The sequence below is a fragment of the Asinibacterium sp. OR53 genome (assembly GCF_000515315.1).
GTDB lineage: Bacteria > Bacteroidota > Bacteroidia > Chitinophagales > Chitinophagaceae > Sediminibacterium.
The window spans coordinates 3207033-3437718 of sequence record NZ_KI911562.1; the positions used below are offsets into that span (position 1 = coordinate 3207033).

Genomic DNA, 230686 nt, shown 5'->3' on the forward strand with positions numbered 1-230686 from the left:
GTCTTTTGATGAAAATACGTTCGATAAAATCATCTCTTCGATGATCATCAAATTCGGACTGTATGAGGCTATGTTGCAACTTATTTACCCCTTCCTGCGCAAAACGGGCGTACTATGGACTACCAGTAACACCACCCCTGCGCAAGAGCATTTTGCCAGCAATCTCCTGCAACGAAAAATCCAGTCCGCCCTGGACGCCCTTCCATGCGCAAGTGATCTATCCAAACGTTTCCTGCTGTTCCTGCCACCCGGAGAAATGCACGAGATCGGACTTTTACTGAGCGATTATATCATCAGAAGCAAGGGGTTATCTACCATTTATCTCGGACGCGATTTGCCTTATGATAGCCTCGACTTTGCCTCGCAGCATGGCCGCGTTACGCACATGCTGACCTTTCTGACATCTGTAACAGATGCCCTGCAGCACGCGGAACATCTTGGAAAAATAGCGCACAAACAGCATTGTCAATTGCTCATCTGCAGTACCCTTAACTCCAATACAACACCTGTCAGTGATCATATACATTGGTTAAAAGAACCCGGCGATCTGTTTACTTTTTTATAAGCTCTTTTTACCTCTGAACTTACGGCACGCATCACTGCAATATTTGACCTCAGTCCAGTTATGCTGCCATTTTTTCCGCCAGGAAAAAGGACGCCTGCAAACGACACATAACTTCTGAGGCAGGGGCTTTCTATCTTTCAGCGGCATGCCGGACTCTTTAAATTTTATTGTCTATCTAATTTATTATAAATTTAGACAAAAATAATACCCATTTAAGCACTATCCGGCTTACCCCCAATTAATCAATCAATATAAAAATATCATTCATGGAACTTGCACTCATCACAGGCGTCAGCAGGCAACAGGGCCTTGGCCTGGAAACGGCAAAACAGTTAAAGAATAAAGGCTTTGAAGTAATTATTACGGCCAGGGGCCTGGAAACAGCCAGGCAACTGGCTGCGCCACATGGTCTGAAAGCGCTTGCCATCGACGTCCGCAACGAGCAAAGCATTGCAGAAGCTGCCCGGCAGGTGGAGCTGGATTTTGGAAGGCTTGATGTGCTTGTGAACAATGCAGGAGGCTATTATGACCAGGGAGGAACGGTACTGGGTACAGATATGGAATATGTAGCAAATGCACTCGATACCAACCTGATGGGAACCTGGCGTATGATCAAAGCTTTTAAGCCCTTACTCATCAAGAGTCCAAACCCCCGTATTGTAAATGTGTCAAGCGGCGCCGGATCTTTCTCAGATGAAGTTTTTGGGATGGCAGTCAATCCCGGCGGCGTACCTGCTTATGGAATTTCCAAGCTGGCACTCAATGGGCTTACGATAAAATGCGCCCGTGAATTCACTGCAGACGGCATCAAAATAAATTCGGTTTGTCCGGGTTTTGTGGCCACCTACCCCGGTACCGAAAATTGGGGAGCCAGGCCTGTCAGCGAGGGAGCTGCCGGCATCGTGTGGGCTGCCTCATTGCCGGCTGACGGGCCCACCGGTCAGTTTTTCAGGGATGGGAAAGTAATTCCCTGGTAACGCAGAGAACAGCAGAATTAACGCTTTCAGGCAGTATGTCTTTTTTAAGATGCTGCCATGTAATCAGGGAAGCGCAATAGCCGATAAGCCTCCGTCAACATGCATGGTTTGGGCAGTGATCCAACCGGCATGATCGCCCAGTAGAAACATAGCCGCCGCCGCTATATCCTGCGCTTCGCCCACACGTTGAAGCGGATGTCTGCCCGAATGCTGCCTCAATTTTTCCTCTGAATTCAACAAGCCTGCCGTAAGCGGGGTGTTGGTGAGCGACGGGGCTACACAGTTAACCCTGATCACAGGTGCCAGCTCTGCCGCCAATGCCTTCGTTAACCCTTCAATGGCTCCTTTGCAGGCTGCAACACTTGCATGAAAGGGAAAACCCCTGCCGGCAGCCACGCTGGAGAACAATACCACCGACCCTCTCCCGCTCTCTTTCATCAGGGGAACCACATGCTGTAATATTTTCAAGGCACCCACTACCTGCAAACGATAGTCTGCCTCATAGTCGGCCAGCGCTGTACGGTTGAATGGCCTCAGTCTCAGGCTACCGGGACAATATACCACGCCATCCAGCCTGGCGGGAAGAAAAGCAAAATCAACCTCATCGGAAGTAACATCCAGGTAATGGTAGGATAAACGATCCGTATTTTCTTTTTTATTGCGGCAGTAAGTGGCGAAGACCCGATGCCCTTCCATGTAGAGCATCTCTGCGATCTGCTTGCCTATGCCGGAAGAACCTCCAACGACTAAATAAGATTTCATAAATGTGATTGAACCATTATTTGATTGCAGAACAGAGTTGTTGGCTCTTTGCAAATGGTCTAACAAATTTAGCTAATTCTTAGACATTTTATATAATTTATGTAGTCTCCCATGTTGAATCATGCGCTGGTACAACCCAATCATTAATCCCCGGGGTGCCTTTGTCTAATTTAAATCAAAAATAAATTGTACTAAATTAGTTTATTTTGGCCATAATGTTATTTCTGTCTAATTTTACAAGTGAAAATAATCATCAAAAAAGGCGCACCCAACCTTTCCGCAGGTTCATCACCCGAAAGGTTTATCCCGGCTTCCGGAAAATTCACCTGAGCGCCATTAAAAAAATGCGCTATGAAAAAGAAAACAATTGACAAAAAAGAGCTGATGGGGCACTACAGCGATCATTTGTTAACAGAGGGCAAACCACCGGTAAATGTTTATCAGTTCACAAAAAAGCTGGGGATCAGCGAAGACCATTTTTATCGCTATTTTACCAGTTTTGAGTCACTGGAAAGTGAGTACCTGGTGTACTTCTTCCAGCAATCCCTTGAACTGGTAATCCAAACCGATGGCTACGACGCCATGAGCCCGAAAGAAAAACTACTTCACTTTTACTTTGTATTCTTCGAAAACCTGACACTGAACCGCTCCCTGGTGTTACACCTGCTCCGCGCTCCCCTGACCAATAAACTGCAGCAACTGCGACCTTTACACCGTCAATTCAATACTTATATTCAGTCGGTTGGATTCAAGGAGCAGGGGCTCATTGCCAACGCGCCCGGAAAACTCAAACAGGTAAGCGAAAAAACAAGAGCAGAGCTCATATGGGCGCACTTCCTGTCGGTCTTGCAATTCTGGAAAGATGATCGGTCACCCGGCTTTGAGAAGACAGACATGTACATAGAAAAATCCATAGAACTTGGTTTTGAAATCATCAATACTGCTATACTGGGTAAATTCTTCGACCTGGGAAAATTTCTTTGGTCTGAAAAAGTTCCTGCCATTTAACGAGCAACACCAGCCAGGAGAACGATATGAAAACACTAGATAAGATACCGAAAAGAAAAATAGAAAGGGTAGGCAACTTATTAAAAGCCGGCGCTAAAGTTGGTATCAATTACCTGCAATATTACGGCAGCAGGATATCTCTCGAAGATGAAGAAATAGCAAAAGAGCAACTGCACAAAAACAACGCACTCGATATTTACGACAGCCTGAAAACACTTAAGGGCTCTGCATTGAAAATAGCGCAGATGCTCAGCATGGAGAAAAACATCATGCCCCAGGCCTACGTTGAAACATTTTCTTTGTCGCAGTTCTCTGTGCCGCCGCTTTCAGGCGCCCTTATAAAGAAAACATTCCGTAAATATTTCGGTAAAAATCCGGAGGCGCTGTTTGATACATTTTCTGTGGAAGCCATAAATGCTGCCAGCATCGGACAGGTGCATCAGGCCGAGAAGAATGGCCGCCGGCTCGCAGTGAAGATACAGTATCCGGGCGTGCGGGAAAGCATCTCGTCTGACCTGGCCATTGTAAAACCCATTGCCATGAAGATGTTCCACATAAAAAAAGAAGGCTCTGCAAAATATTTCGAAGAAGTGGAACAAAAGCTGCTTGAAGAAACAGACTATCTTCTCGAATTAGAGCGCAGCAAACAGTTCGCGCATGATTGCCGGGAATTACCCGGCCTTCGTTTCCCCGGTTACTATCCTGAGTACTCCTGCGACAAGGTTCTTACAATGGACTGGATGGAAGGCGTACATTTTTCTGAATTTGTACAACGCACCAACAATGAGCCGGAATGCTTGCATGCTTTGGGACAGACCTTATGGGATTTTTATATGTACCAGATGCACGTACTCAAAAGACTCCATGCAGACCCCCACCCCGGCAACTTCCTGGTATCTGCTACTCACGAACTGATTGTCATTGATTTTGGCTGCATCAAAGAAATACCGCCCGAATTTTATATCCCTTACTTTGAATTGGCCATAAGCAGCAACCTCAACAACCCTCGCTTTTTTGAAGAAAAACTCTATGAACTGGAGATCCTTTTGCCGAGCGACACGAACGAGGAAAAAACATTCTTCACCACACTTTTTCATGATATGCTGACTTTGTTTACCCGCCCTTTTAACGAAGAGTTTTTTGATTTTTCCGATGAGCGCTTTTTTGAAGCGATTGCTGTCATGGGGCAGCGGTATGCAAGCATGAGCCAGGTTCGGTCTATGAATACCAACAGGGGTTCGAAACATTTTATCTACCTGAACAGAACCTTCTTTGGTCTTTATAATATGATGCATGCCTTGCGCCCGGGCAGGATAACCATTCGGAATTATGAGCGCCTGAACGTGCCTGCTTCCCAGTAATCATTATGTATCCAACATTTTACACTTGACTACCGCTGCCATTGTATTTCCTAATCAGCTTTTCAGGAACCCGGCTCTGCCTAAGCATGCCCGGGTGTACCTGGTGGAAGAATATCTCTTCTTTCGTCAATATCATTTTCATAAACAGAAAATCGCTTTTCACCGGGCGTCAATGAAATATTATGAAGTTTATCTTCAATCAAACGGTTACCAGGTAGAGTATATCGAAGCAACGCAAAATATATCGGACATCAGGAGCCTCTTACAAACCTTCAAAACGATTGGTATTGCGGAAATACACCTGTACGACCCGGTAGATGACTGGCTACACAAAAGGATCCAACTTTCGGCGAAAGACTTTAGGTTGCACTGGTATGACAACCGGCTTTTCCTCACATCCAAAGCTGATATCGACAGCTACTTTGGCAACAGGGAAGTTTTCCATCAGTCAGACTTCTATAAATACCAGCGCAAGCGGCTTGACCTGCTGATGGAAGGAAACAAACCCCTGGGAGGCAAATGGAGTTATGATGCAGAAAACCGAAAGAAGTATCCCACGAACAACCACCCGCCTCCTCTGGCAAAACCATCTTCCAGCACCGTATGGGATGAGGCTTGTAAGTATACCAACCGTCACTTTAGTGATCATCCCGGCGAGCTCTCCGTGCAAACCCGGTACCCGCTTAATTTTACCGATGCCGATCGGTGGTTCGATGATTTTTTACAACACCGTTTTCATGCTTTTGGGATATATGAAGACAGTATTGTAAAAGACGCGCACTTTCTTCATCACAGCGTTATCTCTCCCTTATTGAATACAGGATTGCTGGACATCAAAATCGTTATTGATAAAAGCCTGGCTTATGGGCGCAACCAATCGATACCACTGAACTCGATGGAAGGATTTTTACGCCAGCTTATTGGTTGGCGCGAATATGTGAGAGGCGTCTATGAGTACACAGGCGCCAAACAACGCAGATCGAATTTCTGGGGCCATACAAGAAAAATACCATCCTCCTTTTATAATGGCACTACGGGTATTACACCTATAGACTGTACCATCAACAAAGTACTCCGAACGGGCTATGCCCATCACATAGAAAGACTGATGGTATTATCCAACTTTATGAACCTATGCGGTTTTCACCCCGACGAAGTGTATAAGTGGTTCATGGGTTTATTCATCGATGCCTATGATTGGGTAATGGTACCTAATATATATGGTATGAGTTTATTTGCAGACGGTGGCAAGATGAGCACCAAGCCCTATATCAGCGGCAGCAACTATCTCTTAAAAATGAGTGATTATTCAAAAGGCGCCTGGTCTGTAACCTGGGATGGTCTTTTCTGGCATTTTATTGCCGGCCATATCGCATTCTTCGAATCGCAACCCCGTCTGTCGATGCTGGCCACAGCCTGGAAAAAAATGGAGATCACTAAAAAGAATGCGCACCTCGGTGCTGCAGAAGCATTTTTATTGAAGAACGATAAATAGTTTGTTGGCTCTTCTCTACTGTCTTATTATTGGTTTTATAAAACCATTTTCATACACGGCACTCACCGGCGCACACTGGTAAATTCATGAAGACGGTGCAGAATAAAATATGTCGCCGGTGGGGAGCCAAATCCTGAAGGGTACCATTTGCAGATTCGAGACTAGTTGTAGAATTAAGTGCTTAATATTCTTAACAATGCAATTGAATTATTTTTCCCGATACGGCAAATTTGTTTAACATCTCACGAATCTTACCAGGATGACCGACTTCGAGATGCTATGCGCGTTTAAAGGAACAAAAGAGGAAGTTTTGGACGGTGTGGAAGGGCGTCTCATGGTCTTCGGTGATGCATTTGATTTTGTTGAAGCCATTGTGTAGTTCCCCGGACAGGGTTTCCTCCGTGTATCGGTGGACAGGAAGACCACTGCATTTGTCCGGTCCTTTGTCCGAGAAGGTGCCAATGACGAGGTAGCCACCTAAAGGGAGGGCGGTGCGAGCATGGTCAAGGTAGTTGGATACTTGGGGTGCAGTAGTAAGGAAGTGGAATGTGGCGCGGTCATGCCAAAGATCATAGGGGTGCGGCGGCTCGAAGTCGGCAATGTCGGCAACGATCCATTGTACAAGGGTGGCTTTTTCACCGAGCCGGTCTTGTGCGCATTTGATGGCTTCTTCCGAGATATCCAGGACAGTGATATCCTTGTAGCCCTTTTCTAATAGCAACTCGGCGAGCCGGCTTTCGCCTCCGCCTATGTCGATGATCCGGGCATTTCGGGGGAGCCGGAAAGTGTCGATGAAATCGAGGGAGGTGGCGGGCGTTTCCTGGGTCCAGCTGAGCTGATCCGGTGTCTTGTGCCGATAGATATGATCCCAATGGCTGCGCTTATCCATACAATAAAGATAGGCCATCCGGGTCAAATTTGGACTTGGAATGGGCATCGTCAGCGGACTTTGGGCGCTGTCGACCTTTACTTTGATAGGCTTATTTAAATATATTTATGTATCCAATTTCCTGATTTTACTTGCCAAGTTTCTATATAAATAATTCAGCGAACTTGAATTATTCGGTGTGGAAGACATATTCAGCCTCTTCGCGAATAAACTCAACACGAAAATGAGCAGTACCAAGAATGAACATCACTAACATCATCTTAGAAAACTCTAACTAACCGTGGGTAAAAATAAAGGGGAGCCGACATATATATATATGGGCCTCAATGATAATCTCCATTACCATATTCTTCCTTATAATGATCTACTAACTCATTAAATACTCTTTTAGCTAAATGAGGTTGTTTGAATAAAATAACATGTGGCAATTCTAGGGCTAACAAAAGATGTTGCTTTTTATTTTTAATTATATCTTTAAGACATAATTGACACCTTTTTTGACACCTGTGAAAGCAAGAAACCGTCTAAACAATTGAGTTTAAACGGTTTCTAAAAGCCGATTTTCAGCTTTTGTGCCCCAGACGGGAATCGAACCCGTACTCGCGTTTCGGCGAACAGGATTTTAAGTCCTGCGTGTCTACCAGTTCCACCACCGGGGCAGACTACAAAAAAAATCCCGCTCGAGGCGGGATTAGAGCGGAAGACCGGGCTCGAACCGGCCACCCCGACCTTGGCAAGGTCGTGCTCTACCAAATGAGCTACTTCCGCGATTCTTTGTTTAAGAACTAAATTGGGAGTGCAAAAATAGGAATCTGCGATTAACAGCCAAATTTTTCTTGCAGTATCCCGGGTTTTATTTGTATTCCGGTGTGTACTTGGAGCTTCCCTGGATCTCTATATCGGGCTTGCCTTTATAACGCTGGTGATACAAACGATAACATCCGCCTAAAACAAATGCCAGCATGCAAAATACCTGTAGATAAAACAGAAACCTTGATGAATTTACCCAGTTTTTGGTAAAATCTTTTTCTCCTACGTTGTTCGTTTCGTTTGACATATTTTCTGATTGCTTTGCAAAAATAAGGCGGGCTTCACAAATTATAAAACCTTCTTTTGAATAATATCCCGGAAACGGGTTTTCCGCTTCACAAAATATTGCCATACGACCGTCCCTTCATACACACCGTCTAACCCACACAAAGGCCGCCGCTGCTGACTTTTATGGATCTCTCCCCTTTTCAGCCAAAGCCTGTGTACAGCAAAATGCGCCTTGAAAATAGCCGTAAAAAAATCCACATCACCCTGCAATAATCCCTTTATTGCCGATACACCGTCGAGCACCAGCCGCAAAGGCAGTTTCCATATTTTTTCATTCCAGGGCAGGTTCTTGTGCAACATCAGCAGGTTGTTGCGGAAATTCAAAAAAACTTTCCTTCCTCCACGTGGTAAAGTACCCGCACCAACATGATATACTACCGAAGCCGGGCACGACATGATCTTATATCCAGCCAGTTGCAGGCGCCAACAGAGATCAATCTCTTCCTGGTGCGCGAAAAATGAAGCGTCGAGTCCGCCCATAGCATGATAAAGTTCCGCGCGTATGAACATAGCTGCCCCGGATGCCCAGAAAACAGGGATCGTATCATTGTATTGCTGCTCATCGGGCTCACAGACATCGAAGATCCGGCCACGTGAAAAGGGATAACCCAACGAATCGATCCATCCGCCGGCCGCACCCGCGTATTCAAACATCCCCGGTTCTTTATATGACAATAGTTTAGGCTGACAGGCAGCAATCTTTGCATCAGTTTCCATGAGACTGATCACCGGTTCAATCCAACCGGGCGTCACACACACATCGGAATTAAGCAACACGTAATAATCAGCCTTCACCAGGCGAAGGGCCCAGTTATAGCCGCCGGCAAATCCTTCATTGGTATCATGTGTAAGTACTTCCACACCCGGGAATGAATTACGCAAGTATTCAAGTGAGTCATCGGTAGATGCATTATCGGCCACCACCACCCTTACACCAGGGTAAGTGGAAGCCAGTACAGAGGGCAGGAACTGCTCCAGGTAATGCCTGCCATTATAATTCAGGATAACGACTGCTACACTTGGGTTCAACGATCAGGTGATTTTGTGCGAAAATAAGGCATTCAGGAAAGTCCCCAGTTAATCAGCCACCGTACTTCTTTCGGCACTGTGCGTTCTCTTGTCATCGACGTCATTTTACCCAGCCTTACGATGATGGTCTTTTTTGAAGGGATCACAATGATGTACTGCCCCAGGATGCCCCTTGCATAAAATATATCCGGATGCAACGGATCGATCCACCACTGGTAACCATAATAATCACAGGGCTTGCCGTGGGTATCGGTGATACCGCAGGCTTTGATAGATGCAGCATAATAATCGCTATCGATCACAGGCACACCCTTCCACTTGCCACTGTCTAACATCAATTGGCCAATGCGCGCAAAATCACGTGTATTGGAATTGAAACAACAATAGGCTTTGGCATGTCCGTTCTCATGATCCGTGCTCCACAATGCCGGATGCTCAGCACCCAGGGGCTGCCATAATTTAACAGCAGCATAATCACCCAACGATTGCCCCGTTGCTTTTTCCAGTATCAATCCCAGCAATTGGGTATCACCGCTTTTATACCGGTGCAAAGTGCCCGGTTCCTGCACCATTTTTACATTGACTGCGGTTTTGTATGCATCGCTTCCATAATACAGGTCGGTTGTAACGGAAAAAGGATTCCAATAAGATTCATCAAAATCCGATCCGCTGCTCATGGTAAGCAGGTCGATAATCTTTACCCGGGCTTTGGTTCCGATGCTGAATTCCGGCAGGTAATGGCCAATAGGCTCCTGCAAGGATTTGATCTCCCCTTCTTTTAATGCCACCCCTATCAATAAACTCGTAATGCTTTTGGCCATAGAGAAAGAACCCGATAAAGAGCTGTCGCTATATCCATCCCAATACTTTTCAAAAGCCACCGAATCATTCCTGATGACTAACAAACCAACGGAGCCCAGGTCTTCCATGAGTTGATTGAGGCTATCGGGATAATTGATCTTATTGTAATTGACTGCATTGTGCCAGGGTTGCGGTACGCCGGTATTAACAGTCGTATTGGAGAATATTTTATAATCGTCGATATTGGCGAAATTGTACCATACTGCTTTGAAGAGATAAGTCTTGCCACTGATCCAGGCATAAGCAGAGAAAATGGCAATCAGCCCCATCAATGACAGAACAATACGTTTGAGTATTTTTTTCATATTCTGAAAATACAAATTTTATTCCGTTTACCGACATCCTTGTCGTATCTTGCATGCAGAAACCCTATTATGCGATTCCTGCACCTCAATCTTGATTTTTTAGATCATCCAGCTCAATAGAATACTGCTGCGCAGGCGCATTTGCTTTATTGCAATCTTTTCAATCCATTTTATCATTTTTCATTTGAACAAGCGTTGATGCTTTTCAGGTGAAGCCGATCACATACAATACAACCATGTCACTACTTACTTTATCCAAATCAACCAGCGCGTACTTACAGCTGGAAGAAAAATACGGGGCACATAATTACCATCCCCTCCCCGTTGTGCTCGAAAGAGGAGAAGGTGTTTTCCTCTGGGATATTGACGGTAAACGTTATTATGATTTTCTGAGCGGTTATTCGGCCGTTAACCAGGGCCACTGTCACCCCCGGATCGTTCGCGCCCTCATTGAACAGGCGCAGAAGCTCACACTCACATCCCGCGCCTTTCACAACAACTTATTGGGTGAATATGCGCAATTCATCACTGCCTATTTTGGTTACGACAAAGTGCTGCCTATGAATACAGGCGTAGAAGGCGGTGAAACAGCCATCAAGCTGGCCAGGAGATGGGCTTATGCCCGTAAAGGTGTTGCAGAGAACCATGCAAAGATCATTTTTGCAGAAGGAAATTTTTGGGGAAGAACACTCGCTGCTATCTCCTCCTCTACCGATCCCAGCAGTTATAAAGGTTTTGGTCCTTATATGCCGGGGTTTGAGATCATTCCTTACAATGACATCATTGCACTGGAAAAAGCATTGCAGGATAAAAACGTAGCAGCCTTTATGGTAGAACCCATACAGGGCGAAGCTGGCGTGGTAGTGCCTGATGATGGCTATTTGCAAAAAGTACGCGAGCTCTGTTCGCACTACAATGTGCTGTTCATTGCAGATGAGATACAAACCGGACTGGCACGCACGGGAAAAATGCTGGCCTGTGATCATGAAAATGTTCGTCCCGATATACTCATCCTCGGCAAAGCCCTCAGCGGTGGCATGTTACCCGTATCCGCCGTACTCGCCGATGATGAAGTGATGCTCAACATCCTACCCGGTGAGCATGGTTCTACTTATGGCGGCAATCCGCTGGCCTGTGCCGTAGCCATGGAAGCACTAAAAGTATTGAAAGATGAGCAGATGGCTGAAAATGCAGCGGTCATGGGTGAATTGATGCGTAGCGAACTGGCTAAGCTGGCTTCTCCGCATATTCATACCATCCGTGGCAAAGGCCTGCTCAACGCCATCGTTATCGATCACGCCAATGCTGATGCTGCATGGGAGCTTTGCCTGACATTGAAAGAAAAAGGATTGCTGGCCAAACCTACACATGGCGATAAGATCCGTTTCGCTCCTCCGTTGCTCATCAATCGCGAACAGATACTGGAGTGCGTAGAAATCATTAGTGAAAGCCTAGCTGCTTCATTAACTCAATAGGCAGCCTGGGCAGGTTTTTTCTTTCGATCAGGTAAGTAGCAAGGCCCGATAAATCGCGGTACACATAATGTTTGCCCAATGCTCCTTCCAGGTAGCCTGCTCCGGAAGTATTGCCCGTGCCTACCCGCATGCCTATCATACGGCGCACCATGATGAGGTGCTTGTGGCGCCAGTTGCTGAGCAGGTGATCAATTTCAATCAAGGCGTCGAGCAGTTGGTAAGATGTTTGGAATACCGGGAAATCGCGGTACAGCATGATGAACAAAGCAGCCCGCATGGCTTTGGGTGAAAAATTACTGCGCAGTGTTTCCAGTTGCTCCGACGTATAATCGACGTGCGCTTTTTCAAAAAAGACATAATCGAAATCAAATATCTTGCCCTGTTCACGTTCTGTTAAGCCTTGCAGATAAATAGCCCGGTAATCATTCCAGAAAGGATGGTCCGTAGTATTGTTCGTTGTTGCAGGCTTATACTGATGCCATAGTTCTGTATCAAAAAAAGGCATGCGTTCCAGCCAGTCGTTCACCAGTTGCAACAGGTTCTTTTCTGTTTCTACGGCTGTGATACGTTCATAATCATTCCGGGTAAACCCGCCTTCATTGGTGCGTTTGTAATAGTCTTTCTGATGCCGTTTATCGATCTGCAATCCCAGCCTCGCCTCAATCAGCCTGAACTGCGCACTCTGGAAGCCGGATGAAGGCGTGAGCAGGTTGCGGAACTCCAGGAAATCGAGCGGGGTCATGGTATTGAGGATAGTGATCTGCTGGTTCAGCAGTTCCAGTATGCGGATGATCCGGTGCAGGCGGTGCCGCACCAGGTTCATATCCTCGGAGTTATCATTGATCTTTTCCTGTGAAAATATATGCATCACATAATCCAGCTCAAACAATATCTGTTTGAACCATAGTTCATAAGCCTGGTGTATGATGATGAAGAGCATTTCATCGTGCGCAGGTGTATGGCCTTCTTCAAAACTCACCGGGTGCTGACTGTCCAATATCTTTTCCAGGTGCAGGTAACTGCCATAATACAGGGGTTCCTTTTTCATAACAAGCATCGTTCTTTCAGCAAAGAAAAGCTTTGTTTACCATTATCTTTGCAATCTATGACACGTACAGAACTGGTAGCACAAATACAGCAAAAGAAATCTTATTTAACGGTGGGACTGGATACCGACATCACCAAAATTCCACCCCACCTGCAATCACACCCCGATGCCGTATTTGCCTTCAACAAAGCCATCATCGATGCTACCCTCGAATATTGTGTGAGTTACAAGATCAACACTGCTTTTTATGAATCACAGGGTTTGAAGGGTTGGGAAGCCCTGGAAAAAACCGTGAACTATATTCCTTCCACCCATTTCAAAATAGCCGATGCGAAGCGGGGCGATATTGGCAATACTTCTTCGCAATACGCCAAGACCTTTTTTGAAGTGCTGCCCTTCGATGCAGTAACGGTAGCGCCTTACATGGGTGAAGACAGTGTGCGCCCCTTCCTGGAATACGAAAACAAATGGACCATTGTACTGGGCCTCACTTCCAATGCAGGCAGTCTTGATTTCCAAAAACTGTTGCTGGCTTCCGGCGATAAAATGTTGTACGAACAGGTACTGGAAAAAACAGTTTCCTGGGGCACACCCAATAACCTGATGTTTGTAGTAGGCGCTACCCGCGCCAGCGACCTGCAACATATTCGCACCATCATACCCGATCATTTCCTGTTGGTACCCGGTGTTGGTTTTCAGGGCGGTAGTCTCGAAGAAGTATCGCAGTATGGATTGAACAAAGACTGTGGTTTGCTGGTCAATGCCAGCCGCGCCATCATCTTCGCCAGCAGCAAAGAAAATTTTGCCGAAGAAGCTGCTACCATTGCGGCCACTTATGCTGCTGAAATGAAGCAGTACCTCGAAGCCTGAGCCTCATTTATTTTGCCTATCTTGACGGCTCAGTTTTAACGTTAAATCAGGTATTCTATGCAACGGATAAAGATGCTGCTCGTTCTTCTGCTGGTTGTTGTACAACTAGCTGCACAAAACAAAACAGTAAAAGACAAAGTACTGCCGGTTTCGCCGGAAGTTAAAATAGGCAAGCTTTCCAATGGCCTCACTTATTATATCCGTAAAAACCAGGAACCAAAAAACAGGGCGGAACTGAGACTGGTGGTCAATGCCGGATCTACACTGGAGAGCGATAAACAGGTAGGTCTTGCGCACTTCGTTGAGCACATGTGTTTCAATGGTACGAAACATTTCAAGAAACAAGAGCTGGTGGACTTCCTCGAAAAAAGCGGCGTGAATTTCGGCGCCGACCTGAATGCTTACACCAGTTTCGACGAAACGGTATATGAACTACAGGTGCCTACGGATAGTCCTGTTGTATACCGACAGGCTTTGCAGATACTGGAAGACTGGGCACACCTCGTTAGCTTTGAGCATACCGAAATAGACAAAGAGCGCGGTGTAATTGTAGAGGAATGGCGATTGGGCCGCGGCGCCGATGCCAGGCTCCGTGATAAATATTTCCCGGTCATGTTAAAGGGATCACAGTATGCCAAGCGACTGCCCATTGGCACCAAGGAAAATATTGATACAGCGCATTACAATACGCTCACCAGTTTTTATAAAGACTGGTACCGCCCCGATCTGCAAGCGGTGATTGTAGTAGGCGATGTGGATGTAGCGGAAACAGAGCGGATGATCAAAGAGCATTTCGCGAAAATACCCAGGGCTGTCAATCCCAAACCAAGGAAAAAATTCAGCATTCCCTCTCATACAGAAACCAGGGTATCCATCCTTACCGATCCGGAGCAACCTTATAACGTGGTACAGATCTATTATACCCAACCGGAAATACCTGCTGCCAAAACAGAGAGTGAATACCGTGCGTCTATTGTACGCGGACTGTTCAATCAAATGATGAGCAGCAGGCTGGATGAGATCGCACAAAAGCCCGATGCACCCTTCCTTTTCGGAAGCAGTAGCTATGGTAGTTTCATTGGCGATAAAGATGCTTTCAGTTTGCTGGCCGTAGCCAAAACAGGTAAAGACATTGCCGCTTCCATGGAAACCCTCGTAACAGAGAATGAAAGGGTAAGGCAATACGGTTTCGTACAAAGCGAACTGGACCGTGCCGTTAAATCCAGCATGTCGTACATAGAGAACCTGTACAAAGAACGCAACAAGACCAAATCGGCAGAGTTGCTGCAGGAACTGGTACGTAATTATTTGAAACAGGAATCTATCCCCGGTATTGAATATGAGTATGGATTATACCAGAAATTCCTACCTACCATCACCCTGCAGGAAGTCAACAGCCTGATTAGCCGGTGGATCAAAAAGACCGATCGTTCTATTATCGTTACTGCACCCGAAAAAGAAAAAAACAACCTGATCAGCAGTACGGCTGCATTGGATATACTGAACAAACCTTTGGGCTCGTTAAAAAAGTATGAAGATAAAATGGCAACAGGTCCGTTATTGCCGGTTGCACCCGTTCCGGGCAAAATAACGGCCGAGAAACAATACGAATCCATTGGTACTACTGAATGGACTTTATCGAACGGTGCGCATGTTGTGCTCAAACCTACCACATTTAAAAACGACGATATCCAATTCTCGGCCATCAGTTGGGGCGGTACTTCACTTTACAGCGATGCCGACTATATGAATGCAACCAACGCCTCATTGATTGCATTAACAGGTGGCATGGGCAACCTGGATATACAAAGCCTGCAAAAAGAAATGGCGGGAAAGAACTGCACCGTAGCGCCTTCCATGAGTAATTACATGCAGGGCATGAATGGCAGCAGCACCACGAAAGACCTGGAAACAGCCATGCAGTTGTTATACGGCTATTTTGTAGCGCCACGTAAAGACAGCAGTATGTTCAAAGTAGTACAGCAGCAGATGCAGGTACAGTTGGCGAATAAGGATAAAAACCCGGCCAGTGTATTTGGCGATACAGTGGGCTATGTAATGGGTAATTATCACCCGAGGCGCAAACCTGTTACGCTGGAAGCAGTGAAACAACTGGAGCTTGACCGCGCATTTAATATTTATAAAGAAAGGTTCTCTAACGGCGGACAATTCCTGTTTACGTTTGTAGGCAATTTCACGTTGGACAGTATCAGGCCGCTGGTTGAAAAATATATTGCCTCTCTCCCGTCCACCGGCAAACAAGACACCTGGAAAGACGTAGGTCTGCGTTATCCGCAAGGCGTCATCAACAAAGTGGTGAAAAAAGGAAAAGAAAGCAAAGCCAGTGTACGGTTGTATTTCACCGGCAACAGCGCTGCTTTCAACGACCTCGACGAACTGCAAATTGGCCAGTTGTGTAAAGCATTGGGCATCCGTTTGAGAGAAGTGCTGCGTGAAGACGCAGGTGGCGTATACGGTGTAAGCGTTTCGGGTGGATTGAGCAGAGAACCGGTGAACAATTACAGCATCGGTATACAGTTTGGTTGCGCACCCGAAAACGTAGACAAGCTGATAGGACTAACCATGGATGAAATCAATCATACCAAGTCCAACGGCGTTGCCCCGGTCAACATTGAAAAAGTGATAGCCGAACAAACCCGTGGCCTCGAAACCGAGTTCAAGGAAAACAGTTATTGGCGTTACAAACTGGAACAGCAGATCTTCCGCAAGCAAAATCCCGAAAAAATACTGGAAGCGCCGCAACTCGTTAAGAAAATTACCGTAGAGCGCACGAAAGAACTTGCGAATCAATATTTCAATGAAGCCAATATGGCCAAATTTGTCTTACTGCCTGAGGATAAATAAAAATGCCTGGTCGTCATCCTGAGCAATGTCACCCTGAGCGAGCGAAGGATGACGATCAAACATTTTTTATCCAATTACAAAACCATCCGGCAGAATAGCCATCTTCTTCACCACCACAATACCGTCTTTCACCGCATACAAAGGATGGTCTGTATTAGCCAGGTGATCTCCTCCGTTGATCTGAACGGCATTGCCAATGCGGCAATTCTTATCTATGATCGCATTCTTGATAAAGCAACGTTCGCCAATGCCCATCCTGGGTATTCCTTTGGAATCATCCGTGCTCATTTCTTCAATGGTTTCATACCCGTCGTTACCCATAACATAACTGTTAACGATGGTAGTACCGGCTCCTATGCGCGAACGGATGCCTACGATACATTGTTCCAGCCTGCTGGCATGGATAATGGACCCTTCCGCGATCAGGGTTTTTTCCAGCGTGGTGCCACTGATCTTGGCAGGAGGCAACATGCGGGAGCGGCTATACACCGTCTTGGTATGATCGAATAAATTGAAAGGTGGAATATCCTGTGTCAGCGCCAGGTTGGCTTCGAAGAAGGAATAGATGTTCCCGATATCGGTCCAGTAACCATCATACTGGTAGCTGATCACTTTATAATTTGCAATGGAATCGGGGATGATCTCTTTCCCGAAATCTGTTGCTTGCGGATGTACTTCATTAAGCAGGTGATACAGCATTTTCTTACTGAAAATATAAATACCCATCGAGGCCTGGTAATGCCTGCCTGCCTGCTGCATCTCGGCCCCGGTGTCGCTTACCCAATCGGGCAACAACTCTTTTTTCGGTTTCTCAATGAAAGATGTAATGAAGCTCTTCGCATCCGCTTTCATGATACCGAACTCCGTTGCTTCCCTTTCCGTTACTGGAATAGTAGCAATGGAGATATCCGCTTCACTTGTTCTGTGCGCCTTGAGCATTTCGGTAAAATCCATCTGGTACAACTGGTCACCACTCAGGATAAGTACATACTCGAAATCGTGGTTCGAAATATGCCGGAGCGATTGTCGCACCGCATCGGCCGTACCCTGGAACCAACCGCTGTTTTCGGGTGTTTGTTCGGCAGCCAGTATGTCTACAAAACCAGTACTGAAGGCGCTGAATAAATAAGTATTCTTGATGTGCTTGTTCAACGATGCCGAGTTGAACTGGGTAAGCACGAACATGCGATTGATATCGCTGTTGATACAATTGCTGATAGGGATATCAACGAGGCGGTATTTACCGGCAATTGGTACAGCGGGTTTGGATCGGCTCGCGGTAAGCGGGAACAGTCTTGTTCCGGCGCCTCCTCCCAGGATCACGGCCAGAACTGATTTTGAAATCGTACTCATCGTATAGCGGTTTTATTAGGTTATCGTAATGACCTGTACAGCTTCAGGTATGCTTCTACTACAGATTCCCAGCTGTGGTCTATTTCCATCATCTGCTTGCGCATCGTATCCAAATGCGCCGGGTGTTGGTATACCGATACGGCACGGCTGATCGAATAGTCGATGTCTTCAATATTCGCATGGTTGAAGCGGATACCAAACCCACCGGGATCGCCCATATCCGTCACCGTATCCTGCAAACCACCTGTACTTCTCACAATGGGAACGGTTCCATAACGCATGGCATACATCTGGTTGAGTCCGCATGGCTCCACCCTGCTGGGCATCAACAAAAAATCAGCGCCGGCATACATCAGGTGACTCAATGCTTCATCATATCCTATCACCACATTGAACACATCGGCATAAGGCTCTTTCATTTGCTGGAACTGCCATTCCACCTGCGTTTCGCCACTGCCCAGTACGAGGAAAGAAGCCTGGCCCTGTGTGTGATCAATGGCCACACGGATCGCATCGGGTAATACATCGGCCGCTTTTTCGCCCACGAGCCGGCCAATGAAAACAAATAATGGTTTGTTGGGATCCAAACCAAACCGCCTGCACAATAACTCTTTATTCTGCTGCTTGCCTGTCTTTGCGGTGGCAACAGAAAAATGATGATCGAGGTATTTATCCGTTTCAGGATCCCATACTTCATTATCGATTCCGTTGAGAATGCCCACACATTTTCCCTTTTCGTATTCGAATAATTTTTCCAGTCCGTTCGAATTCGAGCGCAGCTCATCCATATAACTATGGCTCACGGTGGTTACTTTATCGGCGCACTTGATGCCCGATGCCAATGGATTAATATTACCGTTCCAATCCAGCATGCCCCTTTTCCACAGGTCCCACCGCGGTATATACTTACTCTGGTCCCACCCCATCCATCCCTGGTATTGGGCATTGTGAATGGTAAGCACGGTGGGGATAGATGCCAGCTTCCGGTAATCATAGCAATGCTGCATCATGAAGGGCAGCAGACCGGCATGATAGTCGTGGCAGTGCAGCACGCGGGGTTTGTGCTCCCAACTGCTCATCCAGTTCACTACAGCGATCTGGAAGGCTGTGAAACGCTCCACATCATCATCATACCCATATATCCGGTGCCGGTCGAGCAGCCCGTTGATGTCTACCAGGTAAAGGTCGAACCCCAGCTTATTGGTGGTTTCCTTGATGATGGTATAGTCGAAAAACCAGTTTCCCAGGTTGGAACTTCCTTTGAAATCTACCGTCCACTCGTTGTCGTATAAGAACTTGGTCCGGTACATGGGCATCACCACTTTGGCTACATGCCCCGCTTTGCATTGGTATTTGGGTAAAGCCCCTACTACATCGCCTAATCCGCCCGCTTTGGCTACGGGATAACACTCTGCACTGACATGAATGATCTCCATGAGACGCTTTTGAAAGATTTGCTCTGAAGTTAGTAACTAAAAGCATTCATTCAATTCTCGTATTTAAATTTTTCCATCTTATTTTTGATTATTTTGCAGCCCCTGTCTAAAACAGCTTGTCTACCATGAACCAACAAACCAAATGGTCGCAGTTCGGCACCCTCATTTCTGTTTTCTTTTTCTGGGGATTTGTAGCCGCGAGTAACGACATACTCATTCCGGTATTTAAAAAAGCTTTTAACCTGTCGCAGGCGCAGAGCATGCTGGTATCTGTGGCTTTTTATGTAGCCTACACCGTAGGGTCGCTTATTTATTTTGGCATATCTAAAACGATTAAGCACGACCTGCTGAATAAAATGGGTTATAAAAACGGCATTGCCCTTGGGCTCCTTATTTCAGCTATTGGTACACTGCTGTTCTATCCTGCGGCCAACAGTTCTTCTTTTACATTGATGATTACCGGGCTGTTTGTAGTAGGATTGGGTTTTTCGCTTCAGCAGATTGCTGCCAACCCACTCGCCATTGTGATCGGCGATCCCAAAACTGGTTCACAAAGACTAAACATGGCAGGAGGTATCAATAACTTCGGTACCACCATCGGCCCATTACTGGTAAGCTTTGCCATCTTCGGCAGTGTTACCAGTGGTTCCGGTACCGCCAGCATCGAAAGTGTGAAAGTGCCCTATCTCGTCCTCGGCGCCGCTTTCATCCTGGTGGCGTTGTTCTTTAAGTTTTCATCCATCCCCAATAAAATTGACCTGGAAGATGTGGCAGCACACGAGGCCGACAGTGAAAAGCAGGTGATGCACCGGTCTTCGGCTATTCAATACCCTCAACTTTGGCTGGGCATGATCGGCATATTCGTATATGTAGGCGTGGAAGTGGCCACCGCCGCCAACCTGCCCGAATACATGCGGCAGCATATGAACATTCCTACAGATAAGATCGCACCCTTCGTATCGCTCTATTGGGCCAGTCTTATGATGGGTCGCTGGACTGCGTCTGTGGGTGCATTCAGTGTGAGCATGGGAGCTAAAAAAATTCTTAATTTTCTCATGCCTTACCTGGCATTTGCCGTTTTCCTTGCGGTGAACGCTATTGCCCGGCACGATATCAGCTCCTTTTATGTATACGGTTTTGTGATCATTGCCATGATCATAGGTGATATCCTCAGCAAAGGTAATCCTGCACGGATGTTATTGATCTTTGCATCGATGGGCATTACAGCATTAGTGATCGGCATGCTCTCAGAAGGCAAGACCAGTGTGTTTGCATTCATCAGTGTTGGACTTTTCTGCAGTACATTGTGGCCCTGTATTTTCACCCTGGCCATCGCCGGTCTGGGTAAACATACCAACCAGGGAAGCAGCATGCTCATTATGATGATTATGGGAGGCGGACTGGTGAGTTTACTGCAAGGATGGGTAGCTTCGGATCATATATTGGGCATCCGGTATAGCTATGTGGTAGGCGTAGCGTGTTTTGCTTACCTTGCGTTTTACGCAATCCGTTCAAAAGCTATTTTGAAAGCACAGGGAATTGATTATGATATAAAAACAAGTGGAGCTCATTAAAAAAAATATACATGGTGAAGAAAACGCAGGGTGTAGAGCCTTTGGCTATTGGAATCGATATCGGTGGCACCAACACCAAATTCGGAATTGTAGATGAAGTAGGTAATATACTTTTCTCGAGCGATATGTCAACCCGGATTCACAAAGATGTGAACAGTTTCATTGACGAGTTATACAACAACCTGCATCCTTTCATTGAGCAGGCCGGCGGCATAGGCCGCATCAAAGGGATCGGCGTAGGCGCTCCCAACGGTAATTATTACACCGGCACCATTGAATACGCACCCAACCTGCCCTGGAAAGGCATTATCCCATTGGGTAAGCTGATCGAAGACAAGTTCAAAATACCCGCGATCATCACCAATGATGCCAATGCAGCTGCACTGGGTGAAATGATGTATGGTGCGGCACAGGGCATGAAGGACTTTATCATGATCACACTGGGCACCGGTGTGGGCAGCGGTATCGTAGCCAATGGGCACCTTATATACGGGCATGATGGTTTTGCCGGTGAACTCGGACATACCATCATCATACCAGACGGCCGCCTGCACGAAGGCACCGGTAAAAAAGGATCACTGGAAAGTTATGCATCTGCAACAGGCGTACGCCTCACCGCGTTGGAATTCCTGGAGAAAAGCCCCAAACCCAGCCTGCTTCGCGCCCTACCGCAAGACAGCATTGACTCCAAAGCAGTACACGATGCCGCCATGGAAGGCGATGAACTGGCCAAAGAAATATTTGAATATACCGGTAAGATATTGGGCATCGCCCTGGCGAACTTTGTCATGTTCTCCAGTCCGGAAGCTATTATTCTTTTCGGAGGCCTTACCAAAGCTGGTGATATGATACTGAAACCTACGCGCGAAAGCATGGAAAACACCCTCATACAGGTGTTCCAGAATAAAGTGCGGATTTTGGTGAGTCACCTTAAATCGGCAGATGCTGCTATACTAGGAGCGTCGGCGTTGGTGTGGTAAGTTTTTCCTGCATCCATTTTTCTTTTCCCCATCCGGGTATGACGTGTTTTTCACTATGGTAAGAGGAACGCACCAGCGGACCACTCTCTACATAATCAAAACCGAGCTCATATCCTATTTCACGCAGTTCAGCAAACTCATCGGGATGCACGAAACGCTGAACAGCTAAATGTTTTTTGGTAGGTTGCAGGTATTGCCCCAGGGTAAGTACATCACAACCTACTGTAAGCAGGTCTTCCATACTTTGGATCACTTCTTCTTTGGTCTCTCCCAGTCCCAGCATGATACCCGTTTTGGTACGCATGCCTCCTTCTTTCAACATACGCAACACATCGAGACTGCGACGGTATTTAGCCTGTATGCGTACCTGCCTGGTTAAACGCTCTACTGTTTCCATATTATGACTCACCACTTCAGGCGCAGCATCGATGATGCGTTGCACCTGTTCTGCATTGCCCCTGAAATCGGGGATCAACGTTTCGAGCGTGGTACCCGGGTTGAGGGCTTTGACCGCTTTGATGGTATTGAACCATATAATGGATCCGCCGTCTTTGAGCTCGTCGCGGTCTACACTCGTAATCACGGCATGCTTTACCGTCATCAGGTGAATGGCTTCCGCTACACGCTGCGGCTCATCCCAATCCACCGGTTCGGGCCTGCCGGTGGCTACGGCACAAAAACCACAACTGCGGGTACAGATATTGCCCAGTATCATGAAAGTGGCAGTGCCTTCGCTCCAGCATTCGCCCATATTCGGGCAATTGCCGCTTTCACAAATGGTATGTAATTTATGGGTATCCACCAGTCCGCGTACGTGCTTATAACTGGCGCCAATAGGCAGCTTTACACGAAGCCAATTGGGTTTTTGAAGTTTATGTTCGTTGGTATCAACTTTGGGAACTACGGGTAACTCTTGCATGGAACGCCTCTTAATCTGGTTCTATGCAAAAATAAGTCACTTTCGCTTACCAAAAGTGAGGGCTATATAAGCGTTGAAAAAGAAGCTTTTATCGGGCACTTGCACCAGGATGGGCATTTTCTGGGAATAATATTCGGCGTTCAGTCCCACTTCAATAGCCGAAAGCAATTCATTGTACCTTCCATAATCGAAGCGTAATGCAGTACGCAGGTGCGCTCCGGGCACTACCTGCACTTCGCCCCATCCCTTGAAAAACCCGCCGCTGCCGGTAATGATCGTAGGATCGAGGAACAGGCTATCGTTGCTGCCATTGTATTTGATGCTTTGCGCTTTGTTGCCGTCGTACTTATTTAGTATGTTGAGGTAATAAGGTTTGAGTAATCCGGCAGTAATACCGCCGCCATAAATGGCCGACACAGCCACACCATTTTTATTGCCTTTACCCCCGATCAGTTTCTGCTGACCGAAGCCCAGTTTGAAATGATAAAAGTTATTGCGCTTACCATACACATAATTGGAGATGATGGTGAAGCCCGATCCATTGTTGTTGAAAGCGGAGCTTTTATCTTCTTTGGGATGTTTGTGTTCGCCAAACTCCATCCACCAAATATTAGTAGTAGTGATGGTCTTGTATTTACCATGCTCATAAAAAATACCCCATCCATCGGTGTTGAATTTGAAGCCATAAGCGTTCTGTTTCTGAAAAATGAGCGCGCCCTCTTCTTCCTGTTTGATCAACTGATTGATCCTTTCTTTTTTCTCAGCTTTTTTTTGCGCTTTTTCAGCGGCCTCTTTCGAAAGCTGCTTTTGTTGCGCCGATACGATCATGAAACCCAGTATGAACGGAATAAAAATTAGCTTCTTCACATCGTTTGGTTTGATAGCTGTAAATTTATGGCAAATTTGATGCAATGACTTCACAAATTATTTATAAAGGTGATTTGCGTACCACTGCTACGCACCTGCAGAGCGGAACTGTTATAGAGACCGATGCGCCTACCGATAACCAGGGGAAGGGAGAACGTTTCTCTCCTACCGACCTTGTAGCGACAGCTTTGGGCACCTGTATGATTACTACCATGGCCATCAAGGCAAGAACGATGAATATTGAGTTGGATGGGACCCGTGTGGATGTAACCAAAATAATGGTAAGCGACCCTCGTCGCGTTGGCAAGATCGTAGCACACATGTATATGCCTGCCGGCTTGCATGTAGATGAAAAAACAAAAGAGATCCTCGAGAGAACGGCGCGCACCTGTCCTGTTGAAAGAAGCCTGCATCCCGATGTAGCGCTCGATATCGCTTTCTACTGGTAACCTTTAACCGGCATTGAGTATTTTATTGCCCACCGCGCATACCAGGCACCTTTTCTTTGCACAATAATGATTACTGAGTTCCGTCATCGCCTGTGAATCCAGCGCTGAGTGGATGGTTATGCCCATGGTCTGCCATTCCCTGGTAATCCTGTTCTGCTCAGCAGGCAATTCCAGTAACCAGGAAAGCAGGTCGGCTTTTTGATGTGCAGCGTTATGATAAGTGGCATGGGCAAATAAAAGCGGGATCACCGTGTTGATGATGAGGTTATCGGCCATATACCGGCCAAGGTATTTGGGTTGCGATTTACTTTCTTCTTTGAAGTGGTAATGCGTGTTCCAGTAATCATCTGCTGCGATATCTGCAAATACAGTTGACAATGAAGCAACTGACCGTGCTTCGCAGAACAATGAATAAAATGAGGGGCAGCGATGGAACAATGCAGCCAGTTGGGACAGCCGTATCGTGGGAAACGATGCAGGTCGCATACGCAGAAAAGCGGCCGGCAAAGCGGATGGCACCAACTTGTATTTATTCCTGTAGAATGCATATTCCGTTTGCAGTAAAAGTCCATATGCATCCTTGCCGGCATGGCCCAGCAGGTTGGCCTGCCCCATTAAAAGGGCTTCCAGTTGTGTTCTGCGATTGCGATGACGCGCCAACAATCGCACTGGCAATGCAGTTGCCACCTGTTCAAACAATATGCGGTTCACTTTACCACCGAAATTGCCGGCAATCGAACGCCAGCAGACTTCTTCCCAATCGCCATTGCATTGCTGCAATGTTTCGAGTACCTGCATGGCTTTCTGTTCCAGTCTTTCAGCAGCCAGCCGTTCTTTCCATGCATACCATGCCAGTGGGGTGAGTGCAGGTAAAAAAGAAGCACAGGAAACAGGCATGGGATTATCCATGATGCATCGATAACGCTGCAACAAAGAAGCAGCGATCCTATGTTTCAGTTCGAGCGTAGGTATCCTGTTCCCGTAGCCATCGAACAATAATTCATCTTCTTCCCATACTACATGCAGGATGATCTTTTGATAATATGGGTCATCATAATGCCGGTGCCTGTTCCAGTCAGACGCAAGCAGGTGCAGTTCTACAGCGCCCACCCAGGTAGTATTCCCGATATGTATCCATGCTTCCGAGAAATCGGGACCCTGGTGCAGGTTCAGCATACCACAACGCTCTATCACCACCCTTTCTCCCTGCGTGGTAAACAACTCCTTCGCATTGAAATACTGGAACTGCCAGATGAATTGCAACAACCGCTCGTTCATGCCTGTTCATTAAACAGGCAAAATAGCCGTTAATGGCTTGCGGAAAATACGTGATTTGACAACTCCCTCACCACCCTGCTCACTGGTAATCCCATTACATTATAGAAGTCGCCTTCCACACGTTGTATCCCCACCACACCGATCCATTCCTGGATGGCATAAGCGCCGGCTTTATCGTAGGGTTGGTATTTGTCTACATAGAAACTGATCTGATCAAGACTCAGGTGATGAAAATGGACTTCAGTAACATCTGAAAAAGATATTTCACCCTCATTATGCAGGATCACTACGCCGGTAATCACCCGGTGTGTATTACCGGAGAGCAATTGAAGGATGCGGATCGCTTCATCGCGGTCAGCAGGTTTGCCAATCACCTGCCCATCCAATACCACAATGGTATCGGCCGCCAGGATGGTACTTCCTGCATATTCACCATGATAAGCTTCCTGCACGTACTGCTTTACTGCTGCTGCCTTGCCCCTGGCAATATGTATGGGCACTTCGGTTACCGGCATTCCTTCAGGAAAACTTTCATCGGTAGATTGCACGATCACTTCAAATGGAATCTCGGCCCATTCCAACAGCATTTTTCTGCGTGGAGATTGTGAGGCCAGTATGATAGGAGTCTTCGTCATAAATAAAATCCAAAAAACACCATCGACAATATACCCGTCATCATAACCAGTTTTACGATGGTACTGAGTGTATGAAAATCTTTGGCTGAACTGGCTTTGAATAATTTAAGCAATATCCATACCAGTGGGGCAATGATCAATACGATACAATACAGCACACTGAGCCACCAGCCGAACGGCAGAACATAAAACTGGAGAACCAGCAACGAAGCAATGAGTACGATCAGCCAAACTGCGGCATACACTTTACTGGCATTGATACCCCATACAATGGGCATGGTGCGGCACCCGTAACGCCTGTCGCCCTCCACATCTTCCATATCCTTGATCACTTCCCTGATCAGCGATATGATGAAAGCAAACGCAGCATAAACAATGGTAAGCCTGAAAAAACGCACTTCATTTGTTTTGACGGCGAGTATATGATCCAGTTGTAAAGGTTGCTTGGACAGGAAAAGCACCATGATCACCCATGCCGTCAATAAGGAAATAATGATATTGCCTATGAGCAACTGTTTTTTGAAATTGGTGGAATAAAACCACAACAATATAATGCTCGCCAGGTTGGCCAATACCAGGTGCCAGTAATTGTTCAGCGGAAGCGCTGCAAAACTGAAGAACAGCCCCAGCAGGCTCAGGAACATGTGCCAGAAAATCACCCACCGGCGGTTGATGATCACATTCACCACCACTTTATCGGGCTTGTTCACCTGATCAATATTCAGATCGAAATAATCATTGATGATGTAACCTGCAGCCGCTATCATTACAGAAGCAATGACCAGAAAAATAAATTGGCGGGTATCGTTAGGCTGACTGGCTTCTCCTATATAGATACGTTTATAAATGCAGTATTCGAACAGCATTTGGGTAAGCACGATGAACACCAGGTTCGGCCATCGCACCAGTCTGAAAAAAGCAGTAATGAGTTTCAAATTGGGCATGTATGCTATGCAAGATAATGAACTATTGGGCCCTGATGCTGAAGTCTTCATTCCAGTCGCCCCGCAGCCTCATCACTTTCTCAATCACATCCCGCACGCAGCCTTCGCCGCCTTTGAGCCGGGATACATACAATGATTTTTTCCTGATCTCCTGTGCAGCATCGGCAGGACAGCAAGGCAGGCCTGCCAGGTCCATGGCTTTTATATCGGGGATATCATCTCCCATATACAACAATTGGGTGCTGTCAATATTGTGATTATGCATGAATGCCTTCAGCACCTCTACTTTGTTTTCCACTTTCATCCATACATGCTCTACACCCAGTTTATTCAGGCGCTCTTTTACTTCATCGGAATTTCCTCCGGAAATAACTGCCACTTTATATCCCTTCTTCACAGCCAGTTGCAATGCATAACCATCTTTGATATTCATCCGCCGTGCCATCACACCGCCGGGCAATACCAGCAGGCTGCCGTCGGTAAGTACACCGTCTACATCAAAGACAAAAGCAGTAATGGGTTTGAAGCGTTCCAGCATGCAAAAAGATTGAAGTATCTGTTATTATTTCTGGTTATCGCGCCATTCATAAACCCAGGCGCTCTGTATCATTTCCAGGTGCCCTTCGGTGCTCTGTTCACGGGTTCCTTCGAAACCGGGCAGTTCCAGTATCCACTCCAGCAGCTCGGTGAAACGGATGCGATATATTTTCGCCTCGGTGAAATCATCGCCAAACTTTTCATACAGCTTCATGGCAATATCTTCATGATCGTTCCAGTGGATCGGCGGTTCAAAATGACTCATAATTAAATTTTATTCTCCCAAAAATTGCGTCTGATCGGGAATGGTTACCACAACTTCTCCTTTGCTTCCTTCCTGCAACACACACTGGCATCCCAGGCGTGAATTGATGCGCGGGTTAACGGCACGATCAATGAAATCCTCTTCCTTATCGCTCAGGTCTTCCAGCAGGTGCATGCCATCTTCTACATACAGATGACAGGTACTGCAGGCACATACGGCGCCGCAATTGTGGTGTAATTCAATGCCATTGTGCAGGCATACCTCCAGCAAACTCTGATCGGCCTTGATGTTGCTCAATATAACCGGCTCCAGTCCCCGCTGCTCAAACTTTACCTTGATCGTGTACATAGTTTCATTTTCCGGTGCAAAAGTATCTGAAAACGAACAAAAAGGCAAGGACACCTGCCGGAAACGTTTGTTTTAGCGGTTAGCATGACCAAACTGCTGCCGGATACTCTCGCTCAGGGCTTCGTACACTTTGCGTAACGACGGATAATCTTTCAGTAAAGCTTCGTGTTTCTGCAGGGTGCTGATATCATTGCGGAAAGCAGGCCCTGCCTGTACCTCCTTCGGGTGGAACGACTGTATCTGCCGGGCCGTATCGGCAATGATGGGATAAAAAAGACTAAAATCGATCTGTTCCGCCGCGCAATAATCGGCCGCCAGGTGGTATAAATGGTTGGTGAAGTTGGATGTAATGGCCGCCAGCAAATGCATGCGTTCCCTGGTAGCATCCCCGGCGCGGGTGATAACACCATTGGTAAATATTCCTGCGATTTTTTCGATGCTTTCGAGTGTTGCTGTTGTATTGCCATCGACTACCATAGTCACAGGGTCTATCGTCTGCATGGATTTACGGATCATTTTCATGGGCCACAGTACGCCATAACGGCTGCTTACAGGCTTCAACACTTCTTTGGAAACCGCTCCTGCCGTATGAACAATGAGTTCATTGTGTAGCCTGAGTTGTTGGGCAACCGGTTCCAGGCCTGTGTCGCTCACGGCCAGCAAGTAAAGATCGGCTCCGGGCCTCAAAGCTTTCAGGTCTGTAACCGCCGCTGCACCCAATTCCTGCGCAAGCGATGCAGCATGTGCTTCCTGCCTGCTCCAGACCTGTTCAATTTCATGGCCGGCGGCATGCATAAGCCGCCCCATTACAGCCGCCACATTACCCGAACCTATGATCACAACCTTCATATCTTTGTATGTATATGGAAATGAAATTAGCACAAAGAGTTGTGATCGGTTATTATAAAACCAAATTCAAGACCATTGGGCTATTATCTCCCCGCAAAGCGGCCGAATCTGCATTCCGCCTTGTCTGTACACCCTATGTTAAAAGACCCGGCAATAAAGTCCCGCCCATTTTTCACAAAGCAAGCCGCCTTTCCTTTGAACTGGAAGGCATCACGGTTCGCGGGTTTCACTGGAAACCTGCGCAGGGTACAGGACGGAAAGTACTGGTGGCACATGGGTTCAGCAGTTATGGTTATAAATTCGAACAATATGTACAGCCTTTACTCAAAGAAGGTTTTGAAGTTTTCATTTTCGACGCTCCTGCACACGGCACAAGCGATGGCAAAATGATCAATGCCATACTGTACAAAAACATGCTCTTGCGCGTGGAAGCCCTGTATGGCCCTTTTTTCGGATTCATCGGGCATTCACTGGGTGCATTGGCCATTTCCCTGGCCATGGAAGAGATGCCCGATAATCATAACAAAAAAATGATATTGATCGCTCCTGCCACCGAGACATCCAGGGCACTTCGTCAATATTACCGTTTATTGAATATTAAAAAAGAAACGCAGGCAGCCCTGGAAACTATTATAGAATCCCTCGCCAACCAGCCCATCAGTCATTTTTCCGTTAACCGGGCGGTTCGGCAGGTGCCTGCTTCTATTTTATGGGTGCACGACCTGCATGACCGTATCTGTCCTTTTAAAGACACCCTCCCATCCCGGGAACAACCCCTCCCCAACCTGCACTTCCTGGTTACAGAAGGGCTGGGACACAATAAAATATACCGCGATCAGCGGGTGATGAAGGAAATTATCAGCTTTCTGCTGGGTTAACCGTTTATAATCGCCTTTTTTTCAACATTTTTTGCATTTTGCAGGTTTGGCCTAATATTGCATTACATGGCAAAGAATTTATTGATCGTTGAGTCGCCGGCTAAAGCCAGGACAATTGAAAATATCCTTGGGAAAGATTTCGAGGTAAAAAGTTGTTATGGCCATATCCGCGACCTGGAAAAAGACGATATGGGCATTGACCTGAACAACCAGTATCAGCCCCGTTATATTGTTCCCGGCGAGAAAGAAAAAGTGGTCCGTGAGTTGAAACAACTGGCCAAAAAGGCCGACGAAGTATGGCTGGCATCGGATGAGGACCGTGAAGGGGAAAGCATCAGCTGGCACCTGGCCGAAGTACTGGGCCTGGACCCCAAAACCACCAAACGCATTGTCTTTCATGAAATTACAGCCCCAGCCATTAAAAAAGCGGTGGAAAACCCGCGGAGAATAAATATGAACCTCGTCAATGCCCAGCAGGCCCGCCGGGTGCTGGACAGGTTAGTGGGTTTTGAATTGAGCCCGGTACTCTGGCGTAAAATAGGCATGCAGCGCAGCCTCAGCGCCGGCAGAGTACAAAGTGTGGCCGTAAGACTTATCGTAGAAAGGGAAAGAGAGATCAACCAGTTCATTCCCGAAAGCAGTTTTAAAATAGAGGCTTTATTTGCCGCCGAAGATATAAATGGTAAGCCGGTCGCTTTCAAGGCAGACGGACCGGCCAAGCTGGCCTCCCAGGAATCTGCCGAAACTTTCCTCAATGGCTGTAAAGATGCCACTTACACTGTTACCGATGTAACGGTAAAACCATCTAAAAGAACGCCTACCGCTCCTTTCACCACTTCCACCCTTCAACAGGAAGCGGCCCGCAAGCTGGGCTATGGCGTAACCAAGACCATGTTGCTGGCGCAGAAATTATATGAAAGTGGTAAGATCACCTATATGCGTACCGACAGCATCAACCTGAGCGATACAGCCATGCAGGACATACATAAGGAAGTGGCTTCCAGTTATGGCGCAGCATATTACCAGCCCCGCAGGTTCAAGAACAAGAACGAGAGTGCACAGGAAGCACACGAAGCCATCCGGCCTACTTATATGAGTAATCATACGGTGGCCGATGAAGAGACCCGCAGGCTTTATGAACTGATCTGGAAAAGAACCATCGCTTCCCAAATGAGCGATGCCGAATTCGAAAAGACGATTGCCAGGATCAATATTTCAACCAACAATGAAACCCTCACTGCTACCGGTGAAGTGATGAAATTCGACGGGTTCCTGAAAGTATACCTAGAAGGAAAAGACGATGAAGATGAGGACAATGAAGGTATCCTGCCACCCCTGGCTGTGGGGCAGCATCCCGAATTCAGGGAGATGACAGCAGTGGAGAAATTTACCCGTCCTGCCCCGCGCTATACAGAAGCATCGCTGGTAAAAAAGCTGGAAGAACTGGGTATCGGACGTCCTTCCACCTATGCACCCACCATTTCCACTATCATCAAACGCAATTATGTGGAGAAGCGCGACAAGGATGGTGTGAAAAGAGAAGTGCGTTTACTGAAGCTGGGTAAAAACAACCAGGTAAAAAAAGAAGTACTGGTTGAAAATACCGGTGCAGAAAAAAGCAAACTCTTCCCTACCGACCTGGGTAGTGTTGTGACCGATTTCCTGAAACAGCATTTCAAAAAAGTAATGGACTTCGGCTTCACCGCGCGTATAGAAGAAGAGTTCGATGAGATTGCCGAAGGCAAAACGCGCTGGAGCAATATGATCGATTCGTTCTACAAACCTTTTCATGTAGACATTGAGCATACACTCGAAAACGCAGAACGTGCCAAAGGAGAAAGAGAACTGGGCATTGATGCCGCCACCGGCAAAAAAGTGATCGCCCGTATGGGTCGTTATGGCCCCATGGTACAGATCGGCCAGGTTGATGATGAAGAAAAACCTCGTTTTGCCAAACTCAAAGCCACGCAAAGTATTGAAACAATTACCATGGAAGAAGCCATGGAATTGTTTGCCCTACCGCGTGTACTGGGTGAGTATGAAGGACAGGAAGTGGCGGTAAATGTGGGCAGGTTCGGTCCGTATATCAGGCTGGGAGAACAGTTCATTTCCATACCCAAGGGCGAAGACCTTTTTGAAATGGATATGGACCGGGCAATACAACTGATTGCAGAAAAGCAACAGGCCGATGCGCCCATCGGTTATTACCAGGAGCTCCCTGTTACCAAAGGCAAGGGGCGTTTCGGACCATTCATCAAATGGAACGATATGTTCATCAATATACCCCGTGCTTATAATTTTGACAACCTCAGCCAGCAGGATATCAATGAACTGGTAGAAAAGAAATTAGAAAAAGAAGCCAACCGGTTCATCAAACAGTGGCCTGCAGAAAAAATCTCTATCGAGAACGGCCGTTGGGGCCCCTTCATCCGCTTTAACAAAAAAATGCTGAAACTGGGTAAAGCACCTGACGGCAACAAATACACCGCTGAAACACTGGCGGATATTAATGTGGATGAAGTGAAAAAAATGATTGAAGAGCAGGTGCCCAATGCTTTTGCCAAGAAAACAAAAGCTGCTCCAAAAAAGAAAGCAGCCACCAAGAAGGCAGCCGTAAAAAAGACAGCTACCGGAACTAAAAGGGCGACTACAACAAAAAAATAAACGAATTGCTCAATTGTTCATTACACAATTGGGCAATTCACTCATCTTCCCATTTGTTTTAAAAATCTTACATGTGCGGCCACTGCCTGGCGCATGCTGGGATATTCGATATACTGCAATTGATATTCCATGCATACTTTTCTTACGATCTCGCTGATAGCGGGGTAATGAATATGCGATATTTTGGGGAACAGGTGATGTTCGATCTGGAAATTCAGTCCGCCTACCAGCCAGCTCACCAGTTTATTACGGGTAGCAAAATTGGCTGTTGTTTTGATCTGGTGGGCCGCGAATTCATCGGGCAGTTTGTGTGATTCTGTATCGGCCACGGGGAATTCCGTATGCTCTACCGTATGGGCCAGTTGGAATACGATGCTCAGGATGAATCCGGCAACCAGGCTCATCACCAGGAAACCGATCAGCCAGCTCAGCCAGCCTACAAAAATGACGGGAATGACAATGAATACAAGGATGTGATAAAGTTTAACACCCCAGAATTCAATATGGTCTTTCACGCTCATTTTCTTCAATGGCACATTACCGATCTTGCGTGAAAAATATTTATTATAATCTGAAAAAAAGATCCAGAACAGGTACAACAGCATATACAGGGCCCAAAAATAAAAATGCTGGAAGCGATGCATTTTGTATCGCTTTTGTGAAGGCGCCATGCGCATCAATGCTCCAATTTCAATATCGTCGTCTACCCCATCTACATTGGTAAAGCTGTGGTGGATCATGTTGTGCTTCATGTTCCACATAAAATGATTCGCACCCAGCAGGCTGATGGAAGAAGCGGCAATGCGATTCCATCCTTTGTTGGTGCTGAAGCTGCCATGGCTGCCATCATGCATCACATTGAAACCGATCCCTGCTACCAATCCACCCAGCACCACACATTCGCCCAAAGCCAGGTACCAGACCGGCGTGAAAAAAACAAGGTGAACAAATACGGCGATGAAACCCAATACCAACAGCAATGCTTTGGTAAAGAGCCTGGGGTTACCTGTGGAATCGATACCCTTTTCGTCAAAATAAGCCTGTACACGCTTCTTCAATTCGGTATGCAGGGATTTTTGAACAGCAGGGAATTTGGGAACAACTGATTGCAACATATACAGCATTGGTTAAGGCGGCACAAGGTAGCCTTTCTGTTCGGCACGGCGCATTTTCGCGTGCACTTTTTTTCTTCCAATCTGTTAAAATCAACGTAAGATCTCGCGAATTATTATTTAATATAAAGATCACATTTCCACACAAGTGGGAAAACTTGCATACGATTATCTGGAGAATTTTAGCGTAGTTTGATGTGGATTATGTGTTGAACCAACTAGCCTTATGCAGGAGACCCGAGAAATAAACGCCCTGTTCAACCTCATAGATGACCCCGATGAGGAAGTATATTCCACGATTTCAGAAAAGATCCTGGGGTACGGCAAGGGCATTATCCCTAACCTGGAGCATCTCTGGGAAACCACGCTGAACGAAGAAACGCAGGAACGGATTGAAATGATCATCCACCGGCTTCATTATACAGACCTGCAAAACGATCTTACGGAGTGGCGCGATAGTCCCTATAACGACCTGCTTTTCGGTTCCCTGCTGGTATGCAAATTCCAGTATCCCGATCTGCACACAACACCCGTATTACAGGATATTGAAAAGATTCGTCGCAATGTATGGCTGGAGTTGAACAGTTTTCTCACGCCGCTTGAGCAGGCCAATGTATTGTCGAGCATCCTGTACAATTATTACAACCTCAAAGGATCGGAAATTGCACATACGAACCCCGATGATTTTTTCATACACAAAGTGCTGGAATCAAAAAAGGGCAATACACTCAGCAATGCCATTGTTTACCAGGTGCTTTGTGAGTTGTTGGATATCAATGCCCGGATCATCAATATACCGCGGCAATGCCTGATTGCTTTTTTCCATTCCGATTTTGATCCTGACACCTACAAAGGCAATCCCAAAAACAAAATACATTTTTACATAGACCCCACTTCGGGTCATGCCTATTCACACGCAGACATAGAAAATTATTTCAAAAGGATTTCAGTACCCCCTGTTTCATTTTATTTCAAGCCGCTCTCACACAAAAGGATCATACAGGTATTGCTGGAGGAAGTAGCCAAATGCTTCACCAGTCCAAAAGATGAATACAAACAGAAGGAACTGGTGAAGCTGGCAGATCTTTTCAGTTGAACATATTAAACCAGGCTGGCTTCCAAAGTAATGTCCATCTTGTACGCTTTGCTCACCGGGCAATTGGCTTTGGCATCGGCGGCAGCGGCCTGGAACTGGGCATCTGTAATACCAGGCACCTGGGCCTTTGTAGTCAGTTGCGAGCTTTTGATAACACCGTCTTCCAGGGTAATGGCACACTGGGTTTCAATAGAATCGGGCGTGAAGCCTGCAGCCCCGAGCACAAAGCTCAGCTTCATGGTAAAACAACCGGCATGTGCAGCGGCCATCAGTTCTTCGGGGTTGGTACCCACACCATCGGCAAAACGGGAATTGAACGAATACTGTGTTTTGTTCAGGGTAGTGCTCTGGGTGGTCAGGTGTCCGTTTCCCTCTTTGCCGGAGCCATTCCAAACGGCAGTTGCAGTACGTTTCATAAATGTGTTATTTTTAGTTTTACCAAAATTAAATGATATATGATTAGTTGGGCAGATTTTGAAAAAATCGATATCCGCAGCGGAACCATTCTGGAAGTTAATGATTTCCCCGCCGCCAGAAAACCCGCCTACCAGTTAAAGATCGATTTCGGTCCACTCGGTATCCGCCAAAGTTCAGCCCAGGTTACCCATCATTACGCCAAAGAGGCGCTTATGGGACGCCAGGTACTGGCTGTAGTGAATTTTCCACCCAAGCAAATTGCCAATTTTTTCAGCGAATGCCTGATTTTAGGTGTGTATGATGAAAATAATCAGGTAATTTTATTACAGCCCGACCGGGAAGTTGCCAACGGACAACGGGTAGGATAACCGCCCAACGCTAACCATGGGAGAACTGCACTACACTTACTACGAAAGCCCCATCGGCCTCCTGAAGATCGGAGGCACGGAACATTATATTGGTGAAGTAACTTTTGTTGACAACCCTGATCAACTCACGCATGGCGAACCCGGCATTACCGAGATCATGCACCAGTGCACCGAGCAACTCATTGAATTTTTCCATGGTAACCGTCGGGATTTTGAACTGCCTGTACACCAGGAGGGCACCGATTTTCAAAAAAGGGTTTGGGGAGAACTGCTTGAAATTCCTTACGGCAAAACCATCAGCTATATGGATCTCGCTAAACGACTTGGCGACCCCAAAGTCATCCGTGCCGCCGCCAGTAGCAATGGCAAAAACAATATTGCCATCATCGTTCCTTGTCACCGCGTTATCGGAAGCGACAGGTCGCTCGTAGGGTATGCGGGAGGTATGTGGCGTAAGAAATGGCTGCTCCAACTCGAATTTAAAATTGCACATGGGGTGCAGACCTTGTTTTAAGTTGATTTTATCCAGCATCTAAGCAGCGATCGATGGCATTACAAAGTCAATAAGCAAACCGCATAATCCGGTATTTTCGTGTGATGAAATTTATGTCCAGACTTTGTGTGTTTGTGGTATTGCTGCTTGGTATTTTACAACCGGGGATTTCCCAACAGGCATGTTCTACATTGGGGCAAAATCCATACTCTGCTTTCCCTGTCTGTGGCAGCACTACATTTACCCAGCAGTCTGTGCCTATCTGCGGTGGTAAATCTGTTCATACCCTTTGCACAGATGGTACCCCCTATACCGATAAAAATCCGTTCTGGTACAAATTTACCTGCTATACTGCCGGCACACTTGGTTTTGTCATCACGCCGTTGGCACAAAATGAGGATTATGATTGGCAATTATTTGATATTACCAATCATGATCCGATGGATGTCTACACTGATCCCTCACTCTATGTTTCCTCTAACTGGTCGGGGTCTTACGGTCCAACCGGTACTTCCGCCAATGCCCGTAACCCTTATGAATGTTCATCCCGCCCTGATCAGGGTGTATCAACATTCAGTACAATGCCCGCACTTATTGTGGGGCACCAATATATATTGCTGGTCAGCCATTTTTCTGATACACAAAGTGGTTATACTTTGTCTTTCGGAGGCGGCACTGCCAGTATTGTCAATCCTATTGTTCCTCTTATTAAAAATGCGTACGCCGTTTGTGATGGTACTGAGATCGTTGTAGTGTTGAACAAAAAAATAAAATGCAAGAGTATTGATGCCGATGGAAGCGATTTTAAAGTTACTGGCCCAGGCAATGTATCTATTGCTTCCGCTACCGGCAATGGATGCGGCAACAGTTTTGATTCAGATTCCATATTGTTGAAGCTGAATGGAATACTCGCACCCGGCACCTACCGGGTAACTGCACAAGTGGGTACTGATGGCAACACACTGGTTGATAATTGTGATAATCAACTTGCAGCCGGATCCAATACCAGCCTGAGTTTTACTCCTGCTACCCCCACACCGATGGACAGCATCCGCCCTGTATTGTGCATCACCGACACCCTTCAACTGGTATTCAAAAATCCTATCAATTGCAGCTCCATTGCAGAGGATGGCAGTGATTTTATCATCACGGGTCCGGTTCCGGTTACTATTAAAAGTGCCATGGGCAATTGCAGCGGTGGGGTATCTACCATCATCAATCTTTTTCTTACTGCACCTATCAAAACAAACGGCACATTCGTGATAACACTGCGCAATGGAAGTGATGGCAATACACTCATCAATGAATGCGGAAAAACCACCCCTGCCGGCTCTTCCGTCTCTTTCACCACACAAAATATTGTTACGGCCGATTTCCGGTCAACTGTCAATACCGGTTGTAAATATGATACCCTCCTGCTCACGCATAATGGTAACAACAACGCCAGCCAATGGAACTGGAGCATAGACGACGGCAATACCAGCACTGTGCAGAACCCGGTATTCAAATACAATGTGTTCGGAACAAAAAAGATCAGCTTGCTGGTCAGTAATGGCAAATGCAGCGATACCGCAGCAACTTCTGTTACGCTGCCCGACCTGACCGTGAAAGCAGCTTTTAATGCGCGGGATTCTTTGTGTCCTTCCGATACCCTCGTCTTTACCGATGCCAGTACCAGCGCCAGCGGGGTTGTGAAGTGGAACTGGAATTTCGGGAATGGTGCTACCAGTATGGTGCAATCGCCACCTGCGCAACGTTACCCACTGGTTTCTCGCATCAGTTCTTATACTGCCCAGTTGATTGCGACCAATAACAGCCAATGCAGTGACACTGCTTATCGAAGTATCACCTTATTGGTCAGTTGTTATATAGCAGTTCCTTCGGCATTCACGCCCAATGGCGATGGGTTGAACGATTATCTCTATCCGCTCAACGCTTTCAAAGCCGGCAATATGATATTCCGGGTTTTCAACCGATACGGACAGATTATTTTTGAATCGAGGGATCCAGGCAAAAAATGGGATGGCACGCTCAAGGGCATGCAACAACCCAGCGGAACCTACGTGTGGACACTCGAGTTCACACACAAAGACACGGGGCAAAAGTTGTTTATGAATGGAACGGCTGTATTGATCCGATGACATTCATTCAACAATTACGCAATGGCTCAATACTCAATGGCTCAATGGTTATAGATTCATATCATTACTGGTGAAACTCAGGGGGAGCAATAGCTTTGCTTCCGGAATGATGAACACTTTTCCTTCCATACCACTGATGATGATGCGGATGGGTGTTTTAAAATGTGTTTCGTGTTCCAACAGGCTTTGCCGGCAGAGGCCGCAGGGAGATACAGGATGATCGCTGGCTCCATGCTGGTTGTGGTAACTGATGGCAAGCGTAGTAACCGGCACCCCCGGGTAAAGTGAAGAAGCCGCCGAGAGCAACACCCGTTCGGCACAGATGCCCACAGGATAACTCGCATTCTCCTGGTTGCTTCCCTTTATTTCTTTTCCGTTGGCCAATAAGGCTACAGCACCCACTTTAAAATCGGAATACGGTGCGTAAGCAATCGTAGTTGTTTCACGAGCCTTGTTCAATAGTTGCGCATCTTGCAGCAACAATTGGTCTATGGTATCATATACTTCGTATTCAAAACCAATATGCACATGTTTCATGGCAAACCTGTTTAGACAAAAAAGTCCTCAACGCCACAGCGATGAGGACCCCTTACGGTAAATAAAGATAGTTTATTTGATGCTATTAAACAAGCGTTTCCAGCGCAGGCCTTTGTCCCAACTGAACCAGATCAGTGAGGCCTTTCCAACGATATGCGTTTCGGGTACGAAGCCCCAGTAACGGCTATCCTGGCTGCGATGGCGGTTATCTCCCATCATCCAGTAATAAGTGTATTGCGTGGTGTACGTATTCGTTTCCTTCCCGTTAATAAAATATTTGCCGTCACGCTCTTCCAGCTTGTTGTGTTCGTAAGTAGCGATCAATCTCCTGTACAGCGCAATGGTTTGCGGATTGAGCGGCAGCACATCTCCTTTTTTAGGTATCCGGATGGGTCCGTAATTATCGACCGACCAGGGATAATTGGCGTCGTCGTTAGGGAAAGTATTGCCTACATAATTATCAACATGTGGTGTTACCGATTTAATGTGTGGTTGCTTCTTCACCATCTCCGCCTCGGCATGTGTCATATTGATCACATACAATCCTGGCGTATTGGTAACAGGCCGCAGTTGCATGCGGTTATTGTCTTCCGTGTCGATCCCCAATTCTTTTACGAGTTCTTCCGATAAAGCATTGCCATCTGTGGTAACCAGGTATTCTGTTTGTGAATTGGGCGGGACCAGGGCGGGTTGTCCGTTTACATACAACACGCCTTCTTTTACCTGCAGCAGATCGCCTCCTACCGCCACGCAACGTTTGATGTAATTATCGGTTTTATCCATCGGGTGAACGATGATGGGCGGCAGCGATGCATCGGCCATCATTTCTTCGCGGTTACCCTTGTATTGGGTACGCAGCACATCATAATAAGTAACCTTACTGCCATAATCGGGATGATTGATGATGGTATCTCCGGCGGGAAAATTGAATACCACCACATCGTTCCGTTTTACTTCTGAAAAAGCATAGAGCCGCTTATAAGGCAGTTGCACCGCTTTGATATAAGAAGGCGTTGTTTGCGAGAAGGGCATGGTATTGTGTACAAAAGGAAAACTGAGCGGCGTTTGTGGAATGCGGGCGCCGTAAGTCATTTTATTCACAAAGAGAAAATCATTGATCAGCAATGTCTTCTCCATACTCTCGGTAGGAATTACATACGCTTCAAAAATAAACGTGCGGATGATGGTGGCTGCCACTACGGCAAATACACCTGCATCGATCCATTCCCTCGATACCGGCTTCCGGTAACTGTGGAAGCCTGCTTCACCATACCATTTTTCGTCTTTGGAGAAGCCTAGATAAGGCAGGTAAATAAAGGGCACCAGTACGGTAAGCGTATGATGTATCAGGTTGAACCGCTTAAAGTGCATTACAAAGATGATGGTGATCCAGATGGTAATGAATTGTCCCGCTATGGGAATCAACTGCAACCAGAACCAGTATTTACGTATATGGCATTGCTGAACAATGAGCCAGGTATTGTAGAAAGGGATCAGCGCTTTCCAGGGAGTGAGTCCCGCTTTTTTAAACATACCATACAAACCGATATGCCAGCCAATCACATAAACAATGCATAAAAACAATCCCATATTGTCCGATTAAGTAGTAACAAAAATATCCTTTTCACCCAGTTCCGGGCTTTCAGAAGGCCAAAGTTTTCTTAAATAAATGCTATTTGGGCAGTACATACGCCGCTACATCTGCCGCGGTGATCTCTTTGCCCGATAAAATAATGAGCCGCTCCACCACATTCCGCAGTTCGCGGATATTGCCGGTCCAGTTGTGCTGCTTCAACGCGTCCAGCGCCTTTTTATCGATACCCTTTTTCACCTGTCCGTATTCTTCTGCCACATCGGCCATGAATTTCTCAACGAGTAAAGGCACATCATCGCGCCGCTCATTCAGTGAAGGCACATGTATCAATATCACGCCCAGCCTGTGGTACAGGTCGAGCCGGAAACTCTTGGCTTCTACTTCTTTGAGCAGGTCTTTGTTGGTAGCAGCAATGACACGCACATCTACCGATATCTCTTTTTCACCACCCACCCGGGTAATCTTGCCCTCTTGCAACGCACGCAGCACTTTGGCCTGCGCCCCCAGGCTCATATCTCCTATTTCATCCAGGAAAAGCGTTCCTCCGTGTGCCTGTTCAAATTTGCCGATACGTTGTTTGATGGCTGAAGTGAAAGAGCCTTTTTCGTGGCCGAACAATTCGCTTTCGATGAGTTCGCTGGGGATGGCGGCGCAGTTCACTTCTACCAACGGTGCACCAGAACGGTTACTCTTCTCATGCAGCCAGCGGGCTACCAGTTCTTTACCGCTACCGTTCTCTCCGGTGATCAGCACCCTGGCATCGGTAGGCGCTACCTTATCAATCGTCTCTTTGATCTTTACAATGGCTTCACTCTCCCCAATGATCTCCTGTACTTTGGATACTTTGCGTTTGAGCACCCGGGTCTCTTTCACCAGCGAGGTCCTGTCCATCGCATTGCGGATGGTGATCAGCAGCCTGTTGAGATCGGGTGGCTTGGATATATAATCGAAAGCGCCTTTTTTCACCGCATCCACTGCTGTTTCTATATTACCGTGTCCGCTGATCATGATCACCGGAGTTTCCGGGTTGTGTTCGGTGGCTTTTTGCAGGAATTCCAATCCGTCGAGTTTGGGCATTTTGATATCGCACAAAACAATGTCGTACGTGGCCGATGTGAATTTTTTCAATCCTTCTTCTCCATCCGCCGCCTCATCCACTTTGAATCCTTCATTCCCGAGGATATCTTTCAACACACTCCTGATGGCACGTTCATCATCAATGATCAGAATATTGGGCATGGTAGTCTTTGTTTGTTGCTAAGATAGGGAGATCAGAAACTATATTGAACACCGGCGAAAAAGTTCCGGCCGGATGCTGGGTTATAAAATCTCTTTCCAACGGCATTGATATCGTTCCCCAGGCTGTATACCTGGTTCAGGAGGTTATCAACACCTGCAAAGAAATGCAATATGCGGCCGTCCTTTTTCAAGCGATAGCCCGCCTTCCATTGCAGCAACTGGTATGCAGCTGCATACACATCGTTGGCATCCGTCAGCGGCAATGAGCCGGTAGCATTCAGTGAAACAGCACTATATAAACCATTCCTTGTTTCCAGGTCCAGTCCGCTTACCCAACCATTCCGCGGCACACCCGTGAGTGCATTACCCGAATAATCGGTGGTGCCTTGTTTGTACCCATCGAAATAATAAGGCTGGTAACTATAGCTGGTCCATACCTGCAGTTGGTTGATAAATGCCTGCGGCCGCAGCGGTAATCGATACCGCAGCAGCGCTTCCACCCCTTTCTGTACAGCGCCTCCCGCATTGACAAAATATTCGGCCCCGGCGTTATTGACCCTTCTCACAATAGCATCCTGTAACCTGAAATAATAAGCGGCCACATCGAATTGCAAACGCCTGTTCAGCGCATAACCCTTGATCCCTGCTTCGTAATTCCAACCCTGCTCGGCATTCAGATCTCCATGATAGTTCCGGTCTGCAGGCCTGAGCTCAGCCTGCGTAGGCGGAGAAAACCCTTTGGCTGCCAGTACATATATTGTTACCCCAGGCTTCAACCGATAAGATAATGCTATACGAGGCGTTAATACCGCATTGATCTGGCGGCGCTGTTCAACAGGCGAAGGGTCCGATATCCTGATGAAGCTGTACGATTGATTATTCAAACTCAAGCCGGCAGTAATATCCCATTTTGCAGCCAGACGATAACTAGCCTGTGTAAAAAGAAACCATTGTGCCGCATGCACTTTGTCTTTGAATTGCACGGTGTCCTGCACACCGGCGCGGTTACCATAATCGTCAATGGCCGATCTGTTATACAACCACTCTGCGCCGCTCACCCATTGCAACACACCGGGTGAACGGCGCGGGTGAAAACTGAAATGAAAACCTGCTCCAAGGTTGTCTTCGGCCCTTTTTTCATAATTGGTGATGAAGGGATTACGGAACCGCGTGGTATTGGCTGTTACAAAACTTTTGAGTTGCCATACATCACTCAATGCCGCTTCATGAGATATGCCTGCAAAAAAAGTGCTGTTGTAAATGGCAGCTTTTTGCTGTACCGCACCTGGCAGGTTCCCGGCGGGCTGCCGCGCCATTTGCGGATTCTGTTGCATTTGCGCCAGCGTAATACCCCCTGGTGTTTGATAATACAGGTTGGTATAAAAAAGCAGGAATTTCAATTGTTGTTGTTTGAAAGAAAAAGCGCCGTTCCATTGCAATCCATCCCTGCGCATGGCCGACTGCTGGCGGTAACCATCCGATTGTGTATGTACTTGTTGCAACGAAGAATGAAAGGTCTGGTTACTGTATTGCCATCCGGCTTGTTGTTGCAGCAGTCCGTACGACCCGCCCAACAGTCCTGCTTCAAAATGATGTGTCGACTGCAGACTGAAAGTATCAACTGAGCGCAGCAACAATGCCCCGCCCGTGCCGGCGCCATATACGCTTGCAGCCGGACCTTTCAGCAGTTCTGCACCGCTGAGTTGCTGTACAGACAAGAGGTTGAGATAAGTATTGCCTCCCCCATCGGTCAGCGGAAAATCATTCCAGTATACTTTTATATTACGTACCCCGAAAGGCGAGCGCAGCAGGCTGCCGCGGAAAGATAAGCGGTAGCTGGCAGGTGATCTTTCTTCCATCCGCACACCTGGTATGGTATTGAAAGATGATACCAGGGTAACCGGAGATATTTTTTGTAATCCTTCCCTGTTGATAATTGCAATGGCCGCTGGCAGCGATTCCCATTTTGCATTCCCATAAAAAGCAGTTACTACTACTTCGTCCAGTTTCGCAGCACTGTCTTGCTGACTGGTTTGCCAAGCAAACGACACTTTCGTTGAGCAACAAGCTATGAGTATGAGGAGGGAGAGGCGCATCAGTTGATATTATGAAAAGACAATAAAAAACCCGGAACACAAAATTCCGGGTTTACTGTATATATAATTCGTTTATTTTTTCATGTACATAACTTCTTTTACCAGCTTCACCGTCCTGCTGATATCGGGAATGGCAAGCGCAGCGAGGTTGGGCGCATAGTGCATAGGCGCATCTGCGCTGGTGATGCGGCGAATGGGCGCATCGAGGTAATCGAAGCCCTCTTTCTGTATGCGGTAGGTGATCTCTGAAGAAACAGAAGCAAAGGGCCATTGTTCTTCTACAATCACCAGGCGGTTGGTTTTCTTAACACTTTCAAGGATGGTTCTCCAATCAAGCGGACGAATGGTACGGAGGTCGATCACTTCTGCACTCACACCTTCTTTTTCCAGTTCTGCAGCGGCGCCCAAAGCCACTTTCATCATCTTATTAAAAGAAACGATGGTTACATCGCGGCCCTGTTTTTTAACATCGGCCTTACCCAGGGGAATATAATATTCTTCTTCAGGCACATCGCTTTTATCACCATAGCCTACTTCCGACTCCATAAAAATAACGGGGTCTTCTTCGTAACGGATGGCTTGCTTCAGCAAACCTTTGGCATCATATCCATTAGAAGGAGATACCACTTTGAGGCCGGGAATATTGGCATAATAGCTTTCAAAAGCTGTAGAGTGCTGGGCACCCAACTGGCCGGCGCTGCCGTTGGGGCCGCGGAACACAATCGGACAACCGATCTGCCCGCCGCTCATGGCCAGCATTTTAGAAGCGGTATTCAGGATCTGGTCCAGGGCCAGCACGGCAAAGTTCCAGGTCATGAATTCCACAACAGGACGCAGTCCGTTCTGGGCAGCACCCACTGCCACTGCAGCAAATCCCAGCTCAGAAATGGGTGTATCAATTACTCGTTTCTCTCCAAATTCTGCCAGCATACCCTGGCTCACTTTATAGGCTCCATTATACTCGGCCACTTCCTCACCCATGAGGAAAACCCGCTCGTCTCTTCTCATCTCTTCACTCATGGCTTCACGCAAAGCCTCTCTTAAAGCAATTGAACGCATATCGCTGTTGGTTAAATTGAGGGGCAAAAATATAAGATTATGGGGTATAAAACCAAAAAGAAATCCCCTGTTGGGCAAACAGGGGATCTTCCGCTTTATTGTTAAGCAGTTTAAAACACATTAAAACCATAGCTGATATAGTAAAGCCCTCCGATCTGCGGGTTACCAAAACCAGTACGGTAATATTTATTGAATATGTTGGAGCCGCCTATCTTGATCAACGATTTGGAAGCAGGCAGCTTGTAGCTCACCATCGCATCTACTGTTGAATAAGATGGCATGGGACCTACTGCAAATGTGCCTTCATAATTGAATTTATCGATCCACCTGTATACCACACTGAAACCGAAGCGGTTGTCTTTCAGGAAACCTGAATTGCTGAATGCCAGGTTAACGCGGTATTTTGGGGTATTGAAAAAAGATACAAATCCTGCCGGCAGGTCTCCTATCACGTCTGAATACACGTTACCACTTACAGAATAGTTCCTGGGCAACAGGTATTCCAGTGAAGCGCCCCATCCGCTCGTGGTTACCTCAGTGGGCGTATTGACTGCAATACTGTAAATGGTGCGTGTAGAGGGACTCAACAGGCCGATCGGACTGCCTGTATTAGATTGTATCACAACCACCCTGCTAAGGAAGTCTTTGGATTTGCCCCAGTAACCATATACATCTATCAACAGTTTTTTGTCGACCAGGCCCTTGTAGCCCACTTCAAAAGAACGGCTGGATTCTGGTTTGAATTCGCCGAATTGCTGTTCTTGTAATAATGCCGGATTAGGACTGCCTGCAGCAGCACTTGCGCCGAATGCAGCTACACTGCCCGGTGTGTATACTTTATTACCACTGAAGTTATAATAGTCACGCAACTGCGGCAATCCGCCCATTAAACGAACACCTCCACCCACCAACAGGTTGATCCACTGGTCTTGCGTGGTGGGGAATCGATAAGCTGTCTGGTAAGAAAAACGCAGGTTATGATCTTTTGCCAGCTTCACTACCGCTGTTGCCCTGGGGGTAAAACGTCCGGCGAAATTGGTATTCTTATCGTAACGTCCAGATACGGTGAGCTTCAGCACATCGTTCAGCATTTTTTGTGATACCTGTCCGTATGCGCCTATTTCATTGATCTTGATAGTACCTGCTGTATCGGCAAACAAAGTACCTTTTGAATCCAGTACATATTGTTTGAAGCTGCCGCCCACCAACAGTTCTGTACCCGACTTATCGAGCCCCAGGTCGTTGGTAAAATTGTATTGTCCTTCTACCACATTCAATTTAGATTGATCGAGGAACAAACCACCTCCCTGTGAAATGGGTTTTCCAGCCACTTGTTGGAACATCGGGTTGTTACCGATAAAGCCGGTAGGTCTGCCCTGGTCGGCAAAACCTCTTGCAGCAGCATGCGCCGTCAGGTCAGGTGCCCCCTGATCGCGGGCAGCAACATACGCCGAAAGATATTGCGGGTACCAGGTAGCGCTGGCTTTCCACGCCTCGTTGAAGAGACGGGTAGTTACGGTTGCATTGAAAGAACTTCCGGCATTCTCACGGGTGGTATAGGCCCGCACATACCAGTTCCTGTGACGAAGTTCCAGTTTGTATTGACCAATTTTCAGGTCTTTTAATGAATAGCGGTCGCTACCAGTATAGACAGAATTACCGGTACCGAAATAAGCAGCAAGCGATGCTTCGATGGAATTGCTGAGTTTGTAGTGCAGGGCTCCCGACAATTTCAGGTTCACGGTATTGGGATCGATCACATCTTTTTCGTCGTACCCGGTTCTGCTCACACTTTGGTTACCAAAATAATTTTTATTGGCATTCGAACCATAGAGAATGGGTACATAAGGCGCCAGCGGAGCGAGGCTGGCATTACCTGCTACAAAAGCACTCAATTGTGCCAGTGTCATGGAAGGATTGCTGTTAATGATACCATCGATAGCGGCCGTACCGCCTGCTCCTACAGCGCTGCGAACACTGGCAGCAATACCCGCCATTGGTTGGGTGGTTTCATCACCATACACATTCACCCCATCATAATTGGGATCGGTGTACCTGCTGCCGGGAATGATTTGTCCGTATGGCGCATAGGGTGTACTCGCCCTTGAATAGTTATCGGTTTGGTTGGCCACCCAATCCTGTGCCTGTATCAGTTGCGCTCCTATCTTAAACGCCCAACGCTCACTCAGCTTTTTGGCCCAACGAAGACTCCAGTCGTAATAGGGCGCCCTGTTGCGTTCATAATTATCGATATGATTGACCCCCTGTTTGATCTGGAAACTCAATCCCTGGTATTTGAAAGGGTTCTTACTATTGATCAAAATAGTACCATTGGTGCCGCCTGGACCATACAGGGCCGAAGAAGCGCCCGGCAACAATTCCATATTGTCTACATCCAGTTCGGTGAGTCCAATGACATTACCCACAGAAAAGTTCAGGCCCGGCGCCTGGTTATCCATACCATCTACCAATTGGTTGAGTTTGGTGTTACCGCTGCTATTGAAACCGCGGGTACCCATACTTTTAAAAGTGAGACTGGCAGTTACCACATCAACCCCTTTCAGGTTGGTAATCATATCGTAGTAATTGGCTGCCGGTGTATTGCGGATGGCAGCACTGCTGATCCGTTCGATAGAAACCGGAGATTCCAGTATTTTTTCAGGGGTGCGGGAAGCAGCTACCACTACTTCATCACCCAGTGTAAAAGAAACGTCCAGGTCAACACTGAGCGCCTCTCCGCCTTTAAAATCGATTTCTTTTGTACCATAACCTACCGAAGAAAATACCAATGTAAATGGAGGTTTTTGTACGGTGGTAAACCTGAAATTGCCTTTATCATCTGTAAATGTACCAGTAGTTCCTCCTTTGATAGTTACTGATACCGCCGATATAGCTTCTTTTGATTTACTGTTCTTCACACTACCCGAAACGGTGGTGGTCTGCTGCGCCATGACATGAACGGTTATTGCCGATGCCGCAATAGCCAGCAAGCAGTTGCTGTGAGGTCTTCTCATAGTATAGGCAAGTTTAGTTTAAATTATCACAATGTAACACTTGTTAGTATTCCAATAAAATTTAATTTTGCGCCATGTCATCCTTTCAGTTCCCCTCACAAACGCAATTATACCACGGTAAAGTAAGAGATGTTTATACTATTAAAAACGATTGGCTCGTGATGGTTGCCAGCGATCGCATTTCTGCTTTCGATGTTGTTCTTCCGCGTCCCATTCCTTTCAAAGGACAAGTATTGAACCAGATCGCTGCCTATATGCTGGAAGCAACCAGTGATATTTGTCCCAACTGGCTAAAAGCCGTACCCGCACCCAATGTTTCTATTGGCACCCGTTGTGTTCCTTTCAAAATTGAAATGGTAGTGCGTGGCAACCTGGTAGGGCATGCCTGGAGGACTTATCACAGCGGCAGCAGAACGCTTTGCAGCGCTGCAATGCCGGAAGGATTGAAAGAAAATGATTTCTTCCCCTCGCCCATCATCACACCTTCTACCAAAGCCGAAGCTGGACATGATGAAGACATTTCTAAAGAAGAGATTATTGCAAAAGGATTGGCATCGGCAGCTGATTGGGCCGTGTTGGAAGACTATGCGTTGAAATTATTTGCACGTGGGAAAAAGATTGCTGCTGCACGCGGACTGATACTGGCTGATACCAAATATGAGTTTGGTAAGATTGGCGACACCATTTACCTGATGGATGAAGTACATACGCCCGATTCTTCCCGTTATTTTTATGCCGATGGATTTGAAGCGCGGCAGGCCAGCGGAGAAAAACAACAACAGCTGAGCAAAGAATTTGTAAGGGAATGGCTGATGGCCAATAACTTCATGGGTAAAGAAGGGCAAACCGTTCCTGAGATGACCGATGAATGGATCAACACCATCAGTCAACGTTATATTGAGCTCTACGAAAAAGTAACCGGGCAAAATTTTGTTCCGCAAACACTGAGCGATGCCACAACGGAACAACTGGTAACAGATAGTTTGAAACAATTAGGAGCGCTTTGATTTAAGGCTGCCGATCTTCATCCAGCCGTGGTCTCAATCGCGACTTACTTTTATTGAACACGTTCCTTCCCATGTCTACTCCCTGGCGGATTTGTTTTTGACGCTCCAGCGGCAGGTGCAGGGTGTCTTTACAGGCAGTACTGCAACATCCTTCGTATGCTGCGGCACAACTTTCGCACTGGATGAACAATAAGTGGCAACCATTGTTTTTGCAATTGGTATGGGTATCGGAGGGTTGTCCGCATTGATGGCATTTGGCAATCACATCTTCTGTGATGCGTTCGCCGAGGCGGTCATCAAACACAAAATTCTTTCCAATGAATTTAGGTTGTATACCCAGCTCTTTGGCTTGTTTGGCATAATTGATAATACCGCCTTCGAGATGGAATACGTGGTTGAATCCTTTGTGGAGCATGTACGCGCTGGCTTTTTCACAACGGATACCACCGGTGCAATACATGATGATGTTCTTTTCTTCATTTCCCTTCATCATATCCACAGCCATGGGCAACTGATCGCGAAAAGTATCGGAAGGAATTTCAATGGCGTTTTCAAAATGACCTACTTCGTATTCGTAATGATTGCGCATGTCGATGACCACTGTGGTTGGATCTTTGAGCAATTCATTCATCTGCGCTGCATTCACATACCGGCCCTTCCGCTCCATGCTGAACGATGTGTCCTCTATCCCATCGGCCACGATCTTATCCCGCACTTTGATCTTCAATACCCAGAAACTTTTGCCATCATCATCTACTGCGATATTCAAACGCAATCCACTCAGCGGCTCAATGGAATACAGGAAAGACCTGAATGCTTCGAGGTTGGCGTCCGGCACACTGATCTGCGCATTCACTCCTTCTTTCGCCACATAGATGCGTCCGAATACCTGCAAACTGTTCAGGTGCTTATAAAGGAAATCGCGGAACTCCTGCGGGTTCTGAATAGGGAAATACTGGTAAAAACTGATGGTGGTTCTGTGGAAGTCTTCTTCCATGAGGCGTTGCTTCAACTCCTCGTTCGATACGCGGTTGTGTAATACGGGCATGTCTGACAAATTTCAGGCATCTCCTTTACGGAAATGCTCTATTCAATAATAGAACCACTTGCAGGGTGGTCAAAATTTCGGTGTGAAGGTACAATTTTATATCATTGTTGTCCGACTAAAGTCGGGTTAAAATATCCTGTAACACGGCGATTCGAAGCTGCTTCGGGAGCGTTTCGAGTGTTCTTCGACTGTCTCTCGGGATCGATTCGGGATTGATTCGGGTTTCCTTCGCACCTGCTTCGGTGTTTCTTCGGGATTGCTTCGGGAATTTGCGAAGCGATCCCGAAGCGGTCTCGAAGGATCTCCGAAGGAAACCCGAATCAATCCCGAAGCAGGTGCGAAGCGGCCCCGAAGCGCTCCCGAAGGAATGCCGAAAAAGTGGTAATATCAATCTCTCTATCTTATCTTCGTCAAGCAATCCCAGTGTAGTAATGTTTTGATGTACAAAAACAAATTTTACTTATTACTGGGATTCTTGCTTCTTTTGAGGATACTTACAATTCAACCCTAAACATTATATGAAATGTTGTTTATTGGCAGCTGTATTAACCATATTCACATTCAATGTGTATGCGCAAAAAAAGATCACCGGAAAAGTATTTGACGTTATAACAAAAGCTCCTTTAAGTGGTGCAACCATCGCATTCCAGGGCAAAGGCGGTACTACTACCGACAAGAATGGCGCTTTTCAAATTGATTGCAGCAAAACCAGTAAGATTATTGTTTCCTTTATCGGATACGAAGTGAGTCGCGTAACCATCAGGAGTTGCGACCAGGAGCTGAACATAGGTCTCCATCCGTTGAGCAATATCCTGGACACGGTAGAGATCACTGCTACTACTGCGCAGCATCCATCGCTACTTTACCAATCGGCCTCCATTGCCAAACTGGGTGAAACAGAACTCAAACGCGGTAACGGTCTGTACCTAGATGATGCCATCAACAGTAATATACCGGGCATGACCATGCAGCGACGCGGCATTTCTTCCGGACAGCAATTCAATATCCGCGGGTATGGCAATGGCATCGGCAGCACGCGTGGTATCAGCAGCAATTTCGATGGGCAGGGCGCTAAAGTTTATCTCAATGGCATTCCTGTTACCGATGCCGAAGGCATTACATTGATGGATGATATTGACTTCGCTTCGATCGGAGATGTGGAAGTAGTAAAAGGTCCTTCCGGTACTTTGTACGGATTGGCCATTGCCGGTGTGGTGAACCTGAAAACCACCAGGCCTGAGAAAGGAGTAACAACTGTTGGGCAGGATATCATGACGGGCAGTTATGGGCTGCAGCGGTTCACTACCCGTTTTAAAACAGCTACCGACCGCTCTTCCGTTTTACTTAATTACGGTTACCAGCACTCCGATGGATACATGGCACATACCGCTTCTACCAAAAGATTTACCAGCTATGCGGGAGACTTTCAATTGAACAATAAGCAAAGCATCAGTTCCTACTTTGGTTTCAGCAACAGCTATGACCAGCGTGGCGGTGAATTAACTATTGCGCAATACCAAAACATGGATTATTCCGGCAACCCCGATTACATCAAGCGCGACGCCCATTCGGCGGTCATCAGTTTCAGGGCAGGTCTGGCGCACACTTACCATTTCAATCAACAATTCTCCAATACCACTTCGGTTTTCGGCTCAGGAGTTACCAGCCATTCCAGTTCAGCCGGTGGATGGACAGATAAGAACCCCGTGAATATCGGATTGCGATCGGTAGTGAACATGAAATTCGATTTAGCCGATGGAAGCAGTGTAAGCAGCATTACCGGTATTGAAACGCAGCACCAGTATGCACAGGTGATAGGTTATAATATGGTGGTCAACCGCTTAGACACTAACGGGTATTGGATCATTGGCGCCATGCGGAGCAATCAATCCACTTATTCCGGTACAACTTCTCTCTTTACCGAATGGACCCTCTCTTTGCCGCATGATCTTTCTGTTACCGGCGGCATTGGAACAAGCAGCATGCAAATTGAACTCAAAGATCAATTCTATGTAGCGGGCAACACCAAGCCCACCCATTATCAGAACAGTTTTTCGGGAATGACTTCGCCGCATATAGCCGTGAACAAAATATTCAGCAAAGGGTTTTCTGTTTATATCAATTGCAGCCGGGGATATAAAGCTCCGGCAAGCGCTTATTTCTTTATTCCTGCAACCGGACGTCTCAATACCGAATTAAAGCCTGAGGTTGGAGACCAGATTGAGGTCGGCAGTAAAGGTGTGTTGTTCCACGATCGGCTCAGTTATCAATTGGCATTGTATGATGCGCAGTTTAAAAACAAAATGACCGTCGTTGCCGTTCCATTGAATAGTACTACCACTGCCTATAGTTATATAGCCAATGGCGGCAGGCAGGATGATCAGGGCATTGAAGCCTTACTGAAATATAAAGCCTATCAATCGGGCAGTAGCTTCTTCCGTTCTGTTCAGCCTTTTGCCAATTTTGCCTATTCGCATTTCAGGTACAGGGATTATGTTTTCCAGAAGCTGAATACACCTGCTACCAGTATCACTGTTGTTGACTACAGCGATCAGCCTGTTGCCGGCGTAGCTCCTTTTACTGCCAACATTGGGGTTGACCTTGGCTTAGCACAAGGCATGTATGCTAATGTACTGTACAGGTATAAAGATGCCATGCCCATTAGTTCCGACGGATTGAACCAGACCACCAGCTATAACCTGCTGAATGCAAAGCTGGGCATCCGGCAACATTTCTGTCAGCGCTTCAACATGGATCTTTTCTTTGGTGTCAACAACATCACCGGCGTACAATATCCCAATATGGTTTTTGTGAATCAGTTACCCGATGCTTATTTGCCAGGGCCTAATAAAGCAAACTATTTCGGGGGATTGAACTTAACTTATAATTTAGGAAACAGTAAGTAGCCCTAAACTCGCTCCATCATGAAAAAAATACAAACTTTTTATTGGATATTCCTGCTTTTATTCATAAGTGCTTGTGGGCGCTTCAGTAACAAAGAAGCGGACATGAAAAGAGATATGCGCATTGTAAGCATATCCAAACATCTTACTGAAATGTTATTCGCATTAGGGAAAGGACACAATCTTGTTGCCTGCGACCTGACCAGTACCTATCCTGATAGTGCGAAACTTTTACCATCTGTGGGTTATCACCGGGCATTGAGTGTTGAAGGCATTATTTCCATGAAACCCGATCTGGTGATCCACAGCAACGATATTGGGCCGGCTACTGTGCTGCCTCAGCTCGAGAAAGCGGGTATTCACCTGCGTGCTTTCGGCGGTGCTGCTACTTTTGATAGCGCCCGGTTGTTGCTGAAAGAACTAGGTGTTGCTTTGGGTACGGAAGCAAAAGCAGATTCCATCATCCGAAAAATGGATGCCGACAGGTTGGAAGTAGACCAGGCGCTTTCTGCAGTGAAGGATACCCCCAGTGTAATGGTTATCCATTACGGGCAGGCCAATAATGTATTTTTTGTCATGAGCGGAAGAAACGGGGCGGCAGATAAAATGATCGCTATGGCAGGTGGTAAAGCTGCCCGGTACGATGCCAAAGGTGCTCACCAGATCAGCGCAGAAGCCATTGCCATTGCAAACCCGGATGTGATCATTGCTACCAATTACGGCTTTGATAAGATGGGAGGCGCCGAACAGTTCAAGACACTACCCGGTGTTGCATTGACCAACGCCGCAAAAAACAACAGGATATACCGGTTCGAAGAGCACGACCTGGTTTATTTTGGTCCACGCAGCGGGAAGAATATTTTACAACTGATGCAGCTGATACATGCCACCGGCCATGCAAAAACTCAATAAGAAAAGCAATTTTTTCATTTTATACCTGTTGCTTGCAATCGTTTTTTTCGAAGCAGCTGCAAGCGGCGCCGTATCTATTTCCTTTCATGATATGTTGGCGGCATTCAGGCACTGGATCACCAATAGTCAGTTCCAACACATAGAAGAAAATGTATTCATACAAATCCGTCTGCCCAGGGTGTTACAGGTTATGCTTACAGGAATGGTACTGTCGGTATCAGGGGTATTGATGCAGGGATTATTCAGGAATCCCATTGTAGAGCCCGGACTTGTAGGAACCAGTGCTGGAGCAGCTTTTGGAGCTTCTCTTGTTTTTGTAGCTGGTGATCTAATAAGCATACCGGTGAAAAATGCCCTGGGCCCCATGCTGGTACCTTTTGCAGCTTTCATTGGTGCGCTGGCCGCTTCGATGGCCGTTTACTACCTGGCACGCAAAACCCATCACTTATCCATCATTTCATTATTACTTATCGGAATTGCCATTAATGCAGTGGGATTGAGCGCTACCGGCTTCATGAGTTACCTGGCGCGCGATCCGCAAGCGCGGAGTATTACTTTCTGGAGCCTCGGTAATTTCTCCGGCGCTACCTGGACGCAGGTGGGGATCACCGCTGTGGTGTCGATGATATGCCTTGCCTTTTCTTTCAGGCTAACCAACCAATTAAACATATTAATGCTTGGCGAAGACAATGCAGCCTATACAGGAGTAGACCTGGAACGATTGAAGAAAAAGGTGCTGCTGATCAACGCTGTTGTGATTGCCGTTGTAACGGCGTTTGCAGGTGTGATTAGTTTTGTAGGATTGATCACACCTCATATTATGCGGTTACTGATAGGTAGTAACAACAAAATACTGCTACCGGCTTCCATGCTTGGTGGAGCGATATTACTTACGCTGGCAGATCTGGCCGCCCGATCGTTACTGGTCCCGGCCGAAATACCCGTTGGCATCATTACCTCTCTGATAGGGGCACCGGTATTTATTTTCTTACTGAAAAAAATGAACCTGTTCAATGCTTAAGCCGATCATCAGTGTTCGCCACCTGGGATTCCTGGTAGATCAGCAATGGTTGTTACAGGATATTTCATTTGAAGTTCAACCCGGAACTTTTACCATCATCATGGGTATGAACGGAGCAGGTAAGTCTACCCTGCTTAAATTATTATCGGGCATTCATCATCCTTCAACAGGAGAAGTATTGTTAGAAGGTCAATCACTCTGTGCCATACAGACAAATCAGCTGGCATTGAAACGGGCAGTGCTTACACAACAGCAACAGCTCTCTTTTAATATGACCGCAGAAGAAGTAACGATGATGGGTCGCTACCCTTACATCAAACCTTGCCCTTCCCCACTTGACAAGGAAATAGTGCAAAACAGCATGCAACGTATGGGTATAACCCACTTAGCCAAACGCTACTATCATACCTTATCTGGCGGAGAAGCACAAAAAGTGCAAATGAGCCGCGTGCTTAGTCAGATTGGTTCTGCCACTGCCGATAACCCAAAAATATTGTTGCTGGACGAACCGGTATCTCACTTGGATATCCAATACCAGTACCAGTTCCTCGATGTTACCAAACAACTAACCAATGAATATGTAACAGTGATAGCCGTTCTACATGACATCAACCTGGCAATAAGGTATGCAGATCATATCCTTTTCCTCAAAAAGGGTCAACTGGTGCACAAGTTGGAAGAACCGGCTTCTATTAATAGTAATATTATCCAGGATGTATTTGGCATACATACCAGTATCATATCTCATCCCGAAACCCATGATCCGGTAATACTGGTTTCTCCCACGACTTAATGTTTAGACTGTCTGAAAAAGCTGCCTGTAAGAGCGGACAGTCCGGATACCAATCCTCCCAACACACCTGTAAGCAATATCAATACAACAAAGGACCCTCCCAACGGTAATATTTTTGCAACTTTGGTAGACAGTATGTGTTCATTGGCAACATCTTTCATAGCAGCCAGGCTTACCCATAAAATGAAAAGGCCCAGGAAGCCTGCCAAAAAGGCTTTCACGGCCCTTTGATGGATAGCTACTGACACAAGGAATGAAGTGATCATAAAACTCCACCAGGGAAATATTCCATAAATACCAACCGCGAAGGCAAGAAAAGCAGTGAGAAATAAAGCTGTGATGAATTTCATAATGCATAGGGTTATCCGTTGACGAAACTAATGTGCCATTTTATTTTTTCATGTTTCTGCGCTGCCTGTTTTTTCAGGAAGAGCAGGCGATAATACTTTCCGCTTGCCCAGCTATCGATAAATGTATCATAATACTTACTGCCGGGATTACCGCTTTGTCCGCCAGGGTACACACCATAAGCTTCCACTGTTTCTGTCAGGTGTACGATCATACGCCAGCTGGGGCCATGCGAATCTTTTGTTGCATTGATGATATGTGTGCCTCCACCGATGGGCAGGTGAAAGCGGCTCAGTGCCGGTATCTTCAGCAAGTGCGTGACTTTGGTGTCTTTAAAACCACCCCAGGCCAATTTGTCTTCCTTTTCAAGTTGTTTGAAATAGGCACAGGCTTTTTTACAGGCTTTGGTAATGGTTTCGCGCACGGTTTCTTTTTTATCGGGCGTATTGATGTCGTCTGCAAAACGATAGGTACTATCCTTGATCAGGCTTTCCAGTAAAGTAGATTCATCTGGCCATGGCAAGGGCAATTTGGATTTAGCAAATTCATCCGACCACATCTGTGTTTCAATGCTATCCCATATACACCTGAAAACGGTCGCGCCTTTTTCGTTGATATCATTTCGGAGATTCCAGCCTTTCAACAATGCCAGGTATTTTTTATCGGTATCGTCGAGAGATGCTTCGTCGAGGTACTTCAATATAACGGGCCTTGCCATCTCTGCGAATATGTTGTAATTATCGGTTTGCATTTGCTGCATGTCCTGCGGTGTGATGTTATTCATGGCCGACAGCTTTCTGTTGATGATAAAACCCCTATAGGGAGGGAAATTGACAGGCGCTCCGAGGTAATACGGATAGGTGCTGTCTGTAGGCATTTGATTGGCACTGCTCACAAAGCCCCTGTCGGGATTTTTGATCGCCGGGTTTTCGTCAACCGGTATATAACCTTGCCACTGGTAGCTGCTATCGGCCCCGGGTAATACAAAATCGCCCTGTCTTTTCCAGCGCGCAACAAATTTGCCTTGTTGTTTAATGGCTATATCGCCCGACACAGATGCAAAAGCAAAATTCTGCCCCGGGCATTTCCAGGTATTGATGGCGGCGAGGTAATCGTCGTAATTTTTAGCATGGTTCAAGCGAAAAAATACTTCCGGCCCATTGCCGCCCTCGTGGGCAGTCCAGTGAATAGCCAGGTATTTGCCTTCGGTGCTCGCATTCTTGTAACTGTTATCATACATAACCGGACCAAATTCAGTCATGGCGATATTTTCTACCAGGTCTGGTTTCCCCTTGATCCGGATAACTTCTTTCCTGCTATCGGCTTTTTTCCAGGCGCCGTTGTACCAATATTCCTGTAGTGTGGTGTCTTTGAATTTCAGATCGAAATAATCGATCACATCCCTTCCTGCATTGGTTACACCCCAGGCGATGCTATCGTTAAACCCAATGATGACAGAGGGCGCGCCCGGGAAGCTCGCTCCATAAGTGCTGTATTCGGGTGTGGTGATCTGTACTTCGTACCACAAAGACGGAAGGTTCAATCCAAGATGCGGGTCGTTGCAAAGTATCGGGTGTCCGCTTTGGGTTTTGCTGCCCGATACCGCCCAATTGTTGCTGCCATTGTTTTTAGCCGGCAACTCAGGAGGAGCAATGGCTGCAGTTCGTGTATGACCCAGGTAAACAGAATCGGCGCCCGCAGGTTTTTGGGGAACAACAGAAGGTTTTGCAAACTCTGTTCCCCTGGGGATAATAGGATCCAATGAATCCTGAACGGCCGGATACAATTGTTCAAAATCTTTATATCCGAAGTAATTCCTGGCATTGGTCATTTGTAAATCGGTAGTAGTGCCGCGTGCAGTAAGATCGTACGACATGAACATCAGGAAAAGATAGGTCTTGAAAGATGTCCATTCTTCGGGCCGATAGTCGAGCAGTTTGTATTCAAAAGGAATTTGTTCTGGTTTGAGCGATTTGATATAAGCATTTATTCCAGCTGCATACGATTCCACCAGGGCTTTTAGTTCAGGATGATTTTCCATATCCTTTGCAGTCTTCTCTGCTCCATATACCATTCCAAGTCTCCTGAAAAAGCGGTCGGTATTTACACGCCCTTCTCCTACGATCTCACTAAGCCTGCCGCCTGCCACATAAGTCTGGAATTCCATCTGCCACAGCCTGAATTTGGCATGCAGGAAGCCCTGAACATAATAAGCATCCAGGTCATTGTCTGCATAGATATGCGGCACGAGCCGGTCGTCCATATAAACGTCTACTTTGCCTTTCAGTCCGCTTACTTTGATATCGCCATCAAACGAAGCATCAGCAGGTTCTGCATTTTGCCAGAAGCCCTGTTGCGGAGAAAGAAAATATCCCAGCCGGGGTGTTTTGCTTTCACCGGCGGGTAACTGCACATTCAACAACGTGGTTATACCCATCGTAGCTACAGCACTGAGGATACATGGCAGGAGTCTCATAAGGAAGAATGGTTGTGTTATTGAAAATAAGGAAAAAGCCTGACTTAATGAAGATACCCGTTATTGCAGGCAGGTAATTAATTTTTCCATTTCACCATCGGTATTGAATGCATGCAATACAATTCGCAGGCGCTCTTTGCCTTTGGGAACAGTAGGATATAAAATAGGACGGACATCCAGTCCGCTATCCTGTAGCTGCATGGCCAGGTGTTTTACGGCTTCATTGCCCGGAACAATCACTGCTTGTATAGGCGTAAAAGAGACCAGCTTTTCATAAGCCAGGTTGGCTTGTTGAAATCGTTGCACCAATGCTTTCAGCCTTGCTCTTTGTGTATGCATGCCAGGAAACAGCCGGTAACTTTCACCGATAGCCGCTACGGCATGTTCGGGCAAGGCGGTGGAATAGATCAGGCTCCGTGCAAAGTTGATGAGGTAGCTGCGCAATGATGCCGACCCCAATACTACTGCACCATGACAGCCACAGGCTTTACCGAATGTATGCACCCGGGCAAAGACCGAATGCTGGTATTGTTGCTGCTGTACAAGCCCTTCACCCTCTTCTCCTATCACACCTGTTGCATGCGCTTCGTCGATGATGAGGTGGGCATTGTATCGTTGGCTGATGGCAACCAGGTTGCTGAGCGGACAAATATCTCCATCCATACTGAATACCGATTCTGTTACGATGAACAGGTTACCGGTAGCATGCTGCTGAATTTTTTTTTCCAGATCGTTCATGTCGTTATGCGCAAAAGAAAACGACTGAGCAAAAGAGAGTCGCATCCCATCGCGGATGGATGCATGACAGAGCTGGTCGTAGTATATCGTATCTCCTTTCTGCGGCACACAGGATAAGAGTCCCAGGTTCGCATCGTAGCCAGAGTTGAAGAGAAGCGCTGTTGGTGCCTGATGAAAAAGAGCAATTTGCTTTTCCACGGTTTCCATCAACGGATGATTGCCAGCGAGTAACCGGGAGCCTGTAGATCCAGATGCATTATCTGTGTCATGGGTGATGATCTTCCGGTCATGTACCATCCCCAGGTAATCATTGGAACAGAAATCAGCCTTTCCATCGGGCAGGCGGAGGCTGCGCAATGCATCGTGACTGATGCGTTCATTCAGTTTTTTTTGGAGAAAATCATCGGGGTACATCGCTCAAAGCTAAAGTTTTGTTGCAGATATTTGCGGAGGAAATAAATAGCATGATGGAAATATCCGATCATACCAAAAACATACTTGGCCTGCGCCTGCCTACCGATCCGCGTTGGGTGAACCTGACCGAGCTGAGTCTGGAAGCCATCCTCACCGATCATGCTTATTGCGAACAGAAAGCATCTGTTACCTGTATTTCACTCATTCAACGCTATGCGGATAGAGAACAACTCGTTGTTCAATTATCGCCCATCGTTACAGAAGAATGGGGACATTTCCGGCTGGTATTACACGAGTTACAACGTCGCGGACTTAAGCTGGGGCGTCAGCGGAAAGATGCGTATGTAAACAGGCTGCTCGCTTTCCAGCAAAAAGGCGGCAATGAAGAAGGAAGGTTATTGGATCAACTTCTTACCATGGCCATGATCGAAGCCAGGAGCTGTGAGCGTTTCAAACGGCTGAGCGAAGGGTTAACGGATGAATACCTGCGCAATTTCTATCGCCGTTTCATGGAAAGTGAAGCCGGACATTATGCATTATTCATCGATCTGGCAGAACTGTATATCTCCAAAGAACGTGTGAGACAGCGATGGAAAGAGTGGCTGGAACATGAAGTAGCCATCATGCAGGAATTAGAAGTGCGGGGTGATCGTATCCACTGATCTAAAAAGCGAAGTATTGTAGCTCTTCGCTGAAATCCAGGTAGGGATGTTTTTGCTGTAATTGCCAGGTCTTTTCATGATAACTAGCCATGAATTTCCTGTGCTGGGCCGACGTAGCATTAAAAGGGCGGTGGTTATGGGCAATATTGATCTCGGCAATTTCTTTGATCAGGTTTCGTGTATCATCATCCATGCAGGCGCCCAGGAATTTTTCCCATACATATTGCGTGGCCTGGTAGTTGGGGTGCACCAGGTCTTCGGCATAAAACCGGTAATCACGCAGATCATCTATTACCAGTTCATACGCAGGAAAATAATACAGGCGATCGAACTTGTCAACAAGATGATGCACGGCTTGTATCAGCACGGCTTTGCTCCTGTTGTTCTCTATCACTCCTTCACGCAGATGACGTACGGGGCTGATGGTAAAAATGATCTTCAATTTAGGGTTGAAGAAAAACAAGCGGTGGATCATATTATCCAGCACACTCAGCACTTCTTCTATAGCCATGAGGCGCCTGTAAAACCAATCAGCGGGCGCCTTGTGGTTATTGGCAGCTACAGATCCGTGTTTAGCCTGGGGGGCTTTCTCTGTTAAAGTATAAATCCACGCAGAGCCCAGCGTGATCATGATATGATCGGCATTTGACAGGTAAGCATGTGCAGCCGCTGTGGCGGTATTGATCTTTTGCAATGATGCTTCAGCTGTTGTTGCCGAAAAGCGGCTGTGGTGTTTCCAACTATGCCATGCATCGTTGTATTGGAAAAGGTCTGCTGCTGTATAGATAGTATTGTCTACATAGGCCGTGATGGCTTCTGCAACACTTACCGGGTTGAACAGTATACCATTAGGATTATCCATCACTTTGAATTTGTGTTTCTGCAACTTCTCTCCCATATTCTCTGTAAAACAGGAGCCTATCAACATCAGGTTATGCTGGTGTTGAATCGGGTGCAACATTTTCTTCACATCAAATTCAAAATGAAATTTCATAAGTGCAGAAACTCCAGGACTCCAGGGTTATAATTTAATATCCTTGGCATTTACCTTTACCACTTTCCCTTTCTCAGACACAAGAAGAAATGAACCCTCCTTCTTCTTCTTTTCCACCAGTTTTTTTAAGGCAAGTCTATTCCCCTCAATGATTTTAGCTTTTATTTCTGTGGTTTCCATGTCAGATTAAGCATAAGATTGAATAATCGCCCATTTTTCAGAATTATAAACCATAGGCCGCTTTCCCCATTTCCCTTCCGCTATCAACTCCTGATCTGTTCGTGAATTATCGAATAAAAGCCAGAAGTCAACAACATCCTTATACAAAGTAACGAAATTCTTCAGACCTGTTTGGTATCTTCTTATAATAGTTTCACGCGGGATGTCATGTCCGCCAGTTGATACCCGTTGTTTTACACGTTCAATTGCCAATTCAGGACTATCAAGCCACAGAAAAACGAGGCAAATAGCATATCCTTTCTTTTTTGCCTCAATACAAAGATTTACAAAACTTCGTGTTGCCAACGTAGTTTCGAAGGCAAAATCATGTTTTAACTCAATCAATTCATCAATACGTTTGAGCATAATTCTGCCTGCTTCAATAGATACTTTTTCTGGTTGAAATGGCGAAAGTCCTCTGGCTATTTCATCTGCATTTACGAACTCTTTGACGTTCAACAAGTCAGGTAATACCGTAAAAGAAGCGGTTGTTTTTCCCGCTCCATTACACCCTGCTATGATAAATATGGTAGGCAATTTTGAATACAGTTTAGGGCTGGACAAATAGGGTTGTTGCTAAATGAGTACTCATTTTCAAAGCTATTTCGTCCAAATCCAATGATAAGTTTCTTTTTTGAAAATAAGGTATCATCAGCAAAGTATCCATATTTCCGATCAGTTCATCCTGCGCCATGGGGCAGCCGCCGATACCTTTCAGGGCGCCGTCGAAACGCAGGCAACCCGCATCAAGCGCCGCAGTGAGTTTAGCTTCCCAGTTTTGAGCAGTGGAGTGCAGATGCACACCGATAGTAATATCCGGGTGTTGGGGAATCAATGTAATCAGTGCCTTGCTGATCTGGGAGGGAGTGGCTAATCCAACGGTATCGGCCAACGATATAATACGAATATCTTTTTCAGCCATCGCATCAGCCCATTGCAATAAAATATCTTCATTATATGGATCATTGTATGGATTACCGAAACCCATGCTGAGGTAGATCACCAGTTCTTTTCCGGTTTTCAGGCACAATTCCTGAATAGCATCCACCCGCTTCTCACTTTCTTCTATGGTACTGTTGGTATTGCGGAGTTGAAATGTGGGGGAAATGGAAAAAGGAAATCCAAGGTAATGCACCGTATCATACACCACTGCTTCTTCCGCCCCCCGCTCATTGGCTACAATGGCCAATAGTTTTGTAGAAGTACTGCCCAGGTCCAACCCTTTCAATACTTCCCTTGTATCCGCCATTTGCGGAATTGCTTTGGGAGAAACAAAACTCCCGAAATCCAATGTATCAAAACCTACTTGCAGCAATGCATTCAGGTACCGGACCTTATCGGCAGTTGCAATCAAATGCGGCCATCCCTGCATGGCATCGCGGGGACATTCTATAAGCTGCAAAGCAGGCAATAAAGTATCGGCATTCATGACAGCAAGTTACACTAAATGCAAAAGTCAAAAGCAAAACGGTGAGTGCCCGAAATGGGGCACAATGAATAAGCGGTCGTAAGAACGGTTAATCCAAATGCAAGGGATACACCCAAAAGACCAATACCTACAGAATGATAGGGTTTTAATTTCCTATCAAAATAGAAAAAAATGTTTGGATTATTTAATCCGCTGCTTCATGGCTTCATAAAGCACGATCCCCGTTGCCACCGAAACATTGAAGGAATCGAATTTCGTAGCCATAGGGATAGTAAAAAAAGCATCGGCTGCTTTGGCAAGATGCGCCTGCACTCCCCTGCCTTCATCACCCATGATGATACAGCAGGGATTGGGAAAATGGAGCTCAAATACTTTTTTATCGGCGCGCATTTCACTGGTAAAGACCTGTATACCATTCAGATGCAAGGTATCAACGGCTTTGAGCAGGCTGTTCACCCGGCAAATATGGATGTGCTCCAGTGCACCGGCACTGCTTTTCATGGCTTCTTCGTTCAGGGCACCTACTCCTTTATCGGGAATGATGATGGCCTGTGCACCGCAACAAACTGCGCTTCGGGCTATGGCGCCGATATTGCGCACATCAGTCACCCCATCGAGCATTACGAACAAAGGCGCTTCTCCTTTCGATACCACATGGTCTATCACCTGTTGCAGATCGAGATAAGGCACCAATGCAACGAAAGCCAGCACGCCCTGGTGATTGGCACGGGTAAGACTGTTGAGCTTTTCTACCGGAACAGGCTGTATAGGTACCTGGCGTTCACGCGCCAGCTGCCTGATCTGGTTTACTATGTCGCCACCAGTATTTTTTTGCAGCAATATTTTATCGATGGCCCTTCCGGACTCGAGCGCTTCTATCAGGGGTTGCCGCCCTATGATCAGGGAACTTTGTTTAACAGCCATCTGCAAATGTATTATTTCAATCGTCCCTGAACCAACATCAATTTCACTTTTATAATAGCAGCCACACTCATCGAATCAGTGATCTCTCCTTTTTCAGCCATTTGATATACCTCTTCAAAGGGCATTTTACGTACCACCAGTTGTTCCGTTTCTTCCGGCTCAGCCTCCTGTTGTGTGAGGCCTGTTGCCAGGTAAATAATGGCTTTTTCATCACTCACAGAATTGGAGAGATGCATTTCCAGTAAGGGCTGCCAGTGTGCAGCCACCAGTCCTGTTTCTTCCAGCAACTCCCTCTTAGCCCCTTCCAGCGGGGCAACACCGCCGGCGATCAGGCTACCTCCTTCGGGAATTTCCCAACTATAGGCCTGTAAAGGGAAACGGTATTGTCCTACCAGGTAGGTGTTCATCCCTTCATCCAATACCATAATACCTACGGCCGTATTTTTAAAATGCACCTTACCGTAAATACCTTTCTTTCCGGCTGGATTCAGCACATCGTATTCCGTCAGTGCAATCCAGGGATTCTGGTATACTTCTTTCTCTCCGGTTATTTTCCAGGGATTGTTTTCCATTGCGATCAATTTAATACCTCACTCAAATAAAAAACCCCTGCTTTTGACAGAGGTTTTTGTAATGAAGTGTTTTTATTTTAAACCGAATGCTTTCTTCACTTTCGGAACATAATCCAGTTTCTCCCAGGTAAACAATTCCACTTTCACTTTCTTCACTTTACCATCGGGCGATTTAAACTCTTTCGTTACTTCTTCACTCTTGCGGCCCATGTGTCCGTATGCTGCTGTTTCGCTGTAGATAGGGTTACGCAGTTTCAGGCGCTGCTCAATAAAGTAAGGACGCATATCAAACAAACCTTCCACGATCTTGGCAATCTGTCCATCGGTCTTCTTCACTTTGGCGGTACCGAAAGTGTTCACGTTGATGCTGGTAGGCTGTGCCACACCAATAGCATAAGATACCTGTACCAACACTTCATCGGCCACACCCGCAGCTACCAGGTTTTTGGCAATGTGACGGGTAGCGTAAGCCGCTGAACGGTCTACCTTGCTGGGGTCTTTACCACTGAAAGCGCCACCACCGTGCGCGCCTTTACCACCGTAGGTATCTACTATGATCTTACGACCGGTTACCCCGGTATCGCCATGTGGTCCGCCGATCACGAATTTACCAGTGGGGTTGATATGGTATTTGATCTTATCGTTGAACAGTTTCGCGTATTTCTTGTACTTGTTCTTTACACGGGGAATCAGGATCTTGATGATGTCTTCCTTGATCTTCGCCAGCATTTTGGCCTCGGTGTCAAAATCATCGTGCTGGGTAGATACTACAATGGCGTCGATACGAACGGGTTTGTTGTTATCATCATACTCCAGGGTCACCTGGCTCTTGGCATCGGGACGCAGGTATTTGATCTGCTTGTTCTCGCGACGAAGGGCAGCCAATTCGATCAATATTTTGTGGGCCAGGTCCAGCGCCAGCGGCATGTAATCATCTGTTTCATTGGATGCATAACCAAACATCATACCCTGATCGCCCGCTCCCTGCTCTTCTTTCTTCTTACGGTCAACACCCTGGTTGATATCGGCTGATTGCTCATGAATAGCGGAAAGAATACCACAGCTGTTGGCTTCGAACATGTATTCGCTCCTGGTATAACCGATCTTACGGATCACACCACGGGCGATCTCCTGCACATCCAGGTAAGCTTTGGATTTCACTTCACCGGCTAATACTACCTGACCGGTAGTTACCAGTGTTTCACAAGCCACTTTTGATTGTGCGTCAAAGGCCAGGAAATTGTCGATCAATGCATCAGATATCTGATCGGCCACTTTATCCGGATGTCCCTCAGATACACTTTCAGAAGTAAAGAGATAAGGCATATTGTTTTGTTTAGTGAGTGCAAATATAGATCAGTAAGAAATAGTCTATCAAATACGTGAATAAATAATCCGCAGGCGCATCCTGAAATGGGAATGCGTTCCACCTCCCAGGCGAATCCTTCCATAACCAATGGTATTACCTATTGAGGAAGGTGTTAGATAATAAAGCGAACCGGTACCGGTATTGGCCGGATAGGGATTGTGGTAATGTAAAGAGTCGTTCACAGGTGCCGTGAGGCGAAGCGTTTGCAGGGTATCCTGCCGGGTAACGATGCCTTGTACATAACGGCTCAGGTCGAACACATAAGTACCCAGCCTGTCGTATCCCGGAACAGTTTTATACAGGAGCCCTCCTCCAAAAGAAGAAATATTCGCGCCGCTCGAACCTACAATGAAGTCATTGGGTACATTTCGTTTGTAATTATTCGCAGAATCGAATACGCTCAACAATAGGAAACGCGGTGGCAACAGTTGGGTTTCCAGCATTGAATTGGCGTCATCGGGCACCTGCTCAGCAATCAGCTCAGCGCGGTGAATGATGCGGTTTGATAACGTTTTCAGTCCGGGTATCCGTACCCGCACATAAGTGCCGGGGCCTGTTTGAAGGTATACCAGGGAATCGGGTTTGGATGTTGTGGTCAGGTGATTGGCGACTTCACTTCCGCTGCGGTTGCGGGTTACATAGTTTACGCTGCCGCTGGACGAATGGCACCTGAAATACCGTACCGAAGTATCCCGTTGGGTAGCGCCGGTGCTGCTGGAATTATAATAGAGCGCCAGTTTGGTGCTGGTATCTACCAGGTTGATCCTGAGCAGGGCGTTGGCCGGACTCACCGCATCTGCAGTAACAGCAAAGCCGGCAAAAACGGTCCGCAGTAAAGAGTCTGACTTATATACATTACTCGAATCGTACACTTTCATGAACCTCCTGGCCACATCATTGTTCAACCTGATGCGCAACTGGTTAGTAGTTTTTTCAAAACGGTTCTTAACAGAGTCGCCCAGGCGCCTGATGTCAACGGTTACGGGAGCTGCCAGCGGACCGAGGGTTCTGATCGGATACAGATCCGGATAATTGGCGGGATAGTTCCGCGTAAGGTCGATCGGCGTGGTGGGATCGATCTCAGAAACATTAATACGGAGCGGCTGCGTGGAATCGCCATACACCCCATCGTAATGCAGGATCAGCACCGCCGAATCTACTACAACGCTGTCTTTTGTGCCCGGTATATAAAATGGATAAGAATCGGGCTGCATTTCAAAATACATCGCCGCTTTGGTCTTTCCGAAAAGCGGGTCATTGGTAATAGCGCCCAGCACGTGCATATCTGAACGATATACCCTCGCTGTATCGGGGTCGTCGAAATTATCTGTGATAACATCCAGCAGCGTATCCTTGGTAATCACACCATCGATGGGCGGAATAAGCCCGCTGCCCAGGTCGGTGGAAGTGATGCGCGTACAGCCTGCAACAATTAAAATGATGAGAAAAGAAAAAACAAATCGCTTTCGCAGTGTAAAGGGTAAATGCATGGATGGTAAGTAATTACTTGCTCGCAAGGTCGTTGTACAATTCTAAATACTCTGTTAAATCAGAATCCCAGCCTTTGAAGGGAACTACTTTTTTACCCTTTACTTTGGCAAATTCTTCAACGAGTTTTTTGTCTATTTTATCGGCACCAAAACTAATGGCATCTGCATAGGTTGCGCCACCTCTGAAAAGAGCCGTATTGGTCGCTTCTTTGAATGGCTCCAGGTCTTTATCCTTCACGTTGGCATTGATCAATGCCTGTTTCATGAAATCGGCACCCATTTTTTCTTTGAATGTGTTCTGTCCGATCGTGAATACCACTTTACTATTACTGAACACCGGCTCTTTTTTATAAGCCGTTTTAATATAAGCAGGTATCAACCCGGTCATCCAGCCACTACAATGGATGATATCGGGGGGCCATCCGAATTTCTTCACTGTTTCCAGCGCTCCTTTGCAAAAGAAAACGGTGCGCAGGCCATTGTCTTCAAACCAGTGCTCATCGTCGTCGTGAAAGATCTGTTTGCGCTTGAAGAAGTCCTCATTTTCGAGAAAATACACCTGCAAACGGGCATTGGGCAGGGAGGCTACTTTGATCTGTAAAGGATGATCGTCGTTATCGACCGACACATTGATCCCGGATAATCTTACTACTTCGTGCAACCGGTGCCTTCTTTCATTGATCACCCCAAACCTGGGCATAATGCACCTCACTTCCAATCCACCATCATTGCTTTTGATAGCCAGCTTGTTGATCACTTCGGCAAATTCTGTCAGCTCCAGGTAAGGAGACATTTCAGTAGCTATGAATAAAATTCTTTTCTTTGTCGACATTATTACGCCCTTTTTACCAGAATGCTCAAAAATGAGTTGGCGAAGGTACGAAAAATATAGGGAATTTGTATATCTGGCCTATCCGGGCCTTTAATCCAGACCTCAATGATCCTTTTTAAAAAAGCCGGTGAACTCAAACAATACCTTTCAGGTCATGTCCTTCCAGGGCAAAAAAAGGGGTTTGTACCCACCATGGGGGCGCTGCACGAAGGGCATATTTCGCTCATTGAGCGCTGCCGCCAGGAAAGCGACCTGGTCATTTGCAGCATTTTTGTAAACCCTGCCCAGTTCAACGATCCGGCCGATTTTGAGAAATACCCCATCACCATTGAAAACGATATCCTTTTATTGGAAAAGGCCGGAACGGATATCCTGTTCCTCCCTTCTGTAAATGAAATATACCCCAATGGAAACCCCACTGAGCATTATACCCTGGGAGACATTGAAACCCTGCTGGAAGGGCGGTTCAGGCCCGGGCATTTCCAGGGTGTTTGCCAGGTAATGTATCGTCTTCTGAAGATCGTAACGCCTCAACTTCTGTTCATGGGACAAAAAGATTACCAGCAATGCATGGTCATTCAACAATTGCTCCGCCTCATGGGATCTACAACGGAATTGGTTATCAGCCCAACACAAAGAGAAACTTCTGGCCTTGCGATGAGCAGCCGGAATATGCGGTTATCGGAAAAAGGGAAAGAAACAGCCGCCGCCATCTACCAGGCGCTTCAATGGATCAAAGCACACTTGCAACAAGGCACTACCAATGATCTCATACAACATGCCGGCAGTTTGTTAACAACGGCAGGGTTTGACAAGATCGATTATATCAGTATTGCGCACGCCGAAACGCTTGTCCCGGTGGACTCTTGGGATGGCCATACACCGCTGGTGGCTTTAGCAGCAGCATTCCTGGAGGATGTGCGGCTGATTGATAATCTCTCCCTCAATTGATGGTGAACTTCTTACTTTTGCACCATGATGCAAATAGAAATATTGAAATCGAAGATCCATCGTGCCGTTATTACAGAAGCCAACCTGCATTATGTAGGCAGCCTGACGCTCGATGAAGACCTGATGGATGCGGCCAACCTGATCGAAAATGAAAAAGTGCAGGTAGTCAATGTTAATAATGGCGAACGTCTCGAAACTTACCTTATTAAAGGTAAACGCGGCAGTGGTGTTGTTTGCCTGAACGGTCCGGCTGCCCGCCGCGGAGCCGTTGGCGACCTGGTGGTGATCATTGCTTATGCCACCATGGATTTTGAAGAAGCGAAAAAATTCCAGCCTGCGGTGGTCTTTCCAAAAGAAGGGAATAAACTCTGATGAATAAACGCTTCATCTCCATATTGAAATATCTTTTTTTCCTGGGATTGGGCATTTTCCTGGTCTGGTGGAGCCTGCACCAGATACCCAAAGAGAAATGGGGCGATTTTAAAAAAGACCTGGCAACGGCCAATTACTGGCTGGTGATCCCTGTATTTGTGGTACTGGCGCTCAGTCACCTGTTAAGGGCCTTGCGGTGGAACATCCTCATGCAACCCATGGGTTACAAACCGCATATCACCAATACTTTTTTTGCTGTGATGATCGGTTACCTGGCCAACCTGGCTGTTCCCCGTTTGGGAGAAGTGTTGAAATGTACCATACTGGCCCGCTATGAAAAAGTGCCGGCAGAGAAACTCGTGGGCACCATCGTGGCCGAAAGAGCGGTGGACGTGATCTCATTGGGCATTGTATTCTTCCTGGCCCTTATCACGCAGTTCGATGTGCTGGGCGCTTACGGAACAGAACTGTTCAGGCAATTGTTTGAAAACAAGCGTGGCAGCTTTTCCCCGTTGCGAATCATTATTGCGCTGGTTGTTTTGCTGCTGATCTTACTGACTATCCGGATATGGTTCAGACAGTTCTCGCATCTGAAAGTGGTGATCCTCGCTAAAAAAATCCTGAAAGGTATCTGGGAAGGGTTGAGCAGCATTGGCAAGCTCAAGAATAAAAGAGCGTTTATTTTGTATTCGGTGGGGATATGGGGACTATATATTTTCGGCACATGGATAGGTTTGCTGGCCACTTCGGGCACTTCGCACCTGGGCCTCCAGCATGCAGTGGCCGCTCTGGCTTTTGGCAGTATCGGCATGATCGTAACACCCGGTGGAATCGGCGCTTATGCTTATTTTATTGCGAAAGTGCTGGAACAAAATGATATTCCTTTTGAAACGGGTTTTGCCAATGGCACCCTGCAATGGTTCGCGCAGTTCATCATCGTAGTCATTATTGGCGCCCTAAGCCTGTTTCTCTTACCCGTTTACAATAAAAAGAAAGAAATACCGGTTTCTCTTTAGTCTCATACTTTATTATTTATTATGAAAGCCATCGACGCCATCGCCCATAAAATTGTAACGCTTCCGCAACTACTGGCGAGAGCCGCTTCATGGCGTATATTGGGCAAGACCATTTCGTTCACCAATGGCTGTTTCGATATCTTACATGAAGGACATATCTTTTCTTTATCACAAGCCGCAAAAGAAGCAGATTACCTTGTAGTGGGCGTAAACAGCGACCGGAGTGTAAAAGCCCTGAAAGGTCCTGACAGGCCTGTGAACCACGAACACAGTCGCGCCATGATACTGGCCAACCTGGTAGTGGTAGACGCTGTGGTGGTCTTTGATGAAGATACACCACTGCAACTGATCAGCGCCCTATTGCCCGATGTACTGGTAAAAGGGGGCGATTATACAGTAGAACAGATCGTAGGCAGCAAGGAAGTATTGGCCAATGGAGGAAAGGTAGTAATCAACCCGATCGTGGAAGGCTTCTCTACTACCGGCATCATCCGGCAGATCAAATCATCTTATTCATAAACTTAACGCCAACAGCCATTGATCTTTTCTATATTTGAATAGAATAGATCGGAACGGTATGTTGAAAAAGCACCTCATTCAAAGAGACATCAGTTGGTTAAGTTTTAATGCAAGGGTTTTACAGGAAGCAAACGACCCCTCGGTTCCCCTCAAAGAAAGGATCAGGTTCTTAGGTATCTTCTCCAATAACCTGGATGAGTTTTTCCGTGTGCGGGTAGCCACCCTCAAGCGCATGCTCGAGTTTTCTGAAAAGAGAAAAAAACTCAACATGCACATGGAAGAAAACCCGCAGTCCATCCTGGACCAGATACAGATCATTGTGCTGAAGCAACAGAATGAATTCAACCGCATCTGGGAAGGCATATTAAAAGAGCTGAAAAAAGAAAAGATTTTCCTGATTGATGAAAAGCACCTCAACCGCGCACAACAGGCTTTCGTAAGGAAATACTTCGACGAGGAAGTTCGTTCCAACATCATCCCGCTGATGATCGAAACTTTGCCCAGCCTGCCCTACCTGCGGGATAAAAGTATTTACCTGGGTGTGGTCATGCATAAAAAGACTTCTGCCTACGACCAGAAATATGCGCTGATCGAAGTGCCTGTTACGGCCATCGGCCGGTTTATTTTGCTGCCTTCCAAACCCGGCGAACACCACATCATCCTGCTGGAAGATGTAGTGCGTTTCAACCTGCCGCATATCTTCTCTTATTTCGAATACGATACTTTCGACGCCCATATTTTCAAAGTAACCAAAGACGCAGAGATAGACCTGGATAATGATGTGAGCACTACGTTTGTGGAGAAAATGGAAAAGGGACTTAAGAACAGGCGTAAAGGGAAGCCGGTTCGTTTCGTGTACGACAAAGAAATGGACACAGGATTGTTAGAATACCTCACCCACCGCCTGAACCTCACGCGCAAAAGTAATGTCATTCCAGGCGGGCGTATCCATAATTTCAGGCATTTTATGGATTTCCCGGATATTTTCAATCATAAAAGCCTGCGTCGCAGCTCCTTCACCCATCATGCGCTGAGAAGCAGTCTGCGCGTAACAGATGTGATCATTCAAAAAGATGTGATGCTACATTTTCCTTATCACTCTTTCGATCCGCTGATCGACCTGTTGCGGGAAGCGGCCATGGACCCCGATGTAAAATCCATTAAGATCACCGCTTACCGCCTCGCTTCCAATTCCAAAGTGATCAATGCACTGATCAATGCGGCGAGAAATGGCAAGGAAGTTGTGGTGATGTTAGAACTCAAAGCCCGGTTCGATGAAGAAGCTAACCTGGAATGGAAAGCCATACTGGAAGAAGAAGGCGTAAAAGTGTTATTGGGTGTGCCACGGATGAAAGTACATGCCAAGCTCTGCATCATCAAAAAAAGGAAAGGCAACAAAACCGTGCAGTATGGCTTTGTGAGCACCGGCAATCTCAATGAAAAAACAGCGCACGTGTACGGCGACCATTGCCTGTTAACAGCCAACCGGAATATCATGGCCGACATCAACCGTATCTTTCATTACCTGGCTAACTGGACACAGGGGCCACACCAACTCAAACTTTGCAAAACACTGATGGTTTGTCCGACCATCATGCGCAAACAACTCCTTGCCCTCATTCAGAACGAGATCAGGCACGCGAAGGCTGGCAGAGAAGCTTCGATCATCCTCAAACTCAATTCACTAAGCGATACGATGCTCATCGAAAAATTATACCAGGCTGCGGCAGCGGGTGTAACGATCAATCTCATTGTACGAAGTATCTGCTGCGCCATGACCGATCAGAAAAAGATCCGCCAGCATGTAACAGCTATCAGTATCGTGGATGAATACCTGGAACATGCACGGGTGATGATCTTCCATAACAATGGGAAAGAAAAAATATTTATTTCAAGCGCCGACTGGATGGTACGGAACCTGGATCACCGGGTGGAAGCCGCGGTGCCCGTGACAGACCCGGGCATACGTAAAGAATTGAAAGATATTATCCACATTCAATTAAGAGACAACGTGAAAGCGCGGATCCTGAACCACGAATTATCCAACAACTATGTACCTTCCGAAGGCAAAAAATTGATACGTTCGCAGATAGAGACGTATCATTACCTGTACAAGCAAAACACGGTGCATAGTGAGACTGGCAGCCATTGATATCGGAAGTAATGCCGCGCGATTATTGATTGCAGAAGTGGGTCATGATATAACCGGCAAGCCCCTGTTCAACAAACTGAACCTGGTGCGTGTGCCTTTGCGCCTGGGATTCGACGTGTTTGAGAAAGGAGAAATATCCAAGGAAAAAAGAGGCATGGTATTGCAAACCATGAAAGCCTATAGCCACCTTATGAACGCCTATGGCGTTGACCACATCATTGCTTGCGCCACCAGCGCCATGCGCGACGCACGCAACAGCGAGGACCTGATCCGCAAGATCAAACTTGAAACAGGTATTTCCATAGAGATCATCAGCGGAGAACTGGAAGCGTCTATTATTTACGAAAACCATATTGCCGAAAACATGGATACTGACCACAGTTATCTTTACATAGATGTGGGCGGTGGCAGTACGGAACTCACTTTTTTTGCCGATGGCAAGCTGGTGTTCAAAGAATCTTTCAACATAGGCACTATCCGGCTACTGAAAGATATGGTAGACGACGAAAAGTGGAATCAAGTGAAGGATGTGATCAAAACCAGGACCCGCAATTATAAAAAGATCACAGCCATTGGTACAGGCGGCAATATCAACAAAGTGTTTTCACTGAGTAAGAAAAAAGACGGCAAGCCACTGAGCCTTGACCTGCTGAAAGATTATTACAAGGAAATCTCCAACTTTTCTGTTGAAGAACGCATCAACATATACAAGCTGCGGGCCGACCGGGCCGATGTGATCGTACCTGCCCTGCAGATATACATCAATGTGATGCGCTGGGCAGAGACCGAAGAAATATTCGTACCCAAAATAGGTCTTGCCGACGGGCTCATACAACACTTGTATTCCGAACTGGAAGCCAATAAAGTTCTGTAATTTGCACCGAATGTAACCAACCCTGTTGCTATGTCTGTAAACAAGGAAATCAAAAAAGTAACCACCCATACCCTGCTCAGGATGAAAGCCAGCGGGGAAAATATTTCCATGATCACGGCCTATGATTTTTCTTTCGCCAGGCTGTTCGATGCCGCAGGCATCGATGTTGTACTCGTGGGTGATAGTGCCAGTAATGTGATGGCTGGTCATGAGACCACCGTACCCATTACGCTCGAGCAGATGATCTATCACGCCCAATGCGTGGTACGCGGCATTTCCAGGGCCTTGGTGGCAGTAGATATGCCTTTTGGTTCTTACCAGTCCAATTCAGACATAGCGCTGGCTTCCGCTATCCGTATCATGAAAGAGAGTGGTGCGCATACCATCAAGCTGGAAGGCGGAGAAGAAGTGGTGGACAGCATCCGGCGGATTGTATCGGCGGGCATACCTGTGATGGGACACCTGGGGTTGACACCGCAGTCCATTTATAAATTCGGCACCTATGCCGTAAGAGCCAAAGAAGAGCTGGAAGCCGAAAAGCTCAAGCGCGACGCACAGTTGTTGCAGGAAGCAGGTTGCTATGCTATCGTGTTGGAGAAAATACCTGCTTCACTGGCCAAAGAAGTGAGCGAAAGCCTTTCCATACCCACCATCGGTATTGGCGCAGGTCCGCATTGTAACGGGCAAGTGCTGGTAATGCATGATATGCTGGGCATCAACAATGAATTCAAACCACGTTTTCTACGACAATACCTAAACCTCCAGGAACAGGTAACGGGAGCGTTAAAACAATACATTGGAGATATCAAGTCAGGCAGCTTTCCTTCTGAAAGCGAATCGTACTGAGTATTTCACCGATCGCAGCCGATATTTCGCCCAAATTCTTTTTTGCTCCGTGACAGTCGCAATAGATTTGAAATAATGAACAACAAGAAAATAGTCACTGTCCTCTCCCATGTTGCTGCCTGGGTTTGCTTTTTCTTTTTACCCTACCTGGTTTTTTTTCCCGCGACTGCGCGAATTCAGTATGAGCGAGCACATGCTGGCAACCATCATTTGTAACAACATTTTCCTGGTTTTCTTTTATTACCTCAATACCCTCGTACTCATTCCCAGGTTGATGGTCCATGAGCGGTGGTTGTGGTATATTCTTTCAGTTGCAGTCTGCCTGGCTGTATTCCTGTATGCTCCACGCGCCATTGCTACATTGTTCGTACAACCGGAATACATTTATCAGAACAATGCTTTTGTAAGAAACCCTGCTTTTACCGGAACACCCAGGATGACAAGGCCACCACGTTGGCGCCCCCGCACTGCTGCCGATCCCTACAATACAGTTCTTTTCCTCCTCGTGTTTGCTTTCGGAACCTGTATTTCTATCACCCAACGATGGCTCAAAACAGAACAAACACGTAAAGAAACAGAAAACGAAAAACTCAATACTGAGTTGTCTTTCCTGAAATCACAGGTAAATCCCCACTTCTTCTTCAACACACTCAACAATATCTATTCACTGGCGATAGTGCGCAGTGAAAGGACCGCTCCTGCAGTGATGAAGCTTTCCTCCATTATGCGGTATATCCTTACCGAAACTGAAAGGGACCTGGTTCCGCTGCACAATGAAGTGGATTTTATACATAACTTTATTGAGTTACAACAGGTGAGGTTGACAGATAAGGTAAAACTGGATTTTGCCGTAGAAGGATCAATAGATGATATGTTGATAGCACCGCTGGTTTTTATCCCGTTTGTAGAGAATGCGTTTAAATACGGGGTGAGTACAAAAGAAACTTCTTCTATTGATATCCGTATCCATACGGAAGAAAGGAAGATATTTTTTACCTGCGTCAACTATATTGTTTCATCGGAGAACAATCTCACCGAGAACACGGGTATAGGTATCAATAATGTTAAACGCCGGCTGGAGCTGATGTATCCCGGCAAGCACATACTGGTTACCAAAGAAGAAAACCGTTATTATACCGTTCACCTGGAAATTACTACCTGATGATACGCTGCATAGCCATAGATGACGAACCCCTTGCACTGCAACTGATCAATGAATATTGCGGCAAGATATCTTTCCTGGGACTGGAAAAAGTCTTCACCAATACAGATGAAGCAAAAGCATACCTGAACCAGAACCCGGTTGACCTGGTCTTCCTGGATATCCAGATGCCCGACATCAACGGTATCCAGTTTTACAAAGGACTTAACCAGAAGCCACTGGTAATTTTTACCACTGCTTATAAAGATTTTGCCGTGGAAGGCTTCAACGTGGATGCGGTAGATTACCTGCTCAAACCCTTTGAATACGACCGTTTTCTAAAAGCCGCTTACAAAGCCAAAGAATACCTGGAATTCCTCAGTTCACAGGAGTTGCAGCTCAATTCGATTTTCGTGAAAGTGAACTACGAGATCATGAAGATCAACCTCAAAGACATTGAGTTGGTAGAAGCGCTGGACGATTACATCAAGATCTATATCAAACCCAATCCCGTATTAACACTCATGACCCTCAAAAGCATCCAGGAAAAATTGCCAGCCAGGGATTTTGTAAGGGTACACCGGTCTTTCATCGTACCCCTGGCCAGGATAGAAAAATTCAGCAAAACCAAGCTCTGGATTGCCGGAAAAGAGATCCCCATAGGCAGTAGTTACAGCCAGGTCTACGACCAATTGTTAATGATTTCCAAAAACAAGTGATTCCCCGACAAAATCGCCATTCTCACCTAATTGATTTGTACGCTTTTAATCAATCTTTAATTTTACATTGAAAATGCTGAATAAGCGTTTCATGCAGGGTTTTAGATAATAAAAAGGTATCACAGGTTGTTCTCAACGGATGTGGTACCTTTTTTAATTGAGTAATTGAGTAATTTTATTCAAACTCAGGCTATGGATTTCCTCGAAAAATTGGGCATACAACCAGCAAATGCAGGTGTTTCAACAGGTTCAGAATGGCTCAAAAGCAAAGGCGAACGCATCGATTCCTATTCTCCCGTAGATGGTCTTAAAACCGGCAGTGTTACTGCCGCTGATGAACATACTTATAATCAGGTAATTGATAAAGCTGTAACGGCTTTCCATGAATGGCGCATGTGGCCGGCGCCCAAACGGGGCGAAGTGGTTCGCCAGGTAGGAGAAGCACTCCGTACTTTCAAAGAACCGCTGGGTAAGCTGGTGAGTTATGAAATGGGGAAAAGTCTCCAGGAAGGATATGGCGAAGTGCAGGAAATGATTGATATATGTGATTTCGCAGTGGGACTTTCCCGTCAACTATATGGTCTGACTATGCACAGCGAACGTCCGTTGCACAGGATGTACGAACAGTGGCATCCGCTGGGTGTAACCGGCATCATTTCAGCCTTTAATTTCCCGGTAGCGGTATGGAGCTGGAACGCAGCGCTGGCATGGGTTTGCGGCAACACTACCGTATGGAAGCCCAGCGAGAAAACACCGCTATGTGGTATTGCCGTACAAAACATTATAGCAACTGTTTTCAAAAAGAACCAGGTACCCGAAGGCGTTAACTGCCTGGTGCAGGGAGGCAGGGATGTGGGAGAATGGATCAGTCATGATACACGCATACCATTGGTATCGGCCACCGGCTCCACCCGTATGGGTAAAGCATTGAATGTTGCTGTGGCAGCAAGACTGGGCAGGAGCATATTGGAACTGGGTGGTAACAATGCTATCATCATATCTAAAGATGCCGATCTTGACATGGCATTATTGGGCGCTTTGTTTGGTGCTGTGGGTACGGCCGGCCAGCGTTGCACTAGTACCCGCCGCCTCATCATACATGAAACGGTGTATGAAAATTTCAAACAAAAACTGGTGAAGGCTTACGGGCAGTTGCGCATTGGTAACCCGCTGGATACGGCCAATCATGTAGGCCCATTGATTGATAAGGATGCAGTAGCACTTTATCTTCAGTCCATTGAGCAGGCGCGCGAACAAGGCGCCCGTTTTATAGTGGAGGGCGGTGTACTTTCAGGCCCCGGTTATGAAAGCGGCTGCTATGTAAAACCCTGTATTGCCGAGGCTTCCAATGATTTCCCCATTGTACAGCACGAAACCTTCGCTCCTATTTTATACCTGATGCAATACCGCACCATCGATGAAGCCATTGCCTTGCAAAACGGCGTTCCGCAAGGTCTCTCCTCGGCCATCATGACGCTGAATATGCGAGAGACGGAACAGTTCCTTTCACATGCGGGTAGCGACTGTGGCATTGCCAATATCAACATAGGTACCAGCGGAGCAGAGATCGGCGGCGCTTTCGGCGGGGAAAAAGAAACAGGCGGAGGACGCGAGAGTGGCAGCGACGCCTGGAAAGCTTATATGCGCAGGCAAACCAACACCATCAACTGGGGTACTCAACTGCCGCTGGCGCAGGGCATCCGGTTTGATCTCTGAGATTAATCTTTCATTTAATTTGCTTTTTTCCCTGACAGCCTATTGCAAGTCAGGAAAAAACACCTTATGTTAGTAAGCAAATCTGACAGGCGTGAATCGTTTGTGAAGCAGGTTTTCCATCTCCCCCCTTAAGTGTTTTCAGCATCAACAAAAGGTTTAACGACCTGTCAGCATCTGTTCATTTTCATTGCTAACTAAACCTTTCTATTTTATGAAAAACAAGACTGTTACCCAGGGTACAGATCGAAGGAACTTTATCGGAGCTATTGCCACGAGCGCTGCTGCGATGGGCATCGGATCTTTGGTCACCCCTTTTGCTGCTGCTGCCAGCCCTACCCACAATGAAATGATCGGCGAAGCCGATGAATGGTTCAGCAAGCTCAAAGGCAAACACAAGATCGTTTTCGATGTGCCTGCTCCGCATGAAATTTTCCCCTTTGCATGGCCCAGGGTCTTTCTGCTCACCAACCAGGCCACCGGTACACCGGAAAAAGAAAACAACGTAGTGGTGATCCTTCGACACTCCGGCATTCCTTATGCTTTTGAAGACCGCATCTGGGAACAATATAAGTTCGGGGAAATGTTCAAAGTAGACGACCCCAAAACAAAAGCACCTGCTGTTCGCAATCCCTTCTGGAAACCCCAGCCCGGAGATTATAAAGTGCCGGGTATAGGCAGCGTAGACATTGGCATCGATCAATTACAGGAAAGCGGTGTAATGTTCGGCGTTTGCGATATGGCCATGACTGTATACAGCTCCGCCATGGCACAGGGAGTGGGCAAAGATCCTGCAGAAATTAAAAAAGACTGGATGTCCGGACTGCTCCCCGGTATTCAACCCATGCCTTCCGGCGTATGGGCTGTAGGCCGCGCGCAGGAACATGGTTGCGCTTATTGTTTTGTAGGATAGCTTTGCCCGCTAAGAATCGAAATACGCTTATGCATTTTTTTAGATCCCACATCACTACGCTTGTATCGGCAAGTGTAGTGATGTTTTCCTGCCGTAACAACAAACAAGAACCGCCAACTCCTGTTCAAGCAAAAACAAAGAAAGCCGCCGTATGGCAGGCTCCTGATACCAGTACTATTCCCCATTCGCCCAAAGGCGATATGATCCGGTATGGCAGGGAGTTGATTGCTCATACTGCTACCTACCTTGGCCCTAAAGGAAGTATCCGTCAACAAACCAACGGTATGAATTGCCAGAATTGCCATCTCGATGCAGGCACCAAACCATGGGGCAACAATTACAGCGGCGTATATGCTACTTATCCCAGGTTCAGGGCCAGGAGTGGTAATATGGAAACCATGGTAAAGCGCGTGAACGATTGCTTATCAAGGAGCCTGAACGGGAAACCTTTGGATAGTACCTGTCACGAAATGAAAGCCATCCTCGCTTACATGCAATGGCTGGGACGTGACGTACCAAAAGGAAAAACACCTGCAGGGAGCGGCATCAAAAAACTGGCCTATCTCAACCGCGCCGCAGATCCGCAAAAAGGGAAACAGGTGTACGAAACCAAATGCCAGCGTTGCCATGGGGCCGATGGACAAGGTATCATGCAGCCTGATCAGTCTGGATATGTATATCCCCCGCTTTGGGGACCGCATAGCTATAATACAGCCGCAGGTCTTTACCGGCTTTCCCATTTTGCAGGGTATGTAAAGGACAATATGCCTTTCGGCATCAACTACCGGACTGCCGAACTGAAAGACGAAGAAGCATGGGATGTAGCGGCATTCGTTAATTCACAACCAAGACCCGTAGCACATTTTATCAAAGACTGGCCCGTGATCGCATCAAAACCCATCGATCATCCTTTTGGTCCTTATGCCGATACCTTCAGCCAGCAGCAGCATAAATACGGGCCTTTCGGTCCCATTCAGCAAGAACAAAAGCTTAATATCCATTGAGGCTTCCACCTTTTGCAAAGAACCTGTCAATTGCTTTTTCAGTAGCCGGATCTTTTTCAAGTGGTGGTGCATGATGCGGTTTGATACGCGCATCGATCACCAGCGGTCCCTTACATCCCCAATGTTTATGAAGCGTAAATGAGGCGATGCCATAAATATCATGTGATGGATTACAGCGGGTGAAAGTAACCCAAAGATAATTGTGCATGGAAGCTGCTGTGAACGCTGCATCATCGCACAATATGATGATGGGTACACCATTCAGTTCGTCTACATGCAATTGCAATTGCTGGTTCAATATTTCTATTTCCTGTTGTGCAGTGTCATAGTCAACAAAAGGTTTGGCTTGCAGGCAAAGAACGCCGGGCATAGCCATTTCAGGATGTGAAAATATGTGGATGTCTTTTACGGGGGCTGGTACTGTTGTATCAAGTATTCGTTTGATGTCGCCACAAGCAGCCAGCACCACTTTACTGCCGGAATTGAGGCTCGCTCCGGAATAATCCAGTGTGTCAATCGTGGTATTGGTATGAAAATGCACGTCGCGCGTAAGGTCTATCCGTTCCAACAAATACATCATAAAATCCCTTACCTTATGTGTGCTGCAATGCCCCGTATCATCTGCCACAATGAACAGGAACTTAGCGAGGCTGAGCTGGCCTGTTCCCAGTATATGATTGGCAATGGTGAGCAGTTCTGCCGGTTGTTTCACGGGCATATAAGGCGTGTACCTTTCGCTGCCAATGGCCAGCAATAAGGGATGTACGCCGGCGGCATCTACCGCATGAATTTCTTTTACACCGGGGATTTCTTTTGGAATGGCATTGCCTGTAATCTCATGGATCAACTGCCCGAAGCTGGTATCTTCCTGCGGAGGTCTTCCTACTACTGTAAAAGGCCAGATGGCATTTTTCTTCGCATACACTTTGTGTACACGCATTACCGGGAAAGGATGCGTGAGGCTGTAATAACCCAGGTGATCACCAAAAGGTCCTTCGGGTTTGTTTTCGCCGGGATATACTTCACCCGTGATCACAAAATCGGCATCGGTACTGATGCAATAACCATCCCGGTAAATATAACGGAACCTGCGGGCGCCCAATACACCTGCAAAAGTCATTTCACTGATACCTTCAGGCAATGGCATAACCGCTGCCACGGTATGCGCAGGTGGTCCGCCAACAAAACAACTTACTTTTAAGGGAATACCTTTTTGATTGGCTTTGGCCTGGTGCACACCAATACCCCTGTGTATCTGGTAATGCAGTCCTGCTTCTTTATCCGGCACATAATCATTGCCCGATAATTGAATACGATACATGCCCAGGTTCGATTGCATGATACCTGGCTGATCCACATCTTCGGTGTACACCTGCGGCAGTGTAATGAAAGCACCGCCGTCTTTGACCCAGTGATGCACCTGTGGAATATCGGATAGCTTTACCTCTTCGTATAAAACAGGTTTTGAAGAAGGGTTCTTCAAAGGAAAAGCTTTGGCAGCCGCCAGCGCCGTTTGAATATGGCTGAAAGGATGTTTCAATGCTTTCAGCGGATCATTTTTGAGCGCTATCAGCTGTTGTACTTTTTCCAGCGTATCCCTGAAAATAAATTTGCTTCGATCCAGTGTGCCGAAAATATTAGATGCTGCCCTGAAACGGGATCCTTTTACATTTTCAAACAATAAAGCCGGTCCTCCCGCTTCATGCACGCGAAGATGAACTGCCGCCATTTCAAGGTAAGGATCAATTTCTTCCTTCACTCTTATAAGATGGCCGTTTCTTTCCAGGTCTGATAAACAAGATTCAAGAGAAATATACATACAGTAAAGGTAAGGAATGTCTGATCTGATTTTGAACGTCATCCCGAGCGCAGCCGAGGGATCTCATGCAACTTTCAGTAGCTCCTTCGACTCGCTTCGCTCGCTCAGGATGACGAGCAATTATACACATCAGACATTTTACGCGCTGCAGGTAATGCAGCCTTCCTGCATGGTGCAAGTGCCTCCGTTCAACAACTGATCATTTACAGCACTACCCTCTACAACCGATAACTGGTGTGTATCTACCAGGGGCTCCACGGTTTTGCCGCCTTGCTTTTCCACTGTGAACTGCACCGCTTGTGAAGCAGCTTTGGTACGCAGGTAATACATGCCTGTTTTAAGTCCTTTTCTCCAGGCGTAAAAATGCATGGAAGTAAGCTTGGCCGTGGTGGGTGCATCTACAAACAGATTAAGCGATTGTGACTGGCAGATATAAGCGCCCCTGTCTGCCGCCATATCGATCACTGCTCTTTGTTTGATCTCCCAAACAGTTTTATAGATTTCCTTGATATCATCGGGAATACCATTGATCTTTTGTATGGAGCCGTTGTGCAGCATGATCTCATTCTTCATGTCGTCGTTCCAGAGATTCAGTGCCACCAGGTCGTGCAGGAGGTGTTTGTTCACCACTACGAACTCTCCGCTCAGCACGCGACGCACATAAATATTGGAAGTATAAGGTTCAAAGCACTCATTGTTGCCCAGTATCTGTGAAGTAGAAGCGGTAGGCATGGGGGCTACCAGCAATGAATTACGGACACCGTATTTCAGCACTTCAGCTTTCAAAGTATACCAATCCCAACGAAGTGTCGGCTCTGCATTCCACATATCGAATTGGAAAATACCTTTCGATACCGGTGAGCCCGCATAGGTTTCATAAGGGCCTTCTACTTTAGCCAGGTCTTTACTGGCCGTCATCGCAGCAAAATAAATGGTCTCAAATATTTCTTTGTTGAGTTGTTTTGCTTCATCGCTTTCAAAAGGAAGGCGCAACAGGATGAATACATCAGCCAGTCCCTGTACGCCGAGGCCAATGGGACGGTGTTTGAGATTCGAAGTACGTGCTTCTTCAACAGGATAATAGTTGTAGTCGATGATCCGGTTGAGATTTTTGGTAGCTTCATACGTAACCTCATACAGCTTTTGGTGATCGAACTGCCCGTTGATCACATATTTGGGCAATGCCAGTGATGCCAGGTTACACACCGCTACTTCTTCGGGTGAAGTATATTCCATGATCTCGGTACAGAGATTGGAGCTCTTGATGGTTCCCAGGTTCTGCTGGTTGCTCTTGCCGTTGGCGGCATCCTTATATAACAGGTAAGGCGTTCCCGTTTCAATCTGTGCATCGAGAACGGCAAACCAAAGTTCCTGTGCTTTGACTGTTCTTTTTGCTCTGCCCTCTTTTTCATAACGGGTATACAATTCTTCAAACGCATCGCCCCAGCATTCGTGTAATCCGGGTGCTTCATTCGGACAAAATAAACTCCATTCTCCGTCAGCTTCCACGCGTTTCATGAACAAATCAGGTATCCAGAGCGCATAGAAGAGATCACGCGCACGCATTTCTTCTTTCCCATGGTTTTTACGCAGATCAAGGAACTCGAACACATCTGCGTGCCAGGGTTCCAGGTAAATGGCAAAAGCGCCTTTGCGTTTGCCGCCGCCCTGATCTACATACCTGGCCGTATCATTGAATACACGCAGCATGGGAATAATACCGTTGCTGGTACCGTTGGTGCCGCCAATATAGCTGCCTGTAGCACGTATCCCGTGAATAGCCAACCCAATACCACCGGCGCTTTGAGAAATACGGGCAGTTTGTTTGAGGGTATCGTAAATACCTTCAATGCTGTCGTCTTTCATGGTCAGCAGGAAACAACTGCTCATCTGCGGTTTGGGTGTTCCGGCATTGAACAAAGTAGGCGTAGCGTGCGTAAACCATCTTTCACTCATGAGGTGATAAGTTTTGATGGCGCTTTCGATATCATTTTTGTGGATACCGATGGCCACGCGCATATACATTTGTTGCGGACGCTCAGCTACTTTGCCATCGATCTTGAGCAGGTATGATTTTTCGAGTGTTTTAAAACCGAAATAATCAAAGCCATAATCCCTATCGTATATAATAGTAGAATCCAACAGCTCTGCGTTATCCTGTATGATCTGCCACACATCATCGGCAAGCAGCGGAAGATGTTTTCCTGTTTTGGTATCGGTGCATTCATACAATTGCTGCATCACTTTGGAAAACCGTTTGGTGGTATTTTTATGCAGGTTGCTCACGGCAATGCGGCTGGCCAGTAATGCATAATCGGGATGCTTTACCGTGAGTGAAGCCGCCGTTTCCGCCGCCAGGTTATCCAGTTCCGTGGTAGCCACTCCATCATACAATCCTTCAATAACTTTCTTAGCCACATCCACCGCATTCACAAACCTGCGGTCGAGGCCATAACATAATTTTTCTATGCGCGCTGTGATCTTATCGAACTTTACGCTCTCTCTTTTTCCGTTTCTCTTGATTACCTGCATGATTGTATAATTTTAATGAGTTATGGTTTGTTTTGTTTACACTATTGTCATTCCGAGCATTTTACATCGTCATCCCGAGGATGACGTGCTAAAAGTCTTCGTCCGTTGAAAATGTCTGCGCTTCTTTACCTGCAAGTACCCCTGCTTTCTGGTAGTCTCCCACCCTCTTTTCAAAGAAATTGGTCTTTCCTTCCAGGGAAATCATTTCCATGAAATCGAAAGGATTGGATGCATTGAATATTTTGGGATAACCCAGTTCAGCTACCCAACGGTCTGCTACGAATTCAATGTATTGCTGCATCAACCGCGCATTCATGCCAATGAGGTCTACCGGCAACGCTTCGGTGATGAACTCTTTTTCAATCTTTACTGCATCCGTGATGATCTCGTATACCTGCTCCTGTGACAATTTGTTTTGCAGCATGCTGTACAACAAGCAGGCGAACTCGCAATGCAGTCCTTCATCGCGACTGATCAGTTCATTACTGAAGGTGAGGCCCGGCATCAATCCTCTTTTCTTCAACCAAAAAATAGAACAGAAACTGCCACTGAAAAAAATACCTTCCACGGCTGCAAATGCTACCAGTCTCTCTGCAAAGTTTCCGTTTTCTATCCAGCGCAAAGCCCATTCTGCTTTTTTCTTCACAGCAGGAACGGTATCTATCGCATGGAATAATTTGTCTTTCTGAACAGGATCTTTGATATAAGTATCTATCAGCAAAGCATAGGTTTCGGAATGGATATTTTCCATCATGATCTGGAAACCATAGAAGCAGCGCGCTTCGGGCAACTGGACTTCACTCATGAAATTCACGGCCAGGTTCTCGTTCACGATGCCATCACTGGCAGCAAAAAAAGCCAGTACATGCGAGATGAAATGTCTTTCTCCATCGTTCAACGATTGCCAGTCTTTCAGGTCACCTCCCAGGTCTATCTCTTCTGCGGTCCAGAAACTGGCTTCGTGTTTTTTATACTGTTCCCATACTTTGGGATAATTGATGGGCAGGATCACGAAACGATCCTTGTTTTCTTTCAATAAAATTTCTTCCTGTTGCATAGTAATGTTTTTATTACTGATGCCTTGGGTTAGGGAGACGGGTCGATTACAAGAGAAGAAGGTTCCTCAACTGATGACCAGTCTTGCTTTTCACCCGAAAGCACGACAATATTCCTGGATATATGGCAGGTCTTCTGACTTACCCGATCCCTGGAGGAGCCTTCCCATTCCTGCAGGCAGGAACAGTGGCTGATTGGATTCCAGGGATACATGCCCGCTGGGGCGTCGGGTTCACAGCTACGGGGATAGTTCCGGATTCATCACCGGATTCCCTTTTAATGCAGTAAAACGCAGAACAACTATACCGCAACCATTAATCCTATAGCAACATTACTAAATCAATCTTAACATAGCCGGACAGACTTATGCACCAGTTGTTGAAAAATGTGAGAAAAGCTTATGCGACGCAGCTTTCACTTGTCTTTTTTCAATAATAGCCTTATAGATGCCAGGTGCGACAACAATACCACCGGTACCACACAGGCCGGAAGCCAGATATAGGGAAAATAAAGTACGGCTATATTTGGTTGATCCAACCCGTAGCGCTGGAAAGCGAATGGTGCAGAGAGGATGGCAATCCGTACAATATTGATCAGTAAAATCAGGCAGATGATATTCCATACCAACAGTACCCATTTATTGTATGTTTCTTTCTGGAAAGCGAGATAGTAAATGAACGGTGCCGATATACCGGATAGTATATCGAAATTCCGGCCTTCAAAAGTCATGATCTGCGGAACCACTTTATGTACCCAAAGCCATAACAATACGATCTCAACCGGAATCCTGATGATGTGCACGATAGTAAGCACTTTCAGATTCATGCCATCAATGAAAGTTCTTCCCCGTTTCGTTATAAATAAAATCAGTATCACCAACACATTGGGCAATGTGGCCAACAAAAAGGCCGGCGGCTGGGTATGGGTGTTCCGGTAATAAAATCCGGTAATGCTGATCACAGCCTGTGCAGCCAGCCAAATGAACAGGATAGATAGTACCAGGCGCGTTTTGGTGGTGGCCAGTGCAAAGAGGTAAACAGTCAGCAAGGTGGTCAAGCCGAAAACGACCCCGATATAAGAGGGCAAGGTTTCCATGATGTATTATTTAAAAGGATGAAACGGTGAGCCACCCTAATGAAGGATGGCCTCGTTCATGTATCCGAAGATTTCGCTTCCTAAAGATACTATTATGGCTGTAATTCAAGCACCATGGTTCCTTTGGCAGCGACAGAGAAATGATTACTATACGATTGACCAGTCAAAATGTCTTTCCCCCTGGCAAAACCCCTGGTGCGTTCCTGGAATTGGTCGAAATCGATAGCAGCTTCCTTATCACTGGTATTGAGCACACACATAATGGTTTGCTTGTTACTGTACCTGAAATATACATACACTCCATTAGCAAAAGGCAGGTATTGCATGGTATGTCCGGTAGTGAGCGCGGATGAATTTTGACGGTAATGTGCCAGCGTACTCACAAAATTGAATGCTTCGTTTTCTTTTTCCGAACGGCCTGATGCTTCAAATTTATTTTCCTTGTCACCAGGGAAGCCACCGGGAAAATCAAATCGTACCATTGCATCACTGGAGTTCTTTAAATTCTTCATCAATATTTCTGTTCCATAATACAATTGCGGAATGCCACGAAGGGTGAGTAATAATACAATGCCTTGCTTGTAACGATTCATATCCTCTCCTGCTACAGAATAAAAACGATCCATATCGTGGTTATCGAGGAAAATGCAATTCTTCGACGGGTCTTTGTATAAAATGTCCTGTGCCAGTGTCATGTATAGTTTGTTCACACCTTCTGTCCATCCAAAAGGCTGGTTGAGTGTAGCCAGCATGGCAAAATTCACCGGGAAATCTGTAACGCCCTGCAGGTTGTGTTTGAAAGGTACTTGCAGATTATTACGCGTAAAATAAGCGCTGCCTGTGATGGTGTTGGACCATACTTCACCAAACACCGTCAGGTTGGGATATTCTTTCAACAAAGCATCATTGATGCGGTTGAGGAATGCCTCATCGCAATACTTATAGGTATCTACCCTCCAGCCATCGATGCCGAATGTTTCAGTGGCCCAGATGGCATACTGAATTAAAAAGTTCGCTACATAAGGATTTCGTTGGTTAACATCGGGCAGGTGGGGTGTGAACCACCCGTCGAGCATTTGTTTTTTGTCTTTCGCGCTGCCATAGGCATCAAAAACGGCTTCATCGCGGTGATTGCTGCCGGTGTAAGCAGGCCATTGATTGATCCAGTCTTTTGCCGGCGGGTCCATCGCAATCCAGTGTTTGATACCGATATGGTTGTACACGGCATCCTGTATGAGTTTCATGCCCCTGGCATGGAGTGCATCTGATAATTGCAGGTAGGCCGCTTCTCCTCCATAACGTTTATCGATCTTATACTGATCGGTAAACCAGTAGCCGTGAAAGCCGCTCAGCATACCATTGGGTTCTCTTTCAAGGGGCATATCATTTTCTACTACAGGTGTCATCCACACGGTAGTCACACCCAATTCTTTGAGGTAGTTGAGGTGCTGTGTTACGCCTTGTATATCACCGCCATGGCGCATCAGTAACTGGTTTCGGTCGCAACTGGTATCGCGCATATCAGCAAAGTGATCATTTTTTGTATCTCCATTACTGAAGCGATCGGGCATGAGGAGGTAAACGAAATCTTTTGAAGTAACTCCCTGCGCAAATCTTTTGCCATTGCCTTCCCGCCTGGCTTTCAATGGCCATTGAATACTGTGTTTGCTGTTGCCATTATTGAAAGTGATGGTTACCATACCCGGCTTGGCTGTAGAAGCTATCGACAGATCCAACACCAGGTATTTGCTGTTCTCCAACTGATGCGTTTTTAGCAATTGCACACCAGGATATTGAATGCTAGGCTTTTCTTTATTGAAACCTTCTTGCATGCTTTTTACGATCAGCTGCACTTTATTCCATTGCATGCCGGTAAACCAGTTCGTGGGATATACCTGTATGTCCTGACTATAAGCAATGATGCAGGCACCAAACGCCAGTGCCAGCAGAATTGTTTTTCTCCTATCCATGTTTTAATCTTTTTTTTCTTTTACTACCAATGCGCATACCAGGGCAGCGACACAGAGCATACACCCGCCTACCTGCACTGCCAGCAACCGGTCGTTATGAAGGAAGTTATTCATGATCTTACCAAAGAATAATGAAGCGATGATCTCGGGCAATACAATGAAGAAATTGAAAACACCCATGTAAATACCCATCTTCTCTGCAGGTAAACAGCCTGCCAGCATGGAATAAGGCATAGATAAAATAGAAGCCCAGGCAATGCCTACCAGTCCCATCGCTATATAGAGATAGGCCGGCTCATGGATATGATTCACTGCAATTAATCCCAGGCCACCCAATAGTAAACAGGCAGTGTGTGTATATTTCTTACCCATTTTTTTTACCCAGAAAGGCAATGAAAATGAAAAGGCAAATGTGACCAGGTTCAAAATGGCCGAAGTGGTGTTGGCATATTCCAATCCGCGGGTATACAATTCACTGTTGCCTTTGGCATCACCACCAAAAATTTCTGCGGCTACACCTGTGCTGTAGTAGAACCACATGAGAAAGAGTCCGGGCCAGGTAAGAAAGTTCACCAATGCCAGCCTTTTCATCTGAGCAGGCATTTGAAGAATGGAGGAAGTGATCTCTTTGATACCACCGCCAAATCCTTTGTTGGATTCTTTTACTTTCTCGCGCCAGTTCAGGTCGGACGGCGGATATTCATTACTCCGGAACACAGTATATAAAACAGCTACCAGGAATACAAAACCACCGATATAAAATGAGAGCATGATGTTCTGCGGAATAGCACCACCTGCTTTATCTCTCGATACGCCGAACCATTCTACCAGTTTCTGCGGTAAGTATCCTGCTATAAAAGAGGCCAGTCCAATGAACATACTCTGCATGGCAAAACCATAAGGCCTTTGTTGCTCATCGAGGTTATCGGCCACAAAAGCGCGAAAGGGTTCCATGGTAATGTTGATGCTGGAATCGAGTATCCACAACATGCCTGCCGCCATCCATATCACCGATGCATTGGGCATGATGAACAGGGCCAGGGAGCTGAGTATGGCGCCTACCAGGAAAAAAGGCCTGCGGCGACCTAAACGCGGGTGCCAGGTACGGTCGCTCAGGTAACCAATGATGGGTTGTACCAGCAAGCCGGTCATGGGAGCGGCGAGCCATAATCCGGGAATCTGTTCGGGAGAAGCGCCCAGGTATTCATAGATGGCACTCATGTTACCCATTTGCAGGCTCCATCCGAACTGGATGCCGAAGAAGCCGAAACACATGTTCCATATTTGCCAGAAACTCAGGCTGTGCTTGACCCCTGTGTAGGTTGTTGACATAGCAATCGGTATCGTTTAACTAATATGTATTTATTACACAAAGTCTAAAAATACAACAAAACCTCATTCCTCCTTGTACCGGCGCTTTTTTTCTTCTTTGTAATCCAATTGCTCCACTAGTGATTCCGGTGTAGGGTTACTGGTAATAGCAACCGCCACCTGAAAAAGCGCTACACATAAAACAATGGAAGTCAGCAGCTCTCCCCAGGTAATGCCATATCCCCAGAAGCGGTACACAGCGCCATAAGATGGCTTACCAATTTCATATATCACCGTTAAGGTATCACCTTCTTTCCATTCCCTCAACGGGTACCTGGCATCGATGGCATAAGTAATATTACCCTCTTTATAAACAGCCTTGGGGATATTGATGCCTGAAGCGCTGTCTTTCAGCCAGTGAATGGTTGCGGGAATTTTTTCTCCGTCGAAATAGTCGGGTTGCCTGGTAAAGAGCAAATAGCAACCGAAACAAACCAGGTAGAGTATGAAAATGCCTTTATACAATGACGGGACTTTAATGACAAACTTCGTTAATTTATTTCGTATCCAATAGTTGCATCATCAGTTCCGAAATCCTATGCGTTCCCTATCCTCCCATTTCCGCTGGTTTATTCTTTCATCTAACAGGTTTTCCATAGCATCATAAATTTGATTGAGTTGCACATCATGCTCACCCAGTCTTTCTTTCACCAACTTCAATTGTTCCCTGATATCATTTTGTTGCAAGAGAACCCTCCTGACTTCTATAAAGGCTCTCATGATGGCAATATTCATATTGATTGCCCGATCACTGTTTAAAACACCACTTAACATGGCTACTCCCTGTTCTGTAAAGGCATAGGGCAAATACTTGCTATGTTGTCCCCTTCCTGCCTTTAAGGTCACATTTTGTGACCTTAAAGACGCATCGCTTTCGTCTAAGGTTTCAATTTGAAACCTTAAAGATGCAACCTCTTCTTTGGTTAGCCGGAACATAAAATCTTCAGGGAATCGTTTGATATTCCGTTTCACAGAAAAGTTCAAGACTTTTAATTCTATGTGATAAAGCGCTGCTAAATCTCTGTCCAGCATTACCCTTTCTCCTCGTATATCATAAATCTTGCTTTGAATGGCTGGTATTATCTCCATTTCTCTGGTTTTAAATTGTTATACTTATTGATCAAGTATATTATGTACAAACAATTTAAAGACTTTATTCACAGGAGTTATCAGGTAGAATTACCTGAAATCATAGGCCAATAAAACAAAGAGCCGCATTTTGTAAAGCGGCTCTTTGTTTTATTGGAAATATTGTATTACACTTAATTCGAAAGGCTCCTGAAGTCCACCGGCACCAGTTTACTCACACCAGGTTCCTGCATGGTCACGCCGTAGATCACATCCACCGCACCCATGGTTTGTTTGTTGTGGGTAACAATGATGAACTGTGAATTGTCGCTGAACTTCTTGATCATTTGGGTGAACTTGCCTACGTTGGCATCATCGAGCGGCGCATCCACCTCATCGAGGATACAGAACGGAGCCGGTTTGATCAGGTAGATGGCAAACAGCAAAGCAGTAGCCGTTAAAGTCTTCTCTCCTCCACTCAGCTGTGTGATGGAAGAAGGTCTTTTACCTTTGGGTTTGGCAATGATATCGATACCGGTTTCCGCCAGGTTTTCAGGGTTCACCAGGATCATATCGGCTGTATCTTCTTCTGTAAAGAGGGCTTTGAACACGCGCTGGAAATTCTCGCGTACCTGGTTAAAGGTATCCAGGAACTGCTGGTTGGCTGTGGCTTCTACTTCCTGTATGGTCTGTAACAGGCTTTCCTTGGCAGAAACAAGATCGTTCTTCTGCTCTAAGATAAACTCATAGCGCTTCTTCATTTCCGTGAATGCTTCAATAGCCGTAGGATTTACTTCGCCCATATTCTCAAGGCGCTTCTTCATCCGGTCTGAACTGGCTTGCAGTTCTTCTATGCTGGCATCGGTAGTACGCACCTGGTCAAGGATCTCATCGAGTTCTATTTTGAATTCCACACTGAGCCTTTCTTTCATACCGGCCAGTTGCAGTTTCAATTCATTTAGTTTATCCTTGATTTCAGTTACCAGATGATCGATGGCTTCTTTATTCTTCACTTTATGGCGCAACTCACTTTCTTTCTCCTGTAATTGGTTGCGCAGGTTATAATAAGACTGATCAGCTTCATTCAATTTTTGCTCTTCCGCTTCTTTCTTGCGCATCAGTTCCAGCAACAGGTCTTCCGATCCCAGCAATGCCTCCTCCCCTTCTTTGATATTGGCAGAAGCTTCCGTCAATTGGGTTGAATTGCTTTGGATTTGCAGGTGCAGGTCGTTCAACTGGTTCTCTTTGAACACCAGTTCCTGTTTGAGCGTAGTGATCTTGCTCTGTTGGCGCGTCAGTTGCAGGTTGCTCTCATTGTATTGTGCCGATGCAAAATTGTATTCCTGCTCAGCTTGCTGGTAGTCCTGCTCCACCATTTTCATTTCTTCGCCTGTATGCTGCAATGCTTCGTTGAGTTGCTGCAATGATTCGCGGGTAGCGGCAATCGCATCCTGCTCATCCTGCCTGCGCAATTCAATCTCTTCTATTCGCTGCTGGGCGTTTTGTTGAGCAGCCTGCAGGTTCTCTATGCGGTTACGGGTAGCAAATACCTGGTTGGTCAGTTGGCTGATCTCGTTTTCGGTTTGCTTGATGGCATGCTCTTTCAATTGCTCATTGAAACCGATCACTTCATTGTGTTTGGCCTGGATATCTGCCTTGAGTGCATTTACAATAGCTTCTTGTGCAACGATTTCTTCGTACAGCTTTTCCAGGTTTTTGGCGCGGCCGATCTTCTTTCCTTCAAACAAGCCTACACTACCACCGGTAAGGGTGTATTTTCCTTTTACATATTTGCCACTCTTTTCCAGCACTATAGCGCCATTGCTGTTATTCAGCGCTTCCTCATTCTCTCCGATGTACACATTACCCAGCAGGTATTCAGCCAGCTTACGGTATTGCGCATCTACCTCTATCACATCCATGGCTTTGATGGTGTGTGCAGGCTGGTGCGTTTCAACATTGACAGCAGCGAATTTCTCAAGCATAAAGAAATTGGCCTTGCCTTTTTTATGCTCGTCGAGGAGTTGAATCGCCTGCAAGCCTTCCTGCAGGTTGTTCACCACATAATAATTTAGATAAGGTTCCAGCACATTCTCAACCGCTGCGCGGTATGCTTCTTTCACATAAATGATATCGGAAAGAATAGGCGCTGCGTGATTCCAGTTGGGATTCTTATGTAGGAATTTGATACTCTCGGGATAGCCTTCCATTGAATCGATCAGGCTTTTCAGCAGATCATATTCGTTCTTTTTGGCATCGAGCTTACGGTTCTCTTCAGCCAGTTGATTGCGCAATACTTCCAACTGTGATTGCGTTTCGAGTATCTGTTCTTTGGTACGCTCATGTTGTTCCTGCAACTGTTGCAGGTCGATACGTTTAGCCTCCAGGGTTTCTTCCTTCTCTTGTAATTCCGTATTCAGTTGCTGCAACTGGTAAGCGCGGTTCTGCTGTTCTTCGGTCAGTTGTGCATGTGCACGTTGCAGGTTTTGTATAGAGGTATCGGCAACCGCTACTTTTTTCTCTGCATCGAACTGGCTGCGCTGTATCTGCTGGTAGCGGCCACGCAAAGCATCCACACCGCTGCGTTTTTCATCGAAAATGCGGCGTTTATCTTCGATGTCCATTTTAGCAGTCTCTACCCTGTCCTGCAATTCCTGCAAACGGGCTTCTTCTTCTCCTACCTGCAATTGCGTATATTCAATAGAATCTCCAATAGTTTTGAGTTGCCCTTCTGCTTTTTCCAGGAAATCTTTGAGGCTGCCTTCTTTTTCTTTCAGGTAATGCAGTTTCTGTGTAGCCAGGTTTTTTTCGTTTTCCTTGCTGCGCAAGTGTTGCAGCAATTCATTGAACTCATGCTGCATGCTTTGCAAAGCTCTTTCTTTTTCAATGAAACCTACTTTTTCCTGCTCCAAAGCGGCTTCTTCGGTAGCGATCTCTGCTTCTAACCGTATCTTTTTGTTGGTTTCGTTCTCCTGCTGTTCGTTCAGGTCTTTGTAGGTAAGATTGAAACCTTCCAGTGCAGCTTTGGTCAGCTCTATCGATACTTCTTTGTATTCTTTTTTGATCTCATAATACTTCTCTGCTTTCTTCGCCTGGTTTTCCAGGGTCTTCAACTGGTTGTTGATTTCAAAAAGCAGGTCCTCGATACGCGCTAAGTCCTGCTCGGTAGCATCAAGTTTATTCTTGGCTTCTTTCTTCCTTGTTTTATAAATGGTAATACCGGCCGCCTGTTCCAACATGCGGCGGCGGCTGTTCTCCTTGTCTTTGATGATGTCATCTACCATGCCCAACTCAATGATGGCATAGCTGTCGGTACTTACACCGGTATCGAGGAAAAGGTTATGGATGTCTTTGAGTCGGCAGCTTACATCATTCAAACGATATTCACTTTCACCGTTCTTGTAAAAACGGCGGGTAACTGTTACCGTACTGAATTCTGTGGGCAGCAGGTTCTTGGTATTTTCAAAAGTGAGACTCACTTCGGCCAATCCACTCGGACTCCTTGTTTTACTTCCGTTGAAGACCAACGCTTCCAGGTTCTCGCTACGCAATGCCGATATTTTCTGTTCACCGATCACCCAACGGATGCTATCGATGATGTTACTTTTACCACAACCATTGGGGCCGATGATACCGGTAATACCTTCGTCGAAACTCACCACCGTTTTATCAGCAAAACTTTTGAATCCTTTGATCTCTAATGACTTTAATCTCACTTTTGTCCCAGTTTTAGTACCTGCGAACATACACGAAAAGGGCTATATTCTCAGAAAAGAATAAAGGCCTGTGCATAACAGGTGGAGAAATGAAAAAATAAATAATTGTGTATTTTTCTAGCCGATAACTGATTGATTTTCAGCCAGTGCACCGGTGTCAACTACTTTTCCCATTTCGGTACTGAGCATGCGTGAAGGGTATCTGTTGATGACAATGAAATCATGTGTGGCCATGATCACGGCTGTTCCATAATCTTTAGATATCTGTATGAGCAGTTGCATGATCTCATCGCTGGTTTCGGGGTCGAGGTTGCCGGTAGGCTCGTCGGCCAGTATCAGTTTGGGAGAATTCAGGAGTGCACGGGCAATATCCACACGTTGCTGTTCTCCACCACTCATTTCAAAAGGCATTTTGAAGCCTTTGCTTTTCAAGCCTACTTTATCCAATACATCATGGATCTTCTCTTCGATCAGTTGATCATCTTTCCAACCGATGGCTTTGAGTACGAATTTCAGGTTCTCGTGCACATTACGGTCTGTAAGCAGTTGAAAATCCTGGAATACAACGCCCAGGTTGCGCCGGAGAAAAGGCACTTTTTTCCAGGTCATCTCACGCAGATCAAAATCAACCACAGAAGCCGTTCCTTCTTTCAATGGCAATTCACCGTAAAGGGTTTTCAACAAACTACTTTTCCCGGTGCCTGTCTTTCCTACCAGGTACACGAACTCTCCTTTATTTACCGTAAAATTCACGTCCTGGAGAATCAGGTTATTTCCCTGGTATATATTGGCATGACTGATGGATACAACTGTTTCTGACATAAAGCTAAATTAATGATTGTGCTTCAAATCGGGCAGGCTTTGAACTGTTAATATTCGTAAACCAGTTCTCCGAATGTTCCTTTCAACACCAGGCTCGACCTTTCTGCGGCTTCTACTTTTCCTACCAGTTTTGCTTCAATATTGAACTCCTGCGCTATGCTAATCAATGCAGCAGCCGTGTCTGCATTGGTGAATATCTCCAGGCGATGTCCCATGTTGAATACCTGGTACATTTCCCTGTTATCGGCGCCTGAGTTTTCCTGTATCAACCGGAAGATAGGCGGCGGTTCAAATAAATGATCTTTAGTGATCTTCAAAGGACGTGGCAGGTACTTCATACATTTGGTTTGCCCGCCGCCGCTGCAATGGATGAGTCCGTTGATAGCATCGAAATGCTCGTCCAATATGCGTTTCATCAGGGGGGCATAGGTTCGGGTGGGACTCAATAATAATTTCCCTACGCTGATAGCTCCATAGCCCGGCACTTCCATGGTATCGGTCATTTTATTTTTGCCGATGTAAACCACTTCATCACTGAGTGTGGTTTCGAAAGTCTCGGGATATTTTTCCGCATAATATTTATGCAACACATCGTGACGGGCGCTGGTGAGTCCGTTCGATCCCAGTCCGCTGTTGTAAGCCGATTCGTAAACAGCCTGTCCTGCGCTGGCAAAACCCACGATCACATCACCCGGCGCTATTTTCTCATTGGTGATCAGTTTCGATTTGGGCCAGCGGGCGGTCATGGTACCGTTTACCGCAATGGTCCTTACCACGTCCCCCACATCGGCTGTTTCTCCGCCCAGGTAATGAATATTCACCCCAAAGCCGCGGAGCTGATCAAAAAATGCCTGCGTGCCGTTGATCACTTCCTGTAATACGGCTCCAGTGATCACCGATTTGTTGCGGTCGATCGTGGAAGAGAAGAGCAGGTTATCGGTGATACCCACGCACAACAAATCATCCAGGTTCATGGCTACCGCATCCTTTGCAATACCCCGCCATACGCTGGCGTCGCCTGTTTCTTTCCAGTAGAGATAGGCCAGGATACTCTTGGTACCGGCACCATCGGCGTGCATGATATTGACCCAGTTGGCATCACCCCCTAAAAAATCGGCATATATTTTACAAAAAGCTTGCGGGTAAAGGCCCTGATCGAGCTGCTGTATGGCCGCATGCACTTCTTCTTTCTGGGCAGAAACACCACGTTTTGCGTATAACGACATGAATGAAATGTTGAATTCGTGCAAATGTACAACACGCTTACTTACCAGTTCTTCTGTTTTCTGACTTACTTTTGCCCCCAATTATGAAGGTACATCGTGAACTGGCAGGCTCTCTACCCGAATTCCGCAATGCAGTAGTTACCATCGGGGCTTTCGATGGGGTGCACCTGGGGCACCGGCAAATCATTGCACAACTGAAAGCGGAGGCGGCACGCATCAACGGAGAGACCGTGATCGTTACTTTTCACCCCCATCCCCGCAAGATCGTTTCTTCCGTTCCCGGTGATATCAAATTGCTGAACACATTGAATGAAAAGATCGCCCTGCTCAGCGAAACTGGTATCGATCACCTGGTGGTGGTACCTTTCGATCATCGTTTTTCCAACCAGCCTGCAGAAGCCTATGTTACCGATTTCCTTTACCGCTATTTTAAACCGCATACCATTATTATAGGATACGATCATCGTTTTGGCAAAGGCCGCGAAGGGGATTATCATTTGCTGGAAGATTTCGGCAAGCAATTGGGTTTTGAAGTGAAGGAGATTCCCGAGCAGTTGCAAAATCAAATTGTTGTCAGCTCCACCCGTATTCGCCAGGCCATCGCGCAAAACGATATTGCAACAGCCAATGCCTTATTGGGTTATCCCTATTTTTTCGAGGGACTCATTGTGGAAGGCAACCAGTTAGGCCGCACCATTGGCTATCCTACAGCCAACCTTCACATCACTTCAGAAGAAAAACTGATACCAGGTGATGGGGTGTATGCAGTGCAGGTGAATATAAAAGACGCCAGCAATTCAACTGTATTTTTAAATGGTATGATGAATATTGGTGTACGACCAACGATTGGTGGCAGGAAGCGCGTGATTGAAGTGAATATTTTTGATTTTGATGCAGATATATACGGACAGGTATTACAAGTGCATGTAGCGCATTACCTGCGTGGCGAAGTAAAATTCAATGGACTGGAAGAACTGAAAGCACAATTGCAAAAAGATAAAGAAACAGCCATTGCGCAATTGAGCCATTGAGCCATTTGCACATTACGCCATTGCTTTCACCAACATTTCCTTGAGCAAACCTGCATCGGAAGTACCTCCATCATTCACACCTATGCTGCGCAGGTTGTACTGGTGCAGCAGCAGCAACAACCGCTCTACACCCTGGTAATCGTATTTGCGGGAAGCCGCCAGGTAATCTTTCACAAAATAAGGGTTCACGCCCAGGGCCGACGCGGCCGACTTTTCATCGGGATTGGGAATACCATATAACATATACAACTTGCTGAAGAAATTGTATAGTGCAGGCAGCACCAGTTGTATAGGCGCCGCTTTGGGGTTGGCTTCAAAATATTGTACAATGCGGATGGCTTTGGGCAGGTCTTTACGCGCTACGGCATCCTGCAGTTCAAACACATTGAACTCTTTGCTCACCCCTATATAATTTTCAATATCATCTTCGGTGATATTTTTCCTGGCATTCAGGTTCACCGCCAGCTTTTCTATTTCGTTCTGTATACGGCTCAGGTCGTTACCAATATGGTCTACCAAAAGGGAAAGCGCTTTTTGGGTAATGCTGAGTCCGTGCTGCTTCACCACCTGCCCCGCCCATTCCGGCAACTGGCTGTCATATATCTTTTTAGTGGTAAGCATTTCGCCCTTTTGCTTGAGCACTTTAGCCAACTTTGACCGCCCGTCTACCTTTTTATCCTTATAACTTACTACAAACACTGTGGAAGGCTGCGGGTTGTCTACATAGACTTCCAGCTTTTCAATATCCCGCATCTGTTGTGCCTCTTTCAGTATCACCACCTGCCGTTCGGCAAACATGGGATAACGGCGGCAGGCATTTACCACGGAGGGCCAGTCGGCATCCTTGCCATAAAAAACGGTGAGGTTGAAGCCCGCTTCGCTTTCATTGAGCAGGTGTTTTTCCGCATAATCCACTACCTGGTCAATAAAAAAAGGTTCTTCCCCCTCCAGCCAGTAAACAGGCTTAAAACTCCCTTTCTTCCATTCGGTTATGATCTTTTCTGCCGACATAGCGCAAATATCAAATACGGTTCATGAATAATGAAATACGAACAAAGGAACTTGCCAACAATCTTTTGGCACGGTTTTGGTTCTCTTCGTCAGAATTAATGGAATCCGTAAACAAATCCATTTTTAACTTTACTATAAATTAAACCAAACCATTTTTGTATGAGTTACCCTCAAGCCACTAACACCCCCCAGCCTGAGCAACCGAAAGACAACCGAAAGATCGTTTATGGTGTTTTGATCGCTGCCTTGATTGGCACGTGGGGTTATATCTTTTATGACAAAAGTCAGACCCGTCAGGCTGTGACACAGCTTGAAACCCGGATCAATAATGTAGACAGTGCCCGCTCGGCCGTTCAGCAGGAATTTACCGTTGTTTCCGCTAAAGCCGATTCATTGACACAGAATAATATCCAGTTGCAAGGCACACTGGCCGAAAGAGGTTCAGAGATCCAGAAGCTGAAGAGCAATATCAGCAGCATCCTGAAAAAGAAAAATGCTACCCAGGCAGAACTGGCACAGGCCAAACAAATGATCGGTGAGTTGAACGGCAAGATGGATGGTCTCGTTGCCGAGCTTGAAAAAGTCAAAGGCGAGAACCAGCAGCTGACCACCGAAAAAACACAATTGACCGCCGACAAGCAGACACTACAGGAAAACCTGGATAAAACCAGCACAGAGAAAAAACAAATTGAAGACGTAGCTTCTACCCTGCATGCATCCAACATCGGTATTACTGCTTTGAAAATAGGCAGCTCCGGCAAGGAAAAAGTAACCACTACCGCCAAGAGAACCGATGCCATGCGCGTGTCTTTCGTACTCGATCCTAACAGGATCACCACTACCGGCACCAAAGACATTTATGTATGTGTAACAGCTCCCGATGGCAAGGTCATCAGCGATGGAGGCAGTTCATTTGACACCCGTGAAGAAGGCTCCAAGTCTTTCACCAGCAAAGTATCAGTGAACTATGAGCAGAACAAAGTAACCCCCGTTAGCTTCGATATCAAGCAAACCGATAAATACCAGGTAGGCGATTACAAGATCGAGATCTACAACAACGGTTTCAAAATCGGCGAAGGAGTGAAAAAGCTGAAAAAAGGCGGATTATTTAGTTAAATGACAAATTCCCCCCATACACTGTAAAAGCAACCTTCCCGGTTGCTTTTCTTTTTTAGTCTTATTTTAGAGAGATGATTCCTTACTGGCTCAACTGGCGCACCATACTGGTCTTTATAGCCGTACTCATTGTAAGCGGCACCATCTTTTATTCGAATTACCTGGCCGGGAAGATCGCCTGGGAAGAAAGAAAAAATGTGGAAGCCTGGGTGGAAGCGCAGCGTACCATTCTCAATGCATCGCCCGGCGTCAACCTCAACCTGGCCACAAAAATCTCTACAGAGAATAACCGGATACCCATCATTGAGACCAATGAAAAAGACCAGATTACCGGTAATTACCTGAACCTCGATTCCCAACTGGTAAAATCAAACCCACATTATTTAGCAGAAAAACTGCAACAATTCAAGCGCTATAACAGGTCACCTATTGTATTGATCATCCACGAGCATCCATACACCGCCAATAAATATTATTACGGCGAAAGCAGCCTGCTCAAAGAAGTAAAATTATACCCCATCGTGCAGTTGATCATCATTGCACTCTTCATAGCTATTGCCATCATTGCCACCAGGAGTTATTACCAGAGCGCCCAAAACAAACTCTGGGCTGCTATGGCCAGAGAAACGGCACACCAGTTGGGCACACCCGTTTCCAGTTTGCAAGGCTGGTTGGAGATACTCAAAGAGCAGGAAGCCAATGCTTCCATTGTTCCCGAGATCAGCAAAGATGTGAACAGGCTCTTGCTGATCACCGACCGTTTTGGAAAGATCGGAAGCCTGCCCAAGCTGGAGAGAAGCAATCCTACAGAACAGATACAGCACATGTTGGAATACATGAAGAAAAGAACGGGGGGGCATGTTCAATTCGAATTCAACGGCGCCGCACTGGCGCATGCCAATCCATTGCTGAGTCCGCCCCTGTTCGACTGGGTATTGGAAAACCTGATCAAAAATGCGCTGGACGCTATCGAAGGAAATGGCAAGATCAGTATCCGTTCGCAGGTAAACGACCGGAAAGAAATGATCCTGGATATAACGGATACCGGTAAAGGCATTCCCAAAAACAACCTGAACAAAGTATTCAAGCCAGGTTTCACTACTAAAAAAAGAGGTTGGGGACTGGGACTCCCATTATGCAAAAGGATCATTGAAGAATACCACAAAGGCAGGCTCTTTGTAAAATCGAGCGAGCCGGGTAAGGGCACTACTTTCAGGATCGTTTTGCCCGCTTAATCTTCTCTTTTCACCGATCCGCCGCTGTTTACGTTGATATCGCGTATCAATCCAGTTCCTTTATAGCGGATCTGCCCGCCGCTGCTGGCCCTGGCTGTAATCTCTTTGGCAATGGTTACCTGCACATGAGCGCCACTGCTTACATTGGCTTTGCAGTTGGTTACACTCAAATCATACCCCCTGAAATGGCCACCACTGTTGCCTTCCACATCTAACTCGTTCACTTTACCTGCCAGGCTGATATGTCCGCCACTGTTTACACGGGCCGACAAAGTAGAAAGATCAACACTTTTGCTGGTAATGGATCCGCCACTGGATGCCAGCACTCCGTCTAACCGGGTATAAGAAACATAAACTGTTATCTTCCAGTGCTGCTTAAATCTTTCCCAGAACTTCCAGTTGTCTTCGCGGCTGATCTTCAGTACACCATCCACCACTTCCGTTTTTACCTTCGACAGCATTTCTTTATCGCTGGCAGTAAGGGCTATTTCCTCTTTGCTGCCTTTGGTGAGTACTACGGCTATGCCAGCTGATGTTTCAACGGCATGGAACGCTTTGATGGCTCTTTTTTCAGCATGCTCTCCGTATACCATGTCCTGGGCGCGAAGTCCTCCCAGTGAGGCAAAAAACAAGGACACAACAATCCATATCTTTTTCATAAGCTCTTTTTTTCATGGAACGGGAGAGCTGAAAATATGTTACAGACGGACCGGTTTTATTTAAGCACGATGGCACCCAAAGGAGGCAAGTTCAGCGTCAACTTATAGCAGGCACTGGGTTTGTCAACCAGCTCGGTCTTTATCTCAGGGTTATACACATCACCCGTTCCCCAGAAAGCCAGTTCGTTGCTATTGAATATTTCTTTCCAGGATTTTTTATCGTGTACGTATACTTCCCAATTGTGCCGCACGATGGGAGTCACATTCAGTAATACCAGCACATCGTCTTCGGGTTGCTTTCCTTTGCGTTTATACACCATCACCGATTCGCTGCGATGCTGGAGATCGACCCATTCAAAACCACCGGGCTCGAACTGTTTCTCGTAGAGTGCCGGTTCTGAACGATACAATTCATTCAGTTTTTGTACGCAATATTTCATACCACCGTGACTCACAAATTGTAGCAGGTCCCACTGCAGTTCTGTTTTATGATTCCATTCGCTGGTAGCGGCAAACTCGTTTCCCATGAACAACAGTTTGGCGCCGGGATGTGTATACATATAAGTATAAAGTAACCGCAGGTTGGCAAACTTCTGCCATTCATCGCCCGGCATCTTATATATCATCGGGCTTTTACCATGCACTACTTCATCGTGACTCAACGGCAACATGAAATGTTCATCATAGAAATACATCATACTGAACGAAAACTTATCCTGGTGGAACTGCCTGAACACCGGGTCCATCTTGAAATAGTCGAGCGTGTCGTGCATCCATCCCATCATCCATTTCATACCAAAGCCAAGGCCACCCTCATAAGTAGGCCGGCTGATCTTGGGCCAGTCTGTGGCTTCTTCTGCAATGGTTTGCACATCTGGAAAATCGCGATAGAGTGTTTCATTCAGGTCTTTGATGAAAGCGATGGCTTCCAGGTTACCATTTCCACCGAATTCATTGGGTTCCCACTGTCCTTCATTCCTGCTGTATTCGAGCCGCAGCATAGAGCTTACCGCATCTACGCGCAATCCATCCACATGGAAACGATCGCACCAGAATCGTGCACTGCTGATGAGAAAAGATTTCACTTCTCCCCTTTTGTAATTGAATACATAGGAGTTCCAGTCGGGATGGTATCCCTTGCGCATGTCGGCATACTCATAAGTATGTGTTCCATCGAACATGAATAGCCCATGCGCATCGTAAGGAAAATGAGAAGGCACCCAATCCAGTATCACACCAACACCGGCCTGGTGAAAGGCATCTACCAGCGCGGCAAAATCCTGCGGCGATCCGAAGCGAGAGGTGGGCGCAAAATATCCCGTGCCCTGGTAGCCCCAACTGCCATCGTACGGATATTCCATTACGGGCATGAGCTCGATATGGGTAAAGCCCATTTCCTGTACATAAGGTACCAGTCTTTCTATCAACTGTTGATAACTGTTATAAGAATCTTCATTGTATTTATCGGGCCGCATCCAACTGCCCAGGTGTACTTCGTATACAGAGAAAGGCGCTGTTAATGCATTGTTCTTCTTACGGTCTTTCATCCATTGGGTGTCTAACCATTCGTAGTGGGTTTGCCAGGTGATGGATGCTGTATAGGGACGCAGTTCGGCAAAATGTGCGAAGGGGTCTGCCTTATCCAGCCGAACGCCTTTGAATCCGTGTATATGATACTTATAAGCCTCTCCTTGTTTCAGATGGGGAATGAATCCTTCCCAGATACCGGAATGGTCGAGGCGTACTTTCAAAGGATGTGATTCCTTATTCCACTGATTGAAATACCCCGTAACACTCACATAGGTAGCGTTGGGCGCCCATACGGCAAAATAAGTACCGGGGATATCTAATACCGTCAATTGCTTGTTGCCAAACAATTCATAGAGCCGGTAATGAGTGCCCTGTTGGAAATTACGGATGTCTTCATCGGTGAACAATGAATAATTCCACACAGGCTGTGCAGTCTCCACAAAATGGATGTCTTCGTATTTTTTTTTCATGTGCTTTCCAACTTTAGGGCAATTAGGCTTTCTTATCAATTGCATTCATCAACTCATTTGACCGTATATCAAGCCTTTGTTAAATTATGAAATTTTTTAACATTAATTAACAACTATTTTTTTAGTTTTATAACATATTTATGGATTTTGCACTGCGTCGCATCTCACTTTACAATCTGCTATGAAAAATATGAAAAAACTAACGCTTTTACTTTTATTACTTTTTACTTGTTTTTTTTCTGTTTCCTATGCACAACAATCTGTAGTGAAAGGAAGGATTGCCGATACGGTGTCCAGGCAAAACCTGGAACACGCCGTGGTGAGTTTGCTGCATTCGAATGACTCTACCCTGGTGGGCTTTGCCAGGGCAGATAGTAAGGGGCATTTTGAATTGAAGGGCATGCCTGCCGGGCATTATGTAGTGATGGTCACTTACCCTGGGTATGTGGAAATGATCGACACCTTATCATTGAATGGGCAAACCCCTTATGATTTCGGGTTGATACCGCTCAATACCAAAGCTCATCTGTTGCAGGAAGTGATCGTTCGGCAAACCGTGGCTCCTATACGCATCAAAGGAGATACCACCATTTACATGGCCGATAGTTTCAAGATGCGGCCCGATGCTACAGTGGAAGACCTGTTGAAAATATTGCCGGGTATTTCGGTGAACAGCAAGGGAGAGATCACTGCACAAGGGCAAAAAGTGCAAAAAGTATATGTGGATGGAGATGAATTCTTTGGCGATGACCCCACTATGGCCACACAGAACCTGAATAAAAAAGATGTGGCGCAGGTGCAGGTATTTGATAAGAAAAGCGACCAGGCCACGCTCACCGGCATCGACGATGGGCAGAAACAGAAAGCCATCAATTTGGTGATGAAGGAAGATGCCAAGAAAGGATACTTTGGTAAAGCGGAAGCCGGTAGTGATTTCAAGCAATATTACCAGGCAAAGCTTACAGCCAATCGTTTCACCAGCACCAAAAAAATGGGAGCTTACCTGACTGCCGACAGAACAGGGAACAATAATATGAGTTGGGAAGAAATGCAAGATTATGGGAATTTGAGTGTAGGTGTAGATGGAGGTATGATGTCTTTTAATTTTGAGACCGACGAGTTTAATACCTGGAATGCCAAAGGAATTCCTGAGGGACAGCAATTGGCATTCATGTATAATGATAAATTCGGAAAGCTCAAAAGCAGCACCGCTAGTAACTATGGGTATAATCACCAGTTCCTGTCAGGAGACAGTTACACCCGCTCTACTTATATTTTGCCCGATTCTGTGTATTACAACAACCAGGATGAACACATGAAGGGTAGTCGCTTGCGGCATCGTATCAGTACCAAAGAAGATTTGAATCTTGATTCAGCTACTACCCTATCTATTACCGCAAGGGGAAGCTGGGGCAGAAATGACCAGAATGCCACCCGTACCAGTGAATACCTGAACAGCAAGCAGGCCCTTATCAATAACAGTTTTCGCAATCACTACTCATCCGGAGACAATAGTAATCTCAGGGCTGATATGTTTCTCAAACGCAAATTGAACAAAGCCGGCACACGTTCGGTGACTTTCAGTGCAGGTATAGGAGAAAATACCATCAATTCCGACGGCTATTTGTACAATAAGACCCAGTATTATACAAATGGGAGCATAGATTCCACACAACTTATTGATCAGCGAAAACTCAATGCTAGCACAGTGATCAATACCCAGGCAACGATCAGCTATCTGGAACCTCTGACTAAAAGGACTTCAATTAATTTAAACTATACATTTAACAGCAGTAACAGCGAGCAGAATTCCCGTTCGTTTGAAAGAGGAAGCGGTAAATACGACTCCCTTAACCAACTCTACAGCAATCATTTCAGGTACGACAATTTCGCCCATCGCGGTGGTTTCACTTGGAATTATATTTATAAAAAGATCAACCTAAGGGCCGGATTAGCTATTCAGGATCTTTCTCTTAAGCAAACCAACATATATAAAGATTCTTCCTTTGCCAGAAGTTTCATCAATTATTTTCCATCTGCTAATTTTAGCTGGCGGATCACTCAAACAAGCAATCTTTTCCTTAATTATAATGGTAATACACAGCAACCTACCCTCTCTCAACTACAACCCATTCTGAATAATATTGACCCATTAAACATCACTGTTGGAAACCCTGGCCTCAAGCCCGCATTCAATCATAACTTCGACATAAGATATTCCAACTTCAAAGTTATTTCAAAACGCAGTGTGTATCTCTATAGCTACTTTAATATTAATCAAAATGCTTTTAGCAATAGAAGTATTATTGACAAACAAGGTAGAAGAATCAACCAGACAGTCAATGTAGATGGCAATTATAATTATGGTGTCTGGATGAATTTCAGTAAAGAAATTAAACTAATGAAGCTGTCCATCGGATTATCGCCAGGTATCAACGGCGGCCAATATAAAAACTTCGTTAACGGTATTGACAATACTACTAAAAACTTCAGCGTCTCGCCATCCATAAGCATTAGCCGCTATGTAGATAAAAAATTTGAGTTTTACATTACTTATGGGCCTGCCTATAATCATTCCGCTTCATCAATCAATAAGACTGCTGTTACTGAATATTGGACACAGAATATCCGCATGAATTTCGGCTATTTCATGATCAAAAACTGGTTGTTCAATACTAATGCTGAAGCCAGTTACAAACAAAAATTAAACCCTTCCGATAACACGAATAACTGGGTTATCTGGAACGCGTCTGTTGAAAATAAGATCATACCCAAAAAGGACATTTCAGTTATTCTTTCAGTAAATGACATTCTTAACCAACGTATAGGGTTTAACAGAAGTATTACCAGTAACTTCATTTCAGAAAATACGTATACGACTGTGCAACGTTATGCAATGTTGTCACTAAGATGGAAATTCAATAAGAATAAAAAAACTTCTGACAACTAATTACCAGTATATGAAAAAGACATTGTTATTGGCCCTAATATTCGTTACAAGCATCGCTTATACTCATGCCCAAACGCAGTTTATTCAGTCAGGAAAAATAGAATTTGAAAAGAAATTGAATCTCCAGAAAGAGATTGAAATTGCTTATCCCTGGTTTGAAAATATGAAAGACAAATTCCCAAAATTTGTAACCAGTTATTCCAACCTTTCTTTCAGAGATGGAAAGACGCTTTATGAAAAAGGAAAAGACTCAGACACTAAAGTTCCCTTTTGGTTCGATGATAAGAATACTGAAGACGTCATTTATAGCGATCTGGAGCATGGCACTTTTGTTAAAAAGCAAACTGTATTTGATTCAAAATTCCTCCTCTCCGATTCTATCCGGAAGATAAACTGGCGCATCTTCAATGAAACCCGCGATATTGCTGGCTTTGAATGCCGCAAAGCAGCAGGTATTATCATGGATTCCGTGTATGTGATCGCTTTTTATACCGACCAAATACCCGTCAGCGGCGGACCACTTTGTTTCACCAACCTGCCTGGCATGATCCTGGGTATTGCCATCCCAAGACTGAATATTACCATTATGGCCACCAAATTAGAATTGGAAACACCCAAGACTGATAAACTGGTGCCACCTCCACCAGGCAGGTTGAAAAAAACAGATTACAAAAACTTCCTGAGCACTTTGCAAAAAGCAATGGGTGACTGGGGTAAAGGCGGGCAACGCAACCTGGTTAATTTCATGCTATAGTTCGGTATCTTTGCGGTATGACGAAGCTGAGTGTAAACATCAACAAATTCGCCACTTTGCGCAACAGCCGCGGTGGCAATAACCCCGATGTATTAAGGGCTGCCATCAATGCCCAGCAATTTGGCGCCGATGGAGTGACCGTGCATCCACGGCCCGATGAGCGTCATATCCGTTACCAGGATGTGCGTGATATCCGGGAGATCATCACCACCGAATTCAATATCGAGGGCAACCCCACCGAACAGAAATTTATTGACCTGGTACTCGAAACCAAACCGCACCAGGTAACGCTGGTTCCCGATGCGCTGGGACAACTCACCAGCGATCACGGATGGGACACCATCAAACACAAAGATTACCTCATCGATATCATTGGTGTTTTCAAGAAGGCCGGCATTCGTGTTTCCATTTTTGTAGACCCGGTAATAGAAATGGTAGAAGGCGCCGCACTCACCGGCACCGATCGCGTAGAACTGTATACAGAAGGCTATGCCAGCGCTTTTGCTTCAGGCAATTCCCTCGAGGCAGTTACACCTTATGTACATGCAGCCAACCGCGCCAAAGAGCTGAAACTGGGCCTTAATGCAGGGCACGACCTCGACCTGACCAATTTAAAATACTTCAAACAGCATATCCCTTTTCTTGACGAAGTAAGCATCGGCCATGCGCTTGTTTGCGATGCCATTTACCTGGGATTCGAGAATACGGTGCAATTGTACAAACGGCAACTGGCCTGACAATCGTTTGCGCAAAAACAATTGTTGTTGCATTGTAAATCACTGTCAAAAAATGGTTATTATTGTTTGCACCATTGCAAACAATAATCATGACCAATCGCATCAAATCATTTATCATAGCAAGCCTGTTAGCAGGTCTGGCCTTCCAAACAAACCTGCTTCACGCACAACATATCCAGCCGGTTTTACCTGTTCCCACAGAAAAACAATTGAAATGGCAGGAAAAAGAATTTTACCTGTTCATGCATTTCGGTCCGAATACTTTTACCGATAAAGAATGGGGAGATGGCAAAGAAGATCCCAATGTTTTCAACCCCACCGATCTTGACTGTGTGCAATGGGCAAGGATCGCCAAAAAGGCCGGCGCCAAAGGCATCATCATCACCGCCAAACACCACGATGGTTTTTGTTTATGGCCCAGTAAATTCAGCACACATACCGTTCGGGAAAGTAAATGGCGCAATGGCAAGGGCGATGTGATAAAGGAGCTGGCTGCTGCCTGTAAGAAGGAAGGTATTGAAATGGGCGTTTACATTTCTCCCTGGGATCGCAACCATCCTGCTTATGGTACGGCTGCATACAACGATGTTTATCTTTCTACCATGAAAGAATTGCTCACCGGCTATGGCAAATATTTTGAACTCTGGTGGGATGGCGCCAATGGTGAAGGCCCCAATGGCAAAAAACAAGTGTACGATTTCAAAAGATTCCAGGATTCTGTTTTTAAATGGCAACCGCAGTTGATCGTATTCAGCGATATCGGCCCCAGTGTTCGCTGGATCGGTAATGAAAGAGGCATCATTGGCAATACCAACTGGAACCTGCTGGACACGGCTGGTTTTAAAAGAGGCCACGGCGCTCCGCCCAATGATACGCTGAACCAGGGAAACAGGAACGGTAAAAACTGGATACCCGCCGAAGCCGATGTCTCTATCAGGCCGGGATGGTTTTACCGTGCTTCAGAAGATAGCAAAGTAAAATCTCCTCAAACGCTTTTCAATATCTACCTCAAATCCGTAGGTAATGGCGGCAACCTGTTGCTCAACGTACCGCCCGATACACGCGGAAAGATCGCCGACGCCGACTCTGCGTCGCTCATGGGATTCCTTCAATTACGCAAGCAGGCCTTTCAACACGATCTGCTCGAAGGCGCTTCCATCAGCACCAATGCAGGTGATGAAAAGCAATTGAAATACCTCACCGATCACAACATCCAAACTTACTGGATATCCCACCGGGCCAACGATGCACAATTGGAATTCAGGCTTCCCAATAAAACATTGGTGAACACATTGGTATTGGAAGAAATGATCCGGTACGGTCAACGGGTAGCTGCTTTTACCATTGAGTTGTATCAAAACGGGCAGTACGAAAAAGTGTTTACCGGCACCACCATCGGCCGTAAAAAAATTGCCTCATTCGAAGGAAAAGAAACCGACCGTATAAGGGTAACAGTCCAGGAAGCAAAAGCGGCTCCCATATTACGGAGTGTTGCTGCTTATGCCATTAGCCGGTAACCGATCATCGATCGTCTTTTTTCCTGCTTTTTCTTGTATCGTTTTCATTGCCGCGGCCCTGCCCGTTACCCGATGGTGCGGGTTGCGGCATTCTGTTATACCTTCTCTCCTGCTGCGGAGACTGTGCTGGCGCATATCTCCTGTTATCCTGCTGCTGGCGAGCAGCCGGGGGTACCGGATAATATCTTCTTCCCTGTTCCCTGGACTGGGGATCGTATATTCTTCTGTCCTGCTGAGGAACCGGGTCTACTCTTCTCTCCTGGCGAGGCGCTTGTTGTGGTATGGAGTTATATTTTCTATTATCCTGTTGTTGCTGCGGCGGCGTTTGCTGCGTTACCGGGTTATACTTTCTCTCCTGTTGTGGCGGTGTTGATACAGGATTGTTTTGCTGTGGCTGAACCGGTGTTACCTGTTTATTCTGTACAGGTTGATTGGTTACCGGCTGCTGCTTAGTAATACCTTCCCTGATCACCGGCCTGTAAATGGCCAGGCGCCTGTCGTTCAGTTGCTCTCCCGGTTTTCCGGTTGTTTGCACAACAATCGGATTGATACGTTGCCCTGTTGCTTTCTCTACTTCACGCACTTCCGGTCCGCGGTTATACACCGCTCTTCCTGATACCTGCCTGTTATCCCCAGCTGAATAATAATTATTGTTATTGATGATGGTTACATTTTTGGTCAGGTTGTTTACTACAGTAGTATTGTTGTGAACGATGTAATTATTTACATTAACCTGGTTAATATGTTGAGACGGAACGAAATTCCAGTAGGCAGAAACAGATACCCCACCATGCGGCACCATCGGCGACCATCCATAATAACCATTGTAGCTGCCCCAGGTTACCCAGGCAGGCGCCCATTCACTGCCCGGAACCCATATCCATCCATAAGGACCATCATAAAGCCAACGTCCGTAGTGGAAGGGGGCCCATCCCCAACTATAGCCCGAAGCCCACACCCATCCGTCTGCACTATATACCCAGTGGCCATTGGTAGCATAGGGACTGAATCCTATTTCCACGCTTGGTGCCCATACACGTCCGTAGCCGGGGTAATCGAACCAGCGGCCATATGGACTGAGGGCGTCGTAAAATGTACCATAACCAACCGAGGCCGAAACATGGTAATCAACATCGGTAGATTGAATAGACGGTCCGCAAGAACTAAGTGCCGCCATTCCAAAAATCATTGCCAGGGTCATCGTTTTCATAACATACGATTTAAAATTTGCTACTTGCTCTTATTTACTGACAATGGCCAGTGGGAAAGGTTTATTATGCAATTGTTAAGCAATCCCCAAAGCCCGTGCCAGCACACATAAACTGGCATGCCAATTGTCTTATGATGTTAACTTTCCCGTTAATTTATGCTGTAAAACAGGGCTTATGAATCATTTCAACACAATCAGATCCTGCATCCGCAACAGCAATGATGCACAGTTAAAGAAAGAGCTGGAGCACATGAAATTTGGGGAGGTCTTATCCATACTGAACAAACTGCAAGACCAGGACCAGGCAAAAGTATTTGATGCATTGAATGAATATACTGCTATCAAAGCCTTCAAAGTACTCAGCTTCAAAACCAGGCAGGACCTGATTCGCGGCATGCACCACGAAAAAGCGGCGCGACTGCTCAATGCGATTCCCGACGACGACCGTACCGCTTTCCTGGAGGAACTTCCCAGCCGCACTGTGAATGAACTGATCAAACTGTTGAGTCCGGCCGAAAGAAGCATCACCCTGCAATTGCTGGGTTACAAAGAAGGAACCGTAGGCAGGCTCATGACGCCGCATTATGTAGCGGTGAAAAAAGACTGGACGGTACAGCAGGTATTTGATTTCATCAAATTACACGGTCAGAATTCCGAAACTGTAAATGTGATCTATGTGGTAGATGACAACGGTGTGCTGATTGATGATATCCGGATACGTGAATTTTTATTTGTCGAACCAAGCAAAAAAGTGAGCGAGGTGATGGATAATAAATTCCTGAACCTGGTAGTGACCGACCGGCAAAAAGATGTCATTGAAATATTCCAGAAGAATAACCGGTTTGCATTGCCCGTAACCGATGAAAAGGGCGTACTCATTGGCATTGTAACGATCGACGACGTATTGCGTTTGGCAGAAACCGAGAATACAAGGGAAATACAGAAGATAGGCGGTTCTGAAGCACTCGACGAGCCTTATACACAGATATCTTTTGTAAATCTCATCAAAAAAAGAGCGGGATGGCTGATCATCCTGTTCCTGGGAGAAATGTTAACCGCTACTGCAATGGGGCATTTCGAAGGAGAGATCAGCAGGGCTGTTGTATTATCACTCTTCATTCCCCTGATCATTTCCAGCGGTGGCAATTCCGGTTCACAGGCATCATCCATCATCATCAGGGCCATGGCGCTCGGTGAAGTGAAGTTCAGCAGTTGGTGGTATGTGATGCGGAAAGAGATCGTATCCGGATTAACACTGGGTATCATCTTAGGCATTGTGGGTTTCCTCCGCATCTTTTTGTGGCAGAGTTTCCATTTTTATAACTATGGACAGCATTGGCTGCTGATCGCCACCACCGTTGCCTTTGCCTTGCTGGGTGTGGTTTTATGGGGCACCCTTGCCGGCTCTATGCTGCCACTGGCACTGAAAAGAGTAGGCGCCGATCCTGCCGCATCATCGGCGCCCTTTGTGGCTACTTTGGTAGATGTAACCGGACTGATCATTTATTTCAGCGTAGCATTTCTTATCATGCATGGCACATTGCTGTAGAATGCATACCATAAAATCGAGTATCTTGCAATTGTTATCAACAGCAATATGACAACACCTTCTCCCCTTGTAGGCATCATCATGGGCAGCGACAGCGACCTGCACATTATGCAGGCCGCCGCCGATGTACTCAAACGATTTGATATTCCTTTTGAATTAACAGTCGTTTCCGCTCATCGCACGCCGCTGCGTATGGTGGAATATGCTACTGTTGCCAGGGAGCGGGGCCTGCGCGTGATCATTGCCGGTGCAGGAGGTGCCGCACACTTACCGGGGATGGTAGCAGCGCTCACCAGTTTACCGGTGATCGGCGTTCCCATCAAATCTTCCAACTCTATCGACGGATGGGATTCCGTGCTTTCCATATTACAAATGCCCAATGGTGTTCCGGTTGCTACCGTAGCATTAAATGCTGCCAAGAACGCCGGTATCCTGGCTGCACAGATCATTGGCAGCACCAACCGCGATGTGGCTACCGCGTTGGATACTTATAAAGCTGAAATGAACGATGAAGTATCGGGCAAAGTAAAGAAACTTAAAGGCGACTGGAATAACAAGTTTGACGTGTAATCTAAAATTTAAAAGATATGCGTCTTTTTTCCCCACGTAATAATCAATTATTATACTTCGGGCACCTTATCGGTTTATGTTGTTTCATTTGTACCATTGCTACAGCCCAGGATCAAAAGCCGCTTCCTGCAGATAGTTTTCCCAGGGTACATCTTTTACAGGAAGTAGTAGTAACCGCGTCGCGCATATCGGAAAAAATATTAACGGCGCCAGTGAGTGTCTCCAAACTTTCAAATGCACAGGTGCAGCAATCACCGGCTGTTTCTTTTTACGATGCGATCGGCAACATGAAAGGGGTGCAACTCATCATTCCCAGTATGGGATTTAAAGTGTTGAACACAAGAGGGTTTTCCAATACCACCAATGTGCGTTTTGTGCAATTGGTAGACAATATAGATAACCAGTCGCCACATATCGGTGCGCCCATTGCCAATGTATTGTGCCCCGGCGAGCTGGACATTGATCATATAGAGATCATCCAGGGCGTAGCATCCGCGCTTTATGGGATGAATGCTACTAACGGACTACTCAATATCAACACCAAAGATCCGTTCACTGCACCGGGACTGAGCTTTCAACAACAGACAGGAATGAATCATATCGGCGACCCCAATCATATACCGGCTCAACTGTTCAACGAATCGCAGATACGATGGGCAAAATCATGGGCAGGCAAATGGGCTTTCAAACTCAATGCAGGGTGGATGCAGGGTTATGACTGGATTGCCGACAACCGGAACGATCTTAATCCGAATGCTAACCAGACTACTCGCCTGCTGGGCAATGACAACCCTGCTTATGACCCTGTCAATGGTTATGGCAACGAATCGCCCAACCAGAAAACACTGGCCCTTGGCGGCAAGAACTATGTAGTGGCCAGAACTGGTTATTTTGAAAAAGAGGTGACGGATTATCACCTGCGCAACTGGAAGGGCGATGCATCGTTGTACTACAAACCGAACGATCATACCCTGTTCACCTATACTTACCGGGGCGCTTTATTGAATAATGTATACCAACGATCCAACCGGTTCAGGCTGGAAGACTATTCACTGCAACAACACATCCTTCAGATGCAGAGCAACCTGGTACAAGCCAGGGCCTATATCAACACAGAGAACACGGGGCATTCTTATAACCTGCGCTCGATGGCAGAAAACATGGATGCCGACTTTAAAAACAATACACAATGGTTCAGCGATTATACGAATGCTTATAACTCAGCGATAGCTGCCGGCAATGATGTGGCCACCGCACATCATTTGGCGCGCGGACAGGCCGACCTGGGAAGACCACAGCCCGGCACTTCTTTTTTCAATGAACAACTCGGTAAACTGCAGACCATCAATAATTGGGACTCTGGCGCTGCACTGCAGGTAAGGGCCAACCTCTTGCATACAGAAGCTACCCTCGACCTGGGAAAATGGATGCATACACATTACCAACTGCAATTAGGCGGCGATTTCCGTGATTATATCATTGTACCCGATGGTAATTATTTCATCAATCCTACAAATCCCGGCCACTCATTGAACTATACCAGTTATGACTTTTTTGTACACGTTGCACAAAATTTCCTGCATAACAAACTACAGTTAAGTGCTGCGCTGCGAGCCAGTCAGTATGAATATTTTAATTTGAAATGGAATCCCCGTTTAACGGCGGTATATGCTTTATCTCCTTCTGATTTTATCCGCTTCTCTTACCAGGATGGATATCGCTTTCCCAGCATATTCGAAGGGTTTTCCAATATCAACAGCGGGGGCGTAAAACGCGTTGGTGGATTGAAAGTGATGTCGAACGGCATCTTTGAAAATACCTGGCTGAAGAGTTCCATCGATGCGTTCCGTACGGCAGTGAACAAAGACGTGAACACAGAGGGACTTACTACAGCCGCGGCTATTGAAAAAAACAAGGGGTTGCTTCAACGCAATACGTATACTTATATGAAGCCTGAGCAAATGCATTCTTTCGAGGTCGGCTACCGGGGTATGCTGGCCGATAACAGGTTGCAGATCGATGCAGATGCTTACTATAATCTTTATTCCAATTTCATTGCGCAGATCGAGGGCAGTATCCCGCACACGCAGGACACTGCACAAATACCCACAGACCTGTATGATAAAAACAAACAGGATCGCTACCGACTCTGGACCAATTCTAAAACCCAGGTACACAATTATGGTGTAGCTGCAGACCTGCGTTACCTGCTCAGTAACCGCTACGCATTGCAAGCCAATGCGAGTTACCAGGCATTGAAAAGAACCCAGCAGAACGACGGGCTGGAAGATGGCTTCAACACACCTCAATGGATGGTGAATGCAGGCATCAATGGTACGCATGTGTACAAGAACCTGGGATTTAGTATCACAGGTAAATACCAATCGACCTATTACTGGCAATCATTTTTGATAAACGGAGACGTACCTGCAATATTCAACATGGATTGCATGGTTCGCTATTTTTTCCCGAAACCTTCGCTCGACGTTAAAATAGGAGCCAGTAATGTGCTGAACCATTACTATTATTCTATCCTGGTCGGACCACTGGTGGGCGGATTTTATTATCTCACCCTTACTTATTCGGTCAATTAACTGCGTGCATCATTTCAACTGATATACTCGTACATAGTCTACATACATACTGGCAGGTATACGGGTATCATCTATCTGGCTACCGGGCCAATTGCCTCCTACCGCCAGGTTGAAGATGATAAAGAAGGGATTGAAAAAAGCGCCGGTACTGTTGATATTGCTGTTGAGATTAACAGTGTGGTACAGTGTACCATCGATATGCCATGTAATGGAATACGCATCCCATTCCACATCATACACATGATAAGTGGCAGGTGAAGAAAGCATTTTATCCCCGGAAGATACATGCTGCCCATTATCATAAGCATGCGCCGTACCATAAATAAGACTGTCGGCATTGATGTGTTCCATGATATCTATCTCACCGCATTTGGGCCAACCTACTGAACTAATGTTGGTGCCCAGCAGCCAAAAAGCAGGCCAGAGTCCCTGTCCTACCGGCATTTTGATACGGGCTTCGATCCTGCCGTAAGTAAAACTTTGTTTTCCTTGCGTCTTCAACCGGGATGAAGTGTATGGGTTATTACCTACTGTTTCTTTTTTAGCAGTGATCACCAGGTTGCCATCAACTACGGTTGCATTTGCTTTCTGATAGTATTCCAGTTCATTGTTTCCCCAACCATTACCCCCAATATCAAATACCCAGTTGGTACTATCCAGACTGGTGCCATTGAACTCATCGGCCCAAACCAACTGATAAGTCTTAGTGCTGCCACCCGTGCCTGGATTGGGATTGGAAGTAGCATTGGAAGCAGGCTGCCCTTTAGAGCATCCACTGAGCAGGAACAATATTGCACAGCCTGCTGTGCGTAACAGGTGCGGCCGGTCAAAAAAACGAATTTGTATTTTCATAGCGTGGTCAACAAAATTGCCAATCAAGTTACAATAAAATGATCATATGGCCGATGACCTGTTTTAGGAAAGCTTTTTCGTTTTATCTTAGGGTAAGATCATACTCCATTTTATCTAAAGTAATCAAGAGCCATGAGAAAAATAATATCATTCCTGCTGACCAGTTCTTTCGGCGTAATCCAATTGTTTGCACAAACCGATCGTCCGCTGCCATCTTCGCCCAGGGTAACCATTGCCAATGGTGTGCTGGAGGGCATAGAGGCATCCGGTGTGTATATTTTTAAAGGTATTCCTTATGCCGCACCTCCGGTGGGAGCTTTCCGCTGGAGGGAGCCACAGCCGGTGAGGCAATGGGAAGGCGTGCGCAAAGCAGACCAGTTCGGACCCAGGGCCATGCAGCGCGGGTTGTTTGGCGATATGGTGTTTCGTTCCAATGGAATGAGTGAGGACTGCCTTTACCTCAATGTATGGACGCCGGCTAAAACGGCCGGCAAAGCGCATTTGCCGGTATTAGTGTATTTTTTTGGCGGTGGTTTCATGGGTGGCGATGGCTCCGAGCCTCGTTACGATGGAGAGAGCATGGCCCGCAACGGGATCGTAACTGTTACCGTCAACTACCGGCTCAATGTGTTTGGTTTCTTTGCCCACCCTGACCTAACCAAAGAATCGCCGCACCATGCTTCGGGTAATTATGGATTGTTAGATCAAAGCGCCGCCTTGCAGTGGGTACAGCATAATATTGCTGCTTTTGGCGGCGATCCGCATAGGGTAACCATTGCCGGTGAATCTGCAGGCTCCATTTCAGTGAGCGCACAGATGGCATCGCCATTATCCAAACAGTTGATCGCAGGAGCCATTGGTGAAAGTGGTTCATTGCTGGGCACGCTATCGCCGATATCGCTGGCTGATGCAGAACAAAGCGGACTGAAATTTGCGAGCATGGCGGGCGCGGGTTCGTTGGCAGCATTGCGCAACCTGCCGGCGGACAAGCTGCTGGAAGCGGCAGCCGGCCATGAGTGGGAATTATTCCGTATAACGATAGACGGATATTTTTTCCCAAAATCACCTCTCAAAATATACAGCGCCGGCGAACAGGCAAAGGTTCCGCTGCTGGCCGGATGGAATTCAGAAGAAATGAATTACCGCGCACTGATGGGCAAAGACACCCTTACAAAAGAGAACTTCGCCAAAGCAGTACAAAAATTATACGGCGACCAGGCAACAGCCATATTGAATGTTTATCAGGCAAACACGCCTGAGGAACTGACACAGGCAGCTACCGACCTGGCAGGCGACCGCTTCATCGGATTCAGTACCTGGAAATGGACCGATCTGCACAGCACTTCCTCCCAACCGGTATACCGTTATCTTTATGCACGGCCCAGGCCCGGAGCCAAAGGAGGCGCTGTACATTCTGCCGAAATCGAATATGCCATGGGAAACCTGCCCACCAATAAAGTATTCGCCTGGCAACCGGAAGATTACAAAGTGTCTGCCATCCTGCAAAGTTATTTTGTGCACTTTATCAAATCAGGAAATCCCAACGGAGAAGAGGTACCTGCCTGGCCTGCTGTACAGAAAGGAGTACCGGCTGCAGTCATGCATATTGACGTACATACAGCCGCTCAAACAGAAATGCATCGCAATCGCTATCTTTTGCTCAGTCAGTTGATGCATTAAACAAAGAAGCGAAATAATTGCTGCATGGTTATTCGTATGCAACGATCGTAAAGTTGTTCGGAAATCCCTCCGAAACTTCATAGATCATCTGTAACCATTGGGGGCCGTAAGTTGCATACCAGGTGGCAAAATTTTGCACACGTTCCTGCAAACTGTTGTTGGGAAACAGATCCTGTTTGAGTTTGGCAATCTGTTTTTGCTGCGCCTCGAATTTGGTCTTCTCTGCGCGCAGCATTTTCTTTTCCAGTTCTTTCAGGCGCTTTACCGCTTTTACTTCCAGCGATTCCACATGTTGCTTCAATGTTGCATCAATGGCACCTGTCAGTTGCTTGAGTTTTTCGTAATAGGCCGCTGCTTCTTTCAACTCGTCTGTAAGACAAAGCTTCACATTCGATTCACGCATCACCAGCTCATACACCAGGTTCTGTTCTGTATTGAAAAGTGCGGCAGGGTCAAAGCCAAGCTTTTGCAGTTTCTGCTCCTGCTCGCGCTGCATCAGCAAAAAGGAATTACGCAGTACCAATACAGGATAAGGAACCTTTATGGCTTCAAAAACGTCTTTCAATTCCAACCAATAAGCCAACTCTCCGCCTCCGCCAATGAATGCAATGTTGGGCAATATGGTTTCCTGGAAAGCGCCGCGCAGGATCACATTGGGACTGAAACGTTCCGGATGTGCGTCCAGTTCAGCAAGGATAGCCTCTTTGCTGAATTGCAATCCAAGCGCCTTTACTTCATATCCATCCCCACTCCGTTCTATCCGTTCACGCTTATCATCCAGCAGGTAAAATAAGTTGATCTCTCTTCCACCGGCCTGCACTTTATAGTGCTTACCCAACGAAGCAATGGTTGCTGCTACTTTTTGATGGGAAAAACCTTCCAGCAATTCTTTTTCCACTGCTGAACGAAAAGCCGATTTCAGTTTGGCATGATCGGGTACCAGCACCACTACACCATAAGCGCCGAAGAGCTCGTTTACCAATTCCAGTGTTGCCTGTTGTATCGTCTTTCCTCCCGTATAACACCGTTTAAATAAAGCCACCAGTTCTTTTCCTTTGGATAACACGGCTATCTGCCCTTCGATGGCATGTAATACTTTCGTGAGCTCTTTGTCTACTTTCATCCTCCCTACGGCGCCTGTTTGCCGGGTATTCCAAACCAGCTTTTGTCCGCCCAGGTTGAGGTATCCCAACTCATCGAGATCCGCATCTTCACTGCCCATATAGTAAACAGGCACGAATTTGTATTGAGGCAGTTGTTGTGATAATTCATCTGCCAGCCGGACCGTATGCATGATCTTATAAATAAAATAAAGCGGACCGGTAAATATATTGGGTTGATGGGCTGTAGTAACAGTAAAAGTATTGTTTGATGCCAGTGATGCAATATGCTGCTGGAGTTTTTCCGTTACCGGTAACCCTTTGTATTGCGCTTGCAGGGTTTCTACCAGCAAAGCACGCGGTGTATCAAAAGCCTGCCGCTCATGTATGGCTTGCTGTATGCCTTCGAGATTGGCATTGTGTTTATAAAAAGGCTGCAGGGAGGCGGATTGGTTAAGATAATCCGAAACGATCTTCGTAAAATATCCGGTGCGCTCGTATGGTATACGGGTGGAGGTATGGTTCATATAAGCTGCTAAATTACAACTTACTGTAAACTGCCGTTTCCGCTCCTGTAATAGGCCATTTCGAAATCAGGAAAAACGGTCGGGGTTGAATGGCCGGATATCCATACTCGGTGCTTTTTCATCCACGACCTCACTCACCAATTTCCCCGTTCCTGCGCCCAAACTCAGTCCCAACATGGCATGCCCCGTAGCCAGTACCACATTTTTCCATTGCCTGGTGCGTCCCAGGTAGGGCAACCCATCGGCCGAGCAAGGCCGGTAGCCATACCATATTTTATCAGCAGCAGGCATTGGCACATTGAATTCAGGGTAAAACTTTTTCACTGCATCCAGAATACCCTGTACCCTTTTGAGGCGAGGAGGCGTTTGCGTGGAAGTAATTTCCATGGTTCCGCCCATGCGCAGCTTGTTGCCGTCCATCGGTGTCATTGCCACCCTTCCTTCCACCAATATGGCGGGATAGTTGAGCCGGTAAGGTGAATCTTCCAGGGTAACCGAATATCCCCTGCCGGGCACCAATGGTATATTCACATTCATTTTGGCAGCCAGCTCGCGGCTCCAGGAGCCGCCGGCTATCACAACCGTATCTGCATAGTATGCTCCATTTGTTGTAATCAGTTGCGTGATGTTTCCATTGGTATTTTCAAAACGAATCACTGCTTCATTGGTTTGTATGCGCACATCTTTTTGTTTCAGATCGGCTATCAGTTGCTGCATCAGTTTGTTTGGATAAAGATGGGCATCACAACGGAAGAAAACAGCGCCCAGCGCGTTGATCTTTGTCTGTGGTTCCATCGCCTGCAATGCATCGTAATCCAGCAAAGCTGTATCGGTCAACCCCAGTTCATGGGCTTTCTCTACTACATGTTTGGCATGTTCTGCGCCTGCAGGCGTTTGGAAAATTTCCAACAGCCCTTTGTGTTCATAGGCGAAGCTGAACTGCGGTAATGCCGCCCATTCTTCATACATTTTTTTACTCAGGATCGCAATATCCCTGAGCGGTATGGCTGAATCTTCTACGTGCTGCCGGGTAGCAGCTTTCATGAATTGCATACCCCAGTTGATCAAACTGCGGCTTAGCCTCGGCTGCACATAAAAAGGGCTTTTAGAATTCCACATCCATTTGAGCCCCTGTTTCACAATACCCGGTGTGGCAAGCGGCGTAAAATGACTGGGACAAACATATCCCGCATTGCCATAAGAGCAGTTACTGCTCATATCTGTTTTATCAATGACGGTTACTTCATGTCCGCCCGCCTGCAAATAATAAGCGCTGCTTAAACCAATGATGCCTCCTCCGATGATAACGATCCGCATTTGTTAATAAGTTATGATCTGATGTTAAATTACCTGAAACCCGTGGGCATAAGGATCATCGTTTGCGTCGATGCTGATCGTATTATACCCATATATCTTGGCCCATCCTTCGATGCCAGGAACAATTGCCGGTTTATTACCGATTGTTGTTACCCCTTCGATGGTACCTGTAAATGTAGAACCTATGATGCTTTCATGCACAAACCGGTCTCCTTCTTTTAGTTTTCCTTTAGCATACCATTGCGCCATGCGTGCCGAAGTGCCCGTACCGCAGGGCGAACGGTCGATGGCCTTATCTCCATAAAAAACGGCATTCCGTGCCGTTGAATGTTTGTCCAGCACTGCACCGGCCCATAAGATATGAGAGCATCCGTTGATGGTAATATCCTGCGGGTGAACAAATGAATATTTTTCATTGATGTTTTTTCTCAACGCGCGCGACCAGGCTACCAATTGGCTGGCTGTATAATGCTCCAGTCCCGGGAAATTAGGTTGCACATCTACAATCGCATAGAAATTACCGCCATAGGCTACATCTACTGTTAATGTGCCCAGGTCAGGACAATCGGCCTGCAGCCCTTCCGAATCGAGATAGGCTGGCACGTTTTTTAATTTAACCGATATTACTTTATTGCCTTCCTGCCGGTAAGAGATCAACACCAATCCCGCCGGCGCTTCCATGCGTACGATACCCGGCGTTTGGGGTTGAATCAATCCTTCTTCAATGGCAATGGTGATGGTGCCGATGGTACCGTGTCCGCACATAGGCAGGCAACCACTCGTTTCAATGAACAATACCGCCACATCGTTTTGCGGGTCGTGCGGTGGATACAATATGCTGCCACTCATCATATCATGCCCACGCGGCTCAAACATCAATCCCTTGCGTATCCAATCGTATTCACGGAGAAAATACTGCCGCTTTTCGCTCATATTCTTTCCTTCCAGCACGGGACCTCCCTGGGCTACTACCCTTACAGGATTACCGCAGGTATGTGCGTCGATGCAATGGAACAACTGTCCACCCAAACCCGATGCATCCTGCCTTTTAAAAGCAACCGGACCTGTCTTCATGTATGGATTCTTTTATTGAACAATGATGTTTAAATTTGTCATGTCCTGATTGTTATATGGAAACCTACGGAAAAATATTGTCGATTGCCATGCCCGCTTTCCTGGCACTCGTACTTTTTGAAAAATGGTACGGCTGGTACAAAGGAAAGGATACGGTTCGCAATATGGATATGATATCGAGCCTGAGTTCCGGTATTACCAATGTTACCAAAGATGTGCTGGGACTGAGCATTGCACTCATCAGTTATCAGTGGATGGTATCGCATCTTGCATTCACACATGTCAGTTCATCCCTGCTTACCTATATCATTGCTTTCGTGGCACTTGATTTTGCCGGATACTGGGGCCATCGCATTGCACATGAATACAATTTTTTCTGGAACAGTCATATCATACACCATAGCAGCGAAGAGTTCAACCTGGCCTGCGCTTTAAGGCAAAGCATTTCCATCTTTGTGAAGCTGTTTACCATTTTCCTGTTACCGGCTGCGTTGTTGGGCGTGCCTGCCCAGGTGGTAGCAGTTGTTGCGCCGTTGCATTTGTTTGCGCAGTTCTGGTATCACACACAACATATTGGCCGGATGGGGTGGCTGGAATATATTATCGTTACGCCTTCCCATCACCGGGTACACCATGCCATCAACAAAGAATATATCGATAAGAATTACGGACAGATTTTTATCTTCTGGGATCAATTGTTCGGTACTTACCAGGAAGAGTTGAAAAATGTGCAGCCGGTATACGGCATCACCAGGCCTGCTGCTACCTGGAATCCCATCAAGATCAATTTCATGCATCTCTGGTTACTGATCAAAGATGCGTGGCATGCAAAACAATGGAAAGACAAACTTCGAATCTGGTTCATGCCCACCGGCTGGCGTCCGGCAGATGTAGCAGAGCGATACCCTGTGTATAAAATCGAAGACGTGTATCATTTCTCCAAATACAGTGCGTCTGATGATTCCATGTTACTGGGCGCCTGGTCATGGGTGCAACTGTCCATCCTGTTATTGTTTATCAGTTACCTCTTTGGCAATATCGCGCAGATTGGCAGTCCGGCTATGTTTCTTTATGGAGGTTTTGTATTCCTCTACGTATATGCTTTCACCGAACTGATGGACCGTGCTACTTACGCATGGGTGTGGGAATTGTTGAAAGACGGACTGGGTATCGGCATTATCCTGTACACTGGCGACTGGTTTGGCACCAGGCATTATTTTGCGTATGCACCTCAGGTACTCATTGGTTATTTCCTCCTTTCCATGTTGGTGTGCCTGTATTTTGTATCCCGTAACAGACAGCAAGGCACTGCGGTTTCCTTATAACAATATCAAAGAGCAAATCGTATTTATTCTTTTCCCATTACCCCATTGCGCATCCTCCAGATGTTCAAAGGATTGCTTTCCTGCAGGGCTTCAGGCAAAAGTGCCGGGGGGCAATGCTGGTAGCATACAGGCCGCACCCATCGTTTCACGGCATTGATGCCAACAGCTGTAAAACGGCTGTCGGTAGTAGCCGGGAATGGGCCGCCATGTACCATACTCGGGCACACTTCCACACCGGTAGGCACTCCATTGAACACGATCCTGCCGGCAATAGAAGTGGCCGTATCGAGTAATACGGGGTGATTGGTAAAATCTTTATCGGTACCCATTAAACTGGTAGTCAGCTGACCGGTCAGTGAGACCCACACTTTCAACAATTCATCCATATCCTTGCATCGTACCAGCAAAGAATAGGGGCCGAACACTTCTTCATGCAACAGAGGGTTGGCGAGGAAAGTAGTACCGTCTACCATGGCAACAGTGGGCAATGCTTCCATCTCCTGCGGAGCGGCGGCCGCCTGCTGTAACACTGCTACGTGTTGCTCGTGTAAAGCCGCTTCCATTTTTTCATAATACGCTTTATGAATGCCTGTATGCAGCATTTTAGCGGGAGCTACTGTTTCAATGGCTGCACGAAGGGTATCGATGAACGCAGGTAAGGCATCTGTTTCAATGGCCAGCATCAATCCGGGATTGGTGCAGAATTGTCCCATTCCCAATGTAATGGATGCCGCATATTGTTTCGCCAGCACTGCACCGTTTTGTGCAATGGCATCCGGCAGGAATACAACAGGATTGGTGCTGCCCATTTCTGAAAAAACAGGAATGGGTTTTTCCCGTGCGATGGCATAATCATACAATGCCCTCCCACCCTTATAAGAACCGGTGAAGCCAACGGCTGCAGTAGCCGGATGCTCCACGAGGTTTTTTCCTGCTTCGAATGAAGTATCGGTTACGTGCTGAAAAACATGTTTGGGCATGCCGCAGCTTGTGATGGCTTGCTGAATGGCTTCATTGACCATTTCAGAAGTGTGCAGGTGCGCCGGGTGTGCTTTGACTACAACGGGACAACCGGCGGCCAACGCGCTGGCGGTATCACCTCCCGCGGTGGAATAAGCGAAAGGAAAATTGCTGGCGCCGAATACCACAACAGGACCCAATGGCAATAACATTTTACGGATATCGGATACTGCTGTATCTATCGACGCTTCTACCCAGCTTCCTTCGCGCAGCATGGCCGCGAACATGCGCAACTGCATGGTGGTTCTGCCCCGCTCGCCTGTTAACCTGGGCAAAGGCAGATTGGTTTCTGCTGCGGCCTGGTTCAATAAACGGTCGCCCAGCGCCTCTATATTAGAAGCAATGGTTTCAAGGAACCGGGCTTTATCTGTATCGGGTATTTTTTTATAGGCCGCAAATGCTTGTGCTGCCTGCTGCATGACCTGGTTGATAGCGGCATTCATTTGATTACAATTTTATTTGCAAATAATCCGGCAGTACAGGGCGGGATGCGATACCATCGTTGATGATCTTTAAAATCCTCTCACGCTCTGCTCCTGCCAAAATAAGACGTGGCGCACGTACATACTCTGCACCAACGCCCGCCTGCGCTGCTGCTAATTTAATGTATTGTACCAGTTTTGGGTGAATATCCAGTTCCAGCAAAGGCATGAACCAACGATAGATAGCAGTGGCTTCTGCGATACGGCCTGCTTTGACCAGGCGATAAATGGCTACGGTCTCGGCGGGAAAAGCGCATACCAATCCGGCTACCCATCCATCGGCTCCCAATGCCATCTCTTCCAGCGCAATGGTATCTACACCGCACAATATGCTGTAACGATTACCAAAACGGTTGCGCAGCCTGGTTACATTCGAAACATCGCGGGTAGATTCTTTGATTGCGTTGATATTGCTGCTGGCAGCCAGTTCACCAAACATATCGAGCGTTACTTCCACCCGGTAGTCTACCGGGTTATTATAGATCATAATAGGGAGGTCTGTGGCTGCCGCTATGGTCTGAAAATAATGCACGGTCTCCCTGTCGTCACTTTTGTATCGCATGGGAGGTAATAACATCAATCCATCGGCCCCCCATGATTTGGCATAGGCCGATTGCAGTAGAGCTTCCCTGGTGCTGCCTTCTGCAATATTGAGTATCACCGGCACCTTACCCTTCACTTTGTCAACCGTAAACTTTACCAGTCTTTCTTTTTCATCGGTGGTCAATACACTGGCTTCACCCAATGTGCCGCCCAGTACCAGGCCGTCTACCCCGGCATCCAGTTGTGTCTGCAGGCTCTTTTCGAATAATGGCAGGTCCAGTCCGTCATTTGCGGTGAACTGTGTAGTGATGGCGGGAAAAACGCCTTTCCATGCAAACTGCATACGTATAAAATTTGAATCAAAGGTAGTTCGCACCGGGTAGCGCTTATTGATCGCAATTCATCAATACTGATACTATTTTATTCATTTTTAAAAAGAATATTTCACAATTGAATTAATTTAGGATCATTAATCGCTTCCTGGACCCTTTATGAAAATCGTTCCCTTTAAAATTCCCCGTTCGGGCAATGAAGCCATTCGTGTACAGGTAGATGCCATGCCCCATCTTTACAACCATCTTCACCAGCATCCCGAGATACAACTTACACTGGTGGTGGAAAGTCATGGTACATTGGTTGCCGGCGATTATGTAGGCAGGTTCAGGGAGGGCGATGTGTTTGTGATCGGCTCCAACCAACCACATGTATTCAGGAATGATGCTGTGTATTTCAAGAAGAAGTTGAAAGCCAAAGCCATTACATTGTTCTTTGATGAAAGCACATTGGGCAGCCTGTTCTGGCAGCAGGAAGAAGTAAAATCATTCCTTCCTTTTTTCAGGAACAGTCTAGGCGGGTATCGTTTCAAAGGGAAAAAACAGGAGCAGTTGCGAAATCTATTACTGCAAATAGCCGGCGCCGAAAAAATGGATAAGGTCATCCTGTTCATGGAAATGATCAAACTACTGTCTTCTAAAAAAGAAACAACGGCTTTGTCCCATGCCGTTGTACAAAGACCTATCCGCGATTTCGACGGCAGCAGGCTCAATGCCGTACTGGAATATACATTCAGGGAAAGTCACCGCACCATCCGGCTGGAAGAGATTGCCGCTGTAGCTAATATGACAGAAGTGGCGTTCTGCAAGTATTTCAAGACCAGGACCCGCAAAACCTATACGCATTTCCTGAACGAGATCCGCATCAACAATGCCTGCAAATTATTATTGGCGGGCGACCAGCCCATATCAACGGTTTGTTATGAAACGGGGTTCAGCAACCTTTCGCATTTCAACCGGATATTCAAAAAGATCACGGGTAAAACACCCGGGCATTACCGGGCATCGGTATGATCAGACCACTTCTCCTTCAAGATCGTAATCGTAAGCTTTGGTAATTTTTACCTGCACAAATTCGCCGATGGTGAGTTTTTTATTCGCGTGCACCACTACTTCATTGTCTACTTCCACACTATCAAACTCTGTTCTACCTAAATAGCGGCCCGCTTCTTTTTTATCGATGAGCACTTTGAATACCTTCCCTACTTTTTCCTGGTTCTTTTCAAAACTGATCTCCTGCTGCACTTCCATGATCTCCTGTGCACGTCTTGATTTTTCATCGGCCGGCACGTCATCAACCATATCATAAGCCGATGTATTTTCTTCGTGGCTGTAATTGAAAATACCTACGCGATCGAAACGATGTTCCTGTAAAAATGCCTTCAACGCTGACACATCGGCTTCTGTTTCACCGGGGAAGCCTGCGATCAATGTGGTACGCAAACAAATACCAGGCACTTTTTCCCTAATCTGTTGGATCAGTTCGGTCATTTCTTCGCGGGTAATGTTCCTGCGCATGGCTTTGAGCATGTTGTTGCTGGCATGCTGCAACGGCATATCGAGGTATTTGCAGATATTATCGCGCTCCCGCATGACGTCCAGTATCTCCAATGGAAATTTGCTTGGGTATGCATAATGCAACCTGATCCATTCCAATCCTTTCACATCTGCCAGGGCATGTAACAACCTGGGTAATTCCCTTTTCTTGTAAATATCCAGTCCGTAATACGTAAGTTCCTGTGCAATGAGCATGATCTCTTTCACGCCTTTCTTCACCAGTGCTTCGGCTTCGGTCACCAATTCTTCAATGGGTTTGCTCACATGCTGTCCGCGCATGAGCGGGATGGCACAAAAAGCGCAGGTACGGTTGCATCCTTCGCTGATCTTCATGTAGGCATAGTGCTGGGGCGTGCTCAGCAAACGTTCACCCAACAATTCGCTTTTATAATCTGCTTCAAATTTCTTCAGTATCAGGGGTAATTCCATGGTGCCGAACCAGGCGTCCACTTCGGGTATTTCAGATTCCAGGTCGCCACGATAACGTTCACTGAGGCAACCGGTCACATACACTTTATCGAGTTCGCCCCTGCGTTTCAATTCTACCTGGTCGAGAATGGTGTTGATGCTTTCTTCTTTGGCTTTATCAATGAAGCCACAGGTGTTCACCACCACGATGTTATGGTCCAGCTTTTTGTTTTCATGCACCACCGCAATATCATTGGCAGCGAGTTGTCCGCTCAGCACTTCACTGTCTACCAGGTTCTTGCTGCAACCCAGCGTAATGATATTGACCTTATCCTTTTTTAAACTCCGAACTTTCATAAGCGGCAAAAATACCGCAAAAAGGCGAGTCAGGGCTTGTAATCTTCCCTGTTCATATAGAAGAGGTCCAGCGGTTTTTGCTGTTGTGTTACAGATGCTTTGCGCATAAACCCCGCTTTTTCCAACACTTTGCAGGAAGCAGTATTAGCGGGTTCGGTAATGGCAAAAATGGCCGCACGTTTCGTGTTATTAAAAAAATACTCAATGCCTGCTTTCAGTAATTCCACCGCATAGCCGCGGCCCCAGCATTCCGGCATCAGTCCATAGCCGATATGAATATCATCGGTGCCCGACATATAAAGAAGAGAAAAAGTACCCACAAAATGACCTGTATGTTTATCTGCTACAAAATAACGGCCTAAACAGGAACCCGGCTGGTACAGGTTAAGGTTCTCTGTGAGGAATACATCGCATTCGGTCCTGTTCTTTACCGGCCTGATATACTGCATAACAACCGGGTGGCTGTTGAAGCGGTAAAAGTCTTCGGCGTCTTCCTGAGCAAAACGCCTGACCGTTAGTCGTGCTGTCTCAAATATTTGCATAGGTTATGAAAGGTTGCCTGCAATATGATCCATGATCTTTATTGCATGCTCCCTTGAGTTCTCAATAAAAAGGCTATGCGTATCCATGCCGCCACAGATCACGCCTGCCAGGTATATTCCCGGCACATTCGTTTCATGGGTGACGGGGTCGTAGCTGGGCTTTCGCACTGCATCCTCCGATAATTCAATGCCCAGTTTTTGCAGGAAAGACAGGTCAGGCTGGTATCCTGTGGCGGCGATCACGCAGTCATTGGCCAGGGTGATCTTCCCTTCTGGTGTAAAGATATCCACTTCCTGTTCTCTTATTTCACTAATACAGGAATTGAAATAAGCTTTGATGGAACCTTCCTGTATGCGGTTTACAATATCCGGTCGCACCCAGTATTTCACACGGGTACCGATCTCTTCCTGCCGTACCACCATCGTGACTGCCGCGCCTTTGCGCCAGGTTTCCAGTGCTGCGTCTACTGCCGAATTGTTCGCTCCTACTACCAGCACTTTCCGGAAAGCATAAAAATGCGGATCGTTATAATAGTGTGTTACTTTGGGCAGGTCCTCTCCGGGCACATTCAGCAGAAAAGGTATATCGTAAAAACCGGTTGCCATTACAATATATTTCGCCTGGTATGAATGCCCACTGGATGTATGCACTTCAAAACCATTTGCGTTTTTTCCAACTGTTTCCACTTTTTCAAACAAGCGGATGTCCAATGCCGCAGCAACAGCCACCCGCCTGTAATATTCCAGCGCTTCGTTCCTCGTGGGTTTGGCATTGTTGCTTACAAAAGGAACACCCCCAATCTCCAACCGCTCCGAAGTGGAGAAAAAAGTCATGTTCACCGGGTAATGATACAGGGAGTTCACCAGGCAGCCTTTCTCCAGGATCACATAACGCAATCCCCTGGCTTTCGCTTCCAGTCCGCAACAAAGACCAATAGGCCCTGCCCCTACAATGATGATGTCCAGTGTTTCCTGCATATATCTCTACGCTATCAAACCTCGTTTTTATTATTTATGCACCTCGCTTGAAAAATGGAATTGAATATCGGGATTATTGGTAATTTCCGTATTCAAAAACCATTCGCTTTGCGCCAGGTACACCGGGTGGCCGTCTTTGTCTTCGGCTGAATGCTGCTGTTTGAAACGCAGGAAATCTTCGAGTTTCTTTTGATCATTGCTGGTAAGCCAGCAGGCTTTGTAAAAAGGCATGGCCCTGAATTCACAGGCCGCGCCGTATTCCTGCAACAAACGATACTGGATCACTTCAAACTGGAGTTCTCCTACGCAACCGATGATCTTCTTATTGCCGCCGAATTGGGTGAACAATTGCGCCACGCCTTCATCGGTGAGCTGACTGATGCCCTTTTCCAGTTGTTTGGTCTTCATGGGATCTTTGTTCACCAGTTCCTTGAATATCTCCGGTGAGAAAGTAGGGATGCCAGTAAAGAAAAAATCTTCTCCTTCCGTAAGGGTATCTCCTATTTTAAAATTGCCTGTATCGAACAAACCTACTACGTCTCCGGCATACGCATCTTCAATCACATCTTTACTGCGCGCCATGAAACTGTACGGGTTACTGAAGCGTATGTCTTTATCGAGTCGTACGTGATGGTAATATTTGTTCCGCTCAAAACGCCCGCTGCACACGCGCATGAATGCAATACGATCGCGGTGTTTGGGATCGAGGTTCGCATGGATCTTAAACACAAAGCCGCTGAATTTGTCTTCATCCACGCCTACTTTCCTGGCAGATGTTTCCCTGTCGCGCGGTGTGGGGGCGATCTGAATAAAAGTGTCGAGCATTTCTTTCACACCAAAATTATTCACCGCGCTACCGAAGAATACCGGCGCCACTTTACCCGCCAGGTAATCGGGCACATTCAGTTCCCCATGTACCCCATCGATCAGTTCCACATCTTCCCTTAATTGTTCGGCGTCCCTATCGCCCACTTTGGTATCGAGCAAAGGATCGGAAAGGTCGCTGATGGCAATGGTATCGTCTTCTTCTGCCTTGGTGCTTGCCGTGAAAAGGCGCAGGTTCTTTTCATGCAGGTTGTATACGCCCTTGAATTCTTTACCACTGTTGATGGCCCAGGTCATGGGATGCAACGAAATACGCAGTTCTTTTTCTATTTCTTCCAGCAGGTCGAAGCGGTTCTTTCCGTCGCGGTCCATTTTGTTGATAAAAACGATCACGGGTGTATCCCGCATACGGCAGACTTCCATCAAGCGGCGTGTTTGTTCCTCTACCCCGTTTACGCTGTCCACCACCAGTATAACGCTGTCTACCGCTGTGAGTGTGCGATAGGTATCTTCTGCAAAGTCTTTGTGACCGGGGGTATCGAGCAGGTTGATGAGGGTATTTTCATATTCGAAGGTCATCACTGAAGTGGCCACCGAGATACCGCGCTGCCTTTCGATTTCCATGAAGTCGCTGGTAGCGTGTTTTTTGATCTTATTGCTTTTTACTGCGCCCGCCGTTTGTATGGCGCCGCCGAACAGGAGCAATTTCTCGGTCAGTGTGGTCTTCCCCGCATCGGGGTGTGAAATGATAGCAAATGTTTTGCGCCTGTTGATCTCTTTCTCGTATTTCATAATGCTGAGGCCGCAAAGGTAAGATTTGTAGGGACTTGGTCAGCCCTCCCATACGGCCAAATGGTATTTTGCTAAAATACCTTCCAGTTCGAGCGGCCGCACCGGTTTGATCAGGAAATCGTTCATCCCCGCTTCCATTGCTTTTTCCCGGTCTTCCTGGAAAGCATTGGCTGTGATTGCAATAATGGGCGTATGGTTATACTGATATTTTCCTGATTGCCTGATCTGTTGGGCCGCCTGGTATCCGTCCATGACCGGCATTTGGATGTCCATAAAGACCAGGTCGTACTGGAACTGCTCGTACATGTCACAGGCTTCCTGCCCGTTGTTGGCAATATCAACGGTGATCTTGTATTTGGCCAGCATCAGGCAGAATACTTTTTGATTGATGAGGTTGTCTTCAGCCAGCAGGATGCGGGTACCTGAAAAATCTTCCTTATGCTGGGCACTATTTTCTTCCATTGGATACCGGATGGGTTCTCCCAGCGGCAGTTGAAGTGTAAAGAAGAAAGTGGTTCCGCTGCCCGGCTTGCTTTCCACTTCCAGCTTGCCCCCCATCAGTTTCACCAATTGATCTGAAATTGTGAGGCCAAGTCCCGTACCACCAAAATTTCGCGTGATGGAAGCATCTGCCTGTTTAAACGCTTCAAACAAACTGCGTGCATTATCCTGTGAAATACCGATGCCGGTGTCTTCGATTTCGAAACGGATGACCTGGTGAAAACGATCGGGGGAAGGTTGTTCGATGAGTCTTACGTCGATACTCCCTTCATTGGTAAACTTGATCGCGTTACCGATCAGGTTAAGCAGTACTTGTTGTAACCTCAGCGGATCGCCCAACACATAACGGTCATTTGCCGCTTTGTATGTAAAAAACAACTGGAGTCTCTTTTCAAGGAGTTTGTATTTAAAGATATTCAGCACTTTACTGAGATCGCCTTTCAAATCAATAGGTATGTGTTCAAGCTCCATGTTGCCCGATTCAATCTTGGAGTAGTCGAGTATACGATTGATGAGTTCCAGCAGGTGGTTGGCAGAAAAATCAATGGTATTGAGGCAATCCATCTGCTCGGCAGACAACTCGGTATTCCTGATGATATGAGTCATACCGGTAATGCCATTCAACGGGGTACGGATTTCATGGCTCATATTGGCCAGGAAGATACTTTTGTATTCGGATGATTTTTTTTCCTGCTCATAAGACTTCTCCAGGTTTTCAAGCGTGTCTTTCAAGCTGCTTTTCAAATGCAGGAAGGCTTTGTTCAACTGTTCAATATCCTTGATCTTGGGCAGAAAATGATCATCATGCTCTTGCTTATCTTCCCGGAACCTGGAATTGATAAATGCAAACATGCGTTCATTCAATTCCTTGATATCCCGCGTAAGCGCGTTCGATAAAAACAGACTTAACAATATCGCGATCACGAGCAAACCTGCAGATGCAGTGATCAGGGTGGTTTTTAATTTCCCCCTGAGGCGTACGGCTTCGAGGTTGGACCTCGTTCTGATAGCCGTATACTGTGTTTCAATGGCGCCAATGATTTGCTGAACATGATAGTAAGTACCGTAACTGCTATTAATACCCAGCCGGTTGGTGTATTCCACCAGTTTATTGAAATAGAACTTGTAATTGCCCAACAGTGCCCTCGTATGTGATCCGGGAGGGTATGTGTTTGTGAGCTGATCGATCAGTTCCACAAATTCACGGGCATATAATGTATCGCCACGAATCAGGTAATCTTTTTCGTGCCTTCTTAATTGCAGAATGCTGACTTCTTTGATCAGGGAAGAATCTTCCAGTATATGGGCATACAAGCGCATTTTGCCTTCCAGTCCAAAATCTTTAAAGCCTTTTTCCAGGTAGAGACTTTTCAGGAGCCTCACAGAATCCATCAGTCGCGCATCCAGCACAACAAGCCGGTCGAGTTCCACGTCCAGATCTATGTTATTCTTCCTGGCTTCTTTCCTGGCCTGGTATAAATGCTGAAGATTCTTTTCAAGATACGACTCAAAAGTGTCGATGTCTTTTTGTCTCCCAGTCTTATAGAAATCGGTCTGATGAAATCCGGAAAGGATGAAAAACTGCAGCGAATTATTACTGGCGAAAAAACTATTCTGTATCTGGGTAAGTTGATGAGAAAAATCCTGTAACTTTTCTTCTTTGGTTTTAATGGCGGAATAAATACCCATCCATATCAATAGAATGGCAAAAAAAGAAAAAAAACTCAGCAGGATTCTGCCTCGGTAGGATTTTAATAAGTCAACGCCACGTATAACCATGATAGAGGGCAAAATTGGCGATTGCTGCCAGATTTTGCCCTCTATCTATTTTATCAATTTATTAAATATCGATCGCTTCTCCGTAAGCGGCGGCTGTAGCTTCTTTCAGGCCTTCGCTCATGGTAGGATGCGGATGCACCGCATTGAGTATCTCGTGGGCTGTGGTTTCCAATTTACGGGCCACCACTGCTTCAGCGATCATTTCGGTTACGTTGGTACCGATCATGTGGCAACCCAGGAACTCACCGTATTTGGCATCGTAAATTACTTTTACAAAGCCTTCGGTAGCACCGGCTGCGCTGGCTTTACCACTGGCCATGAAGGGGAATTTGCCCACTTTGATGTCATAACCAGCTTCTTTGGCGGCTTTCTCTGTGTAACCGACGCTGGCGATCTCGGGCGTACAATAAGTACAACCGGGGATATTGTTGTAATCGAGCGGATCGGGCAGGTGGTGGTGTTTTTTCTCCAGGTAAGCCATGTGCTCGGCTGCATTGATGCCTTCTTTAGAAGCTACGTGCGCGAGCGCTTGTCCGGGTGAGCAGTCGCCAATTGCATAGATACCAGGAACAGAAGTTTGCTGGTATTGATCCACGATGATCTTGCCTTTTTCTGTTTTGATGGCATTCTCTTCCAGTCCGATGTTCTCAATATTGGCCACTACACCTACCGCGCTCAATACCACATCTGCTTCCAATGTAACCGTGCTGCCGTCCTGTTTTTTAACCAGGGCTTTCACACCGGCACCGCTGGTGTCTACTGATTCCACGGAAGCGTTGGTCATGATCTCGATACCTTGCTTCTTGTATTGTTTTTCCAGTTCTTTTGAAATCTCTTCGTCTTCCACCGGAACCACGCGCGGCATGAATTCCACAATGGTTACTTTGGTGCCCATGCTATTGTAAACATAAGCGAACTCAACACCGATGGCGCCACTGCCTACCACGATCATACTCTTGGGCTGATTGGGTAATACCATGGCTTCGCGGTAGCCGATCACTTTCTGGCCATCCTGTTTGAGGTTGGGCAGTTCGCGACTGCGGCCGCCTGTTGCAATAACAATGTATTTGGCTTCTACTACCTGCTTGCTGCCATCAGCGGCGGTAACTTCCACCTGTCCTTTGGCTTTGATCTTGCCATAGCCCATGATCACGTCGATCTTGTTCTTCTTCATCAGGAACTGAACGCCTTTGCTCATTTTATCGGCCACACCGCGGCTGCGTTTGATCACAGCGCCAAAATCGGCGGTTCCGGTGGCATTGATACCATAATTGGTACTGTGTTTCACGTACTCGTACACCTGTGCACTTTTCAGCAGGGCCTTGGTGGGAATACATCCCCAGTTCAGGCAGATGCCGCCCAGGCTTTCCTTTTCAATGATCGCTACTTTAAATCCTAACTGAGATGCACGGATGGCCGCAGGGTAACCACCCGGACCGCTACCAATGACAATGACGTCGTATGCCATAAGATGTTGATTGTTGAATTAAACAGATACGCAAACATCGATTTGCGGATGCGAAAATACTGCAAATCAGCCATCACTCAAAAAACACCCGTACCGTCTGGTAAAACCACTTATTGTGGCTCTGGCTTCCTCCTGATTGCTGCATTTGTTCGTTAAAGCCCTGGAGACCGAACAGGCCGGCCATATTGCCATTGCGAAGCGCTATTTCGAGGTAACCGGCCGAATTGAACCAGGCCAGCTTTTCCGTTTCGGGAACGGCAGCATAGTTATCGCTGATGGCATCGATGACTTCATTGCGTTTGAAAACAATTTTGAAGCGCCGGCCCTTGCTGTGGTCGTTGAATTCTTTTTGGGTGATGTTGATGACCACATTCTCGAAATTGTCGATGAACAGTATCTGTCCTTCAATCCAATCCGGACCATAAGTAGGCCGCAATGGGTATTTCTCAACGATCTCCCCGGCAGCCACCTCTCCTGCCAGGCCACCCCGCTGGATGATGCGTGTGATGGCCGCGGCGGCCAGTTGGGTCAGTTCCAGTAATGTACGTTGGCCGCCGGCAGGTATACGAACAATCTCACGGGGTTTTTCCGCGGTGATCATGGTAAGCAGGCCATTATCCGGACAAGTAATGAATTGACCATTGAATTTCGCTATCAGCAGATGCGTGACCGGCGACTCGAATACATTCACCAGGATGAAATGATGTGTACCTGCCGGAAAATACCGAAAGGCATTGCCGCAGATATAGGCGGCCTGCGGAAAGTTGGTTTGTGAAAGCTGGTGCGTGATATCGCATACCTGCAGTGCAGGATCCAGTGACAGAAACTGGCCCTTGATGGCGCCTACGAGAAAGTCGCGCTGGCCTATATCGGTTGACAACGTTAAGATGGGCATGCCGGATGATAAACGTCTGGGAAGATGAGTTATTTCACCAATCTTCCATTTTTAAAGAAAAAACGATTAACCAGTTTATCGGCCAAAGAAGGCAGGAACCTGTTGAGGAATACCGTTTCTTTTCCCTGGAAAGTGAGTACCAGGGTTCTCTTTCTTTTACCGATCGCTTTCACGATATGCCTGGCGCATTCTTCGGCGGTCATCATTTTCTTTTCATCCATCGGTGATTCTCCCTGCGCTTGACCTTCTTTATTAAGGGCCGCATTACGGATATTAGAAGCAGTGAAGCCCGGACAAACCCACATTACATTCACGCCACTGTGCAGTAATTCAGTGCGGAGGGCTTCCAGGAAACCGTTGACAGCATATTTGGAAGCAGAATAACCGCTGCGGCCGGGAAGTCCGCGGAAACCAGCAATAGATGACACGCCTACGATACTGCCTTTGTTTTTGAGTATATGTGGCAGTGCAAATTTGGTGCAGGAAACCGTGCCCCAGAAATTCACGTCCATCACTTTGCGGATGGTTTCCAGTTCCACATCCTGTACCAGGGCGCGCATAGAAACACCTGCATTATTGATCAGTATGTCGATGGTGCCGAAGTTTTTAACCACGGCATCGATAAAGCTCCTGCTTTCCTGCTCTTTGCTCACATCGGCCGTATGGATCATGAGGGGTTTACCGGGATAAGAAGCCTGCAAATGATAGAGTTTATCGTAATTGCGGCCACAGGTAGCCACTTTGGCCCCCTGGCATAAAAAAGCATCTACCAATGCCTTTCCAATTCCTTCAGAACCGCCCGTAATAACGACAACCTTGTTTATGAAGTCCGACATATTATGCTTGTTGTTACTGCAAAAATAGGCATAACTGAAACAGTTATCAGCAGTAATGTGGGTAACTGACCGAAAAAAGATTTATAAAAATTTGGCTATTTTTTTATTTCTCCTATTTTTGCACTCCCAAATCAAATACGGGGTATTCATCGAAGGATGAATGGTTCGATTCCGTAGCTCAGTTGGTAGAGCAATACACTTTTAATGTATGGGTCCTGGGTTCGAGTCCCAGCGGGATCACAACAAGTAGGTTTCCTGCTATCTCAAAGCCGCTTAAATGCTGAATTTAGGCGGCTTTTGATTTTATGAGGTGTCAAAACTGGTGTCAATTTACAAATAAATGGTTAGAAGTTGGAGACAATTACATTCTTGGTATTCTTTGAGTTTCAAGTTTATTTATATCCTGAACAGTGATATTTAAGTCCAATACCAATTTATTTAAATCCCCTCTTCTAATCAGTTGAATTCCATTGTACTTTGCTAAGATTTCTGCAGACGGACTATAGTCGTTATTCGTAATGGCTAGCAATAAAAAAAACATTATTTTGTACATTTATTTTATCAAATGGACAAAAAAGAATTAAGCGAAAGGGATATTGAGAATTTATATATAACACCTGCTATTATTCAAGCGGGTTGGGATTTGCATACACAAATAAGGCAAAATGTAACGCTTACTCCGGGTCCTGTTGTTGTACGTGGCGAAATGTCGGCAAGGAACAAGAAAAAGAAAAAATTTGCCGATTATGTGCTTTCATGGAAACCCGGGACAAGAGTTGCAGTAATAGAATCCAAAGACAACAATTATTCAGTTAGTTCCGGAATGCAACAAGCATTGGGTTATGCAACCATTCTTGGAGTGCCAAGCGCATTCAGTTCAAACGGTGATGCGTTTGCATCACACAACAAAGTTCCCAAAGACGGAGAAGACATTGAAACTGAATTTCCACTTGAAAATTTTCCAAGCCCAAAAGAATTATGGGAACGATACAAGAAACTACACAACATAAAAGAAGCAGAAGAAGAATTGGTTTTGCAACCCTACTTCTCAGACGGTTCAAATAAAGAACCGAGATATTACCAAGTTGAAGCAATCAACAGAACAGTTGAAGCAGTTGCAAAAGGACAGAAAAGAATTTTGCTTGTAATGGCAACAGGCACGGGAAAAACCTACACAACATTCCAAATCATTTGGCGATTGTGGAAAGCCAAAGCAGTAAAGAGAATTTTATTTCTTGTTGACAGAAACATTTTAGCAGACCAAACTTTAGTAAACGATTTCAAACCGTTTGGTTCTGTGATGACAAAAATCAAGAATCGGAAAATTGACCCATCGTATGAAATTCACTTAGGACTTTATCAGGCAATGACTGGACCTGATGAAATAGATAAAATCTACAAGAGTGTTTCTCCTGATTTTTTTGACTTGATTGTTATTGATGAGTGCCACAGAGGAAGTGCAAACGATGATGCATCTTGGAAAGAAATTCTTGACTACTTCAAGAATGCAATACAAATTGGCTTGACTGCAACACCAAAGGAAACAGAGTATGCTTCAAACATTACTTACTTCGGGAAACCTGTTTACACCTACAGTTTGAAGCAAGGTATTCAAGACGGCTTTCTTGCTCCTTACAAAGTTGTGAAGATTGATATTGATAAGGATATTGACGGATGGACTCCACCAAAAGGAATGACAGATGATTTAGGTGAGGAAATTGAACATCGCACTTACAATCAAGCTGACATGGACAGAATTTTGGTTCTCAATCAGCGAACAAAGTTGGTTGCAAAAAGAGTTATGCAATTATTGAATGCAACGAACCCATTTTCAAAAACAATTATTTTCTGTGAGGACATTGACCATGCAGAACGAATGCGAAAAGCAATTGTAAATGCAGCGAGTAGAATTGCAACTGAAAATCCAAAGTATGTAATGCGGATTACAGGCGACAGTGTTGAAGGAAAAGCAGAACTTGACAACTTCATTGACCCCGAAAGTAAATTCCCTGTGATCGCAACTACATCAGATTTAATGACCACTGGTGTTGATGCAAAAACTTGTAAGTTAATTGTGCTTGACAAGACGATTAACTCAATGACCACCTTCAAACAAATTATCGGGAGAGGAACTCGTATTGATGAGGACAACAACAAGTACTTTTTTACAATCATGGATTTCAAAAAGGCAACCGAACATTTCAGCGATCCTGAGTTTGACGGTAAGCCGGTTGTTATTTACAATCCATCTCCCGATGATGACCCTGTTCCGCCTGACCCGGAAGGTGAAGACGATGGAACTGATAATGGAGAAGACGAAGACACAGGTGATGAAGGCAGAAAAAAAATTGTTGTGAGTGGTGTTCCTGCAAAAATTAAAAATGAACGAATTGAATATCTCGGCGAAGATGGAAAACTGATTACAGAATCATATAGAGATTTTTCCAAAAAGCAAGTTCATCAGGAGTTTGCTTCACTTGATGATTTCCTGGTAAAATGGAATGATGCGAGTAAAAAACAAATCATCATTGACTTGCTGGAAGAACACGGAGTTGTGTTAGAAAATCTTGCTGAAATAGTTGGCAAGGATTTCAGCGACTTTGATTTGATATGTCATGTTGCATTCGGACAACTACCACTCACTCGAAATGAAAGAGCCAACAATGTGAAGAAGCGAAACTACTTTACAAAATATGGCGAACAGGCAAGAGCAGTGCTTACAGGATTGTTGGATTTGTATGCCGATAAAGGCGTTTCAAGTATTGAGAATGCAAAAGTTCTTAACCTGAAACCATTCAGTGACATTGGAACTCCTTTGGAAATTATCAAAGAAGTATTCGGCGGGAAAGAAAACTACGAGAAAGCAATCAAAGAATTGGAATATGAACTTTTTAAACAAGAGAAAGTAGCATGAGTAATGTATCAGGCGTAATAAAATCCATTCAGGATATAATGCGGAAAGATGTTGGCGTTGATGGTGATGCTCAACGCATCAGCCAGTTGGTATGGCTATTCTTTTTAAAAATCCTTGATGACAGAGAAGATGAATTAGAATTGACAGAAGACGATTACAATTCACCATTGCCTGAAAAATTGCGTTGGAGAAATTGGGCAAAAGATTCAGAAGGAATCACGGGTGATGAATTATTGAACTTCGTGAACAATGAATTATTTCCGACACTCAAAAACAAATTGAAAGTTGATGGAGACGACAGCAAGAGAGCATTAGTGATTAAAAATGTTTTTGAAGATGCTTACAACTACATGAAGTCTGGAACATTGCTTCGGCAAGTTGTAAATAAAATTTGCGAAATAGATTTCAATGCTTCTGGTGACCGTCACACATTCGGCAGCATATATGAACAGATATTGAAAGATTTGCAGAGTGCTGGCAACGCAGGTGAATTCTATACACCAAGGGCAGTAACAACTTTTATTGTAAACAGAATTGCTCCACAATTAGAAGAAACAGTTCTTGACCCTGCGTGTGGCACAGGAGGATTTCTTACCAATGTGATTGAATACAAACGGGAGCACTATGTAAGATCAGCAGCGGAAGAAGAAATATTGCAAAAGACAATTAACGGAGTGGAGAAAAAGGCACTACCTCACATGCTTTGCACCACTAACATGATTTTGCACGGGATAGATGTTCCGATCAATATTAAACACGACAACACACTTGCACGTCCATTGCGTGACTACACTAATGCGGACAGAGTCAACATTGTTGTTACAAATCCGCCTTTCGGTGGAATGGAAGAAGATGGAATTGAAAACAACTTCCCTGCAACTTTCAGAACAAGAGAAACCGCCAATCTTTTCATGGCATTAATAATTCACATTCTCAAAACTGATGGCAGGGCTGCTGTTGTATTGCCTGATGGATTTTTATTTGGCGAAGGCATACAAACACGACTGAAAGAAAAATTATTTGCCGAATGTAATCTGCATACAATTGTGCGGTTGCCTAATGGTGTGTTTAATCCGTACACAGGAATAAGAACCAACATTTTGTTTTTTACAAAAGGGAAACCGACAGAGCATGTTTGGTATTATGAGCATCCGTATCCCGAAGGTGTTGTGAACTACAACAAAACAAAACCGATGCGGTTTGAAGAGTTTGAAACAGAAATAAAATGGTGGGGAACAGAAGCCGATGGATTTGTTGCAAGAGTTGAGACCGAACAAGCATGGAAAGTTTCTGCACAAAGTATCATTGAAAGGAATTACAACCTTGATATTAAAAACCCACATGTGGGTGAGCAGGTAAGCCACGACCCTGATGAATTACTTGCCCAATATCAAAACGAACAATCTGAAATTTCTAATCTGCGAAATCAACTGAAAGAAATTTTAGCCGAAGCACTAACCAAATAAAATGATTGAGAGTATATTAAAAAGCTTTGAAGTTTGGACAGATGCTCAAGGAATAAAATCAAAAGGCAGAGTAAAGAGCATTGACAACATTAGTTTTGAGGGAATCTCACGGCTAAGAGACCTCGTTTTGGACTTAGCAATTCGTGGAAAATTAGTATTTCAAAATGGTGATGATGATTCTGCAAGTATTCTTCTTGAAAAATCAGAAACAGAAAAAGATAAACTTATTGAACAAGGGAAAATAAAAAAGCATAAGCAGTTAGAAGAAATTACCGAAAACAATTTTCCGTTTGAATTGCCAAATGGGTGGCAGTGGGCTTGGTTTGCAGATGCCTATTTTTTTCAGGAAGGTCCTGGAATTAGGAATTGGCAATTCAGGACAAAAGGAATCAAACTTCTAAATGTTCAGAATATTGTCAACAACAAACTTATACTTGACAACACGGATAAATACATTGATGAAAAAGAATACACTGAAAAATATCTTCACTTCACGATTGAGGAAAACGATTTGTTATTTGCGAGTTCAGGAGGTAGTTGGGGGAAGTCCGCTTTTTTTTCTGACCCGGGCTACAAGGTAATCGTGAATACAAGTACTATTCGTATTCATCCTTATGTTCAGGATAGTTCAAAAAACTATTTAAAATATTTTCTTGATTCAAGTTTTTTCAAGCAGCAAATGATTGCACAATTGGTTGGAATGCAACCCAACTTTGGCAGCACTCATTTATTAAAAATTTTAGTGCCCATTCCCCCATCAGCCGAGCAATTCCGCATTGCAGAAAAGGTTGAGGAACTAATCTCTGTTTGTGACAAATTGGAAGAAGAAAAAGCAAACAATTTAAAAACACATCAATACTTAGTTGACTGTTTACTTGAGACACTTACAAATGCTGCTAATGCAGATGAATTGCATTCTGCTTGGGAAAAAATTTCAGAACAATTTGAGACACTTTTCTGCACAGACGAAAGTATTGACCAGTTGAAAGAAACGATTTTGCAGTTGGCTGTAATGGGGAAATTAACAAAACAAAATCCGAAAGATGAAAGTGCAAGTCTTTTGCTAGAAAGAATAAATGATATAAAACAGAAACTGATTGAAGATGAATTAATCAGGAAAGAAAATAAATTAACTGATGTTCCAGTTGTCGAACAACCTTTCGTACTACCTGAAAACTGGAGTTGGGTGAGATTGGGAACTATCACAAATAAAATTGGTTCAGGTAGCACTCCAAAAGGTGGCAAAGAAGTTTATTCCGAAAATGGGATTTTATTTCTGCGTTCTCAAAATATAAGAAATGAAGGGCTACTTCTTGATGATGTTGTTTATATTGATAAAATCACAAATGAAAAAATGAGCAATTCTATTGTCATGCTCAACGACATTTTGCTCAACATTACTGGCGGCTCTTTAGGTCGGAGCACAATCTTTTTAGATGCTGAAAAGAAAGCGAATGTCAGTCAGCATGTTACAATCATTCGTCCAACTTTAGAGGAATCAAGTCCATACCTTCATTTGTGCATACTTTCTCCTTATGTCCAAAACTTAATTTGGGGTCGCCAAGTAGGTGCAAATAGAGAAGGACTTAGTAAAAAAATTCTTGAACAATTTGAAATCCCCTATCCACCTCTTTTAGAACAAAAGAGAATTGTAGAAAAGGTCAAAGAATTATTCAGCTTTTGTGATTCGCTCAAAAGAAAAATTGAAAAAGCAAACGAAATTAATTTGTCACTTTCCCAAACTGTTCTTGATTTTATTTGATGAAACCAAAACTTAATAGTGGCGTTTGGTGCGAAAGTGATAGTCATTTTCGGTACGAATATTATCCTGACTTCAATGAATGGATTGATAACGATGATAATTTAGCAATTCAGGAAAAATTTAAAATTGAAGGATTAGCGAATCCTAGTAAAGCATTTTTTGCCGGTGACAATGAAGCGTATAATCAAGCTTTTCAAGAATATCGGGAAGAAAGGATTAATCAAATACTCGGAGAGGAATTTATCTTAGACAATTTCGGTGATAGACATTGGTTCGAAAGAAACATTGAACGCTTTGAGCAACTTGAAAATTATTTGATTGATGGTTCCGTAGTTCCGTTTGTCGGCGCAGGTTTATCTGTTGAAAGTGGTTTTCCTACTTGGAGAAAGCATTTGATTCAACAAGGAAGAACATCAGGGCTTGATACAGCACATGTAGAAGACCTGTTGAACAACGGACAATATGAAACAGTAATTCAGGAAATAGAAACGCAAGGTTACAGAGATGCATTCATTCAGGAGCTACGAGATGTGTTTTCAAAAATTGGCAAAATCACTCCCACAACTCTTCGGCTTACAGAATTATTCAGCGACACAATCATCACAACAAATTACGACCATATACTTGAACAAGTGTACTCCACAGGAGCACAAAATAATATTCAGTTGCTTGACAGTTCAAATATCACCGACAGAGTTGACATCAATAAAACTACCATCATCAAATTGCATGGTGACATCAAACAACCGACACGGTGTATCATTAGCAAAAACCAATATGATGCTGCTTATGGCAACGGAGCACTTGACCTGGCTTTACCAATTCCAAAAGTGTTGAGTTACCATTATCGCACAAGCAATTTACTTTTTCTCGGTTGCAGTTTAAACCGTGACAGAACAATGGACGTTTTTCAGGCAGTGAAAAATCAAATGGGTGACACAGACAGACCACAACATTTCTCTATTGAATCAATGCCAGACAATGAAGCAGAGTTGACAGTTCGAAATAATTACTTGCTAAGTTTCGGCATCACACCAATTTGGTTTCCTAAAGGAAGTTATGATTTCATTGAACAGATTTTGCGTTTAGCAAAAAACGAAATGCGATACAGAGGAAATATACCGGGGGTAAGAAAGGCAGTTGAAGAAAAAGTTCTGGTAGTAACAACAACAACTGAAAAACCTACTTGGAGAAAAAAAACAATTAGTTTTATTTCAAAACTTTTCGGCAACTAGTTAAAAAATATCCTACACACCAAGTCAGACACATTTGCAAGGCAAACTAAGCAACATTCACATTACATTTTTATATCACCGATATCTGTTTCCCTCATTTTACCATCACCGGCTTTCAGTTTGAACTGTCGACAAATTGTCGACAGTTCAAACCCGTCTTCGCTCTTCACTCTTTTTTTCATCTTGAACCAATAGTCCCGGGGATTGATGCTGTTGGTCGGTACTTCTACTACATCAATGACAGAGAAATATACTTATAATCAGCATATTATGAAACTGCATGAATGATATTTTATTAAAAAATCATTCATTTTCACTAATTTCTTACTTTTGGGGGTATGAAATCCGTAGATGCTTTAAAAAATAGGCTCAAAGTTGGGGGGGTGTATCGCCGAATCGATCTTCAACAATGGTCAACCTCAGTAGACCGACATTTACAGGAATTGGTTGAAGACGGCATGCTGGAAAAGTTATCCGGCGGGCTTTACTATGTGCCTAAGCGAAGTGTCTTTGGAAATGCCCCGGCAGATGAAAATGAACTGATAGGCAGTTTTTTGAAAGATGATCGGTTTTTAGTGATGTCGCCGAATGATTACAATTCACTGGGTGTGGGAACAACACAGTTATATAATACGAGGAAGGTGTATAATTACAGGAGACATGGCGACTTCAGGTTGGGAAACCGGTTTTTCCACTTCGTCCGTAAACCGTATGTACCTGAAAAGATGTCGAAAGAATTCCTGCTGGTTGACCTTGTAAACAATTTAAAACATCTTGCTGAGGATCAGTCCGCAATATTGGAGAATGTAAGAGGAAAAGCTCCTGAAATGAACCAAAAAAAGCTGAAACAGATGATTGATTATTGGGGAACAGTCAATACCAAAAAGATATTCTCGTCTATTTTGTCATAAAAATTATGGCATCAATATATCTGCATAATCATAAAGATTTTCCAGACTTGCTGAAGATACTGGAAAGTGAGACGAATATCCTGTCCGGATTGATCGAAAAAGATTACTGGATCATGCATGTATTATATGGATTGAAACAACAAGGATATGATTTCCAATTGAAAGGTGGCACTTCATTGTCGAAGGGGTTTGGCCTGATTAGCCGTTTTTCTGAGGATATAGATATCCATATTACCCCGCCCAAGGAACTAGGGATCAATGAAAATCCCAAAAATAATAAGCCGGCGAATATTCAAAAGAAAAAGGGCTATTACGATCGACTGGCAAGGGAAATGAAGATCGACGGCATTGTAAGCATAGAGCGGGATACTTTGTTTGATAATCCCGAAAATTACAATAGCGGCGGAATCCGGCTATATTATAAAAAGCTGACCGGAAGCATAGGAGGGGTGAAAGACGGCATTTTATTGGAAGCGGGCTATGACACCGTGACCCCGAATATGCCGGTAACCATCACCTCTTGGGCGTTGGATAGGGCAAAAGCCACCTCCGGTATTGATATCATTGATAACCGGGCATTTGATGTTGCCTGTTATGACTACCGGTATACATTTGTTGAAAAGCTGCAAACGATTGCTACTAAATTCCGAAAGGAGATGAATTCGGGGGAAACGGCAACCAATTATATGCGCCAATATTTCGATGTATATTCACTCTTAGCTGATAAAGCCGTACAGGAATTCATCGGTACGGAGGCCTATAAGGAGCATAAAGAGCGGCGGTTTCCCAAAGATGACCTTATAACCCCTCTGGGCCAAAATGAGGCTTTTTTGCTAAATGATCGGGCTATACGGGATAACTTGCGAAAGCGATACGAATTGGCCTCAGCTCTGTATTACAAAGGGCAACCGCCTTTTGATGAAATCCTGAATCGAATTCATCTGTCTCTCGATCGGTTGTAGCCATCCAAACTCCGGAATCTATAAAAGGCATATGTCTATAACATATGCCAAACAGTGCCCACGTAGACACTAATTTTACAGATTATTTACTGATTTGAACAGTTCTGATATAGCTTTCAAAAAGGGGAAATAATCTCCCCTCCCTTTTAATCCTATAAAAACCGTTCATTTTATAGTCAAATCCAGCCGCTTTATGTGACACGACCGGATTTGATATTTAAAGCTTCATGTCACTCGTATAAGGCTTTTCCACGCTCAATAAATAATAGGTCATCGTAAGCCAGACTCAGTGGGTCAAGCAACTTTTTTGATTTCAAATAGGAATACCTTCTTTTCTCCTTCTCAAAATCACTGGCTTGAGCGTTGAATTTAAAGCCTTCCGCCTTGCCTTTATCGAAAGCAGATGGATTTTGACGCATCATTTCCTGAATTTCTGCCCAATTATACAAAACTTTTGATCCTATTTTTTGACAACCAAGCAACCCTTTTTTCTTCCAATTATAGATGGTAGGTTTAGAACATTTAAGCCGGGCAGTCAGTTCATCGATCGTTATTAAATCGGAGTAGGTTGATGTTTTTTCTACAAAGTCTATGAAGCATTGATTGATGGTGTCCCTGACAAGCTGTTTTAATTCATCAAAACTTACATGTATTGTTAACATAGGTTTCAATATGGGTTGTGTTATAATGATTGTTTTTTCAATATGAACTGATCTGCGAAATCTCCGGATTCTAGTACATCATCCTTTTTATTGCCGCAAACCCTAAACATCTTAGATCGAATTTGCTCCGGTATTAATGAAGATACCCCGGTATCCAAAATCGACAAAGTAGGGGCATATTTCTTTTCTGCCCGGTTAATAAGTGTCGATTTGATATAGAAATAACGATTGATGATAGCTTCATAAAGTAACCCCTCTTTCAGATTCGCAGTTTGGATATACGCACAATTGCACTTTTCGTAGATTGGCTCTGAGAGAGTAAGCTCAAAGTATTCGATGGGGACAGGTTTCTTTAAACTATCCTTTTGGATGTGGGTTATAAATGCTACAATTATTTCGATGCTGTCAGTTTTATTTATTTTTTTCATAACTGATTTTTGAAAGTTCAATTAATTTGTTGATGTCTTCACGCTTAAAAAGGACCTTCCCACCGAGTTTGTGTTTGAGTAGTTTTCCTTCTTTTACCCAGTTATGGATAGTAGCCCTTGTTACCCCGAAGAGTTCCATTAAATCTGCTATTTGATAGAAATCTTTGGGTTGGTTCTTAAGGAGACTTTTTAACGAAACTATTTCATCCTTCAACGCTTTTGTTTCGGCTAAATAAGTTGCAAAACATTCTTGAAGAAATGCTTTAAACTCATTTTTTTGTAACCCTTCTATATATGACATGAGTTAGCGTTTTTCTCAGTGTTTTGGTAATTAGCAAGGGAATCCAAATTCCAAAATTCATTCATTTTAAGCAGCTTACTTTTTTCAGACACTTTGAGGTATTTTTTCAAAGTATCCCATTTACGAATACCTGTTATTTTCATGATCATTTCGGTCTGCATGCCTTTTTCATAAGAAAGCGTAATAAATGTACGTCTTCCTGTGTGAGTGCTGATTAATTTATATTTAGGCTCTGTAATAGATATTCTATTGGAACCATTAAACTTTTCAATCATGGTAAGTTCTTCAATTCCGGCAATTTTTGCGGCCTCTTTGATATGTTGATTGATTTTGGGGTTTGAAAAAGAAGGTGGTAAAGGTCTGCCTGAATATTTTCCACTGTATTTATCCATGATTCTTCTGGCAAAGCCATTTATGGGAATAAACAATGTATCCTTCGTCTTTTTTGTTTTTAAAACGATAAAATCGTCTTTAATATTTTCATTCCGAAGCCCTCCAATGTCAGAAAATCGAAGCCCGGTAAAGCATTCAAAACAGAGATAATCTCTTGCAATACTTTGTTGTGCATTTAAACTATTACAGGTGTACAAATTGAAAAGCTCTGTTTCTGTCAATGCTACAATGTCGATATCTTCCTTGATTGTTTTAAAGTTATGGAAATTAAACTTAATGTCAGTAAGCTCATGCCTCATTACGTAGTTAAGAAAGACTTTAAGATTTTTGATCTGCCCTCCTACCGTATTATTCAAATGCTTAAGATCATTAATCAGAAAATTTTGAAATTTCTCATAAAACGAAGTATTGATACATTCGAATGAAATCTCACGGCCGAAAGCCTTTTCAAATTTCATCAATATAGTTTTTCCACGTTTATATTGGGCAATGGTAGACTTCGTGCGAATACTTCTTGAACTGGCTATGAATTGCTCATACAAAACAAAAAAATTGGATTCAATTTTCATGTCACTTTCCGATACCGGGTTACTGTTTTTATAGGCTTCCGTTTTAAGAATGTTCTCCCTGAACAGTTTTTCTACTTCCGAAACCCGTAACTGGCTTCCTGTAATAATAGATTCCTTTTCAATTTCTTTAATAACCTTTTCACAGCTTTCCAGCTTTTCATTGTTTTCATAATCTTCCAGACTGGTGGCCTTAAGCCTGTTTTTAAGCCAATTGCTCTTGGTAGCATAAACTTTGGTTGAAAACCTGAATTTTTCTCCTCTGTCCTGATAGCACATCAATACAGGGAACAGGTTTTGCTTGTTCGCTTTTTTCAGATAAAATTTCAGTGTTGCCATATAGGTGTCAAATTTGGTGTCAAAAGCTTTAAATCTGCTTTGACATTGTTCGACACAAATATTTAATTGAAATCGCTGAAACCATTGTTAATATTAGGTTCCACGTTAAAATAAAGAAAACGGTGTCAAATAATGTCAAGCTATTTGACGACCTCCATCCTCCCAGCGGGATCACTTCTTTTACATTAGGTCGCTGAAAATCAGCGGCCTAATTTTTTTTACTCTATTCGGCTTTGCTTATTGAGTTTGTTAATACACAATTTTTCTATTCCCGCAGGGGCTGGTCTGGCCTTGCCGTCCTTGCATTAACAATATACTCGGGTTGAAATGTTGCATTATTATTCCCTGGTACCGAAGCGTCTCCGGCACCACACAATGCCACGGGGGGGGGGACACTGCGGAAAAATAAAACTATATTTATAGTATACTAATACTTTTTACAGCTAATAAAAATGGAGATATATCCTTCTGAGGTTTCACCAAAATTCATTGACTTGTTCATGAACCAAATGAAAATGACTGAAGAGGAATTTTCAACAGTACTTTCTTTTTTCAGAAGAGAATATGTTCCCCGTAAATTCTTTTTCCTGAAAGCGGGGCAGATAGCAAAATATAAAGCGTATATCAATAAAGGAAGTGTACGCAACTTTACCACTGATGAAAAAGGCGGTGAGCATATTTTGTATTTTTCCTTTGAAGATTGGTGGGTAGGCGACCTGGAGAGTTTTTATAACCAGCAGCCGGCTACTATAAATGTGCAGGCAATGGAAGATTGTGAAATACTTTGTCTTCAAAAAAATGACCTGGAAAGATTAGGAGAACAAATTCCTAAACTGAAACAACTCTTTGTTGAAAAAGAAAAGAGATCTCTATTCTCACATATTCAAAGACTCCAGGAAGTAAAGTCATTGTCTGCCGAAGACCGGTATCTCAATCTCATTAATAAACACCCGGAAATATTCCAGCGCATCCCTCTTCAATACATTGCCATGTATCTTGACATTGAACCACAATCCCTCAGCCGCATGCGAAAAAGACTCAGCTGTAAATAATTTTCTTAACCCGGGTTAAGTCATTAATTAACCCGGGTGATTGGAAACAGGGTATTATTCATTCCACCTTTATGTTATTAAAACAAAAGAAATGAATAATCAACTTCCCCCACCTCCTGCTCAAATGATGCAATTGATCACTGGCTTCTGGACATCCTGCTGCGTATACTCAGCCGCTAAATTGAATATCGCAGATCATTTAAAGGACAAACCACAAACAGCTCATCAACTGGCAGAAGCTACACACAGTGATGCTCCTTCGTTGTATCGTGTATTGCGGGCCTTATCAAGTGTAGGTGTATTTAAAGAAAACGAAGACCATCAATTTGAGTTGACATCACTTGGTAATACGCTGCAAACAGATGCCCCCGGTTCTATGAAAGCGATGGCTATTGCACAATTGGGTGATCATTATAATGCATGGGGAAATTTAGTCTATAGCATTAAAACAGGACATATCGCTTTTGATAATATAGAAGGAATGTCTGTATGGAAATATTATGAGATGCACCCAGAGGAAGGTGTGAATTTTATTAAAGCTATGTCGGGTCTTACAGGAGCTGTGATACAACACGTTTTACCTGAATATGATTTTACAAGCTTTAATACGATCGTTGATGTTGGCGGTGGTAACGGTGCCCTGCTGGTGGCAGTATTGGATAAAGCTCCACAGGCAAAAGGAATTGTATTTGATGAAGAATATGTAGTGGCGGAAACAAAAAAATTAATAGCAAAAAAAGGGTTTAGCAGCCGGTGTGAAACTGCGGCAGGAAGTTTTTTTGAATTCATTCCTGAAAATGCTGACGCATACCTGATGAAGATGGTGCTGCATGACTGGAATGATGAACAATGTTTGCAGATATTGAACAACTGCAATAAAGCGATGAAGGCCGGCAGCAAACTGCTGGTATTAGATTCAGTTATTCCCGAAGGCAACGAACCACATCCCGGAAAATTTATGGATATCAATATGCTGGCTATGACCGGTGGAAGGGAAAGAACAGAAAAAGAATTTGCTTCCTTGTTTTCAAATGCAGGCTTAAAGCTTGCCCGGGTTATCCCAACACATTCACCAATGTTCAGTATTGTAGAAGCAATAAAAGAATAAACACATCATTTATTAATTAAATAAAACAATAATCAATGAAACAGATCTCCGCATTTCTGTCAGCATTCTTACTGGTTACTTTTGTTTCCTGCAACAATGAACCAGTAAAAGAGGAAACGAAATTAGCTACCGATACAACAGCAACAACCAAAGCACCAGAGCCGCCCGCATTTCAACCCTACAACATCACCATCGTGCAACACAAAGTGAAAGATTTTGATAAATGGTTACCGCTTTATGAGAGTCATGATTCAGCAAGAAAAGCAAGCGGTCTCATTGAAATTGCTTTAGGAAGAGGATTGGATAACAACAACGAGGTGACTGTTTCTTTCAAAACAGAAGACGTTCAAAAAGCGAAAGACTTTACTAAATCTCCCGATCTAAAGGCAGCAATGCAAAAAGGTGGTGTTACCAGTCCTTCCACTATTTCATTTATAAAGGTAGTTCGTGATGATAACAACCTTATTGAAACCAAAGACAGGTTGCTGGTAGCTCATCATGTAAAAGATTATGATGCCTGGTTAAAAGTATATGACAGTGAAGGAAAAGAAACAAGAGCAGCAAGTGGCCTTATTGATCGTGGGTTGGCAAGAGGAGTTGATGATCCGAACATGGTGTACGTATTATTTGCTGTTACAGATATTGCTAAAGCCAAAGCAAGAACAAGCTCATCTGAATTGAAAAAGCTGATGATCGATGCAGGAGTGGATGGGCCACCCGCTATCAGTTTTTATAAATTGGTTAAATGAGATTTTAATGTGATGTATGCCTGTCGGCAGGCATACATCACATTAATGATACTTGTTCTATTGCTTTATTTTGTGTCCTCTCGAAACAAGCATTACAAATTCTTCTTCATCTCCCTCACTGCATAATCGCAGGTACGGGCAGTAAGTGCCATATAAGTAAGCCATAAATGATCTGCTCTCTTCGTTTCAGGATTTCTTCCTGATTTCAAAGAATTGAGTATTAATTTAGTGGAACATTACTGATGTTAAAAAGTAATTTAACAGAGGCCTTTGCTAAGTATTGGTAGTAGCAAGATGTGAACAAGCTCATGGAATAGCTAAAGAATAAAGCATAGATAATAGAACCCCTGTACGAAAAATAAAAAACTGAAATTACTTTATGTATTCAGTTATGCAGACGGTTAAGAAAAACTGAAAACAGATCATCAAAAATCCTAAAAGCAATGGGTCAGATGATTCAAATGGAAGACCTAAGAGGATTGCCCAAAAAGGAGATTCCAATACTGCGTCGGCAATTTGGGAGAAACCTATTTCATGCTGAACCATCCAGAAGGATATTACATGTATTATGGGATATTGTCAGGGCACCTATGTTCATCCTTCTTATGATAGCCTGTTCGCTGTATTTCTTTCTTGGAAATACCGGTGAAGGCCTGATGATGTTTGCAGCAATAATTTTAGTCGCTGCTATTTCAGTTTACCAGGAAGTAAAAAGCAGCCATGCGCTGCAGGCGCTAAAACAATTAACGGAGCCAAAAACAACCGTCATAAGAGAAGGAATAGAATATGTTATATCCACGGAGGACCTGGTCCCTGGAGATATTATACTGCTTTCAGAAGGCATGAGAATTCCTGCCGATGCACTTATAATGCAGGCCAATGATCTTACTATTAATGAATCTGCTATTACAGGAGAATCATTGCCGGTGGACAAAATGATACCCGAAAATTCCAATGAACTGTACCAGGGAACAATTGTCAACAGTGGCAAGTGTGCAGCACGAGTAACCGCAACGGGGAATAATACTATGATGAGTAAGATAGGAACAAAAATCATGGCCTACCAGTTTCCTAAAACCCTATTACAAATTCAGCTAAACAGGTTTGTGAATCACATCGCTTTTTTCGGAATGATAGGATTCCTCATCATCTTCCTGTTAAACTATTTAAACCACATAAGCTGGATTACCAGTCTGTTACTAGCTTTAACATTGGCGCTATCAGCCGTGCCCAACGAAATTCCGGTTGCCTTCTCCTCATTTGTGGCACTGGGAGCTTACAAAATGGGCAAGTTGGGTATTATTTCCCGGCAACCTCAGATCATTGAAAATCTGGGTGCTGTAAGTACCATATGTCTGGATAAAACCGGCACTATCACAACTAATAGTATGGAAGTAAATGCCATATATGACTTTGAGACAGATATACTGATAACAATTTCTGGCAATACCGTTTTACCAAATACCAATGTTTTGAATTATGCTATGCTGGCCAGCGAAAAAGATCCTTTTGATCCGATGGAGAAAGGAATATGGAATGCCTATTATGCATATTGCCGTGACAAAACAGGGTCACAACTCAAAATGATACACGAGTACCCTCTTGAGGGCCGTCCGCCGATGATGACACATGTGTATGAAAGAAACAACTCAAAGATCGTTGCAGCTAAAGGCGCTCCTGAAAGAATATTCAACATATGTCAATTAAACAACACTGATAAAAACAAGTTGTCAGCACTCGTGAAATCTCTCGCTTCAAAAGGCTATCGTGTTATTGGCGTCGCCAGCTCTTTTCATACGAATTTGGATTTTCCTCAATCACAAGAAAACTTCAACTGGCATTTTGAAGGATTAGTGGCATTATACGACCCCCCAAAAAAAAATATTGCAGCTGTTATTAAACAGTTTTATGACGCAAAGATCCAGGTAAAACTCCTCACTGGTGATTACCCGGAAACAGCGATGCATATTGGAGGGCAGGTAGGAATATTCAATCACCTGAAATCTGTTACGGGTGAACAGGTAATGAGAATGAAAGAAGACGAATTAAAAGAGACCGCAATCAATACTAACATTTTTGCCCGGATGTTTCCAGATGCTAAAACAAAGGTCATAGAAGCATTGAAAGCGAACCAGGAGATTGTGGCTATGACTGGAGATGGCATCAATGACGGCCCTGCCTTAAAAGCAGCAAGCATAGGCATTGCCATAGGAGAAAAAGGAACTGAAATTGCACGACAGGCATCCGACCTGATCATTACTGATGATGATCTCGGAAAAATGGTGATAGCCATCAGCGAAGGAAGAAAAATTTTTACCAACTTGAAAAAGGCAATTCGCTATATCATGTCCATACATATTCCCATTGTATTGATCGCATCAATGCCATTACTGTTAGGATGGAACTATCCTAATATTTTTACACCTATTCATATCATTTTCCTGGAACTGATCATGGGCCCCACCTGCTCCATCTTTTTTGAAAGAGAACCAATAGAAGAAAACAACATGCTTCAACAACCTCGGGGGAAAAATTATGGACTATTCACCAGGGAGGAATTACTTATAAGTATTATACAAGGAGTGATTATTGCACTCTGCACACTTTCTCTTTATTACTATTTCATGAATCAGGGCGCTTCCATTGAAGAAACCAGGACGATCGTTTTCACCACACTAATCTTAAGCAACGTATTTCTCACATTCACCAACCGTTCATTTAATAAAACGATCTACTATACCTGTAAGTATAAAAATACGCTCGCCCCCTTTATACTTTTAATATCTGCTCTATTCCTGGCCTGCTTACACCTTATCGCCCCTGTCAGACATTTGTTTCAATTAAGTGTCATCAGTTCTGCTGAATTCTGGCTATGCCTGAGTGTCGCTTTTGCGGGAGTAATGTGGTTTGAAGTATATAAAATGGATTTGCCAAAAGCTACACAAGTAAATGATGACAATTAAAAGCAATCCGAGCTAATTAAAAAAACAAATAATACAGAAGAGCGCTAACCCTTTCAGATTCAATACACTTGTTTATTTTTTCAACAGAAAATAAAGGAGGGAAGCCCGGGCCTCCTTTATAATCATCGGGTTTCTTTTTGGGAATGGCAAGGATGGAAATCATATTATTCTCTGTTAGTGATCATTTCCCGGGCTCTGTTTGTTAATTAGCTTTAAAAAAAGTTAACATAGGTTCTTTTTATCAATTCTGAAGAAGCGGTTCGCCAGAGGTGAAATCAACAAAGAAGAATATGAGGAGAAGAAGAAGCTATTGCAAGAAGTCTAATAACCTTAATAATCAATTATCATGAAAACATTGAATTTTTTTTTGGTTGTAATTGCTGTCATACTTAGCGGCTCAACCTACGCGCAACACCAACACCCATCTGCAAAAGACTTATTGAAAGATAAACTTATGCAGGATTCAATAATGACAGATATTGTTAATGATCACCAGTTAATGACGAATATGATGCAGCACATGAAGCAAAATAAGCACACCATGCACATGATGATGCAGGACAAGGAAATGATGAAACAAATGATAAATACAGGAGGAAAAGATAGTTCCATGTGCCGGATGATGATGGGCATGATGATGGAGAATAAGAATATGCATAGTATGATGATGAAAATGATGCAGAAAAATGGTATGGGTGAAAGTGGCAAGCATGATAGCACACAAGTCAAGGATCATAAAAGGCACCATTGATATATGGAATTACACCAATAATGAGAATCAGTCAATACACAACCAGCTTGCCCAGACATCTCCAATTTTTACCAGTAAGTCCAATGATAGGTTATTCAGGAAAGTAATTAACAAAACTTAATGAATATGAAAAGGAAATGGTCATTATACCTGGGAAAATTTTCGGGTATAGCTGTATATATTCACTGGACGTTTTTAATTCTTGTGGGGTGGATATTCCTCATGCACACACAAATGGGTCATGGCTGGGCCGCAGGCTTATGGGGCGTGGCGTTTATCCTTGCTTTATTTACCTGCGTAGTGTTGCATGAGTTCGGCCATGCGCTTACAGCTAAACGATACAAGATCCGGACAAAGGATATTACCATTTATCCGATTGGCGGCATTGCCAGTCTGGAGAGTATGCCGGAAAAACCTGGGCAGGAATTGTTGGTGGCATTGGCAGGGCCGGCAGTAAATCTGATCATTGCTGCAGTGTTATGGATATATCTGAAGTCAACAGGAGCAATGCCCGATATGGAAACATTAAAAGATGCAAAGCACATGCAAGATCTGCCTTTCGCTTTTAACCTGCTCGTTGCTAATACTGCATTATGTGCGTTTAACCTGATTCCGGCATTTCCAATGGATGGCGGTAGAGTATTACGGGCCATACTGGCCTTCCGGATGGAGCGGGCTAAGGCAACCCGCGTGGCCGCTGGCATTGGGCAGTTTTTGGCAATGTTATTTATTTTCTTTGGGTTCTTCTTTAATTTCTGGCTGGTATTTATCGGTTTGGTTATATACCTGGGTGCCGGAGGTGAAGCAGCCTATGAAGCTACCAAAAGTATACTGGCAGGTTTCAGGGTTACGGATGTACTGATGACCCGGTTTACCGCATTATCTCCTGGTGACACCCTTGAAAAAGCGGTAGAGGTATTGCTTGATGGACAGGAACAGGATTTTCTCGTTATTGCCAATGAGCAGGTGCAGGGTGTGCTTACAAGTAAGGAATTGATACACGGATTATCTTCTTTTGGAAAATCTTCCCTCATATCGAATATTATGAGAAGAGATTTTATAACGCTTACGCCGGATATGGACCTACAGGATGTTTACATAAAAATGACAACCAATAGCTGTACCGCATATCCGGTTCAGCAAGACGGGAAACTACTGGGAATGGTAGATAAAAAAAATATAAACGAACTGCTACTGGTACAACAGGCCCTGCAATAATGATGACGTATATGAAACGAGACCAACAGCAGAATAGAGGAACTGACCATACTAAAATGCACCATGAGCATGGCGCTATTCTGATAGGAATGGAGGAACATGATCATCATAGAATGATGATACAGGATTTCCGGAAACGGTTCTGGATCTCAACATTGATCACCATCCCTATCCTGCTTTTTTCTCCCATGATCCAGGATTTCTTTGGCTATAAATTACTCCTTCCGGGCAACTCTTATTTCCTGTTTGCTCTTTCATCCATTGTTTATTTTTTAGGCGGGTGGCCGTTTCTGAAAGGGTTCTTGAATGAAATAAAAAAAAACAGGGCCTGGCATGATGACACTCATATCTATGGCTATCAGTGTAGCTTATGTCTATAGTACGGCTACGGTATTTGGCCTGAAAGGAGAAGATTTTTTTTGGGAATTATCCACACTTATTGACATCATGCTGCTGGGCCACTGGCTGGAAATGAAGTCCATATTAGGCGCATCCAAAGCATTGCAATTACTGGTAAGCATGATGCCTGCCGAAGCTCACCGGGTAAAAGCAGACGGACAGACAGAGGATGTGAAACTTGAAGTGCTGGAAAAGAATGATATTATATTGATTAAACCGGGTGAGAAAGTGCCTGCTGACGGCATCGTCGTGGGAGGTAGCAGCTATTTAAATGAATCCAGGCTCACAGGTGAATCAAAACCGGTAAAAAAGGAAAAAGGGAATAAAGTAATAGGCGGCTCTGTAAATGGTAATGGTTCGCTGAAGGTAAAAGTAGAACATGCCGGCAAAAATAGTTACCTGAATAAAGTAATCAAACTTGTTGAAGAAGCTCAAAAAGTCAAATCCAGGATGCAAAACTTTTCTGACAGGGCAGCCAAATGGTTGACCTATATTGCCTTGTGTGTTGGCTTTGGGACACTGACCTTTTGGTTAATAGCAGGCCAACCATTTGTTTTTGCACTCGAACGCATGGTCACAGTAATGGTTATCACCTGTCCGCATGCACTCGGGCTGGCTATACCATTAGTAGTGGCTATCTCAACGGCTGTTTCTGCACAAAACGGTTTGCTGATACGCAACAGAACCGCATTCGAGGAATCACGCAAAATAACGGCGCTTCTTTTCGATAAGACAGGCACGCTGACAACCGGTGTGTTTGGTGTTACCAGGTTTGAAACTACTGACCCCGGTTTTACAAAAGAAGAAGTGCTGCAGCTGGCCAGCGCGCTGGAGCAAACATCAGAACATCCAATAGCGGTTGGTATTATACATAAAGTAAAGGAAATGAATATCCCCATCCCCCGGGCAGAAAAGTTCAATGCTATTACCGGGAAGGGCGTGGAGGCTGAAGTAGAAGGAAAAAAAGTAAAGGTGGTAAGTCCCGGCTATTTAAAAGAAAGGAGCCTCCCAGTGCCGGAATTTGCTTTGTCAAGCAAGGCGGAAACTGTTGTTTTTGTATTGGTAAATGAAAAGATTGCCGGATTTATTGCTTTGGCAGATGCAGTAAGACCAGAAAGTAAAGAAGCTATTAAAACGTTTAAAAGAAATAATATTAAAGTGTATATGGTTACTGGTGATAACAAGATAGTGGGCGAGGCGGTAAGTAAAGAATTGGGGCTTGATGGCTATTATGCCGAGGTATTACCACATCAGAAAGCGGAAATCGTAAAGCAGTTACAGAACAAAAAGGAATTTGTTGCCATGACCGGCGATGGCGTAAATGACGCGCCTGCATTGGCGCAGGCTGACGTTGGGATTGCAGTTGGTTCCGGGACAGATGTGGCGGCTGAAACCGCCGATATTATTCTTGTAAACAGCAACCCCAAAGATATTGCCAATCTTATACTTTTCGGTAAAGCCACCTACACCAAAATGGTACAAAACCTCGCCTGGGCCACTGGTTACAACACAGTAGCTATTCCCCTGGCAGCAGGAGTTCTATATAAATCAGGTTTTGTATTAGGGCCGGCGATAGGCGCCCTATTTATGAGCCTGAGCACAATTATAGTAGCCGTAAATGCTCAACTGTTAAAGAGGAAGATTGGAAAGACATCACCCCATCTTCCGCCATCGTTTTAATGGCCCTGGGATTGACACCATGCGTTTCAATGCCTGAATTGCAATGATCTCGCAATGACACCTCATTATCTTGAAACGACAGGTCCCGCTTCTGTATTTTTATCCATCTCAAGTACAATCACAGCATCATTTATATCAGGTAAAATGTCTGGAAGTGTTATTGAAATATACTTTTCGCTCTGCTGACTGTGTAACTGCGCTCCCTTCAGGAAGTATGCTTTTGTCACTTTTATGCCGGTGATCACAGGCAACTTTAGCACGACGCTTTCTCTTCTAAACAAATGAATAAAGACTTTATTGTCTTTACGCGTTGCAGCCAGGATACTGTCTGGCGTATAAAGGCCTCCCTTGGTGTTATAAATTGACTCACCATATTTATGCAACCAATCTCCTATTTCCCGCAAACGCTTTACCTGTCTGTATTCCATGCGCCCATCGGGCATTGGCCCCACATTAAACAGTAAGTTCCCATTACCGCCTGCAGTACTGGCCAGGGTTTGAATACACTGTTTCAAAGACTTCATCTGATCATTGGGCTTCCATGCCCATTGCTGGCACAGTGTGATGCAGGACTCCCAGGGAATATCCATATTCAATTTTCCTATCTTTTGTTCAGGGGTGGCATAATCGCCCACAGTTTCTGCTCCCAGTTGGTCATGCTGCCCCTTACCCAGGCGGTTATTAACAATGAGATTGGGGTTCAATGCTTTTAAGAACCGGTATATTTCTTTGCCATATTCCAGTGTCCAGGGTTTTTCCCAGTTGCCATCAAACCAAAGCATGTACGGATGGTAATTATCTACCAACTCCTTTAACTGATCTTTCATGTACTGCACAAATTTTGGCATATCAGGATTCGGATCAGATGGTTTCCCGTTGTTGTGCACCGGGTAGCGTTGATCATACCAATCCAGTACTGTATAATAAATGCAGAATTTAATGTTGTATTTCTTACAGGCATTGGCCAATGCGCCCACTACATCCTTTTTATATGGGCTGTTCATTATATTATAGGAAGTGAATTTTGTAGGCCAGAGGCAAAAACCATCATGATGCTTAGCCGTAATCGTCAGGTACTTCATACCTGCATCACGTGCGGTTTTCACCCATTCATCCGCGTTAAAAAAATGCGGATTGAATTCTTTATACAGGCTGTCATAATCATTCTGCGCTACCTGGTGATTGCGCGACCAGCCAATCTCCGTTCCCCGCAGCGTAACAGGTCCCCAATGAATAAACATACCAAAGCGTTGATCCATAAATTCATTCAATACACGGGCGTTGGTTTTGGCAACAACCTGCTGCGCCTTCACAGAAGGGATACCAGCCAGGAAAAACAAACCGGCAATAAGAAAATTTTTCATGCTTTATTTTTTATTTGATGACCGCTGATTGCGTAAAATATCACATACAGGTAACAGATCATAGGAAAAATAAACGACCACCTGATTCCGGCTTTATCCGATACATAACCCATCAACGGCGGTACCAGCGCACCTCCTACAATACCCATAATAAGCAACGATGAAGCTGTTTTAGTATAACTTCCCAGTCCGCGGATACTTAATGTGAATATAACCGGGTACATCACAGAAGTAAACAACCCCACACATGACAACAGGAACATCGAAAAATAGCCGTTCGCCAGTATTGCCAGGAACACTAATACCAGCGCACCTCCTGCCGATATCAGCAACATCCGTGGCGCTACTATTTTCTTAAGCACATAAGCCCCTCCCAAGCGGCCAATCAATACCAAACCCATAAAGAGGGAAATGAACAAGGCCGCTTTCTGCTGGGTAAGTCCCTGAATATGTAGCGATTGCGAATACCGGATCAAAAAACTTACAATGCCTACTTCTGCTCCCAAGTAGCAGAGCACTGAGAGAACACCTAACAATGTGTGCGGGTAATTGAAAATATTTTTAAAAGAATGTTGAACAGGTGTTTCGTCTTTTATGGAAGGAAGCTTTATAAAATAGAGCAAAATACTCATTGCGAGGAACAACAGAGCCAGTGATATATAAGGCAGTTTTACCAGGCTTGCTTCATTAGAGAGAAACACATTCAACTGTTCCGCCGAATAGTTTTTCATGACAGATTCAGGAATATCTTCCTTATGAAGCAACATCAATGACCCTATGTAAGGCGCAATGGTTGCACCTACAGAACCCATTGCTGCCGATAAGCTCAGCCTGCTGGAAGCCTCATCGGGATCCCCCAATTTGGAGATATAGGGTGTTGCTGTTACTTCAAGAAAAGTGAAGCCTGCTGCCATAATGAACAAGGCGCCCAGGAACAAAGGATAATATCTCGTCTCCGCAGCAGGATAAAACAAAGCAGCTCCCAGCAACGCTATGAGCAGGCCCGCGATCATCCCCGCCTTATATCCTTTACGTTGAATGTACATCCCTGCTGGTAAAGCCATGAGAAAATAAGCTCCGAAAAATGCAGATTGTACCAGGGAAGATTGCAAGTCGGTGAGCTGGCAGGCCCTCTTCAAATGCGGGATCAGAATATCATTGATGTTACGGCTCATGTTCCAAAAAAACATAAGGCTCATGACAATCAGCAAAGGCACCGGGAAACGCTGTGTTCTTTTTGAAGTTCCGTTCACCTGTAATCAGTTATTCAATGTAAAAATTTGTTTTGCTTCCATCCAGTGCTCGCCTGGCCGGGCAAAAGGCAATCGCTGCTGAAACGCACTCATCAATGCAGCCCACTCACGCTGCAGGGGTAAGGAAGACATTTTTGTAAAGCCCGATTGCAATTCAAAATCGTCTGTTGTTTCCAGGATCATCATTAACCTGTTCCCTACCCGGTAAATATCCATTGTCTGAATGCCACAAGCTTTGATCCCTTCAACAATTTCCGGCCAGATCACTTCTTTTTTGTGGTAATATTCATATTCCTCAATAAGTGAAGGATCATCTTTTAAATCAAGTGCCAGGCAATATCGTTTCATTGTTTACTATTAGTGTTTGTTGTAATCATCAATCTATCAGGTCACAGGAACTGCCGGGTTCCTGTGGTGTTTGATATACCCCGTTTTCAATTTGTACAGGTTGAACAAATTGTTGTTTCAGGTGAGGAATATGCTCTAAAAACAGTGCTTCATGCCCTAATTTAATATGGTTGAATAACACCAGGTGCTGATGCAATTGTCCCATATCGCCCACATGCGGCACCACCGGTATACCATATTTTTTACACAAAAGGCTGACAGTAATAAACTCACTTACGCCACCCACCCGTACAGCATCCACCTGAATAAACCCGGCGCATTTTGCCTGCAAATAATTTTTAAACACAATACGGTTCGGCACATGTTCGCCAATTGCCAGTTGTACAGGTGCTATGGCATCGGCCAGGATCTTATGTGCCTGCACATCATCCGGATGCGTAGGTTCTTCAATCCAATAGGGATTCATTGGTTGTAGTGCTTTACATATCTTTAATGCCAGTGGCAGTGTCCATTGCTGGTTGGCGTCCAGCATTACTTTTACAGCATCGCCCGCTACTTCCCGAACGATATGCGCGCGGCGGATATCACGCCCTGCCTCTGCTGAGCCCACTTTCAGTTTCATGGCTGAAAAACCATTCTCCATCGCCATCCTGCAGTTTTCACGTACTTTCTCATCGCTGTAGTTGAACCACCCAATGGAAGTATCGTACCCCGGGTACCCTTTTTCGAGAACAGCTATCCGCTCATGCATGGTATCCTGTTGCGAAGCAACCAGGCGCAATGCCTGCTCCCGGGTCAGTTCATCTTCCAGGTAGCTCAGGTCTAATGTATTGATGATTTGTTCCGGCGTAAGATCAATCAACAATTTCCAGAGAGGTACTCCTCTTTTCTTCGCCCACAGGTCGTAGCAAGCATTAGTTACCGAAGCCAGCGCCAGGTGCACCACTCCTTTTTGAGGGCCTAACCAACGGAATTGCTGCTCATTGGCGAGCCGGTTGAACCAATTACCAAAATCAGCCATTAAGGCTTCTATATCCTGGCCTTTTAATTGTTCTGCGTAAAAAGCCGCAGCCCTGCATACCAGGTCATTCCCCGCTCCAAGTGTAAACGCAAAGCCGGTTCCTTTCAATCCGCTATCATCTGTCAATTCTGTAACGGCATAAGAATATACCGGATCCCTATGTATTGCATCGCTGCCGGCGCCGGGCTGTAAGGGAAACCTCCTGTCTTTAATTGCTATGCCACTGATCATCCGGTTATTGTTTTAAATTCGTGTTAACGCCTGTAACCCAATTCTGCACCGCCACTTACCGGCATAATGTATCCCGTAATAAACCGGGCTTTTTCTGAAAACAGGAATGTACAGGCATCTGCCACCACATCACCTTCCGGGCAATAGCCCAGCAGATGAATAGCATCCAGGTATTGTTCAATTCCTTCCGGATTGGGTTGTTCTTTTGCCCATTGCATTAAAGTGGGTGTCCACACCCCTGCCGGTGCCACTGCGTTTACCCTTATGCCATATTTTGCATAGTCGATGGCCATGGATTTTGTTAACGCATCAACCGCTCCTTTTGTAGCTGCGTAGGCGGCATGTTGTTCCTGTCCAATACTGCCTACCATGCTGGTGGTATTCAATATGCTTCCTTTGGATTTGATTAAATAATGAAGTGCATATTTAGTGGTGATGTAAATGCTCAACACATTTACATTCATCAATGCATGCCATTCCGCAGCGGTGGTTTCATGCAGTGTTTTAGACGGACTGGCGATGCCGGCGTTGTTATGCATCCCATCGATGCGGCCGAAATGCGCCGCAACCTGTTCAATGACTTCCGCCACCCGGTCTTCGTTGGTGATGTCACAAAGCAGCCCCAAATGCCGATCACCAATCTCTGCAATCAGCTGATCGGCCGGGTGAACGTCCAGCACGGCTATATGCGCTCCTTCGTTTGCATACGCTTTTGCACATTCATAACCAATACCACTGGCGCCCCCTGTAACAATAATGACTTTATCAGAAAGTAACATGGCAATCAATCGTTGTTTCACAGCAAAGAAATAAAATATCCCTTTCGGGAAATTGCTTAGTCTTTCCAATACATACACTTTTTTATCATAAAATAGTAACTTCATACATTCACAGGAATAATGAATACCATTTCATGAAACCCATCTTGCTCAAAATCACATCAGGCCCCAGCATTTCATTCAGCGCCCGCTCGGATGATAAATCGTATAAAAACAATAACTGGCACTACCACCCCGAGTTTGAGCTTATTCATGTAATAAAGGGAGAAGGCACTTTATTTGCTGGTGATGGAATCCATCATTTCAAACCCGGCGACTTGGTTTTTATCGGAAGCTACCTGCCACACTACTGGAAATTTGACCCGCAATACACTACAACTTCTCCTGTAAAATCACATATAGAGTTGACACAGTTCCGCGAAGATTTTTGGGGTAAAGATTTTTTATCCATTCCGGAAAACCAGAAAATTACCACCTTATTGGAAAAGAGTAAAAAAGGTCTGGTATTCAGGGGCATAAAAACAACAGCCGTCAAAAGGCTGCTCACAGAACTGATTGCCGCAGCAGGTACCAGGAGGGTTATCCATTTACTTGAAATGCTGATGAACCTGGCATCCATCAAACCATTCAGCCGTATTTCTTCCGCCTATCATCGTGATAATTTATTTACACAATCTGAACGGATCAATACCATTTATAATTATACGCTGCAGCATTTTAAGTCCACCATCTATATTAAAGATGTTGCTGCGCTTACCAACCTTACGACCAATTCATTTTGCCGGTATTTTAAATCCTGTACCCGGAAAAGTTATACGCAGTTCATTGCCGAACTGCGTATAGGTCATGCCTGTAAGCTATTATCGGAAGGACAAAAAAGCATCAAGGAAGTCTGTTACGAAAGCGGGTTTCACAATATCACCCATTTCAACCGCCTCTTTAAAAAAATGAAATCCGTACAACCCGGCGAATACCGCAAGATGATCAATAGTTAATGATGAAGTTGATTAACCTTGTTTATAATTAAATCATATTGGCACGGACTATCTTTTAGTTGGTTTATCCGTCTTAAATCTTCCAACAAAGAGTTCGAGGCCTGTCCCAGCGGGATCACGTTTTAAGCTAATCAATTTGGCCCAAATTTCTGAAAACCCTGCAAATACAGCACTTGCAGGGTTTTTCTTTTTTGAGGCATTGTCAAAAAAGGGAAAAGAACAAACGAAAAATCATTGCCTGTTTACGTCCGCATCACCACTAACGGACAAAGGTCTGGACTATTCAGCGCCCGTCGACAAATCAACAGGAGTGCAGTGTGGCCAAACTGGTTAGCTCAAATGATTTTATTCGGCTAAAGGATATCCCAGTAAAATCAGACGTATTAAGTTCCGTGACGAAGAGCAAAACAGAACATTTATCTTCTTAACCAATAATCTGGATTTGGCACCCGAAGAAGTCGCATATCTGTATAAACATCGATGGAAGGTAGAGCTCTTTTTAAAATGGATAAAACAGCACCTAAAAATAAAAACATTCTGGGATACTACAGAAAATGCAGTGAAAACACAAGTATATATTTCGGTCATCACCTATATCCTCGTTACAATAATTCGGCAGCAGTTAAAAACAGAATATACAACCTATGAAGTTTTGCAAATATTGGGCAGCTCCTTATTGGATAAAACACCAATAAGCCAACTGCTTGGAAAAACAAGCGATCAAGATGTCAAATAACTTTTATATACAAATAACAAAACCTATCTGCAAAAAAGCAAAAAAAATAAGGATACGTAGCAGCTGATAGTTTTATTCATGCTTTTAAAACAATAGTAAATACTGTGTATTGCCCAAGTTCTGTACTCATTGTCAGTTGCCCTCCATGCCCCTTGGTTACAATATCATAACTCATAGACAAACCAAGCCCTGTTCCCTGGCCTGTTGGCTTGGTAGTAAAAAAAGGCTGGAATATCTTTTCCCGGATAACAGGAGGTATACCCATACCATTGTCATACACAGTGATCATGATTTCTCCCTCTTTTTGTTTAGTACCTACTAAAACTGTGGGTTCATAGGGTTCAACAGCTTGTTTCTTCTTGTCTGTAACTGCATAAAAGGCATTGGTGATGAGGTTGAGGATCACTCTGCCCATGTCCTGAGGAATGAGATTGATCTTCCTGATGGAATGATCAAATTCCGTTTTCATAATGGCATTGAAGGATTTATCTTTGGCACGAAGACCATGATAGGCCAGGCGCAGGTATTCACTACAAAGCTCATTAATATCTGTTGGTTCTTTTACACCATGGCTGTTCCGGCTATGCTGCAGCATCCCTTTGACGATGGCGTCGGCACGTTTTCCGTGGTGGTTGATCTTTTCCATATTTTGCCTGATATCTTTTGCAATCTCTGTTGCCGTTTGCAGGTTGCCTGTTGCCAGTTCAGCGTTCATCTCATCAATCAATTCATTATTAAGTTCTGAAAAGTTATTTACAAAATTTAGCGGGTTTTGAATTTCATGTGCAATTCCGGCAGTAAGCTCTCCAAGGCTGGCCATTTTTTCGGATTGAATTAACTGCGCCTGCGTGGCATTGAGTTCTTCCATAGACTTTTGCAGTGCTACATTGGACTCTTCTACGACTTGTCTTTTCTGATCGAGTTCTGTCATGGTACGCTTCAATGCGTTGGTAAAGCGGAACAAAAGAATCAGTGATTGCAGGAAAAAGAAACTGATATAGCCTGCAAAAAGGGTATACTTTTGTGCTTTGATAATTTGAAAATACTCCAGTATAATAATAATAAAAACCAGTAATAACACACCTGTACTCATCAACGCAAATATGGCACCTACCCGTTTATTACGCTGGGCTTTAATATAGATATAGAAGCCATACAGGATCATAAAAAGCATAACAAAAAGAAACACATTAAGGAGACTGGTAAAAACCATTGGTGGAAAAAGGAGAACAATCGCAGTAAGTGTCAAGCAGAAAAATAATTGTACCCCTATCACATATTTATTTGTATCCTTTGGATACAACCGTTTTGTATAAAGGCTAAAAAAAATAACACTTATCAATAACGACAGATATTCAAAACGCACTGTAACTATCCAGGGGATATCAGGGAAAATTGACTGTAACGCATAGGTGTGCGAGCCAATGATACGGTAGCTGTATGCTATAGCAAATAAAGAAAAATACAGGATTGATTTATCATGTCGCCCAAAAAGGAATAAGCCAAAAAAGAAAAGACCCGTCATAAACAAGCAGCCGGTAAGCAAAAGGTCAAGGGCTTCGTCTACTTTTCTGTTGTGTAGTAACTTTGTATGATCGCCCAGAATGATCTCTTTGGTAACTCCCCCTCTTGAGTGTTTAAAATTGGCTACCTGTAATAACAGATGCAACGTATCTGCGTCAGTTACTACCTCTGTTATTTTATGGATGAACGCGGGTTTTGTTTTTTCATCAGATGTATCTGGGTTACCAGCAGCAGCTTGTTCAACACCATTTACAAAAAACCGGCTCGAAGTATACACATCCGGAACCTGAATGGCCAGTTTATTTTGATGCCTGGGTAATAAAACAGTGAGTGTATACGAAGCATACCCCTTATCGGTAAGATGTACACCATTGATGAGATTGGTTCGCCAAAGAGAGGGAAGAGAAATGTAAGCAGGCAACACCGAAGGCGTATCGGTTGGCGTAAGAAGTTGTTTCCAATACATGGCCCATTCTCCATTTAGCGGAATGATTTTTTTGTTGAGATCCATTTGCCTGAGGTCAATAATTCCTTTCCGTGCAACCGGCACTGCTGTCTGACCGGATACAGAAGATACCGATAGTGAAAAAGAAAAAAAGAAAAAAAACGCAACTAAAATAAACCAGCGCCTTTTAAAGGGCAACATACTACAGGTGTTATATTTTTCTATCATAAAGAGTATGTTATAGCAAACTTATCTAATAAAGTGTTCGAAGGCTTGTCCCATTTTTATTTTATGTTACTATCTATCAATGATGATGCCTCCGTTTGATAATGCCTCCTGATGCTTCTTTTATCGCATTGGCAAAAACAAACGCTTCCGGATCAACGGAATAGATCAGGTTCTTTAATTTACGCAACTCCATACGGTTAATGACAGTAAAAATGATATCGCAGTCATTACTGATATCAAACCTGCCCGGAAGAAAGCCCCTCTCCCCTTTGTATACGGTAATACCGCGGCCCAGTTTATTCACCAGTTGGTATTTGATCACTTCACTCTTGCCCGAAACAATTGTTACACCAGTATAAGCCTGCAAACCTTCTACAACATAATCGATAGAGCGGGTGGCCGTAAAATAAGTAAGGATGGAATACAGGGCTGTTTCCAGTCCGAATTTGAACGCCGCAATACCAAAGATGATGATGTTGATACCAAGAATAATCTCTGTGATGGTAAAGGAAGTCCTTTTCAATGTGTACAATGCCAGCACTTCGATACCGTCCAATGCTGTTCCGGCACGCATCAGGAGCCCGATGCCGACTCCCAGGAATACCCCTCCGAAGATCGAGATGAGCAGCTTATCGGCCGTCAGTGCATAATCGGGAATGATCAACAAACAAATTCCCAGCAAGGCTACGCTGATCAATGCCCGGTAGGCAAACTTTTTCCCCACTGTAAAATAACTGACAATGATCAGCGGCAGGTTCAATACTAAAATAACGATACCCAGGTTGAAATGATACAATTCATGAACAAGTAAGGATACGCCGGTAATACCGCCATCAAAAAAACGATTGGGTACCATGAATAATTTTAAAGCAGTACCCGCTATCACCACACCAAACAATATCAATAGCGTATCCTGCAGCCATTCAAAATGCCGGGGTTTATGTGAGGTTAGTGCTCTTTCGAGTTTCGATTGAACCTCCTGCAATGTTTTTTGCTTCTGTGTTTCAAGATTGTTGCGGGCTGCCGCCGTAAAATAACGATGAAAAGACAGGAACTCGGCCTGCATCAGCAACCACTCTGTTTCTGTTTTGATCGCTCTCGTTTTTGCAAGCTCCTGGTGAAGTCTTTCTGCATTCGCCGCATATTCATTCGTGCCCAGATAATAGAGGTCGGCATCGCAAAGCAATTCACTCAAATGATCAACGGGCGTCTGTGGCAGGTGCGTGGCCATGATCATCCGGCATATCCGTTCTATCTGTTCAACGTTATAGCCAAAATCGGGCAAGTGTTTTCTGGCTATTTTGCAGGCAACCGCCTCATGTTCATGGTGGTCGTGTAAAAAGCCGGCATCATGAAACAAAGCGGCTGTTTTGAGCAACACGAGATCATCGCCGGTGATGTTTTCAGCAGCAGCCAGGTTTTCTGCCGCTTTAATAACGTACTGGGTATGTGCTACCGTATGATAGGTTATATAAGATGGCAGCCCCGTTTCCAGTTTAGGTATCAGGAATTGCTTCGCTTGTTCGTATTGCATGAGGGTAAGTTTAGTAAGGCTTCAGTCCAGCACTTCGTAAATCATTACTTCGGCGGTTTTATTTTTCAAACTGGCCGGGCCAATCTTCCGGCAATTGAAGGATTGTTGTACTTTTTCATAACAGGCCTCATTAATCACAATCTGTCCACGACCTGCCGCTGCCTGCAAACGCTGGGCCGTATTCACGGTATCTCCGATTACGGTAAAATCGAGCCGGCGAAGCGTTGCGGATCCAATGTTTCCGGAAATCATCTCCCCACTGTTGATACCTATAGAAACCCGGGGAGAGAAGTCGTTATTGTCGGTCAAAGCAGATAGCTTATTGCGGATGGAAAGACAGGCATCGATGGCCCGGTCTAAATGATACTTTCCTTTGAACACCGCCATCACACAGTCGCCAATGAATTTATCGATCAGACCGTTTTGCGCGATGATCTCCTTCACCATCATGTCGAAATATTTGTTGAGCAACTTCACTACGGTATCCGGCGCCTCGGTTTCGCTGATGGCAGTGAAACCGCAAATGTCAATGAATGCCACAGAGGCTTCGATGGTCTCATTTTCCATCAGTGAATGCTCATATTCTCTGCTCCCCATGAAATTCAGCACATTTTCATCTACATACATTTTGAGAATATTATTTTCTTTGATGGCCTGCAAGGTTTCCTTTACCTGGTTCACATGACGGATGGTCTTTTCCATGGTGATCTCGAGGTCTTCAAAATTCACCGGCTTTGTAATAAAATCGAATGCCCCGCGATTCATGGCAGTACGTATGTTGTCCATATCGCCATAAGCAGATACCATTACGGCTTTGGTAAGCGGGGCCGACTCAGTCAATTTACCGAGCAGGGTCAATCCATCCATTTCCGGCATATTGATATCGCTCAATACTACCGACACATCGGGATGCTGTTGTATTTTTTCCAGGGCATCATTGCCATTAACAGCGAACACGAATTCATAGTGCTGCTCCCTGATTTTTTGCCTGAACTTTTGGCGAATAAGCGTTTCGAGGTCCGCTTCGTCATCAGCTACCAGGATTTTTGTCATGCGGCTAGGCTTTTAAGTTTTTCTTTCAGGACAGTGAAGTCAACAGGCTTGGTCAAAAAATCATCAGCCCCCAGTTTCATGGCCTGGTTATAATTTTCACTGTCGCCATAAGCCGTAATCATCATCACAGCCGGTGGCGGCGCTTCGTATTTTTCCTTGATCTGTTGCAATAATTGCAGGCCGCTGATCCCCGGCATATTGATGTCGGAGAGGATCAGCACCGCTTCGTGGTAGTGTACGCTCATAAACTCCAGCGCCTCTTCCCCTGAATAAGCAAAGGCAAATTCCATTTCACCGCTCCTGATTTCCTTTCGAAAACGCTGCTCAAATAATATCTGTACATCTTTTTCGTCGTCTACAACTAAGATTTTCATGTTAGATTATGCTTTGTTGGGTAAATGAATAATAAACTGAGCATATTCACCCTCTTTTGTTTCCACCTTCAATTCTCCGTTATGCCCTTTGGTAATGATTTCATAGCTCAGGCTTAACCCGAGCCCGGTACCTTCGCCGGCTGGTTTGGTGGTAAAGAATGGCTGAAATATCTTGTCCATCACTTTTTGAGGAATACCGAGCCCATTATCCCTGATCGTTATCGTAACGCCTCCCGGGTCATTCTTTGTTGTTACAGCAACTACAGGTTCATAGCTGCCGTTGGACTGTTTTTGTTTCTGCATTACAGAATAGAATGCATTGGTAAAGAGATTCAGCAATACCCTGCCAATATCCTGCGTAGCAACACTCACAAGCGGCAGGTCTTTATCGAAATGGTTTTCCATTTTTATGTTGAAGGATTTGTCCTTTGCCCTTAAACCATGATAACTCAGCCGCAGGCATTCGTCGGTCAGCAGATTGATGTCTGTAGGTTGTTTCTGTCCGCCACTGCTACGGCTGTGTTGCAGCATCCCCTTCACAATAGAATCGGCGCGTTTGCCATGATAAGTGATCTTCTCGCTATTCTGCTTCAGGTCTTCTGCCAGTTGCAAGGCTTCATTCATATTCCCCGACCTGATGGTTTCTTTCATCTCTTCCAGCAGTTCCATATTCACTTCCGAAAAATTATTAACGAAGTTGAGCGGGTTTTGAATTTCATGCGCAATACCAGCTGTAAGCTCACCCAGCGAAGCCATTTTTTCGGACTGGATCAATTGTTTCTGCGTATTCTTCAGGCTGTCGATCGTTTGATTCAATTTCTTAAATGATTCTGCATTCTCCAGGGCAATGGCCGTATAGATCGAAATGTTGCGCAGCATGTATAGGTGGTAGTCGGTATATGCATGCTTCAGAAAACTCTGCACGGTAATCACACCGAGTATTTTATCCTTTACTTTCAAAGGAAGATAAAGGAGCGAGAGCGGTTGCGCGCCATGCATTGGCTTTGGCATATCCTGTAAATACTGCTGGTATTCTTTCTCCAGGTCACTCATCACAATCTCTTTCCCGCCTGTATAACACAAGACTGCAAACTTGTTCTGGTCATAGAGTGAATTGGAATAGAAAGGAAGTGCCACCCCGTTCTCATACGTAGCAGGAAAGTCGATCTGCTTCGTTTCGTTATTGAAGATGCCTATACCGAATACAGTCGCATCCATGAGTGTGTTGGCATTATCATATACAGTACCAATAATGGTTGCTACTGAAAGCGAAGAAGTGATCTTGCGGCCGATCTCTCCCAGCAATTCTACATTGCTGTACGATTGTTCCAGGTTCTCTTTTTGTATGGCCAGTTCCCGTGCTTTCGCATCAATTTCCTGTTTCTGTTTATGAAGCAGGATATTGGCCTTCTGCTTTTGCCGGTTGCTGCGGAACAAGATCACTGCCAGTACAACCAGGGTAAGCAATCCACCCAGCACCATGAGTATAACGGCACGCTCCCTTTTATTCTCTGCCTTCTGCAGGTCAATCTCAGCTTGTTTTTTATCGAGGTCAAAACTCGCCTGGAGTACGGCTGTTCTTCCTGCTATTTCCTTGCCCCTCAACGTGTCTTTCAGGTTGGAAGAGATCACCTGGTATTTATAAGCTGTATCCCACTGATGCAGTTTCGCAGCCGATTCAGCGATCAGGAGATTGATCTCCTGCAGAACCAGCCGCAAGCCTGTTTGTTTGGACAACAGCAGGGCATGTTTTGCATAATACAGGCCACTGTCTGGTCTTCCTGAATGGGTAAATGCCCTGCCAATCACCCACTCGTTCCAGGGGACCATTGTATTTCTGACGCCTTTATATAAATAATAGTTCAGCGAGGGCCTGACATAAGAGAATACTTCCTCGTATTTTCCCATGCGTTCATACACGTCCGCGATGTTGGAATAGTCGACATAGATAGCAGCGGAATCTTTCCGTGCTTCGTCAAGACGGAGGCCTTTGGTATATGCATCCATCGCAGCGGGGTAATTACCCTGGGTCTTGTAAGTTTTGCCTATGGCATTGTAAGCCCGGCCTATAGCAAGCTTATCCCCAATACTCTCCGCCTGCCTGAGCGACGCCGTTTGGTAAGGGATCGCTTTTTCATACTCGCCTATAATGTTGTAGAAATATCCCAATAATCTATTGATATCCGCAATTAGTTTAACATCTCCGGACTGTTCGGCCATTTTCAAAGCGCGTAAAAAATGATCGAGTGCCGGTGCATAATTGCCTTCATCCATCAGCAGGTTGCCACGCATGGTTAACAGGTAAAACTGACCATTGGTATCATGGGCGAATACTAAAAGTGGTTCCGCTTCTGTGAATGTTTTAGTGGCTGAAGAAAAATTGGAAACATCATAGTACCGGACGGCTTTGACTGTAAGGGCATTCCCTTTTCCTTTTTTATAATCCAGTTTGTCGGAGAGGATAAGGGCCAGATTGATCAGAGAATCTACCTTTTGGGGTTTGGTACGGCGCAGTTCAACCGCGAGTTGGTTCATGAGGTTTACTTTATCCGTATCCTCTCGTTGATGTGTTGCCAATATCCTGGCAAGGCTGTCGGCGACACGCGATTGCCCAAAGAGATTACCCGCTGCAAGCAACAGTGACAAAAGTAGAAGCAGTTTACTTCGCATGGTATTATATAGATAGCTTAATATGCCCGCAGGTCCGGCTGCACAGAATCATGCCTTAAATTATGAAAAATCTGCAAGAATCCTAATTTTCATAATTTAAGGCCTCTAGCAGGCATGAATCGTTAGCTTCTTACCTGTCCACTGCCTTTGATGATCCATTTATAGCTGGTGAGTTCTTCCAGGTTTGCATAACTTGCCTCATCGGCATAAATTTCTACCTATTTTTCTGCAAGTGGTAGCGCCGGTTCGGACAATATGAAATTGGCGGTTTTCTCACAATAGTAACAACTATTCATTTTCTTTAACAAAAGGCAGGAAATATCTCTATTCTTTTAAGCAATCTCTAAGTCTTTGCAGACAACGTTATCCGGAAAACAGGGTAGGAAAAAAATTGCTATTTTTAAGGCACGTGAAAATCTCTGTCATTATACCCACTTACCAGGAAGCGGAAAACATATCCGCACTCATCCATTTTCTTCAACTACACGGGAATGATGGCATTGCCGAGATCATCGTCAGCGATGGCGGAAGTACAGACGATACCATACAGGTTGCCGGGCTTGCAGGGGCAAAAACACTGTTATCTCCTGTAAAAGGGCGGTCGGGGCAAATGAATTACGGAGTTTCTTTCGCTTCCGGTGATATCCTGTATTTCATCCATGCAGATACGTTTCCACCCACCAGTTTTGTGAATGATATACAGCGTGCTGTAGCAGATGGCTATGCATTTGGCCGGTACAGAACAAAGTTCAACAGCAGAAAATGGCTGTTAAAGCTCAATGCCTTCTTTACCCGCTTTGACCTTTTCGTTTGTTATGGCGGAGACCAGACCCTGTTTATGACCAGGCAATTATTTGAAGAAACAGGTGGCTTTGATACAGCTATGCTGATCATGGAGGATTATGATATGGTTCATAGGGCAAAAGCAAGGGCCAGGTACAGTATCCTCAGAAAAAGCGCCCTCGTGTCTGCCCGTAAATACGATACCAATTCCTGGTGGCAGGTACTGAAAGCAAACTATACCATCATACAACTCTTCAAAAAGGGCGCTTCGCAGCAGCATATGGTTGACAGCTATAAAAGAATGCTTACGTATAGGTAAAATAATCAATCCCTTGCTGGCAATTCTTCGTATTTAAGAAATATCAAGGACACTATCTTATAATATTAATATATGCAGGAAGTTATCACAGGCATTCAACAGGTTGGTATTGGCGTTACAGACGCCGAAGAAGCAAAACACCTGTACAAAGAACTGTTTGGAATGAATGTGCTGATCTTTGATGATAATGCGGCAGCGTCACTAATGACAGATTATACCGGCAGGGAAGTACATAACCGGCGGGCCATACTTTCTCTCAACATGAGTGGAGGTGGCGGTTTTGAGATATGGCAGTACACCAGCAGGAAACCTTCTATGCACGCCAGCATGCCTGCTCTGGGCGATACGGGCATATTTGCCGTGAAAATAAAAGCAAGAAACGTATCAACTGCCCATGCACATTTCTCCCGCCTGTCCGGCGTGAAAGTTTCTGCTTTAATGGACTCGCCTGACGACAGGAAACATTTCTGGATTACCGACCGTTATGGCAATCACTTTAACATGGTGGAAGGCGATGAATGGTTTCAAACGGATGACAAAGTTTGCGGAGGCGTGGTGGGTGCGGTGATTGGCGTAAGCAATATGACAAAAGCCCTGCATTTTTACAGAGACGTGATGGGGGTGACGGAAGTGGTTTACAGCGGCACAGCACCCATGCTGGACACACCGGTTGACAGTGAGCCCGGGCGGGTATTTCACCGGGTGTTATTAAAGAAACAAGTGGCTAACAGGGGTGCCTTCAGCAAACTGCTTGGAGCGGTGCAGATAGAACTGGTAGAAGCAAAAGACCGTAATTCTCATAAAATTTATCACGATCGTTACTGGGGTGATTGCGGCTTTATACATCTCTGCTTCGACGTGTTGAACATGGATTCATTGAAAAGCCTTTCTTTCAGCTCAGGCTATCCTTTTACGGTAGACAGCGCTCATTCCTTTGCCATGGGTTCTTCCACAGGAAGATTTTGTTATGTGGAGGACCCGGATGGCACTTTGATAGAACTGGTTGAAACACATAAAGTGCCCGTGTATGAAAAACTAGGGCTTTATTTTAACCTGAAGAAACGAAAAAGAGATACCCCCTTGCCCGGCTGGATGATCAATATGCTGGCGTTAAATAAGATTCGTTAAGGGAACAGATACCTTAATTGCTGTTGCTGTGCTGCCGTTAATAACAGGTAATTCCTGCTCCTCTCCCAACTATCTTTACAAACCATATACAGGTATGCCCAAAAAGGCAGCAGTATAAAAACGATCCGTACGATTACCTGGTCTGTGAGCAGGAAACCAAACAGGCACATTAACAACCAATACACCGGATAAAGCAGTAACAGGGCAACGAATAGTACACTATCATAGAAAACCGTGTCCTTTGTTTTATGCCTGATGAATGAACTGAGTGGCAAATACAAGGGTATGTGCAGGATATAAGCAGCCATTGCGGGAATAAAGAGCAGGGTGACAATGATGCCATGCAGGCCGCAGTTAACAGGCCCCCGCGCCAGAAGATATGGCGGCCGGGCAGCATGAATTGGGAAGATTTTTTCAGCAAAAGCCTGTTTTTCCCGTAATGCTTTAACAGGATAACCCAGCGTATTTTTAAAGTAACGATGGTTGCTGATCAGCAACTGCACCGTTGCATGGTCGCCCCGGGATTGTATCATACCCTCTTCCAGCCCTGCAACAAGTAGTGTATTAAAATGATTGGTCCTTTCAGCTTCAGTTGATATGGCGGATATTGCATCCTTTGTAATTTCCGTATGGAAGTGAATGACCAGTCTTTTACCCAAATAATGAAATGAGTTATAATTGAGACTAACGGGCAGCACACAGAAACGATCACGAATGAGAGGATCTTCCCACGCTTTAAGGGCAATTCTTGCAGTACCCTTTTTAAATGGTCTGAGATGCCAGTTGTTAACACATAATCCTTCTGAAAAGATCAACACAATCCCATTTTGCGATAATACCTGGTGACAACGCTCAAAAGTAGCTTCATTTAATGCCAGGTATTCCCTGCCTTCACTCAGCCGGTAGATGGGGATGAGTTGCAGGGCAGTTAATAGTTTCCGGGCAAATGGTTTCCTGAATGCGTCTCCCCTGGCGAGGAAATGAACAGGCTGTTGAAACCGGCTTCCCAGTATCACTGCATCTAAAAAGGAATTGGGATGATTGCATGCTAATAACAATGGACCCTTATATTGCAGCGGATGCCTGTGATTATAAGTGATGTTCCTGCAAAAGATCCGTACACCTGCACGTATGAATATCCTGACAAGGCTGTAGATCAATACCGATTATTTAGCATTCAATATAAAGAAAAAACAATGTGCTTCAAAACATGCATGGCCCCTTTCAGCAACAACCGCCACCATCATAAAACCAGGTGGAAGGTGAAATAAAAATATCCTGCCCCACCAAAGCAGCCAGGTTTCCCGCTGTTTTATCGCACACCGCCAATGGTTGATCGGGCATCAGTATATGTCCCTTATGATCATCGAAAAATGCTTCTTCTCCAAAATAAATGGCTGTTTTTCCGGTAAATACACAAGGGCCGTCGGCAGGCATCGGGTCTTTGATGGCGCACACTTCCACGCTTTCTATGTAAAGCAGTTCATCCGTTGCATAACGTTTGGGATCCAGTACCCTGTATGGTCTCCTGGCCCTGATCTCCACTGTTCCGAAACCAATATCGGTGATCATTTTGATGTAATCTTTCAATGGCAAAGAACCACTCAGGCATAAAGCGCGCAGGCGTTCATCTTCCCGCAGCGTATCATTGATCTCCTGTTCGCAGGTTGGATCGCTCATCACCAGCCGGCCATGGGGTTTTAATACCCGGTACATTTCTTTTAAAGCCTGCTTCAATTCTTCCTGTTTAAATATATTGAACAGACAATTCTGTGCCGCCACGTCAATACTATTATCTTCAACAGGTAAATGCAGGGCGTCTCCTTTTCTCAGTTCCACAAAATCGCTATGAAACCATGGATTCAGTACCTCTGCTGTTACAAAATTCTCTTTACACGCCGTGATCATTTCTTCCACCACATCAACACCTATTACACCAGAGCGTTGCCTGCTGTAATAAGCAAACTGTAACAATTCCATACCGCCTCCCACCCCTACGTATAATATCTTCGGGTTACGAACAAGGTCTCGCGGATGAACCGTACTGCCACAGCCGTAATTCATCTCCAGCATTTTTGGAGGAATATCCAGGTCGGGTAACTGCCATACGGGCGTGGTAGTACAACACAACCCCTTTTGCGGATTCTCCGCTGCTTCCTTATATACGTTCCTGGTAGTTTCTAAATAACTCATCGGGTTTATTTTATGGTTTGACAATGGTTTGCTGGAAGTGCTGCCAATCCGCGGCTGTGTCAATATCAGGTAAGGATGGTAACAGGTAACAGGTTAATCCCAACTGCTCTATGTCACTGACTGTTGAGGAGAAAACTTTGTCTGTGCTCCATTCCTTTTTCATGAACAGTTGAGGGAAAAATTGCTTTGCCCCCAGTAAATAATATCCGCCATCTACCGAAGGACCGATCACTGTATCATGCCCGTCAAGCCTGCTGAAAGCCTCTTCTATCAGGGAAGTGGTCAGACTCATGCAATCACTGCCTATAATACAAATCTTATCATAGCTCTTCATAAAAAGCATTTCAAAAGCATGTTTCATTTTATCTCCCAGATCTGCCCCCTCCTGTACGCTCTTACGGTAAACATCATTTTGCCAGTCATCTGTTTCATTCAAAAAATCGGCGTAAAAAACATATGGGTCGCAGTTTAGTTTGCGGGTGATGGATTGTGTATGCTGCAATAATTGCCTGTAAACAGCCAAAGCCTGTTCATCACCTAATATTTTTGCCAGCCGGGTCTTCACCTTTCCCAAAACCGGATTACGCACAAATATGATCAATGCTTCCTTCATGTATCAGGTAGTAACGGCTCCCCCGCAACTGCTGCCTGCACCGGCAGTACAGCCATAGCAATGCTGGTTTAATACAATAGAGCGGTTTTTTATATCGGCTGCCTGGTATGCAGCAATGTGCTTGCCGGGAGCGTCTATTTTCAGGTCGAGCATCTGATTGAAATCGCAATCGTACATAAAACCATCCCACCCAACAGAAAGGGTATTGCGGCACATGACATTGGCCGCTGCTGAAGGATTGAATGCCGTTATCAGTTTCTCCATGTACTTTTCATAATTACCGGATTGCAGCAAATAATCAAGGTAACGACTGATGGGTAGGTTGGTAATAGCAAACAGGTTATTGAACGAGATCCCATACTCCTTCATCAATGCCTCTTTGTATTCCTTTTCCAAGTTAGCCTGTGAAGGTGGTAAAAATGCGCCCGCAGGATTATACACAAGGTTTAACAAAAGACCCGAATTTTCTTTGCCATATCCAACTTCATTAAGCATCTGTAATGCCTTAATGGAATCTTCGAAAACCCCATCTCCTCTTTGCCGGTCGGTTCTGTTGCGCGTAAAATAAGGTAACGATGAAACCACTTCGATGGCGTGTTGCTTAAAGAACAGGGGCAGGTCGTGGTATTTTTTATTGGCAAGGATGATGGTAAGGTTACAGCGCACGATGATGTGCTTGCCCAGCTTCCTGATCTCTTCCACAAACCAGCGGAAATCCGGATTCATTTCGGGGGCGCCGCCTGTCAGATCTACCGTTTTGAAAGAAACGTCCTTTTGCAGTACCTCCAGGCATTGGTACATGGTTTTACGGGTCATGATCTCTTTGCGGTCGGGACCAGCATCAACGTGACAATGCCTGCAGACCTGGTTACACATTTTCCCAATATTCACCTGGAATACATCAATCGCAACCGGCTTCAGTGGAAAAAGACCAATGGCTTCCAGTTTTTGCTGGAAAGGAACGAGTCTGAAGGCATCATCGTGGTTGACGCCATGCTCCAGTATGTCGAGTTGTTCATGTGCATCTGCCAGAATATTCCCCTGTGCTTTCAATGATTTCATGATTCCTTTTTAGGGTTACATTGCAATTTCCTTCACCTTATTCATCATCTGTACGCCATGTACAAGGGCAGCCCCGCCTTTGATGGCAGCTGCAATATGCACGGCTTCCATCATCTGTGCTTCATTCCATCCTTTTTCATACGCATCGCTGCTGTAGGCATCAATGCAATAAGGACATTGTACCGCATGCGCCACTGCTAATGCTATCAATGATTTTTCTTTGGCGCTCAGCGCACTATCTGCAAAAGCGGCGCCATACCAGGCAAAGAATTTATCCGCCAGGTCTTTCTGGTATTCGCCTATCGAACCAAATTTCCCCAGGTCTGCCGCATCGTAATAATGATTTGTCATAACAATTGTTTTAGCTATTATAATGATCAAGGTGCAAATTCCAGCTATAGGGTTTAAATCGGATAAGCGGATCCTTGCCAGACGGTAGAATGCCTATATCCCTTACAAGAGCTTTCATTTTTTGCTTCCCGCCAAAATCACCGCGGAACCAACTCATCAGCTTCGGCAATTGCAGGGTATTGGATACGCTGTCATAGGTTGCTTCGCCAAGCAGGTAGGCCCTGGTAGCCATATCCAACTGTTTATTAATGTTGCCGGGATCATAAAAAGCGATGGGCGGGCAGCTTTCCGCTCCGCAATTCAGTGCAAAATGAATACGGTAATCTACCGCGTCTACACGCAAAATTTTTTCTGTTTTTGACGGGAAGGGTTTATTCAGATAACCCTCGCTCCATTTTATTTTTGAGCGCCGCAATATCCCGTGTTCTATTTCATCCAGGCTGAAAAGATGTCCGCCAATATTGATTTGACCGGAACCAAAAAAACGGCTCCTGTTTTGGTAGGCCCCTTTGTTTTGCTTTAACAAGTATTGTGTGAAACCGTTATAGATATTGATCCAGAAAGCTTTCTTTTCCGCATCGTCTTTCAATAAGCCGGGCAATGTTGCAAAGTCTATACCTGCCAGTTGTGATACCAGGCCTGTTGTTGCATTCCCTGTCCTGGCAGCATATATAAAATCCTGTGATAATTGAATCAGTTTGCCGTATGTTCCTTTTGTAGGTTTTATAGGCATTACTATTACAGCTGCTGCTTTAGCAGCCTCCGTGTTCTGTACAACCACGGACTTAGGCTGTTCCAACCATCCTTTTATCGCATTTTCCGTTAAGGCAGCGGCATTGGATACAGCTACAATCACACCTGCTTTATTCAGCACGATCGTATAAGGATATGATGGCGGCTGGAACAGCGCAGTGACTGACTGGTCTGTGTCAATGATCAAAGGGAAAGGAAAACCGGGTCTCTTCATTATAAAATCAGATAATATTCCCCGTGTTTCCGTTGAAACAAGTACGACACTTAATTTACCGGCAAATTGTTTCTGCAGTTCCTCAAGGTGAGGTATGGCTTTGATACAAGGCGCACACCAGGTACCAAAAAAATCGAGCACGGTCAGTTCGCCCTGTAGTTGGCGGAAATGAACTGCCTGCGTCTTATCATTCAAGACAGTTCCAACAGCAAAGTCGTTTACCTTATCCCCCGTCACATATACTTTCTGCGAATTGGCATAAAGTGTCATAAAAAATAAAAATATGAAGGCTGTCAGACGCATCTTTCTAAATATACTATGAAAAATCTACCCGGATATACGTATCTGCCAGTACAATGGTTTTTTATTCATAACACCTTTATTGCCTCAACAAATAAATGGGACAACTTGCTATCTGCCATACCAGCTATTTCAATAATCTCTTCAATATTTACAGGTTTAAGATGATCAGGGTCACATTCGTCTGTAATGACCGAAACAGCGATACAAGGTAATTGCATATGAACGGCTGCGATTACTTCCGGAACAGTAGACATACCTACCATGTCTGCTCCTATGTTTTTCAGGTATCGGTATTCGGCTTTTGTTTCCAGGTTAGGTCCGTGAACAGCGGCATAAACGCCCTTCTTTAATTCAATGCCCAATTCATTTGCCTTTTGCTGTAACAGGTATTTGAGATGCAGATCGTAAGGCTCGCTCATATCAGGGAAGCGACTGCCTAGCTCATCGTAATTCTTACCACTTAAAGGATTGCCGGCAAGCAGGTTGATATGATCATCAACCAAAACCAAATCACCTTTTTTAAATTGTAAATTAATCCCCCCGGCCGCATTCGACAAAAACAGCCTTTGTATTCCAAGCAACTTCATGACTCTTACCGGAAATACGATTTGTTGCATCGTATAGCCCTCGTAAGCATGAAAACGACCTTGCATAATCAGAACGTTTTTACCTGCCATACTTCCATAGATCAAATTACCTTTATGGTATTCTACGGTAGAGATAGGGAAGCCCGGAATATCCGCATAAGGAATGGTCTGTTTTACATCGACATAGTTGAGTAACTGATGCAAACCGGTTCCCAATACAATTCCTGTTTCAGGTTGCATACTTCCTTTGCTGAAGAGGAAATCCCTGGTTTCTTTTATTTGTTGCAGTAAATTCATGATTATTATTTTCCGGTAATATGTTGTAGTATATCTGGTGCTTTTCTTTGTCTTATGCGGTAATTTAGGATGAAAAAGTCATTCTTAATTACATATCCTCTTTTAAGGGCACATCATAGCGGTATGAACAAACCCCGGCAGCATCGATTGCCAGGGTTTGTTCATACCGGAATTGATCAAGCAATCTGCTCCGGCATCTGCACTTTCAACAGAGACAGGTTAAGGCAGCAAAACCTGGTCAATCACGTGCACTACTCCGTTGGTGGCCATGATATTAGTGGCAATGATAGCGGAAGCCGTTTTATTACTGTTGCCTTTAACTGTTGCTCCATTTGTAAGGCCTATTGTAACTTTACCGCCATTCAAAGTAGTAACCATCGCTCCATTCACTAAATCTGAAGAGAATACCCTTGCCCCTATTACATGATAAGTTAAGATAGCTGCCAGCGTATTGGGATCTGCTGCATTGATAGCGGCCTCTGAGGAGAAACCGGCATTTCGGAACGCCTGGTTGGTAGGAGCAAATACAGTGAACGGACCATTTCCTGATAATACCTGGGCAACATTGGTGCTGCCTTGTGAAGCCCGTAATACAGCAGCCACGAGGTAAGAGAAACCGGTATCACTCTGGGTCACCTGCACCAGGTTGCCTGCCGGAGGCAGCAATACACGATTGATGACATGGATCACACCATTACTGGCCGGAACATCAGCCTGTGTAACCTTCACCCCGTTCACAAATACACCGCTGCTGTTTTTGGTCACAAATAATTCTCCTCCGTTGGCTGCCTTTACAGATGCATTGGGTCCGGCGGGAACATCTGCCGACATGATCTTTGAAGTAAGGGTGTGATAGAGCAGTATATTCTTTAACTGATCAGATGATAATGAGCCAATGGTTGATGCACTGATGCCTGATGTCTGAAACGCATTATCATCAGGAGCAAAAACAGTAAAAGTACCGCTGCCGCTGAGAGTGGTTGCCAAACCCGCTTTAACAACTGCAGTTTTCAATAAGCTGAAACTGGCATTACCCGACACTACATCGGTGATGGTATTGCCGCCGGACGAGTTGTTGTTTTCCTTGGTGCAGGAACCCGCAAATAATAAAATGAGCGGCAGGGTAAGCATCCATTTTCTACGATAAAGCCTGGTTTTCATGATCATTTGATTTTAATGTTTAAAAAATAGTATTGAGGATTTCCCAGACTTAATTACAATAATCGTACAAAAATATACTTTTTATATTAAATTAAACTTAAAATAGTGGTTTTTTAGGTGATAAAACAATCGTTTTAGTGCACTTTTATACTTTTACTGAGATGTATTTTATGAATTACCGGTTGATCCGGTACGGTTGGGTAGGGCAAAGCAATTCCGGGAACGATAAAAGAAGCAAAGTCATTAATTCAGTTACGTATCTGCCCGGTTCCTTTGACGATCCATTTATAGCTGGTGAGTTCTTCCAGCCCCATCGGGCCACGGGCATGCAGTTTCTGTGTACTGATGCCGATCTCTGCACCGAGGCCAAACTGCGCTCCATCGGTAAAAGCGGTGGAAGCATTTACATAAACGGCAGCGGCATCAACCTGGTTGAGGAACAAACGTTGGTGCTCGGTATTTTCTGAAATGATTGCTTCGCTGTGTTTTGAGCTATGTGCGGCGATATGATCCAAGGCCTCGTCGATACCCTGCACTGTTTTGATCGCCATCCGGAGTGACAGGAATTCCGTTCCATAGTGCTCTTGTTGTGCATGATGCAGCAATGCAGGAGGATAGTGCCCTTCCAGGTTTGCATAACTTGCAGTATCGGCATAAATTTCTACCTGCTTTTCTGCAAGTGGCAGCGCCAGTTCGGACAATACCTCTAAGCGGCTGCTGTCTATCAGCAAACAGTCGAGGGCATTACATACGCTTACCCTTCGTGTTTTGGCATTGCAGATGATCTGCTTTCCTTTTTCTACATCCCCTGTTTCATCAAAATAAGTATGTACGATACCAGCCCCGGTTTCTATCACAGGCACGCGGCTGTTTTGCCGAACATGATCGATCAATTGCTGGCTGCCACGGGGAATCAGCACATCTACCAAACCTGTAGCATTCATTAACGCAGTAGTAGCTTCTCGTTCAGCAGGTAATAGTTGCGCCACCGCAGTATCTACCCGATGCTTGTGCAACGCCCGGTGAATGATACCTATCAGCAACATATTGGAAAAAGCAGCGTCACTGCCACCCTTTAAGATACACACATTGCCTGTTTTGAAACACAGTGCAAATACATCCATCGTTACATTGGGGCGCGCTTCGTAAATGATGCCTACAACACCTAATGGCACACGAACCCGCGACACTTCCAATCCATTGGGCAATATTTTTTCATCGATCACATTTCCTAAAGGAGTAGGTAATGCGGCAACCTTCAAAATATCATTCGCAATATCCTGTATCCTTGCTGCAGTAAGCAAGAGGCGATCGTACTTTGGGTCAGCCGCATCCATCCTGTTAAGATCCTTCTTATTGGCAGCGAGTACCGCATCTGTTTCCTGCACCAATATAGAAGCCAATTCTTTCAATACAGCATCTGTCTGCGCGGGCGCCAATCGAATCATTGCCCTGGTAGCGCTGCGGGCCCGTTCAAAATATTCCTTATAATCCATGCTGCATCTGTTTAAACCGAGAGGTAAAAATAATCATAATGCACCAATGCTTTTTGGTTACGCGCTCCTATCCGCTCCTGTGCCTTATCTGAGCCATATTGTGCGATACCTAATCCCACCAATTGTGCCGCTTCATCTACCACCTGTATGATATCTCCTTTTTGGAAATCAGATAATATCGCTGTTACACCTACAGGCAGCAGGCTTGTTGCCTTGCCGGAGAGTAATGCTGCTTTGGCGCCTTCGTTGATTTGCACCACACCTGTGGCCGCATTGGCAGCGGTGGCCAGCCACTTCTTCGTACCGGAAGCATTTTTATCCGGTACAAACCGGGTATGCGTCAGCTTATTATCCAACAGATCCGGCAGCACATTGTCTTTTTTCCCATTGGCTATGTGTACAGGTATACCCAAACGGGCCACTTTCTGTGCCATCACCGATTTGGTAACCATTCCTCCGCGCCCGAACTGCGATTTACCGGGAGAAACAAAGCTTGCAAAATGGGTCTCCCTGGCACGTATCTCTTCAATCACCTGCGCGCCTTCCTGCCTGGGATCACCATTGTACACGCCATCCACATTCGATAAGATGATCAGGGCATCTGCATCCAACATGGCCGCTACCAATCCTGCCAACTCATCATTATCTGTAAACATCAATTCGGTAACGGATACCACATCGTTTTCGTTGACGATGGGCACCACTTTATTTTGCAGCAGTATCTGGAAACAATTCTTCATGTTCAGGTAATGCTTCCGATCACGAAAATCTTCCTTAGTAACCAATACCTGCGCGCAAAGCATCCGGTGTTCCTGGAAAAGACTGGAATAAGTGTTGATTAGTTGCACCTGTCCTACTGCTGCCAGCAATTGCCTCGCTGCAATAGCATCGGTTCGCTCCGGTACGCTGATCAGGCTCCTTCCTGAAGCTACTGCACCGGAAGAGACCAATATAACCTCCACTTCCCTGTCCTTTAACTGGGCCAGTTGTGAAGTAATATTTTTTATTCTTGTAATATCGGGCAGTCCGTCACGCTGTGTGAGCACATTGGAACCAATCTTGACAACCACGCGTTTATAATGAGAACCCATGAATAACCAATCTTTAAATGAAGCGTAAAACTACTGATTAATGCCAAGTGTTGTGGAATCCGTCATTCTTAGCCGATTAAAATCTGCTGTGTGCTTACAGTTCATTGCTCATCTTGCCTCAGCGCGCTCGTTGGTATCCATGGGCTGGCTCTCAAGGCAGTTGGAGCGTTTACACGCTAGCGAGCAGTGCTGGATGATTGTGCAATTATTACTCATCAATACTGATAGCTGCATCATGATGGCATTGCGCCGTCCTATTGTACAATGAGGAATTAGCTGTATTTACCACCTCACAGAAGGAACAAGTATTAGCAGGCTATCCCTGGCGCCAACCGTTGAGTTAACGGCCCCGTGGATTGAACCCACGGGGCCGATGTCCGAATCCACGGGCCCAATGTCCGAATCCACGGGCCCAATGACTGAATCCACGGGGCCAATGTCCGAATCCACGGGGCCGATGACTGAACCCACGGGCCCAACGACCGAATCCATGGGGCCGATGACGGAATCCACGGGGCCAATGTCCGAATCCACGGGGCCGATGACGGAACCCACGGGCCCAATGACCGAATCCACGGGGCCGATGACGGAATCCACGGGACTGATGACTGAATGCACGGGGCTGATGACTTGGCGCTCAAGCTTAATCACTGCATGCTCGGGCCTGATGACTGGATCCGCGGGGCAGAGCACTGGATATTCGGGCTGGATGATTATGTTACTCACATTAGGAAAGCACCTCAGGTTAGGCTTATGATATGTTGTTAAGCTAACCTGTGAAGAACTGTCTTTATAATGTTACACAATTGTTATAATGAATTTTTGGTACCTTACCCTATCGTAACAATAAACGCTATAAAACATCTAATTATGCATCAGACAAGACGAGGTTTTCTGAAAACAAGCTCTCTTGCGTTGGGGGGGACCTTGCTTTTTTCTAATGAACTTTTTGCTGCCTACAAACGAAAGGAGATATTGGGTATTCAACTTTATTCGGTAAGGGATGATATGAAGAAAAGCCCGGCCGAGACCCTGCAACAATTGTCTGCCATGGGTTACAGGTATGTTGAACATGCCAATTATATCGACCGGAAATTCTACGGCTATACAGCTGCTGAATTTAAAAAACGGCTCGACGGGTTAGGCATGAAGATGCTCAGCGGTCATACTGTTTTTAACAAGAACCATTGGGATGCTACCAAAAAGGAATTTACCGATACATGGAAATATACCGTGGAAGATGCTGCCACTGCAGGACAACAATTCGTTATCAGCCCCTGGCTGGATGAGAGCTACCGAAAAAATGCCGATGACCTGAAGCATTATATGGAGGTTTTTAATCAATGCGGGGAATTGTGTAAAAAATCGGGGATGAAGTTCGGGTACCACAACCACGATTTTGAATTCAGCCAACACCTGGGTGGCATGCGCGTGTATGATATCATCCTTCAATATACCGACCCGGCACTGGTAGCGCAGCAACTGGATACCGGCAACCTGTACAATGGTGGCGCCACTGCTATGGAAACTGTTAAAAAGTATCCGGGCAGATTCGAGCTCATGCATGTAAAAGATGAGATCAAAAGCGAAAACGGCAACGAGAAATTCGAAAGCACTGTTTTAGGCAAGGGCATTGTGAACGTAAAGGAAGTGATCGATTTCGGCCGCAAATCCGGTGGTACCACCCATTTCATCATCGAGCAGGAAGCCTACCAGGGCAAATCGCCGCTTGACTGCGCCCGCGAAGACTTCAGCGTGATGAAAAAATGGGGGTACCTGTAAAGGCCGCTTACAACGGTCTCAACCAGATATTCCGGTAGCTCAACGGCTCACTCTTATCACCATGCGCCTGCAACTTAATGGGAGCAGGACCGTGTTTGTGATAACTGGGTTGGCCTATATAAGGTGTATCTCCTTTTAACTCCGTATTATTTTGTACCAACACCCCATTATGGAACACGGTAGCACGCGCGGGTGACTTGAGGGTTCCATCTTCATTGAAACGTGGTGCAGTCCATATTACATCATAGCTCTGCCATTCTCCGGGTTTTCTGCAAGCATTCACCAGTGGCGGCGATTGCTTATATATACTACCTGCCTGTCCGTTCACATAAGTACTATTGTTATAATTGTCTAACACCTGCAGCTCATAACCACCGGCGCCAAAAGGTATCGATGCGAGAAAGACACCGCTGTTACCCCTGGCCTGGCCTGTACCGGTAATATTCGCCGGAATGCGGTATTCGATATGCAACTGAAAATCAGTAAATGTCTTTTTTGTCTGGATATCGCCCACACTTTTATCTACTGTCATGATATGATGGACTAATTTCCAATTTTTGCCTGGAGCAGGATTCTTTACAGCTTCCCATTCATCGAGACTGGTCCCATCAAATAATACGATGGCGTCTGAAGGTGCATTACCGCAGGTTTCTCCCGGTGTAACAACTTTGGGTACAGGGCTGTAATATTCGGTTGCGCGGGGATCACCCTGTTGTGCATAAGAGGCTGTAGTAGCGAGCGCAATGGCTGCAATGCCTGCAATGATTTTCTTATTCATCTGATTGTGTTTTATTGTTCAATAAAGAATTAAATCTTCGGTAAATGGTATCCGTTATGGTATTGTTTCATCAAGTATGCTGCATTAACCGCATCATCGGTAAATTTCGAAAGGGCCTTATCCCAGTACAATTTTTTTCCGGTACGATAAGATATATTACCCATTTGTGCTACTGTAGCTACATGCGCCCCGGCCTGTATAGAACAGTGCAATTCATCCATCTTTCTGGATTTCACCACACCGACAAAATTTTCCCAGTGCTTGTCGAGCCCGTTATCGGATGGTTTTACCAAAGGTTTGCTGACTTTATTCTTGCTTTGTCTCTCTTCAATCACTTCCCATCCACCTCTACTCAATACAAGCGTTCCATTGTTTCCTATAAACGCAATTCCATGATCTCTTCCATACGACCCGTTGTCAATACCCATAGCAGAATCCCATACCAGGTTAAAATGATCGAACTCATACATCGTGGTAAGCGTGTCTGGTGTTTCTTCATACAGATCGGGGTAAGCAAACCGTCCGCCCATTCCATCGATCGTTTTAGGAACGCCAGCCTTCATGCCCAGCAGGGCATAATCCAGTAAATGTACACCCCAGTCGGTCATGAGTCCGCCCGCATAATCCCAGAACCATCGAAAATGAAAATGGAAGCGGCTGGCGTTGAAAGCCCTTGCAGGCGCGGGTCCCAGCCATTGTTGATAATCAACGCCTGCCGGTGGAGCACTGTCCGGCACTACTGGCTGAGGACGCATCCATCCCTGGTAACACCAAACCTTCACCGTACGTATATTGCCCAATTGTCCGCTTTGTACAAAATCCACTGCATCCCTGAAATGCTGCTGGCTACGCTGCCATTGTCCGGCCTGCACCACTTTATTGTATCGTTGTTGCGCCGCTACCATCGTCCTGCATTCCCCAATGGAATTGCCTACGGGTTTTTCTACATATACATCCTTCCCTGCTTCGCAGGCATGTACCATGATTAATGCATGCCAATGATCAGGTGTTCCAATGATCACGGCATCTATGTCTTTTTGCTCCAATAATTTACGGTAGTCGGCATAGGTCTTGATCCTGGAAGTATCAACACCGGCTTTGGCTAGTTCGCCCAGTCTTTTTTCTATAACATTCCTGTCAACATCGCAAACGGCCACCAAGTTTACTCCTGGTATTTTCATGGCCGCCCTTGTATTAGACCATCCCATTCCGTTAATGCCAATTGCACCGATATTTAATTGATCACTGGGAAGAATGCGATTTTTAAAAATGGCAAAAGCTTTGTTATCGAAGGCAGATGCCAGTGCTCCTGCGCCGAGCAGCAGCGAGGATTGTTGCAGAAATTTTTTTCGTGAATACATATGGCAAGCCGTTTAATGATGATTCAAAATAATGATTATTCCGGTAACAACTTCTTCTGGTAAGCTTTTTCTAATTCATCCAACGCTGCGTCATACCCTGCCCGGTCGTTAAAAGCTGCCGGATTGTATCCATCTCCCGGTTTATGTTTTTGATGCAGTCCGAATTGACTTGCATGTGAAGCGAACCACAGATCAAACTGCAACCCTCTCATTGCACGAAGCGTATAGGCGTAATCTTTCCCTACTTCCGGATAGCCCGGCATGCCGGCCAACCTGGTCTCGTCGAGTACCGAAGGCATGTTGGCGATCAGTACCCGGTAGGTTCGCTGCGCGTCTTTTACATCAAACAGGAAACTATTAGCACCTTTAGTATGACCGGGATGATGCAGCATTTCTATTTTCATATCTCCCAGCCTGATGGTATCATGGTCATACAGCAGCCGGTCTGCTTTTACCGGTAAAAAAGTGCTGCCTTTTCCACCCAATACATAATCAGAATTACCGCCATCTGCCAATACCTCAGCGTCTCTTGCATTGATCATCATTTGTGCACCTATTTGTTTTTTGATGGCTGCCATTGCGCCTACATGATCGAAGTGTGCATGCGTAGCCAGTAGTATTTTAATATCTCTGAACCGATAGCCGAGCGTCTTAACATGGGCACGGATCAATGGATAGGAATCATCCAATCCTGTATTGATAAGGATATGCCCTTGCGGCGTGGTAATAAGATAGGCCGCGAGATCATAAGTACCCACATAGTACAGGTTCCCTGCAATACGAAACGGCTGGTAATCCTGCGACCATTCTTTATTGTGATAAGAAGATACAATTAGTTTTTGGGCATGGACCCGGTAGCTGAAGCCAATAAAAAAAACAACCAGCGTAAATGACCACCATCTTTTATATAAAGCCATGTCGTTTCTATTTTAATAATCACCTGATCTATTTCCAAGGCATGCTGAACTGGTATTTACCGGAACCTGCTTTCAATATTACCTGTTCTTTTTCTGTGCCCACTACTTCGATATCTTTCAATGCTGACAAAGCCTTGCCGCTTTCCATTACTTTTTCTGCACCGGTGGCAGGAACATAAATAGTAGCTGTTGTATTTGCCGGTATCTCTACATCCATGATCAATTGATGATTCTGTATTTTCCAACCCGAAGCCAGTTTTCCGTATAAGGTTTGATAACTGGCAGCTGCCTGGGTAAAGCCTCCGCCGATATGCGGTTGTATGCGGATGTTTTTATACGCACTTCCGTCTTCTTCTGTATCCATACCCACCATCACCCGGTATAACCAATCGCCAATAGAACCGTATGCATAGTGGTTAAAAGAGTTCATGCCGGCTGTTTGAAATGTGCCGTTGGTTTTAATACCATCCCAGCGTTCCCATATAGTGGTAGCACCCATTTTTACAGGATACAACCAGGAAGGATAGGTATCCTGTAACAACAAAGTATAAGCTATATCTGTATGGCCAAAACGACTGAGTACCTGGCAGAGATAAGGTGTGCCCAGGAAACCGGTGGTGAGGTGATTCCTGTATCGCTTGATATTCTCTACCAGCCTGTCTGCCGCCTGCTGGCGCAAAGTCTCCGGCAACATATCGAATTGCAATGCCAGCACATAAGATGTTTGTGTGTTGGACATGGTAGCACCGTTGGGTGTAAGATATTCTTTTACAAATGCATCTTTGATCCTTTTTAAAAGTTCCGTATAGGTTGTTGCATCGTCTGTTTTACCCAATACTTTGGCGGTATTAATGAGTAATTGCGTAGAGTGCGCATAAAAACACTGTGCAATAAGGTACTTATTGGTAATAGCAGAATTACCGTCGGGGTCATCACCGAGACTGTAGAATAGCCAGTCGCCAAAATGAAAGCCTTTGTTCCACAAATCATTAACGCTTTGGCCCTTCATATAATCAACCCAGGCCTTCATACTGGCATACTGATCTTCCAATATTCTTTTGTCACCATAAGCCAGGTACATGTTCCATGGAACGATCGTTGAAACATCTGCCCAGCCTGTACTGCCGCCTGCAGAGGGGCCCAGCACATTGGGAATCACATGCGGAATCCTTCCGTCAGGCAATTGATCGGCCGATACATCCTTCAGCCACTTGGCAAAGAAATTATGTGCATCTCTTAAGAAAGTAGCGGTACGTGAAAACACTTGTGCATCACCGGTCCATCCCAACCGTTCATCTCTTTGCGGACAATCGGTAGGTACATCCAGGAAATTACCCCTCAATCCCCATTCAATATTATGCTGCAACTGGTTGATCATGGCATTGGAAGAAGTAAAACTGCCCGTGGGTCTCATATCGGAATACAGGGTAACGGCAGTGATGTCTTCGGGTTTTAACTCACCGGGATAGCCTTCTATTTTAATGAACCGAAAGCCATGCCAGGTAAAATGCGGCTCAAAAGTTTCTTCGCCTTCGCCATTTAGAATATAGTTATCCTGTGCTTTGGCGATGCGCAGGTTCTCGGTATAAAAATTGCCATCTTTATCCAATACTTCTGCATGGGATATGTTGATGCGCGTTCCTGCTTTTCCTTTGGCTTTGAGCACCACCCAGCCTACCAGGTTTTGTCCGAAGTCAATCACCTGCTCGCCCTTGGGTGTTTTAAATATTTTAACCGGCTGGAATGTTTCGTGTTTTTTTACCGGCTCATTGTATGTTGCTACCAGCACCGATTTGGAAAAATCTGCACGCTTTACACCGCTCCAATCATTATCGTGATACCCAGGTGTTGCCCAGCCTTTTTTTGCCAGCCTGGCGTCGATGGTTTCGCCATGATAAATTTCCGAATAGCGGATGGCACCTGTAGAAGATTTCCAGCTTTCATCCGATACAATGCTCTTGGTAGTGCCATCCGTGTACGTAATATCCAACTGAAAAAGCAGCGCAATGTCTTTACCATAAGAATCGTGGTTGCCACTCCAGGCAATATAACTCCTGTACCAACCATTGCCCAGCGTAACACCAATGGCATTATCACCTTCCTGTAAGAGATGGGTTACATCATAAGCCTGGTATTGCAGGCGTTTGTTATAGCTGGTCCAGCCCGGTGTGAGGTAAGCATCCCCTACCCGCTTGCCATTGATCTGCGCTTCGTACAAGCCATGCGCTGTAATATATGCTGTGGCCGATTTTATTTTTTTAGCACTGTTGAATGCTTTCCTGAAAAGCGGCGAAGCGCGCAGGCTGTCTTCTTCAAATCCAGGCACGATCCATGCGGCTTTCCAATCTGAAGGCGTCAGCAAACCTATTTGAAAAAAAGCCGGTGCACTCCAGGCAGAAACATTGCCCGCGTTGTCCCACACACGAACCTGCCAATAATAACGCTTACCAGCTTTCAACGCTTCTCCATGATAAGGCACATAAAGGGATTGGTCTGAAACTACTTTTCCAGTGCCTTTATTTTTCGCCATTTCATGTGGGTTGTCGCCCATTCTTATTTCATAGGCAGTCTGTTTGCTGTTCCGTTGATCTGAAACAAGTTGCCAGCTAAACCGGGGATGTGTAATATCCAATCCAATTGGATTATCTGCATTCTCCGTACGCAGGTTTTCCAGGCGCACTTGCGCAGTTAGCGACAGAGAGAACAATACTTGTAAGATGATAACGAATGAAAATGCTTTTTTCATGGCAGGCATTAAATGTTAAATGGACAGTAATTTAACTATTTTTATGCCTGGACTATCATGTAGCATCCTGCCTTTTATTACTGGTTTTTCAAAGGCGTGAAGGCAAACACCAATGCCGGGGATTTTTCACCCGTTTTTTTCACTGAAGCGGGTATTTTGATCGTTGTTTGATCGCCTTGCTGCGACCATTCCGCCTTCTCTCCTGTTTGCAGCAATTTGATTGTAGCCCCTTTTGCAGGTGCATTGCCATGCCATGTAACAGCAGTTGGTAATGATTCATTTTCTTTCAGGCAAACCAGTGCATACCTGGTGTTGGTGGTATTGTTTTGGGTAAAATAAACAGCGCCATCATTATAGTTGGGCGTGATCCGCGTATTGTAAATGGCTTCACCATTCACGCGCATTCATTGCCCAATTTCAGTCAACCGTTCTACGGCCATTGCCGGTAATGTGCCATCGGGTTTGGGACCGATGCCCAGCAACAGGTTACCACCTTTTGCCACTACTTCAATGAGTGAATGGATCACCTGTGCAGCGGATTTGAAACGGTCATTGGGAACATAGCCCCAGTTATTGGCCAGCGTCATGCAACTTTCCCAGGGATGATCGAGTTGTTTTGCCGGAATGCGCTGCTCGGGAGTTTGGTAATTCTCATAAGGGCCGTGTACGGTACGATCCACTACCAGCAATCCTGGCTGTGCTTGCCTTGCCATGGCTGCAATGTGTGGTATATCTATGTCCTGGCTCCAGTCCGGTATGGGAGCCCCCCATGAAAGCACTTCTTCATTTACTGTTTCCCGCGGCCTCACCCAGCCGCCATCCAGCCAGAGTATGTCGATACTTCCATAATGGTGCATCAACTCCCCGATCTGGTTATAAGTGTATTGTTTGAATTGATTCCAGCGCCAGGGGTTCTTTTTGATATCGTAGTTGTTGTTGCGGTTGGGCGTGGCATATTTAGGCCACCAGTAGTATTCCGAGTGCCAGTCGGGCTTGGAAAAATAAGCGCCGATCATGAACCCCTGTTTACGGAATGCATCAAACACATATTTCGCTACATCGGCTTTCGGGTTGCCGGCAAATGGACCTTTCGCAATACTGAAATCAGATTGTTTGGTATCGAACATGGCAAAGCCGTCGTGGTGTTTGGTAGTAAATACCAGGTAACGCATGCCTGCCTCCTTTCCTGCACGGGCCCATGCATCCGGATCGAAATGCACCGGGTTAAAATCTTTTTGCAATCCCCAATACCATTTTTTAAAATCATCATAACTCCTGGTGCTATCACGGTTGATCCAGTCTTCCGAGCACAAAGCCCAGGATTCAATGATACCGGGCACTGCGTACAATCCCCAGTGGATGATCATACCAAATTTTTGATCCTGCCAATGCTCCAATTTTTCCTTTACCAGTTTGTCTGTAGGCCATTCGTATTGGGTTGATTGTGGATGTATGTTGCCTTGCGCGTGTGCCGTAACCATCGTTGCATGAACGGCAAAAAGGCTGGCAATTGCTGGCAATAAGGATCGTAATGAATGCATAACAAGTGTTTTAAAAAAAGCTGTAGCAGCCATTGCCCTGGGGGTAAGGGCATGCACTGCTACAGTATGAAAGGAAATATGTACGACGATTACCTAACGTCCCAGAAAATCTTGGTACTCAGGTTATCTTTTGCCTGAACAGCCTGATAGTTGGCTGCATTGTACGTTTGTTCATCTGTCGGATACAACCACCTGGTGGGCGGTAATTTTTGAATACCGGCATCAGGTACAAAAGTCAATGCAGGGAGCTTCAGCCTTCTCAACTCTGACCAACATTCCATCGGCTGTAAAACACTGAAGTTAATCCACTTCTGAACAGCGATCTTGTTTAATTTTTGTTGTGAAGTGGTAGCGTTTGTCCAAAGAACACCTGGGCTGGAAAGATAGTTACTAATCTCATTCGATCCCAGGGGCGTTAAAGCGCCAGATATACTACTGCCACTCAGTGTTCTTAACCAATAATAGTAGTTCACAGATTGGGTGATTCCCGCTTCATAAGCAGTCCTTGCGCTAGCATCATTATTAGCATTCAGGTAATATTCTGCTATCAGAAAATCAATTTCTGCCGCATTGATCAGGGTGCCTGGAAGAAAGATATTCTGTGATAAGGTAGAACGGTTATACGTTGCTATGAGGCTTTTATTTAAAATGGTATTCTGATCGGTGCTTGTTAATGAAGGATCCAGACCCATATATACACCCTGCGCGCTGTCACCTGGTTCAAACATGGCCCTCAATCTTGGATCGGTATTGTTGTTCATGGTGTCGATCATTACTTTACCAGCCCTGTCTGCAAACTGCCATCCGATCAATCCACGGTAAAAATCAGAGGAAGACCCGGTATTGGTGCCGTTATTGATGCCGGTAGTGTTATTCACTACTTTTACCATGATATTATCTGAGTTCGTAGTTACAATGGGATAATTGGTTGCATTGCCCAGGATGCTTGCCATTTCGCTGTTCACCCGTGATTGGAATGCGGCTACGCCATTTACCCTGCTCAACATTCTGATGCGAAGTGAGTTACAGTATTTCTTCCATTTTACCACATCGCCATGATTTACAAAATCCTGCGTTTTCATGGCAGCAGCAATACCCGAACTTACTGAGATGGTGTTCAGTTCATCTGCGAAGCCTTTCAAATCGTCCAGCATTTTGGTATAGATGGTAGCGGCATCATCATACTTGGCTGCAGAAGCCTGGTAGTTACCACCGTTGGCGCTTAACAAACCAGCACCGCTCCAGGGAATATCGCCCCATATATCCACCATTTTCTGGGTGAAATCATAGAAGTAGGTGGTAGCCGCGATATAATACATGCGGTTGGTTTGCTGGTCTGTTTTGCTAGCTGCATTATATAAGCGCAACATTTCCTTGTATTGTGCCAGCAGCTTATAGTAAGTGCTCCATACATCGCTGGTAGCAGCTGCACCTGGTATATACCTGCCATTACTATTGAGGGTGGCAGCCGTTTGGCTCCAGGGCATCATTGTATTCTGGTAAACGGCAAAATACGCGTAGTAACGATACATTACATAATTAAGATTGGAAGACAACATGCCGGCAAATTGTCTGTCGACCGTTGTAGAGGAAAGCTTTGAAGGATCGGAGTACGAATCCTCAAACTGTTTCTTGGTACAGGATGTGATACCAAGTATCGCCAGTAGGCTTATGGAAAATATTTTTTTCATGATAATTTACTTTTAAGGATGACGGATTAAAAGCTTGCTCTTAAAGTAACACCGAACGAACGGGTAGAAGGTTGGTTTCCAGCATTGCTCACGTTGGAATCCCAGCTCAATCCCGAAGTCAGCTGTTCTGCATCCATGTCTTTAATGGTTCTATACAAATAGAACAGGTTACGTCCGAATACAGATAATTGCAGTTTGGTAGCTTTTATTTTAGATGCAATAGCGTGTGGCAAATTATAAGTAAGCGAGATTTCACGCACTTTCCAATAAGTATTGGTTACGATATACTGGAAATACTGTGAGTTGCTGTATTGAGGACCACCCCAGTTATAAGTATCCCAATAATAGTAGAACTGAGAAGTAACGTAATTGTTGGGTGTTCCATCAGGGAATACACCACCCAACTTCATACCATCGTGGTATACTTTTTCTCCATTAGGACCGGTAGCAGCAGAAGTTGCTATTCCCCTTCCCTGTGCATCTTTATAATAAGCAACACCACCGTGAGCGGCATCCATTGCATGCAGGCTCTGCTCGGTGAGACCACGGCTTGTCATCCAGAAAAGACCGGTAGGCATTACATCACCGCCTATTCTGAAATCAGTGAACACACTGAGTGTGAAATTTTTATATTTGAAATTGTTATAGAAACCACCAATTGATTTCACCTGTGTATTACCATATCTTACCAGTTTAGAACCATCTATCTGGTAATTGAACTCGCCATTACCCAGGTCAGCAATGATATTATTGCCTTTTCCATCTGTCAAAATCGGGTGTGCATAGAAATCACCGATGGGCCTGCCTATCACCGATTTTAGCACTGCTGCATTTCCATCGAAATCCCTGTGTGTGAATTCTGAAGAACCGTTTGTCAGCTTGGTGATCTTGTTATTATTGAAGCTGAAGTTCGCCCCGGCTTCCCACTCGAAATTCCTGCCTCTGATAGGAGTTCCATTGATATTCACTTCAATCCCTGTATTTTGCAACGTACCGATATTTGTCAGGATATTGCTGGCGCCGGTTGTTTGTGCAATTTGTAAAGGCACAATCATGTCCATCACTTTGGCGCTGTAATACGACACATCAAAATTCAACCTGTCATTCAACAACCTTGTTTCCAAACCGAACTCCAGTTCATGCTTTTTTTCCGGGCGTATATTATCATTTCCGTAAGTACCGGTTGAAGTAGTGGTAGCTAATGTAGCGCTACCTGAACCCTGGTCGCCTAAATTAGAAAGATTGTATGCAACGTTAGCGGCGTATTGTGTGGGATAGTTACCCACGATACCCCATGATGTTCTCAGTTTTGCGTAACGCACAATTTGAGGTAATCTAAATATATCTGACAACACCAATGCAGCATTTGCTGAAGGATAAACAAATGCATTGTTGTTGGGGTTCATGGTAGAAGTACGGTCTCTTCTCAGGGTTCCCTCTACAAACAGGTAACCCTTATAATTGGCATTCACGGTTCCTATGAAAGCATCTTTGGTTAAATAAGCTTTCGTTCCACTGCTGGAATAAGGTGTTTGTGCGGAAGAAGTAAGGTCAAAACGGTTTTCAGTAGTCAGACCGCCTTTGGTACCTATACTGGTAATATAGCTGGTTTCTTTATCGGCAGTGTATCCAGCCATTGCTTTTAATTCGAGATCCTTATTAACCTTTTTAGTATAAGTCAACAACAGGTCTCCGTAGAAAATGGAATAATTGGTGTTGCCAATACCGTAGTAACCGGAAAATCCGCCCAAAGAAACAGGCACCGTTGAATATTCCTTGTTTTCAGACACGTTGGAAGTCCAATCGGTCGCTATTTTACCCCTCAATTGTAAATCCTTGGTAATGTCATAGTAAGCAGTAGCGCTTGCAATCAACCGGTTATTGGATTCGCGGGTCTGTTTTTTCATCACATTCCACATATATTCCAGAATATCTCCCCTGCGGTTGGGTATTGTGAGATTTTCACTGGGGGTAAGGCTTGGATTGGTACCAGTAACATATTTGTATCCTAAGCTGGTTTGAAATCTGTTGCGATACCAAAGTCCGTCGTCAAATGCAGGCATCATACCACCAAAATTATTGATGAGCCTGTCGGTCAGATACGGCCTGTTATTCACCCTTGAATAAATATCATTCGCGATCAGGTTGATCCTGAAATTTTTGCCGAACTTATAATTGCTGTTCAGGTTGAAAATATATTTATCGTTGGCTGAATTCAAACTTACACCTTCATAATGGTCTTGTGTAACAGAGAAACGGGTTGAACCATTATCGCCTGTTGAGGTGAACGCCACATTGGTAGCGCTGTTATTAGCATGCTGAAACAAGTTAGCCCATCCGTTCTTGATAGGAGAATAAGGTCTCACTACACCATCCCAACTAGCAATGGGCTGTCCGTCGAATAAAGGGCCGAAATTCAATGATCCCGATATCAGGGCCCTGTAGCTTTGTCCGTTGATGGTATAAGTATTTTTATTAAATCCATTGGCGTCTTCGCCGTATACATCGTATTGCACAGGGCTTCCCGCACCACGTACTTTTTGAAGACGGGGGAGATAAGCAACCCTGTCCTGGAAGTAAGTAGTACTGAAGTCAACAGAAAAACCTTTTTTACCTTTTCCGGATTTTGTAGTGATCACCACCACACCATTGGTTGCTTCAGAACCATAGAGGGCAGCGGCAGAAGCACCTTTTAAGATGGTAAGATTCTCAATGTCTTCCGGGTTCAGATCAACCAGTCCATTACCCCTCAATCTTTGATCGCCCCAATAATTTCCATTGTTGAAGTCTCCGTCATGGATAGGAACACCATCCATGACAATCAGGGGTTGCGTTCTGCCGAAAAGTGAATTGATGCCACGGATCTGGATAGCTACCCCACCCATAGAACCTCCGGGAGAAGCAGCGATCCTTACACCAGGCGCTTTACCATAAATAGCAGCGGCGAAGTTGGTGGGAGCCGTTTTGGTCAACTCATCCGACTTAATGGTAGTAGTTGCATAGCCGAGTGATCTTTGCTGTTTCTGAATACCCAAAGAGGTTACTACCACATCCTGTACAGTACCAACCGACTCTTGTAAGGTTACTGTGTAATTGCTGCTGCTGCCGGTTTTGACGGAGAAATCCTCATACCCAATGTAGCTGATAATAATTGTAGCGCCTGGTTTCACTTTCAGTGAAAAAGCGCCATTGGCATCCGAAGTAGTCTTGTTACTGGTGCCCACTTCACGTATAGTGGCACTCGCCAAAGCTGCGCCCCCGGGGTCTTTTACCACACCGGCAACTGTACGTTTTTCTTGCGCCAGCAATACCGTGTTGCAAAGAAGCAAACAAAGTAAAGCGAGCAGCACTTGCATTCGCGTTTTCATGTTTTGGTTGTTTTTGAATTTTAGTTGATACATATTGGCCTGGGAAATGAAAGATTGTTAATTATAGACCTCGTAATTGTCCATCACCAGCGATGCGGCGCCCATCAGCTCTGCATTGGCGCCCATGGCAGATATCGATAATTTTACATTTTGCGCTAAGCGGGGTATACAATGCACATTCAGCGCCTGTTGGATCGGCGCTTCCCATACTTTACCGGCGTTCGCTCCTCTTCCGCTGATGATGACCATCTTCGGGTTGAGTATATGGATCAGTACCGCCACACCCCTTCCTATAGAGTAACCCACATCTGAAAGCAACTCCGTAGCAAAAGCATCGCCTTTATTCGCCGCTTTGATGATCGCTTCAAAACCTGTTTCGGGATTATCCACAGAAAGATTTTCCAGCATCGATACCCTTCCTTCTTCCAAACCTTTGATGGCTTTCTCTAGTATGACCAACAACGAGGTCTCGGTTTCAAGACATCCCGTCTTACCACATTCACAAAGCTTGTTATTGGTGAAAAGCGGAATATGGCTGAATTCACCCGCGAACCCATTATCACCCCTGAACAATCGTCCGTTCAATATCATACCCAATCCTACTCCCCAACCCAGGTTTATGACCAGTGTATTATCGTGGTACTTATGGGCTCCGAAACGCTGTTCGGCCAATGCAATCAGACTGGAATCGTTATCGATGAATACCTTGCAACCGGTTACTTCTGCAATTGTTTCTGTGACAGTTTTTTCCTGGCTCTTTAAAAAAGTGTGGTTGATCCCTTTTTGGGCATCAACAAAACCAGGCATGGCAATGCCAATACCCGCAATCTTGGATGGCGCAATGCCCGATGCCTGAATAACTTTTTGTATTTCTTCGGAAAGCCTGGAAAGCGCCTGTTCATTATTGGCCAGCGGAAGAGAGATTTTGTCTACCTGTGTTACAAACCGGTGCGACATATCCATGATGGCGATCTTGGTAAGCAACTGGTCCATCGCCACAGATACTACATATAATGCGTCGGAAGTAATGGAATAGACAATGGGCCTTCTTCCTCCGGAAGAAACACCCAAATGATCTTCCACTACTACACCTTCGCTCACCAATTCGCCCAGCAGCTTATTGGTAAGGGGGATGCTTTTGTCAATTTTGGCGCTCAGCTCGGTTCCCGAAAGCAGGCGCGAAAAGAAAAGCTCCTTGATAATTTGTCTTCGGTAGCGGCTTTTTTTCGTAGTCATGCAAGCAGCCAAACATTGTAAATTATTTTATCATTAATGTTTGGAATTTTAAAAGTAGGTAAAACTTCATAAAATTTTTAAAAAGTTTTGTTTTAAAGGATTTTTTAAGGTCGGGCTATCCCAATCCGGTCAACCGACTCGTTATTCGTATCTAAAGCATCCATAAACTATATAGAGATCCAGGAACATAATAGCCTGGTCGGTGGCACTAAACTAAATGGCGTCTGCTTTCTTTTGGATGGATTGTTTTTCAGCAGTGGTCTTTGCCAACGACGAAGCACGCTGAAAATGCTGCTTCGCTTTTTCATTATCGATGTGCAGGTACAACTCCCCCAATAACAGGTAATAGAAGCGATCACCGGTGAGGTTCAGTTTTTCTGCCTCCTGTATAGCAGCCGGCTTCCCGTATACTTTTGAAAAGGCATAGGTCCTGTTCAGTGCAGCAACCGGCGAATAAGCTAATTGCAACAAGCGGTTGTACAACTGCAGGACCTTATTCCATTTTTCTTCCGAGTCGTCTTGCTGCGTATGCCAGTAAGCGATGGCTGCCTCGAGATGATAGGCAGACAGTTCATTTTCACCCGAAGCACATTGCAGGAAATAACCTCCTTTGCTGATCAGGTCGGTATTCCAAAGGCTGGCATCCTGATCGGCATACAATACCAGTTCGCCATCCTTATCAATACGTGCATCAAACCGGGAAGCGTGGAAACACATGAGCGACATGAGGGCGTTGACCGCAGGTTTATTCGTGCTGTTGTTTTCAATCAGCATTGTACAGAGCCGTATCGCTTCCAGGCAGAGGTCTTTACGTAGTGTATGGTCTCCTCCCGCAGCATAATATCCTTCGTTGAACAGCAGGTAAATGGTTTTCAACACCGCCGATAAGCGCTCTTCCATTTCGCCGGCAGAAGGTAATTCAACAGCAATATGTGCTTCTCGCAATTTTTCCTTTGCCCGGTACAATCGCTTGTTGACGGTTTCTTTATTCGTAAGAAAAGCGCGGGCGATCTCTTCAATACCAAAACCGGACAGAATACGCAATGACAGACCGATCTGTGCTTCGGGCGGAAGTGCAGGATGACAAACCGCAAACATCATCTGCAACTGGCTGTCGATGATGTTACGGGGCGAGAGGTCTATATCGGCTTCCTGCCATTCCGGGTTAACATTCTTTATCTGCGGAACAACTTTATTTTCAAAAATCTCCTTCCGGTGCATGGCATTCTTTGCTTTATTCTTTGCTACCTGGTAAAGCCATGCAACGGGATTAGCGGGCACCCCTTCCACACCCCAGCTTTGTGTTGCGGTAAGAAAAGTATCGCTGGCAATATCCTCGGCCAATGCCACCTGGCTCAACCCAAAATACTTACAAAGCACCGAGACGATCTTCCTGTATTCTGTCCGGAATAAATGCGGTATCAGTCCATCTTTGTTCATGTGCGCACCGATACCACTTTGCGTACTTCTACACTATTGCCATCACCCTTTAATATGGGGCATTCTTTGGCAATGGCCACTGCATCATCAAAATCTTTTGCCTTGATGGTGATGAAGCCGGCCAGCGACTCTTTGATCTCTACAAAGGGTCCGTCGGTCATGAGTTGTCCGGGTTTCAGTACCCTGCCTTCGGTAGACAATCCTTTACCGCCAACAAATTGGTTACGGGCAGCAATACTGCCTACCCAATCCTGGTACCACTGCATGTACACCTGCAATTGTTCGGGCGATGGTTGCGCCTCCTTGGTTAGCAGGTCGAGGCGCATTAATATCAAATACTCTTCCATAGTAATTTCGATTGAACTGTGAAAAAATCATTTTTAAACTGGTAGATCAGAACGCTGATGCTTTCACCCACATCTGTAAAATAACCATTGGGTGTAATAAAGTTAAACACGCTGTGCCTTCTCATAATAAAGATTTTTAGGGTTAAGAAAACGGCTTCCTATTTATAACAAACGGGGAGAACGGTTTTGGACAGCGCCGGTCGTATCCGGCCCTTAAAAATGTCGTTTTTGCACCCTTAGATTATCTGGCTTGTTGAGTAGGTTTGTCTTGCATATCAATCATTCAATTAAAATACTCCTATGCAAAAGATCACGCCCTTTTTATGGTTCAATGGCCGCGCCGAGGAAGCCATGCACTTTTATGTTTCTGTTTTCAAGGATGCGCAAGTAGGTCAGGTTTCCTATTATGGAGAAGCAGGGCCCGGTCCTAAAGGATCGGTAATGGTAGCCGGTTTTCAACTCAATGGCCAGCAATTTCTTGCACTGAATGGCGGACCGGAATTTTCTTTCACACCTGCTGTTTCTTTTGTGGTGAATTGCGATACGCAGGAAGAGATAGACTATTACTGGGAAAAATTAGCTGCCGATGGAGGCAAGCACCAAGCCTGTGGATGGTTGCAGGACAAGTTCGGCCTTTCCTGGCAGATCGTACCGCCCATACTGAGTGAATTCATGCGGGGCATAGACGCCAAAAAAGCCAACCGTGTTATGCAGGCCATGCTTACAATGACCAAGATCAACATCGCCCTGCTGGAGAAAGCTTATGCAGGCGAGTGAGGATATTATTTGTTGGCATCTGCGGTTGCAATAGCAGTGGTGTGATTGCTAACCACCACCTCATTACCGGTTGTTTGCTGCGGCTGGTTTTTAGGTAATGCAATCGGACCTGCTACATTGTGTGTGGCAATGAATGTTTCACCCAGCAAATGAGATACAGTGGCAGCAACCTGCTTTTGGTGGTGTTGCTGCTTTTCTTTCATTTCACCTAAAGGTGCAATGCCTGCTCCCAGCATGGCTATCCAGGTTTCGCCCGACCCTTTTACCCAGAATCCATGTCCCTTCCAGGAAGCACCTCTTCCCCTGCCATGATCGGTGGTGATGATGAACGTGGTATTATTCCTGTAAAAAGGATCTGTTTGCACATAATACCAGAGATCGGCAATCAGCATATCTACCTGGTGTGCTTTCTGTAAGTAAGTATCATACTGTCCCTTGTGCGCGAACTCGTCTGTTTCCCCGAATCCAAGGAAAAGCACCCTGGGATGTTTTTCTTCTATGTAAGATTTTGCGCTCTCATAAGTAAGCATATCGTGCCGCGTATTCGATTGACCGGCAATATTTCGCTGTACCTGGTTGATGAGTATGTGCAAAGTATCTGTTGTTTCATCCAGCATTTCATACCCGCTGTTCACGGGAAAATCATTGTGCTTTTCGTCCAATATATAAGGCATCACATTCCATGAGCTGAAAGCGGCGATCCTGCCGGCATAAGCAGATTGTTTGTTCAAGTATCCCAGTATATTTTGGTTCCTGTTTCGAACGGTTAAATTGGGGATGAACCGGTAATCGGCAAAGCCCGAAAGTATTTCATTGTATCCGGGATAAGATATCTTATACAGGTTGGCTACATTCACGCGGTTATCATAAGCTCGGTTGCCTAATAATTGTCCGTTTTGCGCAATCACATTCCAGAAAAACGGCAGCAATTTCCTGCGGCGTATTTCCATATCGGCATCCCAGAATGCTGTTTTCAGTAAGCTGGTATCTTTTACCAGTTCGGGGTCGGAGATCAGTGTGGCGTCAGCGCCGTTGAAGACTTCCTGCCACCTGAATCCATCGGTAGTAATGATGAATACATTGTGTGCAGCTGGCGTGTTTTGCGCTGCCAGTCCCAGAGCTAAGAACATGCAGCAGGCGCTGAAGAATGCTTTCATTGCGAAAGGTTTTACAAAGAACCTTCCTGAATGTAAAGCAGGCGTGAACAGTCGATTAAGTTAATGTTATTCAGGTAAAAGCATCAGGATTTTTTTACCGTACGTTGTTGTTGTATGATGTAAAGGCCCGCCACCACCATCATCACACCCATCAACGTGTAAATACCCAGCGGCTCATGCAGGGTAATGCTGGCAATGATGAACCCGAATACAGGACAAAGGAATAACCAGTACGATGCTTTCAGCGGGTTCACCGTTAGCAACCACAACCAGCATTGTACCGCGCCGATGGATACCGGCAATGCCAGCCACACAACAGAGCCGATCAACCGGTAATCCCAGTTGTTTTGTTCATGGCGATAAGTGAACAACAATACCGGCAATAAAAAGATACCGCCCAACAGCGTTTGCCATCCATTGATGGTGAGCGTATTCAGGTCGTTCCATTTTTGCCGTGCATAATAGATAGCGCCTACAGAATAACTCAGCATGCTGGCCAGCAATATCAATATGCCGTCGGTGCTGGCATAACTGTTTTCCAGCAACGGATAAGCCGCTACAAAAACACCGGCCATGCAGAGCAGCAGGCTGACAATATTTTTCACGGTCATTTTTTGCCCTAAAAAAAGCGTCGAGATAAAACTGATCATCACCGGGTTGGTAGCTGTTCCCAGGCTGCCGATACCAGCCGCAATTTTTTGCATGGCCAACACATATAAACCCAGGTAAATGCTGATGTTCAGCAACCCATAAATGATCAATTGTTTCCATTCTTTTCCAACCGGCAATCTTTTACGGAAAACGCCATGCGACACGCCCAGCATCAGGAAGCTGGCCAGAAAAAAACGCGAAACGGCAATCACAAAAGGCTGGGCCGATTGCAGTCCGAATTTGGTGGCAGCCGAAGCCGACGACCATAAAATGGCAAATATGATCCCTATCCAAATGAATTTCAGTCGCATGTATCTGAATTATAATCGTAAACGCTAAAAGAGGCGGCAAAGTTAAGTAATTGAGGAACCAAGATTTAACAATTGATCCTTGCATTTACGGCCATTCCGCAGTAACTTAACAAGTGGTTTTTGCCAATGCTAAAAAGCTGTAACATGAACCTCTTACACCGCCTCGACACCCCGCGCGACAGCCGGATGGTTTTCGCGCTCCTCCTCTTAAGATGCATATTGGGTATCTTACTTTGGTTCAAAGGACTCAGTTTTATCAGTCATTCACCTGAACTGGAAGTCCTGATAGGCACCAGCCGGTTTGCCGATCAGTCGCACTGGATCGCGGGATATGTTACCTGGTCGCACTTTTTTGGAGGTGTGATGATCTTACTGGGACTCTTTACCCGCTTCGCCATCATTGTACAATTACCCGTACTCATCGGTGCTGTTTTCTTTGTACATGCGGCGCATGGCATCATGGGCATTGATACCCAGCCGGTATTATCCATACTGGTGCTCGTACTGATGATCTTTTACCTGGTAAAAGGGCCCGGTCCGCATTCGATGGACTGGCACATCAAAAAAATACTCCTTTAAAAGAGCCGCTTTGCCGCACAAATAATTTTACCGGATTCTTTGTTGTCATGACGGACATTCAACTTAATTTCCGTCCATGGAACCCAAGCAAACCGCACTAAACCCCTTTTCTGGCTACCAGAAATTCATCATCGCCATGCTGGCGCTGCTGCAGTTTACCGTTATACTGGACTTCATGGTACTATCTCCTTTGGGGGATATATTGATGAAATCACTCGATATCATCCCTGCCCGTTTCGGACTGGTCGTATCCAGTTATGCTTTCAGCGCCGGCATTTCCGGTATACTGGCAGCAGGCTTTGCCGATAAGATCGACAAATACAATCTTTTTGTTTTCGGTTCTACCGTGGCCATTATCATGGTGCTGATCTATACGAATATTACGTCGATCCCTTTATGGCAGGTTATCCTCATCAACATGATCATGTTCATGGGTATCATGAGCCGTATGATCCCGGCCACCACACTTACTACCAGCGTTCCGCAAATGAAAGACCGTGGCGCATTCATGAGTATCAATTCATCCCTTCAACAAATGGCTGGCGGATTTGCCGCCATCTGTGCGGGGCTGATCGTTACACAACCCACCAAGCACAGCCCATTGCAGCATTACAATATGCTGGGCTATGTAGTATCACTGGTGATTGTAATTTGTGCCTTCCTGGTATTCCGGGTGTACAAAATGGTAAAGGGTGAACAAGAAGGATATACTATTCCAGTTCAAGGCGGATAATGGTATCGGGACCTGTTACATCAATCACATCTGTTGGTATGATCAACTGACCCGATTGCTGCTCCACTTTCAGAGCGCCTTTACCTGTAAACAAGGATGCATTTTTGATTCGCTGTTGCCATCCGTTGATCTCTATTTTATTGTTCCCGGGTCTTTTGAAAAGATGCAGGTAAACGAATTTGCCTTTCTGTGTACTCACACCCCAGGCCTGCGGAGCCACCGGTCCATTCCTGGTACCATAAACGCTTGCGCCGTATTGTTTCAACCATTGACCGGCAAGGGCCAGCGTGTCGGTGAATTCAGACTGGATGAGTCCATTGGGCATGGGCCCTATATTCAATAACAAATTAGCATTGCGTCCCGCAGCGCCTACCAATAGTTGAATCACCTGCGCTACTGTTTTGTAGTTTCTGTCGGTGATATTATAACCCCAGGCGCCATTGAGGGTTTCACAGGTTTCCAACGGCAGTTGTGCAGAAGCTTTCTGAAAGCTCAGGCCTGATTTGTTCTCTCCGGGCAGGTCTCTTTCAAACATCTGGAAATCTTCTCCGTCCAACGGCGAAAGATGGTGGTTGTTCCCTATCATGCATTGCGGTTGCAACTTATGAATGAGTCCATATATCTCATTATACTTCCAGTCTATCCGCGAACTCCTGTCATTCGATCCTTCGGGCGCGGTCTGGTCCCAATGTCCATCAAACCAGATCGACATGATCTCTCCATAATTGGTGAGCAATTCAGTGAGTTGATTTTTCATGAACTGCAGGTAGGAAGCGTAATCGCTCTTCACAGTACGGCCCGTTCCTTTCCCGGTTCTTCCTGTTTCATAAGGATAATCGTTGCGATACCAGTCGAGCAAAGAATAATACAATCCCAGTTTAATGCCTTGCTTCTTGCATTCTGCTGCCAGCTGTTTCAACACATCTTTACCATAAGGCGTATTGGTGATCTTCCAGTCGGAATACTTTGTATCCCAATTCGAAAATCCATCGTGGTGCCGTGTGATGAATACAATGTATTTCATCCCTGCATTCTTCGCAGTACGTACCCATTGCACCGCATCGAAGTCCACCGGGTTGAAAGCCCTCAGTAACCTTTTGTAATCCTCTACTTTGATGTTGCGGTTGTTCATCACCCATTCGCCGTTGCCCAGCATGCTGGAAAGTCCCCAATGGATGAACATACCATATTTATTATCCTGGAACTGCTGCCTGGCATTCAGGTTATCGGGAGCCGGTTGATACGATTGGGCTTGCAAGGAAACGCATACACAGATCAGTGCAGCCAGTAAGTAGGAAGACCTGTACATCGATGATGGTTTTGTTTTGAAGAGATTATTTCAATAACTGAAGCGCTTTCTGCACCGTTGCATCTGTTTGGTTCTGCACTTCATAATAACCCGGTGTTCTCCATATTTGCCTTGCCATGAGGGCCTGCAAACGATTGGTGATCTCGGTCCTGTCTTTGTTCTTAATACCAGTTAATACAACACTGTCACGCTGTGCGAATGAGAGGAACGATTGCCAGTCGCTTTCATTGTTCATGAATTTTCCTGGAATCAGTTCCGCAGATTGAAACGATTGAAATGTACTCCTGTGCTCCATGTAATAATGGTACACAAAATTGCTGAGTGTGTTCCTGAAATAAAGTTTGCTGAGTGTAGGGTCAGACTGGGTAGTATCATAAGGAACGAATACATCGGGCGTAATACCGCCGCCTCCATAAACAATTCTGCCGCCTGGTGTTTTATAAGGCTTGGTTTCATGTTTGGCCGTATCGCCTTTGATCACTTCACCGTCGTGGAAACGTTCTATCAGTTCAGCTTCATATTCTTTTTTACCCTTGTTATAAGGCTTTTGTATGTTACGGCCCAACGGCGTAAAATAGCGGGCAACAGTGAGCCGTACCGCGCTGCCATCACTGAGCTGGAATTGTTGCTGCACCAACCCTTTACCAAAAGACCTTCTTCCCACGATCGTTGCACGATCCCAGTCCTGCAATGCCCCACTCAACACTTCACTGGCCGACGCCGAAGTTTCATCTATCAGCACCATCAGTTTACCTGTTTCGAACAAGCCATCGCGCTTACAATGATATTCGAAACGGGGCACGTGACTTCCTTCTGTATACACGATCATTTTATCTCCGCTGAGGAACTCATCGGCAATATCAATCGCTTCTTTCAACAGGCCGCCGCCATTGCCACGCAAATCGAGCACCAATTGTTTCATACCTTGCTTCTGTAATTTTTCCAGCGACTGCATGAACTCTTCGTAAGTGCGTTCACCAAATTTATTGATACGGATATAACCCGTTCCGGCTTCTATCATATAAGCGGCATCTACAGTTGGCACCATGATGGTACCCCTTGTGATGGTGATATACACAGTTTCATTTCCCCTCAATACCTGCACCTTCACATTGGTATTCATAGCACCGCGGAGTAGTTTGCGAACATCATCTGCCCTTAATTTTTTACCTGCTATTGTAATACTGTCGTTTACCTTGATGAATTTATCACCCACCTGTACATGCGCGCGGGCAGCAGGGCCACCTTCTATCACATTCATCACATTCAATGTATCGTTGAACAACTGGAACTCCACTCCTATGCCCTGGAAATTACCCATCAACTCTTCATTCACTTCCTTGAGGTCCATCGCAGGGATATAAACGGAATGCGGATCGAGCAATGACAACAACTGTCCGGCCGCCAACTGGTTGATACTGTCGGATGAAAGTTTGTCCACATACCGGCTCTTGATCAACTCCACCAGTTCCTGCAAAGAATTTCTCTTATTGAGACTCAGGAAACGGTTGCCCAGGGTCTTGCCCTTCAATTGATATCCTATCATCATACCCACCACCATTACCATGGCAAACAATAACGGTAGCCAGACCTGTAATTTTTTATTTCCCATAAATCTTATCTCATTATAATAGCTAAAAGCTGCGCAAATATCCGGATTAAGCGTGAAAAACGATAAAGCATGCAAGAAGTTTGATAATCGTGCGTTTTTATGCTTACTTCGCATTGAAAATGATATCCCGACATGTCAATTAAACTGATTGCCGATAGTGGAGCTACCAAATGCGAATGGTGCCTATTGCAGCAGGGGAAGAAAAAAAGCATAACCACGCAAGGTATCAGTCCTTATTTCCTTTCGGCCAGCCAGATCACCGGGCTTTTGACAGCAGAACTATTGCCCAAACTGAAGCAAGTGGTTGTAGATGAGGTGTTTTTTTACGGTACCGGGCTGGCCAATATAAACAATGTAAAAATTTTGCAATCGGTACTCAAAAAGGCTTTCCCGAAGGCTGCTATTGAAGTGCAGAACGACTTACTGGCAGCTTCCCGGGCGCTTTGTGGCAAAGAAAAAGGGATTGCCTGCATACTGGGCACAGGCGCCAATTCCTGTTATTATAACGGCAGGAAGATCGTGAAAAACAGCCCTGGCCTGGGTTATATATTGGGAGATGAAGGAAGTGGCGCTTACCTGGGTAAAAAAGTGATACAATATTATCTCTACCAGACATTCGATGAAGAACTGAAAGCGCGCTTCGAAAAACACTTTGCGGTGAGCAACAATGAAATACTGGAAAACGTTTACAAAAAACCGTTGGCCAACCGCTACCTGGCTTCTTATGCCATTTTCCTGGCGGAGAACCGCGGGCATTATATGGTAGAAAACATCATAGAAGACGGACTCAACGATTTCTTTTTCACTCACTTATATAAATACCGCGAAAGCTGGACCCTTCCCATTCATTTTGTCGGAAGCATTGCCCACGGCTTCAGGGATGTATTGAAGGAACTCTGCGATACCTATGAACTGGAACTGGGAACCATATTGAAAGCCCCCATGGCCGGCCTCATCGCCTACCATCGCTGATAACCTGCATGAACCCCATTAAACTTAAACGGATGAAAGAATTTATAAAGGTAACGGAGCAAGCATCTACCTACAGGCACCTCGAAAAAATGTCTATCGCCGATCTGCTGGTGAATATCAACCATGAAGACCAGACTGTTCCACTTGCGGTGGAAAAAGCCATTCCACAAATTGAAAAACTGGTAGCGGTCATCAGTGATAAAATGCTGGCGGGTGGAAGACTTTTTTATATCGGTGCCGGCACCAGCGGCAGGCTGGGTATTGTAGATGCCAGTGAATGTCCGCCTACTTTCGGGGTTCCTTATGGATTGGTCATCGGGCTCATTGCCGGTGGCGAAAAAGCCATTACCCAGGCCGTAGAGTTTGCAGAAGACAGCCTGGAAGACGGCTGGGCCGATCTCGAAAAACATTTTATCAATGATAAAGACGTGGTGGTAGGTCTCGCGGCCAGTGGCACCACACCTTATGTCATAGGGGCTTTGCAGGAATGCAGGAAAAGAGGTATTATTACGGGCAGTATCAGCTGTAATCCCAACTCGCCTGTTTCCGAAGAAGCCGATTTTCCGGTGGAAGTGGTGGTAGGACCCGAATTCATTACCGGCAGTACGCGCATGAAAAGCGGTACCGCACAAAAGCTGGTCCTGAACATGATCTCCACTTCCATCATGATCCAGTTGGGTCGCGTGGAAGACAATAAAATGGTGAACATGCAACTGAGCAATGTAAAGCTGGTGGACCGCGGTGTGAAAATGGTGATGGACAGGCTGCAGATCAAAGACTATGAAACAGCCAAAGATCTGCTGCTCAAATACGGCAGTGTGAAGAAGGCGGTGGATGCTGCGGTTCATTAATGGAAGACCATGCACAACTTAGAGCCATTCTATAACTGGCGACATATTTATACATCGGAGGAAGACCCTCGCTCTCCTTTCTACGGGCGTACCTACAGTGAGTTTGAATTCTCTCAAACGGTATACAACTATTATATCCATCCACAGTGGGACGATTTCGGCAGCCGAACATTGTACCTCAAAATGATCTATGCAGATTACGATCTGCATTTCGTGGTACTGGAACTGATCGGCGAATGGAACGATGCCATTGAGAACGATATCATGGAACTCAAAAGAGAAGTGTTGGATCCGCTCTTCAAACAAGGCATTACGAAATACATACTCATTGCCGAGAACGTACTCAACTTCCACAGCAGCGACAAAGAATATTACCAGGAATGGTATGATGAAGTGAGTGAAGAGAACGGCTGGATCGTGGCCATCAACATGAGCGCAGCGGCACAGCACGATTTCAAAAAGAAAAAACTCAACTACTATGTTGAGCTGATGGAGTTACCCGAATGGAGAACGTATAAGCCTTATCACCTGTTCAAAAAGATCGATGATGAATTGAACCGCAGGCTGGAATAATATCTTTTATTTTTTGATCATCACTTTCGTCCCTACTGGTATATACTGGTATAGTTCATCCACGTATTCATTCTTCGTGCTCACACATCCATAAGTCCAGTTCTCCATCCTGTTGATAGCCGTACCTTCTGTGGCCTGCGTACCATGGATGCCTATTTCCCCTCCTATCTTAGCATCTTTAGGAATCTCTGCATTGCTTTTGCGCTGATTGAATTTTTCAAGAGATGCCTCGTTGGGAAAATCGAGGGTCAGGAACTTATGCCATTTATCATGTGGTTTTTTATCAATGATGCGGAACTCTCCTTCGGGCGTATGCCGGTCGCCCTCGGTCATCTTATCTTCCGTTAATTCATTACTGCCGAACACCACCGGGTAAGTAACGATCAATGAATTATCAAAAGCATTGTACACGCGCATCTCGTATTTGCTTTTTTCAATCACGATATAATATCTTTTCTGGCCAGGCGTATTCTTCACATAAGCAGCAAAAGAGTTGATCTGCTTTGCCTGCGCATCACCGGCAAACACAGAGCGCCTTACATCTGGAACAGAAACTTTCGCAGTAGTAACCATCGAAGACCACTGTTGCTGTTCATTTTTATTGGTGGTATCTTTTATTGATGAAGCGGTATCTGAAGCAATCACCCTGGCTATCATGGTAAACACGGTATCCCATCCCGGGCATTTACCGGTATTGAGATCCTGCACCTTTAATTGGTAAGTGCCTTTGGCAAGCCGGTCAATGATAAATTTCGGCGAACTGGTTTCTTTTTCAGCCATCATCACATTGTTGCTCCACACCGAATACCTATACTTACCCGAACCATTCTCCAGCGATACATTCAATGCACCATTTGCAAACTCGTTGATGGCTTCTGTTTTAACGGCTACCTGTCCTTGTAACTGCGCGGTTTTCCTGGTCACTTCAATATCGCGGCTGGCCAACTGGTTGCAGGCATCTTTGATCACCACGGCATAAATGCCCGGCAGCAGGTCGGAAAAAATAACAGTGCGGCCGGATGATTGTTGTTTACCGGTAGCCGGACTGATCAGGTAAGTGAAACGGGAAGGATTGCCACCTTCTGTTTCCATCAGTATCTGTCCGTCGGGTGTATTGCTGCAAGTGGCTTCTTTTACTTCACTCGATTTGATGGTGAGTGCCGGGTATTGCGTAATGCTGAAAGCCTGTGTGATAAAAGTATTGCCCACTTTCATCCCCGCATTGTGCACCACCAGGGTATAATCGCCGGTTGCCAATCCTTCAATTTTCAATGCGGCTCCATTGTGAATCGTGCCCCATTTTATTTTTTGTTCCTGTCCAACCAGGTCGGGCTTTTCTTCTTCAGTGAGTGTCTTTCCTTTTATTACATAGTAAGCAAATTGATCGGCCACTCCTTTTACTTCCCCCATATTGATGATCCCTGTTGGCGTACCCGAACAAGATGGCGTGAGCGCAACACTGGCATTGGTGAATTCAGGCGCTTCGGGCGTAAACTTCGTTTCATAATATACATATTCGCCAGCTGCTTCTTTGCTGATCGCTTTCATCCTGAACCTGATCAATTGGGTGTTTTTGATGGGTGTTTTCAGTACATCGCGCAGCGGAAAAAACACCACCGACTCTGAAATGGTTTTACCCAACAATTTCCACTCATTGCTGCCTTCCAATTGAAACTCCCACTGGTATTCGAGGTTTTTCTTATTGGGCAGTTGCACAAAAGAAGAGAATTCTACCACTTTACTCACGTCATTGATGGCGAGGTGGTCTTTATGGCTGATGGGCGCCGGCATTGGCAACCCGTAACGCATCCTGATCTCGGCCCACAACTTCCCGTCTTTACCTGCCAATCTGTAGGGTGATGAAAATACACCGGGATCAAGTTCTGCCATCTTCACATCCACACCCGCGGTACTATAATGACGATCGCCTTTGTCATAAGTACAGGGATCACCTCTTTCGTGTTTGAATGCTTCCATGCGGATGCTGATCGTACCATCTTCGATACTCAACGGGTAAGGACGCATAAACCGGTTAAGGGAAAGTTGCGGGTCATCTGCCAGCAACACGGTTTTATCGGCATCTTTGGATGAAACGAACAGGCAGCCACGATCGGCAATATAATTCTGCGGAGCGATCTCGTTCCTGTAAAACTTGTAAACGGCTTCTGTAGTACGTTCGAGGAATCCCCTGATATGGCTGTAGCCCACTTTATCTACCATTACTTCCGCGGGCACTTCCCTGCCTTGTGCAGACAGTTGTAAACAGGGAACCAATAACCCCACCACAAATGGGTATAACCTTGCCATGTGCAATTTTTAACGGTTGAACGCAATTGAACAATAACAACGGAAATTGGATTCAGAGGGGAGGTATACTATAAATATATGACAAAAAAAGCATTAATGGAAGCGGCTGGTAAAATCCAATCCGTTCTTTCTCAAGGTATCCAATGCAATATCATATCCTGCATCTGCATGACGTATCACACCCATGGCCGGGTCGTTACGCAAAACGCGCGACAAACGTGCTGCCGCTGCATCGGTTCCATCAGCAACGATCACCATACCGGCATGTATACTATATCCCATACCTACGCCGCCGCCATGGTGAAGGCTCACCCAACTGGCGCCACCTGCCGTATTGATCAATGCATTCAGTATGGGCCAGTCGGCCACTGCATCGCTGCCATCGAGCATGGCTTCTGTTTCGCGGTTCGGCGATGCCACCGATCCGGTGTCGAGATGGTCTCTTCCGATAACAATGGGCGCTTTCAGTTTTCCGGTGCGCACCAGTTCATTGAATGCCAGTCCGGCTTTCTCACGCTCGCCCTGTCCTAACCAGCATATACGCGCGGGCAATCCCTGGAAAGCGATGCGCTCCCTGGCCATCTTCATCCAGCGTTGAAGATTTTTATTTTCGGGGAATAAATGCAGGATGCATTCATCGGTTACAGCAATATCTGCCGGATCGCCGCTGAGTGCTGCCCAACGGAACGGGCCTTTGCCTTCACAGAAAAGCGGACGTATATAAGCAGGTACAAAACCCGGGAAATCGAATGCCTGTTCAAGTCCGTGTTCCTGCGCCCTTGCCCGGATGTTGTTGCCATAATCGAAAGTGATGGCTCCGCTCTTTTGCAATGCCAGCATGAGTTCTACATGCAGCTTCATACTGTCATAAGCCAACGCTATATATTGTTTGGCATCTTGTTCGCGCAGTGTACGCGCTGCTTCATTGGTAAGTGTATGCGGTATATAACCGATCAGCGGATCATGTGCGGAAGTCTGGTCGGTGAGCACATCCACTTTTATTTTTCTTGCTATCAACCGTTGCAGCAAGTGTACCGCATTGCAAAGCACGCCGATGCTCAACGCTTCTCCATCTGCCGCAGCTTTCAATGCACGATCAATCGCCGCATCAATGTCTGTATATTTCAGATCAAGGTATTTTGTTTCGAGGCGTTTGTCGATACGCCATTCTTCTACTTCGGCGCAAAGCGCCACGCCATCACACATGGTAATAGCCAGTGGTTGCGCGCCGCCCATACCTCCCAATCCGGCCGTTACACTCAATGTTCCTTTCAATGATCCATGAAAATGTTTATCGGCCACTGCTGCAAAAGTTTCATAAGTGCCCTGCACAATGCCTTGTGAACCTATGTATATCCAGGAGCCTGCCGTCATCTGTCCATACATCATCAACCCCTTCTTTTCCAACGCTGTGAAATGTTCCCAGGTAGCCCATTTGGGCACCAGCTGCGAATTGGAGAGTAATACCCTGGGCGCATCGGGATGTGTTTTTAAAATGCCTACCGGCTTACCACTCTGTATGAGTAATGTTTCATCGTTATCGAGGTCTTTCAGTGCCTTGATGATCAATGCAAGGCATTCCATATTTCGTGCAGCCTTTCCTCTTCCGCCATATACGATCAACTCTTCGGGACGTTCTGCTACAGCAGGATCGAGGTTATTGAGCAGCATACGCAAAGCGGCTTCCTGTATCCACCCTTTACAATTCAATGTGGTTCCCGTAGGAGTTGCAGGGATTTTCATAACAATGAATATATTGAATTCCCTACATTTGGCATACAAAAACACACCGTATGGGATTACCGGTCAACAACAATAAGGGGGGTAAAGGAGGCAATAAAAGCCAGCCCAACAACAATCAGGCATCTAAATTCATTTCCAAGCCGGGAACCAAAGCCGTGGGCATTGCCAAGAAGCCCATCAAAACCGGCGGTTCAAGAGGCAGTTGATGATCCGGCGCTTATACCAGCGCCAGATCAATGACTTGTTGCATGGTTTTCACATAATGAAACTGCATGCCTTTGATGAAATTACTGTCGATCTCCGACACGTCTTTTTCGTTCTGCCAGCAGAGTATGATCTCTTTGAGTCCGGCCCTTTTTGCAGCCAGCACTTTTTCTTTGATACCGCCAACGGGCAATACCTGTCCGCGTAAAGTGATCTCTCCCGTCATAGCCAAATAAGGTTTCAGCTTTCTTCCGGTAAAGGCAGAAGTGAGGGAACTCAGCATGGTAATACCTGCACTCGGACCGTCTTTGGGAACAGCTCCTTCCGGTACGTGTATATGAATGCTTTTCTTAGCGAAGACTTCGGGGTCGATGCCATATTTACGTGCATTGGCCTGTAAATAACTCAATGCTGTGCTGGCGCTTTCCTTCATCACATTGCCCAGGTTACCGGTTAACTTCAGATCACCCTTGCCATCGCCCAGGATGGTTTCGATGAAGAGAATATCTCCGCCAACATAAGTCCAGGCAAGTCCCACCGCTACACCCGGCATATTGGCCGTTTTGTATATCTCGTTGTTATAGCGGGGCTGACCTAATATCTTATCAACATCTGCTGCTGTAATAACCGGTTTCACTTTATTTTTCATAGCCAGTTCCTTGGCCTGGTAACGCATCACAGATGCCAGCTGCCGGTCGAGCTCCCGCACGCCGCTTTCGCGGGTATGTTGTTCGATGAGTTTCTCCAGCACTTTGTCGCTGATCCTGATGTTTACCTTACCCAGTCCATGCGCTTCTTTCTGCTTGGGCACCAGGTGGCGTTTGGCGATCTCTACTTTTTCTTCCACTGCATAACCGCTCAGGTCAATGATCTCCAGCCTGTCGCGCAGCGCCGGTTGTATATTCTGCAGGTTATTGGCGGTAGCGATGAACAGCACTTTGCTGAGATCGTATTCCAGCTCCAGGTAATTATCGTAAAAACTATTGTTCTGTTCCGGGTCGAGCACTTCCAGCAGGGCCGATGAAGGATCGCCGCGGAAATCATTGCCTATCTTGTCTATCTCGTCCAGGATCATCACCGGGTTAGATGATTTGCATTTGCGGATATTTTGCAAAATGCGTCCCGGCATGGCGCCGATATAGGTTTTGCGGTGGCCGCGTATCTCACTTTCATCGTGCAGTCCGCCCAGGCTGAGCCTAACATATTTTCTGCCGATGGCATGCGCAATAGAGCGGCCGAGAGAAGTTTTACCAATACCGGGCGGACCGATAAAACAAAGGATCGGACTTTTCATATCACCCTTCAGTTTCAGTACGGCCAGGTATTCGATAATACGGCTCTTGATCTTCTCCATACCATAATGATCCGTATCGAGTACTTTTTTAGCGTTCTTCAGATCGTAGTTATCGGCCGTATAATCTTGCCAGGGAAGATCCAGCATCAGGTCGAGGTGATTGTACACAACAGAATAATCGGGCGTGCTTGGGTGCATCCTTTCCAGTTTCTCCACCCCGTTCTTGAACATATTTTTGGCAGCTTCCGGCCATTTCTTGGTCTCCGCCTTTTTCTTCATTTCTGCAATCTCACGCTCATTGGTATCACCGCCCAATTCTTCTTTGATGCTTTTCAACTGCTGCTGCAGAAAGTAATCACGCTGCTGCTTGTCAATCTCCGTGCGCGTTTTATTCGTCACTTTGTCTTTCAGCTCGGCAAACTGTAATTCCCTTTGCAGGATATGCATGAGTTTCTCAGCCCTCTTTGGTACATCCTGGATTTCCAGCAGTCCCTGTTTTTCTTTCAGGTCGCTGTTGAGGTTACTGCTCACGAAATTGATGAGGAAAGAAGGGCTCTCGATATTTTTCAGGATGATCGATGCCTCGGTGGGCAGGTTAGGCGATAACTGGATGATCTGGGTGGCCAGGTCTTTGATGCTGCTGATATAGGCATTGAAATCATCTCCTTCCTCGGCTTCTTCATCAACCAGCAAACGAACGGAAGCCCTGAAATAAGGGTCCTCACTTACAATGGAGCCGATCTCGAAACGGCGCTTCCCCTGTATGATGATGGTGGTGCCTCCGTCGGGCATTTTGATCAGCTTCACGATCCGGGCCACCGTACCGATACTGCAAAGGTCTTTGGGTTCAGGATCTTCCACATTCACATCTTTCTGTGCAAGCACCCCTACCAGCTTGTCTTGCTTATAAGCATCGTTCACCGCTTTAATACTCTTATCCCTTCCCACGGTAATGGGCAATACTACCCCGGGGAATAATACCGTATTCCGCAATGGCAATATGGGTAAGGTATCGGGAACTACCAGGTCTTTATCTGCATCCCCTTCCGTTTCATTGATAGGGATAATGGGCATGAAATCATTCTCGTCTTCAGATCGGAAAAACAAAGGCTCTTTGGTCATAATTTTCATTCTTGGGTCAAATTGTCACACACCCCGTGGTACGCCACATAAAAACTGGGGGACAAAATTAGGTCAATATTGGTGCCATGCCCCCTAAATCGGAAAATTTGGTACAAACTGGCACAAAAAAAATCTCCCGCGATTTACGCGGGAGACCTTCTTGCAAGAAGTAATATTGACTAAACAAATACTATTTCTTCTTAGTAGTGTCAACAGCAGCTTTAGCAGCTGTATCTGCTTTCTTAGTGGTGTCAGCAGCAGCTTTAGCAGCTGAATCAGCAGCAGGAGCTACAGTTGCAGTTGAATCTTTAGCAGCTTCTTTGTTTTCACCGCTGTTACAAGCAGCCATTACGCCAGCAACGGCCAGGATAGCGAATACTTTTTTCATTGTACTTGTTTTTTAAAGAGTTTTTATTACGGCGCAAAGATAGTTGCCAGGTTGAATTATGCAAATTTTAACGAATAAATTTTATTTCTTCCTGAAGAATATCCGCACCGGTACTCCCTTAAAATTAAACTGTGTTCTGAGCTGATTTTCAAGGTAATTCTTATAAGGTTGCTTGATATCATCCGGGTAATTGGTGAAAAAAGCAAAAGAAGGCACATGGGTAGGCAACTGGGTAACATATTTAATTTTTACAGTATTTCCTCTCACCACGGGGGCATGATATGCCTGTACTGCCTTCAGCATCACTTCGTTCAACTGTGAGGTAGGTATCTTGCGTTGCTTGTTGTCAAATACTTCCAGTGCCGTTTCTATTGCCTTGAAAATCCGTGTTTTATCTTTCACCGAAACAAAAAGAACCGGTACATCGGTAAAAGGCGCCAATTTCATCTTCAGGTTTTTTTCGTAATCACGCGCTGTATTCGTCTCTTTTTCAATGAGATCCCATTTATTCACCAGCACTACTACCCCCTTTCCTTTACGTGCAGCCAGACTGAAAATGCTCACATCCTGCCCTGTGATCCCTTTGGCTGCATCCATCAATAAGAGGCATACATCTGCCTCATCCATAGCTCTTATGGCCCGGATTACAGAATAAAATTCCAGGTCGTCTTTCTCTTTATTCTTCTTGCGGATACCTGCCGTATCTATCAAAATGAAGTCTTTCTGAAAGAGCTTATAATGGGTATGGATGGTATCCCGGGTGGTACCGGCGATATCGCTTACAATGGTCCTTTCCTGGCCAATAAGGGCATTCAGTAAGGATGACTTGCCCACATTGGGCTGGCCAATGATCGCAAACTTGGGCAGACCATCTTCCGGGCGCACTTCTTCTGTCTCTTCAGGCGCAATGGCCGACGTAATCATATCCAATAATTCTCCCGTTCCACTTCCGGAGATGCTGCTAATGAAGAAGTTATGATCAAACCCCATGCTGTAAAACTCGGCAGCTTCCAATTCACGTTCGCCATTGTCTACCTTGTTCACCACCAGGTAAACGGGCTTGGTAGCCCTCCTCAATAAATCGCCCATCGCTTCATCGAGATGGGTGATGCCTGTAGTCACATCTACCATGAAAACCACTGCGTTAGCTTCGTCTATTGCAATTTTTACCTGCTTCGCGATCTCCCGTTCAAACACATCTTCACTTCCGGAAACAAATCCGCCTGTATCAATCACATTGAATTGTTTCCCATTCCAATCGGTCATCCCATATTGGCGGTCGCGCGTAACCCCACTCACATCATCCACAATGGCTTTGCGGTGCTCCAACATCCTGTTGAAGAACGTACTCTTCCCCACATTGGGCCTACCTACTATTGCAACTGTATATCCACTCATAATAATTGCTGATTTGTTGATTTCTGATGTCTGATTTATTTTTAAAGAAGCCGACACAACTCATTTAAAATAAACGCTTTATAAAAAATGGCGCTATTGCCAAATTGTCGAATTACCAAATTATTCAATTGTACCCGTATTCTTTCAGCTGCATCTCATTATCCCTCCACTTGGGCCTCACCTTCACAAAAAGTTCAAGAAAGACCTTCTGGCCAATGAACCCTTCGATATCTGCCCTTGCTTTCATGCCGATCTGTTTGATCATTTTACCCTTATCGCCAATGATGATGGCTTTCTGGGTCTCCCGCTGCACAATGATATCGGCCTGGATCTTCACGAGTGATTCCTTCTCTTTGAACTCATTGATCATAACAGCGGTATGATAAGGTATCTCATCGCCAAACAATTCATAGATCTTCTCCCTGATCATTTCCGCCACGAAAAACTTGGTGGGCATATCGCTCAGGTCCTCTTCACTGTAAAAGGGCATGCCTTCGGGTAAAAAGGTCAAAATGACATCCAGCAGTTCATCCAGGTGTTCATGCCTGAGGGCCGATATTTTTACCAGCTTCCGGCAGTAGGGTTGCTTTGAAAAATAAGTTTCCGCTTCGGTTATCTTGTTGCCGTTTACACCATCTGTTTTATTCAGCACTACAACAGCAGGTACCGTCAGCTTCAATGCGCTGAAAATGGCATGACAGGATTCCCAATCGTCTTTGACGTCTACGATCAGCAGCGCCAGGTCGGCATCTTCCAGGGCGCCTTTTACGGCATCCATCATGCGCTCATGCAGTTTGTATTTCGGGTCGATGATACCCGGCGTGTCTGAAAAGATCACCTGGTATTCGCCCGGCTTATTCAGGAAAGCCTTGATGCGATGGCGTGTGGTTTGCACCTTGGGCGATACGATGGCCATTTTTTCGCCCACGAGCGCGTTCAGCAAAGTACTTTTGCCGGCATTGGGTTTTCCGAATATGTTTACAAATCCTGCTTTCAATGTTCCTTTTTTTTGAACCCGCACAAAGTTAGGCCTAAAACTAAAAAAGCCCCTGATGGGGCCTTTCTGTTGCGTTGCGAGGGAAGGGATCGAACCTCCGACCTTCGGGTTATGAGCCCGACGAGCTACCGCTGCTCTACCTCGCGATGTAATTGGGTTGCAAAGGTAGGGGTATACGGATTAGCTTCCAAATAAATATTGAAAATCAGCCGGTTTAGTCGTCGGTTTTTCTTTTGAAGGTAGCACCGCCGCTGATATCGCTGTTGCGCACCAGCGCCTGCCCTTTATAATAAATACCGCTTCCGCCACTGGCGCTGGCGTCTATTTCTTTATTGACTGTGAGGTGGATCGCCGACGCACCGGAAGCATTTACCTTGCAGTAATCGGTATGCAGGTCGTATCCTCTGATGCCGCTGGCACCCGATGCTTCTACCTGGGTCTTATTCGCTTCGCCCGATATGGTAATCCTGGAAGCGCCGGTAGCTACCAAGCGCAATAACGCTGTTTGCACTTTACCGGAAAAATCACTGGCACCGGATAATTCAATCTCGAGCTTTTCGAGTTTCACCGCATCTGTGAGCCGGATATTGCAGGCCCCGGAAGCTTCTATCCTTTTAAGGGTTTTAAAAGTTACATAAGCTTTCATGCGCTTATTGCCCCAGCTCCAGCCGCTTTTTTGAGGTGTGATATGCAATACCCCATTTTTCAGTTCTGTGTTGATACGCCCGGCATCTTCATCAGAGCCGGCGCTCACTGCTACCGCTTCTTCATTACCTTGGGAAAGATACAGGCTGATGGCACCCGATACTTCAATGCCGGTAAACCCACTGATGGGTCGCACTTGTACATTGTCATCCCTGACAATGTTTTTCTCCTGTGCACCTGCCTGCAAAAGGCACACCCCCATCAATACCACCAGCAGCCATTTTTTCATACACCCTGTTTTTTCGTATAACGAAAGCTCCGGCTTAAAGTTACACTTCGCCTTCATTCCGCAACAACGGACAATCAACGGCCGATCTTTTCCTGCCAGGCCAGCATACCGCCGGTTACGTTTACAACATGCTTGTAACCCATGGTTTCGAGAATGAGGCAGGCTTGTCCGCTCCTGTTACCACTGCGGCAATAGATGAATACTTCCTGGTCTTTGAGGTCGTCGATCTCATCTACCTGCATGGTCTGTATTTTACCAAGAGGCAATAAGAGGCCGCCGATATTGAACTCGGCATTTTCGTGGGGTTCACGTACATCCACCAGGTTAATGGTTTCACCGGCATCCAGTTTGGCTTTCAGGGCCTCTACGGTGATTGTTTGCATAGAAAGAAAATTAAAAAGTCAGCGTTCAAAAGTCAAAAATATTACATTTTGTCCTTTGAACGCTGACTTATATGAGTGATACGGTTAGTATTTCAGCTTCAGCTCTACCCTCCTGTTCTGGGTACGTCCGGCGGCGGTTTTGTTATCAGCTACCGGTCTGCTTGGGCCATATCCTGCGGCACTCAGCCTGGAAGCATCTACACCCTTGCTCACAAGGTATTTGTAAATGGCTTTAGCACGTTTTTCGCTCAGCACCTGGTTGGCGGCTTCTTTACCTACATTATCGGTATGACCTTCTATATCGAGTTTCAATGCTGCATCTTCTTTCATCACAGCCACTACCTCATTGAGCTCCCTGGTAGATTTGGTGGCTATCTTATCGCTGCCGGTGAGGAAGAGAATGTTTTTGGCATTTTTCTGCACTTTTTCTACCAGTTCTTTCTTCACTTCGGGACAACCAAAATTGGCTTTGGTACCTGGTACATCCGGACACCTGTCTTCTTCATCATTCACGCCATCGTGATCCCTGTCGGGCACGGGACAACCCTGGTAACGGGCCACACCCGGAACAGTGGGGCATTTATCTTCTTCATCATTGATGCCGTCACCGTCTGTATCAGGTACAGGACATCCATCGTATTTGGCAACACCTTTAACGGTAGGACATTTATCGTTTTCATCATTGATGCCATCGCCATCCGTATCGGGTACGGGGCATCCATCATATTTGGCAATACCCGGAACAGTGGGGCATTTGTCTTTGCTGTCGGGAATGCCATCGCCGTCCGAATCTTTATCAGGAGGCGGTGGAGGCGTTACCAGGGCAGTTTCCTTTCTTTCCACGATCGGGGAAGCGATGCCTATGGAATAACTCATATAATTCACAGCCAGCGAGGTTACGGCTGCTTTATAGGTTCCCAATGCATGTATGAAAGTACCTTCTCCCAACTTGAATTGTAAACCAACACCAATAGGTGCATACGCGGCAAAATAGCTGCCTCCGTACATGGAAGCGCCCACACCCGCCCTCAGATAAGGAACTAAGAAGTACTTGTCTGTAAGCAGTTTCAGGTTCAGGTTGGCATCTGTTTCCAGCAAGAACTTGCTATTATTGGGTGTAGCGATCCCGCTTTTATAATAAAAAGGATAGGTAACAAATGAGCCATTCAATGTGCCCATGAAATCCAGGTGCTCGGTGAGCCCTTCGAAATACTGGATAGACAAACCCGGATCCATGTCTTTGATCTTGGTCCAGTAGCCATTCGACAAAACACTGGAGAGCGATTTTGTTTCGAGCAATTTCGCAGTTTTCATGTCCTGCAAAAAGAAACTGATGCCCAGGCTGGGCCTTTTCTTGTAACTGGATTCCTGCGCTATGGAAGCTATTGATAAACCAATTCCAATGGCGGCTAGAAGGATTTTCTTCATAAACAGTAATTGTTAGTTAAAACAAATGTACAGGCAGATTCCCGTTTTTGTATATAGCAGTTTTAAATTATTCCACTGTTCCTTTGGGCACTACTTCCACTTTAACTTTTGTCAGTCCGCTCTTCATAAAGTCCAATTGCCTGGCCGCTACCCTGCTCAGGTCCACCACACGTCCTTTCTTTTTCATGCGGGGATGCATCCGGTCATTGATGCGAACGATCACTGTTTTATTATTTTTGAGGTTGGTAACCCTCACCCAGGTATTCAGTTTGAGGTGGTTGCTCGCAGCTGTGTATTTGCTGTTACGGAATATTTCACCGGTGGCGGTTTTGGTACCATCCAGGTTGGAGCTGTAAAAGCTGGCAATACCCGTAAAGTTGATGGCTTCCACAACGGAAAGCGAGTCTGTTGCAGGCTTGGCCAATACTGCCGCCGCCGAATCGGTGCCGGCTTTAAGCAGAGAGTCGGTTCTCACAGAGTCTGCCGGTAAAGGCAGCGTATCCGTCCGGGGTACCACTGTTGTGTCCCGTTGTATGAGGCCGTTGGCCTTTTGTACCGGGGTATCCATACGGAATCCCAACCAAAAAAGGCTGCACAGGGGAAAGAGCACGTAAATGATCTTTTTCATAAAATCGGTTTAATCGTATATCGCACACCGACCCTCCGATTCACATAATCAAATTAGGTAATTATCCGTTGCTTAGGAGGGCTTTCACTAGGATGTGTATAAATACAGTTGCCCTCCCTGGCCAAACACCATGCCAAAAAGCAAGTCAATTCACCAACAGCGCTGGTTATCAATATATTAGCAGATATTATTTTACAATTAACTGACCAATCATGACATAAACGACGGTCCTATACGCCCGATCCGCTGCTCCAACAGCATCAGGTCGACCAGGGTGAATGCCGTTACAGCTTCCAGTACCACGGGTACCCGAAGGGCTATACAGAGGTCATGCCTGCCCTTGACAGAGAAGGGCTCAATGGTATTGGTTTCCCAGTTCCAGGTCTGCTGTTCTTTAGGGGTGGAAGAAGTGGGTTTGATGGCGATGCGGAAGACCAGCTCATTGCCGTTGGTAATACCCCCCACTATGCCGCCGGCATGGTTGGTACGCGTTCTCCCGCTGGCATCTTCGATGGCATCATTGTGCTCGGTACCGAACATCCGGGCAGCGGCAAAGCCTGCTCCGAATTCAATGCCTTTCACGGCAGGGATGGCAAAAACAGCATGACTGATCAAGGATTCTGCCGAATCGAAGAAATGCTCTCCCAGGCCCACCGGCAGTCCGTTCACCCGGCACTCAACAATACCGCCTATAGAGTCTTTGGCATCGATGGCTTTTTGCAGTCCTTTTTCCAGGTCTGCCTCTCCTCCTATTTCAAGTATGGTGGATACAACCTGTATATGACCCAGCAGTTTTTTCGCAATCACACCGGCGGCTACCATGCAAACCGTGAGCCTGCCGCTGAAATGTCCGCCTCCCCTGAAATCTTCAAAACCGCCATACTTGGCGTGAGCGGTAAAATCTGCATGTCCCGGCCGCGGCACAGCGCGTTGCTTTTCATAATCGCCGCTGCGGGTATTCTTGTTCTCGAATAAAATAGTAATAGGAGCGCCCGTTGTATGCCCGTTGAAAATGCCGCTTTTGAAAATGGGCAGGTCGTCTTCCTTGCGGGGAGTGGTTCCTTTATGGCTGCCGCCTTTGCGACGCTCGATATCGGTAAGAAAATCTTCCACAGACAGAGGCAGTCCGGCCGGGCAGCCATCTATCACAAGCCCCACACTTTCGCCGTGCGACTCACCAAAAATATGTATGCGGAAAAGGCGACCGAAAGAGTTCATAGTACGCGTGTTTAATTAAAAAGACTGCTTGGCTTTTTACTTTTGAATTTTTATCGCTGCTCCCAATTGCTGAATATGTTCATAGAAATCGGGATAAGATTTATTGATGGCATCGGCTTCTTCAATGATCACGTCTCCGTTTGCTTTTAACGCTGCAACAGCACAGGCCATGGCAATGCGGTGATCGTGGTGCGAATGGGTAACAGCGCCCTTCATGCCTGTATTACCTTTTACCAGCATCAGGTTACCCTGCAAGGTGATTTCAATACCCAATTTACCAAACTCTTCCTGTAAAGTGAGGCCGCGGTTGCTTTCTTTGTGAGCCAGTCTTTCCACACCTTCAATCACCGTAGTTCCTTCACAGCAGGCGGCTAAAGCCACCAGCGGCGGAAAGAGATCGGGACAATCTGTGGCATTGAAGTGGAACGCTTTCAGTGGCAAGGGACCTATCTCAATTTCATCAGGACGAATGGATAATTTGCATCCGCTGTCTGACAAAGCCTGTAAAATAGCTTTATCGGCCTGGGTGGAATACACATCCAATCCCTTCACGGTAATATCACCTGCTACGGCTCCTGCTACCAGCAGAAATGCCGCGCCGCTCCAATCGCCTTCAACAGTGTAAGTAAATGCGGCTGGTGCAGGTTTCGCTTTTTGAAACCTGAACTGTTCATAATCGGTGTGTGATACCTCCCACCCGAAATGCTGCATCACCTGCAATGTGAGATCGATATAAGGTTTGCTCTTGAGGTTGTTCACCGTGATAGTTGCCCCGTTGGCGCCTGCAGCGCCATAAGCCATGAGCAAACCGGTGAGGAACTGTGAGCTCAGCGAACCATCTACAATGATATCTGCAGGTTGCAGCGGTCCCTGTATCTTCAGCGGCAAACGTCCTTTATTCGATTGAATGTTTACACCCAGTTGAGGTAATATCTCATCAAAAAAATCCATGGGTCTCGTCAGCAAGCTGCCGGTACCGTTGATGGTGAGCGGCTGAACACTCAGTGCTGCGATGGGCGTAAACATGCGTATACCCAAACCACTTTCACCGCAATTGATCTCGGGGTGCAAGGGAGCAACACCTTTAGAATGAATAACGATGTTACCATCTGCTTCTTTCATAACAACAGCGCCCAGTTTCTGTATCACATCCAGTGCAGCCTGATCGTCGTTGCTATTGCCCGGATTAACGATGGTAGTAGTTGTTCCTGCAAGCAACGCGGCGGCGCAGGCTCTTTGCATACTGCTCTTACTGGCTGCCGCTCTGATAGAACCTTTTATAACAGATGGAGAAACGGTAACGATCATGTAAACTGGTTGAAAATTTCTTTTAATTGCACAAACAACAAAGGCTGTACTACACCTTTACCGATCTTTTCCAGGAGGATATAACTGATCTGCTGGTTGTCTTTCTTTTTGTCTTTCTGTAATATCCTGAACGCTTCTTTGGTATCGAATTCGGCAAACGTGGGCAATCCGTACTTGTCCAGCACTGCTATCAGTTCATCGGCCTGCTTGAAACCTTTCAACTGTTTCGACATCAATGCCGCATACGTCATGCCGATGCTGATGGCCTGTCCGTGGCTCAGCTCATACATATTTTCAATGGCATGACCCAGGGTATGCCCGTAATTCAGCAGCTTGCGTTCTCCTTTTTCAAACTCATCGTTCACCACTACTTTGGTCTTGATGAGCACGTTCCTTTCAATGAGCTTGGCCAGTAATTGGGTATCACGCTGAAAATCGGTGAGGCGGTGCGACTGCAGCAATTTGAACAGGGCCGCATCTTTGATAGCGGCGTGTTTGATGATCTCTGCAAAGCCATTCTGCCATTCAACCTTGGGAAGGGATTTCAAAAAACTGTGATCGAAGAGCAGAAAAGAGGGCTGACGGATCAGTCCCACCATATTCTTATATACGCCTACATCGATCCCATTCTTTCCACCGATCGAAGCATCTACCATGGCCAACAATGAAGTAGGCACGAAACCACATGCAATGCCCCGCATATAAATACCCGCTACATAACCGGTGATATCGGTGATCACGCCACCGCCCACACCTACCAGGGTCGTCTTACGGTCGGCGCCCAATTCAATCAGCTGATCTATTACCACATCCACCGTCTGCTGCACCTTGAATTCTTCACCCGGCTTGAGCACGATGGTATTCCAGCCTTTGAATTTTTTCTGGTGGGCTTTGAACACATGTTCATCCGTGACGATCACGGTTCTTTCTTTGGCTACCAGTTTTTCCAGGCGAGCAAAATCGGCATGGAAATAATAATCCACTGCACTATTACTGAACGAAACTTTTTTCTTCTTCATGCTGCCGCTTAGGAATTCATGATCTTATTCTGGTGATTGATACTCTCCATGTGTACAGCATCAAAATATTTGGTCACGAATTCTTTGCTCAGTCCCAGTTGCTCCCCTTTCGCGAAAGCCCTTTCAAGAATAGCGTTCCAGCGATTGGTTTGCAGGATGGTGATGTTATTGTCTTTTTTATACTGGCCGATCTTTTCAGCTACTTTCATGCGTTGTCCGAGCAACAGCAACAATTCATCATCGAGCTGGTTGATCTGCTGGCGCATTTTTTCCATGGCAGCATGCAGCGCTTCCGAATCGATATCTTCTTTACGCCATACGATTGAGTTGATCATTTCACCCAGGCGCTCCGGCGTGATTTGTTGTTTGGCATCACTCCATGCATGATCAGGATCGATATGGCTTTCAATGATCAGTCCGTCGAAATCGAGGTCGATCGCTTTCTGTGCCACATCCAGTAATATGTCTCTTCTTCCGCAGATATGCGAAGGATCGTTGATGAGCAACAGACCGGGGTTACGGCGTTTCATCTCAATGGCCAGGTGCCACATAGGTGCGTTGCGGTATTCGGTATTACCATAAGAGCTGAAGCCGCGGTGTATGAGTCCGATATTTTTGATGCCGGCTTTTGCTACACGCTCCACTGCACCGATCCACAATTCGAGGTCGGGGTTGATCGGGTTCTTGATCAGCACGGGAACGTCCACACCTCTCAGTGCATCGGCAACTTCCTGTACGCTGAACGGGTTCACGGTAGTGCGTGCGCCGATCCATAATACATCCACATCGAAATGCAGTGCATCTTCTACCTGCTTGGCAGTAGCCACTTCTATCGCTACAGGCAAGCCGGATTCTTTTCTCGCACGCTGTAACCAGGGAAGACCTTTGGTGCCGATCCCTTCAAAACTGCCGGGACGGGTACGCGGCTTCCATATACCTGCGCGGAGGATGTCTACTTTACCGGTAGCCGCCAAACGGTTAGCGGTTTCTACCACTTGTTCTTCGGTCTCTGCACTGCAGGGTCCTGAAATGATGAGTGGGCGCTTGGTCAAGAGCGCTTCCACTGCTGATTTTTGGTCAATTGCTTGCTCCATATAAATTGAATTGTCTGTTGCTTGTTATGCTTCGCCACGTTTGTTAGGCCGGCGTCCGCCACCACTGTCGGCATCGTTCATGCGTATCCTTCTTCCCTTGTAATTCTTTCCATCCAGCGCACGGATCATCTGGTTGGCAGCTCCTTTTTCTATCTCCACCCAACTGTTCATGTCTTTCATATCGATCCTGCCCAGCACTTCTTTTTTCAGGTCGCTCATGTCCAGGATGAATTGCAGAAAGCTCGCTTTGTAAAATCCGTCTTTGGTACCGAGGTTCACAAAAAGGCGACTGTACCCGTTACTACCACCCCTGTCCCTGCGGCTTTCGTAAGCACCTCCTTCCCTCCTGCCGTTGCCGCGACTATCACGCTGTTCATTCTTTCCACGCTCCCGCACATTCAGGTCTTCGGCATTTTCATAATATTTGAGGAAACGGTCGAACTCCATCGCCGCTACCCTTTTCAATACTTCTTCCTTACTCACATCGGCGAATTTTTCGGCCAGCATGGGAACATAGGTTTCATAGTCACCGTGACTGATATCGGCCGACAACAATTTATCCATGAAATGAAAGAACTGTTTGCGGCACACGTCTTTGCCGCTTGGAATATCCAGTTTATGGAACTTGGAATTGTTGATCCTTTCGATCTGCTTCAGCTTGTACATTTCTTTCGAATGCACAATGGCAATGCTGATACCCTGGTTGCCCGCCCTGCCCGTTCTTCCGCTGCGGTGTGTATACACTTCCACATCATCGGGCAGTTCGTAGTTGATTACATGGGTAATACCCTGCACATCGATACCG

198 protein-coding genes, 4 tRNA genes and 1 riboswitch (2 of these 203 only partly in view) are annotated in these 230686 nt (G+C 45.5%); of the genes, 76 read left to right on the plus strand and 126 right to left on the minus strand.

Annotated elements, in window-relative coordinates:
* Window positions 1-565 carry the 3' portion of a MerR family transcriptional regulator gene (locus SEDOR53_RS18140; RefSeq protein ID WP_051347877.1) on the plus strand. Its footprint begins 314 nt before the window's first position, so 565 of the gene's 879 nt are visible here — the last part of the coding sequence; the start codon falls outside the window, past its left edge; its stop codon occupies window positions 563-565.
* Here SEDOR53_RS18140 and SEDOR53_RS19520 read toward each other — a convergent pair.
* Window positions 560-712 (minus strand): DUF2256 domain-containing protein, encoded by a 153-nt coding sequence (locus SEDOR53_RS19520; protein WP_084220442.1) that lies wholly within the window; start codon window positions 710-712, stop codon window positions 560-562. The two genes, SEDOR53_RS18140 and SEDOR53_RS19520, sit on opposite strands and share 6 nt — an antisense overlap.
* Before the next feature lie 119 nt (window positions 713-831).
* On the opposite strand from SEDOR53_RS19520, the gene SEDOR53_RS0114270 reads away from it, so the two are divergent.
* The gene (locus tag SEDOR53_RS0114270; protein ID WP_037361370.1) at window positions 832-1542 is read left to right on the plus strand and encodes an SDR family NAD(P)-dependent oxidoreductase; all 711 of its coding nucleotides are present in this window, start codon (window positions 832-834) and stop codon (window positions 1540-1542) included.
* 63 nt (window positions 1543-1605) lie between these two features.
* On the opposite strand, the gene SEDOR53_RS0114275 is transcribed toward SEDOR53_RS0114270, so the two are convergent.
* The gene (locus SEDOR53_RS0114275; RefSeq protein ID WP_026770331.1) at window positions 1606-2304 is read right to left on the minus strand and encodes an SDR family NAD(P)-dependent oxidoreductase; all 699 of its coding nucleotides are present in this window, start codon (window positions 2302-2304) and stop codon (window positions 1606-1608) included.
* Window positions 2305-2655: 351 nt separating this feature from the next.
* On the opposite strand from SEDOR53_RS0114275, the gene SEDOR53_RS0114285 reads away from it, so the two are divergent.
* Genes SEDOR53_RS0114285 through SEDOR53_RS0114295 form a run of 3 tightly spaced genes read left to right on the plus strand, consistent with a single transcriptional unit; the run spans window position 2656 to window position 6168 of the window.
* On the plus strand, window positions 2656-3312 hold the full coding sequence (locus tag SEDOR53_RS0114285; RefSeq protein WP_037361373.1) for a TetR family transcriptional regulator C-terminal domain-containing protein: 657 nt from the start codon (window positions 2656-2658) through the stop codon (window positions 3310-3312).
* A 26-nt stretch (window positions 3313-3338) separates the two neighbouring features.
* Complete coding sequence (locus SEDOR53_RS0114290; protein ID WP_026770333.1) at window positions 3339-4673, plus strand: AarF/ABC1/UbiB kinase family protein; 1335 nt, start codon at window positions 3339-3341, stop codon at window positions 4671-4673.
* Window positions 4674-4698: 25 nt separating this feature from the next.
* Window positions 4699-6168 (plus strand): cryptochrome/photolyase family protein, encoded by a 1470-nt coding sequence (locus tag SEDOR53_RS0114295; RefSeq protein ID WP_026770334.1) that lies wholly within the window; start codon window positions 4699-4701, stop codon window positions 6166-6168.
* 277 nt (window positions 6169-6445) lie between these two features.
* Here SEDOR53_RS0114295 and SEDOR53_RS0114300 read toward each other — a convergent pair whose 3' ends face one another.
* The 6 genes from SEDOR53_RS0114300 to SEDOR53_RS0114325 form a co-directional block, all read right to left on the minus strand.
* Window positions 6446-7057 (minus strand): trans-aconitate 2-methyltransferase, encoded by a 612-nt coding sequence (locus SEDOR53_RS0114300; protein WP_026770335.1) that lies wholly within the window; start codon window positions 7055-7057, stop codon window positions 6446-6448.
* A 573-nt stretch (window positions 7058-7630) separates the two neighbouring features.
* Window positions 7631-7716, minus strand: a tRNA-Leu gene (locus SEDOR53_RS0114305).
* A 36-nt stretch (window positions 7717-7752) separates the two neighbouring features.
* Window positions 7753-7825, minus strand: a tRNA-Gly gene (locus SEDOR53_RS0114310).
* Between the two features lie 85 nt (window positions 7826-7910).
* Window positions 7911-8114 (minus strand): hypothetical protein, encoded by a 204-nt coding sequence (locus SEDOR53_RS0114315; protein WP_026770336.1) that lies wholly within the window; start codon window positions 8112-8114, stop codon window positions 7911-7913.
* A 41-nt stretch (window positions 8115-8155) separates the two neighbouring features.
* Window positions 8156-9184, minus strand: coding sequence for a glycosyltransferase family 2 protein (locus tag SEDOR53_RS18145; RefSeq protein ID WP_037361386.1), 1029 nt, complete (start codon window positions 9182-9184; stop codon window positions 8156-8158).
* A 32-nt stretch (window positions 9185-9216) separates the two neighbouring features.
* A complete protein-coding gene (locus SEDOR53_RS0114325) occupies window positions 9217-10350 on the minus strand; it encodes a serine hydrolase (protein WP_026770337.1) in 1134 nt (377 codons plus the stop codon).
* A 236-nt stretch (window positions 10351-10586) separates the two neighbouring features.
* On the opposite strand from SEDOR53_RS0114325, the gene rocD reads away from it, so the two are divergent.
* A complete protein-coding gene (gene rocD, locus SEDOR53_RS0114330) occupies window positions 10587-11825 on the plus strand; it encodes an ornithine--oxo-acid transaminase (RefSeq protein WP_026770338.1) in 1239 nt (412 codons plus the stop codon).
* Here rocD and SEDOR53_RS0114335 read toward each other — a convergent pair.
* A complete protein-coding gene (locus tag SEDOR53_RS0114335; RefSeq protein WP_026770339.1) occupies window positions 11791-12873 on the minus strand; it encodes a tryptophan 2,3-dioxygenase family protein in 1083 nt (360 codons plus the stop codon). The two genes, rocD and SEDOR53_RS0114335, sit on opposite strands and share 35 nt — an antisense overlap.
* Window positions 12874-12930: 57 nt before the next feature.
* Between SEDOR53_RS0114335 and pyrF the strand changes: the two genes are divergently transcribed.
* Together pyrF and SEDOR53_RS0114345 are read left to right on the plus strand one after the other, a co-directional pair.
* A complete protein-coding gene (pyrF, locus tag SEDOR53_RS0114340; RefSeq protein WP_026770340.1) occupies window positions 12931-13743 on the plus strand; it encodes an orotidine-5'-phosphate decarboxylase in 813 nt (270 codons plus the stop codon).
* Between the two features lie 57 nt (window positions 13744-13800).
* Entirely contained in the window at window positions 13801-16608 is a 2808-nt protein-coding gene (locus SEDOR53_RS0114345; RefSeq protein WP_026770341.1) for a pitrilysin family protein, read from the plus strand.
* 66 nt (window positions 16609-16674) lie between these two features.
* On the opposite strand, the gene SEDOR53_RS0114350 is transcribed toward SEDOR53_RS0114345, so the two are convergent.
* Complete coding sequence (locus SEDOR53_RS0114350; protein WP_037361389.1) at window positions 16675-17961, minus strand: glucose-1-phosphate adenylyltransferase; 1287 nt, start codon at window positions 17959-17961, stop codon at window positions 16675-16677.
* A gap of 20 nt (window positions 17962-17981) precedes the next feature.
* Complete coding sequence (locus tag SEDOR53_RS0114355; RefSeq protein ID WP_026770343.1) at window positions 17982-19397, minus strand: glycogen synthase; 1416 nt, start codon at window positions 19395-19397, stop codon at window positions 17982-17984.
* A 125-nt stretch (window positions 19398-19522) separates the two neighbouring features.
* Here SEDOR53_RS0114355 and SEDOR53_RS0114360 point away from each other — a divergent pair, with 125 nt between their 5' ends.
* The gene (locus SEDOR53_RS0114360) at window positions 19523-20971 is read left to right on the plus strand and encodes an MFS transporter (RefSeq protein WP_026770344.1); all 1449 of its coding nucleotides are present in this window, start codon (window positions 19523-19525) and stop codon (window positions 20969-20971) included.
* An 11-nt stretch (window positions 20972-20982) separates the two neighbouring features.
* Window positions 20983-21951, plus strand: a complete 969-nt coding sequence (locus tag SEDOR53_RS0114365) for an ROK family protein (protein WP_026770345.1) — start codon at window positions 20983-20985, stop codon at window positions 21949-21951.
* On the opposite strand, the gene lipA is transcribed toward SEDOR53_RS0114365, so the two are convergent.
* Together lipA and SEDOR53_RS0114375 are read right to left on the minus strand one after the other, a co-directional pair.
* A complete protein-coding gene (lipA, locus tag SEDOR53_RS0114370) occupies window positions 21920-22870 on the minus strand; it encodes a lipoyl synthase (RefSeq protein WP_026770346.1) in 951 nt (316 codons plus the stop codon). The genes SEDOR53_RS0114365 and lipA overlap by 32 nt on opposite strands.
* A gap of 36 nt (window positions 22871-22906) precedes the next feature.
* Window positions 22907-23737, minus strand: coding sequence for a hypothetical protein (locus SEDOR53_RS0114375; RefSeq protein ID WP_157576839.1), 831 nt, complete (start codon window positions 23735-23737; stop codon window positions 22907-22909).
* A 44-nt stretch (window positions 23738-23781) separates the two neighbouring features.
* Here SEDOR53_RS0114375 and SEDOR53_RS0114380 point away from each other — a divergent pair, with 44 nt between their 5' ends.
* On the plus strand, window positions 23782-24186 hold the full coding sequence (locus SEDOR53_RS0114380; protein ID WP_026770348.1) for an OsmC family protein: 405 nt from the start codon (window positions 23782-23784) through the stop codon (window positions 24184-24186).
* A gap of 3 nt (window positions 24187-24189) precedes the next feature.
* On the opposite strand, the gene SEDOR53_RS0114385 is transcribed toward SEDOR53_RS0114380, so the two are convergent.
* From SEDOR53_RS0114385 to SEDOR53_RS0114415, 7 genes are all read right to left on the minus strand, one after another.
* Window positions 24190-25464 (minus strand): DUF2851 family protein, encoded by a 1275-nt coding sequence (locus tag SEDOR53_RS0114385; protein WP_026770349.1) that lies wholly within the window; start codon window positions 25462-25464, stop codon window positions 24190-24192.
* Between the two features lie 29 nt (window positions 25465-25493).
* On the minus strand, window positions 25494-26099 hold the full coding sequence (locus SEDOR53_RS0114390; protein ID WP_026770350.1) for a nucleoside triphosphate pyrophosphatase: 606 nt from the start codon (window positions 26097-26099) through the stop codon (window positions 25494-25496).
* A complete protein-coding gene (locus tag SEDOR53_RS0114395) occupies window positions 26096-27043 on the minus strand; it encodes a geranylgeranylglycerol-phosphate geranylgeranyltransferase (protein WP_232214780.1) in 948 nt (315 codons plus the stop codon). Before SEDOR53_RS0114395 ends, SEDOR53_RS0114390 begins: the two co-directional genes overlap by 4 nt.
* Window positions 27044-27065: 22 nt before the next feature.
* A complete protein-coding gene (locus tag SEDOR53_RS0114400) occupies window positions 27066-27581 on the minus strand; it encodes an HAD family hydrolase (protein ID WP_026770352.1) in 516 nt (171 codons plus the stop codon).
* A gap of 24 nt (window positions 27582-27605) precedes the next feature.
* Window positions 27606-27845, minus strand: coding sequence for a Fe-S cluster assembly protein IscX (gene iscX / locus SEDOR53_RS0114405; protein ID WP_026770353.1), 240 nt, complete (start codon window positions 27843-27845; stop codon window positions 27606-27608).
* A gap of 9 nt (window positions 27846-27854) precedes the next feature.
* Window positions 27855-28193 (minus strand): 2Fe-2S iron-sulfur cluster-binding protein, encoded by a 339-nt coding sequence (locus SEDOR53_RS0114410; protein WP_026770354.1) that lies wholly within the window; start codon window positions 28191-28193, stop codon window positions 27855-27857.
* A 72-nt stretch (window positions 28194-28265) separates the two neighbouring features.
* Window positions 28266-29042, minus strand: a complete 777-nt coding sequence (locus tag SEDOR53_RS0114415) for a Rossmann-like and DUF2520 domain-containing protein (protein ID WP_026770355.1) — start codon at window positions 29040-29042, stop codon at window positions 28266-28268.
* A gap of 14 nt (window positions 29043-29056) precedes the next feature.
* On the opposite strand from SEDOR53_RS0114415, the gene SEDOR53_RS0114420 reads away from it, so the two are divergent.
* A complete protein-coding gene (locus tag SEDOR53_RS0114420; RefSeq protein ID WP_198018962.1) occupies window positions 29057-29920 on the plus strand; it encodes an alpha/beta hydrolase in 864 nt (287 codons plus the stop codon).
* Between the two features lie 66 nt (window positions 29921-29986).
* Entirely contained in the window at window positions 29987-32584 is a 2598-nt protein-coding gene (gene topA, locus SEDOR53_RS0114425; RefSeq protein ID WP_026770357.1) for a type I DNA topoisomerase, read from the plus strand.
* Window positions 32585-32625: 41 nt separating this feature from the next.
* Here the strand turns inward: topA and SEDOR53_RS0114430 are convergent, their stop codons facing one another.
* Complete coding sequence (locus SEDOR53_RS0114430; RefSeq protein ID WP_037361395.1) at window positions 32626-33699, minus strand: acyl-CoA desaturase; 1074 nt, start codon at window positions 33697-33699, stop codon at window positions 32626-32628.
* 223 nt (window positions 33700-33922) lie between these two features.
* On the opposite strand from SEDOR53_RS0114430, the gene SEDOR53_RS0114435 reads away from it, so the two are divergent.
* Window positions 33923-34792, plus strand: a complete 870-nt coding sequence (locus SEDOR53_RS0114435) for a transglutaminase family protein (protein WP_026770359.1) — start codon at window positions 33923-33925, stop codon at window positions 34790-34792.
* A gap of 5 nt (window positions 34793-34797) precedes the next feature.
* Here SEDOR53_RS0114435 and SEDOR53_RS0114440 read toward each other — a convergent pair whose 3' ends face one another.
* Window positions 34798-35208 carry an OsmC family peroxiredoxin gene (locus SEDOR53_RS0114440; RefSeq protein WP_026770360.1) on the minus strand — a complete coding sequence of 137 codons (411 nt, stop codon included), beginning with the start codon at window positions 35206-35208 and terminating at the stop codon, window positions 34798-34800.
* 39 nt (window positions 35209-35247) lie between these two features.
* Here SEDOR53_RS0114440 and SEDOR53_RS0114445 point away from each other — a divergent pair, with 39 nt between their 5' ends.
* The 3 genes from SEDOR53_RS0114445 to SEDOR53_RS0114455 all read left to right on the plus strand — a co-directional run bounded on the left by SEDOR53_RS0114445 (window position 35248) and on the right by SEDOR53_RS0114455 (window position 38211).
* A complete protein-coding gene (locus SEDOR53_RS0114445) occupies window positions 35248-35577 on the plus strand; it encodes a tRNA-binding protein (RefSeq protein WP_026770361.1) in 330 nt (109 codons plus the stop codon).
* Window positions 35578-35593: 16 nt separating this feature from the next.
* A complete protein-coding gene (locus SEDOR53_RS0114450) occupies window positions 35594-36091 on the plus strand; it encodes a methylated-DNA--[protein]-cysteine S-methyltransferase (RefSeq protein WP_026770362.1) in 498 nt (165 codons plus the stop codon).
* A gap of 92 nt (window positions 36092-36183) precedes the next feature.
* On the plus strand, window positions 36184-38211 hold the full coding sequence (locus SEDOR53_RS0114455) for a gliding motility-associated C-terminal domain-containing protein (RefSeq protein ID WP_026770363.1): 2028 nt from the start codon (window positions 36184-36186) through the stop codon (window positions 38209-38211).
* Between the two features lie 48 nt (window positions 38212-38259).
* Here SEDOR53_RS0114455 and SEDOR53_RS0114460 read toward each other — a convergent pair whose 3' ends face one another.
* The 6 genes from SEDOR53_RS0114460 to SEDOR53_RS0114485 all read right to left on the minus strand — a co-directional run bounded on the left by SEDOR53_RS0114460 (window position 38260) and on the right by SEDOR53_RS0114485 (window position 47750).
* A complete protein-coding gene (locus SEDOR53_RS0114460; protein WP_026770364.1) occupies window positions 38260-38748 on the minus strand; it encodes a cytidine deaminase in 489 nt (162 codons plus the stop codon).
* A 72-nt stretch (window positions 38749-38820) separates the two neighbouring features.
* The gene (gene lepB, locus SEDOR53_RS0114465) at window positions 38821-40338 is read right to left on the minus strand and encodes a signal peptidase I (RefSeq protein ID WP_026770365.1); all 1518 of its coding nucleotides are present in this window, start codon (window positions 40336-40338) and stop codon (window positions 38821-38823) included.
* An 82-nt stretch (window positions 40339-40420) separates the two neighbouring features.
* Window positions 40421-41581, minus strand: coding sequence for a sigma-54 dependent transcriptional regulator (locus SEDOR53_RS0114470; protein WP_026770366.1), 1161 nt, complete (start codon window positions 41579-41581; stop codon window positions 40421-40423).
* Between the two features lie 32 nt (window positions 41582-41613).
* A complete protein-coding gene (locus SEDOR53_RS0114475; protein WP_026770367.1) occupies window positions 41614-43677 on the minus strand; it encodes a TonB-dependent receptor in 2064 nt (687 codons plus the stop codon).
* A gap of 72 nt (window positions 43678-43749) precedes the next feature.
* On the minus strand, window positions 43750-44736 hold the full coding sequence (locus SEDOR53_RS0114480) for a pyruvate dehydrogenase complex E1 component subunit beta (protein WP_026770368.1): 987 nt from the start codon (window positions 44734-44736) through the stop codon (window positions 43750-43752).
* A 110-nt stretch (window positions 44737-44846) separates the two neighbouring features.
* Window positions 44847-47750, minus strand: coding sequence for a TonB-dependent receptor (locus SEDOR53_RS0114485; RefSeq protein ID WP_026770369.1), 2904 nt, complete (start codon window positions 47748-47750; stop codon window positions 44847-44849).
* Window positions 47751-47824: 74 nt separating this feature from the next.
* Here SEDOR53_RS0114485 and SEDOR53_RS0114490 point away from each other — a divergent pair, with 74 nt between their 5' ends.
* Complete coding sequence (locus SEDOR53_RS0114490) at window positions 47825-48757, plus strand: phosphoribosylaminoimidazolesuccinocarboxamide synthase (RefSeq protein ID WP_026770370.1); 933 nt, start codon at window positions 47825-47827, stop codon at window positions 48755-48757.
* A 1-nt stretch (window position 48758) separates the two neighbouring features.
* Here SEDOR53_RS0114490 and SEDOR53_RS0114495 read toward each other — a convergent pair whose 3' ends face one another.
* Window positions 48759-49805 (minus strand): rhodanese-related sulfurtransferase, encoded by a 1047-nt coding sequence (locus SEDOR53_RS0114495; RefSeq protein ID WP_026770371.1) that lies wholly within the window; start codon window positions 49803-49805, stop codon window positions 48759-48761.
* A 533-nt stretch (window positions 49806-50338) separates the two neighbouring features.
* Between SEDOR53_RS0114495 and SEDOR53_RS0114500 the strand changes: the two genes are divergently transcribed.
* Genes SEDOR53_RS0114500 through SEDOR53_RS0114515 form a run of 4 tightly spaced genes read left to right on the plus strand, consistent with a single transcriptional unit; the run spans window position 50339 to window position 55434 of the window.
* A complete protein-coding gene (locus SEDOR53_RS0114500; RefSeq protein WP_198018965.1) occupies window positions 50339-52711 on the plus strand; it encodes a TonB-dependent receptor in 2373 nt (790 codons plus the stop codon).
* Between the two features lie 18 nt (window positions 52712-52729).
* Complete coding sequence (locus SEDOR53_RS0114505) at window positions 52730-53620, plus strand: hemin ABC transporter substrate-binding protein (protein ID WP_026770373.1); 891 nt, start codon at window positions 52730-52732, stop codon at window positions 53618-53620.
* Window positions 53604-54641 (plus strand): iron ABC transporter permease, encoded by a 1038-nt coding sequence (locus tag SEDOR53_RS0114510; protein ID WP_026770374.1) that lies wholly within the window; start codon window positions 53604-53606, stop codon window positions 54639-54641. Before SEDOR53_RS0114505 ends, SEDOR53_RS0114510 begins: the two co-directional genes overlap by 17 nt.
* On the plus strand, window positions 54634-55434 hold the full coding sequence (locus tag SEDOR53_RS0114515; protein WP_051416665.1) for a heme ABC transporter ATP-binding protein: 801 nt from the start codon (window positions 54634-54636) through the stop codon (window positions 55432-55434). The genes SEDOR53_RS0114510 and SEDOR53_RS0114515 overlap by 8 nt, the downstream gene beginning before the upstream one ends.
* Here SEDOR53_RS0114515 and SEDOR53_RS0114520 read toward each other — a convergent pair.
* From SEDOR53_RS0114520 to SEDOR53_RS0114530, 3 genes are read right to left on the minus strand one after another with little or no spacing between them, the layout of a single operon-like run.
* Window positions 55431-55784 carry a hypothetical protein gene (locus SEDOR53_RS0114520; protein WP_026770376.1) on the minus strand — a complete coding sequence of 118 codons (354 nt, stop codon included), beginning with the start codon at window positions 55782-55784 and terminating at the stop codon, window positions 55431-55433. The genes SEDOR53_RS0114515 and SEDOR53_RS0114520 overlap by 4 nt on opposite strands.
* An 11-nt stretch (window positions 55785-55795) precedes the next feature.
* Window positions 55796-58258: a penicillin acylase family protein gene (locus SEDOR53_RS0114525; RefSeq protein WP_026770377.1), complete on the minus strand. Its 2463-nt coding sequence runs from the start codon at window positions 58256-58258 to the stop codon at window positions 55796-55798.
* Between the two features lie 60 nt (window positions 58259-58318).
* Window positions 58319-59410 (minus strand): 8-amino-7-oxononanoate synthase, encoded by a 1092-nt coding sequence (locus SEDOR53_RS0114530; protein ID WP_026770378.1) that lies wholly within the window; start codon window positions 59408-59410, stop codon window positions 58319-58321.
* A gap of 50 nt (window positions 59411-59460) precedes the next feature.
* On the opposite strand from SEDOR53_RS0114530, the gene SEDOR53_RS0114535 reads away from it, so the two are divergent.
* Entirely contained in the window at window positions 59461-60072 is a 612-nt protein-coding gene (locus tag SEDOR53_RS0114535) for a tRNA-(ms[2]io[6]A)-hydroxylase (RefSeq protein ID WP_232214781.1), read from the plus strand.
* Window position 60073: 1 nt separating this feature from the next.
* Here SEDOR53_RS0114535 and SEDOR53_RS0114540 read toward each other — a convergent pair whose 3' ends face one another.
* The 9 genes from SEDOR53_RS0114540 to SEDOR53_RS0114580 all read right to left on the minus strand — a co-directional run bounded on the left by SEDOR53_RS0114540 (window position 60074) and on the right by SEDOR53_RS0114580 (window position 67901).
* Window positions 60074-61066, minus strand: coding sequence for a GSCFA domain-containing protein (locus SEDOR53_RS0114540; RefSeq protein WP_026770380.1), 993 nt, complete (start codon window positions 61064-61066; stop codon window positions 60074-60076).
* A gap of 27 nt (window positions 61067-61093) precedes the next feature.
* On the minus strand, window positions 61094-61246 hold the full coding sequence (locus tag SEDOR53_RS19145; protein WP_157576845.1) for a hypothetical protein: 153 nt from the start codon (window positions 61244-61246) through the stop codon (window positions 61094-61096).
* A gap of 6 nt (window positions 61247-61252) precedes the next feature.
* Complete coding sequence (locus SEDOR53_RS0114550; RefSeq protein ID WP_026770381.1) at window positions 61253-61822, minus strand: zeta toxin family protein; 570 nt, start codon at window positions 61820-61822, stop codon at window positions 61253-61255.
* Window positions 61823-61835: 13 nt separating this feature from the next.
* Window positions 61836-62714 (minus strand): hydroxymethylglutaryl-CoA lyase, encoded by an 879-nt coding sequence (locus tag SEDOR53_RS0114555; RefSeq protein ID WP_026773778.1) that lies wholly within the window; start codon window positions 62712-62714, stop codon window positions 61836-61838.
* A 180-nt stretch (window positions 62715-62894) separates the two neighbouring features.
* Window positions 62895-63638: a 23S rRNA (guanosine(2251)-2'-O)-methyltransferase RlmB gene (rlmB, locus tag SEDOR53_RS0114560; protein WP_026770383.1), complete on the minus strand. Its 744-nt coding sequence runs from the start codon at window positions 63636-63638 to the stop codon at window positions 62895-62897.
* Between the two features lie 11 nt (window positions 63639-63649).
* The gene (locus SEDOR53_RS0114565; RefSeq protein ID WP_037361401.1) at window positions 63650-64210 is read right to left on the minus strand and encodes an NUDIX hydrolase; all 561 of its coding nucleotides are present in this window, start codon (window positions 64208-64210) and stop codon (window positions 63650-63652) included.
* Window positions 64211-64282: 72 nt separating this feature from the next.
* Window positions 64283-65536, minus strand: coding sequence for a methionine adenosyltransferase (gene metK, locus SEDOR53_RS0114570; RefSeq protein ID WP_026770385.1), 1254 nt, complete (start codon window positions 65534-65536; stop codon window positions 64283-64285).
* Between the two features lie 48 nt (window positions 65537-65584).
* The gene (locus SEDOR53_RS0114575) at window positions 65585-67069 is read right to left on the minus strand and encodes a DUF4270 family protein (RefSeq protein ID WP_026770386.1); all 1485 of its coding nucleotides are present in this window, start codon (window positions 67067-67069) and stop codon (window positions 65585-65587) included.
* Window positions 67070-67082: 13 nt separating this feature from the next.
* Window positions 67083-67901 (minus strand): glycogen/starch synthase, encoded by an 819-nt coding sequence (locus SEDOR53_RS0114580; RefSeq protein ID WP_026770387.1) that lies wholly within the window; start codon window positions 67899-67901, stop codon window positions 67083-67085.
* 105 nt (window positions 67902-68006) lie between these two features.
* On the opposite strand from SEDOR53_RS0114580, the gene panC reads away from it, so the two are divergent.
* From panC to SEDOR53_RS18155, 12 genes are all read left to right on the plus strand, one after another.
* Window positions 68007-68852, plus strand: a complete 846-nt coding sequence (gene panC / locus SEDOR53_RS0114585) for a pantoate--beta-alanine ligase (RefSeq protein ID WP_026770388.1) — start codon at window positions 68007-68009, stop codon at window positions 68850-68852.
* A 27-nt stretch (window positions 68853-68879) separates the two neighbouring features.
* Window positions 68880-69224: an aspartate 1-decarboxylase gene (panD, locus tag SEDOR53_RS0114590; RefSeq protein WP_026770389.1), complete on the plus strand. Its 345-nt coding sequence runs from the start codon at window positions 68880-68882 to the stop codon at window positions 69222-69224.
* Window positions 69224-70240, plus strand: a complete 1017-nt coding sequence (locus SEDOR53_RS0114595; protein ID WP_026770390.1) for a lysylphosphatidylglycerol synthase transmembrane domain-containing protein — start codon at window positions 69224-69226, stop codon at window positions 70238-70240. Before panD ends, SEDOR53_RS0114595 begins: the two co-directional genes overlap by 1 nt.
* Window positions 70241-70261: 21 nt before the next feature.
* Window positions 70262-70759, plus strand: a complete 498-nt coding sequence (gene rfaE2, locus SEDOR53_RS0114600; protein WP_051416666.1) for a D-glycero-beta-D-manno-heptose 1-phosphate adenylyltransferase — start codon at window positions 70262-70264, stop codon at window positions 70757-70759.
* A gap of 34 nt (window positions 70760-70793) precedes the next feature.
* Window positions 70794-72911 (plus strand): polyphosphate kinase 1, encoded by a 2118-nt coding sequence (ppk1, locus tag SEDOR53_RS0114605; protein WP_232214782.1) that lies wholly within the window; start codon window positions 70794-70796, stop codon window positions 72909-72911.
* Window positions 72892-73785 carry an exopolyphosphatase gene (locus SEDOR53_RS0114610; RefSeq protein WP_026770393.1) on the plus strand — a complete coding sequence of 298 codons (894 nt, stop codon included), beginning with the start codon at window positions 72892-72894 and terminating at the stop codon, window positions 73783-73785. Before ppk1 ends, SEDOR53_RS0114610 begins: the two co-directional genes overlap by 20 nt.
* 30 nt (window positions 73786-73815) lie before the next feature.
* Window positions 73816-74631, plus strand: coding sequence for a 3-methyl-2-oxobutanoate hydroxymethyltransferase (panB, locus tag SEDOR53_RS0114615; RefSeq protein ID WP_026770394.1), 816 nt, complete (start codon window positions 73816-73818; stop codon window positions 74629-74631).
* Window positions 74632-74740: 109 nt separating this feature from the next.
* Window positions 74741-75793, plus strand: a complete 1053-nt coding sequence (locus tag SEDOR53_RS18150; protein WP_051416667.1) for a sensor histidine kinase — start codon at window positions 74741-74743, stop codon at window positions 75791-75793.
* Window positions 75793-76491 carry a LytTR family DNA-binding domain-containing protein gene (locus SEDOR53_RS0114625; RefSeq protein WP_026773770.1) on the plus strand — a complete coding sequence of 233 codons (699 nt, stop codon included), beginning with the start codon at window positions 75793-75795 and terminating at the stop codon, window positions 76489-76491. The genes SEDOR53_RS18150 and SEDOR53_RS0114625 overlap by 1 nt, the downstream gene beginning before the upstream one ends.
* Before the next feature lie 192 nt (window positions 76492-76683).
* Complete coding sequence (locus SEDOR53_RS0114630; RefSeq protein WP_026770396.1) at window positions 76684-78207, plus strand: aldehyde dehydrogenase family protein; 1524 nt, start codon at window positions 76684-76686, stop codon at window positions 78205-78207.
* A 211-nt stretch (window positions 78208-78418) separates the two neighbouring features.
* Complete coding sequence (locus tag SEDOR53_RS0114635; protein ID WP_026770397.1) at window positions 78419-79117, plus strand: twin-arginine translocation signal domain-containing protein; 699 nt, start codon at window positions 78419-78421, stop codon at window positions 79115-79117.
* Window positions 79118-79146: 29 nt separating this feature from the next.
* Window positions 79147-80121: a c-type cytochrome gene (locus SEDOR53_RS18155; RefSeq protein WP_084220444.1), complete on the plus strand. Its 975-nt coding sequence runs from the start codon at window positions 79147-79149 to the stop codon at window positions 80119-80121.
* On the opposite strand, the gene SEDOR53_RS0114645 is transcribed toward SEDOR53_RS18155, so the two are convergent.
* The 11 genes from SEDOR53_RS0114645 to SEDOR53_RS0114700 all read right to left on the minus strand — a co-directional run bounded on the left by SEDOR53_RS0114645 (window position 80108) and on the right by SEDOR53_RS0114700 (window position 96796).
* Window positions 80108-81940: a UbiD family decarboxylase gene (locus SEDOR53_RS0114645; protein ID WP_026770398.1), complete on the minus strand. Its 1833-nt coding sequence runs from the start codon at window positions 81938-81940 to the stop codon at window positions 80108-80110. The two genes, SEDOR53_RS18155 and SEDOR53_RS0114645, sit on opposite strands and share 14 nt — an antisense overlap.
* 138 nt (window positions 81941-82078) lie before the next feature.
* On the minus strand, window positions 82079-84472 hold the full coding sequence (locus SEDOR53_RS0114650; RefSeq protein ID WP_026770399.1) for a ribonucleoside-diphosphate reductase subunit alpha: 2394 nt from the start codon (window positions 84470-84472) through the stop codon (window positions 82079-82081).
* Between the two features lie 88 nt (window positions 84473-84560).
* Window positions 84561-85529: a ribonucleoside-diphosphate reductase small subunit gene (locus tag SEDOR53_RS0114655; RefSeq protein WP_026770400.1), complete on the minus strand. Its 969-nt coding sequence runs from the start codon at window positions 85527-85529 to the stop codon at window positions 84561-84563.
* 106 nt (window positions 85530-85635) lie between these two features.
* Window positions 85636-85848: riboswitch (cobalamin riboswitch) on the minus strand.
* 94 nt (window positions 85849-85942) lie between these two features.
* The gene (locus SEDOR53_RS0114665) at window positions 85943-86623 is read right to left on the minus strand and encodes a hypothetical protein (protein ID WP_037361406.1); all 681 of its coding nucleotides are present in this window, start codon (window positions 86621-86623) and stop codon (window positions 85943-85945) included.
* Window positions 86624-86715: 92 nt separating this feature from the next.
* Window positions 86716-88593, minus strand: coding sequence for a glycoside hydrolase family 13 protein (locus SEDOR53_RS0114670; protein ID WP_026770402.1), 1878 nt, complete (start codon window positions 88591-88593; stop codon window positions 86716-86718).
* 3 nt (window positions 88594-88596) lie between these two features.
* Window positions 88597-89925: an MFS transporter gene (locus tag SEDOR53_RS0114675; RefSeq protein ID WP_026770403.1), complete on the minus strand. Its 1329-nt coding sequence runs from the start codon at window positions 89923-89925 to the stop codon at window positions 88597-88599.
* A 63-nt stretch (window positions 89926-89988) separates the two neighbouring features.
* The gene (locus SEDOR53_RS0114680; protein WP_026770404.1) at window positions 89989-90429 is read right to left on the minus strand and encodes a hypothetical protein; all 441 of its coding nucleotides are present in this window, start codon (window positions 90427-90429) and stop codon (window positions 89989-89991) included.
* A 57-nt stretch (window positions 90430-90486) separates the two neighbouring features.
* A complete protein-coding gene (locus SEDOR53_RS0114685) occupies window positions 90487-91053 on the minus strand; it encodes an ORF6N domain-containing protein (protein WP_026770405.1) in 567 nt (188 codons plus the stop codon).
* A gap of 173 nt (window positions 91054-91226) precedes the next feature.
* Window positions 91227-94748 (minus strand): chromosome segregation protein SMC, encoded by a 3522-nt coding sequence (smc, locus tag SEDOR53_RS0114690; RefSeq protein ID WP_026770406.1) that lies wholly within the window; start codon window positions 94746-94748, stop codon window positions 91227-91229.
* Window positions 94749-94865: 117 nt separating this feature from the next.
* Complete coding sequence (locus tag SEDOR53_RS0114695) at window positions 94866-95570, minus strand: cell division ATP-binding protein FtsE (RefSeq protein WP_026770407.1); 705 nt, start codon at window positions 95568-95570, stop codon at window positions 94866-94868.
* A gap of 47 nt (window positions 95571-95617) precedes the next feature.
* Window positions 95618-96796: an AIR synthase related protein gene (locus SEDOR53_RS0114700; protein ID WP_026770408.1), complete on the minus strand. Its 1179-nt coding sequence runs from the start codon at window positions 96794-96796 to the stop codon at window positions 95618-95620.
* 83 nt (window positions 96797-96879) lie between these two features.
* On the opposite strand from SEDOR53_RS0114700, the gene SEDOR53_RS0114705 reads away from it, so the two are divergent.
* The gene (locus SEDOR53_RS0114705) at window positions 96880-97827 is read left to right on the plus strand and encodes a bifunctional riboflavin kinase/FAD synthetase (protein WP_037361409.1); all 948 of its coding nucleotides are present in this window, start codon (window positions 96880-96882) and stop codon (window positions 97825-97827) included.
* Window positions 97828-97839: 12 nt separating this feature from the next.
* On the opposite strand, the gene holA is transcribed toward SEDOR53_RS0114705, so the two are convergent.
* The gene (gene holA, locus SEDOR53_RS0114710; RefSeq protein ID WP_026770410.1) at window positions 97840-98838 is read right to left on the minus strand and encodes a DNA polymerase III subunit delta; all 999 of its coding nucleotides are present in this window, start codon (window positions 98836-98838) and stop codon (window positions 97840-97842) included.
* Between the two features lie 159 nt (window positions 98839-98997).
* Here holA and SEDOR53_RS0114720 point away from each other — a divergent pair, with 159 nt between their 5' ends.
* Both SEDOR53_RS0114720 and SEDOR53_RS0114725 read left to right on the plus strand, forming a co-directional pair.
* Complete coding sequence (locus SEDOR53_RS0114720; protein ID WP_051347872.1) at window positions 98998-99954, plus strand: hypothetical protein; 957 nt, start codon at window positions 98998-99000, stop codon at window positions 99952-99954.
* Window positions 99955-100028: 74 nt separating this feature from the next.
* Window positions 100029-101189, plus strand: a complete 1161-nt coding sequence (locus SEDOR53_RS0114725) for a PAS domain-containing sensor histidine kinase (protein ID WP_026770412.1) — start codon at window positions 100029-100031, stop codon at window positions 101187-101189.
* Here the strand turns inward: SEDOR53_RS0114725 and SEDOR53_RS0114730 are convergent.
* A complete protein-coding gene (locus tag SEDOR53_RS0114730; RefSeq protein WP_026770413.1) occupies window positions 101186-101848 on the minus strand; it encodes a head GIN domain-containing protein in 663 nt (220 codons plus the stop codon). The genes SEDOR53_RS0114725 and SEDOR53_RS0114730 overlap by 4 nt on opposite strands.
* A gap of 56 nt (window positions 101849-101904) precedes the next feature.
* Window positions 101905-103848: a 1,4-alpha-glucan branching protein GlgB gene (gene glgB, locus SEDOR53_RS0114735; RefSeq protein WP_026770414.1), complete on the minus strand. Its 1944-nt coding sequence runs from the start codon at window positions 103846-103848 to the stop codon at window positions 101905-101907.
* 181 nt (window positions 103849-104029) lie between these two features.
* Here glgB and SEDOR53_RS0114740 point away from each other — a divergent pair, with 181 nt between their 5' ends.
* The 4 genes from SEDOR53_RS0114740 to SEDOR53_RS0114755 all read left to right on the plus strand — a co-directional run bounded on the left by SEDOR53_RS0114740 (window position 104030) and on the right by SEDOR53_RS0114755 (window position 109806).
* Window positions 104030-106798, plus strand: coding sequence for an outer membrane beta-barrel protein (locus SEDOR53_RS0114740; RefSeq protein ID WP_026770415.1), 2769 nt, complete (start codon window positions 104030-104032; stop codon window positions 106796-106798).
* A gap of 10 nt (window positions 106799-106808) precedes the next feature.
* The gene (locus SEDOR53_RS18160) at window positions 106809-107552 is read left to right on the plus strand and encodes a GLPGLI family protein (RefSeq protein ID WP_051416668.1); all 744 of its coding nucleotides are present in this window, start codon (window positions 106809-106811) and stop codon (window positions 107550-107552) included.
* A gap of 17 nt (window positions 107553-107569) precedes the next feature.
* A complete protein-coding gene (locus SEDOR53_RS0114750) occupies window positions 107570-108289 on the plus strand; it encodes a pyridoxine 5'-phosphate synthase (RefSeq protein WP_026770416.1) in 720 nt (239 codons plus the stop codon).
* A gap of 89 nt (window positions 108290-108378) precedes the next feature.
* Window positions 108379-109806 (plus strand): alpha-L-fucosidase, encoded by a 1428-nt coding sequence (locus tag SEDOR53_RS0114755; RefSeq protein WP_037361415.1) that lies wholly within the window; start codon window positions 108379-108381, stop codon window positions 109804-109806.
* A gap of 4 nt (window positions 109807-109810) precedes the next feature.
* On the opposite strand, the gene SEDOR53_RS18650 is transcribed toward SEDOR53_RS0114755, so the two are convergent.
* Window positions 109811-111016: a DUF6600 domain-containing protein gene (locus tag SEDOR53_RS18650; RefSeq protein WP_051416669.1), complete on the minus strand. Its 1206-nt coding sequence runs from the start codon at window positions 111014-111016 to the stop codon at window positions 109811-109813.
* Between the two features lie 175 nt (window positions 111017-111191).
* Here SEDOR53_RS18650 and mgtE point away from each other — a divergent pair, with 175 nt between their 5' ends.
* The 3 genes from mgtE to SEDOR53_RS0114775 are packed head-to-tail and all read left to right on the plus strand — an operon-like array spanning window position 111192 to window position 115729.
* Window positions 111192-112565, plus strand: a complete 1374-nt coding sequence (gene mgtE / locus SEDOR53_RS0114765; protein ID WP_037361418.1) for a magnesium transporter — start codon at window positions 111192-111194, stop codon at window positions 112563-112565.
* Window positions 112566-112613: 48 nt separating this feature from the next.
* Complete coding sequence (gene purE / locus SEDOR53_RS0114770; protein ID WP_026770419.1) at window positions 112614-113135, plus strand: 5-(carboxyamino)imidazole ribonucleotide mutase; 522 nt, start codon at window positions 112614-112616, stop codon at window positions 113133-113135.
* 17 nt (window positions 113136-113152) lie between these two features.
* A complete protein-coding gene (locus tag SEDOR53_RS0114775; RefSeq protein WP_051416670.1) occupies window positions 113153-115729 on the plus strand; it encodes a TonB-dependent receptor in 2577 nt (858 codons plus the stop codon).
* 9 nt (window positions 115730-115738) lie between these two features.
* Here the strand turns inward: SEDOR53_RS0114775 and SEDOR53_RS18170 are convergent, their stop codons facing one another.
* Window positions 115739-116581 carry a family 16 glycosylhydrolase gene (locus tag SEDOR53_RS18170; RefSeq protein ID WP_198018967.1) on the minus strand — a complete coding sequence of 281 codons (843 nt, stop codon included), beginning with the start codon at window positions 116579-116581 and terminating at the stop codon, window positions 115739-115741.
* Window positions 116582-116713: 132 nt separating this feature from the next.
* Between SEDOR53_RS18170 and SEDOR53_RS0114785 the strand changes: the two genes are divergently transcribed.
* Entirely contained in the window at window positions 116714-118261 is a 1548-nt protein-coding gene (locus SEDOR53_RS0114785; protein WP_026770421.1) for a carboxylesterase/lipase family protein, read from the plus strand.
* 28 nt (window positions 118262-118289) lie between these two features.
* Here SEDOR53_RS0114785 and bshC read toward each other — a convergent pair whose 3' ends face one another.
* From bshC to SEDOR53_RS0114800, 3 genes are all read right to left on the minus strand, one after another.
* Window positions 118290-119888 carry a bacillithiol biosynthesis cysteine-adding enzyme BshC gene (bshC, locus tag SEDOR53_RS0114790; protein ID WP_026770422.1) on the minus strand — a complete coding sequence of 533 codons (1599 nt, stop codon included), beginning with the start codon at window positions 119886-119888 and terminating at the stop codon, window positions 118290-118292.
* A 66-nt stretch (window positions 119889-119954) separates the two neighbouring features.
* Complete coding sequence (locus SEDOR53_RS0114795) at window positions 119955-121205, minus strand: FAD-binding oxidoreductase (protein WP_026770423.1); 1251 nt, start codon at window positions 121203-121205, stop codon at window positions 119955-119957.
* A 24-nt stretch (window positions 121206-121229) separates the two neighbouring features.
* Complete coding sequence (locus tag SEDOR53_RS0114800; RefSeq protein ID WP_051416672.1) at window positions 121230-122279, minus strand: 4-hydroxyproline epimerase; 1050 nt, start codon at window positions 122277-122279, stop codon at window positions 121230-121232.
* 56 nt (window positions 122280-122335) lie between these two features.
* Between SEDOR53_RS0114800 and SEDOR53_RS0114805 the strand changes: the two genes are divergently transcribed.
* A complete protein-coding gene (locus SEDOR53_RS0114805) occupies window positions 122336-123604 on the plus strand; it encodes a sterol desaturase family protein (protein ID WP_026770425.1) in 1269 nt (422 codons plus the stop codon).
* A gap of 23 nt (window positions 123605-123627) precedes the next feature.
* Here the strand turns inward: SEDOR53_RS0114805 and SEDOR53_RS18175 are convergent, their stop codons facing one another.
* Both SEDOR53_RS18175 and SEDOR53_RS0114815 read right to left on the minus strand, forming a co-directional pair.
* The gene (locus SEDOR53_RS18175) at window positions 123628-125067 is read right to left on the minus strand and encodes an aldehyde dehydrogenase (NADP(+)) (RefSeq protein ID WP_037361420.1); all 1440 of its coding nucleotides are present in this window, start codon (window positions 125065-125067) and stop codon (window positions 123628-123630) included.
* Between the two features lie 4 nt (window positions 125068-125071).
* Window positions 125072-125992, minus strand: coding sequence for a dihydrodipicolinate synthase family protein (locus SEDOR53_RS0114815; protein ID WP_026770426.1), 921 nt, complete (start codon window positions 125990-125992; stop codon window positions 125072-125074).
* Between the two features lie 148 nt (window positions 125993-126140).
* On the opposite strand from SEDOR53_RS0114815, the gene SEDOR53_RS0114820 reads away from it, so the two are divergent.
* On the plus strand, window positions 126141-126995 hold the full coding sequence (locus tag SEDOR53_RS0114820) for an AraC family transcriptional regulator (RefSeq protein ID WP_026770427.1): 855 nt from the start codon (window positions 126141-126143) through the stop codon (window positions 126993-126995).
* On the opposite strand, the gene rimO is transcribed toward SEDOR53_RS0114820, so the two are convergent.
* The 8 genes from rimO to SEDOR53_RS0114860 all read right to left on the minus strand — a co-directional run bounded on the left by rimO (window position 126996) and on the right by SEDOR53_RS0114860 (window position 136919).
* Window positions 126996-128303 carry a 30S ribosomal protein S12 methylthiotransferase RimO gene (gene rimO, locus SEDOR53_RS0114825; RefSeq protein ID WP_026770428.1) on the minus strand — a complete coding sequence of 436 codons (1308 nt, stop codon included), beginning with the start codon at window positions 128301-128303 and terminating at the stop codon, window positions 126996-126998. It abuts the gene before it with no gap.
* 29 nt (window positions 128304-128332) lie between these two features.
* Window positions 128333-128845 (minus strand): GNAT family N-acetyltransferase, encoded by a 513-nt coding sequence (locus tag SEDOR53_RS18655; RefSeq protein ID WP_084220446.1) that lies wholly within the window; start codon window positions 128843-128845, stop codon window positions 128333-128335.
* A 3-nt stretch (window positions 128846-128848) separates the two neighbouring features.
* On the minus strand, window positions 128849-129823 hold the full coding sequence (locus SEDOR53_RS0114835) for a YpdA family putative bacillithiol disulfide reductase (RefSeq protein ID WP_026770429.1): 975 nt from the start codon (window positions 129821-129823) through the stop codon (window positions 128849-128851).
* Between the two features lie 30 nt (window positions 129824-129853).
* On the minus strand, window positions 129854-131440 hold the full coding sequence (locus SEDOR53_RS0114840; protein ID WP_026770430.1) for a peptide chain release factor 3: 1587 nt from the start codon (window positions 131438-131440) through the stop codon (window positions 129854-129856).
* Window positions 131441-131479: 39 nt separating this feature from the next.
* Window positions 131480-133630: an ATP-binding protein gene (locus SEDOR53_RS18660; protein WP_198018969.1), complete on the minus strand. Its 2151-nt coding sequence runs from the start codon at window positions 133628-133630 to the stop codon at window positions 131480-131482.
* Window positions 133631-133781: 151 nt separating this feature from the next.
* Window positions 133782-135188 (minus strand): dihydrolipoyl dehydrogenase, encoded by a 1407-nt coding sequence (lpdA, locus tag SEDOR53_RS0114850; protein WP_026770431.1) that lies wholly within the window; start codon window positions 135186-135188, stop codon window positions 133782-133784.
* A gap of 73 nt (window positions 135189-135261) precedes the next feature.
* Entirely contained in the window at window positions 135262-136083 is an 822-nt protein-coding gene (locus SEDOR53_RS0114855) for an S-adenosyl-l-methionine hydroxide adenosyltransferase family protein (protein WP_026770432.1), read from the minus strand.
* Between the two features lie 29 nt (window positions 136084-136112).
* Window positions 136113-136919 (minus strand): SDR family oxidoreductase, encoded by an 807-nt coding sequence (locus SEDOR53_RS0114860; RefSeq protein ID WP_026770433.1) that lies wholly within the window; start codon window positions 136917-136919, stop codon window positions 136113-136115.
* Between the two features lie 167 nt (window positions 136920-137086).
* Here SEDOR53_RS0114860 and SEDOR53_RS0114865 point away from each other — a divergent pair.
* The 7 genes from SEDOR53_RS0114865 (at window position 137087) to SEDOR53_RS0114905 (ending at window position 146169) form a co-directional block, all read left to right on the plus strand.
* Window positions 137087-137159 (plus strand) — tRNA-Lys (locus SEDOR53_RS0114865).
* Window positions 137160-137484: 325 nt separating this feature from the next.
* Window positions 137485-139833 (plus strand): EcoAI/FtnUII family type I restriction enzme subunit R, encoded by a 2349-nt coding sequence (gene hsdR / locus SEDOR53_RS0114875; RefSeq protein WP_026770435.1) that lies wholly within the window; start codon window positions 137485-137487, stop codon window positions 139831-139833.
* The gene (locus SEDOR53_RS0114880; protein ID WP_026770436.1) at window positions 139830-141299 is read left to right on the plus strand and encodes a class I SAM-dependent DNA methyltransferase; all 1470 of its coding nucleotides are present in this window, start codon (window positions 139830-139832) and stop codon (window positions 141297-141299) included. The genes hsdR and SEDOR53_RS0114880 overlap by 4 nt, the downstream gene beginning before the upstream one ends.
* Window position 141300: 1 nt before the next feature.
* Window positions 141301-143061 (plus strand): restriction endonuclease subunit S, encoded by a 1761-nt coding sequence (locus SEDOR53_RS0114885; RefSeq protein WP_026770437.1) that lies wholly within the window; start codon window positions 141301-141303, stop codon window positions 143059-143061.
* A complete protein-coding gene (locus tag SEDOR53_RS18190; RefSeq protein ID WP_051416675.1) occupies window positions 143061-144296 on the plus strand; it encodes an SIR2 family protein in 1236 nt (411 codons plus the stop codon). The genes SEDOR53_RS0114885 and SEDOR53_RS18190 overlap by 1 nt, the downstream gene beginning before the upstream one ends.
* Window positions 144297-144634: 338 nt before the next feature.
* The gene (locus tag SEDOR53_RS0114900; RefSeq protein WP_026770438.1) at window positions 144635-145207 is read left to right on the plus strand and encodes a hypothetical protein; all 573 of its coding nucleotides are present in this window, start codon (window positions 144635-144637) and stop codon (window positions 145205-145207) included.
* A complete protein-coding gene (locus SEDOR53_RS0114905) occupies window positions 145159-146169 on the plus strand; it encodes a nucleotidyl transferase AbiEii/AbiGii toxin family protein (RefSeq protein ID WP_198018971.1) in 1011 nt (336 codons plus the stop codon). Before SEDOR53_RS0114900 ends, SEDOR53_RS0114905 begins: the two co-directional genes overlap by 49 nt.
* Window positions 146170-146399: 230 nt before the next feature.
* On the opposite strand, the gene SEDOR53_RS0114910 is transcribed toward SEDOR53_RS0114905, so the two are convergent.
* From SEDOR53_RS0114910 to SEDOR53_RS0114925, 4 genes are read right to left on the minus strand one after another with little or no spacing between them, the layout of a single operon-like run.
* Window positions 146400-146831 (minus strand): helix-turn-helix domain-containing protein, encoded by a 432-nt coding sequence (locus SEDOR53_RS0114910; protein ID WP_026770440.1) that lies wholly within the window; start codon window positions 146829-146831, stop codon window positions 146400-146402.
* A gap of 20 nt (window positions 146832-146851) precedes the next feature.
* Window positions 146852-147259, minus strand: a complete 408-nt coding sequence (locus SEDOR53_RS0114915) for a hypothetical protein (protein WP_026770441.1) — start codon at window positions 147257-147259, stop codon at window positions 146852-146854.
* Complete coding sequence (locus tag SEDOR53_RS18200; RefSeq protein ID WP_037361425.1) at window positions 147243-147560, minus strand: helix-turn-helix domain-containing protein; 318 nt, start codon at window positions 147558-147560, stop codon at window positions 147243-147245. Before SEDOR53_RS18200 ends, SEDOR53_RS0114915 begins: the two co-directional genes overlap by 17 nt.
* The gene (locus tag SEDOR53_RS0114925; RefSeq protein WP_026770442.1) at window positions 147548-148858 is read right to left on the minus strand and encodes a site-specific integrase; all 1311 of its coding nucleotides are present in this window, start codon (window positions 148856-148858) and stop codon (window positions 147548-147550) included. The genes SEDOR53_RS18200 and SEDOR53_RS0114925 overlap by 13 nt, the downstream gene beginning before the upstream one ends.
* 500 nt (window positions 148859-149358) lie before the next feature.
* On the opposite strand from SEDOR53_RS0114925, the gene SEDOR53_RS0114930 reads away from it, so the two are divergent.
* The 9 genes from SEDOR53_RS0114930 to SEDOR53_RS18215 all read left to right on the plus strand — a co-directional run bounded on the left by SEDOR53_RS0114930 (window position 149359) and on the right by SEDOR53_RS18215 (window position 158778).
* Complete coding sequence (locus SEDOR53_RS0114930; RefSeq protein ID WP_037362092.1) at window positions 149359-149910, plus strand: Crp/Fnr family transcriptional regulator; 552 nt, start codon at window positions 149359-149361, stop codon at window positions 149908-149910.
* A 91-nt stretch (window positions 149911-150001) separates the two neighbouring features.
* Entirely contained in the window at window positions 150002-151018 is a 1017-nt protein-coding gene (locus SEDOR53_RS0114935; protein WP_026770444.1) for a methyltransferase, read from the plus strand.
* 35 nt (window positions 151019-151053) lie between these two features.
* Window positions 151054-151767 (plus strand): hypothetical protein, encoded by a 714-nt coding sequence (locus tag SEDOR53_RS18940; RefSeq protein WP_051416678.1) that lies wholly within the window; start codon window positions 151054-151056, stop codon window positions 151765-151767.
* Window positions 151768-152210: 443 nt separating this feature from the next.
* Window positions 152211-154730, plus strand: a complete 2520-nt coding sequence (locus tag SEDOR53_RS18210; protein WP_051416679.1) for a cation-translocating P-type ATPase — start codon at window positions 152211-152213, stop codon at window positions 154728-154730.
* Window positions 154731-154977: 247 nt separating this feature from the next.
* Window positions 154978-155055 (plus strand): SHOCT domain-containing protein, encoded by a 78-nt coding sequence (locus SEDOR53_RS18945; RefSeq protein WP_232214814.1) that lies wholly within the window; start codon window positions 154978-154980, stop codon window positions 155053-155055.
* 21 nt (window positions 155056-155076) lie between these two features.
* Window positions 155077-155481, plus strand: a complete 405-nt coding sequence (locus SEDOR53_RS0114950; protein ID WP_026770445.1) for a hypothetical protein — start codon at window positions 155077-155079, stop codon at window positions 155479-155481.
* Window positions 155482-155607: 126 nt separating this feature from the next.
* Window positions 155608-156699 (plus strand): site-2 protease family protein, encoded by a 1092-nt coding sequence (locus tag SEDOR53_RS0114955; protein WP_026770446.1) that lies wholly within the window; start codon window positions 155608-155610, stop codon window positions 156697-156699.
* 11 nt (window positions 156700-156710) lie between these two features.
* Window positions 156711-157079: a hypothetical protein gene (locus tag SEDOR53_RS19265; RefSeq protein ID WP_198018973.1), complete on the plus strand. Its 369-nt coding sequence runs from the start codon at window positions 156711-156713 to the stop codon at window positions 157077-157079.
* The gene (locus SEDOR53_RS18215) at window positions 157051-158778 is read left to right on the plus strand and encodes a heavy metal translocating P-type ATPase (protein ID WP_232214815.1); all 1728 of its coding nucleotides are present in this window, start codon (window positions 157051-157053) and stop codon (window positions 158776-158778) included. Before SEDOR53_RS19265 ends, SEDOR53_RS18215 begins: the two co-directional genes overlap by 29 nt.
* Window positions 158779-158843: 65 nt before the next feature.
* Here SEDOR53_RS18215 and SEDOR53_RS0114965 read toward each other — a convergent pair whose 3' ends face one another.
* From SEDOR53_RS0114965 to SEDOR53_RS0114985, 5 genes are read right to left on the minus strand one after another with little or no spacing between them, the layout of a single operon-like run.
* Entirely contained in the window at window positions 158844-160142 is a 1299-nt protein-coding gene (locus SEDOR53_RS0114965; protein WP_026770447.1) for an alpha-L-fucosidase, read from the minus strand.
* A complete protein-coding gene (fucP, locus tag SEDOR53_RS0114970; protein ID WP_026770448.1) occupies window positions 160139-161395 on the minus strand; it encodes an L-fucose:H+ symporter permease in 1257 nt (418 codons plus the stop codon). The genes SEDOR53_RS0114965 and fucP overlap by 4 nt, the downstream gene beginning before the upstream one ends.
* Before the next feature lie 6 nt (window positions 161396-161401).
* A complete protein-coding gene (locus SEDOR53_RS0114975) occupies window positions 161402-161743 on the minus strand; it encodes an L-rhamnose mutarotase (protein ID WP_026770449.1) in 342 nt (113 codons plus the stop codon).
* Between the two features lie 28 nt (window positions 161744-161771).
* Window positions 161772-162995 (minus strand): enolase C-terminal domain-like protein, encoded by a 1224-nt coding sequence (locus SEDOR53_RS0114980; RefSeq protein WP_026770450.1) that lies wholly within the window; start codon window positions 162993-162995, stop codon window positions 161772-161774.
* Between the two features lie 23 nt (window positions 162996-163018).
* Entirely contained in the window at window positions 163019-163879 is an 861-nt protein-coding gene (locus SEDOR53_RS0114985) for an SDR family NAD(P)-dependent oxidoreductase (protein ID WP_232214783.1), read from the minus strand.
* Between the two features lie 29 nt (window positions 163880-163908).
* Between SEDOR53_RS0114985 and SEDOR53_RS0114990 the strand changes: the two genes are divergently transcribed.
* Both SEDOR53_RS0114990 and SEDOR53_RS18220 read left to right on the plus strand, forming a co-directional pair.
* Window positions 163909-164769, plus strand: coding sequence for an AraC family transcriptional regulator (locus SEDOR53_RS0114990; protein WP_026770452.1), 861 nt, complete (start codon window positions 163909-163911; stop codon window positions 164767-164769).
* A 373-nt stretch (window positions 164770-165142) separates the two neighbouring features.
* Entirely contained in the window at window positions 165143-165505 is a 363-nt protein-coding gene (locus SEDOR53_RS18220) for a transposase (RefSeq protein WP_084220447.1), read from the plus strand.
* Between the two features lie 76 nt (window positions 165506-165581).
* On the opposite strand, the gene SEDOR53_RS18670 is transcribed toward SEDOR53_RS18220, so the two are convergent.
* From SEDOR53_RS18670 to SEDOR53_RS18675, 5 genes are all read right to left on the minus strand, one after another.
* Window positions 165582-167675 (minus strand): 7TM diverse intracellular signaling domain-containing protein, encoded by a 2094-nt coding sequence (locus SEDOR53_RS18670; protein WP_051416680.1) that lies wholly within the window; start codon window positions 167673-167675, stop codon window positions 165582-165584.
* Window positions 167676-167778: 103 nt separating this feature from the next.
* Window positions 167779-169236, minus strand: a complete 1458-nt coding sequence (locus tag SEDOR53_RS18950; protein WP_084220448.1) for a YitT family protein — start codon at window positions 169234-169236, stop codon at window positions 167779-167781.
* A 21-nt stretch (window positions 169237-169257) separates the two neighbouring features.
* Complete coding sequence (locus SEDOR53_RS0115010; protein ID WP_026770455.1) at window positions 169258-170289, minus strand: adenylate/guanylate cyclase domain-containing response regulator; 1032 nt, start codon at window positions 170287-170289, stop codon at window positions 169258-169260.
* Window positions 170286-170663 carry a response regulator gene (locus SEDOR53_RS0115015; protein ID WP_026770456.1) on the minus strand — a complete coding sequence of 126 codons (378 nt, stop codon included), beginning with the start codon at window positions 170661-170663 and terminating at the stop codon, window positions 170286-170288. The genes SEDOR53_RS0115010 and SEDOR53_RS0115015 overlap by 4 nt, the downstream gene beginning before the upstream one ends.
* A 6-nt stretch (window positions 170664-170669) precedes the next feature.
* Window positions 170670-173309, minus strand: a complete 2640-nt coding sequence (locus SEDOR53_RS18675) for an ATP-binding protein (RefSeq protein WP_051416681.1) — start codon at window positions 173307-173309, stop codon at window positions 170670-170672.
* A 433-nt stretch (window positions 173310-173742) separates the two neighbouring features.
* Here SEDOR53_RS18675 and SEDOR53_RS0115025 point away from each other — a divergent pair, with 433 nt between their 5' ends.
* Window positions 173743-174435, plus strand: a complete 693-nt coding sequence (locus tag SEDOR53_RS0115025; protein WP_026770457.1) for a TIGR04283 family arsenosugar biosynthesis glycosyltransferase — start codon at window positions 173743-173745, stop codon at window positions 174433-174435.
* Between the two features lie 72 nt (window positions 174436-174507).
* A complete protein-coding gene (locus SEDOR53_RS0115030; protein WP_026770458.1) occupies window positions 174508-175563 on the plus strand; it encodes a VOC family protein in 1056 nt (351 codons plus the stop codon).
* Here SEDOR53_RS0115030 and SEDOR53_RS18680 read toward each other — a convergent pair.
* The 10 genes from SEDOR53_RS18680 to proB all read right to left on the minus strand — a co-directional run bounded on the left by SEDOR53_RS18680 (window position 175560) and on the right by proB (window position 185684).
* Window positions 175560-176723: a 1-acyl-sn-glycerol-3-phosphate acyltransferase gene (locus SEDOR53_RS18680; protein ID WP_026770459.1), complete on the minus strand. Its 1164-nt coding sequence runs from the start codon at window positions 176721-176723 to the stop codon at window positions 175560-175562. The genes SEDOR53_RS0115030 and SEDOR53_RS18680 overlap by 4 nt on opposite strands.
* 64 nt (window positions 176724-176787) lie before the next feature.
* Entirely contained in the window at window positions 176788-177756 is a 969-nt protein-coding gene (arsM, locus tag SEDOR53_RS0115040) for an arsenosugar biosynthesis arsenite methyltransferase ArsM (protein ID WP_026770460.1), read from the minus strand.
* A 10-nt stretch (window positions 177757-177766) separates the two neighbouring features.
* Complete coding sequence (locus tag SEDOR53_RS0115045; RefSeq protein WP_026770461.1) at window positions 177767-178369, minus strand: TIGR04282 family arsenosugar biosynthesis glycosyltransferase; 603 nt, start codon at window positions 178367-178369, stop codon at window positions 177767-177769.
* Between the two features lie 3 nt (window positions 178370-178372).
* Entirely contained in the window at window positions 178373-179431 is a 1059-nt protein-coding gene (arsS, locus tag SEDOR53_RS0115050; protein ID WP_026770462.1) for an arsenosugar biosynthesis radical SAM (seleno)protein ArsS, read from the minus strand.
* Between the two features lie 15 nt (window positions 179432-179446).
* A complete protein-coding gene (locus SEDOR53_RS0115055) occupies window positions 179447-179782 on the minus strand; it encodes an arsenosugar biosynthesis-associated peroxidase-like protein (protein ID WP_026770463.1) in 336 nt (111 codons plus the stop codon).
* 10 nt (window positions 179783-179792) lie between these two features.
* Complete coding sequence (locus SEDOR53_RS18955) at window positions 179793-181019, minus strand: DUF547 domain-containing protein (RefSeq protein WP_198018977.1); 1227 nt, start codon at window positions 181017-181019, stop codon at window positions 179793-179795.
* Window positions 181020-181117: 98 nt separating this feature from the next.
* Window positions 181118-181936 (minus strand): purine-nucleoside phosphorylase, encoded by an 819-nt coding sequence (locus SEDOR53_RS0115065; protein ID WP_026770465.1) that lies wholly within the window; start codon window positions 181934-181936, stop codon window positions 181118-181120.
* A 219-nt stretch (window positions 181937-182155) separates the two neighbouring features.
* Entirely contained in the window at window positions 182156-183097 is a 942-nt protein-coding gene (locus SEDOR53_RS0115070; protein ID WP_026770466.1) for a fasciclin domain-containing protein, read from the minus strand.
* 248 nt (window positions 183098-183345) lie between these two features.
* Complete coding sequence (locus SEDOR53_RS0115075; RefSeq protein WP_026770467.1) at window positions 183346-184593, minus strand: glutamate-5-semialdehyde dehydrogenase; 1248 nt, start codon at window positions 184591-184593, stop codon at window positions 183346-183348.
* A gap of 11 nt (window positions 184594-184604) precedes the next feature.
* Window positions 184605-185684, minus strand: a complete 1080-nt coding sequence (proB, locus tag SEDOR53_RS0115080) for a glutamate 5-kinase (protein ID WP_026770468.1) — start codon at window positions 185682-185684, stop codon at window positions 184605-184607.
* Between the two features lie 870 nt (window positions 185685-186554).
* Here proB and SEDOR53_RS0115090 point away from each other — a divergent pair.
* Window positions 186555-187466 (plus strand): sugar phosphate isomerase/epimerase, encoded by a 912-nt coding sequence (locus SEDOR53_RS0115090; RefSeq protein ID WP_026770469.1) that lies wholly within the window; start codon window positions 186555-186557, stop codon window positions 187464-187466.
* Window positions 187467-187473: 7 nt separating this feature from the next.
* Here the strand turns inward: SEDOR53_RS0115090 and SEDOR53_RS0115095 are convergent, their stop codons facing one another.
* From SEDOR53_RS0115095 to SEDOR53_RS19155, 12 genes are all read right to left on the minus strand, one after another.
* A complete protein-coding gene (locus SEDOR53_RS0115095) occupies window positions 187474-188244 on the minus strand; it encodes a DUF1080 domain-containing protein (protein WP_026770470.1) in 771 nt (256 codons plus the stop codon).
* A gap of 29 nt (window positions 188245-188273) precedes the next feature.
* Window positions 188274-189605: a Gfo/Idh/MocA family protein gene (locus SEDOR53_RS0115100; protein ID WP_026770471.1), complete on the minus strand. Its 1332-nt coding sequence runs from the start codon at window positions 189603-189605 to the stop codon at window positions 188274-188276.
* A gap of 35 nt (window positions 189606-189640) precedes the next feature.
* A complete protein-coding gene (gene bla / locus SEDOR53_RS0115105; RefSeq protein WP_026770472.1) occupies window positions 189641-190522 on the minus strand; it encodes a subclass B3 metallo-beta-lactamase in 882 nt (293 codons plus the stop codon).
* Between the two features lie 28 nt (window positions 190523-190550).
* Complete coding sequence (locus tag SEDOR53_RS0115110) at window positions 190551-193268, minus strand: alpha-L-rhamnosidase (RefSeq protein ID WP_026770473.1); 2718 nt, start codon at window positions 193266-193268, stop codon at window positions 190551-190553.
* 77 nt (window positions 193269-193345) lie between these two features.
* Entirely contained in the window at window positions 193346-193672 is a 327-nt protein-coding gene (locus tag SEDOR53_RS19345) for a hypothetical protein (protein ID WP_232214784.1), read from the minus strand.
* Window positions 193673-194809, minus strand: a complete 1137-nt coding sequence (locus SEDOR53_RS18245; protein WP_232214785.1) for an alpha-L-fucosidase — start codon at window positions 194807-194809, stop codon at window positions 193673-193675.
* Between the two features lie 89 nt (window positions 194810-194898).
* On the minus strand, window positions 194899-196500 hold the full coding sequence (locus tag SEDOR53_RS0115120; protein WP_026770474.1) for a SusD/RagB family nutrient-binding outer membrane lipoprotein: 1602 nt from the start codon (window positions 196498-196500) through the stop codon (window positions 194899-194901).
* A gap of 26 nt (window positions 196501-196526) precedes the next feature.
* Window positions 196527-199868 carry a SusC/RagA family TonB-linked outer membrane protein gene (locus SEDOR53_RS0115125; RefSeq protein ID WP_026770475.1) on the minus strand — a complete coding sequence of 1114 codons (3342 nt, stop codon included), beginning with the start codon at window positions 199866-199868 and terminating at the stop codon, window positions 196527-196529.
* 57 nt (window positions 199869-199925) lie between these two features.
* Window positions 199926-201104 carry an ROK family protein gene (locus tag SEDOR53_RS0115130; protein ID WP_026770476.1) on the minus strand — a complete coding sequence of 393 codons (1179 nt, stop codon included), beginning with the start codon at window positions 201102-201104 and terminating at the stop codon, window positions 199926-199928.
* Window positions 201105-201317: 213 nt separating this feature from the next.
* A complete protein-coding gene (locus tag SEDOR53_RS0115135) occupies window positions 201318-202544 on the minus strand; it encodes an RNA polymerase sigma factor (RefSeq protein ID WP_026770477.1) in 1227 nt (408 codons plus the stop codon).
* A complete protein-coding gene (locus tag SEDOR53_RS0115140; protein ID WP_026770478.1) occupies window positions 202541-202891 on the minus strand; it encodes a YciI family protein in 351 nt (116 codons plus the stop codon). The genes SEDOR53_RS0115135 and SEDOR53_RS0115140 overlap by 4 nt, the downstream gene beginning before the upstream one ends.
* Complete coding sequence (locus tag SEDOR53_RS19155) at window positions 202876-203016, minus strand: hypothetical protein (RefSeq protein ID WP_157576849.1); 141 nt, start codon at window positions 203014-203016, stop codon at window positions 202876-202878. Before SEDOR53_RS19155 ends, SEDOR53_RS0115140 begins: the two co-directional genes overlap by 16 nt.
* 175 nt (window positions 203017-203191) lie before the next feature.
* Here SEDOR53_RS19155 and SEDOR53_RS0115150 point away from each other — a divergent pair, with 175 nt between their 5' ends.
* Window positions 203192-203668, plus strand: a complete 477-nt coding sequence (locus SEDOR53_RS0115150) for a VOC family protein (RefSeq protein WP_026770479.1) — start codon at window positions 203192-203194, stop codon at window positions 203666-203668.
* A gap of 5 nt (window positions 203669-203673) precedes the next feature.
* On the opposite strand, the gene SEDOR53_RS18250 is transcribed toward SEDOR53_RS0115150, so the two are convergent.
* Window positions 203674-204825 carry an alkaline phosphatase family protein gene (locus tag SEDOR53_RS18250; protein ID WP_051416684.1) on the minus strand — a complete coding sequence of 384 codons (1152 nt, stop codon included), beginning with the start codon at window positions 204823-204825 and terminating at the stop codon, window positions 203674-203676.
* An 83-nt stretch (window positions 204826-204908) separates the two neighbouring features.
* Window positions 204909-205787: a DMT family transporter gene (locus tag SEDOR53_RS0115160; RefSeq protein ID WP_026770480.1), complete on the minus strand. Its 879-nt coding sequence runs from the start codon at window positions 205785-205787 to the stop codon at window positions 204909-204911.
* A 144-nt stretch (window positions 205788-205931) separates the two neighbouring features.
* Between SEDOR53_RS0115160 and SEDOR53_RS0115165 the strand changes: the two genes are divergently transcribed.
* The gene (locus SEDOR53_RS0115165; RefSeq protein ID WP_026770481.1) at window positions 205932-206366 is read left to right on the plus strand and encodes a DoxX family protein; all 435 of its coding nucleotides are present in this window, start codon (window positions 205932-205934) and stop codon (window positions 206364-206366) included.
* A gap of 76 nt (window positions 206367-206442) precedes the next feature.
* On the plus strand, window positions 206443-207099 hold the full coding sequence (locus SEDOR53_RS0115170) for an MFS transporter (protein ID WP_026770482.1): 657 nt from the start codon (window positions 206443-206445) through the stop codon (window positions 207097-207099).
* Here the strand turns inward: SEDOR53_RS0115170 and SEDOR53_RS0115175 are convergent.
* Both SEDOR53_RS0115175 and SEDOR53_RS0115180 read right to left on the minus strand, forming a co-directional pair.
* A complete protein-coding gene (locus SEDOR53_RS0115175) occupies window positions 207077-208408 on the minus strand; it encodes an alpha-L-fucosidase (RefSeq protein WP_051416685.1) in 1332 nt (443 codons plus the stop codon). The genes SEDOR53_RS0115170 and SEDOR53_RS0115175 overlap by 23 nt on opposite strands.
* 25 nt (window positions 208409-208433) lie before the next feature.
* The gene (locus SEDOR53_RS0115180; RefSeq protein WP_026770484.1) at window positions 208434-210020 is read right to left on the minus strand and encodes a S41 family peptidase; all 1587 of its coding nucleotides are present in this window, start codon (window positions 210018-210020) and stop codon (window positions 208434-208436) included.
* Window positions 210021-210152: 132 nt separating this feature from the next.
* Here SEDOR53_RS0115180 and SEDOR53_RS0115185 point away from each other — a divergent pair, with 132 nt between their 5' ends.
* Genes SEDOR53_RS0115185 through SEDOR53_RS0115195 form a run of 3 tightly spaced genes read left to right on the plus strand, consistent with a single transcriptional unit; the run spans window position 210153 to window position 212416 of the window.
* Window positions 210153-210992, plus strand: a complete 840-nt coding sequence (locus tag SEDOR53_RS0115185) for an N-acetylglucosamine kinase (RefSeq protein ID WP_051416686.1) — start codon at window positions 210153-210155, stop codon at window positions 210990-210992.
* Window positions 210993-211024: 32 nt separating this feature from the next.
* Entirely contained in the window at window positions 211025-211843 is an 819-nt protein-coding gene (gene murQ, locus SEDOR53_RS0115190) for an N-acetylmuramic acid 6-phosphate etherase (protein WP_026770486.1), read from the plus strand.
* 9 nt (window positions 211844-211852) lie between these two features.
* Window positions 211853-212416, plus strand: coding sequence for a hypothetical protein (locus SEDOR53_RS0115195; RefSeq protein ID WP_026770487.1), 564 nt, complete (start codon window positions 211853-211855; stop codon window positions 212414-212416).
* 6 nt (window positions 212417-212422) lie between these two features.
* Here the strand turns inward: SEDOR53_RS0115195 and SEDOR53_RS18690 are convergent, their stop codons facing one another.
* Window positions 212423-214723 (minus strand): murein L,D-transpeptidase family protein, encoded by a 2301-nt coding sequence (locus tag SEDOR53_RS18690; RefSeq protein ID WP_051416687.1) that lies wholly within the window; start codon window positions 214721-214723, stop codon window positions 212423-212425.
* A 93-nt stretch (window positions 214724-214816) separates the two neighbouring features.
* Window positions 214817-216466 carry a urocanate hydratase gene (gene hutU / locus SEDOR53_RS0115205; RefSeq protein WP_037361432.1) on the minus strand — a complete coding sequence of 550 codons (1650 nt, stop codon included), beginning with the start codon at window positions 216464-216466 and terminating at the stop codon, window positions 214817-214819.
* A gap of 50 nt (window positions 216467-216516) precedes the next feature.
* Between hutU and SEDOR53_RS19160 the strand changes: the two genes are divergently transcribed.
* Complete coding sequence (locus SEDOR53_RS19160; protein WP_157576851.1) at window positions 216517-216672, plus strand: hypothetical protein; 156 nt, start codon at window positions 216517-216519, stop codon at window positions 216670-216672.
* 11 nt (window positions 216673-216683) lie between these two features.
* Here the strand turns inward: SEDOR53_RS19160 and lon are convergent, their stop codons facing one another.
* The 14 genes from lon to SEDOR53_RS0115280 form a co-directional block, all read right to left on the minus strand.
* Complete coding sequence (gene lon, locus SEDOR53_RS0115215) at window positions 216684-219095, minus strand: endopeptidase La (protein WP_232214786.1); 2412 nt, start codon at window positions 219093-219095, stop codon at window positions 216684-216686.
* 181 nt (window positions 219096-219276) lie between these two features.
* Window positions 219277-219474 (minus strand): hypothetical protein, encoded by a 198-nt coding sequence (locus SEDOR53_RS0115220; RefSeq protein WP_026770490.1) that lies wholly within the window; start codon window positions 219472-219474, stop codon window positions 219277-219279.
* Between the two features lie 81 nt (window positions 219475-219555).
* Window positions 219556-220872, minus strand: a complete 1317-nt coding sequence (der, locus tag SEDOR53_RS0115225) for a ribosome biogenesis GTPase Der (RefSeq protein ID WP_026770491.1) — start codon at window positions 220870-220872, stop codon at window positions 219556-219558.
* Between the two features lie 124 nt (window positions 220873-220996).
* Window positions 220997-221869, minus strand: a complete 873-nt coding sequence (gene era, locus SEDOR53_RS0115230) for a GTPase Era (RefSeq protein WP_026770492.1) — start codon at window positions 221867-221869, stop codon at window positions 220997-220999.
* A gap of 74 nt (window positions 221870-221943) precedes the next feature.
* Window positions 221944-222015, minus strand: a tRNA-Met gene (locus SEDOR53_RS0115235).
* A 68-nt stretch (window positions 222016-222083) separates the two neighbouring features.
* Entirely contained in the window at window positions 222084-222803 is a 720-nt protein-coding gene (locus SEDOR53_RS0115240; RefSeq protein WP_026770493.1) for a head GIN domain-containing protein, read from the minus strand.
* A 74-nt stretch (window positions 222804-222877) separates the two neighbouring features.
* Complete coding sequence (locus tag SEDOR53_RS0115245) at window positions 222878-223186, minus strand: rhodanese-like domain-containing protein (protein ID WP_026770494.1); 309 nt, start codon at window positions 223184-223186, stop codon at window positions 222878-222880.
* Window positions 223187-223270: 84 nt separating this feature from the next.
* A complete protein-coding gene (locus tag SEDOR53_RS18695; protein ID WP_051416688.1) occupies window positions 223271-224614 on the minus strand; it encodes an OmpA family protein in 1344 nt (447 codons plus the stop codon).
* Window positions 224615-224681: 67 nt separating this feature from the next.
* A complete protein-coding gene (locus SEDOR53_RS18700) occupies window positions 224682-225242 on the minus strand; it encodes a septal ring lytic transglycosylase RlpA family protein (RefSeq protein ID WP_051416689.1) in 561 nt (186 codons plus the stop codon).
* 210 nt (window positions 225243-225452) lie between these two features.
* A complete protein-coding gene (locus SEDOR53_RS0115260) occupies window positions 225453-226460 on the minus strand; it encodes a chorismate synthase (protein WP_026770495.1) in 1008 nt (335 codons plus the stop codon).
* A 36-nt stretch (window positions 226461-226496) separates the two neighbouring features.
* Window positions 226497-227768: a 3-phosphoshikimate 1-carboxyvinyltransferase gene (aroA, locus tag SEDOR53_RS0115265; RefSeq protein WP_026770496.1), complete on the minus strand. Its 1272-nt coding sequence runs from the start codon at window positions 227766-227768 to the stop codon at window positions 226497-226499.
* Window positions 227765-228787, minus strand: a complete 1023-nt coding sequence (aroB, locus tag SEDOR53_RS0115270) for a 3-dehydroquinate synthase (RefSeq protein ID WP_026770497.1) — start codon at window positions 228785-228787, stop codon at window positions 227765-227767. Before aroB ends, aroA begins: the two co-directional genes overlap by 4 nt.
* A gap of 8 nt (window positions 228788-228795) precedes the next feature.
* The gene (locus SEDOR53_RS0115275; RefSeq protein WP_026770498.1) at window positions 228796-229881 is read right to left on the minus strand and encodes a chorismate mutase; all 1086 of its coding nucleotides are present in this window, start codon (window positions 229879-229881) and stop codon (window positions 228796-228798) included.
* A 24-nt stretch (window positions 229882-229905) separates the two neighbouring features.
* Window positions 229906-230686 carry the end of a DEAD/DEAH box helicase gene (locus SEDOR53_RS0115280; RefSeq protein ID WP_026770499.1) on the minus strand. 911 nt of this gene lie beyond the right edge of the window, so 781 of the gene's 1692 nt are visible here — the last part of the coding sequence; its start codon lies off the right edge, out of view; its stop codon occupies window positions 229906-229908.

Excerpts from the sequence above, each read along its gene's own strand:
- SEDOR53_RS0114490 (WP_026770370.1), top strand. The coding sequence starts at position 47,825 with ATGTCATCCTTTCAGTTCCCCTCACAAACGCAATTATACCACGGTAAA.
- SEDOR53_RS0114700 (WP_026770408.1), bottom strand. The coding sequence starts at position 96,796 with ATGTCGTTATACGCAAAACGTGGTGTTTCTGCCCAGAAAGAAGAAGTG.
- SEDOR53_RS19155 (WP_157576849.1), bottom strand. The coding sequence starts at position 203,016 with ATGAGAAGGCACAGCGTGTTTAACTTTATTACACCCAATGGTTATTTT.
- SEDOR53_RS0114835 (WP_026770429.1), bottom strand. The coding sequence starts at position 129,823 with ATGCAGGAAACACTGGACATCATCATTGTAGGGGCAGGGCCTATTGGT.
- SEDOR53_RS0114980 (WP_026770450.1), bottom strand. The coding sequence starts at position 162,995 with ATGATCAGTGGCATAGCAATTAAAGACAGGAGGTTTCCCTTACAGCCC.
- SEDOR53_RS0115070 (WP_026770466.1), bottom strand. The coding sequence starts at position 183,097 with ATGAAAACCAGGCTTTATCGTAGAAAATGGATGCTTACCCTGCCGCTC.
- SEDOR53_RS0115130 (WP_026770476.1), bottom strand. The coding sequence starts at position 201,104 with ATGACTACGAAAAAAAGCCGCTACCGAAGACAAATTATCAAGGAGCTT.
- SEDOR53_RS0114530 (WP_026770378.1), bottom strand. The coding sequence starts at position 59,410 with ATGTACCCCGATGATTTTCTCCAAAAAAAACTGAATGAACGCATCAGT.
- SEDOR53_RS0115220 (WP_026770490.1), bottom strand. The coding sequence starts at position 219,474 with ATGAAAAAAGTATTCGCTATCCTGGCCGTTGCTGGCGTAATGGCTGCT.
- SEDOR53_RS0114815 (WP_026770426.1), bottom strand. The coding sequence starts at position 125,992 with ATGCAGTTTGCATGGAAAGGCGTTTTTCCCGCCATCACTACACAGTTC.
- SEDOR53_RS18660 (WP_198018969.1), bottom strand. The coding sequence starts at position 133,630 with ATGGGTATTTATTCCGCCATTAAAACCAAAGAAGAAAAGTTACAGGAT.
- arsM (WP_026770460.1), bottom strand. The coding sequence starts at position 177,756 with ATGAGTTATTTAGAAACTACCAGGAACGTATATAAGGAAGCAGCGGAG.
- SEDOR53_RS0115100 (WP_026770471.1), bottom strand. The coding sequence starts at position 189,605 with ATGTATTCACGAAAAAAATTTCTGCAACAATCCTCGCTGCTGCTCGGC.
- SEDOR53_RS0114535 (WP_232214781.1), top strand. The coding sequence starts at position 59,461 with ATGATGGAAATATCCGATCATACCAAAAACATACTTGGCCTGCGCCTG.
- SEDOR53_RS0115240 (WP_026770493.1), bottom strand. The coding sequence starts at position 222,803 with ATGAAAAAATGGCTGCTGGTGGTATTGATGGGGGTGTGCCTTTTGCAG.
- SEDOR53_RS0114385 (WP_026770349.1), bottom strand. The coding sequence starts at position 25,464 with ATGAACGAGCGGTTGTTGCAATTCATCTGGCAGTTCCAGTATTTCAAT.
- SEDOR53_RS0114525 (WP_026770377.1), bottom strand. The coding sequence starts at position 58,258 with ATGAGACTCCTGCCATGTATCCTCAGTGCTGTAGCTACGATGGGTATA.
- SEDOR53_RS0114785 (WP_026770421.1), top strand. The coding sequence starts at position 116,714 with ATGAGAAAAATAATATCATTCCTGCTGACCAGTTCTTTCGGCGTAATC.
- SEDOR53_RS18170 (WP_198018967.1), bottom strand. The coding sequence starts at position 116,581 with ATGAAAATACAAATTCGTTTTTTTGACCGGCCGCACCTGTTACGCACA.
- topA (WP_026770357.1), top strand. The coding sequence starts at position 29,987 with ATGGCAAAGAATTTATTGATCGTTGAGTCGCCGGCTAAAGCCAGGACA.
- SEDOR53_RS0115165 (WP_026770481.1), top strand. The coding sequence starts at position 205,932 with ATGAACCTCTTACACCGCCTCGACACCCCGCGCGACAGCCGGATGGTT.
- SEDOR53_RS0114795 (WP_026770423.1), bottom strand. The coding sequence starts at position 121,205 with ATGCGGATCGTTATCATCGGAGGAGGCATCATTGGTTTAAGCAGCGCT.
- SEDOR53_RS0114315 (WP_026770336.1), bottom strand. The coding sequence starts at position 8,114 with ATGTCAAACGAAACGAACAACGTAGGAGAAAAAGATTTTACCAAAAAC.
- SEDOR53_RS0114290 (WP_026770333.1), top strand. The coding sequence starts at position 3,339 with ATGAAAACACTAGATAAGATACCGAAAAGAAAAATAGAAAGGGTAGGC.
- SEDOR53_RS0114985 (WP_232214783.1), bottom strand. The coding sequence starts at position 163,879 with ATGAAGTTACTATTTTATGATAAAAAAGTGTATGTATTGGAAAGACTA.
- SEDOR53_RS18155 (WP_084220444.1), top strand. The coding sequence starts at position 79,147 with ATGCATTTTTTTAGATCCCACATCACTACGCTTGTATCGGCAAGTGTA.
- SEDOR53_RS0114410 (WP_026770354.1), bottom strand. The coding sequence starts at position 28,193 with ATGTACACGATCAAGGTAAAGTTTGAGCAGCGGGGACTGGAGCCGGTT.
- SEDOR53_RS0115075 (WP_026770467.1), bottom strand. The coding sequence starts at position 184,593 with ATGGATTATAAGGAATATTTTGAACGGGCCCGCAGCGCTACCAGGGCA.
- panC (WP_026770388.1), top strand. The coding sequence starts at position 68,007 with ATGATCCTTTTTAAAAAAGCCGGTGAACTCAAACAATACCTTTCAGGT.
- SEDOR53_RS0114925 (WP_026770442.1), bottom strand. The coding sequence starts at position 148,858 with ATGGCAACACTGAAATTTTATCTGAAAAAAGCGAACAAGCAAAACCTG.
- lon (WP_232214786.1), bottom strand. The coding sequence starts at position 219,095 with ATGAAAATTATGACCAAAGAGCCTTTGTTTTTCCGATCTGAAGACGAG.
- SEDOR53_RS0114695 (WP_026770407.1), bottom strand. The coding sequence starts at position 95,570 with ATGTCAGAAACAGTTGTATCCATCAGTCATGCCAATATATACCAGGGA.
- SEDOR53_RS0115175 (WP_051416685.1), bottom strand. The coding sequence starts at position 208,408 with ATGTACAGGTCTTCCTACTTACTGGCTGCACTGATCTGTGTATGCGTT.
- SEDOR53_RS0114775 (WP_051416670.1), top strand. The coding sequence starts at position 113,153 with ATGCGTCTTTTTTCCCCACGTAATAATCAATTATTATACTTCGGGCAC.
- SEDOR53_RS0114345 (WP_026770341.1), top strand. The coding sequence starts at position 13,801 with ATGCAACGGATAAAGATGCTGCTCGTTCTTCTGCTGGTTGTTGTACAA.
- SEDOR53_RS0114900 (WP_026770438.1), top strand. The coding sequence starts at position 144,635 with ATGAAATCCGTAGATGCTTTAAAAAATAGGCTCAAAGTTGGGGGGGTG.
- SEDOR53_RS0115170 (WP_026770482.1), top strand. The coding sequence starts at position 206,443 with ATGGAACCCAAGCAAACCGCACTAAACCCCTTTTCTGGCTACCAGAAA.
- SEDOR53_RS18955 (WP_198018977.1), bottom strand. The coding sequence starts at position 181,019 with ATGACACTTTATGCCAATTCGCAGAAAGTATATGTGACGGGGGATAAG.
- SEDOR53_RS0114485 (WP_026770369.1), bottom strand. The coding sequence starts at position 47,750 with ATGAGAAGACCTCACAGCAACTGCTTGCTGGCTATTGCGGCATCGGCA.
- SEDOR53_RS0115180 (WP_026770484.1), bottom strand. The coding sequence starts at position 210,020 with ATGGGAAATAAAAAATTACAGGTCTGGCTACCGTTATTGTTTGCCATG.
- SEDOR53_RS0114390 (WP_026770350.1), bottom strand. The coding sequence starts at position 26,099 with ATGACGAAGACTCCTATCATACTGGCCTCACAATCTCCACGCAGAAAA.
- rfaE2 (WP_051416666.1), top strand. The coding sequence starts at position 70,262 with ATGAAAGCCATCGACGCCATCGCCCATAAAATTGTAACGCTTCCGCAA.
- SEDOR53_RS18215 (WP_232214815.1), top strand. The coding sequence starts at position 157,051 with ATGGCTATCAGTGTAGCTTATGTCTATAGTACGGCTACGGTATTTGGC.
- SEDOR53_RS0114415 (WP_026770355.1), bottom strand. The coding sequence starts at position 29,042 with ATGAAGGTTGTGATCATAGGTTCGGGTAATGTGGCGGCTGTAATGGGG.
- SEDOR53_RS18175 (WP_037361420.1), bottom strand. The coding sequence starts at position 125,067 with ATGAATGCCGCTATCAACCAGGTCATGCAGCAGGCAGCACAAGCATTT.
- SEDOR53_RS0114965 (WP_026770447.1), bottom strand. The coding sequence starts at position 160,142 with ATGAAAAATTTTCTTATTGCCGGTTTGTTTTTCCTGGCTGGTATCCCT.
- SEDOR53_RS0115195 (WP_026770487.1), top strand. The coding sequence starts at position 211,853 with ATGCACAACTTAGAGCCATTCTATAACTGGCGACATATTTATACATCG.
- SEDOR53_RS0114450 (WP_026770362.1), top strand. The coding sequence starts at position 35,594 with ATGGGAGAACTGCACTACACTTACTACGAAAGCCCCATCGGCCTCCTG.
- bshC (WP_026770422.1), bottom strand. The coding sequence starts at position 119,888 with ATGAACCATACCTCCACCCGTATACCATACGAGCGCACCGGATATTTT.
- SEDOR53_RS0114350 (WP_037361389.1), bottom strand. The coding sequence starts at position 17,961 with ATGAGTACGATTTCAAAATCAGTTCTGGCCGTGATCCTGGGAGGAGGC.
- SEDOR53_RS0114540 (WP_026770380.1), bottom strand. The coding sequence starts at position 61,066 with ATGAAATTTCATTTTGAATTTGATGTGAAGAAAATGTTGCACCCGATT.
- SEDOR53_RS0114270 (WP_037361370.1), top strand. The coding sequence starts at position 832 with ATGGAACTTGCACTCATCACAGGCGTCAGCAGGCAACAGGGCCTTGGC.
- rlmB (WP_026770383.1), bottom strand. The coding sequence starts at position 63,638 with ATGGCTGTTAAACAAAGTTCCCTGATCATAGGGCGGCAACCCCTGATA.
- SEDOR53_RS0114720 (WP_051347872.1), top strand. The coding sequence starts at position 98,998 with ATGAGTTACCCTCAAGCCACTAACACCCCCCAGCCTGAGCAACCGAAA.
- SEDOR53_RS0114855 (WP_026770432.1), bottom strand. The coding sequence starts at position 136,083 with ATGCCCATCTTAACGTTGTCAACCGATATAGGCCAGCGCGACTTTCTC.
- SEDOR53_RS0114675 (WP_026770403.1), bottom strand. The coding sequence starts at position 89,925 with ATGTCAACAACCTACACAGGGGTCAAGCACAGCCTGAGTTTCTGGCAA.
- SEDOR53_RS0114510 (WP_026770374.1), top strand. The coding sequence starts at position 53,604 with ATGCAAAAACTCAATAAGAAAAGCAATTTTTTCATTTTATACCTGTTG.
- panD (WP_026770389.1), top strand. The coding sequence starts at position 68,880 with ATGCAAATAGAAATATTGAAATCGAAGATCCATCGTGCCGTTATTACA.
- SEDOR53_RS18700 (WP_051416689.1), bottom strand. The coding sequence starts at position 225,242 with ATGAAAAAGATCATTTACGTGCTCTTTCCCCTGTGCAGCCTTTTTTGG.
- SEDOR53_RS0114325 (WP_026770337.1), bottom strand. The coding sequence starts at position 10,350 with ATGAAAAAAATACTCAAACGTATTGTTCTGTCATTGATGGGGCTGATT.
- aroA (WP_026770496.1), bottom strand. The coding sequence starts at position 227,768 with ATGATCGTTACCGTTTCTCCATCTGTTATAAAAGGTTCTATCAGAGCG.
- SEDOR53_RS0114365 (WP_026770345.1), top strand. The coding sequence starts at position 20,983 with ATGGTGAAGAAAACGCAGGGTGTAGAGCCTTTGGCTATTGGAATCGAT.
- murQ (WP_026770486.1), top strand. The coding sequence starts at position 211,025 with ATGAAAGAATTTATAAAGGTAACGGAGCAAGCATCTACCTACAGGCAC.
- SEDOR53_RS19345 (WP_232214784.1), bottom strand. The coding sequence starts at position 193,672 with ATGCGCGTGAATGGTGAAGCCATTTACAATACGCGGATCACGCCCAAC.
- SEDOR53_RS0114445 (WP_026770361.1), top strand. The coding sequence starts at position 35,248 with ATGATTAGTTGGGCAGATTTTGAAAAAATCGATATCCGCAGCGGAACC.
- SEDOR53_RS18690 (WP_051416687.1), bottom strand. The coding sequence starts at position 214,723 with ATGGCAAGGTTATACCCATTTGTGGTGGGGTTATTGGTTCCCTGTTTA.
- SEDOR53_RS0114910 (WP_026770440.1), bottom strand. The coding sequence starts at position 146,831 with ATGTTAACAATACATGTAAGTTTTGATGAATTAAAACAGCTTGTCAGG.
- SEDOR53_RS0114495 (WP_026770371.1), bottom strand. The coding sequence starts at position 49,805 with ATGCCCGTATTACACAACCGCGTATCGAACGAGGAGTTGAAGCAACGC.
- SEDOR53_RS0114595 (WP_026770390.1), top strand. The coding sequence starts at position 69,224 with ATGAATAAACGCTTCATCTCCATATTGAAATATCTTTTTTTCCTGGGA.
- SEDOR53_RS0114440 (WP_026770360.1), bottom strand. The coding sequence starts at position 35,208 with ATGAAACGTACTGCAACTGCCGTTTGGAATGGCTCCGGCAAAGAGGGA.
- SEDOR53_RS0114575 (WP_026770386.1), bottom strand. The coding sequence starts at position 67,069 with ATGCATTTACCCTTTACACTGCGAAAGCGATTTGTTTTTTCTTTTCTC.
- SEDOR53_RS0114990 (WP_026770452.1), top strand. The coding sequence starts at position 163,909 with ATGAAACCCATCTTGCTCAAAATCACATCAGGCCCCAGCATTTCATTC.
- SEDOR53_RS0114470 (WP_026770366.1), bottom strand. The coding sequence starts at position 41,581 with ATGCCCAATATTCTGATCATTGATGATGAACGTGCCATCAGGAGTGTG.
- SEDOR53_RS18210 (WP_051416679.1), top strand. The coding sequence starts at position 152,211 with ATGGGTCAGATGATTCAAATGGAAGACCTAAGAGGATTGCCCAAAAAG.
- holA (WP_026770410.1), bottom strand. The coding sequence starts at position 98,838 with ATGTCGGCAGAAAAGATCATAACCGAATGGAAGAAAGGGAGTTTTAAG.
- SEDOR53_RS18160 (WP_051416668.1), top strand. The coding sequence starts at position 106,809 with ATGAAAAAGACATTGTTATTGGCCCTAATATTCGTTACAAGCATCGCT.
- SEDOR53_RS0114880 (WP_026770436.1), top strand. The coding sequence starts at position 139,830 with ATGAGTAATGTATCAGGCGTAATAAAATCCATTCAGGATATAATGCGG.
- SEDOR53_RS0114725 (WP_026770412.1), top strand. The coding sequence starts at position 100,029 with ATGATTCCTTACTGGCTCAACTGGCGCACCATACTGGTCTTTATAGCC.
- SEDOR53_RS0114360 (WP_026770344.1), top strand. The coding sequence starts at position 19,523 with ATGAACCAACAAACCAAATGGTCGCAGTTCGGCACCCTCATTTCTGTT.
- SEDOR53_RS0114860 (WP_026770433.1), bottom strand. The coding sequence starts at position 136,919 with ATGTCGGACTTCATAAACAAGGTTGTCGTTATTACGGGCGGTTCTGAA.
- SEDOR53_RS0115185 (WP_051416686.1), top strand. The coding sequence starts at position 210,153 with ATGTCAATTAAACTGATTGCCGATAGTGGAGCTACCAAATGCGAATGG.
- SEDOR53_RS0115010 (WP_026770455.1), bottom strand. The coding sequence starts at position 170,289 with ATGACAAAAATCCTGGTAGCTGATGACGAAGCGGACCTCGAAACGCTT.
- SEDOR53_RS0114335 (WP_026770339.1), bottom strand. The coding sequence starts at position 12,873 with ATGAAAAAGGAACCCCTGTATTATGGCAGTTACCTGCACCTGGAAAAG.
- SEDOR53_RS0114480 (WP_026770368.1), bottom strand. The coding sequence starts at position 44,736 with ATGCGTTCAATTGCTTTAAGAGAGGCTTTGCGTGAAGCCATGAGTGAA.
- glgB (WP_026770414.1), bottom strand. The coding sequence starts at position 103,848 with ATGAAAAAAAAATACGAAGACATCCATTTTGTGGAGACTGCACAGCCT.
- SEDOR53_RS18245 (WP_232214785.1), bottom strand. The coding sequence starts at position 194,809 with ATGCATTCATTACGATCCTTATTGCCAGCAATTGCCAGCCTTTTTGCC.
- SEDOR53_RS0114950 (WP_026770445.1), top strand. The coding sequence starts at position 155,077 with ATGAAAACATTGAATTTTTTTTTGGTTGTAATTGCTGTCATACTTAGC.
- SEDOR53_RS0115150 (WP_026770479.1), top strand. The coding sequence starts at position 203,192 with ATGCAAAAGATCACGCCCTTTTTATGGTTCAATGGCCGCGCCGAGGAA.
- rimO (WP_026770428.1), bottom strand. The coding sequence starts at position 128,303 with ATGAAAGTTCGGAGTTTAAAAAAGGATAAGGTCAATATCATTACGCTG.
- proB (WP_026770468.1), bottom strand. The coding sequence starts at position 185,684 with ATGGGTTCTCATTATAAACGCGTGGTTGTCAAGATTGGTTCCAATGTG.
- SEDOR53_RS0114650 (WP_026770399.1), bottom strand. The coding sequence starts at position 84,472 with ATGCAGGTAATCAAGAGAAACGGAAAAAGAGAGAGCGTAAAGTTCGAT.
- SEDOR53_RS18190 (WP_051416675.1), top strand. The coding sequence starts at position 143,061 with ATGAAACCAAAACTTAATAGTGGCGTTTGGTGCGAAAGTGATAGTCAT.
- lepB (WP_026770365.1), bottom strand. The coding sequence starts at position 40,338 with ATGGGATTGTTTTTATGCATTGTTTATGTGATTGGCTGGCATATCGGT.
- SEDOR53_RS0114475 (WP_026770367.1), bottom strand. The coding sequence starts at position 43,677 with ATGCGCCTCTCCCTCCTCATACTCATAGCTTGTTGCTCAACGAAAGTG.
- SEDOR53_RS0115135 (WP_026770477.1), bottom strand. The coding sequence starts at position 202,544 with ATGAACAAAGATGGACTGATACCGCATTTATTCCGGACAGAATACAGG.
- purE (WP_026770419.1), top strand. The coding sequence starts at position 112,614 with ATGACAACACCTTCTCCCCTTGTAGGCATCATCATGGGCAGCGACAGC.
- SEDOR53_RS0115160 (WP_026770480.1), bottom strand. The coding sequence starts at position 205,787 with ATGCGACTGAAATTCATTTGGATAGGGATCATATTTGCCATTTTATGG.
- SEDOR53_RS0114705 (WP_037361409.1), top strand. The coding sequence starts at position 96,880 with ATGAAGGTACATCGTGAACTGGCAGGCTCTCTACCCGAATTCCGCAAT.
- SEDOR53_RS0114460 (WP_026770364.1), bottom strand. The coding sequence starts at position 38,748 with ATGAAACATGTGCATATTGGTTTTGAATACGAAGTATATGATACCATA.
- SEDOR53_RS0114520 (WP_026770376.1), bottom strand. The coding sequence starts at position 55,784 with ATGAAATTCATCACAGCTTTATTTCTCACTGCTTTTCTTGCCTTCGCG.
- SEDOR53_RS0114275 (WP_026770331.1), bottom strand. The coding sequence starts at position 2,304 with ATGAAATCTTATTTAGTCGTTGGAGGTTCTTCCGGCATAGGCAAGCAG.
- SEDOR53_RS0115120 (WP_026770474.1), bottom strand. The coding sequence starts at position 196,500 with ATGAAAAAAATATTTTCCATAAGCCTACTGGCGATACTTGGTATCACA.
- SEDOR53_RS0114665 (WP_037361406.1), bottom strand. The coding sequence starts at position 86,623 with ATGGAAACCTTGCCCTCTTATATCGGGGTCGTTTTCGGCTTGACCACC.
- SEDOR53_RS0114635 (WP_026770397.1), top strand. The coding sequence starts at position 78,419 with ATGAAAAACAAGACTGTTACCCAGGGTACAGATCGAAGGAACTTTATC.
- hsdR (WP_026770435.1), top strand. The coding sequence starts at position 137,485 with ATGGACAAAAAAGAATTAAGCGAAAGGGATATTGAGAATTTATATATA.
- bla (WP_026770472.1), bottom strand. The coding sequence starts at position 190,522 with ATGGCTTTATATAAAAGATGGTGGTCATTTACGCTGGTTGTTTTTTTT.
- arsS (WP_026770462.1), bottom strand. The coding sequence starts at position 179,431 with ATGAAATCATTGAAAGCACAGGGGAATATTCTGGCAGATGCACATGAA.
- SEDOR53_RS0114975 (WP_026770449.1), bottom strand. The coding sequence starts at position 161,743 with ATGAAACGATATTGCCTGGCACTTGATTTAAAAGATGATCCTTCACTT.
- SEDOR53_RS0114555 (WP_026773778.1), bottom strand. The coding sequence starts at position 62,714 with ATGAATGCCGATACTTTATTGCCTGCTTTGCAGCTTATAGAATGTCCC.
- SEDOR53_RS0114840 (WP_026770430.1), bottom strand. The coding sequence starts at position 131,440 with ATGAAATACGAGAAAGAGATCAACAGGCGCAAAACATTTGCTATCATT.
- SEDOR53_RS0114380 (WP_026770348.1), top strand. The coding sequence starts at position 23,782 with ATGACTTCACAAATTATTTATAAAGGTGATTTGCGTACCACTGCTACG.
- SEDOR53_RS0115095 (WP_026770470.1), bottom strand. The coding sequence starts at position 188,244 with ATGAATAAGAAAATCATTGCAGGCATTGCAGCCATTGCGCTCGCTACT.
- lipA (WP_026770346.1), bottom strand. The coding sequence starts at position 22,870 with ATGCAAGAGTTACCCGTAGTTCCCAAAGTTGATACCAACGAACATAAA.
- SEDOR53_RS18655 (WP_084220446.1), bottom strand. The coding sequence starts at position 128,845 with ATGCAAATATTTGAGACAGCACGACTAACGGTCAGGCGTTTTGCTCAG.
- SEDOR53_RS0114645 (WP_026770398.1), bottom strand. The coding sequence starts at position 81,940 with ATGTATATTTCTCTTGAATCTTGTTTATCAGACCTGGAAAGAAACGGC.
- SEDOR53_RS0114435 (WP_026770359.1), top strand. The coding sequence starts at position 33,923 with ATGCAGGAGACCCGAGAAATAAACGCCCTGTTCAACCTCATAGATGAC.
- SEDOR53_RS0114935 (WP_026770444.1), top strand. The coding sequence starts at position 150,002 with ATGAATAATCAACTTCCCCCACCTCCTGCTCAAATGATGCAATTGATC.
- SEDOR53_RS0114580 (WP_026770387.1), bottom strand. The coding sequence starts at position 67,901 with ATGTCGACAAAGAAAAGAATTTTATTCATAGCTACTGAAATGTCTCCT.
- SEDOR53_RS0115090 (WP_026770469.1), top strand. The coding sequence starts at position 186,555 with ATGCATCAGACAAGACGAGGTTTTCTGAAAACAAGCTCTCTTGCGTTG.
- SEDOR53_RS0114420 (WP_198018962.1), top strand. The coding sequence starts at position 29,057 with ATGGAAATGAAATTAGCACAAAGAGTTGTGATCGGTTATTATAAAACC.
- SEDOR53_RS18695 (WP_051416688.1), bottom strand. The coding sequence starts at position 224,614 with ATGAAGAAAATCCTTCTAGCCGCCATTGGAATTGGTTTATCAATAGCT.
- SEDOR53_RS0115125 (WP_026770475.1), bottom strand. The coding sequence starts at position 199,868 with ATGAAAACGCGAATGCAAGTGCTGCTCGCTTTACTTTGTTTGCTTCTT.
- SEDOR53_RS0114885 (WP_026770437.1), top strand. The coding sequence starts at position 141,301 with ATGATTGAGAGTATATTAAAAAGCTTTGAAGTTTGGACAGATGCTCAA.
- SEDOR53_RS0114285 (WP_037361373.1), top strand. The coding sequence starts at position 2,656 with ATGAAAAAGAAAACAATTGACAAAAAAGAGCTGATGGGGCACTACAGC.
- SEDOR53_RS0114630 (WP_026770396.1), top strand. The coding sequence starts at position 76,684 with ATGGATTTCCTCGAAAAATTGGGCATACAACCAGCAAATGCAGGTGTT.
- SEDOR53_RS0114730 (WP_026770413.1), bottom strand. The coding sequence starts at position 101,848 with ATGAAAAAGATATGGATTGTTGTGTCCTTGTTTTTTGCCTCACTGGGA.
- metK (WP_026770385.1), bottom strand. The coding sequence starts at position 65,536 with ATGCCTTATCTCTTTACTTCTGAAAGTGTATCTGAGGGACATCCGGAT.
- SEDOR53_RS0114750 (WP_026770416.1), top strand. The coding sequence starts at position 107,570 with ATGACGAAGCTGAGTGTAAACATCAACAAATTCGCCACTTTGCGCAAC.
- SEDOR53_RS0115065 (WP_026770465.1), bottom strand. The coding sequence starts at position 181,936 with ATGAATTTACTGCAACAAATAAAAGAAACCAGGGATTTCCTCTTCAGC.
- SEDOR53_RS0114565 (WP_037361401.1), bottom strand. The coding sequence starts at position 64,210 with ATGGAAAACAATCCCTGGAAAATAACCGGAGAGAAAGAAGTATACCAG.
- SEDOR53_RS0115110 (WP_026770473.1), bottom strand. The coding sequence starts at position 193,268 with ATGAAAAAAGCATTTTCATTCGTTATCATCTTACAAGTATTGTTCTCT.
- SEDOR53_RS0114505 (WP_026770373.1), top strand. The coding sequence starts at position 52,730 with ATGAAAAAAATACAAACTTTTTATTGGATATTCCTGCTTTTATTCATA.
- SEDOR53_RS0114820 (WP_026770427.1), top strand. The coding sequence starts at position 126,141 with ATGAAAATCGTTCCCTTTAAAATTCCCCGTTCGGGCAATGAAGCCATT.
- SEDOR53_RS0115055 (WP_026770463.1), bottom strand. The coding sequence starts at position 179,782 with ATGACAAATCATTATTACGATGCGGCAGACCTGGGGAAATTTGGTTCG.
- SEDOR53_RS0115245 (WP_026770494.1), bottom strand. The coding sequence starts at position 223,186 with ATGCAAACAATCACCGTAGAGGCCCTGAAAGCCAAACTGGATGCCGGT.
- SEDOR53_RS19145 (WP_157576845.1), bottom strand. The coding sequence starts at position 61,246 with ATGGAAACCACAGAAATAAAAGCTAAAATCATTGAGGGGAATAGACTT.
- SEDOR53_RS19265 (WP_198018973.1), top strand. The coding sequence starts at position 156,711 with ATGAAACGAGACCAACAGCAGAATAGAGGAACTGACCATACTAAAATG.
- SEDOR53_RS18150 (WP_051416667.1), top strand. The coding sequence starts at position 74,741 with ATGTTGCTGCCTGGGTTTGCTTTTTCTTTTTACCCTACCTGGTTTTTT.
- SEDOR53_RS0115260 (WP_026770495.1), bottom strand. The coding sequence starts at position 226,460 with ATGAACTCTTTCGGTCGCCTTTTCCGCATACATATTTTTGGTGAGTCG.
- SEDOR53_RS18650 (WP_051416669.1), bottom strand. The coding sequence starts at position 111,016 with ATGAAAACGATGACCCTGGCAATGATTTTTGGAATGGCGGCACTTAGT.
- SEDOR53_RS0115045 (WP_026770461.1), bottom strand. The coding sequence starts at position 178,369 with ATGAAGGAAGCATTGATCATATTTGTGCGTAATCCGGTTTTGGGAAAG.
- rocD (WP_026770338.1), top strand. The coding sequence starts at position 10,587 with ATGTCACTACTTACTTTATCCAAATCAACCAGCGCGTACTTACAGCTG.
- SEDOR53_RS18250 (WP_051416684.1), bottom strand. The coding sequence starts at position 204,825 with ATGAAAGCATTCTTCAGCGCCTGCTGCATGTTCTTAGCTCTGGGACTG.
- SEDOR53_RS18950 (WP_084220448.1), bottom strand. The coding sequence starts at position 169,236 with ATGCAATACGAACAAGCGAAGCAATTCCTGATACCTAAACTGGAAACG.
- SEDOR53_RS0114805 (WP_026770425.1), top strand. The coding sequence starts at position 122,336 with ATGGAAACCTACGGAAAAATATTGTCGATTGCCATGCCCGCTTTCCTG.
- SEDOR53_RS0114400 (WP_026770352.1), bottom strand. The coding sequence starts at position 27,581 with ATGCTGGAACGCTTCAAACCCATTACTGCTTTTGTCTTTGATGTAGAC.
- SEDOR53_RS0115275 (WP_026770498.1), bottom strand. The coding sequence starts at position 229,881 with ATGGAGCAAGCAATTGACCAAAAATCAGCAGTGGAAGCGCTCTTGACC.
- SEDOR53_RS0114755 (WP_037361415.1), top strand. The coding sequence starts at position 108,379 with ATGACCAATCGCATCAAATCATTTATCATAGCAAGCCTGTTAGCAGGT.
- SEDOR53_RS0114455 (WP_026770363.1), top strand. The coding sequence starts at position 36,184 with ATGTCCAGACTTTGTGTGTTTGTGGTATTGCTGCTTGGTATTTTACAA.
- SEDOR53_RS0114355 (WP_026770343.1), bottom strand. The coding sequence starts at position 19,397 with ATGGAGATCATTCATGTCAGTGCAGAGTGTTATCCCGTAGCCAAAGCG.
- SEDOR53_RS0114670 (WP_026770402.1), bottom strand. The coding sequence starts at position 88,593 with ATGGATAGGAGAAAAACAATTCTGCTGGCACTGGCGTTTGGTGCCTGC.
- SEDOR53_RS0114740 (WP_026770415.1), top strand. The coding sequence starts at position 104,030 with ATGAAAAATATGAAAAAACTAACGCTTTTACTTTTATTACTTTTTACT.
- SEDOR53_RS19160 (WP_157576851.1), top strand. The coding sequence starts at position 216,517 with ATGGGATTACCGGTCAACAACAATAAGGGGGGTAAAGGAGGCAATAAA.
- der (WP_026770491.1), bottom strand. The coding sequence starts at position 220,872 with ATGAGTGGATATACAGTTGCAATAGTAGGTAGGCCCAATGTGGGGAAG.
- SEDOR53_RS0114685 (WP_026770405.1), bottom strand. The coding sequence starts at position 91,053 with ATGGAGATAATACCAGCCATTCAAAGCAAGATTTATGATATACGAGGA.
- mgtE (WP_037361418.1), top strand. The coding sequence starts at position 111,192 with ATGAATCATTTCAACACAATCAGATCCTGCATCCGCAACAGCAATGAT.
- SEDOR53_RS0114395 (WP_232214780.1), bottom strand. The coding sequence starts at position 27,043 with ATGCCCAATTTGAAACTCATTACTGCTTTTTTCAGACTGGTGCGATGG.
- iscX (WP_026770353.1), bottom strand. The coding sequence starts at position 27,845 with ATGAGTCATTTTGAACCGCCGATCCACTGGAACGATCATGAAGATATT.
- SEDOR53_RS18940 (WP_051416678.1), top strand. The coding sequence starts at position 151,054 with ATGAAACAGATCTCCGCATTTCTGTCAGCATTCTTACTGGTTACTTTT.
- SEDOR53_RS0114625 (WP_026773770.1), top strand. The coding sequence starts at position 75,793 with ATGATACGCTGCATAGCCATAGATGACGAACCCCTTGCACTGCAACTG.
- SEDOR53_RS19520 (WP_084220442.1), bottom strand. The coding sequence starts at position 712 with ATGCCGCTGAAAGATAGAAAGCCCCTGCCTCAGAAGTTATGTGTCGTT.
- SEDOR53_RS18670 (WP_051416680.1), bottom strand. The coding sequence starts at position 167,675 with ATGTTGCCCTTTAAAAGGCGCTGGTTTATTTTAGTTGCGTTTTTTTTC.
- SEDOR53_RS0114915 (WP_026770441.1), bottom strand. The coding sequence starts at position 147,259 with ATGAAAAAAATAAATAAAACTGACAGCATCGAAATAATTGTAGCATTT.
- panB (WP_026770394.1), top strand. The coding sequence starts at position 73,816 with ATGTCTGTAAACAAGGAAATCAAAAAAGTAACCACCCATACCCTGCTC.
- SEDOR53_RS18200 (WP_037361425.1), bottom strand. The coding sequence starts at position 147,560 with ATGTCATATATAGAAGGGTTACAAAAAAATGAGTTTAAAGCATTTCTT.
- pyrF (WP_026770340.1), top strand. The coding sequence starts at position 12,931 with ATGACACGTACAGAACTGGTAGCACAAATACAGCAAAAGAAATCTTAT.
- aroB (WP_026770497.1), bottom strand. The coding sequence starts at position 228,787 with ATGAAGAAGAAAAAAGTTTCGTTCAGTAATAGTGCAGTGGATTATTAT.
- SEDOR53_RS0114955 (WP_026770446.1), top strand. The coding sequence starts at position 155,608 with ATGAAAAGGAAATGGTCATTATACCTGGGAAAATTTTCGGGTATAGCT.
- SEDOR53_RS0114515 (WP_051416665.1), top strand. The coding sequence starts at position 54,634 with ATGCTTAAGCCGATCATCAGTGTTCGCCACCTGGGATTCCTGGTAGAT.
- SEDOR53_RS0114800 (WP_051416672.1), bottom strand. The coding sequence starts at position 122,279 with ATGAAGACAGGTCCGGTTGCTTTTAAAAGGCAGGATGCATCGGGTTTG.
- lpdA (WP_026770431.1), bottom strand. The coding sequence starts at position 135,188 with ATGGCATACGACGTCATTGTCATTGGTAGCGGTCCGGGTGGTTACCCT.
- SEDOR53_RS0115015 (WP_026770456.1), bottom strand. The coding sequence starts at position 170,663 with ATGAAAATCTTAGTTGTAGACGACGAAAAAGATGTACAGATATTATTT.
- hutU (WP_037361432.1), bottom strand. The coding sequence starts at position 216,466 with ATGAAAATCCCTGCAACTCCTACGGGAACCACATTGAATTGTAAAGGG.
- SEDOR53_RS0115140 (WP_026770478.1), bottom strand. The coding sequence starts at position 202,891 with ATGGAAGAGTATTTGATATTAATGCGCCTCGACCTGCTAACCAAGGAG.
- SEDOR53_RS0114655 (WP_026770400.1), bottom strand. The coding sequence starts at position 85,529 with ATGCAACAGGAAGAAATTTTATTGAAAGAAAACAAGGATCGTTTCGTG.
- SEDOR53_RS0114930 (WP_037362092.1), top strand. The coding sequence starts at position 149,359 with ATGAACCAAATGAAAATGACTGAAGAGGAATTTTCAACAGTACTTTCT.
- SEDOR53_RS0115030 (WP_026770458.1), top strand. The coding sequence starts at position 174,508 with ATGCAGGAAGTTATCACAGGCATTCAACAGGTTGGTATTGGCGTTACA.
- SEDOR53_RS0114300 (WP_026770335.1), bottom strand. The coding sequence starts at position 7,057 with ATGGATAAGCGCAGCCATTGGGATCATATCTATCGGCACAAGACACCG.
- SEDOR53_RS0114430 (WP_037361395.1), bottom strand. The coding sequence starts at position 33,699 with ATGTTGCAATCAGTTGTTCCCAAATTCCCTGCTGTTCAAAAATCCCTG.